The 229818-nt window shown below is 65.0% G+C and carries 203 protein-coding genes, 2 tRNA genes and 2 pseudogenes (2 of these 207 only partly in view); 104 read left to right on the plus strand and 103 right to left on the minus strand.

What is annotated here, in order from left to right:
- The 4 genes in view from MET49242_RS13375 to MET49242_RS13390 are tightly spaced (each overlapping or abutting the next) and all read right to left on the minus strand, a layout consistent with a single transcriptional unit that may run on beyond the window.
- Positions 1–333, minus strand: partial view of a MaoC family dehydratase gene (locus tag MET49242_RS13375; RefSeq protein WP_036283529.1) — the 5' portion only. It extends 75 nt beyond the left edge of the window; 333 of the gene's 408 nt are visible here — the first part of the coding sequence; its start codon is at positions 331–333; the stop codon falls past the left edge of the window.
- Entirely contained in the window at positions 330–728 is a 399-nt protein-coding gene (locus tag MET49242_RS13380; protein ID WP_036283532.1) for a hypothetical protein, read from the minus strand. The genes MET49242_RS13375 and MET49242_RS13380 overlap by 4 nt, the downstream gene beginning before the upstream one ends.
- On the minus strand, positions 718–1950 hold the full coding sequence (locus MET49242_RS13385; RefSeq protein ID WP_036283536.1) for a beta-ketoacyl synthase: 1233 nt from the start codon (positions 1948–1950) through the stop codon (positions 718–720). The genes MET49242_RS13380 and MET49242_RS13385 overlap by 11 nt, the downstream gene beginning before the upstream one ends.
- Positions 1951–2226 (minus strand): acyl carrier protein, encoded by a 276-nt coding sequence (locus MET49242_RS13390; RefSeq protein WP_051134195.1) that lies wholly within the window; start codon positions 2224–2226, stop codon positions 1951–1953.
- A 283-nt stretch (positions 2227–2509) separates the two neighbouring features.
- On the opposite strand from MET49242_RS13390, the gene MET49242_RS13395 reads away from it, so the two are divergent.
- Positions 2510–4375, plus strand: coding sequence for a methylmalonyl-CoA mutase family protein (locus MET49242_RS13395; protein ID WP_036283538.1), 1866 nt, complete (start codon positions 2510–2512; stop codon positions 4373–4375).
- Entirely contained in the window at positions 4372–4770 is a 399-nt protein-coding gene (locus MET49242_RS13400) for a hypothetical protein (protein ID WP_036283541.1), read from the plus strand. The genes MET49242_RS13395 and MET49242_RS13400 overlap by 4 nt, the downstream gene beginning before the upstream one ends.
- 36 nt (positions 4771–4806) lie before the next feature.
- On the opposite strand, the gene MET49242_RS13405 is transcribed toward MET49242_RS13400, so the two are convergent.
- The 4 genes from MET49242_RS13405 to MET49242_RS13420 all read right to left on the minus strand — a co-directional run bounded on the left by MET49242_RS13405 (position 4807) and on the right by MET49242_RS13420 (position 8297).
- Positions 4807–6117 carry a murein L,D-transpeptidase gene (locus MET49242_RS13405; protein WP_371212528.1) on the minus strand — a complete coding sequence of 437 codons (1311 nt, stop codon included), beginning with the start codon at positions 6115–6117 and terminating at the stop codon, positions 4807–4809.
- A 219-nt stretch (positions 6118–6336) separates the two neighbouring features.
- Positions 6337–6900, minus strand: coding sequence for a LemA family protein (locus MET49242_RS13410; RefSeq protein WP_036283543.1), 564 nt, complete (start codon positions 6898–6900; stop codon positions 6337–6339).
- Positions 6901–7011: 111 nt separating this feature from the next.
- Positions 7012–7749 carry an arginyltransferase gene (locus MET49242_RS13415; RefSeq protein ID WP_036283545.1) on the minus strand — a complete coding sequence of 246 codons (738 nt, stop codon included), beginning with the start codon at positions 7747–7749 and terminating at the stop codon, positions 7012–7014.
- A gap of 65 nt (positions 7750–7814) precedes the next feature.
- A complete protein-coding gene (locus MET49242_RS13420; protein WP_036283547.1) occupies positions 7815–8297 on the minus strand; it encodes an RDD family protein in 483 nt (160 codons plus the stop codon).
- 175 nt (positions 8298–8472) lie between these two features.
- Here MET49242_RS13420 and MET49242_RS13425 point away from each other — a divergent pair, with 175 nt between their 5' ends.
- From MET49242_RS13425 to MET49242_RS13445, 5 genes are all read left to right on the plus strand, one after another.
- The gene (locus MET49242_RS13425; protein ID WP_084679089.1) at positions 8473–9696 is read left to right on the plus strand and encodes a histidine decarboxylase; all 1224 of its coding nucleotides are present in this window, start codon (positions 8473–8475) and stop codon (positions 9694–9696) included.
- A 143-nt stretch (positions 9697–9839) separates the two neighbouring features.
- The gene (locus tag MET49242_RS13430; protein WP_036283550.1) at positions 9840–12455 is read left to right on the plus strand and encodes a DUF2235 domain-containing protein; all 2616 of its coding nucleotides are present in this window, start codon (positions 9840–9842) and stop codon (positions 12453–12455) included.
- 108 nt (positions 12456–12563) lie between these two features.
- A complete protein-coding gene (locus tag MET49242_RS13435) occupies positions 12564–12806 on the plus strand; it encodes a DUF2312 domain-containing protein (protein ID WP_036283553.1) in 243 nt (80 codons plus the stop codon).
- A 138-nt stretch (positions 12807–12944) separates the two neighbouring features.
- Entirely contained in the window at positions 12945–14552 is a 1608-nt protein-coding gene (locus MET49242_RS13440; RefSeq protein WP_051134196.1) for an outer membrane beta-barrel protein, read from the plus strand.
- Between the two features lie 34 nt (positions 14553–14586).
- Positions 14587–16011: a lipopolysaccharide biosynthesis protein gene (locus tag MET49242_RS13445; RefSeq protein WP_036283554.1), complete on the plus strand. Its 1425-nt coding sequence runs from the start codon at positions 14587–14589 to the stop codon at positions 16009–16011.
- Between the two features lie 98 nt (positions 16012–16109).
- Here the strand turns inward: MET49242_RS13445 and MET49242_RS13450 are convergent, their stop codons facing one another.
- On the minus strand, positions 16110–16970 hold the full coding sequence (locus MET49242_RS13450) for a glycosyltransferase family 2 protein (protein ID WP_036288076.1): 861 nt from the start codon (positions 16968–16970) through the stop codon (positions 16110–16112).
- Positions 16971–17143: 173 nt separating this feature from the next.
- Here MET49242_RS13450 and mgtA point away from each other — a divergent pair, with 173 nt between their 5' ends.
- Both mgtA and MET49242_RS13460 read left to right on the plus strand, forming a co-directional pair.
- Positions 17144–19774: a magnesium-translocating P-type ATPase gene (gene mgtA, locus MET49242_RS13455; protein WP_036283556.1), complete on the plus strand. Its 2631-nt coding sequence runs from the start codon at positions 17144–17146 to the stop codon at positions 19772–19774.
- Positions 19771–21270 (plus strand): AAA family ATPase, encoded by a 1500-nt coding sequence (locus MET49242_RS13460; RefSeq protein ID WP_036283558.1) that lies wholly within the window; start codon positions 19771–19773, stop codon positions 21268–21270. Before mgtA ends, MET49242_RS13460 begins: the two co-directional genes overlap by 4 nt.
- Positions 21271–21288: 18 nt before the next feature.
- Here the strand turns inward: MET49242_RS13460 and MET49242_RS13465 are convergent, their stop codons facing one another.
- Positions 21289–22272, minus strand: a complete 984-nt coding sequence (locus MET49242_RS13465; protein ID WP_036288079.1) for a zinc-dependent alcohol dehydrogenase family protein — start codon at positions 22270–22272, stop codon at positions 21289–21291.
- A 2-nt stretch (positions 22273–22274) separates the two neighbouring features.
- On the minus strand, positions 22275–22706 hold the full coding sequence (locus tag MET49242_RS13470; protein ID WP_036283560.1) for a GNAT family N-acetyltransferase: 432 nt from the start codon (positions 22704–22706) through the stop codon (positions 22275–22277).
- Here MET49242_RS13470 and MET49242_RS13475 point away from each other — a divergent pair.
- The gene (locus tag MET49242_RS13475; protein ID WP_051134197.1) at positions 22705–23685 is read left to right on the plus strand and encodes a polysaccharide deacetylase; all 981 of its coding nucleotides are present in this window, start codon (positions 22705–22707) and stop codon (positions 23683–23685) included. The two genes, MET49242_RS13470 and MET49242_RS13475, sit on opposite strands and share 2 nt — an antisense overlap.
- Before the next feature lie 12 nt (positions 23686–23697).
- Here the strand turns inward: MET49242_RS13475 and MET49242_RS13480 are convergent, their stop codons facing one another.
- Complete coding sequence (locus MET49242_RS13480; protein WP_084679091.1) at positions 23698–24591, minus strand: DUF4238 domain-containing protein; 894 nt, start codon at positions 24589–24591, stop codon at positions 23698–23700.
- A gap of 447 nt (positions 24592–25038) precedes the next feature.
- Between MET49242_RS13480 and secA the strand changes: the two genes are divergently transcribed.
- A complete protein-coding gene (gene secA / locus MET49242_RS13485; protein WP_036283564.1) occupies positions 25039–27858 on the plus strand; it encodes a preprotein translocase subunit SecA in 2820 nt (939 codons plus the stop codon).
- Between the two features lie 259 nt (positions 27859–28117).
- On the opposite strand, the gene MET49242_RS25555 is transcribed toward secA, so the two are convergent.
- Positions 28118–28264, minus strand: a complete 147-nt coding sequence (locus tag MET49242_RS25555) for a hypothetical protein (protein ID WP_158497304.1) — start codon at positions 28262–28264, stop codon at positions 28118–28120.
- 65 nt (positions 28265–28329) lie between these two features.
- Here MET49242_RS25555 and MET49242_RS13495 point away from each other — a divergent pair, with 65 nt between their 5' ends.
- The 10 genes from MET49242_RS13495 to modC all read left to right on the plus strand — a co-directional run bounded on the left by MET49242_RS13495 (position 28330) and on the right by modC (position 39859).
- Complete coding sequence (locus tag MET49242_RS13495; protein ID WP_036288085.1) at positions 28330–29547, plus strand: 6-phosphofructokinase; 1218 nt, start codon at positions 28330–28332, stop codon at positions 29545–29547.
- Between the two features lie 236 nt (positions 29548–29783).
- Positions 29784–31052, plus strand: a complete 1269-nt coding sequence (clpX, locus tag MET49242_RS13500; RefSeq protein ID WP_036288088.1) for an ATP-dependent Clp protease ATP-binding subunit ClpX — start codon at positions 29784–29786, stop codon at positions 31050–31052.
- Between the two features lie 261 nt (positions 31053–31313).
- Entirely contained in the window at positions 31314–33740 is a 2427-nt protein-coding gene (lon, locus tag MET49242_RS13505; protein ID WP_036283566.1) for an endopeptidase La, read from the plus strand.
- Positions 33741–34035: 295 nt separating this feature from the next.
- Positions 34036–34335: an HU family DNA-binding protein gene (locus tag MET49242_RS13510; protein WP_227966177.1), complete on the plus strand. Its 300-nt coding sequence runs from the start codon at positions 34036–34038 to the stop codon at positions 34333–34335.
- Positions 34336–34495: 160 nt separating this feature from the next.
- A tRNA-Val gene (locus MET49242_RS13515) sits at positions 34496–34571 on the plus strand.
- 285 nt (positions 34572–34856) lie between these two features.
- Positions 34857–35546 carry a hypothetical protein gene (locus MET49242_RS13525; RefSeq protein ID WP_227966186.1) on the plus strand — a complete coding sequence of 230 codons (690 nt, stop codon included), beginning with the start codon at positions 34857–34859 and terminating at the stop codon, positions 35544–35546.
- Positions 35547–35587: 41 nt separating this feature from the next.
- Complete coding sequence (locus MET49242_RS13530; RefSeq protein ID WP_036283569.1) at positions 35588–37123, plus strand: acyl-CoA carboxylase subunit beta; 1536 nt, start codon at positions 35588–35590, stop codon at positions 37121–37123.
- Between the two features lie 560 nt (positions 37124–37683).
- Entirely contained in the window at positions 37684–38004 is a 321-nt protein-coding gene (gene trxA, locus MET49242_RS13535; RefSeq protein ID WP_036283570.1) for a thioredoxin, read from the plus strand.
- Positions 38005–38096: 92 nt separating this feature from the next.
- Positions 38097–38783: a molybdate ABC transporter permease subunit gene (modB, locus tag MET49242_RS13540; protein ID WP_036283571.1), complete on the plus strand. Its 687-nt coding sequence runs from the start codon at positions 38097–38099 to the stop codon at positions 38781–38783.
- Entirely contained in the window at positions 38780–39859 is a 1080-nt protein-coding gene (modC, locus tag MET49242_RS13545) for a molybdenum ABC transporter ATP-binding protein (protein ID WP_036288095.1), read from the plus strand. The genes modB and modC overlap by 4 nt, the downstream gene beginning before the upstream one ends.
- On the opposite strand, the gene MET49242_RS13550 is transcribed toward modC, so the two are convergent.
- Positions 39854–41146, minus strand: coding sequence for an MgtC/SapB family protein (locus tag MET49242_RS13550; RefSeq protein WP_036283573.1), 1293 nt, complete (start codon positions 41144–41146; stop codon positions 39854–39856). The genes modC and MET49242_RS13550 overlap by 6 nt on opposite strands.
- A 103-nt stretch (positions 41147–41249) precedes the next feature.
- Here MET49242_RS13550 and MET49242_RS13555 point away from each other — a divergent pair, with 103 nt between their 5' ends.
- Entirely contained in the window at positions 41250–42428 is a 1179-nt protein-coding gene (locus tag MET49242_RS13555) for an aminotransferase class I/II-fold pyridoxal phosphate-dependent enzyme (RefSeq protein WP_036283574.1), read from the plus strand.
- Between the two features lie 67 nt (positions 42429–42495).
- Here MET49242_RS13555 and MET49242_RS13560 read toward each other — a convergent pair whose 3' ends face one another.
- Positions 42496–45546 (minus strand): ribonuclease E/G, encoded by a 3051-nt coding sequence (locus MET49242_RS13560; RefSeq protein WP_036283575.1) that lies wholly within the window; start codon positions 45544–45546, stop codon positions 42496–42498.
- Between the two features lie 184 nt (positions 45547–45730).
- Between MET49242_RS13560 and MET49242_RS13565 the strand changes: the two genes are divergently transcribed.
- The 3 genes from MET49242_RS13565 (at position 45731) to MET49242_RS13575 (ending at position 50366) form a co-directional block, all read left to right on the plus strand.
- Positions 45731–46033 (plus strand): hypothetical protein, encoded by a 303-nt coding sequence (locus tag MET49242_RS13565; protein ID WP_036283577.1) that lies wholly within the window; start codon positions 45731–45733, stop codon positions 46031–46033.
- Between the two features lie 251 nt (positions 46034–46284).
- Positions 46285–47547, plus strand: coding sequence for an N-acetylmuramoyl-L-alanine amidase (locus MET49242_RS13570; RefSeq protein ID WP_244430815.1), 1263 nt, complete (start codon positions 46285–46287; stop codon positions 47545–47547).
- A gap of 404 nt (positions 47548–47951) precedes the next feature.
- Complete coding sequence (locus tag MET49242_RS13575) at positions 47952–50366, plus strand: penicillin-binding protein 1A (RefSeq protein WP_036283578.1); 2415 nt, start codon at positions 47952–47954, stop codon at positions 50364–50366.
- 62 nt (positions 50367–50428) lie between these two features.
- Here MET49242_RS13575 and ccmB read toward each other — a convergent pair whose 3' ends face one another.
- Together ccmB and ccmA are read right to left on the minus strand one after the other, a co-directional pair.
- The gene (gene ccmB, locus MET49242_RS13580) at positions 50429–51100 is read right to left on the minus strand and encodes a heme exporter protein CcmB (protein ID WP_036283580.1); all 672 of its coding nucleotides are present in this window, start codon (positions 51098–51100) and stop codon (positions 50429–50431) included.
- Positions 51097–51759, minus strand: coding sequence for a heme ABC exporter ATP-binding protein CcmA (gene ccmA, locus MET49242_RS13585; protein WP_051134199.1), 663 nt, complete (start codon positions 51757–51759; stop codon positions 51097–51099). The genes ccmB and ccmA overlap by 4 nt, the downstream gene beginning before the upstream one ends.
- A gap of 188 nt (positions 51760–51947) precedes the next feature.
- Here ccmA and MET49242_RS13590 point away from each other — a divergent pair, with 188 nt between their 5' ends.
- The 4 genes from MET49242_RS13590 to MET49242_RS13605 all read left to right on the plus strand — a co-directional run bounded on the left by MET49242_RS13590 (position 51948) and on the right by MET49242_RS13605 (position 56124).
- Positions 51948–53186, plus strand: a complete 1239-nt coding sequence (locus MET49242_RS13590) for an aminotransferase class I/II-fold pyridoxal phosphate-dependent enzyme (RefSeq protein ID WP_036283581.1) — start codon at positions 51948–51950, stop codon at positions 53184–53186.
- Between the two features lie 77 nt (positions 53187–53263).
- Positions 53264–54466 carry a hypothetical protein gene (locus MET49242_RS13595; RefSeq protein ID WP_036283583.1) on the plus strand — a complete coding sequence of 401 codons (1203 nt, stop codon included), beginning with the start codon at positions 53264–53266 and terminating at the stop codon, positions 54464–54466.
- Between the two features lie 4 nt (positions 54467–54470).
- Positions 54471–55466, plus strand: a complete 996-nt coding sequence (locus MET49242_RS13600) for a fatty acid desaturase (protein WP_036283585.1) — start codon at positions 54471–54473, stop codon at positions 55464–55466.
- A gap of 4 nt (positions 55467–55470) precedes the next feature.
- On the plus strand, positions 55471–56124 hold the full coding sequence (locus tag MET49242_RS13605; protein WP_036283586.1) for a sterol desaturase family protein: 654 nt from the start codon (positions 55471–55473) through the stop codon (positions 56122–56124).
- 151 nt (positions 56125–56275) lie between these two features.
- On the opposite strand, the gene ligA is transcribed toward MET49242_RS13605, so the two are convergent.
- Complete coding sequence (gene ligA / locus MET49242_RS13610; protein WP_036283587.1) at positions 56276–58393, minus strand: NAD-dependent DNA ligase LigA; 2118 nt, start codon at positions 58391–58393, stop codon at positions 56276–56278.
- A 134-nt stretch (positions 58394–58527) separates the two neighbouring features.
- Positions 58528–61398, minus strand: coding sequence for an EAL domain-containing protein (locus MET49242_RS13615; RefSeq protein ID WP_051134525.1), 2871 nt, complete (start codon positions 61396–61398; stop codon positions 58528–58530).
- 381 nt (positions 61399–61779) lie between these two features.
- On the opposite strand from MET49242_RS13615, the gene ptsP reads away from it, so the two are divergent.
- The 3 genes from ptsP (at position 61780) to MET49242_RS13635 (ending at position 65552) form a co-directional block, all read left to right on the plus strand.
- Entirely contained in the window at positions 61780–64044 is a 2265-nt protein-coding gene (gene ptsP, locus MET49242_RS13625; protein WP_036283590.1) for a phosphoenolpyruvate--protein phosphotransferase, read from the plus strand.
- Positions 64045–64098: 54 nt separating this feature from the next.
- A complete protein-coding gene (gene prfA / locus MET49242_RS13630; RefSeq protein ID WP_036283592.1) occupies positions 64099–65169 on the plus strand; it encodes a peptide chain release factor 1 in 1071 nt (356 codons plus the stop codon).
- A gap of 119 nt (positions 65170–65288) precedes the next feature.
- On the plus strand, positions 65289–65552 hold the full coding sequence (locus tag MET49242_RS13635) for a hypothetical protein (protein WP_036283593.1): 264 nt from the start codon (positions 65289–65291) through the stop codon (positions 65550–65552).
- Positions 65553–65635: 83 nt separating this feature from the next.
- Here MET49242_RS13635 and MET49242_RS13640 read toward each other — a convergent pair whose 3' ends face one another.
- The 3 genes from MET49242_RS13640 to MET49242_RS13650 form a co-directional block, all read right to left on the minus strand.
- Positions 65636–65959 carry a hypothetical protein gene (locus MET49242_RS13640; protein WP_036283594.1) on the minus strand — a complete coding sequence of 108 codons (324 nt, stop codon included), beginning with the start codon at positions 65957–65959 and terminating at the stop codon, positions 65636–65638.
- A gap of 60 nt (positions 65960–66019) precedes the next feature.
- Positions 66020–67612: a bifunctional phosphoribosylaminoimidazolecarboxamide formyltransferase/IMP cyclohydrolase gene (purH, locus tag MET49242_RS13645; protein ID WP_036288104.1), complete on the minus strand. Its 1593-nt coding sequence runs from the start codon at positions 67610–67612 to the stop codon at positions 66020–66022.
- Between the two features lie 133 nt (positions 67613–67745).
- The gene (locus MET49242_RS13650; RefSeq protein ID WP_051134200.1) at positions 67746–69440 is read right to left on the minus strand and encodes a heparinase II/III family protein; all 1695 of its coding nucleotides are present in this window, start codon (positions 69438–69440) and stop codon (positions 67746–67748) included.
- A 273-nt stretch (positions 69441–69713) separates the two neighbouring features.
- Here MET49242_RS13650 and MET49242_RS13655 point away from each other — a divergent pair, with 273 nt between their 5' ends.
- Complete coding sequence (locus tag MET49242_RS13655) at positions 69714–70247, plus strand: gamma carbonic anhydrase family protein (protein WP_036288110.1); 534 nt, start codon at positions 69714–69716, stop codon at positions 70245–70247.
- Positions 70248–70253: 6 nt separating this feature from the next.
- Here the strand turns inward: MET49242_RS13655 and MET49242_RS13660 are convergent, their stop codons facing one another.
- Positions 70254–70877, minus strand: coding sequence for a transglutaminase-like cysteine peptidase (locus tag MET49242_RS13660; protein WP_036283595.1), 624 nt, complete (start codon positions 70875–70877; stop codon positions 70254–70256).
- A gap of 92 nt (positions 70878–70969) precedes the next feature.
- Entirely contained in the window at positions 70970–71599 is a 630-nt protein-coding gene (locus MET49242_RS13665) for a transglutaminase-like cysteine peptidase (protein ID WP_036283597.1), read from the minus strand.
- Positions 71600–72009: 410 nt separating this feature from the next.
- Here MET49242_RS13665 and MET49242_RS13670 point away from each other — a divergent pair, with 410 nt between their 5' ends.
- Positions 72010–72414: a hypothetical protein gene (locus MET49242_RS13670; protein ID WP_036283598.1), complete on the plus strand. Its 405-nt coding sequence runs from the start codon at positions 72010–72012 to the stop codon at positions 72412–72414.
- Positions 72415–72419: 5 nt separating this feature from the next.
- Here MET49242_RS13670 and MET49242_RS13675 read toward each other — a convergent pair whose 3' ends face one another.
- From MET49242_RS13675 to ccmI, 7 genes are all read right to left on the minus strand, one after another.
- Complete coding sequence (locus MET49242_RS13675) at positions 72420–73232, minus strand: MipA/OmpV family protein (protein WP_244430817.1); 813 nt, start codon at positions 73230–73232, stop codon at positions 72420–72422.
- A gap of 217 nt (positions 73233–73449) precedes the next feature.
- A complete protein-coding gene (locus tag MET49242_RS13680) occupies positions 73450–74634 on the minus strand; it encodes an FAD-dependent monooxygenase (protein WP_036283600.1) in 1185 nt (394 codons plus the stop codon).
- A 13-nt stretch (positions 74635–74647) separates the two neighbouring features.
- Positions 74648–74896: a zinc-finger domain-containing protein gene (locus MET49242_RS13685; RefSeq protein ID WP_036283602.1), complete on the minus strand. Its 249-nt coding sequence runs from the start codon at positions 74894–74896 to the stop codon at positions 74648–74650.
- A gap of 92 nt (positions 74897–74988) precedes the next feature.
- Entirely contained in the window at positions 74989–75456 is a 468-nt protein-coding gene (locus MET49242_RS13690; RefSeq protein ID WP_036283604.1) for a cytochrome c-type biogenesis protein, read from the minus strand.
- Entirely contained in the window at positions 75453–77429 is a 1977-nt protein-coding gene (locus tag MET49242_RS13695) for a heme lyase CcmF/NrfE family subunit (RefSeq protein WP_036283606.1), read from the minus strand. The genes MET49242_RS13690 and MET49242_RS13695 overlap by 4 nt, the downstream gene beginning before the upstream one ends.
- A gap of 7 nt (positions 77430–77436) precedes the next feature.
- Complete coding sequence (gene ccmE / locus MET49242_RS13700; protein ID WP_036283609.1) at positions 77437–77874, minus strand: cytochrome c maturation protein CcmE; 438 nt, start codon at positions 77872–77874, stop codon at positions 77437–77439.
- A gap of 177 nt (positions 77875–78051) precedes the next feature.
- Positions 78052–79176, minus strand: coding sequence for a c-type cytochrome biogenesis protein CcmI (gene ccmI / locus MET49242_RS13705; protein WP_036283611.1), 1125 nt, complete (start codon positions 79174–79176; stop codon positions 78052–78054).
- Between the two features lie 150 nt (positions 79177–79326).
- On the opposite strand from ccmI, the gene MET49242_RS13710 reads away from it, so the two are divergent.
- A complete protein-coding gene (locus MET49242_RS13710) occupies positions 79327–79788 on the plus strand; it encodes a DUF2721 domain-containing protein (RefSeq protein ID WP_036283613.1) in 462 nt (153 codons plus the stop codon).
- Here the strand turns inward: MET49242_RS13710 and purB are convergent.
- Positions 79742–81049, minus strand: coding sequence for an adenylosuccinate lyase (gene purB, locus MET49242_RS13715; protein ID WP_036288114.1), 1308 nt, complete (start codon positions 81047–81049; stop codon positions 79742–79744). The two genes, MET49242_RS13710 and purB, sit on opposite strands and share 47 nt — an antisense overlap.
- Before the next feature lie 95 nt (positions 81050–81144).
- Positions 81145–81522: a DUF4345 domain-containing protein gene (locus tag MET49242_RS13720; protein ID WP_036288117.1), complete on the minus strand. Its 378-nt coding sequence runs from the start codon at positions 81520–81522 to the stop codon at positions 81145–81147.
- Positions 81523–81676: 154 nt separating this feature from the next.
- Between MET49242_RS13720 and MET49242_RS13725 the strand changes: the two genes are divergently transcribed.
- Positions 81677–82921, plus strand: a complete 1245-nt coding sequence (locus MET49242_RS13725; protein ID WP_036283617.1) for an FAD-binding oxidoreductase — start codon at positions 81677–81679, stop codon at positions 82919–82921.
- Between the two features lie 206 nt (positions 82922–83127).
- Positions 83128–84273: an acyltransferase gene (locus tag MET49242_RS13730; RefSeq protein ID WP_144259622.1), complete on the plus strand. Its 1146-nt coding sequence runs from the start codon at positions 83128–83130 to the stop codon at positions 84271–84273.
- Positions 84274–84275: 2 nt separating this feature from the next.
- On the opposite strand, the gene MET49242_RS13735 is transcribed toward MET49242_RS13730, so the two are convergent.
- A complete protein-coding gene (locus MET49242_RS13735) occupies positions 84276–85592 on the minus strand; it encodes a FecR domain-containing protein (RefSeq protein WP_036283620.1) in 1317 nt (438 codons plus the stop codon).
- A gap of 195 nt (positions 85593–85787) precedes the next feature.
- A complete protein-coding gene (locus tag MET49242_RS13740) occupies positions 85788–86393 on the minus strand; it encodes a PilZ domain-containing protein (RefSeq protein ID WP_051134202.1) in 606 nt (201 codons plus the stop codon).
- Between the two features lie 167 nt (positions 86394–86560).
- Here MET49242_RS13740 and MET49242_RS13745 point away from each other — a divergent pair, with 167 nt between their 5' ends.
- The 8 genes from MET49242_RS13745 to MET49242_RS13780 all read left to right on the plus strand — a co-directional run bounded on the left by MET49242_RS13745 (position 86561) and on the right by MET49242_RS13780 (position 101212).
- Positions 86561–87292, plus strand: coding sequence for a cytochrome c biogenesis CcdA family protein (locus MET49242_RS13745; RefSeq protein WP_036283623.1), 732 nt, complete (start codon positions 86561–86563; stop codon positions 87290–87292).
- Positions 87289–88470: a DUF1624 domain-containing protein gene (locus tag MET49242_RS13750; protein ID WP_084679095.1), complete on the plus strand. Its 1182-nt coding sequence runs from the start codon at positions 87289–87291 to the stop codon at positions 88468–88470. Before MET49242_RS13745 ends, MET49242_RS13750 begins: the two co-directional genes overlap by 4 nt.
- A gap of 147 nt (positions 88471–88617) precedes the next feature.
- Complete coding sequence (locus tag MET49242_RS13755; protein WP_036283626.1) at positions 88618–91221, plus strand: MMPL family transporter; 2604 nt, start codon at positions 88618–88620, stop codon at positions 91219–91221.
- Positions 91211–91891: a DUF2147 domain-containing protein gene (locus tag MET49242_RS13760; protein WP_244430818.1), complete on the plus strand. Its 681-nt coding sequence runs from the start codon at positions 91211–91213 to the stop codon at positions 91889–91891. The genes MET49242_RS13755 and MET49242_RS13760 overlap by 11 nt, the downstream gene beginning before the upstream one ends.
- A gap of 258 nt (positions 91892–92149) precedes the next feature.
- Complete coding sequence (locus tag MET49242_RS13765) at positions 92150–93700, plus strand: efflux transporter outer membrane subunit (protein ID WP_084679097.1); 1551 nt, start codon at positions 92150–92152, stop codon at positions 93698–93700.
- Positions 93697–94944, plus strand: a complete 1248-nt coding sequence (locus MET49242_RS13770; protein WP_036283628.1) for an efflux RND transporter periplasmic adaptor subunit — start codon at positions 93697–93699, stop codon at positions 94942–94944. Before MET49242_RS13765 ends, MET49242_RS13770 begins: the two co-directional genes overlap by 4 nt.
- A 29-nt stretch (positions 94945–94973) precedes the next feature.
- Positions 94974–98117 carry an efflux RND transporter permease subunit gene (locus tag MET49242_RS13775; RefSeq protein ID WP_036283631.1) on the plus strand — a complete coding sequence of 1048 codons (3144 nt, stop codon included), beginning with the start codon at positions 94974–94976 and terminating at the stop codon, positions 98115–98117.
- Positions 98114–101212, plus strand: coding sequence for an efflux RND transporter permease subunit (locus tag MET49242_RS13780; protein ID WP_036283635.1), 3099 nt, complete (start codon positions 98114–98116; stop codon positions 101210–101212). The genes MET49242_RS13775 and MET49242_RS13780 overlap by 4 nt, the downstream gene beginning before the upstream one ends.
- Before the next feature lie 29 nt (positions 101213–101241).
- Here the strand turns inward: MET49242_RS13780 and MET49242_RS13785 are convergent, their stop codons facing one another.
- From MET49242_RS13785 to MET49242_RS13810, 6 genes are all read right to left on the minus strand, one after another.
- Positions 101242–101529 (minus strand): hypothetical protein, encoded by a 288-nt coding sequence (locus MET49242_RS13785; RefSeq protein ID WP_036288126.1) that lies wholly within the window; start codon positions 101527–101529, stop codon positions 101242–101244.
- 152 nt (positions 101530–101681) lie between these two features.
- The gene (gene bluB / locus MET49242_RS13790; protein WP_036283637.1) at positions 101682–102401 is read right to left on the minus strand and encodes a 5,6-dimethylbenzimidazole synthase; all 720 of its coding nucleotides are present in this window, start codon (positions 102399–102401) and stop codon (positions 101682–101684) included.
- On the minus strand, positions 102401–103414 hold the full coding sequence (cobD, locus tag MET49242_RS13795) for a threonine-phosphate decarboxylase CobD (RefSeq protein ID WP_036283640.1): 1014 nt from the start codon (positions 103412–103414) through the stop codon (positions 102401–102403). The genes bluB and cobD overlap by 1 nt, the downstream gene beginning before the upstream one ends.
- Positions 103411–104868: a cobyric acid synthase gene (locus MET49242_RS13800; protein ID WP_036283642.1), complete on the minus strand. Its 1458-nt coding sequence runs from the start codon at positions 104866–104868 to the stop codon at positions 103411–103413. Before MET49242_RS13800 ends, cobD begins: the two co-directional genes overlap by 4 nt.
- Positions 104865–105650, minus strand: a complete 786-nt coding sequence (locus tag MET49242_RS13805) for a cobalt-precorrin-6A reductase (protein WP_051134203.1) — start codon at positions 105648–105650, stop codon at positions 104865–104867. Before MET49242_RS13805 ends, MET49242_RS13800 begins: the two co-directional genes overlap by 4 nt.
- Positions 105651–105671: 21 nt before the next feature.
- Positions 105672–109187 carry an indolepyruvate ferredoxin oxidoreductase family protein gene (locus MET49242_RS13810; protein WP_036283645.1) on the minus strand — a complete coding sequence of 1172 codons (3516 nt, stop codon included), beginning with the start codon at positions 109185–109187 and terminating at the stop codon, positions 105672–105674.
- 548 nt (positions 109188–109735) lie between these two features.
- Here MET49242_RS13810 and MET49242_RS13815 point away from each other — a divergent pair.
- The 4 genes from MET49242_RS13815 to MET49242_RS13830 all read left to right on the plus strand — a co-directional run bounded on the left by MET49242_RS13815 (position 109736) and on the right by MET49242_RS13830 (position 114377).
- A complete protein-coding gene (locus MET49242_RS13815; RefSeq protein WP_144259623.1) occupies positions 109736–110749 on the plus strand; it encodes a hypothetical protein in 1014 nt (337 codons plus the stop codon).
- Between the two features lie 83 nt (positions 110750–110832).
- Positions 110833–111477: a DUF1007 family protein gene (locus tag MET49242_RS13820; protein WP_036283650.1), complete on the plus strand. Its 645-nt coding sequence runs from the start codon at positions 110833–110835 to the stop codon at positions 111475–111477.
- A complete protein-coding gene (locus MET49242_RS13825; protein WP_036283653.1) occupies positions 111474–112472 on the plus strand; it encodes a nickel/cobalt transporter in 999 nt (332 codons plus the stop codon). Before MET49242_RS13820 ends, MET49242_RS13825 begins: the two co-directional genes overlap by 4 nt.
- 144 nt (positions 112473–112616) lie before the next feature.
- Entirely contained in the window at positions 112617–114377 is a 1761-nt protein-coding gene (locus MET49242_RS13830) for an AMP-binding protein (protein ID WP_036283655.1), read from the plus strand.
- A 98-nt stretch (positions 114378–114475) separates the two neighbouring features.
- On the opposite strand, the gene MET49242_RS13835 is transcribed toward MET49242_RS13830, so the two are convergent.
- From MET49242_RS13835 to MET49242_RS13845, 3 genes are read right to left on the minus strand one after another with little or no spacing between them, the layout of a single operon-like run.
- Positions 114476–115747 carry an adenosylmethionine--8-amino-7-oxononanoate transaminase gene (locus MET49242_RS13835; protein ID WP_036283658.1) on the minus strand — a complete coding sequence of 424 codons (1272 nt, stop codon included), beginning with the start codon at positions 115745–115747 and terminating at the stop codon, positions 114476–114478.
- A complete protein-coding gene (gene bioD, locus MET49242_RS13840; protein ID WP_036283662.1) occupies positions 115744–116373 on the minus strand; it encodes a dethiobiotin synthase in 630 nt (209 codons plus the stop codon). Before bioD ends, MET49242_RS13835 begins: the two co-directional genes overlap by 4 nt.
- Complete coding sequence (locus MET49242_RS13845; RefSeq protein WP_036288132.1) at positions 116370–117503, minus strand: 8-amino-7-oxononanoate synthase; 1134 nt, start codon at positions 117501–117503, stop codon at positions 116370–116372. Before MET49242_RS13845 ends, bioD begins: the two co-directional genes overlap by 4 nt.
- Before the next feature lie 147 nt (positions 117504–117650).
- On the opposite strand from MET49242_RS13845, the gene MET49242_RS13850 reads away from it, so the two are divergent.
- The 3 genes from MET49242_RS13850 to MET49242_RS13860 all read left to right on the plus strand — a co-directional run bounded on the left by MET49242_RS13850 (position 117651) and on the right by MET49242_RS13860 (position 121876).
- Complete coding sequence (locus MET49242_RS13850) at positions 117651–118136, plus strand: isoprenylcysteine carboxylmethyltransferase family protein (protein WP_036283665.1); 486 nt, start codon at positions 117651–117653, stop codon at positions 118134–118136.
- 31 nt (positions 118137–118167) lie between these two features.
- Positions 118168–120933 carry a heavy metal translocating P-type ATPase gene (locus tag MET49242_RS13855; protein ID WP_036283668.1) on the plus strand — a complete coding sequence of 922 codons (2766 nt, stop codon included), beginning with the start codon at positions 118168–118170 and terminating at the stop codon, positions 120931–120933.
- Positions 120934–121000: 67 nt separating this feature from the next.
- The gene (locus MET49242_RS13860; protein ID WP_036283671.1) at positions 121001–121876 is read left to right on the plus strand and encodes an NAD(P)-dependent oxidoreductase; all 876 of its coding nucleotides are present in this window, start codon (positions 121001–121003) and stop codon (positions 121874–121876) included.
- Positions 121877–121885: 9 nt separating this feature from the next.
- Here MET49242_RS13860 and MET49242_RS13865 read toward each other — a convergent pair whose 3' ends face one another.
- Positions 121886–122806: a nickel/cobalt efflux transporter gene (locus tag MET49242_RS13865; RefSeq protein WP_036283674.1), complete on the minus strand. Its 921-nt coding sequence runs from the start codon at positions 122804–122806 to the stop codon at positions 121886–121888.
- 167 nt (positions 122807–122973) lie between these two features.
- On the opposite strand from MET49242_RS13865, the gene flgF reads away from it, so the two are divergent.
- From flgF to fliP, 6 genes are all read left to right on the plus strand, one after another.
- Positions 122974–123696 (plus strand): flagellar basal-body rod protein FlgF, encoded by a 723-nt coding sequence (gene flgF / locus MET49242_RS13870; RefSeq protein ID WP_036288135.1) that lies wholly within the window; start codon positions 122974–122976, stop codon positions 123694–123696.
- A gap of 6 nt (positions 123697–123702) precedes the next feature.
- Positions 123703–125046: a FliI/YscN family ATPase gene (locus MET49242_RS13875; RefSeq protein ID WP_036283677.1), complete on the plus strand. Its 1344-nt coding sequence runs from the start codon at positions 123703–123705 to the stop codon at positions 125044–125046.
- 202 nt (positions 125047–125248) lie between these two features.
- Positions 125249–125674 (plus strand): MotE family protein, encoded by a 426-nt coding sequence (locus tag MET49242_RS13880; RefSeq protein WP_051134204.1) that lies wholly within the window; start codon positions 125249–125251, stop codon positions 125672–125674.
- Complete coding sequence (locus MET49242_RS13885; protein WP_036283680.1) at positions 125671–126399, plus strand: flagellar basal body L-ring protein FlgH; 729 nt, start codon at positions 125671–125673, stop codon at positions 126397–126399. Before MET49242_RS13880 ends, MET49242_RS13885 begins: the two co-directional genes overlap by 4 nt.
- A gap of 12 nt (positions 126400–126411) precedes the next feature.
- Positions 126412–126969, plus strand: a complete 558-nt coding sequence (locus MET49242_RS23410) for a flagellar basal body-associated FliL family protein (protein ID WP_051134205.1) — start codon at positions 126412–126414, stop codon at positions 126967–126969.
- Positions 126966–127697 (plus strand): flagellar type III secretion system pore protein FliP, encoded by a 732-nt coding sequence (fliP, locus tag MET49242_RS13895; RefSeq protein WP_036283683.1) that lies wholly within the window; start codon positions 126966–126968, stop codon positions 127695–127697. Before MET49242_RS23410 ends, fliP begins: the two co-directional genes overlap by 4 nt.
- A gap of 556 nt (positions 127698–128253) precedes the next feature.
- Here fliP and amoB read toward each other — a convergent pair.
- The 6 genes and pseudogenes from amoB to MET49242_RS13925 all read right to left on the minus strand — a co-directional run bounded on the left by amoB (position 128254) and on the right by MET49242_RS13925 (position 133779).
- Positions 128254–129517 (minus strand): annotated as a pseudogene (amoB, locus tag MET49242_RS13900) (bacterial ammonia monooxygenase, subunit AmoB).
- A gap of 165 nt (positions 129518–129682) precedes the next feature.
- A complete protein-coding gene (gene amoA / locus MET49242_RS13905; RefSeq protein WP_036281738.1) occupies positions 129683–130441 on the minus strand; it encodes a bacterial ammonia monooxygenase, subunit AmoA in 759 nt (252 codons plus the stop codon).
- Positions 130442–130732: 291 nt separating this feature from the next.
- Positions 130733–131503 (minus strand): bacterial ammonia monooxygenase, subunit AmoC, encoded by a 771-nt coding sequence (amoC, locus tag MET49242_RS13910; RefSeq protein ID WP_084678888.1) that lies wholly within the window; start codon positions 131501–131503, stop codon positions 130733–130735.
- Positions 131504–132062: 559 nt separating this feature from the next.
- The gene (gene folK, locus MET49242_RS13915) at positions 132063–132542 is read right to left on the minus strand and encodes a 2-amino-4-hydroxy-6-hydroxymethyldihydropteridine diphosphokinase (protein ID WP_036283686.1); all 480 of its coding nucleotides are present in this window, start codon (positions 132540–132542) and stop codon (positions 132063–132065) included.
- 3 nt (positions 132543–132545) lie between these two features.
- Positions 132546–133394: a dihydropteroate synthase gene (folP, locus tag MET49242_RS13920; protein WP_036283688.1), complete on the minus strand. Its 849-nt coding sequence runs from the start codon at positions 133392–133394 to the stop codon at positions 132546–132548.
- Positions 133395–133401: 7 nt separating this feature from the next.
- Positions 133402–133779, minus strand: coding sequence for a 4a-hydroxytetrahydrobiopterin dehydratase (locus MET49242_RS13925; protein WP_036283691.1), 378 nt, complete (start codon positions 133777–133779; stop codon positions 133402–133404).
- Positions 133780–133878: 99 nt separating this feature from the next.
- On the opposite strand from MET49242_RS13925, the gene MET49242_RS13930 reads away from it, so the two are divergent.
- A complete protein-coding gene (locus MET49242_RS13930) occupies positions 133879–134847 on the plus strand; it encodes a beta-ribofuranosylaminobenzene 5'-phosphate synthase family protein (RefSeq protein WP_036283693.1) in 969 nt (322 codons plus the stop codon).
- Here the strand turns inward: MET49242_RS13930 and MET49242_RS13935 are convergent.
- A complete protein-coding gene (locus tag MET49242_RS13935) occupies positions 134844–137150 on the minus strand; it encodes a membrane protein (RefSeq protein ID WP_036283696.1) in 2307 nt (768 codons plus the stop codon). The genes MET49242_RS13930 and MET49242_RS13935 overlap by 4 nt on opposite strands.
- 77 nt (positions 137151–137227) lie before the next feature.
- Here MET49242_RS13935 and MET49242_RS13940 point away from each other — a divergent pair, with 77 nt between their 5' ends.
- The 4 genes from MET49242_RS13940 to MET49242_RS13955 all read left to right on the plus strand — a co-directional run bounded on the left by MET49242_RS13940 (position 137228) and on the right by MET49242_RS13955 (position 142048).
- Entirely contained in the window at positions 137228–137710 is a 483-nt protein-coding gene (locus MET49242_RS13940; protein ID WP_036283698.1) for a hypothetical protein, read from the plus strand.
- Positions 137711–137815: 105 nt separating this feature from the next.
- Positions 137816–138556, plus strand: a complete 741-nt coding sequence (locus MET49242_RS13945) for an ABC transporter ATP-binding protein (RefSeq protein ID WP_084679099.1) — start codon at positions 137816–137818, stop codon at positions 138554–138556.
- Positions 138553–141018 (plus strand): ABC transporter permease, encoded by a 2466-nt coding sequence (locus tag MET49242_RS13950; RefSeq protein ID WP_036283701.1) that lies wholly within the window; start codon positions 138553–138555, stop codon positions 141016–141018. Before MET49242_RS13945 ends, MET49242_RS13950 begins: the two co-directional genes overlap by 4 nt.
- A complete protein-coding gene (locus MET49242_RS13955) occupies positions 141008–142048 on the plus strand; it encodes a lipocalin-like domain-containing protein (RefSeq protein ID WP_036283704.1) in 1041 nt (346 codons plus the stop codon). Before MET49242_RS13950 ends, MET49242_RS13955 begins: the two co-directional genes overlap by 11 nt.
- Position 142049: 1 nt before the next feature.
- Here the strand turns inward: MET49242_RS13955 and MET49242_RS13960 are convergent, their stop codons facing one another.
- The 8 genes from MET49242_RS13960 to MET49242_RS25090 form a co-directional block, all read right to left on the minus strand.
- Positions 142050–143351 (minus strand): glycosyltransferase family 1 protein, encoded by a 1302-nt coding sequence (locus MET49242_RS13960; protein WP_036283707.1) that lies wholly within the window; start codon positions 143349–143351, stop codon positions 142050–142052.
- On the minus strand, positions 143342–143626 hold the full coding sequence (locus tag MET49242_RS13965) for a hypothetical protein (protein ID WP_227966252.1): 285 nt from the start codon (positions 143624–143626) through the stop codon (positions 143342–143344). The genes MET49242_RS13960 and MET49242_RS13965 overlap by 10 nt, the downstream gene beginning before the upstream one ends.
- Before the next feature lie 10 nt (positions 143627–143636).
- Positions 143637–144635, minus strand: a complete 999-nt coding sequence (gene hpnA, locus MET49242_RS13970; RefSeq protein WP_036283713.1) for a hopanoid-associated sugar epimerase — start codon at positions 144633–144635, stop codon at positions 143637–143639.
- A 183-nt stretch (positions 144636–144818) separates the two neighbouring features.
- A complete protein-coding gene (locus MET49242_RS13975) occupies positions 144819–145577 on the minus strand; it encodes a CDP-alcohol phosphatidyltransferase family protein (RefSeq protein ID WP_084679100.1) in 759 nt (252 codons plus the stop codon).
- A 241-nt stretch (positions 145578–145818) separates the two neighbouring features.
- Positions 145819–147003, minus strand: a complete 1185-nt coding sequence (locus MET49242_RS13980) for a polysaccharide biosynthesis/export family protein (protein ID WP_244430819.1) — start codon at positions 147001–147003, stop codon at positions 145819–145821.
- Positions 147004–147199: 196 nt separating this feature from the next.
- The gene (locus MET49242_RS13985) at positions 147200–147646 is read right to left on the minus strand and encodes a hypothetical protein (RefSeq protein ID WP_158497305.1); all 447 of its coding nucleotides are present in this window, start codon (positions 147644–147646) and stop codon (positions 147200–147202) included.
- A gap of 97 nt (positions 147647–147743) precedes the next feature.
- Positions 147744–148427 carry a hypothetical protein gene (locus MET49242_RS13990; RefSeq protein ID WP_036283719.1) on the minus strand — a complete coding sequence of 228 codons (684 nt, stop codon included), beginning with the start codon at positions 148425–148427 and terminating at the stop codon, positions 147744–147746.
- A gap of 415 nt (positions 148428–148842) precedes the next feature.
- A complete protein-coding gene (locus MET49242_RS25090; RefSeq protein WP_144259624.1) occupies positions 148843–149097 on the minus strand; it encodes a hypothetical protein in 255 nt (84 codons plus the stop codon).
- Positions 149098–149220: 123 nt separating this feature from the next.
- On the opposite strand from MET49242_RS25090, the gene MET49242_RS14000 reads away from it, so the two are divergent.
- Positions 149221–149967 (plus strand): enoyl-CoA hydratase-related protein, encoded by a 747-nt coding sequence (locus MET49242_RS14000; protein ID WP_036283724.1) that lies wholly within the window; start codon positions 149221–149223, stop codon positions 149965–149967.
- A gap of 6 nt (positions 149968–149973) precedes the next feature.
- Here MET49242_RS14000 and MET49242_RS14005 read toward each other — a convergent pair whose 3' ends face one another.
- A complete protein-coding gene (locus MET49242_RS14005; RefSeq protein WP_036283726.1) occupies positions 149974–150459 on the minus strand; it encodes a hypothetical protein in 486 nt (161 codons plus the stop codon).
- Positions 150460–150608: 149 nt separating this feature from the next.
- On the opposite strand from MET49242_RS14005, the gene MET49242_RS14010 reads away from it, so the two are divergent.
- Positions 150609–151316 carry an SOS response-associated peptidase gene (locus tag MET49242_RS14010; protein ID WP_036283729.1) on the plus strand — a complete coding sequence of 236 codons (708 nt, stop codon included), beginning with the start codon at positions 150609–150611 and terminating at the stop codon, positions 151314–151316.
- 3 nt (positions 151317–151319) lie between these two features.
- Here the strand turns inward: MET49242_RS14010 and MET49242_RS14015 are convergent, their stop codons facing one another.
- The 7 genes from MET49242_RS14015 to mutM all read right to left on the minus strand — a co-directional run bounded on the left by MET49242_RS14015 (position 151320) and on the right by mutM (position 157558).
- On the minus strand, positions 151320–152642 hold the full coding sequence (locus tag MET49242_RS14015) for an FAD-binding oxidoreductase (RefSeq protein WP_371212529.1): 1323 nt from the start codon (positions 152640–152642) through the stop codon (positions 151320–151322).
- 135 nt (positions 152643–152777) lie between these two features.
- Positions 152778–152930, minus strand: coding sequence for a hypothetical protein (locus MET49242_RS25925; RefSeq protein WP_210162337.1), 153 nt, complete (start codon positions 152928–152930; stop codon positions 152778–152780).
- 152 nt (positions 152931–153082) lie between these two features.
- Positions 153083–154345, minus strand: a complete 1263-nt coding sequence (locus MET49242_RS14020) for a class I SAM-dependent RNA methyltransferase (protein WP_036283735.1) — start codon at positions 154343–154345, stop codon at positions 153083–153085.
- On the minus strand, positions 154342–155070 hold the full coding sequence (locus MET49242_RS14025) for a TlyA family RNA methyltransferase (protein WP_036283738.1): 729 nt from the start codon (positions 155068–155070) through the stop codon (positions 154342–154344). Before MET49242_RS14025 ends, MET49242_RS14020 begins: the two co-directional genes overlap by 4 nt.
- Positions 155070–155888: an ABC transporter permease gene (locus tag MET49242_RS14030; protein ID WP_084679102.1), complete on the minus strand. Its 819-nt coding sequence runs from the start codon at positions 155886–155888 to the stop codon at positions 155070–155072. The genes MET49242_RS14025 and MET49242_RS14030 overlap by 1 nt, the downstream gene beginning before the upstream one ends.
- Entirely contained in the window at positions 155885–156649 is a 765-nt protein-coding gene (locus MET49242_RS14035; protein WP_036283742.1) for an ABC transporter ATP-binding protein, read from the minus strand. Before MET49242_RS14035 ends, MET49242_RS14030 begins: the two co-directional genes overlap by 4 nt.
- A 39-nt stretch (positions 156650–156688) precedes the next feature.
- A complete protein-coding gene (gene mutM / locus MET49242_RS14040) occupies positions 156689–157558 on the minus strand; it encodes a bifunctional DNA-formamidopyrimidine glycosylase/DNA-(apurinic or apyrimidinic site) lyase (RefSeq protein WP_036288157.1) in 870 nt (289 codons plus the stop codon).
- Positions 157559–157561: 3 nt separating this feature from the next.
- Here mutM and MET49242_RS26635 point away from each other — a divergent pair.
- The 4 genes and pseudogenes from MET49242_RS26635 to ubiB form a co-directional block, all read left to right on the plus strand.
- Positions 157562–157723, plus strand: a pseudogene (locus MET49242_RS26635) (hypothetical protein); the annotation flags it as partial.
- A gap of 73 nt (positions 157724–157796) precedes the next feature.
- Positions 157797–158078, plus strand: a complete 282-nt coding sequence (locus MET49242_RS14045; RefSeq protein WP_244430902.1) for a DUF86 domain-containing protein — start codon at positions 157797–157799, stop codon at positions 158076–158078.
- Between the two features lie 73 nt (positions 158079–158151).
- Positions 158152–158922 carry a bifunctional demethylmenaquinone methyltransferase/2-methoxy-6-polyprenyl-1,4-benzoquinol methylase UbiE gene (ubiE, locus tag MET49242_RS14050; protein WP_036283745.1) on the plus strand — a complete coding sequence of 257 codons (771 nt, stop codon included), beginning with the start codon at positions 158152–158154 and terminating at the stop codon, positions 158920–158922.
- Positions 158923–158944: 22 nt separating this feature from the next.
- Entirely contained in the window at positions 158945–160507 is a 1563-nt protein-coding gene (gene ubiB / locus MET49242_RS14055; protein ID WP_036283748.1) for a 2-polyprenylphenol 6-hydroxylase, read from the plus strand.
- A 10-nt stretch (positions 160508–160517) separates the two neighbouring features.
- Here ubiB and folE read toward each other — a convergent pair whose 3' ends face one another.
- A complete protein-coding gene (gene folE / locus MET49242_RS14060) occupies positions 160518–161090 on the minus strand; it encodes a GTP cyclohydrolase I FolE (RefSeq protein WP_036283751.1) in 573 nt (190 codons plus the stop codon).
- Positions 161091–161231: 141 nt separating this feature from the next.
- Positions 161232–162338 carry a hypothetical protein gene (locus tag MET49242_RS25560; RefSeq protein WP_051134206.1) on the minus strand — a complete coding sequence of 369 codons (1107 nt, stop codon included), beginning with the start codon at positions 162336–162338 and terminating at the stop codon, positions 161232–161234.
- A gap of 250 nt (positions 162339–162588) precedes the next feature.
- Between MET49242_RS25560 and MET49242_RS14070 the strand changes: the two genes are divergently transcribed.
- The gene (locus MET49242_RS14070) at positions 162589–162789 is read left to right on the plus strand and encodes a CsbD family protein (RefSeq protein ID WP_036283754.1); all 201 of its coding nucleotides are present in this window, start codon (positions 162589–162591) and stop codon (positions 162787–162789) included.
- Positions 162790–162837: 48 nt separating this feature from the next.
- Here MET49242_RS14070 and MET49242_RS14075 read toward each other — a convergent pair whose 3' ends face one another.
- Complete coding sequence (locus MET49242_RS14075; RefSeq protein WP_051134207.1) at positions 162838–163215, minus strand: hypothetical protein; 378 nt, start codon at positions 163213–163215, stop codon at positions 162838–162840.
- A 223-nt stretch (positions 163216–163438) separates the two neighbouring features.
- On the opposite strand from MET49242_RS14075, the gene MET49242_RS14080 reads away from it, so the two are divergent.
- From MET49242_RS14080 to smbP, 3 genes are all read left to right on the plus strand, one after another.
- Positions 163439–164683 carry a cytochrome-c peroxidase gene (locus MET49242_RS14080; protein ID WP_036288169.1) on the plus strand — a complete coding sequence of 415 codons (1245 nt, stop codon included), beginning with the start codon at positions 163439–163441 and terminating at the stop codon, positions 164681–164683.
- A 72-nt stretch (positions 164684–164755) separates the two neighbouring features.
- Positions 164756–166435, plus strand: a complete 1680-nt coding sequence (locus tag MET49242_RS14085; protein WP_051134208.1) for a mucoidy inhibitor MuiA family protein — start codon at positions 164756–164758, stop codon at positions 166433–166435.
- 121 nt (positions 166436–166556) lie between these two features.
- Complete coding sequence (gene smbP, locus MET49242_RS14090) at positions 166557–166901, plus strand: small metal-binding protein SmbP (RefSeq protein ID WP_036283757.1); 345 nt, start codon at positions 166557–166559, stop codon at positions 166899–166901.
- A 51-nt stretch (positions 166902–166952) separates the two neighbouring features.
- On the opposite strand, the gene murI is transcribed toward smbP, so the two are convergent.
- The 11 genes from murI to MET49242_RS14145 form a co-directional block, all read right to left on the minus strand.
- The gene (gene murI / locus MET49242_RS14095) at positions 166953–167756 is read right to left on the minus strand and encodes a glutamate racemase (RefSeq protein ID WP_036283760.1); all 804 of its coding nucleotides are present in this window, start codon (positions 167754–167756) and stop codon (positions 166953–166955) included.
- A 75-nt stretch (positions 167757–167831) separates the two neighbouring features.
- The gene (truB, locus tag MET49242_RS14100) at positions 167832–168737 is read right to left on the minus strand and encodes a tRNA pseudouridine(55) synthase TruB (protein WP_036283762.1); all 906 of its coding nucleotides are present in this window, start codon (positions 168735–168737) and stop codon (positions 167832–167834) included.
- Complete coding sequence (gene rbfA, locus MET49242_RS14105) at positions 168737–169165, minus strand: 30S ribosome-binding factor RbfA (RefSeq protein ID WP_036283764.1); 429 nt, start codon at positions 169163–169165, stop codon at positions 168737–168739. Before rbfA ends, truB begins: the two co-directional genes overlap by 1 nt.
- A gap of 168 nt (positions 169166–169333) precedes the next feature.
- Complete coding sequence (infB, locus tag MET49242_RS14110) at positions 169334–171964, minus strand: translation initiation factor IF-2 (protein WP_036283767.1); 2631 nt, start codon at positions 171962–171964, stop codon at positions 169334–169336.
- Positions 171957–172715, minus strand: a complete 759-nt coding sequence (locus tag MET49242_RS14115) for an RNA-binding protein (protein WP_036283770.1) — start codon at positions 172713–172715, stop codon at positions 171957–171959. The genes infB and MET49242_RS14115 overlap by 8 nt, the downstream gene beginning before the upstream one ends.
- Complete coding sequence (gene nusA / locus MET49242_RS14120) at positions 172712–174310, minus strand: transcription termination factor NusA (RefSeq protein ID WP_036283773.1); 1599 nt, start codon at positions 174308–174310, stop codon at positions 172712–172714. Before nusA ends, MET49242_RS14115 begins: the two co-directional genes overlap by 4 nt.
- A 3-nt stretch (positions 174311–174313) precedes the next feature.
- Entirely contained in the window at positions 174314–175081 is a 768-nt protein-coding gene (gene rimP, locus MET49242_RS14125; RefSeq protein WP_036288175.1) for a ribosome maturation factor RimP, read from the minus strand.
- A gap of 169 nt (positions 175082–175250) precedes the next feature.
- A complete protein-coding gene (locus tag MET49242_RS14130) occupies positions 175251–175442 on the minus strand; it encodes a DUF6494 family protein (protein WP_036283776.1) in 192 nt (63 codons plus the stop codon).
- 55 nt (positions 175443–175497) lie between these two features.
- The gene (locus MET49242_RS14135) at positions 175498–176190 is read right to left on the minus strand and encodes a 4'-phosphopantetheinyl transferase superfamily protein (protein ID WP_144259627.1); all 693 of its coding nucleotides are present in this window, start codon (positions 176188–176190) and stop codon (positions 175498–175500) included.
- A gap of 2 nt (positions 176191–176192) precedes the next feature.
- Positions 176193–177242, minus strand: a complete 1050-nt coding sequence (locus MET49242_RS14140) for an NAD(P)/FAD-dependent oxidoreductase (RefSeq protein WP_036288181.1) — start codon at positions 177240–177242, stop codon at positions 176193–176195.
- Between the two features lie 230 nt (positions 177243–177472).
- Positions 177473–177862, minus strand: a complete 390-nt coding sequence (locus MET49242_RS14145; RefSeq protein ID WP_227966278.1) for a 2Fe-2S iron-sulfur cluster-binding protein — start codon at positions 177860–177862, stop codon at positions 177473–177475.
- A gap of 289 nt (positions 177863–178151) precedes the next feature.
- On the opposite strand from MET49242_RS14145, the gene MET49242_RS14150 reads away from it, so the two are divergent.
- Complete coding sequence (locus MET49242_RS14150) at positions 178152–178958, plus strand: methyltransferase domain-containing protein (RefSeq protein WP_036283779.1); 807 nt, start codon at positions 178152–178154, stop codon at positions 178956–178958.
- On the opposite strand, the gene MET49242_RS14155 is transcribed toward MET49242_RS14150, so the two are convergent.
- Genes MET49242_RS14155 through MET49242_RS14170 form a run of 4 tightly spaced genes read right to left on the minus strand, consistent with a single transcriptional unit; the run spans position 178959 to position 182523 of the window.
- Positions 178959–179600, minus strand: a complete 642-nt coding sequence (locus MET49242_RS14155) for an ABC-type transport auxiliary lipoprotein family protein (RefSeq protein ID WP_051134210.1) — start codon at positions 179598–179600, stop codon at positions 178959–178961.
- 39 nt (positions 179601–179639) lie between these two features.
- Positions 179640–180545, minus strand: a complete 906-nt coding sequence (locus MET49242_RS14160) for an MlaD family protein (protein WP_036283782.1) — start codon at positions 180543–180545, stop codon at positions 179640–179642.
- Positions 180518–181372: an ABC transporter ATP-binding protein gene (locus MET49242_RS14165; protein ID WP_036288190.1), complete on the minus strand. Its 855-nt coding sequence runs from the start codon at positions 181370–181372 to the stop codon at positions 180518–180520. Before MET49242_RS14165 ends, MET49242_RS14160 begins: the two co-directional genes overlap by 28 nt.
- 8 nt (positions 181373–181380) lie before the next feature.
- On the minus strand, positions 181381–182523 hold the full coding sequence (locus tag MET49242_RS14170) for an ABC transporter permease (protein ID WP_036283785.1): 1143 nt from the start codon (positions 182521–182523) through the stop codon (positions 181381–181383).
- A gap of 121 nt (positions 182524–182644) precedes the next feature.
- Between MET49242_RS14170 and dgcA the strand changes: the two genes are divergently transcribed.
- Positions 182645–183628, plus strand: a complete 984-nt coding sequence (gene dgcA, locus MET49242_RS14175; RefSeq protein ID WP_036283788.1) for an N-acetyl-D-Glu racemase DgcA — start codon at positions 182645–182647, stop codon at positions 183626–183628.
- Here the strand turns inward: dgcA and MET49242_RS14180 are convergent, their stop codons facing one another.
- The gene (locus MET49242_RS14180; RefSeq protein WP_036283790.1) at positions 183629–183967 is read right to left on the minus strand and encodes a rhodanese-like domain-containing protein; all 339 of its coding nucleotides are present in this window, start codon (positions 183965–183967) and stop codon (positions 183629–183631) included.
- A 228-nt stretch (positions 183968–184195) separates the two neighbouring features.
- Between MET49242_RS14180 and MET49242_RS14185 the strand changes: the two genes are divergently transcribed.
- The gene (locus MET49242_RS14185) at positions 184196–186001 is read left to right on the plus strand and encodes a bifunctional diguanylate cyclase/phosphodiesterase (RefSeq protein ID WP_036283793.1); all 1806 of its coding nucleotides are present in this window, start codon (positions 184196–184198) and stop codon (positions 185999–186001) included.
- Positions 186002–186027: 26 nt separating this feature from the next.
- Here the strand turns inward: MET49242_RS14185 and ppc are convergent, their stop codons facing one another.
- Positions 186028–188844, minus strand: coding sequence for a phosphoenolpyruvate carboxylase (ppc, locus tag MET49242_RS14190; RefSeq protein ID WP_036283796.1), 2817 nt, complete (start codon positions 188842–188844; stop codon positions 186028–186030).
- 329 nt (positions 188845–189173) lie between these two features.
- Between ppc and MET49242_RS14195 the strand changes: the two genes are divergently transcribed.
- The 5 genes from MET49242_RS14195 (at position 189174) to MET49242_RS14215 (ending at position 194082) form a co-directional block, all read left to right on the plus strand.
- Complete coding sequence (locus tag MET49242_RS14195; RefSeq protein ID WP_036283799.1) at positions 189174–189653, plus strand: hypothetical protein; 480 nt, start codon at positions 189174–189176, stop codon at positions 189651–189653.
- 8 nt (positions 189654–189661) lie between these two features.
- Positions 189662–190639 carry a biotin synthase BioB gene (gene bioB, locus MET49242_RS14200; RefSeq protein ID WP_036283802.1) on the plus strand — a complete coding sequence of 326 codons (978 nt, stop codon included), beginning with the start codon at positions 189662–189664 and terminating at the stop codon, positions 190637–190639.
- A 579-nt stretch (positions 190640–191218) separates the two neighbouring features.
- A complete protein-coding gene (locus MET49242_RS14205; RefSeq protein ID WP_144259628.1) occupies positions 191219–192409 on the plus strand; it encodes a DUF563 domain-containing protein in 1191 nt (396 codons plus the stop codon).
- Positions 192409–192996, plus strand: a complete 588-nt coding sequence (locus tag MET49242_RS14210) for a sulfotransferase family 2 domain-containing protein (protein ID WP_036283808.1) — start codon at positions 192409–192411, stop codon at positions 192994–192996. Before MET49242_RS14205 ends, MET49242_RS14210 begins: the two co-directional genes overlap by 1 nt.
- A gap of 240 nt (positions 192997–193236) precedes the next feature.
- Positions 193237–194082: a shikimate dehydrogenase gene (locus tag MET49242_RS14215; RefSeq protein WP_036283811.1), complete on the plus strand. Its 846-nt coding sequence runs from the start codon at positions 193237–193239 to the stop codon at positions 194080–194082.
- A 66-nt stretch (positions 194083–194148) separates the two neighbouring features.
- Here MET49242_RS14215 and MET49242_RS14220 read toward each other — a convergent pair whose 3' ends face one another.
- Together MET49242_RS14220 and MET49242_RS14225 are read right to left on the minus strand one after the other, a co-directional pair.
- Positions 194149–194670: a phasin family protein gene (locus tag MET49242_RS14220; protein WP_036283814.1), complete on the minus strand. Its 522-nt coding sequence runs from the start codon at positions 194668–194670 to the stop codon at positions 194149–194151.
- Between the two features lie 24 nt (positions 194671–194694).
- The gene (locus tag MET49242_RS14225) at positions 194695–195054 is read right to left on the minus strand and encodes a phasin (protein ID WP_036283817.1); all 360 of its coding nucleotides are present in this window, start codon (positions 195052–195054) and stop codon (positions 194695–194697) included.
- A 323-nt stretch (positions 195055–195377) separates the two neighbouring features.
- Here MET49242_RS14225 and MET49242_RS14230 point away from each other — a divergent pair, with 323 nt between their 5' ends.
- Both MET49242_RS14230 and MET49242_RS14235 read left to right on the plus strand, forming a co-directional pair.
- Complete coding sequence (locus MET49242_RS14230) at positions 195378–198029, plus strand: HAMP domain-containing sensor histidine kinase (RefSeq protein WP_036283820.1); 2652 nt, start codon at positions 195378–195380, stop codon at positions 198027–198029.
- An 87-nt stretch (positions 198030–198116) separates the two neighbouring features.
- Positions 198117–199031 carry a restriction endonuclease gene (locus tag MET49242_RS14235; protein ID WP_036283823.1) on the plus strand — a complete coding sequence of 305 codons (915 nt, stop codon included), beginning with the start codon at positions 198117–198119 and terminating at the stop codon, positions 199029–199031.
- Positions 199032–199075: 44 nt separating this feature from the next.
- Here MET49242_RS14235 and MET49242_RS14240 read toward each other — a convergent pair whose 3' ends face one another.
- Positions 199076–200716 (minus strand): B12-binding domain-containing radical SAM protein, encoded by a 1641-nt coding sequence (locus MET49242_RS14240; protein ID WP_084679110.1) that lies wholly within the window; start codon positions 200714–200716, stop codon positions 199076–199078.
- 98 nt (positions 200717–200814) lie between these two features.
- On the opposite strand from MET49242_RS14240, the gene MET49242_RS14245 reads away from it, so the two are divergent.
- The 3 genes from MET49242_RS14245 to MET49242_RS14255 are packed head-to-tail and all read left to right on the plus strand — an operon-like array spanning position 200815 to position 203327.
- Positions 200815–201591, plus strand: coding sequence for a LamB/YcsF family protein (locus tag MET49242_RS14245; RefSeq protein WP_036283826.1), 777 nt, complete (start codon positions 200815–200817; stop codon positions 201589–201591).
- Complete coding sequence (locus MET49242_RS14250; protein WP_036283828.1) at positions 201592–202332, plus strand: allophanate hydrolase subunit 1; 741 nt, start codon at positions 201592–201594, stop codon at positions 202330–202332. It abuts the gene before it with no gap.
- The gene (locus tag MET49242_RS14255; RefSeq protein ID WP_036283830.1) at positions 202329–203327 is read left to right on the plus strand and encodes a biotin-dependent carboxyltransferase family protein; all 999 of its coding nucleotides are present in this window, start codon (positions 202329–202331) and stop codon (positions 203325–203327) included. The genes MET49242_RS14250 and MET49242_RS14255 overlap by 4 nt, the downstream gene beginning before the upstream one ends.
- Here MET49242_RS14255 and MET49242_RS14260 read toward each other — a convergent pair whose 3' ends face one another.
- Together MET49242_RS14260 and MET49242_RS14265 are read right to left on the minus strand one after the other, a co-directional pair.
- On the minus strand, positions 203328–204152 hold the full coding sequence (locus tag MET49242_RS14260; protein ID WP_036283832.1) for a DUF5765 domain-containing protein: 825 nt from the start codon (positions 204150–204152) through the stop codon (positions 203328–203330).
- Between the two features lie 400 nt (positions 204153–204552).
- A complete protein-coding gene (locus tag MET49242_RS14265; protein WP_036288195.1) occupies positions 204553–205020 on the minus strand; it encodes a peptidoglycan-binding protein in 468 nt (155 codons plus the stop codon).
- A gap of 221 nt (positions 205021–205241) precedes the next feature.
- Here MET49242_RS14265 and MET49242_RS14270 point away from each other — a divergent pair, with 221 nt between their 5' ends.
- Positions 205242–206354 (plus strand): IS110 family transposase, encoded by a 1113-nt coding sequence (locus MET49242_RS14270; protein WP_036279363.1) that lies wholly within the window; start codon positions 205242–205244, stop codon positions 206352–206354.
- A 391-nt stretch (positions 206355–206745) separates the two neighbouring features.
- On the opposite strand, the gene MET49242_RS14275 is transcribed toward MET49242_RS14270, so the two are convergent.
- Together MET49242_RS14275 and gloB are read right to left on the minus strand one after the other, a co-directional pair.
- Positions 206746–207186 carry a cupin domain-containing protein gene (locus tag MET49242_RS14275; protein ID WP_036283834.1) on the minus strand — a complete coding sequence of 147 codons (441 nt, stop codon included), beginning with the start codon at positions 207184–207186 and terminating at the stop codon, positions 206746–206748.
- The gene (gene gloB / locus MET49242_RS14280; RefSeq protein WP_036283836.1) at positions 207183–207959 is read right to left on the minus strand and encodes a hydroxyacylglutathione hydrolase; all 777 of its coding nucleotides are present in this window, start codon (positions 207957–207959) and stop codon (positions 207183–207185) included. Before gloB ends, MET49242_RS14275 begins: the two co-directional genes overlap by 4 nt.
- Before the next feature lie 101 nt (positions 207960–208060).
- Here gloB and MET49242_RS14285 point away from each other — a divergent pair, with 101 nt between their 5' ends.
- Positions 208061–208807: a class I SAM-dependent methyltransferase gene (locus tag MET49242_RS14285; RefSeq protein ID WP_036283838.1), complete on the plus strand. Its 747-nt coding sequence runs from the start codon at positions 208061–208063 to the stop codon at positions 208805–208807.
- A 58-nt stretch (positions 208808–208865) separates the two neighbouring features.
- Here MET49242_RS14285 and MET49242_RS14290 read toward each other — a convergent pair whose 3' ends face one another.
- Both MET49242_RS14290 and MET49242_RS25100 read right to left on the minus strand, forming a co-directional pair.
- Positions 208866–209558 carry an alpha/beta hydrolase gene (locus tag MET49242_RS14290; protein WP_036283840.1) on the minus strand — a complete coding sequence of 231 codons (693 nt, stop codon included), beginning with the start codon at positions 209556–209558 and terminating at the stop codon, positions 208866–208868.
- 128 nt (positions 209559–209686) lie between these two features.
- Positions 209687–210013 (minus strand): hypothetical protein, encoded by a 327-nt coding sequence (locus tag MET49242_RS25100; RefSeq protein ID WP_144259629.1) that lies wholly within the window; start codon positions 210011–210013, stop codon positions 209687–209689.
- A 114-nt stretch (positions 210014–210127) separates the two neighbouring features.
- Here MET49242_RS25100 and MET49242_RS14295 point away from each other — a divergent pair, with 114 nt between their 5' ends.
- From MET49242_RS14295 to MET49242_RS14315, 5 genes are all read left to right on the plus strand, one after another.
- A complete protein-coding gene (locus MET49242_RS14295) occupies positions 210128–210328 on the plus strand; it encodes a DUF2905 domain-containing protein (RefSeq protein WP_036283842.1) in 201 nt (66 codons plus the stop codon).
- Positions 210329–210402: 74 nt separating this feature from the next.
- The gene (locus MET49242_RS14300; protein ID WP_036283844.1) at positions 210403–211158 is read left to right on the plus strand and encodes a DUF4239 domain-containing protein; all 756 of its coding nucleotides are present in this window, start codon (positions 210403–210405) and stop codon (positions 211156–211158) included.
- Positions 211159–211505: 347 nt separating this feature from the next.
- Positions 211506–211844: a hypothetical protein gene (locus tag MET49242_RS14305; RefSeq protein WP_036283846.1), complete on the plus strand. Its 339-nt coding sequence runs from the start codon at positions 211506–211508 to the stop codon at positions 211842–211844.
- Positions 211841–212836 (plus strand): hypothetical protein, encoded by a 996-nt coding sequence (locus tag MET49242_RS23420; RefSeq protein WP_144259630.1) that lies wholly within the window; start codon positions 211841–211843, stop codon positions 212834–212836. The genes MET49242_RS14305 and MET49242_RS23420 overlap by 4 nt, the downstream gene beginning before the upstream one ends.
- 185 nt (positions 212837–213021) lie before the next feature.
- Positions 213022–215358, plus strand: a complete 2337-nt coding sequence (locus MET49242_RS14315) for a phage tail length tape measure family protein (protein ID WP_158497306.1) — start codon at positions 213022–213024, stop codon at positions 215356–215358.
- Here the strand turns inward: MET49242_RS14315 and MET49242_RS14320 are convergent, their stop codons facing one another.
- Positions 215359–215571 carry a helix-turn-helix transcriptional regulator gene (locus tag MET49242_RS14320; RefSeq protein ID WP_036283850.1) on the minus strand — a complete coding sequence of 71 codons (213 nt, stop codon included), beginning with the start codon at positions 215569–215571 and terminating at the stop codon, positions 215359–215361.
- A 137-nt stretch (positions 215572–215708) separates the two neighbouring features.
- Between MET49242_RS14320 and MET49242_RS25105 the strand changes: the two genes are divergently transcribed.
- The 7 genes from MET49242_RS25105 (at position 215709) to MET49242_RS14350 (ending at position 221317) form a co-directional block, all read left to right on the plus strand.
- Positions 215709–216350 (plus strand): hypothetical protein, encoded by a 642-nt coding sequence (locus MET49242_RS25105; protein WP_144259631.1) that lies wholly within the window; start codon positions 215709–215711, stop codon positions 216348–216350.
- 91 nt (positions 216351–216441) lie between these two features.
- The gene (locus tag MET49242_RS14325; protein WP_036283852.1) at positions 216442–216876 is read left to right on the plus strand and encodes a hypothetical protein; all 435 of its coding nucleotides are present in this window, start codon (positions 216442–216444) and stop codon (positions 216874–216876) included.
- A 95-nt stretch (positions 216877–216971) separates the two neighbouring features.
- Entirely contained in the window at positions 216972–218231 is a 1260-nt protein-coding gene (locus tag MET49242_RS14330; RefSeq protein WP_036283854.1) for a phage major capsid protein, read from the plus strand.
- Positions 218228–218767 (plus strand): HK97 family phage prohead protease, encoded by a 540-nt coding sequence (locus tag MET49242_RS14335; RefSeq protein ID WP_036283856.1) that lies wholly within the window; start codon positions 218228–218230, stop codon positions 218765–218767. Before MET49242_RS14330 ends, MET49242_RS14335 begins: the two co-directional genes overlap by 4 nt.
- A gap of 1 nt (position 218768) precedes the next feature.
- The gene (locus tag MET49242_RS14340; RefSeq protein ID WP_036283858.1) at positions 218769–220007 is read left to right on the plus strand and encodes a phage portal protein; all 1239 of its coding nucleotides are present in this window, start codon (positions 218769–218771) and stop codon (positions 220005–220007) included.
- Positions 220008–220010: 3 nt separating this feature from the next.
- A complete protein-coding gene (locus tag MET49242_RS14345; protein ID WP_192815604.1) occupies positions 220011–220247 on the plus strand; it encodes a hypothetical protein in 237 nt (78 codons plus the stop codon).
- On the plus strand, positions 220244–221317 hold the full coding sequence (locus tag MET49242_RS14350; protein ID WP_036283862.1) for a tyrosine-type recombinase/integrase: 1074 nt from the start codon (positions 220244–220246) through the stop codon (positions 221315–221317). The genes MET49242_RS14345 and MET49242_RS14350 overlap by 4 nt, the downstream gene beginning before the upstream one ends.
- Positions 221318–221387: 70 nt before the next feature.
- On the opposite strand, the gene MET49242_RS14355 is transcribed toward MET49242_RS14350, so the two are convergent.
- Positions 221388–221464: transfer RNA gene (locus tag MET49242_RS14355), tRNA-Arg, on the minus strand.
- A 69-nt stretch (positions 221465–221533) separates the two neighbouring features.
- On the opposite strand from MET49242_RS14355, the gene pap reads away from it, so the two are divergent.
- Positions 221534–223015 carry a polyphosphate:AMP phosphotransferase gene (gene pap, locus MET49242_RS14360; protein ID WP_036283864.1) on the plus strand — a complete coding sequence of 494 codons (1482 nt, stop codon included), beginning with the start codon at positions 221534–221536 and terminating at the stop codon, positions 223013–223015.
- 108 nt (positions 223016–223123) lie between these two features.
- Positions 223124–223420, plus strand: coding sequence for a hypothetical protein (locus MET49242_RS14365; RefSeq protein ID WP_144259632.1), 297 nt, complete (start codon positions 223124–223126; stop codon positions 223418–223420).
- A 118-nt stretch (positions 223421–223538) separates the two neighbouring features.
- On the opposite strand, the gene galE is transcribed toward MET49242_RS14365, so the two are convergent.
- Positions 223539–224525, minus strand: a complete 987-nt coding sequence (galE, locus tag MET49242_RS14370) for a UDP-glucose 4-epimerase GalE (protein ID WP_036283868.1) — start codon at positions 224523–224525, stop codon at positions 223539–223541.
- 137 nt (positions 224526–224662) lie between these two features.
- On the opposite strand from galE, the gene galU reads away from it, so the two are divergent.
- Positions 224663–225547: a UTP--glucose-1-phosphate uridylyltransferase GalU gene (galU, locus tag MET49242_RS14375; RefSeq protein ID WP_036283870.1), complete on the plus strand. Its 885-nt coding sequence runs from the start codon at positions 224663–224665 to the stop codon at positions 225545–225547.
- A 46-nt stretch (positions 225548–225593) separates the two neighbouring features.
- On the opposite strand, the gene MET49242_RS14380 is transcribed toward galU, so the two are convergent.
- From MET49242_RS14380 to irrA, 3 genes are all read right to left on the minus strand, one after another.
- Positions 225594–227102: a hypothetical protein gene (locus MET49242_RS14380; protein ID WP_036283872.1), complete on the minus strand. Its 1509-nt coding sequence runs from the start codon at positions 227100–227102 to the stop codon at positions 225594–225596.
- A 407-nt stretch (positions 227103–227509) separates the two neighbouring features.
- The gene (locus tag MET49242_RS14385; RefSeq protein ID WP_158497307.1) at positions 227510–228706 is read right to left on the minus strand and encodes an acyltransferase; all 1197 of its coding nucleotides are present in this window, start codon (positions 228704–228706) and stop codon (positions 227510–227512) included.
- 162 nt (positions 228707–228868) lie between these two features.
- Positions 228869–229348, minus strand: coding sequence for an iron response transcriptional regulator IrrA (irrA, locus tag MET49242_RS14390; RefSeq protein ID WP_036283876.1), 480 nt, complete (start codon positions 229346–229348; stop codon positions 228869–228871).
- A gap of 137 nt (positions 229349–229485) precedes the next feature.
- Between irrA and MET49242_RS14395 the strand changes: the two genes are divergently transcribed.
- Positions 229486–229818, plus strand: partial view of a lytic murein transglycosylase gene (locus MET49242_RS14395; RefSeq protein ID WP_144259633.1) — the start only. It continues 885 nt past the right edge of the window; the window shows 333 of its 1218 coding nt (coding positions 1–333); it begins with the start codon at positions 229486–229488; its stop codon lies off the right edge, out of view.

Below are 229818 nucleotides of genomic sequence, written 5' to 3' on the forward strand. Positions count from 1 at the left end.
AAGGCGCAGGAAAACCTCCGTCTCCGATGCGCGCAGGACGCGGCCGGAGAGCGTCACTGTCTCGCCACGCAGGATCGGCTGGATGAATTTGCCCGAAAGCCCGACCAGAACGAGGTCGCCGCGCCATTTCTTCAGCATCGGCTCGAAGGCCGCGAGCAGCTTCATTCCATGCACCGGCGGCGCGGCGAGGCCGATCTTCGCCGCGAGCGAATCGTCGAGATGCAGCGGATTGTCGTCGCCCGAGACCGCCGCATAACGCTCGAGCGCCTGCGCGTCGAAGGGGCCGATCACAGTCTCCGGCAGCTTGTCGCCGACCTTGATCGCGACGCTCATGATGCGCTCCCCAGTCCCGCGCGCGGCACGAGGCGCAGCACGGTCTCGATTCGCGCGACGCGCCCGCCGGCCGGCGTCGCGACAGTCGCTTCGAGGACGAGGCGCGGCGGCGTTTCCTCGCGTCGCATCGTCACCGACACATCATAGCTCTCGCCCGCGACGAGCGGCGTCTCATTGTCGAAGCTCTGCGATTCATGGACGGGCACGACGTCCAGCGCCGCGCACAAATCCTTCACCCGGTCGAAAAGCGCGGGATCAGTCAGCCAGAGGGCCGGATAGCAGAGCGGGGGCGCGCCGCTCCCGTCGCCCCCCGTCTCGAGTCCATAGGCGCGCGCCCGCTCGGGGTCGACGCGAAGCCTGAATGGTCCGAGCGTGGTCGGCGCGTCAGGCGGCATGGCGGACGATCAGCACGGCGTTGATGCCGCCGAAGGCGAAAGAATTGGACATGGCCGCGCCGATGCTGTGCGGGCGCGCCACATTGGGCACGGCGTCGATGGGGCATCGGGGATCGTGTTCGAGGAAATTGATCGTCGGCGGGACGGTCTGCTCGCGCAGCGCATGAATCGTGATGGCGAGCTCCAGACCGCCGCTCGCTCCGAGCGCATGGCCGTGGATGGGTTTCGTCGAGGAAACGGGAACCTCTCGCCCGTAGTCGCCGAAGACGCGCAGGATCGCTTCCGACTCCGTGATGTCGTTGGCGTGCGTCGCCGTGCCGTGGGCGTTGATGTAGTGAATGTCCCGCGCCGCGAGACCGGCGTCCGCCAGCGCGGCGGAGATGCAGCTCGAGGCCCCGTCGAGATCCGGCCGCACGGGATCCTTGGCGTCGCTCGTCGTGCCGTAGCCGGCGAGTTCGCAGAGCGGCTCATGGCCGCGCGCGCGCGCCGACTCCGCCGTCTCCAGCACGAACACGGCCGCGCCCTCGCCGAGCGACATGCCGTTGCGCCCCTTCGAGAAAGGCCGGCAGAGATTGGGGGTCATCACCCGGAGGCCCTCCCAGGCGCGGATGGTGGCGTTGATGACACACGCCTCCGCGCCGCCCACGATCGCCTTGTCGACCATGCCGGAGCGGATCATCTGCATGCCGAGGCCCACCGACTGGCTCGCCGACGAGCAGGCGCTTCCGATGGCGAAGGTGGGGCCGAGCGCCTTGAAGCGCGCGCCGATCGTTGTCGGCATGGCGCTCGGGATCAGCTTGGGCACGCTCAGCGTCTCGGGACGCGTATGTTCAACATAATATTTGTAGATGCCGTCCTCGATGGTCGTCATGCCGCCGATGCCGGTGCCCAGAATCACGGCGGTGCGCGGCCCCGCAATGTCCATGCGGCCGAAGCCCGCCTGCGCCATCGCCTCGTCGGCTGCGACGACGGCGAATTGCGTGAAGGGATCGCAAAAGGGCAGAACTTCCGGCTCGATATATTCGGCCGGGTCGAATTCCGGCACCTGCGCCGCGATCTTGATCCGCCCGTCATAAGGCCGCTCGGTCTTCAGCTCGCGAACCTGGCTGACGCCGTCGCGGGCAGCCTCCCACAGCTTGCGCGCGCCGACGCCGGAGGCGCAGACCGCGCCCATGCCGGAGATGACGACGCGGCGTCCTCCGTCCGCCCGCGAATCCGCCATTTACTGGTTCTCACGCTCTTTCTGGATGTGCTCGGCGATGGCGCTGATCAGGCTCTCCACCGTCTTCGCCTCCTGCAGCGACCCGTCCATGGGGATGTAGACGTTGAATTTTTCCTCCAGCGCCGTGAGGATCATGACGATGTCGACCGATTTCAGGTCGAGGCTCTCGATTGTCGCGTCGGGCGTGACCTTGGTGCGGTCCACCATGCCCTCGGAAGCGATCACTTCGATGATTTCTTCCTTGAGCCTGGCGATGTCTTGCGGATTATCTGTCACGAATCCCTCCGTTAGGGGTCTGGCCGTCTGAAAAGGCGACGGCGGCCGCGCGGCGCATTGACGCAGGGCGTCGGGATCTGGCCCGGATGGGCGGCGACCCGCGCGGCGACTGGCGCGGTCGAGCCCCGCAGGCCGGCGCTTCCCCCGCCCTGCGGGCGGCCTCGACTTGGTTACGGGTTTTGAACGGGAAAATAAAGCCCGACGGCTTTCTGCCGATTAGCAGTGGCCAAAAGCCGGCGCTTCGTGGCAAAAGGCGCGCAAAACATGAGGGGTCGAGACCAAAATGACTGCGCATGAGACAGCGATCGCCGGAGTTTTTCCACAGCCGACCGAAGAACAATGGCGCAAACTCGTCGACAAGGCGCTGAAAGGCGCGTCCTTCGACACGCTCGTCTCGAAGACCTATGGCGGCGTCGCTCTCGCCCCGCTCTACCCCCGCGCGGCCGCCGCCGGCCCGCGCGCTCTGCGCCGCACCCCCGGCCGCTGGTCGATCCTCGGCCGCGTCGATCTCGCCGACGCTGACGCCGCCAACCGCTTCGCCATCGAGGACCTCGAAGGCGGCGCCGATGGTCTGCATATCGTCTTCGCGGGCTCTCAGGGCGCCTATGGCGGCGGCCTGACGAGCGACAGCGACGAGACGATCGGGCGTCTCCTCGCCAATGTCCGGCTGGATTACGGCATCCCGGTGCTGGTCGAGGCGTCGCCCCGCGCGCCCGGCGCCGCCGCGGCGATCATCCGCCTCGTCGACAGCCAGCACATCGACCCGTCCATCACCCGGATCTCTCTGGGCTACGACCCGCTCGGCCTGCAAGCGCTGCACGGCTTCGCGCCGGCGCCATGGCCGCAAGAGTCCAAGTCCTTCGCCGCCGCCGCCAAAGCCGCGGCCGCTGCCGGGTTCACGAGCGGCGCCGTCGTCGCCGACGCAAGGGTGATCCACGCCGCCGGCGGCGAGGAGACGCAGGAGCTCGCTTTCGCCCTTTCGGCGGCGGTCGCCTATCTGCGCGCGCTGGCCGACAATGGCCTCGATCTCGAAACCGCCCGCGCGCTCATCGCCTTCCGCCTCGCCGCCGACGCCGACGAATTCCTGGGCGTCGCGAAGTTCCGCGCGATCCGCCGCCTCTGGGCGCGCGTCGAGGAGGCCTGCGGCCTCACGCCGAAACCGGCGCTGATCTTCGCGGAGACCGCCTGGCGCATGATGTCGCGTCGCGACCCGTGGAACAACATTTTGCGCGGAACGCTCGCGACCTTCTCGGCGGCCATCGGCGGCGCCGACACGATCACCGTCCTGCCCTTCACGCAGGCGCTCGGCGCGCCGGACAGCTTCGCCCATCGCCTCGCCCGCGACACGCAGCTGGTCCTTCAGGACGAATCCCATATCGACGTTGTCGACGATCCGACGAGCGGCGCCGGCGGTTTTGAGACGCTGACGCAGGAGCTTTGCGAGCGCGCATGGGCCGCGTTCCAGCAGATCGAGGCCGAGGGTGGATTGCCCGCCTCGCTGGAGAAGGGAACCTTCCAGGGCCGCGTGGCGGAGACCGCCGGCGAGCGAGCGAAAAAGGTCGCGCGCGCCCGTGAGAAGATCATCGGAGCCAATGAGTTCCCGGATATCCACGAAAAGGCGCTCGATGTGCTGGCGCCCTTCGACGCCTCACGCCAGAACGCCGAGGCGCCGGCCGGCGCGCCGAAGACGGCGGCGCTCGCGCCCCGCCGCCTCTCCGAGCCTTTCGAGCGGCTGCGCGACGCGTCCGACGCCCATGCCGCAAAAACAGGCGCCCGCCCGCGCGTCTTCCTCGCCAATCTCGGCTCGGTCGCGGCTTTCACCGCGCGCGCCAATTTCGCCAAGAACTTCTTCGAGGCGGGCGGCGTCGAAGCGGTCTTCGGCCCGGAAACCGATTCGAGCGCGGAGATCGCCAGGGCTTTTCGCGATTCTGGCGCGAAACTCGCTTGCCTGTGTTCGTCGGACCGGATTTACGGCGATATGGCGGAGGCGGTCGCTATCGCTCTCAAGGGCGCGGGCGCTAAGCTCTATCTCGCCGGCCGGCCGGGGGAACTGGAAGACCGGCTGCGCCGCTCGGGCGTCGGCGAATTCATCTATGTGGGCTGCGACATGCACGACGTGCTGCAGCGCGCCCTCGAGGAGGCCAAATGAGGTTCTGGCTTTTGACGCTGGCGGCTTCTCTCGCCGCCAGCGGGGCCCTCGCCAAGCCGCGCAAGCCGAAACATGAAGGGGCCGAAGCGGCTGTCGCTTCCCCGGGCGACCCGAACGGCGTCTGGACGATCGAAGCGTCGACGAGCGTCGGGAATTGCCCGGCGTTGATCCCGACCGGTCTTCAGATTTCCGGGAACAGGATTGTTTCGGCGGCCGGCGCTGAAGTCTCGACCTGGGGCTATGTCGACGGCGAGGGCAACATCGTCGCGCGCTTCACGGGGAGCGGGGACCGCGTCGCGCGCTTCCATGGTCAGCTGCGCGGGGGCAAGGGCTCGGGGGCCTGGTCGTCCTCTACCGACATGTGCGGCGGCGCGTGGCGGGCGTCGCGCGGCTGAAGCGCGCGGCGATCCCGGCCAACCGCGAATCGGCGGTCAGTTCTCTTCGTCTTCACGCGGCAGCAGAGGCTCGCTGCGCACCTGCCTCGGCGCAGCGGCCTGCTGCGCGGCTGGCGGCGGGGTCATTTCCGCCGCGCGGGAGACGCCGAGCCCGTCGCGCTGATAGATATCGTCGCGGAATTGCGTAACGCCGTCCGGCGCGCCCCAGGCGGTGACGTAAACCCAATAGACCGGCACCGGCGGGGTGATCTTCACATCGACGCGCTCGCCCGAGGCGATCACCTGATCGATATGGTCGCGGTCCCAGCCGGGGGTCTCGCGCAGCAGGAACGCCACATAGTCGCGCACGTTCTGCAGACGGATGCAGCCCGAGGAGACGAAGCGGAAGTCGTCGCCGAAGACGCCCTTGGCCGGCGTGTCGTGCATGTAGACGCCGTAAGGATTCGCGATGTCGATGCGCACCACGCCCAGCGAGTTGAAGTCTCCGCCGATGTCCTGGCGGAACTTGTAATTGAGCGCGTCGAGCGAACGCCAGTTGATCTGCTCGGGCTGCAGCTCCTGGCCTTCCTTGTTGTAGACGCGGATGTGGTTGTCGTGCAGGTAGTTCGGATCCGCCTGCATCTTCGGGATCAGATCCTTGCGGATGACCGAGGCCGGAACGGTCCAGAACGGATTGAAGTTGACCTGGATCGCCTTGGTCTGCATCACCGGGGACTGTCGGTCGATCTTGCCGACGCCGGCGATGTGATGGGTCACGACCTGACCGTTCTCCACGGTCTCGACGGTGGCCGCCGGTATGTTCGCCGTGACATATCGGTTGCCCAGATCGCGCGAGAAGCTGCGCAGCCGCACGAGATTGGTCTCGAGCTGGCGCAGGCGCGTTTCCGCCGGCACATTCAGCGCCGCGAAAGTCTGCTGGTTGACGACGCCGGTTTCGATGATGCCGTGGCGGGCCTGAAAACGGCGCACCGCCGCTTCGACATAGGAATCGAAAATCGGGCTCGTGCCGGTCTCGTGACCGATGTCGCCGGAGACGATCAGGCGTTTGCGCAACGTCGAAACGGCGGGGCTGCTGACGCCGAGCCGCAGCTGATGGCCCGCGGGCACCTGCGGCCAGCCGCCATTGGCGACGATCTCGCGGAATTGTTCGATCGCGGCCTCCGTCGCCGCGACGGTCTGTGTGGACAGGATCGGCGTCGTCGAGCGGGAAACGGTCAGACGCGCGTCGGCGTCGTAGCGCTGCGCCCATTCCGCCTGCCCGTCATAGTCGGAGCCGGCGAAAGCCGGCGCGCCGGCCGCCAATGAAAGGCCGAGAGAAAGCTGGAAAATCGCTAGTTTGCGCACCAATCGCTCCAGTCGCAGTCGAGTCGCCGGCGATGTCGCGGCGGGAAAACGGAAAGCGGCGCCGGCCCACGGCCGCGCCGGCTTTCAATTCACTTGAGCATCTTTAAAGTTAACAAGGCGCGAATAGTCCGGCGATTTTGTGTCTGTACTCGCCGGTTTCCGTCCGAGCCGGCGCCCGAAGACGCTCGAAACCGGGTCAAAGACCGATATTTTGCTGTCTCTTCAAGCCTTTAGCGCCACCGGTTCATCGACCGGCGAAAGCTCGACGCCAACGTCGTAGAAGGAGCGGCGGGCGAGGTGCAGCCGCCCGGCGAGGAGGCCGGTCGGGAACTGTCGCAGCACGAGATTATAGTCCTTTACCGCCAGATTCAGGCGCCGGCGCGCCGCGGCCAGCTCGGACTCGGCGTGGGCGATCCGCCTGCAGAACGCGTCGAACTCGCGGGAGTTTTGCAATATCGGAGAAGACTCAGCGATGATCAGCAGTCGGCGCACGCCTTCGCCCAGCGTCGTCTCCGCGAGAATCTGGGCTTGCGGCGTCGTTGCGCGCAGCGCGGCGGCCCGGGCCTTCAAGACGAAATCGAATGTGTCGCGCTCATCCTGCGTGAAGGCGCGCACGGCGTTGAAGAGGTCCGGCAGAAGCGCGTGACGCGCCCTGAACTGGCTGTCGATGTCGGCCGCCGCCTGATCGCAAAGCGCTTCGAGCGCCCTGAGACGGCGGTAGGCGACCAGCGCAAAGCCTGCGGCGCCGGCAAGGCCCGCAAGTGTGATCCAGGACAAAAACGCCATGAGCGGGCCCCCTCCCCCAGCCGCAGTCTCCTGCCTGGATTTCTAGAGAGCGCAATCAAAAGATAGCGTTAGGAAACGCAGTTAGCGATTGGTAAACACGTCTTTCGCGCTCTACCCCGCCCGCGTCCACCCGTCCATGCCGAGCCGCTCCTGGGGCAGGAAGCGCGCCTTGTAGGCCATCTTGCGAGAACCCTCGACCCAATAGCCGAGATAGAGGTGCGGGAGGCCCGCGGCCCGCGCCCGCGCGATGTGGTCGATGATCATGAAGGAGCCGAGCGAGCGTTCTTCGAAATCGGGCTCGTAGAACGAGTAGACCATGGACAGGCCGTCGCCGAGCCGATCGGTGAGGCAGCAGGCGACCAGCCGGTCAGCGTCGCCGCCGGGCGCGTCGTGCGCGAGGCGATACTCGATCAGCCGCGTGTCCACATGGCTGTCCTCGACCATCATCTGGTAATCGACCATGCTCATGTCCGCCATGCCGCCGTCCGAGTGGCGCGCGCCGACATAGCGCCGGAAGAGCGCGTATTGCTCGGGCGTCGCGCGCGCCGGCCGGCCCTCGCCGACGACGTCCATGTTGCGGCGCATGATCCGCCGATGGCCGCGCGAGGGGATGAATTCGTCGATCTTCACGCGCACGGACACGCAGGCGCGGCAATTCTCGCAGGCCGGGCGATAGGCGATGGTCTGTGACCGGCGAAAGCCGGATTGCGTAAGCGTATCGTTGAGCCCCGGAGCCCGCAGGCCGATGAGGTGGGTGAACACCTTTCGCTCGGCGCGGCCCGGCAGGTAAGGGCACGGCGCCGGCGAGGTGAGATAGAACTGGGGCGCGTCGCGAGGTTCCTTCGTCACGCTCGTCTCGATGATTGCTCGTCATTCAGCATAGGGCGGGAGAGCCTGCCGCGCCAATGCGTAAATTACGCAGAACGCCTCAATACGATGACGTCGGCAAGCATATCGTGCAGGCACCGCTTGTCTCTCGCGACCAGCGAGACGAGGAACAGAGGCGGCAGCAGCCATGTGACATAGAACAGCACGGCGTGCACCGCCGCCTGCAGGAAGGGGACGGGCTCGCCCTGCATGGTTCGCATCTCGAGGTCCATGAAGGCCATGCCGGGAGTCGCCATGCGCCATCCCGAAACGGTCAGGCCGTTGTAGAAGAAAGCCACGACTGGAAAGAGCGGCGGCAGCAGAAAGGCCGACATTCCGGCGCTGAGGACGAAGAGCGCCACGAACAGCGCCGCCGACAGCCCCGACACCAGAATGAAGTCGAGGCAAACCGCGAAGATTCGGCGCGTTCGCACGCCCTCGAGCGCCTGCGGCGGAATATAGGGCGCGGCCGACGCTTCCCGCTCCGGGGCGCCTGTCGTGTAATCCTTGCGGAAATCGCCGTCGCTCATCGTCTCATCGCTCCTCGCGCCCGGTGGGCTTCGCGAAATGTCGGACGAAAGCGCCGCGCTTTCAAGGTGAGGCTCATGCGCGCCGGTCGCAATTTCATTCGCCGCCCTTATTTATAACCGGTAGAGCGGCGCCGGTCGGCGGACGGTCGGCGCGCCTGCGGTCAGGAGCCGACATATGCGGAACAGGGTGCGCGCGGCGGAAACCGGAATTGAAGAAAACGTCCCGCGACGCGGGGCCGGCGCGCTCGACGCCGCGAGCGCCGCCCGCCTCGACCGGCTGCATGACGAGCTTCAGGCCCGCGCCGCGACCATGATCGGCTATCCGACGAACTTCTGCTTCGACTATCCCGAGCTCGAACGCTTCCACGCCTTTTCGCTCAACAACGTCGGCGACCCGTTCGACGACAATCTCTACGGGCTCAATACGCATGAATTCGAGCGCGAGGTGATCGAGTTCTTCGCGCAGCTCTACCACATCCAGAAGCCCAATTACTGGGGTTACGTCACGAATGGCGGGACGGAGGGCAACATGTACGGCCTCTATCTCGCACGCGAGATTTGCCCCAATGGCGTCGTCTATTTTTCCGAGGACACGCATTACAGCGTCATGAAGATCGTGCATGTGCTCAACATGAAGCACATCGTGCTGCGGTCGCAGGAGAACGGCGAGATGCGCTACGACGATCTTTCGGACATGCTGCGCTTCAACCGCGACAAGCCGGCGATCCTGCTCGCCAACATCGGCACGACGATGAAGGGCGCCATCGACGACCTTGGCAGAATCCGCGCCGCGCTTCACGACAACGCGATCCACCACCATTACATTCATTGCGACGCCGCGCTGGCGGGCATGACGCTCCCCTTCATGAAGGACGCGCCGGCTTTCGACTTTGCGGCCGGAGCGGATTCGATCGCCGTGTCGGGCCATAAATTCATCGGAATGCCGACGCCTTCCGGCGTCGTCGTCGCGAGGCGCAACAATGTCGAGCGCGTGAAGTCGGCGATCGAATATATCGGCGCCTCTGACACGACAATTTCCGGCTCGCGCAACGGCCTGTCGACGCTGATGCTGTGGCGCGCGATACATGCGCTTGGCCGCAAGGGATTCGAGGCGCGCGTCAGGGCCTGCCTGGACCAGACGCAATATGCGCTCGCGCGGCTCGCCGGCGTCGGCTGGCCGGCTTGGGCCAATCGATGCTCCAATATCGTCGTGCTGAAACGCCCGCCGCAAGAAATCGTTCGCAAGTGGCAGCTCGCCGTCAAGGATGAGCTCGCCCACATAATCCTGATGCCGCATGTCGGCCCCGCCCAGATCGACGCCTTCGTCGATGACCTGAGCCGCGTCGCGCCGGCGCACGAACCACGCCGCGGACCGCAGGGGCGACGCCGGACGGCGTGAGGATCGAGAGGAAAAATTCGAACGATCGAAGGACCGCCTGAACGCAGCTTCACACTTGTGTCGCTGTGACAAAAAACAGTTGCAGTTCGTTCTCGAATGCGTAAATCTGCTTTCATTGTCGCAACAATTTTTTAGAGACCGCCATGTTCAAGACAATCCTTCTCTTTTCCGATGGAACCGGAAACAGCGCATCCTCGCCTTTCAAGACGAATGTTTTTCGTGTCTATGACTCGCTGGACATGTCGCCCGAGAAAGGCCAGATCGCCTATTACGACGATGGCGTCGGGTCCTCTTCGCACAAAATTCTCGCCGCGATTGGCGGCGCCTTTGGCGTGGGCCTGAAAAGAAACGTCCTCGATCTCTATAAATTTCTGACACGCCATTACGGCGATGCGCGTTCTGCGGGAGTGACGCCGACGATTGCCTGCTTCGGCTTCAGTCGTGGCGCCTTCACCATCCGCGTGCTTGTCGGACTCGTCCATTCACAGGGGCTTCCAATCCACGCCAAAAGCGAAGCGGAGCTGGATCGACTGGCCCGGCGCGCCTACAACGCCTATCGCAAGGAGAATTTCCGCACCGCCCTCAGAATTGAAACACCGCTTCGGGTGATACGCGACAAGATATACGATATTTTGGACCGCCGAAGATATGGCGCGACATACCAGGAAACAAAACGAGAGAATAATATAAAAATCGATTTTCTGGGGTTATGGGACACCGTGGGCGCTTACGGTATGCCGGTAGACGAATTGCGCATCGCAATCGACAGACTCATTTTTCCGATGACTTTCAGCAATTTCGATATTGCGCCGAATGTTGCTTGCGTCCGCCACGCACTCTCCATCGATGATGAAAGAAAGTCTTTCAGGCCAGTCCTCTTCGACGACGCCGTGGATCGCAGCAATTCCCGCCGCGCGCGGGAGGCGTGCGTCTCGAAGTTCCTGTCGGAAAACGGCGGCCAGGAGAGCGCCGAAGCGAGAGCAAGGGCGGAGGACGAGGCATGGAGAACCGTCACCGAGCGATCTGTTCAATTATGGTTCCCCGGAGTGCACGCAAACGTCGGCGGCGGATACCCCAACGACACGATGTCCTTGTTGCCGTTGAAATGGATCATGCTCGAAGCGGGACAACATGGCGTTTGCTTCCGGCAACCGGTCATCGATGAAATCAACGCCAAATCGACCGCCTTTGGCCAGATCTACGACTCACGCGCGGGCGTGGGCGTGCTCTATCGGTACAAGCCGCGCGATATCAACGAATTCATGCGCGAAAGCCGCAAGCGCGTCACCGAGGCGCTCAAAGCGGGCAAGGATGACGCGCTTCGTCCCGATGAAGTCGATTATCTGCCGCTCGTCCATGAAAGCGCGATCTTCCGCATGGCGGTCGATTTCGACGGTTATGCGCCGATCGCGCTGCCGGAGGAGTGCGGCGTCGTCTCGGAACGAGGACGCATTCAGAAACTGGCGGATTATATCAATTCCGCGAAAGACCGCGCCGGCCGGTTCGCCCGCTCCGAATATGCCGACATAGAGGGGCGAATGGCGGCGATGGCGGCGGCAGTCGGCAGGCTGAAAACGCCGTCGCGCGACCAGTTGGAATGGATTGACTCTGCCGTGTGGTGGCGCGGAGTGTATTATGTTTGCACGGTCGTTTCGCTCTCCGTCCTGCTGACATTGCCTTTCGCCAAATTGTTCTCGGGGCTTGATTTGACCGCGGGAATCAGGGCCAGGCTCGCCGAAACGATCGGCGCGTATATTTCGCCGACGATAACTTCTGCAATCGATCGATATGTTGGCGACGCCGTCTCCCTGCTGAGCGGCGTGGTCGACTGGATCATGGACACAGCGGCAAAATTCGCCCCGCCTTTTTCGGAATACTGGCTCGACGCGTTTCGCGCGCATCCGGTCGTGTTCGCCGGATGCATGCTGATCGGTCTCCTGTCATGGCGCAAAGGGGCCACGCTTAAGGGCGAGATTGCCGACAGATCACGTATCGCGTGGGGAATGATGGAGAGCCCCCAACTGCCCGGAACGCCCCTGCTGGAGCGCATTTCGAATTTACTCCGGAAATTTCCGGCGGTTCGCGCGATCAAGACCACGGTGTATCCGGCCCTCCCTTATGCCGTCGTGTTGGTGGGTGTGCTCCTGGCTGTTGTGATGGTCGACCATATGGTGTTTTTGGGCGAGTCATATTTCGGCGCCGTGTGTGAAGGCTCGGTCGACGCCAAGCGTCTTTCCACACCGACACAATTCGACTTTCCGATCGACGCCCCCTGCCATCGAAGCGCGCTGCTGCTGGAGAAGGGGCGAAGCTATGTGGCGCGCTTCGAGCTTTTGCAGCCCTGGACAGACGACTCTCACCCGGCGACTTCCGCCGGCCTGGACTTTTCGAATCTCGACGGCTCGGAAAAAATGAAATATCTCGCCGGGATCTTCTTTCGGCGAGAATGGTTGCAACCCTGGCTCAAAGCCATGATCCGGGTTGGCGAGAAGGGGGACGCGGAATTCGCTGTCGATGCGGACGCGTCTTCGACGGACGGCGCAGCAAAGCAGGAACTCTCCATAAAGTTCAAGGCGCCAAATGACGGCGAACTCTTCGTCTTCGTGAACGACGCCTACACCGGCTTTCTCCCCATCGCCTGGCTTACCGGGAAATATTCCTCTAATTCCGACAGCTCCTGGCGACATAGCTATGGCGACAACAAAGGCGCCGCTCGTGTCACGGTGACGGCGCTCGGGCCGGAGGAAAGCGGGGATTAGTCCCTGTTACCGCCTTGACGACGCCGTAAAACCTGTCGCAAGGCTCCGAGACACAGTCGGCCCGGCGTCCTCGCGCCCGGCCGGCGCAACCGTTTCGGGATAAATCTCATGGACAGCAACGGCGTCGACGGCGGGCATCTGCGCGCCTTCATCGAGCGAATCGAAAAGCTCGAGGAGGAGAAGCGCGCCATCGCCGACGACATCAAGGATGTTTATGCGGAGGCCAAGGGCACGGGCTTCGATGCGAAAATCATCCGCAAGATCGTCTCGCTGCGCAGGCAGGACAAGAGCAAGCGGCAGGAAGAGGAGGAAATCCTCGGTCTCTACCTCTCCGCGCTCGGCATGGAATAGCTTACGGATAAGCTCTCGTTAACCATATTTCCCTAACGCTACGCTAGCGCCGCCAAGCTTCCGCTCGGACGACCGGCGCGCGGGCGAGGGAAGACGTGCCGTCAGTCTATTCGGTGAGCCGCGTCGCTTGGGCTGCGCTTGGCGGCGCTCGCGGCGACGCCTGCGACCGGCCAGGCCCGCCCCACCGCCGCCGCCGCCCCGAAACGCCAGCCGACGCTGCCGCCCCTCTCGCAACCGGCGCCGCCGATGCGCCAGCTCGATCTCGAAATTCCGCCCGGACCCGCTCCTCTCATGCGCGGGATGCAGCCGGAGGCCGATCCGCGCCGCTCGGGGGCCGCCAATTACGGCGCGCCGGTCAAGCCGCAAAAGCTCCCCAAACCCTATCCGCCGAGGCGGATCGGCCTGCCGAAGCCCTTCGGCCCGCAGAATCCGCTGCCGCCGCTCGAACCCTACAAGACCTCGGCCATCGCCAAACGGGCGCTGAAGCTACGCCCGACGACGCAGCCGCCGCTCCCCGCCCCGCCGCCGCCCGTGACGGTCGCCGTGGAGCCGACGATCAAGGTCAGGCCGAGGCCGAAGATGGAGGAAAAGCCGTATGACCCTGTCGGCGTCGGGATCGGCTCGCTGCGGCTCTTCCCTTACGTCGAGACCTCCGGCGGCTATGACGACAACCCCAATCGCCTCGCGCCGCAGTTCAATCCGCGTCCGTCGAAACTCTTTCGCGCCGAGGGCGGCTTCACGCTTCAGTCCCAGTGGGGGCGCCATAGCCTCGTCGCCGATATGCGCGGGGGCTATTCGGAATATTTCGATTATCCGCTGGCGAGCCGTCCGGACGCCGTCGGCTCGCTGACCGGCCGCTACGAATTGACTCGCGACACTTCGCTCGACCTGAAAGGCAGCCTGTCGCTCGACACGATCCGTCCCGGCGCGCCGGCGCTCTTTTCCGGCGTCCAGACCGTGCAGGTGGTCAACCGGCCGATCGTCTTCGGCGTGAGCGCGGCGCCGGGCGTCACGCACAGGTTCAATCGTCTCGAGGTTTCGCTGCGCGGAACGCTGGAGCGGGTCATGTACGACAACACCCGCTATTCAAACGGCGACGTCCTCGATCTCGCGCGCACCAGCTACGACGGATATGGCGGCGGCGGCCGCGTCTCCTACGAAGTGTCGCCGGACCTCAAGCCTTTCGTGGACGGGGCCTACAGCTGGCGCGTCCATGACCAGCCGACCGACTTCAACGGCTTCTACCGCGACAGCAACGGTTTCCTGCTGCGCGGCGGCGCCGCGTTCAACGTTACGGAACTGGTGAAGGGCGAAGTCTCCGGCGGCTACGCCGAGCGCCATTACGCGGATTGGCGCCTGCCCCCGCTGCGCGGGCCGGTGATCGACGCCTCGCTGATCTACACGCCCTCCGCCCTGACGACGCTCACGCTGCGTGGCTCCACGACGCTGAACGAAACGACGCTCGCCAACGCCAGCGGCGTGCTGACGCAATCGGTCAGCCTGCAGCTGTCGCATGATCTTCTGCGCAATCTCAACGTCTCGCTGCTGGCCTCCTACTACAACAACAACTATCAGGGCGCCGATGTGGTTGAACGCGGCGGCAGTATTGGCGTCAAACTGGACTACAAGATCACGCGCTCGATTTCACTGCGCGGAAGTTATATGCACGAGTTGCTCGACAGCAGCTTCCCCAACGCCGACTATACGGCGAACGTCTATCTCGTGGGCCTGAGGTTCCAGCTTTGATCATGCGTATGCGTTCCCGGGAGGGCTCGCGCCGATGTGGATGATGGCTCCTTTCATCCTCAACAGCCTCCTGAACTTCGTCGTCAGCCTGCTCGTCGCGAAATTCCTCGGTCCCGCCGAATACGGCCGTTTCGTGCTGGCGCTCGCAGTGGCGGTCGTCGTACAGACGCTGCTTTTCGACTGGTTGCGGCTCGCCGCGACGCGCTTCTACTCCGAGCGCGACCGGCGGGAGCGACCGCAGATCCGCGCGACGCTGGACTCAGCCTTCGCCGTTCTCGCCGCGCTCGCGGCGCTGCTCGCGATCGTCATATGGGCGCTGGGAATCGATCTCACGCTCACGCATGATCTCGCCGCGCTCGCCATCGGCGTCGCCATCTCCAACGGGCTCTTCGATTTCGCCAGCGCTCTGGTGCGCGCGCGTTTTCAGGACAGGGCCTATGGCGCTCTGGTGATCTCGAAGAACCTCCTCGCCTTCGCGCTCACCGTTGGGGGCGCGCTTCTGTTTCGCTCGGCCAATGTCGCGCTTGTCGGCATGATGATTTCCGTCGCGGGTTCGCTCGTCGTCGGCCGCGCGGGACTGATCGACGCCGACGCAGGCTTCGGCGCCGCGGAGCGCGCGCTCGTCACGCGCTTTCTGGCCTATGGCCTGCCGATCGTGCTGGCGAATTTCCTGTATCAGACAGTGCCGCTGACCAATCGCGCCGTGGCGTCGCAGATCAACGGCTTCGCCGAGGTCGGCCGCATATCGCTCGCCTTCGAGATCGGCATCCGCATCGTCGGCGCCGTGGCCTCGGCGCTCGACGTGATCCTGTTCCAGATCGCGGTGCATGCGGAAACGACCGACGGCGTCGGCGCCGCGCATAATCAGATTTCCAGAAATCTCGGCGTCGTCTTCGCCGTGGCGTTGCCGGCCGTCGCAGGTTGCTGGCTCATCCTGCCGAGCTTTCAGGAACTCTTCGTGCCGGAGAATTTCCGTGGACCCTTCGCGCATTATTTCACGCTGATGACCCCGGCGCTCCTTGCCTTTGCGCTGATCAACTACGGCGTCAACAGCGCCTTTCAGATTTCGCACAAGCTCTCGCCGCTCGTCATCGCCGCCCTCGTCGCCTCGATCGCAAATTCGCTTTGCGTGATCTATCTGCCGCCGACGCCCGACGCTTCGCGCTTCGCCGTCGCGCAATCGATTTCGTCATGCAGCGGACTCGCCGCGCTCCTTGCGATGATGTTTCTGCTCGAACCCATGTGGCCGCGCGCGCGCGACATTTTCGGCGCGTCGATTGCGACTGTCGCCATGCTCGCGGCCGGCGCGCCGATGCGCGCCATGACGCCGGGCGTCTTGGCGCTTTTCGCGCAGGTGACGGCCGGCGCGGCGGTTTACGGCGCCGTCGCCTACGCCTTCGACATCGGCGAGATGCGCAGCGTCTTCGCGCCGAAGATTCGCGCGCGGCTGAAGCGTTAAAGCGCGTTCAGGAAAAGTGTAGGCGGTTTTCCTTTCGAACGCGCGACGAGACATGAAGCGAGAGCAAATTCGGCGAATCCAAATTCGCCGGATTTGCGTTAAAGCTCCAGCACCCGGCGGGGGTCGGCGCGGCCGCGCGCGATGTCCGCGAGCGCGAGGAGATTGCCGCGCAAACGGCCGCGCCGGTCGATCCATGGCTCGGGACGCAGCGACTTCACGATATTGGCGATCAGATTGCGTGACGCGAGCCCGAGCGCAAAACGCGGCGCCGCCGTGCCCTTGCGCACGAGATAGAGCGGATTGACGATCTGCGAATAGCCGAGGCGCACGCCGGGGGTGCGGCCGGATTTCACGCCCAGATGCACGCCGGCGAAATGATTGGTCCGCACGACGCGCCCGACGCGCGCATATTGGGCGGAGAAGTCCGTGTCCTCCAGCCAGGAATAGAGGGGCAGATTTTCATCGAAGCGCACCCGCGGCGCCGCGCTCAGCCGGAACGCCATGTTGCAGCCATAGGTGCCGGTATCGTCGACGAGACGATAATCGCCCGGCTGCCGGTAAGCGGCGATGAGGGCGTCGGCTTCCTCGAAGGTCAGTCCGCGCGAATGTATGCCGTCCGCAATCAGATGGCCGGAAGCGGCGACGACCTCGCCGCGGTCCGTAAACAGCCGCTCGACGCCGGCCAGAAAACCGGGCTCGGGAACATAATCGTCGTCGATGAAAACAACGACGTCCGCCTCGTCCGCGATCAGATCGAGCGCATGGTTGCGCTGAAGCGAGAGCCCACGGCCCGGCGCGACGAAGAATTCGGCGCCCTGTGTGACCTGCGGCGCGTCCTCCGTCGCCGCGCCGACCACGACGAGCCGATCCGGCGCGCGCGTCTGGCGAGTCAACCGGCGGAGCGTTTCAGCGACGGTTCGCGGTCGTCCGGTGGTGGCGATGGCGATGGCGATTTTCATGCGGCGCGCTTCCTTCACAGTCGCGTCCAAGATGGCGCGCGGGCCTTTAGGAAAGGTTAGGCGCCGGCCGGGTCGGCCAGCGCGACGCGGCGACGCGGGCGCAACGCATTGCGGAAGGGGCGCGAATTTGCGACATCGAAAGGGTCTGCCCGCTCCGCCGAGGAAGCGCCGAAATGCCCAGTCGAGTCGAGTCCGCGGGATTCCATGGGGACGAAGCGGTTCGCGCCATGCTCATCGGCGCGGCGTCGAGCGACGTCGATCCGCTCCTCGCCAGCTTCGCGACCACGACCGCCGGACTCACCCGCGACGAGGCGTGGGGACGCCGCAGGGTCTATGGACCGAACCGCATCGCGCATGAAGCCAGCGTCGGCCTGCTGCGCGAATTCGCCGGACATCTGTTCAATCCGCTCAACGCGCTTCTGCTCACCCTCGCGGTCGTGTCCTGGGCGCTGAGCGATCGGCGCGCGGCGATCGTCATTTCGGCGATGGTGGTCCTGAGCGTGCTCCTCGCCTTCGTGCAGGAGCATCGCTCCAACACCGCAGCGGCAAAGCTGCGCGCCATGGTGCGGATCCGCGCCTCCGTGCGGCGGCCGGAGGCCGGCTCCGCGGACGATGGCTTCGTGGAGACGTCTCTCGAAGACCTCGTTCCCGGCGACATCGTGCGCCTGTCGGCGGGCGACATGATCCCGGCCGATGTCAGGCTCATCGAGGCGAAGGATCTCTACGTCAATCAATCGGCGCTGACCGGCGAATCCCTGCCGGTCGAGAAATTCGCCCATGTCGTGGCGGCGCCGGTCGAGCCGCTCGACGTCGGCAATCTCGCCTTCATGGGCGCGAATGTCGTCAGCGGCTATGCGCGCGCCCTGGTGCTGATGACGGGAAGCCGCACGCTTTTCGGCGAGATCGCCGAAAGGCTCGGGGAGCAGGACGACTCCACCGCCTTCGACGAGAGTGTGAAGAAATTCACCCTGCTGATGATCAGCTTCATGACAGTGATGGCGCCCGCCGTCTTTCTCATCAACGGCTATCTGAAAGGCGACTGGTTCGAAGCGCTTCTGTTTGCGATTTCGGTTGCGGTCGGCCTCACGCCCGAGATGTTGCCGATGATCGTGACCGTCAATCTCGCCAAGGGCGCGCTGGCGATCTCGCGCGAGAAGGTCATCGTCAAGCGACTCAACGCCATACAGAATTTCGGCGCGATGGACGTGCTCTGCACCGACAAGACCGGCACGCTGACTCAGGACCGGATCATCCTGAAGCGCCACCTCGATATTTACGGAAAAGATTCCGACCGCGTGCTGGAGTTCGCCTATCTCAACAGTCATTTCCAGTCCGGGCTTAAAAACCTGCTGGACATCGCGGTCCTGCAACATGCGGAGATCGAGGAACGGCTGCAACCCCGGCACAGCTTCACGAAGATCGACGAAATTCCATTCGATTTCGAGCGGCGTCGGCTGTCGGTCGTCGTGCAGCGCGACGATGGCCAGCATCTACTCATCTGCAAGGGCGCGGTGGAGGAAATCTTCGCCGTCTCCACGCGTTTCGATTCCGTCGACGCCTGCGGGCCGCTCGACCCCTCGCATCTTTCTACCGCGCAGCAGGAGATGGCGGAGCTGAACGCCGACGGCTTCAGGGTCGTCGCCGTCGCCTACAAGGAAATGCCGCCGGAACAGGACGTATATTCCACCGCCGACGAAACCGGTCTGACGCTGCTGGGCTACATAGCCTTTCTCGATCCGCCCAAGGATAGCGCCGCGCAGGCCATCGCCAATCTGGCGAAGGGCGGCGTGGCCGTGAAGATTCTCACCGGCGACAATGACATCATCACGCGCAAGATCTGTCACGACGTCGGCCTGCAGGTCGATCGTCTCGCGCTCGGCGCGGAAATCGATCGCATGGACGACGCGCAGCTCGCCGCATGCGCCGCCTCGACAACCGTATTCGCCAAGCTGACGCCGCCGCAGAAGGCCCGCGTCGTCGCAGCGCTTCGACGACAGGGCCATGTCGTCGGCTATCTCGGCGACGGCATCAATGACGGCCCTGCGTTGAAGGCTGCGGACGTCGGCATTTCGGTCGACACCGCCGTCGACATCGCGCGCGAATCCGCCGACATCATCCTGCTGGAGAAAAGCCTCGCGGTGCTCAACGACGGAGTCATCGAAGGCCGCAAGGTCTTCGCCAACATTCTCAAATATGTGAAGATGGGGGCGAGCTCGAACTTCGGAAACATGTTCAGCGTGCTCGGCGCGAGCGTCTTCCTGCCCTTCTTGCCGATGACGCCCATCCAGATTCTCACCAACAACCTTCTATACGATTTTTCGCAGACGGCCATTCCGACGGACAATGTCGACGAGGAATATCTCACGCGCCCGCGCAAATGGGATATCGGCGGCATCGCCAAATTCATGATCTATGTCGGGCCGATCAGCTCCATCTTCGACTATGCGACATTCATCCTCATGCTCGCCGTCTTCGACGCCTGGAACAAGCCCTCGCTCTTCCAGACCGGATGGTTCGTCGAATCCCTGCTGACGCAAACGCTCATCATTCACATCATACGCACCAACCGGATTCCCTTTTTCCAGAGCCGCGCGAGCGGCGCGCTCATCGCGACCACCATTGCGGTCTGCCTGTTCGGCGCGGCGCTGCCCTATTCGCCGTTTGCGAATGTCTTCGGCTTCACGCCGCTCCCATGGAGCTACTGGCCAGTCGTCGGCGGTTTCCTGATCGGCTACGCGGCGCTCGCGCATATCGCCAAGTCCGCTTTCGTCAAACGCTGGGAAAACGATATGGATCATTCATGAGCACGAATGCGCAGGATGAGACTGTCCGTTTTCTCTCCACGCTCGACGGCGGCGCGCAGGAGACCGTCACGACGCATATCTCCATCGTGCTGCTCGGCAAGGAGCGGGTCTACAAGCTCAAGCGCGCGGTTCGTTTTCCTTATCTCGATTTCTCGACGCCGCGGCTACGCCTAGAAATGTGCGAGCGCGAGGTCGCGCTCAATCGCCGATACGCGCCTCGTCTCTACCTCGGCGCAAGGCGCGTGACGCGGGAAAAGGATGGAAGCCTCGCGCTCGATGGCGCAGGCGAGACGATAGACGCCGTCGTCGTGATGCGCCGCTTCGACGATGACGCGCTTTTCGAAAAAATGGCGCTCGCCGGCCGGCTCACGCGCGACATGATCGAGCGGCTCGCGCGTCATGTCGCGCAGGTTCAGGACGCGGAGCCGCCCGATTATGTGCGCGGCGGCGTGGCGGCGTTGGGCAGGATCGTCGACAACATCGACGCGAGCCTGCGCGAAGCCTCGGCGGCGGCGCCGGCGGAAATCGACGCGCATGTCGCGCGATTGCGCGGGCCGCTTGAGGCGCAGGCTGCGCGGCTCGATGCCCGCAGGATTGCGGGCAAGGTGCGCCCCTGTCACGGCGATCTGAACCTGCGCAACATCTGCCTCTTCGAGGGCGAGCCGACGCCCTTCGACTGTCTGGAATTTTCCGACGACATATCGACGATCGACGTTCTCTATGATTTCGCTTTCCTGCTGATGGATCTGTGGCGCGTCGATCTGCGCGATCTCGCCAATGTGGCTCTGAACCGTTATCTCGATGCGCGCGACGAGATCGACGGCTTGCCGCTCCTGCCCTTCTTCATGTCGATGCGCGCGTCGATCCGCGCGCATGTGGAGGCGTCGCAGGGGCACGCCGAAAAATCACGCCTCTATCTGAATCTCGCGCGCGAGCTGCTCGCGCCGTCGCATGGCGCAATCGTCGCCATCGGCGGGTTCAGCGGCTCGGGCAAGTCGAGCGTCGCGGCGGCCTTGGCGCCGCGTCTCGGCGCGGCGCCCGGCGCGCGCACGATCAACAGCGACCGTATCCGCAAGCGCATGTTCGGCGTGGGGCCGACGGAGCGCCTGCCGCAACAGGCCTATGGGAGCGACGTGTCCGCGCGCGTCTATCGCGACATGTTCACGGCGGCGGCGCGCGTCGCCGCGACGGGCTGGCCGGTGATCGTCGATGCGGTGCTTGATCGTCCGCAGGACCGCGGGGAAATCGAAAATATCGCGCGCGGACTCGGCGTTCCCTTTTCTGGCGTGTGGCTCGACGTCGATCTCGCTCGCCGCGTCGCGCGGGTCGAAAACCGCTTCAACGACGTGTCCGACGCGACGCGCGACGTGCTTCAGGCGCAGATGGCGAAGGACACGGGCGAGATCGGATGGCTGCGCATCGACGCGGCGCGGGATATCGCTGCTATCGTCGGGGCGATATGCAGCTCTCTCCCGTCAGTGCTCGCGCGCGGCTGAAGGCGAGCACGCCCTTCGTCATGGGATCAGCACCGCGGCGCCCTGCAGGCGCCCGTCGCGCAGATCATTCAACGCCTCATTGGCCTGCGCGAGGGGATAGCGAACCGCATGTATCTCTAGCGCCAATGTCGGCGCGAGCGAGAGAAACTCGCGGGCGTCCTCACGCGTGAGATTGGCGACGGACAAGAGCCGCCGCTCCTCCCACAATAGCGCATAGGGAAAGGCCGGAATGTCGCTCATATGGATGCCGCCGCACACCACCGCGCCGCCCTTCCTCGTCGCGGCCAGCGCGCGCGGCACGAGCGCGCCGACGGGGGCGAAGATCAGCGCGGCGTCGAGCTTCTCGGGCGCGGACGCGTCGGAATCCTGCGCGGAGGCGGCGCCGAGCGAGCGCGCGAATTCGGCCGCGGGCGCGTCTCCCGGCCGCACGAAGGCGTGCACGCGCTTGCCCTGCTGGATCGCGACCTGCGCGATGATATGAGCGGCCGCGCCAAACCCGTATATGCCGATCACACTCGCCGCACCCGCCATTTTCAGCGTGCGCCAGCCGATGAGCCCGGCGCAGAGGAGCGGCGCGAGCGTCGCCGGATCGCCCTCGTCGGGCAGCGCGAAACTGTAGGAGGCGTCGGCGACGGCGTGGGTCGCATAGCCGCCATCGCGCGTATAGCCGGTGAAGAGCGGATCGTCGCAGAGATTTTCGCGCGCGCTGGCGCAATAGGGGCAATGGCCGCATGTGTGGCCGAGCCAGGGCACGCCGACGCGCTGGCCGGGCGTGAAACCGGAAACGCCCGGCCCCAGCGCCTCGACGCGCCCGACGATCTCGTGGCCCGGTATGATCGGGAGCTTTGGCTGCGTGAGTTCGCCGTCGACGACGTGAAGGTCCGTGCGGCAGACGCCGCAGGCTTCGACGCGCAGGCGCAACTCGCCTTCGCCGGGCGCCGGGAGCGGACGCTCCTCCATCACGAGCGGCGTGTTCGGCCGCCGCAGGACCATTGCCTTCATCGTCATCGCAAACGCCTGCTCAGAAAAATCCGCTGGCCGCCGGGCGGAAAATCCGCGATCTCGCCGACCCGCGAGAAGCCGGCGCGTTCGTAGAAATCCGCGACGCGCGGATCGAATGTGTCGATATAGACGCCGATGCAGCCGCGCGCGAGGGCGGCGCGCCCGGCCTCCTCCATCAGCCTTCCGCCAAGTCCGCGGCCGCGCTGCGCGTCGGACACCCACAGGTGACGGACATAAAGCCAGCGCCAGTGGCTGACGCCATTCAGGCCTCCGATCAGCGCGCCGGACGCATCGCGCGCGACGATCGACAGCGGCGCCTCGTCGCGCGGCCCGAAGCGCGCCGCGACTTCCGCGCCGAGCCGCGCGGCGACCTCGGCCGATTCGCCGGTTTCGATTTCAAGCGTCGGCTTCTCAATTGGCGGGTTTTTGGTCATGATCGCGCGCGTGAAACGAACCCTCTTCTCCCTGCTATTCTGCGCGAGCCTCGCCGCCGCCACAACGGCGCGCGCCGGGGAAGCCTGCGCTCCCGCGACAATCGCCCCCTCGCCCGCGGCGACGGGCGCGCGGGTGCGCGATTATGCGCCCGTTTTCGAGAGCTGCGCGCAAGGGGAGGCGATCCGCCTCGTCATCCGCCGCATGACCATCGACGGTGAGAAGCTGCTTCTCACCGTCGATCCCCGGTCGCTGGAGACCACGCTGGAGCGCGCCGCCTGCTGGCGCTGCGCGCAGACGAGCGAGGAGGAGCAGGCGGAGACGCGCTTCCTGCAAGCCGTCAGGCCGCCGGCCGATCCGGCGAGGCCCCCGGCGCTGGTCAACGCCGGGCTCATCCACGGCAAGGGCGGCGGCGCCTTCATCACCGGCGATCTCTGCCCCAGCCACAAGCCGCTCGACCACGCCTTCATAGATGAGGTCGCCGCGCAGGGGCCGGGAACGCCGCTGACGCTCGCGGTCTCGGGCGGCTGGATCGCGCATCACGCCGAGGATTTCGCCTGGCTGCAGGAGAAGGTCCGCTCCGGCGCGCTAGCCATCTCCTGGGCCAACCACTCCTATTCTCACCCTTACGTTCCCGGGCTGAAGGACGCGCAAAATTATCTGCTGCGGCCGGGCGTCGATCTCGACCGCGAGATTTTCGAAACCGAGAAGTTGCTCATCGCCCATGGCGAGACGCCGTCGGTCTTCTTCCGCTTTCCCGGGCTCGTCGCCGACGGCGCGCTGCTGGAGAAGCTGCGGGAACGCCATCTCGTGGCGCTGGGGGCGGATTCCTGGCTGGCGCTCGGCCCGCCGCCGCGGGCGGGCTCGATCGTGCTCGTGCATCCCAACGGCAATGAGCCGGGCGGCTTGGCGATTTTCTCGCGGCTCTTGAAAAGCGGGCGGATGCCGAAGCCGTTTCGGGACATCACGGAGGCACCGTGAACGCCCCTCCGTTTATGCGCTGTCGACAGCCGCCACTCTGTCAACAATGGTTTGTACGAAAAATAAGTCCTCACAGTCGCTAACGATTGTCTCATGTGCCTTCGTGATTGTACGAAAGTTGATATCGAATACTCCTTCCCAGCCAAGCGTGATCCAGTCATAGAGGCCAGGAGGCCTGTGACTGAAACGCAGAGCGAATCTAGGTGAAATCGGCATCGTGATCTCACACCCGCGCGAACCTAACCCCCTTGGGACCATGCGCCGCTCGTTTCCCCTGCTGTTTGGGAAACAGATAACAGCGGGATTGTCGCTAGTTAAGAAAGGGTGCGGAGATTCATTGATGAGTATATCGCAACCAAAGCGTTGTGAAATGACGTTGATGTTCGCGTTTACGAAGTCCGGAAACCAAGTTCCCATTGGATCGCTTGCCATCTGCTGAATTTCTTCGAGCGCTATCTTGGGACCGCTCACTAACGTGGGCGGCATTTGAACATTTGAGCGGATCCGTATGTTTCGCGCTTTCTGGAATATGCGAGCCCAATGCTGTTTCATATGCTCGATTTGCCGTGGAGGTCGCGCAATCATTGCCGCAACAAATCCGTAAAGCGCGGCAACTTCTTGCATTCCGACGTGGCCAGCGCTTTCGATCAAAGCACGAACGCGGATAAACTCAGGCTCTATTTTCTGTGCGAAATGATCCTCAATGCTGAGGTCTCGCTCTTTACCCCTGAAAATTGTGTAGAGCTCGGGCTTTTTCATTATGTTACCGGGACTACGGCGTCGATGGTTGCCGCCCTTTCTGTCAAACAAATGGACAAATGGCTCGTGCCCGGCTGGTGTATTGAGATCAACCCATGCTCGCAGATAACTGTCCGGAACCCAATGCTGATTCTTGTTTCTGGCCATTCAACTCTGCCTCGTTACATCGAGGAAAACTCTCGTCGGTCGCCGCTTTCCGACCACCCGATTGAAGGTCTGATTTCCGCTCCCTCATCCTGAGGAGGCATCGTAGAGGCCGTCTCGAAGGACAAAAGAGCGGAAATCAAGACGTCGGACGGACTTCCTCATCCTGAGGAGCTGCCGCAGGCGGCGTCTCGAAGGACGAGGAAGTCCACCCGATGGCCGCAGCGGCCAAGTCTGCCCGAGAGCGACTTTGCCAAGGCGCCCCTTACATTGACAAGGCTTCCCCACCCCCTTATCTCTCCGGCGGAAATGCCGCGTCGGCCCTGACGCCCGGAGTCCCGGTCGCCGTCACAAGCGGTTGCTTTTCCAAAGCTTTGCGACGCTCCGCCCCGCCCGCCGATTCTGCGCGCGCCCCGGCGGCGGCGCGCCATCGTTAGAAAGGTTTGCGGGATGCTCGGCGCCATCGCCAAGAAGATTTTCGGCACGGCCAATGACCGCCGCCTCAAGACCTATGCGCCGAAAGTCAAGGCCATCAATGCGCTGGAGCCGCAGCTAGAAGCTCTCTCCGACGAGGAGCTGCGCGCCCGCACGGAGGAATTCCGTGAACAGCTCGCCGCCGGCAAGACGCTCGACGACCTGCTCGTTCCCGCCTTCGCCACCGTTCGCGAGGCGGCGAAGCGCACGCTCGGCCAGCGCCACTTCGACGTCCAGCTCATCGGCGGCATGGTGCTGCACGAGGGCGCGATCGCGGAAATGCGCACCGGCGAAGGCAAGACCCTCGTCGCCACGCTCGCCGTCTATCTGAACGCGCTCGCCGGCAAGGGCGTGCATGTCGTCACCGTCAACGACTATCTGGCCAAGCGCGACAGCGACTGGATGGGTCAGATTTACCGCTTCCTCGGCATGACCGTCGGCTGCGTCGTCCACGACCTTTCCGACGAAGGCCGCTCCGATGCCTACAACTGCGACATCACCTACGGCACCAATAACGAATTCGGCTTCGATTATCTGCGCGACAATATGAAATACGAGTTCGCGCAGATGGTGCAGCGCGGGCATAATTTCGCGATCGTGGACGAGGTGGACTCGATTCTCATCGACGAGGCGCGCACGCCGCTCATCATCTCCGGCGCCGTGGACGACAAGTCGGATCTCTACAATACGATCGACCGTCTCATCCCGAAGCTCTCCGCCGAGGACTATGACCTCGACGAGAAGCAGCGCTCGATCAGCCTCACCGACGCCGGCAACGAGCACATGGAGCAGCTGCTGATCGACGCCGGCGCGCTGACGGAGGGGGCGCTCTACGAAGCCCACAACGTCACGCTGGTCCATCACGTCAATCAGGCGCTGCGCGCCCACAAGCTCTTCCAGAAGGACAAGGACTATATCGTCCGCAAGGGCGAGGTGGTCATAATCGACGAATTCACCGGCCGCATGATGCCGGGCCGCCGCTACTCGGAAGGGCTTCATCAGGCGCTGGAGGCGAAAGAGCGCGTGCAGGTCCAGCCGGAGAACGTGACGCTCGCCTCGATCACCTTCCAGAACTATTTCCGCCTCTACGACAAGCTCGCCGGCATGACCGGCACGGCCGCGACCGAGGCCAATGAATTCGCCGAGATCTACAGGCTCGACGTCGTGGAGATTCCCACGAACCGTCCGGTTCAGCGCCGCGATGACGACGACGAGGTCTATCGCACGGCGAAGGAGAAACTCGGCGCGATCCTCGAAGAGGTCAAGGACGCCAATGCGCGCATGCAGCCGCTGCTCGTCGGCACGACCTCGATCGAGAAGTCGGAGCAACTCGCGGAGTTCCTGGTCCAGCAGGGCTACAAGATGATCGACTTCGCCGACGGCAAGGGATTGTCGGAGCTCTACAAGGCGGCGCGTTCCGGCGAGCCGTCGAAGATGTTCGCGGTGCTCAACGCCCGCTTCCACGAACAGGAAGCCTATATTGTCGCGGAGGCCGGCGTTCCGGGCGCGATCACCATCGCCACCAACATGGCCGGCCGCGGCACGGACATTCAGCTCGGCGGCAATGTCGAGATGCGCGTCGCACAGGAATGCGCCGGCCTCGAAGGCGACGCGCGCGCCGCCAGGGAAGCCGAGATCCGCGAGGAAGTCGCGGCCTTCAAGGAGAAGGCGCTGGCCGCCGGCGGCCTCTACATCATCGGCACGGAGCGCCACGAGAGCCGCCGCATCGACAACCAGCTGCGCGGCCGCTCGGGCCGCCAAGGCGATCCCGGCCGCTCCAAGTTCTTCCTGTCGCTGCAGGACGATCTGATGCGCATCTTCGGCTCCGAGCGCATGGACTCCATGCTCGTCAAGCTCGGGCTGCAGGAGGGCGAGGCGATCGTCCATCCGTGGATCAACAAGGCGATCGAGAAAGCGCAACACAAGGTCGAGGCGCGCAACTTCGACATTCGCAAGAACATCCTCAAGTTCGACAATGTCATGAACGACCAGCGCAAGGTCATCTTCGAGCGCCGGCGCGAAATCATGGGTGAGGAGAGTGTCGAGGAGCAGGTCTCCGACATGCGCGCCGAGGTGGTCGACAATCTCGTGTCGCGCCACATTCCGCATGACGCTTACGCCGAAGCATGGGACGTCGAGGGGCTCGCCGAGGAGGTCAAGGCGAAACTCAATCTCAACGAGCCGGTCGCCGACTGGGCGAAGGAAGAAGGCATCGCCGACGAGGAGATCAAGGAGCGCCTGCTGGATGCGGCCGACGCCGCCTATGAAGCGCGCGTCGAGAGGAACACTGCGCCGCTCATGCGCATGATCGAAAAGCAGGTTGTGCTGCAGTCGCTCGACACGCTGTGGCGCGAGCATCTCGTCGCGCTCGACCATCTGCGCCAGGTCATCGGCTGGCGCGGCATGGCGCAGCGCGATCCGCTCAACGAATACAAGTCCGAGGCGCTGGAACTGTTCCGCAGCCTCATGAGCCATTGGGACGAGACCGTCACCGCGCAGCTGATGCGCGTCGAGGTCAGCTTCGAGGCGCCGCCCTCGGCGCCGCCGGAACTGCCGCCAATGGAGATGATGCACCCCGATCCGGTCGCCATTTCCGCGGGCGTCAGCGCTGAACAGACGGCGCTCGAAGACCTCAATGCGCGCCTCGCATCGTCGGATTTCTCGCCGCAGGCCCTAGCCCCCGCGCCCGTCCGCGACCCCGCCGACCCCTCGACCTGGGGCAAGGTGGGCCGAAACGAAGCCTGCCCCTGCGGCTCGGGCAAGAAATACAAGCATTGCCACGGACAGCTCGTGTAATCCGGCAGAACATTAGCCCGGCGTCGGCCGGGCTATTTTTTACCGAGCGTCTTCAGAATGATTTTGGCGACTCCGCTTCGGCGCGCTTTCGTCGCCCGCGCGCGCCGCGATTTGCGATCAAATCGCCCGCCGGGCGTCGACGCGGCGCAAGCATCATCCGCCAGCCCGGCTTCAACCATCCGCGACGCCTCGAGACAGGGCGATCGCCACGGAGGGGCGCGGTTGCGGCGAATTGCGCCGGCGACCAGGCCATTCAGGTTCAGATTGAACCGGAATGGCCCGGAATCTCTTCGCTCGACGCATTTTCTTCACGCGAACCGGTTTCCACTTCGCTCGAAAACGCTTTAAGTTGCCGCCCGCCGGCGACGAATCGACAATCGAGCGCCGCAATTGCGCGCCGGTTCAAGCGCGCCGCCGACTCTCCGCCTCGGGGCGGGCATGTCGCCGCTGGCGCTAAATAGGAGCCCCTTCGTGACCGCCATCGATTTCTCCAAGGTCCTTGTCGCACAGGGCGGCGGACCCACCGCCGTCATCAACCAGTCGCTCGTCGGCACGGTGCTGGAATCACGCAAGTTCCGAGAGGTCGAGCGAATCTATGGCGCCTTCCATGGCGTGCGCGGCATCGTCAATGAGGACTTCCTCGATCTGACGCAGGAGACCACCCACAATCTCGAAATGGTCGCAAACACGCCGTCCTCGGCGCTGGGCTCCACCCGCGACAAGCCAGACCTGAAATATTGTCAGGAAATTTTCAAGGTGCTGCGCGCCCATGGCGTCGGTTGCTTCTTTTATATCGGCGGCAACGACAGCTCCGACACGGTCCGCATCGTCTCGCAGGAGGCGAGGAGCGCAGGCTATCCGCTCCGCGCCATCCACATCCCCAAGACGATCGACAACGACCTGATGATCAACGACCACACGCCCGGCTTTCCCTCCGCGGCCCGCTGGGTGGCGCAGGCTTTCGCCGGCGCCAATCTCGACAACTGGGCCCTGCCCGGCGTCTATATCGCCGTCGTCATGGGCCGCCACGCGGGCTTTCTCACGGCCGCATCGGCGCTCGGCAAGAAGTTCCCCGATGACGGACCGCATCTCATCTACATTCCCGAACGCGCCTTCGTCATCGAGAAGTTCCTCGCCGACGTGAAGGCGACCATGGACAAATACGGACGCTGCGTCGTCGCCGTTTCCGAGGGCGTCTGCGACGAGAATCACACGCCCATCGCCGAAAAGCTCGCCAGGCAGGTCGAGCGCGACGCCCATGGCAATGTACACCTCGGGGGTGGGGCGCTGGCGGACGAATTGACCCAGCTTGTGAAAGAAAAGCTCGGATTCAAGCGCGTTCGCGCCGACACTTTCGGCTATGTGCAGCGCAGCTTCGTGGGTTGCGTCTCGGACGTGGACCAGCGCGAAGCCCGCGAAGTGGGCGAAAAGGCCGTCCAATATGGCCTCTGGGGAGGACGCGACGGCTCGGTGACGATCCATCGCACCGGCTTTTATTCCGTGGACTACCAGCTGACGCCCCTTGAAGAAATCGCAGCCAAGACCAAAGTCATGCCGGATGAGTTCATCAGCCCCTGCGGGACGGACGTCACGGACGCCTTCCGCCTCTATTTGCGGCCGCTGCTGGGCAGCGGCATGCCGGACGCCTACAGGCTCCGGCTGAACCGGGTTCCGAAGATTCTGAGCTGAACCGCCCCAGGCCCGGAACTTGCTATCCGGTTCATTTATGACAAGGTTGCAAAACCGGGCCGGCCTCCAATAAAATGGGAGCCTTGAGGTGCGGGCACACAGGCGCAGGAACGCGTCGACGCGGTAGACCCCGAAAGGCGGAAACGCAAACATCGCTTTCCACCTTTTGTTAGGCTGATGCCGGTAACACATGTTTGGGTCGATTCGTCGTCGGATCGCCCCTTCAGGAGAATAACATGAGCAAAGTCGGCGGCGGCGATTCCAAGAACACGCTTTACTGCTCGTTTTGTGGGAAGAGCCAGCACGAAGTCCGCAAGCTGATCGCCGGTCCGACGGTGTTCATCTGCGACGAATGCGTCGAACTCTGCATGGACATCATCCGCGAGGAGAACAAGTCCTCGCTGGTCAAGCAGCGAGACGGCATTCCCACCCCGCGGGAAATCTGCAAGGTTCTGGACGATTATGTGATCGGCCAGGCGCAGGCGAAGCGCGTCCTGTCGGTCGCGGTCCACAATCATTACAAGCGACTGAACCACGCCACCAAGCACGGCGACGTGGAGCTCGCAAAGTCGAACATCCTGCTGATCGGCCCGACCGGCGTCGGCAAGACCATGCTCGCGCAGACGCTCGCCCGCATCCTCGACGTGCCCTTCACCATGGCCGACGCCACGACGCTGACCGAGGCGGGCTATGTCGGCGAGGATGTCGAAAATATCATCCTGAAGCTGCTGCAGGCCTCCGACTACAATGTCGAACGCGCCCAGCGCGGCATTGTTTATGTCGACGAAATCGACAAGATTTCCCGCAAATCCGACAATCCGTCCATTACCCGAGACGTGTCGGGCGAGGGCGTCCAGCAGGCGCTGCTCAAGATCATGGAGGGCACGGTCGCCTCCGTGCCGCCGCAGGGCGGGCGCAAGCATCCGCAGCAGGAGTTCCTGCAGGTCGACACGACGAACATATTGTTCATCTGCGGCGGCGCCTTCGCCGGCCTCGAGAAGATCATCTCGGCGCGCGGACGCTCCACGTCGATCGGTTTCGGCGCCACGGTTCAGGCGCCGGACGACCGCCGCACCGGCGACATCTTCCGTCAGGTGCAACCCGAAGATTTGTTGAAATTCGGTCTGATTCCGGAGTTCGTCGGCCGCCTGCCGGTGATCGCGACGCTCGAGGATCTCGACGAGGACGCGCTGAAGAAGATCCTCACCGAGCCCAAGAACGCGCTGGTCAAGCAGTATCAGCGGCTGTTCGAGATGGAGAATGTCGAGCTCACCTTCCAGGACGACGCGCTGTCCGCCGTCGCTCGCAAGGCCATCGAACGCCATACCGGCGCCCGTGGCCTGCGCTCGATCATGGAGGGCATTCTGCTCGACACGATGTTCGACCTGCCGGGCCTCGAGGGCGTCGAGCAGGTGGTGATTGGCCCCGAAGTCGTCGAGGGCAAGGCGCGTCCGTTGTATATTTATGCGGAACGCAACGAGAAGAGCGGCGGCGCCAGCGCATGATGCGCGCGCCGACGCCATATCCTTGACCTGACGCAAGCCGCGCTCATCCGCGGCTTGCAGCGTCCTTGAATCGCCAGTTCGCGTATCCCATTTCTCCGTTAACGAGGTTGTGCGGGCTGAGACAAGCCGGGAGCCTCGACGGGCGTGCGGGCGCATGAGCGAACGCCCCGCGGCCCAAACTTTGCTAGTCCCAAAATCCGCTCGGCACAGTAGTCCGCGTCGCCTATACTGGGACGCGCAACGATGACAGGACGAGACCAAATGACGAACGAAAAGCGCGACGCCATCACGCCGGGTGCGGTTGATAGCTATCCTGTCCTGCCCCTGCGCGACATCGTCGTCTTTCCGCACATGATCGTGCCCCTTTTCGTGGCGCGCGAGAAATCCATCCGGGCGCTGGAGGAGGTCACCAAGACCGACCGGCTGATCCTGCTCGCCACGCAGAAGAACGCCGGCGACGACGACCCGGCGACCGACGCGATCTATTCGGTCGGCACGCTCGCCTCGGTGCTGCAACTTCTCAAGCTTCCCGACGGCACGGTGAAAGTGCTCGTGGAGGGCGTGGCCCGCGCCAGCGTGCGCAATTATTCGCGCACCGACGATTACTATGAGGCCGACGCGGAAGCCATCGCCGACGACATGGGTTCGCCCGTCGAAGTCGAGGCGCTCGGCCGCTCGGTCGTCGCCGAATTCGAAAGCTATGTGAAGCTCAACAAGCGCGTGTCGTCCGAGGTCGTCGGCGCGGTGACGCAGATCGACGATTTCTCGAAGCTCGCCGACACCATCGCCTCGCATCTTTCGGTCAAGATCGCCGACAAGCAGGACGTGCTGGAGACGATCAACGTCGCCCGCCGTCTTGAGAAGTGCCTGTCGCTGATGGAGAGTGAAATCTCCGTCCTTCAGGTCGAGAAACGTATTCGCACGCGCGTCAAGCGCCAGATGGAGAAGACGCAGCGCGAATATTATCTCAACGAGCAGATGAAGGCGATCCAGAAGGAGCTGGGCGACGAGGACGGCAAGGACGATCTCGCCGAGCTCGAGGAGCGCATCAAGAACACCAAGCTCTCGAAGGAGGCGCGCGACAAGGCGGTCGCCGAATTCAAGAAGCTGCGCCAGATGTCGCCCATGTCGGCCGAAGCCACGGTGGTGCGCAACTATCTCGACTGGATCCTGTCGATCCCGTGGGGCAAGCGCTCCAAGGTGAAGCGTGATCTGGGACAGGCCGAGGAAGTGCTCGACGCGGAGCATTTCGGCCTCGAGAAGGTCAAGGAGCGCATCCTCGAATATCTCGCCGTGCAGAGCCGCGCCAACAAGCTAACGGGCCCGATCCTGTGTCTCGTCGGCCCGCCCGGTGTCGGCAAGACGTCGCTCGGCAAGTCGATCGCGAAGGCCACGGGGCGCGAATTCGTTCGCATGTCGCTCGGCGGCGTGCGTGACGAAGCGGAAATCCGCGGGCATCGCCGCACCTATATCGGCTCGATGCCCGGCAAGATCATCCAGTCGATGCGCAAGGCCAAGACGTCCAACCCGCTCTTCCTGCTCGACGAGATCGACAAGATGGGCATGGACTTCCGGGGCGATCCGTCATCGGCGCTGCTCGAGGTGCTGGACCCGGAGCAGAACGCTTCGTTCAACGATCATTACCTCGAGGTCGACTACGACCTTTCGAATGTCATGTTCGTGACAACCGCGAACACGCTGAACATTCCGGCGCCGCTGATGGACCGCATGGAGATCATCCGCATCGCCGGCTACACGGAAGCCGAGAAGGCCGAGATCGCGCGCAAGCACCTCATCCCCAATGCGGTGCACAAGCACGGCCTCGCGCCGGAGGAATGGATGATCGCCGAGGACGGCCTGCTCGAACTCATTCGCCGCTATACGCGCGAAGCGGGCGTGCGCAATCTGGAGCGTGAAATCTCCAACCTCGCCCGCAAGGCGGTGAAGGAGATCCTGCTCAAGAAGACGGCCAGGATCGTCGTCACGGCGGACAATATCGCGGACTATCTGGGCGTTCCGAAATATCGCTACGGCCAGGCGGAACTAGAGGATCAGGTGGGCGTCGTCACGGGCCTCGCCTGGACGGAGGTCGGCGGCGAATTGCTGACGATCGAAGGCGTCATGATGCCCGGCAAGGGCAAGATGACGGTCACGGGCAATCTGCGCGACGTGATGAAGGAGTCGATCTCCGCGGCGGCGTCCTATGTCCGCTCGCGCGCCGTCGACTTCGGCGTCGAGCCGCCGCTGTTCGACCGCCGCGACATTCACGTGCATGTGCCGGAAGGCGCGACGCCGAAGGATGGACCGTCGGCAGGCGTGGCGATGGCCACGGCGATCGTCTCGATCATCACCGGCATTCCGGTTCGCGCCGATATCGCCATGACTGGCGAAATCACCTTGCGCGGCCGTGTCCTGCCGATCGGCGGCCTGAAGGAGAAACTGCTCGCGGCGTTGCGCGGCGGAATCAAGAAGGTGCTGATCCCGGAGGAGAACGCCAAGGATCTGGCGGACATCCCGGACGCGGTGAAGAACGGGCTCGAAATCGTGCCGGTGGCGCGGATGGAGGAAGTTCTCCAGCACGCGCTGGTCTCCCAGCCCACGCCGATCGTTTGGGAGGAGGACGCCGCGGCGCTCTCGAAGCGCTCCGGGATAGCCGAAGACGACGGCTCGGGCGTTCGGGCGCACTGACCGCGGCCAGTCAAAACCATGATGAGAGCCTCGTCGAGCAGACGGGGCTCTTTTCGTTGGAGCGTCGCGCCGAAAGGCCCGCGTCGCCGTTCAAAAATCGCGCAACCGGCCTGTTTTCCGGTCTTTCCGCGTTGCAGCGGGGATTTTCCCCGGTTTTCCGGCGGTTTCTGGCTCTGTCCGCCGTGAACGCCTTGCTTTTCCTGCGATTCGGACCCAACACTCCCCATCGCTACGCGCTGACGATTCGAGGCCGCGGCACGGTTTCCAGCGGAAGATCGTCGGCCCCGCAGCGCGATTGGAGAAGGAAAAGGCCATGAACAAATTGGAACTGGTCGAGCACGTCGCGAACGAGACGGAGACCTCGAAGGCTGCGGCGGCTGCTGCGATCGACGCTGTGATCGACGGCATCACCAAGGCGCTGAAAAAGGGCGACGAAGTCCGTCTCGTCGGGTTCGGCACCTTCTCGGTGAAGAAGCGCGCCGCCGGCAAGGGCCGCAATCCGGCGACCGGCGAAGAGATCAAGATTCCGGCCTCGAAGAGCGCCCGCTTCAAGCCTGGCGCGACGCTGAAGGCCGCGCTCAACAAGGCGAAGTAAAACGCCCGCGCTCCGGGCGAATGGGGTGAGCAGTCAGGATTCCTTTCACGGCCGTCGGAACGCTTCCGATGGCCGTTCCCGTTTCACATCTTCCTGTCCGCTTGCCTCGCGTTCGCGGCGTCTTTAAAAGCGTTCTCGCGGCCGCGTTCTGGACGCTTTCGGGCGGTTAGCTCAGCTGGTAGAGCATCTCGTTTACACCGAGAATGTCGGGAGTTCGATCCTCTCACCGCCCACCATTTCCTAGAATATGCTTCATGGAAGAGACAAGTCGACGGCGATCGCGCCGACGAGGCTGACGGCGGCGCCACAACGCCCGACGCGGACATGGGAAGATCCGATCTGTCCGGCGGAGCGCGCCCTCCAGCCCGTCAGCGGCGTCTCCTATGCTCGAGCGAGGAGTTGTCGCTCGTTTTTCTATGAAAAAGCCTCCGCCCGGCCTCTTCACCGCGGCGCAATGACGCTTTAGGATCGTCTGCGACGCCAGACGGCGAAACGACAGCGAGTGCGGAAACTTGAATTACATGGGCAAGAGCGGCGCCGTGCTGTTGCGACTTTTTCTCCTTCTCCTTCTCTCGACGCTCCTTCACCCGACCCTCGCGGCGCGCGCGGAGGACATGGGCTTTCGCGTCGTCGGTCTCGGCTCGGGCGCCTGCGGCGCGCGCTGCCCGCAGGTGATCGCCGCGCAGGGCGAGATCGTCGAGGGAACGCCGGACGCCTTTCTGGCTTTCGTTCGCCAGAACGTCGGCGGCGGCAATCTTCACGGAATCGTTCTGCTCGATTCCCCCGGCGGCAAGGTCGTCGCCTCAATGGAGCTCGGCCAGGCGATTCGTCGCCTCGGCATGGCGGTTATCGTCGCGCGGCCGGCTGCGGACCAGTCCTCCGGCGCCATGGCGGTCGCGGCCGGCCGCTGCTACTCGGCCTGCGTCTATGCGCTGATGGGCGGCAAGAAGCGCGTCATTCCGCCGGAAAGCCGCGTCGGCGTTCATAGGATGTTCAATTATTCCACGAGCTTCGACCTCGCCGAAGGCGGGCTGGTGCGTGAGCGCAATTACGATGACGGCGGCATGCGCGCCACGCTCTCGCGTTACGCGAGCATGATGGGCGTGAGCACGGACCTCGTTAATCTCGCGGAGCGGACGTCGCCCGACCAGCTCTACATGCTGACGGGCGCCGATATCGCCCGTTGGCGCCTCGGCTCGCGCAAACTATAAGCGCGCAGGAAAATATCGACGAACGACGAACAGGGCTGGACATGAAACATATTATCGACGGTCTCGAACAACGCCGCGCCTCCGCGCGACTGGGCGGCGGCCACAAGCGCATCGAGGCGCAGCACGCTCGCGGCAAACTGACGGCGCGCGAACGAATCGAATTGCTGCTCGATCAGGGATCTTTCGAAGAATTCGACATGTTCGTGACGCATCGCTGCACGGACTTCGGCATGGACCAGGGCGAGAAGACCTCGGGGGACGGCGTGGTCACCGGCTGGGGCACGGTCAATGGCCGCGCCATCTTCGTCTTCGCCAAGGACTTCACCGTCTTCGGCGGCTCGCTTTCCGAGACGCATGCGCAGAAGATCACCAAGCTTCAGGACATGGCGCTCAAGAACCGCGCACCGATCATCGGCCTGTTCGACGCGGGCGGCGCGCGCATCCAGGAGGGCGTCGCGGCGCTCGGCGGCTATGGCGAGGTCTTCCAGCGCAATGTGATGGCCTCGGGCGTCATTCCGCAGATCTCGCTGATCATGGGCCCTTGCGCCGGCGGCGACGTCTATTCGCCCGCGATGACCGACTTCATCTTCATGGTGCGCGACACGAGCTACATGTTCGTCACCGGCCCGGACGTGGTGAAGACCGTCACGAACGAGACCGTCACGGCGGAGGAGCTCGGCGGCGCCTCCGTCCACACGACGAAGAGCTCCATCGCCGACCGCGGCTACGACAATGACGTGGAGGCGCTTTTGCAGATGCGCCGCCTCATCGACTTCCTGCCCTCCTCCAACACGGAGGAGCCGCCGGAATGGCCAAGCTTCGACGACGTCGACCGTCTCGACAATTCGCTCGACACGCTGATCCCCGACAATCCGAACAAGCCTTACGACATCAAGGAGCTGATCACGAAGGTCGTCGACGAGGGCGATTTCTTCGAGCTTCAGGAAGCGCACGCAAAGAACATCGTCATCGGCTTCGGCCGCGTCGAGGGGCGTACAGTCGGCATTGTGGCCAACCAGCCGATGGTGCTCGCCGGCGTGCTCGACATCGACGCGTCGAAGAAAGCGGCGCGCTTCGTGCGGTTCTGCGACTGCTTCAACATTCCGATCGTCACCTTCGTCGACGTGCCGGGCTTCCTGCCGGGCACGGCGCAGGAATATGGCGGCCTCATCAAGCATGGCGCGAAACTGCTCTTCGCATACGCTGAAGCTACAGTTCCGAAAGTGACGGTCATCACCCGCAAGGCTTTCGGCGGCGCCTATGACGTCATGGCCTCGAAACATCTGCGCGGCGACGTCAACTACGCATGGCCGTCGGCGCAAATCGCGGTGATGGGCGCCAAGGGCGCCGTCGAGATCATCTTCCGCGCCGACATCGGCGATCCCGACAAGATCGCGCAGCGCACGAAGGAATATGAAGACCGCTTCCTTTCACCATTCGTCGCCGCGGAGCGCGGCTACATCGACGAGGTGATCATGCCGCATAGCACGCGCAAGCGAATCGCGCGCGCGCTCGCGCTGCTGCGTCACAAGGAACTGGAAAATCCCTGGAAGAAGCATGACAACATTCCTTTGTAAGGATGCGTCAGATTGCAACTTATGCGAGCGCGGCGGACAGCCGCGCTCTTTTCTTTTGCGTCATTATGACACGCCGGTTTGCGAGCATTGCTCAATTGCCCGGCATGTGACTTGAAATTTCGCCAGACTGCACATTTTCGAGTGACAGCCCATGTAATTTGTCATAGTGTCCGTCTCGCCAAGTTGATTGGGTAAGCCTAAGCGTAAAGTGCGTTTAAGCTTTTCTAAGTCCCAGCAACGGTCCAAGTCGGGGAGGACGCCGGTAGGAACGCAACTCGCGACATGGCTCGACGAACGAGCCGCTGCGAGGGGTTATCGAAGCGACACAAAGACTTCGGGACCAGGCGCTCACGCCGGTTAAAGGACAGGGTGCCAAAGAGTGGGGATCGGCCCGGCCGTCCCCGCTCTTTGTGTTTAAGGACCCTTCATAGATTTTCCCTCTCATCCGATAAGCTCGAGCAATAGAGCGCATGCGCCCGGCTTGTGCTTGACGCGCGACGGCGCCGTTCCTACTTTCCAGCCGGAATCCTTTTAAAAAGGCCCGCAACGAAAGGCCCCTCATGTCCACGCAAAAAATTACCGACGCCACTTTCGAGCAGGAAGTGTTGAAATCCGCCGAGCCCGTCGTTGTCGACTTCTGGGCCGAGTGGTGCGGACCCTGCCGCATGATTGCGCCCGCCTTGGAAGAAATCGCCGCGGAGATGAAGGGCAAGGTCAAAGTGGTCAAGCTCAACATCGACGAGAATCCGGCCGTCGCCAGCAAGCTCGGCATCCGGTCGATCCCGACGCTGATCATCTTCAAGGACGGCAAGGCCGCCGCGCAGAAGGTCGGCGCGGCCGCGAAGGGCGAACTGTCGCGCTGGATCAGCGCCGCGGTCTGACATGATTCTTGCGAGCCTGAAGGCGCGCGGTCCGGAAGGCAAGTGGGCCGCAGCGCTTCAGGTTCGTTTCATACAGGCGCAACGCCAGGACAGTGTTCGACCTTTCGGCTGACGATCTCACCGCCATCGGCCTCAGCGTGAAAGTCGCGAGCGTCGCGATCCTCGCCGCCCTGCCCCTCGCTATCGTCATCGGTTATGCGCTCGCGCGTTGGCGATTTCCAGGACACGCCGCGATCAATGCGCTGGTGCATCTGCCGCTCGTGATGCCGCCGGTCGTCACCGGCTTCGCGCTGTTGCTTCTTTTCGGCCGCCACGGTCCGATCGGCGCCTTTCTCGCAAACCATTTCGGGATCGTCTTCGCGTTTCGCTGGACCGGCGCGGCGCTCGCCGCCGCCGTGATGAGCTTTCCGCTCATGGTGCGGCCCGTGCGTCTCGCTTTCGAGGGCGTCGATCCACGTCTCACGACGGCCGCGCGCTCGCTCGGTGCCAGCAGAGCTTATGCTTTCGCCCTCGTTGAATTGCCTCTCGCGGCGAATGGCGTTCTGGTCGGCGCGATTCTCGGCTTCGCCAAGGCGCTCGGCGAATTCGGCGCGACGATCACTTTCGTCTCGAGCATCCCCGGCGAGACGCGCACCATACCGGCCGCAATATATGCGCTGCTGCAGGCGCCGGACGGCGACGCTTCCGCCATGCGGCTTGCTGCGATTTCGGCCGCGATCGCCGTGGCCGCGCTTCTCGCGTCGGAAGCTTTGCAGTCGCGATGGATCGCGCGCAAATGATCTCGCTGGACATAGGTCTCGCGCACAAGGGGTTCGACCTCGCCTGCGCTTTCGAGAGCCGCGCGCGCGTTCTCGCGCTCCATGGTCCATCGGGCGCCGGCAAGACGACGCTTGCCCATCTCATCGCCGGCCTGTTGCGTCCGGACAGGGGACGCATTGCGATCGATGGCGTGACGCTGGTCGATACGGAGCGCAGACTTTTTACGCCGCCGGAGAAACGCCGCATCGGCGTCGTCTTCCAGGACGCGCTGCTCTTTCCACACTTCAGTGTGCGCACGAATATTCTGTTCGGCCGCTACTTCACGCCGAAGACCGAGCGCACGGCGCCTTTCGACGCCATCATCGAGACGCTCGGCGTCGGTCACCTTCTCGACCGTCGCCCGGCGTCGCTTTCGGGGGGCGAGCGCCAGCGCGTCGGCTTCGCCCGCGCGCTTCTGTCCTCACCGAGCCTGCTGCTGATGGACGAACCCATGGCGTCGCTCGATTACGCGCGGCGGCAGGAAATCATGACGCTGATCGAAAGATTACGCGACGAATTCAGGACGCCGATCGTGCTCGTCTCGCATTCTGCGGAAGAGATCGCGCGCCTCGCCGACGAAGCGATCATTCTCGATCATGGCCGCATCGTCGCGCAGGGCGCGCCGCTCGACGTTCTGCCCGGCGCGAGCCGGCTGATCGAGGGCGGACGCTTCGGGCTCATCAATGCGCTGACCGCGCACGTCGCAGCCGTCGATGCGCGATTCGGCGTGACGCGACTGGCGCATCCCGCGGGCGAAATTCTCGTTGCCGCGCAGCTCGCTGAAGAAAGCCATACGCGCGTCGCGATAAAGGCGACGGATGTCGCGCTCGCGAAATCGCCGCCATCCGACACGAGCGTGCGCACCATTTTGCGGGGACGCATCATCAAGATCGACGCCACCGAGAGCCCGCTCGCCTTCGTCACGCTGGAGCTCGTCGGGGGGGAGAAACTCGTCGCCGCCGTCACGCGGCTCGCGCTCGCCGAACTTGAATTAGCAGCCGGCGCCGAAGTGTTCGCGCTCGTCAAATCCGTCGCGCTGGACGAGCGCGCGCTATAGGCCGAAGGCCGGCGCCGTCATCAGCGCCGCGACGCCGGCGCCCAGCGCCAGAACCGATACGAGCGTGAACCGAAGACCCATCGCCCAGCCGCCGATGAACCAGCCTATGCCCGCCTTGACGATCGTGTTGGAGACAATCGCCAGAAGAATCGCGACCGCCGCGGATTCAAGACCGATCTCGCCAACGCCCTGGCGCGCCAAGGCCAGCGAGATCGCGTCGACGTCGGCTATCCCGGACAACGCCGCGAGCGCGAAGACGCCCTTGCTGCCGGCGAAGCGGGTGGCGATCCTGGAGAGAACCATCACGGTCGCGAGCAATGCGCTAAATTTCAGCACCGCGGGCAAATCCAGCGGATTCCTGATCGCCAGCGTCTCGTTCGCGCCCGCGCCGTCGCTGGCGCGACGCATCATCAGCAGGGCGCCGCCCAGCGTATAGACAAGGCCGATCGCGATGAGCGGCGCCGCGAGCCGCATGGCGAGATCGCCATTGACGAGGCCGAGAACGGTCAGGACGCGCGGCCCCATGACGGCGTTGGCGAAGATCGCTCCCGCCGTCAGCACGTTGACCTGCCGCGGGTAGTCAGCGACCAGACGCGACATGGCCACCGTCGCGGCGGTGGAAGAAGCGAGGCCGCCCGCCATGCCCGCCACGGCGACGCCGCGGCGATAGCCGACGATCTTCACAGCGACATAGCCGGCGAAGGAGAGGACCCCGATCAGCACCGTCAACAGCCAGAGTTCGAATGGATTGATCGCGCCCCAGCGGTCGATCGGATGGTCGGGCAACACCGGCGGCAGGATGAAACTCATCGCGAGCAGCAGGAGGCCGGAACGCAGCTCCGGCCATGTGAGCCGCTGCACCCATCCATGCAGGAGCTGCTTGAGTGCGAGAAGCGTCGTCGTCGCGACGGCAGCGGCCGCTGCGGCCTGCTGATCCCCCACGACCGCGAAAGCGCCGAGCGCGAAGGCGAGCAACACGGCGACGAGCGTCGTCGCGCCGAATGTGTTGAGGCGCACGGTTTCGCGGTAGCGGAAGAAGCCGATGACCGCGCCGAAAAGCGCAAAGGCAATGGCTAGGGCGATCGCGCCGCCGCCGCCGAAATGCTCGGCGATGGCGCCCCAGACGCCGCCGAGAAGCGCCGCGAGGCCATGGGTGCGAAGCCCGGCGGCGCGCTCCCCCTCATGCTCGTCGCGCGTATTCCACCCGCGCTCGAGACCGATGAGCAGGCCGATCGCCAGCGCAATCGAAAGTCGCTGGATCAGCTCGACCGTGCCCAACTCGTACATTTCGAAGAACCTCGCTTCACAACATCTGCTGTTTTACAGGTAGACCCCCGAAGCGACACCGACAAATGCGCCTCTGCGGACGCGCGACGAAAGGAAATGCTTAATGACTTCGCCCCTGCGGCCTTCCCGGCGTTCCGCCGTCGCCCCCTTCATGGCGATGGACGTGTTGCGCGAGGCGCGGGCGCTGGAGCGGGCGGGGCGGCGCATCATCCATATGGAGCTCGGCGAACCCGGCGCGCCGGCGCCCCGTCTCGTGCGCGAGGCCGCCGCGGCGGCGTTGCGCGACGGCGCGCTCGGCTATGGAGAGGCGCTCGGAGAGATCGGGCTGCGAGAGCGCATAGCGGCGCATTACGGGGAACGCTACGGCGTCGACGTGACGCCGGACCGCGTGATCGTCACCACGGGTTCTTCAGGCGGATTTCTCCTCGCGCTGCTCGCGGCTTTCGACGCCGGCGCGCGCATCGCCGTCACGGCGCCCGGCTATCCGGCCTACGCCAATATTCTGTCGTCGCTCGGACTGGAGGCGGTCCCGCTCGACGTCGGGCCGCAGACCCGCTTTGCGCCGACAGCCGACATGCTCGCCGCCGCGCACCGCGAGAAGCGGCTCGACGGCGCGCTGTTCATGAGCCCCGCCAATCCCACCGGCGCGATGATCGGCGCGCAGGAACTGGAGCGCATCTCGCGCTATTGCGACGAGGCGGGGATCGTCTTCGTCTCGGACGAAATCTATCACGGGCTCGAATATGCGGCGCCTGCCCAGACGGCGCTCCGTTTCACGAATCGCGCCATCGTCGTCAATTCCTTCTCGAAATATTACGCCATGACCGGCTGGCGGCTCGGCTGGCTCATCGCGCCGCCGGAACTGATGCGTCCGCTCGAACGGCTCCAGCAGTCGCTCGCGATATGCGCCCCGACGCTGTCGCAGCGCGCGGCGCTCGCCGCTTTCGACGCGACCGGGGAACTCGAGGAAAACCGTGCGGCTTACGCGAAAAACCGCGCGCTGCTGATGGAGCGCCTCCCGGCGATGGGACTCGACCGGTTCGCTCCGCCGGACGGCGCCTTTTACATCTACGCCGACGTCTCGCGCTTCACCCGCGAATCGATGGACTTCTGCAGACGCATGCTGGCGGAAGCGGGCGTCGCCGCGACCCCCGGCCCCGATTTCGATCCCGGACGCGGCGCGACGACCCTGCGCCTTTCCTACGCCGGCGCCCCGTCGCAGGTCGCCGAAGGCGTCGCGCGGCTCGAGGACTGGCTTCGCGACCAGGCGCCGCGCGGCTGAGACGCCCGGGGCGAAGGGCGCGAGCCGCCGGCTCGCGCTCGCCTCACCCTGTCTGCGCCTCTCGCGCTCACTCCCCGAATGGAGTGCGCACGCGTTGCCACCAGCCGCCCTTCTTGGGGCGGTTGGGATCGGCCTCGGTGATGACCACCTCGGTCGGTTGACGCGGCGGAGCCGGAGGTTGCGGCGCGGGCGTCAGCTCGGTCGCCAGTTCAGCCTGGGATTCGACAGCCTGAGGTTCGACAGCCTGGGGTTCGACAGGCGCAGACGCGGTGCCGGACGTCTCGACAGACGCCGCCTCGGCTTGCGCCGCCTCGGGTTGTGCAGCCTCGACGGGCGGAGCCACCTCCTCGACAGGCGCAGCGGGAACGGACGGCGACGCAGCCTCGAGGCTCACGGTCTCCGGCGCGAAGGGAGGCATATGCGCCTCGCCCGGCGACACGAAATCCGCCGCATCCACGACGCCCTCGTCGAGCGGGAAAATCTCCGAGGGATGGCGGAACTCCTCGGGCAGCGGCGCCGAACGGCGCCAGCGGCCGGGTCCGCGTTCAGGGCCGCGGCCGCGGCCGGCTCGCTCCGGACGCGGCTCGCGCGGCGCCGGCGCTCCCTCGATCGCGGCCATGAAGGCGAGGCCCTCGTCCGACGGCTGTTCGGCGCCGAGCGGCATCTGCTCGCCGGCCTGTCCGCCGCCTCGACCGCGACGGCGACGGCGACGGCGCGAGCGCTGCGCCCCTTCCTCGCCCTCTTCGCCGTTGAAACGGCTGCGGGCGACGCGCTCTTCGCGGCGGGATTCGGCGCGGGCGATCTCGTCCTCGCCCTCCTCGCCCGTCTCGACGAGCGCTTCCTCTTCGACCGGCTCTTCCTCGAGCGGCTCGGCGCGCAAGGAGTCGACGCGCAAGGGCGCGGGCGCCGCCGGCAGGCGCGGTCCGCTGGCGAGTTCGCCGCGCTCCAGCGCGTGATAGGTCGCGCCAGTCAGCGTATCGTCGGCCGCGACGGTGATGTGGACGCCGAAGCGGCTCTCCAGCTCGTGCAGATGGGCGCGCTTCTGGTTGAGGATGTAGAGCGCGACGACGGCGCGGGTGCGCAGCGTCACGTCATGCGCCGCGCTCTTGATGAGCGCCTCCTCCAGCACGCGCAGCACATGCAGCGCGACGGAGGCCGTCGAGCGCACATGACCGGCGCCGAGGCAATGCGGGCATTGCACGGTCGAGCCTTCGACGACGCCCGCGCGGATGCGCTGGCGCGACATTTCGAGCAGCCCGAAATGCGAGATGCGGCCGACCTGGATGCGGGCTCGGTCGTTCTTGAGCCCGTCCTTCAGGCGGCGCTCCACCGCCCGATTGTTGCGGCTCTCCTCCATGTCGATGAAGTCGACGACGATGAGGCCGGCGAGATCGCGCAGGCGCAGCTGGCGGGCGACTTCGTCCGCGGCTTCGAGATTCGTGCGCAGCGCCGTGTCTTCAATATTGTGCTCGCGCGTCGAGCGGCCCGAGTTCACGTCGATCGCGACCAGCGCCTCGGTCTGGTTGATGACCAGATAGCCGCCGGACTTCAGCGTGACGTGATTGGAGAACATAGCGTCGAGCTGCGCCTCGACCCCGCTCTCGGCGAAGATCGGGAAGGCCTCGCGGTGCTGCTTCACATTCTTCGCATGGCTCGGCATGAGCATGCGCATGAAGTCCTTGGCCTCGCGATAGGCCTCATCGCCGGAGACCACGACCTCCTCCACGTCTCGGCCATAAAGGTCGCGGATGGCGCGCTTGATGAGCGAACCCTCCTCATAGACGAGGGTCGGCGCGCTCGAGCGCAGCGTCAGCTCCCGCACGCTCTCCCAAAGGCGCAGCAGATATTCGAAGTCGCGCTTGACCTCCGCCTTGGTGCGGGTGGCGCCGGCGGTGCGCAGGATGACGCCCATTCCCTCCGGCACTTCGAGATCGTGGACGATTTCCTTGAGGCGCTTGCGGTCGGCCCCGTCCGTGATCTTGCGGGAAATGCCGCCGCCGCGCGCGGTGTTGGGCATCAGCACCGAATAGCGGCCGGCGAGCGAGAGATAGGTGGTGAGCGCCGCGCCCTTGTTGCCGCGCTCTTCCTTGACGACCTGCACCAGCAGCACCTGCCGGCGCTTGATGACTTCCTGAATCTTGTACTGGCGACGCGAACGGGCGGCGCGATAGGGAGCCTCGTCCATGGCGTCGCCGCCGATATGCTCGACGTCGTCCTCTTCGTCGTGCTCCTCGTCGTCGTGGTCCTCGTCGGCCGGATGATCGGCGCGGGCCTGCGTCTCGGCGACGCCCTCCGGGCCTTCCTCGGCCGACTCCTCGCGGGCGCGCTCGCGCGCCTCGTCGCGCTCGTCCTGACGGAACGCCTTCAGCTCATGGTCGGGGGCCTGGGTCTCGGCAGTGTATTCAGCAGCCTCGCCTTCCTCCACCGAGCCGAAGCCCGACGGATCGACGGAGATGGTGTGATGCGCCTCTTCGGCGCGCGTCAACTCGGCTTCGAGCTCCTCGACAGCCTCGGCCTCGACCTCGATGTCGGCCGGGGCGAGCGCTTCTTCCGCGGGCGCGAAGGGAGTCTCCGGAGCGCCCTCCGCCTCGGCTGTCGGCGCGGGCTCCTCCGCGCTCTCCGGCGCGAACGGGCCCGCTGACGTCTGATCGGCGGGCGTTTCCTGCGTCTCGATTGCGGCCGCCTCCAGCAGCGCCTCGACGTCGATCGGCTCGCTGCTCAGCGCCTCGTCAGCGCTGGCGCGCTTCTCGGCGCCCTCATGCTGGCGGCGGCGCGAACGGCGGCCGCGGCCGTGCGGCCGGTGATGCTCCTCCTCCTCGTCCTGACGATGGGCGCGGCTCTCCTCCTCCAGCAGCGCCTGACGGTCGGCGACGGGGATCTGGTAATAGTCGGGATGGATTTCCGCGAAGGCCAGAAAACCATGGCGATTGCCGCCGTAGTCGACGAAGGCGGCTTGCAGCGAGGGTTCGACCCTCGTCACCTTCGCCAGATAGATATTTCCGCGTAACGGTTTCTTGTCGGCAGCCTCGAAGTCGAATTCCTGAACGCGGTTACCGCGTAGCACCACCACCCGGGTTTCCTCCGGATGGGAGGCGTCGATCAGCATTTTGTTGGCCATGGGGAACTCTTTGCAGCGCTGCGCGCGTCGGCGCCGGCGGGCCGCGCCGCAATCCTGTTGGGGATGCGGCGCCCGCTATTCGGCGCGGCCTGACGGCGCGTGCGCTTGTTGTCGGAGAAAGGGGAGAAGGCCGAAGGCCTCTAACACGCTGGCCGGCGCGAGGGCCGGCGGACAGATCGCTGGGATGTGCCGCCCGACGCCGGCCTTGGCCGGGCGTCGCGGCGATCAGCCGAACGAGATGACAATCCGGGGCGCGACCGAATTTCAGTCCGCGGCCCAGTTCAAGGCGGCCAAGGCCCGCGCGAGAGAAGCGAAAGTCCACCGCTCGGTCGGACCGGGCGAGGAGACTTTTCGCTTTTTCGCATGTCATGGTCGTGGCCATGAGATCGTCAAAAAACCTTTCGCGACGCCCGAAGGCGGCGAGTATGCGTCACAACCGGCCAGGGCCGCGCATGACGTAAAGACTGCTGTCCCGAAAATCCGCTGACCCAGGCTTTCATGGCTCGATGCGGCCGGGCCGGCCCAGGGATTCCCACAGAGCGCGTTACTTCATAGCTGGCGCCCGCGAAACGCGCAAGCGCCGCAACGAGGCGCCGCCATTTTCCTGACATATGAGGCTGGCGGGCGGGACCGGGAGAGGCTAACGATCCCTTAACGGAGTTTCTTTCAAAATCCTTTACACGCCAACCTCGAGTTGGCAGCCTTGCGTGGGAGCGAGGGGGAATGGGGCGGTCGCTTTTGAAGCGCAAACAAATCTTTGGGCGGCTTTTCGCGCGCGCGCCGGGGCGAATCGGCGCGACGTCGGCGCTGATCTGGGGCCTTTTCGCCTGTTCCGCTTTCGGAGCCGGCCCCGAGACCGTGACTGCGTTCGCCAGCCGGGTCGAGGCCCTTCCCGATCGCACGAAGCTCATTTTCGATCTTACCGGCGCCGTCAAGGCGAGCGCCCACCCGGTCGCCGATCCCCCGCGCGTCATCGTGGACCTGCCGGAGGTCGCCTTCCGGATCGATCCGCAGGAGGGACGCGCGCCGGCCGGCTCGAAGCTCGTCAGATCGTACCGTTACGGCCAGTTCGCGCCGGGGCGTTCGCGCGTCGTCGTCGATCTCGCGGGGCCGGCGAAGATCCTGCGCGCCGAAAGCGAGCCGGTGACGGACGGGGCCCGCCTTATCCTCGAACTCGCGCCGACCGACCCCGCCAAATTCGCCGCGGCCGCCGCCGAAAGCGCCGCCCTGCCGGCGCCTGCGGCGGCGCAACCGGCCGTCCCGCCCGCGGCCCCTTCCGGCAAACCGGTCGTGGTGATCGACCCCGGCCACGGCGGCGTCGACATGGGCGCGACCGGCAAGCATGGCGAGCAGGAGAAGGCGATCGTCTTCGAATTCGCTCGCGTGCTCGCCGCCAAGATCGAGGCGGGCGGGCGGCTTCACGCGGTCATGACCCGCAACGAGGACGTCTTCCTCCCGCTCAACGAGCGGGTGCGCCTCGCCCGCGCCAGCAACGCAGCCCTGTTTCTCTCGATCCACGCCGACACGCTGGCCGAGCCGCATGTCGAAGGAGCGACCGTCTACACGGTGTCGGCCAAGGCCTCGGACGCCGAGGCCGCCCGAATCGCGGAAAAGGAAAATCTCGCCGATCAGGCGGCCGGACTCGAACGCAAGGAGGACGCGGAGGAGATCGGCGGCATATTGTTCGAACTCACGCAGCGCGAGACTCTCGCCTTCAGCCGCCAGTTCTCGCAGGCGCTGATTTCGCGCTGGAAGGACGCCGGCAGCCTCAACAAGAATCCCGCCCGCTCCGCGGGCTTCGTCGTGCTAAAGGCGTTCGACGTGCCCTCCGTTTTGCTGGAGCTCGGCTATCTCTCGAGCGAGAAGGACCTCGCCCGGCTGACCTCGCCGGAATGGCGGGATCACGCCGCGGGCAAGACCGCCGAGGCGGTCGAGGCTTTCTTCGCGACCCGCGCCCGCGAGGCGCGAGCGCCAGCCGAAACAGCGCAGCGCCCACAATAAAACACAAAAGAGCGTCAGTTGAGGGAGGCGAGCGACGGCGCAGGCGCGTCGCGCGCGGACGGAATTATCGGCGTTCGCTTGGCTTGAGCGTGACGAGTAAGCCCGTCAATCGACGCAAGAATTGGCGTTCATCCCGTGGTTTCGGCAGGTTGCGCATGGACGGATCGGCCAAAAGCCACTGGATTGACAGGCGCCGGCGATGGTAAAGCAAACGTAAGCTGAAGGTCGACAGGCGGAATGAATATCCGTTTCGGCCCCAGGTCCAACAAGCATAAGGCGTCGGCGCGATGCGCGCCTCTCCGGCGATGTCCCATTAAAATTGGGACAGGTCGAAGACAGATGGCGGAACAGACCCCATATCAGGCCCGGGCGTTCAAGGCCCGATGCTGCGAGGAAGATAATTCATGCGACTGCTCGCAAGGTTTCTAGGTTTTGTCTTTGCAACGGGGACGATCCTCTTCCTCATTGGCGCGGTGGCCGCCGCCGGGCTGATCTATTACTATTCGAAGGACCTGCCGGACACGGCGCAGCTGCGCAACTACGAGCCGCCGGTCACGACCCGCATGCACGCCGGCGACGGCTCCATCCTCGCCGAATATTCGAAGGAGCGGCGGCTGTTCCTGCCGAACTCCGCCATTCCGCAATTGGTCAAGCAGGCCTTCATCTCGGCCGAGGACAAGAATTTCTACACGCACAACGGCATCGATCCCGAGGGCGTGATGCGCGCCCTCACCGTGCTGGCGCAGGGCGGCCGCCATGTGCAGGGCGCCTCGACCATCACCCAGCAGGTGGCGAAGAACTTCCTTGTCGGCAACGAGCGTTCGATCGACCGAAAGATCCGCGAGGCGCTGATCTCTTTCCGCATCGAGGCCGCCTATTCCAAGGAGCGCATCCTCGAGCTCTATCTCAACGAGATCTACCTCGGCCTCGGCAACTATGGCGTCGCCGCGGCCGCGCTGAACTACTTCAACAAGTCGGTCAACGAGTTGACGCTCGCGGAGGCCGCCTATCTCGCCGCCCTGCCGAAGGGGCCGAACAACTACCATCCCTTCCAGCATCGCGAGCGCGCCATCGAGCGGCGCAACTATGTCATCGACCGCATGGAGGCCGACGGCTTCGTGACCGCCGAGGAGGCGGCCAAGGCGAAGGCCGAACCGCTCGGCGTCAATCCGCGCGTGCTCTCGCCCAACACTTATGTCGCCGGCTATTTCGCCGAGGAAGTGCGCCGCGAATTGCTTGAGCGCTATGGCGAGAAGACGCTCTACGAGGGCGGCCTCTCGGTCCGCACCACGCTCGACCCGAAGATGCAGGCATGGACCCGCAAGGCGCTCGCCGACGGCCTCGTCCGCTTCGACGAGGCCCATGGCTTCCGCGGCGCGATGAACCATATCGACGTCTCGTCGGACTGGGGCGTGACGCTCGCAGCCATTCCGGCGCTGGGCGACGTGCGTCCCTGGCGGCTCGCCGTGGTTCTCGACGTGAACGATTCGGGCGCACGCATCGGATTGCAGCCCGGCCGCGAGAAATCCGGCGAAGTCGCCCGCGAGCGCGAGACCGGCCTGCTGACCGCCGAGGGCATGCGCTGGACCGGCCGCAGCCCGCGCGCCGCCCTCACCGTGGGCGACGTGATCTATGTCGAGCCGTTCGCCGCCCGCCCGGGGCAGTATCGCCTGCGCCAGATCCCTGACATTTCCGGCGCCATGGTGGCGATGGACCCCTATACGGGCCGCGTCTTCTCCATGGTCGGCGGCTTCTCCTTCGACCAGTCGGAGTTCAACCGCGCGACGCAGGCGCTGCGGCAGCCGGGCTCCTCCTTCAAGCCCTTCGTCTACGCCACGGCGCTCGACAATGGCTACACGCCCTCCTCGTCGATCCTCGACGAGCCGATCTCCATCCAGCAGGCCGACGGCAGCTACTGGACGCCCGAAAACTTCGAAGGCGGCCACGGCACCGGCGCGCATCCGCTGCGCTACGGCGTCGAGCACTCGAAGAACATGATGACGGTGCGTCTCGCCAAGGACGTCGGCATGCCGCTCATCGCCGAATACGCCAAGCGCTTCGGCATCTATGACGACATGCCCGCCTATCTCGCCCTGTCGCTGGGCGCCGGCGAGACCACGCTGATGAAGATGGTCACCGGCTATTCGATGCTCGCGAATGGCGGCAAGCGCATCAAGGCGACGCTGGTCGACCGCGTGCAGGACCGCTGGGGCAAGACGATCTATCGCCACGATGAGCGCCAGTGCCTCGGCTGCGACGCGGCGAAGTGGGACAATCAGAACGAGCCCAAGCTGATCGACAAGCGCGAGCAGGTGCTCGATCCGCTGACCGCCTATCAGATCACCTCGATCATGGAAGGCGTGATCCAGCGCGGCACCGGCGTGTCGATCAAGTCGGTCGGCAAGCATCTCGCCGGCAAGACCGGCACCACCAACGAGGCGAAGGACCTCTGGTTCATCGGCTTTTCGCCCGACCTTTGCGTCGGCGTCTATATCGGCTACGACCGGCCGCGCTCGATGGGCGACCATGCGCAGGCCGCGCTCTACGCCGCGCCGATCTTCCGCGACTTCATGACGGTCGCGTTGAAAGACAAGCCGGACGCGCCGTTCCGCGTGCCGCCGGGCATCAAGCTGATCTCCGTCGATCCGCGCTCGGGACTGCGTTCGTCCGGCCAGGGCACGATCCTCGAAGCCTTCAAGCCCGGCACCGCTCCGCCCGACTCCTATTCGGGCGGCGGCGGCGGCGGCGGGCCGCGCCAGCTCAACACGCCGCGCGACGTCGACCAGCAGGTCGGCAGCGGCACGGGCGGGCTTTACTGATAGAAAAGAGCAGAGCGAGGACGGTTGAAAGAGAAGCGCCCGGGAGACCCCGGGCGCTTTTTTCATTCCCCCAGATTTCGCAGCGCCGCCGCCGCCGCGAAGGGGCAAAGCGCCAATGCGGCGAGCGTGATCGCGCAGAGGATCGAGAAGGGCGAATAGAAGGGCACGGTCCCGCCCGTCGCGGCCTCCGCCGCCGAGACGCCGAAGATCAGCACCGGGATCGTCAGCGGCAGCACGAGGAGCGCCATCAACAGGCCGCCGCGCCGCACGGTGACGGTCGCCGCCGCCCCGATGGCGCCGATCAGCGTCAGCGCCGGCGTCCCGACGAGCAGCGTCGCGACGACGCCGACGAGAGACGCCGTCTCCTGCTGCAGCATGAGGCCGAGGAAAGGAGCGGCGACGATCAACGGCAGGCCGGTCGCGGCCCAATGCGCCGCGCATTTCACCAGCACCGCGAGCTCCAGCGGCGTGTCGCCGAGGTGAAGCAGGTCGAGCGAGCCGTCCTCGGCGTCGGCCTGGAACAGCCGGTCGAAGGCGAGCAGGCTCGCGAGCAACGCCGCGATCCAGAGGATCGCCGGGCCGATGCGGGCGAGGAGGTTCGGGTCCGGCCCGACCGCGAAGGGCACGATGGTCACGAGCGTGAGGAAGAACACGACGCCCATGGCGCCCGAGCCGCCGACGCGACGGGCGATGCGCCATTCACGCAGGAAGAGAGAGGCGAGCGGCGACGTCACTTCAATGCTCCCAGCGGCAGTTCGGCCGCTTCTTCGAGTCCCAATGGTTCGTGGGTCGCCGCGACGATGAGGCCGCCGAGCGCGCAATGGTCGCGCATGGCCTTGGCGAATTTCTCGCGCGAGCCGCGATCGAGGGCGGTCATCGGCTCGTCGAGGAGCCACAGTGGACGGAAGGCGACGAGGAGCCGCGCCAGCGCCGCGCGCCGCTTCTGTCCCGCCGAGAGCGCCCCGAAGGGCGCGTCGAGCGCATGCGACAGCCCCACCACGGCGAGCGCGTCCGCCACCGAACGGCTGCGCGGGTCGGGCTCGCGGGAGAGATAGCCCGCCCAGAAATCGAGATTTTCCGCCACGGTGAGCGCCGCCTTCATGCCGTCGGCATGGGCGAGATAATGGGTCTGTTGCGCAAGTTCCGCCTCCGCCGCGCCACCCTCCAGCGCGACCGTTCCGCCGGCCTTGGGCAAAAGCCCGGCGATCGCGCGCAGCATTGTCGACTTGCCGACGCCGTTCCTGCCGGTCACGACCAGCGCCTCGCCGCCGGAAAGCGCGAAGCTCACCCCGTCCAACACCCGCCTGCCGCCGCGCGCGACTGCGAGATTCTCCACCCTCAGGCGGAGGGGCGAGTGAAAATCGGCGTGGGGGCGATGCGGCGAGTGTTCCATTCGACAAGCCAATAGAGAAAGCCGCGCGCGAGCGCCATAGGGGCGGCCGACGCCGGCACACTGGCGCCGACGGGGCGGGGGTGCTAAGGGACGCGATCATTCCTTGGGCGCCCGCCGACCGCGGCGCGCCCTTATCTTGAGCCGGCGAGCGCGCGACGCGGCCGGTCATGCAGGGACTGCGGATTTAAGTGACGAAGCACAGAAGCCTCTCGGACTATGCGTCGCGGAGATTCCGCCTCGCGGGCAACGCCCTGCTCGAGTTCAACAACCCCTTCTTCGCCCAGATCGACAAGCTGCGCGCCGATTTCGAGGCGCAGGGCACGCATTTCGTTAGCTTCGCCAATTACGACTATCTGGGCCTCGCGAATCACCCCCGCATCCGCGAGGAGGCCAAGCGCGAGGTCGACAATCTCGGCATTGGCGCCCTGGCGTCGCGGCTCGTCGGCGGCGAGCGCACGACCCACAAGCAGTTCGAGGCGGAGATCGCGAGATTCATCGGCATGGAGAGCGCGCTGGCGCTGGTCTCCGGCTATCTCGCCAATGTGACGACGATCGCCTATCTGATGAACGGCAAGCGCGACGCCATTTTCATCGACGAACTCGCGCACAACAGCATCGTCTACGGCGCCGAGGGCGCGCCCGCCCATGTCGTCAAGTTCCGCCACAACGACATGGATCACCTGGACCATCTGCTGGCGCGCCATCGCGAGGAATATCGCAATGTGCTCGTCGTGGTCGAAGGCGTCTACAGCATGGACGGCGACACCGCCGACCTGCCGCGTCTCTACGAGATCAAGGACAAATACAAGATCTGGCTGATGGTCGACGAGGCCCATTCGCTGGGCGTTCTCGGCGATCATGGCCGCGGCCTCGCCGAGCATCAGGGCGTCGATCCGCAGCGCATCGACATCATCGTCGGCACCATGTCGAAGAGTCTCGCCTCCTGCGGCGGCTATGTCTGCGCGAAGAAGGAGGTGATCGAGTGGTTTCGCTTCACCCTTCCCGGCTTCGTCTACAGCGTCGGCTTCTCGCCCGTCATTCTCGCGGCGGCGCGTACGGCGCTCAAACTGATGCAGGAGGAGACCTGGCGTATCGGGAAACTCGCGCAGAACGCCGAGCTCTTCCGCCAGGTCGCGCATGAGAACGGCTTTTCCACCGGCCCGGCCATCGGCCGCGGCGTGGTGCCGATCCTGTTCGAAAGCGACCTCGAGACCATGTGGGCGGCGCGCCATTTGCTCGAAAAGGGCTATTACGTGCCGCCCGTCGTGCGCATCGGCGTGCCCAAGGACGGCCCACGCCTTCGCTTCTTCTTCTCCGCCAATCACACCGAGGCCGAGATTCGCGGCGTCATTCATGCATTGCGCGACATGCCTCCGGTGTCGGAGGAAGCCCAGCGGATCGTCGCCGCGGCGATGGCGGGCGCCTGACACGCTTCGGCCGCGGGCTCGTCTCCGCGTCAATATGACGCTTTCGCGCGCGGCGTTTTGACCGATAGGACTTGTGCATGGCGCGGATCGAGATTCTTCCCGTCGACGGACTGTCGCGCTTCCTGGTCTTCTGCAAGCTGCCGCGCCTGATCTACGCGGGCGCGAAGGGCTTCGCGCCGCCGCTCGACCTCGAGCGCTGGACGCTTTTCGCCCATATGCTCAATCCGCATTACAAGCTGGTGGAGGACCAGAAATTCCTCGCCCGCCGCGACGGACAATGGGTCGGCCGCATCAGTGCGCATGTCTACAAGGACGGCATAACGCCCGTGGGGGCGAGCCCGGCGCAATTCGGCGCGCTCGACGCCATCGACGACCTCGAGGTGGTGCGCGCGCTGACGGAGGCGGCCGAGAACTGGCTGCGGGAAAAAGGCGCGACGCACGTCAACGGCCCCTTCTCGCCCACGATCAATGGCGAGTGCGGCATGCTGGTCGAGGGCTTCGAGGCGACGCCCATGATCTTCATGCCCTGGCATCCGCCCTATCTCTCGCGCCATCTCGAGGCGCTCGGCTATACAAAGGCGCAGGACCTCATCTCCTACCGCTTCGAGCTCGACGAAGGATTTCTCAACGAGGCTCCCCGCATCTCGAACCGCCGGGAATGGCGCGACCGGCTGAAGCTGCGGCCACTGAACATGGACGCGCTCAAGACCGGCGAGACGGCGCTGATGCAGGAGCTGTTCAACGACGGCTGGAGCGGCAACTGGGGCTTCGTGCCCTTCACCAAGGCCGAGTTCGACTCAACCGCCGACGCGCTGAAATTCGTCATGCCGCCGGAATTCGGCATCGTCGTCGAACTGGACGGCGTTCCCCAATCCTTCGTCATCGCGCTGCCCAATCTCTTCGAGATCGTGGCGGACATGGGTGGAAAGCTCTTCCCCTTCGGCCTGCCGCGTCTCATCTCGCGCATGCGCCATCACAAGTTCAACGCCGCGCGCATCGTGCTGCTCGGCACGCGCAAGGCGCTTCAGAACAGCGCGACCGGCGGCGCCATTCTGCTCGCGATGATCGAGGAGATGCGCCGGCGCGGCGCTTCCGCCTCGATCAAGCATCTCGAAGCAGGATGGGTGCTCGAAAACAATCTCGCCATGCGCAAGCCGATCGAAATGTTCGGCGGCAAGGTCGACAAGATTCATCGCATTTACGAAAGACGGCTTTCCGGCGACGGCGAAGCCCTGCGTGCGCCCGACAGCGTTTCAGCAAATCCGCAAGCGACAGGATAACATCATGAACGGCATTTCGGTCACCGCAAACGGCGCCGACCGCTCGCATGTCGAGCGTCGCCGGCTGATCCTCGAGAAATATCCGCAGGTGCGCGAGCTCTTCGGCAAGGACCCCGTCACCTTCAAGATCACCGCCGGCATCTTCGTCGGCCAGCTCGTCATCGCCGCCTGGCTCGGCTGGCTCGGGCTTTCCTACTGGTGGCTGTCGCTGCTGATGGCGATCTGCGTCGGCGCCTTCGCCAATCACGCCAATTTCGTCATCATTCACGACGCCATTCACAATTGCGTCTTCGACAATCCGCTCGCCAACAAATGGACGGCGATCCTCGCGGACCTGCCCAACGCCTTCCCGACGGCGATGGGCTTTCGCTGCTATCACATCAAGCACCACTCGCATCTCTCGGCCTATGACTACGACGCCGACATTCCGAGCCAGTGGGAAGTCGAGTGGGTCGGCAACAGCACATGGCGCAAGGCGGCGTGGCTCTTCGGTTTTCCCGCGATCCAGCTCGCGCGCCTGTCGCGGCTGAAGGGCACGGTGCCGATCATGGGCAAATGGACCTATATCAACATCGCCGTGATCGCCGCCTTCGACATCTTCGTGCTCTGGGCCTTCGGGCCGAACGCCCTGCTCTATCTCTTCTTCTCCTTCTGGTTCTCGGTGGGCGGCCTGCATCCCCTCTCCGCACGCTGGGTGCAGGAGCATTTCGCCTTTGCGCCCGATCAGGGCACCTTCGATTACTACGGGCCGCTGAACAAGCTCGCGCTCAATATCGGCTATCACAATGAGCATCACGACTTTCACGAAATTCCGTGGACGCGCCTCCCGCAGCTCACCGCCATGGCGCCGGAGTTCTATGACACGCTGCGCTGCCATCGCTCCTGGGTGGCTCTGCTCGTGACCTTCATCTTCGATCCCACCTATTCGCTCGGCACGCGCTCGGAAAATGTGACGCAGGCCGCCGAGCGCGCGGCCCCCGTCGCCGCGGCCGCGGAGTAAGCCCATGACGCAGGACATAAAGACCCAGGGCGAGCCGCTCGACGCCTCCCCGCGCCTTTTCGAGAACGATCTCCTCGACAAAATGTCGCGCGTGCATCACCTCACGCCGGTGATCGTCTATACGCCGATCTTTCTCGGCCTGGTCTTCTATTCGCTGACGCTGAACGGCGTCGCGCTGGTGCTGCTGGGCCTCGTGCTGGGCTATCTCGGCTGGACGCTGACCGAATATTTCGGCCACCGCTATCTGTTCCATACGGTGTTTCCGCTGCCCTTCGGGCTCGGCCCGCGTTTCCAGTTCCTCATCCACGGCGTGCATCACATCTATCCCAACGACCCGCTGCGGCTCGTGATGCCGCCGCTGCTGTCGGCGCCGATCATGCTGATCGCGCTCGCCATCATCCGCGCGCTGTTCGGCGCGACATTCGCCTGGCCGGTGCTCGCGGGCTTCATGGGGGGCTATGTGATCTACGACTGCGTGCACTACTGGACGCATCACGGCCAGCCGACGTCGGAGTTCGGCAAGATGGTGAAGCGGCTGCACATGCTGCACCACTTCCGCGACGCGGAGAAGGGTTTTGGCGTGCACGCGATCTGGTGGGATTACGTGTTCGGCACCGCCTACAAAAAGGGTGAAACGCCGGGGTCGAAGGCGGTTTGAACTAAATGGGGTTGACGCCCCTCGTGCTTCGAGACGCCCGCTTCGCAGGCTCCTCAGCATGAGGGGCTTCTTTTCCGGGCGTCAGACACTCAGGCCTCACCCTGAGGAGCGAGCGAAGCTCGCGTCTCGAAGGGCGAGGCCGCCTCGACCGCTACCCCTGACCAGTCCGCGTAAACCACTCGTCCTCTGAAATCACCTCGATCCCGAGCTCCTGCGCCTTCGCGAGTTTCGACCCCGCGCCTGGCCCCGCCACGACGAGGTCCGTCTTCTTCGACACGGACGCCGCCACCTTCGCGCCGAAGCGCTCGGCCTGCGCCTTGGCTTCGTCGCGCGTGAGGCGTTCCAGCGCCCCGGTGAAGACGACGGTCTTGCCGGCGACGGGCGACGAGGAGGCGATCTCCGGCATCGGCTCCAGCGTCACCTGCGAAAGCAGCGCGTCGAGCTCCTTCTCGTTGTGCGGCTCGGCGAAGAAATCATGCAGCGCCTCCGCCACCACCGGCCCGACACCGTCGATGGAGTCGATGCGCGCGCGGGCTTCCGTGCCCGGATCCGCTTCGCGCGCCGTTTCGCGCAAGGATTCGAAATCGCCGAAATGGCGCGCAAGGCGGCGGGCGTTGGTCTCGCCGACATGGCGGATGCCGAGCGCGTAAAGAAAGCGATTGATCGGGATCGTGCGGCGCGCCTCGATCGCCGCGAAGAGATTGCGCACCGAGGTTTCGCCGAAGCCCTCGCGATTCTTTATCTTTGTCAGGCTCGCGCGGTCGCGCTCCTCGAGCGTGAAAATATCCGACGCCGTCTTTATCAGCCCCTCGTCGTAGAAATATTCGATCTGCCTGTCGCCGAGCCCTTCGATGTCGAAGGCGTTGCGCGAGGCGAAATGTTTCAGCCGCTCCACCGCCTGCGCCGGACAGACGAGCGAGCCCGTGCAGCGGCGCACGACATCGGCCTCTCCCGTCTTCTCGTCGATCTCGCGCAGCGCCGCCGAACCGCAGCGCGGGCAGACATGCGGGAAGTGATAGGGCTTCGCGCCGTGGGGCCTCTTCTCCGTCACCACTTCCACAATCTGAGGAATGACGTCGCCTGCGCGTTGCACGACGACCGTGTCGCCGACGCGTATGTCCTTGCGGGCGATCTCATCCTCATTGTGCAGTGTGGCGTTGGAAACCACGACGCCGCCGACCGTGACAGGCTCCAGCCGCGCTACGGGCGTCAGCGCGCCGGTGCGGCCCACTTGAATCTCTATGTCGCGCAAAATGGTTGTCGCGCGCTCGGCGGGGAATTTATGCGCTGCCGCCCAGCGCGGCGCGCGGGAGACGAAACCGAGCCGCTCCTGCAGCGAAATGTCGTCGACCTTGTAGACGACGCCGTCGATGTCATAGCCGAGCGTCGCCCGCCGCGCCTCGATCGCGCGATAATGCGCGAGCATTTCCTCCGCGCCGTCGCAAAGTCTCGTGAGCGGATTGACCTTCAGGCCGAGACGCCCGAACGCCTCCAGCACGCTCCATTGCGTCTCGCCCGGCAATTCGCTCGCCTCGCCCCAGCCGTATGCGAAGAAATGCAGCGGCCGCCCGGCTGTGATCTTCGGGTCGAGCTGGCGCAGCGACCCTGCCGCCGCATTGCGCGGATTGGCGAAAGGCGGCTTGCCGGCCGCCGTCTGGCGCTCGTTGAGCGCGGCGAAATCGGCGTGGGTCATATAGACCTCGCCGCGCACTTCCAGCACGTCGGGCGCATCGCCATGGAGCTTGTGCGGAATTTCGCGGAGCGTGCGGATATTAGCGGTGACGTCCTCGCCCTCATAGCCGTCGCCGCGCGTCGCCGCCTGCGCGAGGCGTCCGCCTTCATAGCGCAGCGAGCAGGAAAGCCCGTCGATCTTGGGTTCGGCGGTGAAGGCGAGACGCGCCCGCTCGCCAAGACCGAGAAAACGCCGCACGCGCGCGACGAAATCGAAGACCTCCTCGTCCGAAAACACATTGCCGAGCGACAGCATCGGCACGGCGTGCTTTACCTTTGCGAATTTCTCGGAAGGCTTCGCGCCGACCTTCCTCGTCAGCGATTCGGGCGTGACGAGTTCCGGAAAGGCTTTTTCCAGCGCCTCGTAGCGGCGGCGCGCGGCGTCATATTCCGCATCGGGAACGAGCGGCGCGTCCTCCCGATAATAGGCCTCGTCGTAGCGCGCGATGTCCTCGCCGAGGCGCGCATGTTCCGCGCGCGCTTCGGCGGGACTCAATTCGTCGACGGAAAGGGGACGGGAGGCGGGCTTTTTGGTCATGTCGCAATGCGGGTCGGTTCCGTCATTGCGCGGAGCGACGAGGGTTCGCGGAGGCGGCGTCGCGCCTCTCGATTGCTTCGCTCCGCTCGCAATGACGGCGACACCCTAACCCGCCTTGCGGACGGAGGGAATGCTTACGCCGCCTCAGGCGCCGCGCCCACGAGCCGGCGCGCCTCCTGCGAGCTGATCGGACGGCCGAAGGCGTAGCCCTGCGCGTAGCCGCAGCCGAGCTGGTAAAGCTCGATCGCGTCCGACTCGGTCTCGGCGCCTTCCGCCACGACATCCATGCCGAGATCCTGCGCCAGCGCGATGATCGAGCGCAGGATGACGGGGCGCGCGCCCTTGCCGCTCTGCTTCACGAAGGAGCGGTCGATCTTGATCGTGTCGAAGGGGAAACGCTGCAGATAGGCGAGCGAGGAATAGCCCGTGCCGAAATCGTCGAGCGAGAGCCCGGCGCCGAGCTCCTTTATGCGCGCCAGCATCTGCGCCGCATATTCGGGATTCTCCATCACGAGGCTTTCCGTGAGTTCGAGCTTGAGGCTGCCCTTCACGATGTCGTGGCGCATCAGCACGCTCTTTACGTCGCGCAGCAGATCATGTCGCAGCAATTGCCGAGATGAGACGTTCACAGAGGCGAAAATCGGCGGATCGACGGCGAGCGCGCGCTGCCAGGCGGCGAGTTCACGCGCGGTCCGCTCCAGCGCCAGCAGGCCGAAATCGATAATGAGGCCCGTCTGCTCGGCGATCGGAATGAATTGCGAGGGCTCGAGGCGCCCGAGGCGCGGGTGGTCCCAGCGCAGCAGCGCCTCGAAACCGGCGATGGTGCGGTCTTCGAGACGCACGATCGGTTGAAAGAAGACCTTGACCTCGCCGCGCTCCAGCGCCCGGCGCATGTCGGCCTCGAGCGTCAGACGGTCGGAACGCTGCGCGCGCATCGCCGGGCGGAAGACCTCGATGCGATTGCCGCCGCTGCGCTTGGCGTGGCGCATGGCGATCTCGGCGTCCTCGAGCATGTCGTCGGCGCCGGGGTGCATCTGCTGGTCATAGAGCGCGATGCCGATGGAGGCGAAAAGCGCGATCTCGCGGTCGGTGAAGCGCACCGGCGTCGCCAGCGAGCGGCGCACGGAATCGGCGAGCGTGATGACGTGATCGGCGTGCGTCTCGGACACGAGGATGATGGCGAATGCGTCGCCGTTGAGCCGCGCCAGCGTGTCCTGCGGCTGCAGCAACCGCGTGAGGCGATGCGCGACAGTCAGCAGGATGCTGTCGCCCATGGCGATGCCGACCTGCTCGTTGATCTGCTTGAAGCGGTCGATGTCGATGACGAGCACCGTGGGGCGCACGTCCTTGTCCATGCGCGCGAAGACCAGGGCGGCTTCGAGACGGTCGAAGAAAAGTTCTCGATTGGGCAGGCCCGTCAGATTGTCATGCACCGCGTCATGCAGCAGACGCTCCTGCGCGTTGCGCTCGTCCGTGACGTCGGTGAGCGTGCCGACGACGCGGATGACCTCGCCGTCCGGCCCGACGACGGGACGCGCCCGCAGCCTGTAGCAGAGATAGTGCCCGTCGGCCGCGCGCAGGCGGAACTCCTGGTTGATGCGGCCGCGGCGCTGCTCCAACAGCGCGTCGAGGCAGGCGCGGTAACGGTCCTGCTCGAAGGGATGCAGAAGGTCGAGCCAGGAGGAGGCGGCGCCTTCCAGCCCGCCGCGATCGAGGCCGAGCGCGGCCTCGGCTTCGGGGCTGACGTAGATATGGTCGGAGGGCACGTCCCAGTCAAAGACGATCTCATTGGCGCCGGTCATGGCCAGCGCCTTGCGCTCCACGTCGCTGATCGCTCCATGGGAGAGACCGCCTGTCGCGAAGGCGTTCTGCATCACGGTGAAGCCGATCAGCATGACGATGAGGACGAGGCCGCCGACGAGCGCCGGCGAGACGAGGTCGTTCGTCATCCATCCCGCGACCGCGAAACCCGCCGTCGCCACCCAGACGACGAGCAGGAACCAGGTGGGGATGAGCATAATCGCGCGCTCGAAGCCGTGCGACGCGAGATAGAGCACAAGCACGAAGCCGACGACGGCGATCGTCGCGAGCGAGATGCGCGCGACGCCTGCCGCCACGGGCGCGTCGAACATGGCGAGGCCGATGAGGTCGGCGAGGATCAACAGCCACAGCGCCGCCACATGCCAGGCGCGCACATGCCAGCGGTTGAGATTGAGATAGGCGAAGAGGAAGACGACCAGAGTCGCGGAGAGAACCGTCTCCGCGCCGGCGCGCCAGATGCGGTCGGTGTTGGCGTCGGAGCCGAAAATCTTGTCCCAGAAACCGAAGTCGATGACGACATAGGCGAGCACCGCCCAGGCCAGCGCGGCTGCGGCCGGGAAGATGACCGCGCCCTTCACCACGAAGACGATGGTGAGGAAAAGCGCCAGAAGTCCCGCGATGCCGATGACGATGCCCTTGTAAAGGGTCAGGCTCGTCACCTTGTCCTTGTAGGCTTCGGGCTCCCAGAGATAGAGCTGCGGAAGGTTCGGCGTGCGCAGCTCCGCCACATAAGTGACGGTGGTGCCGGGATCGAGGGTCAGCCTGAAGACGTCGGCGTCGGCGCTGTCCTCCGCTTCGGGCGGAAAGCCCTGACTGGCGGTGATGGCGTTGATGCGCGTGGAGCCGAGGTCCGGCCATATGACGCCCGAGCCCTGAAGCCGGAAATGCGGGGCGACGATCAGGCGCTCGATCTGCTCGTCAGTGTCGTTCGTCAGCGCGAAGACGATCCAGTTGGGGCGGCTGCCTGCCTCGCGGGCGCCCACCTCGATGCGGCGGACGATGCCGTCGGAGCCCGGCGCGGTCGAAACCTGCAGGCGGTCGCCCTGCGAGGAGTGCTTCTCGACGACATGGGTGAGGTCGATCGCCCGCGCGCCCTGCGGCACGCGCACCGACTCCATGGCAAGGACCGCCGTCGCAGAGACGAACAGCAGAAAAAGGGCGGTCAGAAAGGTCTGGAGACGCACATTCACTTCTCGATTACGGGCTCTATCCGATAGCGAACCGCCAAAGACGTCAAAAGCGTGGCGGGGACGCGTCTCGCTCCCGCAGCGCCCGCGCGTGGCGGCCGCAGGCGCGCGCCCGGACCCGCCCGGCGGGCGTCGAACATGCCGGACAGATGGTAAAAATCAGTAGAGCCTTCGGCGTCGATCCGCAAGTCGATTCAATCCGGCCCAAAATCCGGTATGGTCCTTGCGTGCGAAAGTCGGCAGCGCTTGCGGAGGGCCGACGGCGCCAATATACGCTTCAGGACAGGCTGCGGCGCGGCGGCGCGGGATTCCTCAGGCGACATTCATTTTCGCGACGGTCCGTCCGCCGGCGGCGCCATGTAAACGGGAACGGATCTGATGCGTAGCGCTCTTGGCGGCCCCCGCCTTTTGCTGCGCCGGCTGCGCGAAATCAGCGCGGAGTCGGTGAGCGCGCAGGCGCGTCTCGACAAGATCGTGGTGCAGATCGCCGCGAACATGGTCGCCGAGGTCTGCTCCGTCTACGTGCTGCGCGCCGACCAGCGTCTCGAACTTTACGCCACCGAAGGCCTCAATCGCGAGGCCGTGCATCAGACCACCATGCACTCGGGCGAAGGCCTCGTCGGCCTCATCGCCAAGAGCGCCGAGCCGCTGGCGCTCTCCGAGGCGCAGGAGCATCCGGCCTTCGCCTACAAGCCGGAGACGGGCGAAGAAGTCTACCACTCCTTCCTCGGCGTACCGATCCTGCGCGGCGGCAACACGCTCGGCGTGCTCGTCGTCCAGAACAAGGTTCGCCGCGTCTATTCCGAGGAGGAAATCGAGGCGCTTCAGACGACGGCGATGCTCCTCGCCGAACTCATCGCCTCGGGCGAGCTGCAGGCGATAGAGGACCCCCGCGACCTCGCGCTCTACCGTCCCGCCACGCTCAGGGGTTCGCCGATGGTCGAGGGCGTCGGCCTCGGCCATGTGCTGCTCCACGAGCCGCGCGTCGTCGTCAAGCAGCTCGTGGCCGAGGACATCTCCGGCGAACTCGGGCGGCTGGAGCAGGCGATCGACGCCATGCGCGCCGCGATCGACGAACTCGTCGCCCATGGCGACCGCATGGGCGCCGGCGAGCATCGCGAAGTGCTCCAGACCGTCCGCATGGTCGCAAACGACCGCGGCTGGGTGCGCCGCCTTCGCGAGGCGGTGATGTCCGGCCTGACCGCGGAGGCCGCCGTCGAGCGCGTCCAGAACGACGCCCGCGCGCGCATGCAGCGCCAGACCGACCCCTATCTGCGCGACCGGCTGCATGATCTCGACGACATCGCCAATCGGCTGCTGCACCAGCTCACCGGTCAGAGCTATGTCGCCGACCGCGAGAGCGTGCCGGAAAACGCGATCATCGTCGCCCGCACCATGGGGCCGGCGGCGCTGCTCGACTACGACCGCAAGCGGCTGCGCGGGCTGGTGCTCGAGGAGGGCGGGCCGACGAGCCATGTCGCCATCGTGGCCCGGGCGCTCGGCGTCGCGACCGTCGGCCTCGTGCCGGGCCTCATCGACATCGTCGAGACGGGCGATCCGATCATCGTCGACGGCTCCACCGGCGAAGTCCATGTGCGGCCGCAGCCCGACGTTCAGAGCGCCTATGCCGAAAAGGCGCGGCTGCGGGCAAGGCGTCAGGAGCAATACGCCAGGCTGCGGGACGTTCCCGCCATCACGAAAGACGGGGTGCAGATCGCGCTGCACATGAACGCCGGCCTCGCCATCGACATGCCGCATGTCCACGAGACCGGCGCGGCGTCGGTCGGCCTCTTCCGCACGGAGCTGCAATTCATGCTCGCGCCGCGCTTTCCGCGCATGGACGAGCAGCACCGCTTTTACAAGGCCGTGCTCGACGCCGCCCCCGACCGGCCGATAACATTCCGCACGCTCGACATCGGCTCGGACAAGATTCTTCCCTACATGGCGAAGATCGAGGAGGAGAATCCGGCGCTCGGCTGGCGCGCCATCCGCATCGGCCTCGACCGTCCCGGCCTGCTGCGGATGCAGATACGCGCCATGCTGAAGGCGGGCGCCGACCGCGACCTGCGCATCATGTTCCCGATGATCGCCAATGTCGCGGAGTTCGAGGCGGCCAGAGCCATCGCCCTGCGCGAGCTCGATCACATAAAGCGCCACGACTACTCGCCGCCGCGGTCGCTGCGGCTCGGCGCCATGGTGGAGGTGCCGTCGCTCCTTTGGGAGCTCGACCTCATCGCGGAGCGCGCGGATTTTCTGTCGGTCGGCTCCAACGACCTCGTCCAGTACATGTATGCGGCGGACCGCGACAACACGCGCGTCTCCAAGCGCTATGACAATCTCTCGCCGCCCGTGCTGCGCGCGCTGGAGCGCGTCGCCGAAGCAGGACGGCGCGCGAACACGCCCGTCACTCTTTGCGGCGAAATGGGCGGGCGCCCGCTCGAGGCGCTGGCCCTGCTCGCCATCGGCTATCGCTCGCTATCCATGTCGCCCTCCGCCATCGGCCCGGTGAAGTCGATGATCCTCAATGTCGATCTCGACGAGGCGCAGGTGTTTCTGGCGACGCTGCTCGCGGCCGACGACGGCGCGCCCTCGGTGCGCGAAAAGCTGCGCGATTATGCGCTTTCGCGCAACATTCCCTTGTAGCGACGCTCTTCCGCCTTTTCGTCGCTCGCCCGCACCCTCACGAATCCGATCCGCATGTTCGCACAAGACAAGCTCGACCTCATTCTGCGCCGTTATGACGAAATCGGCGAGAAACTCGCCGGCGGCGCCGACGGACAGACATTCGTCGCCCTCTCGCGCGAGCGCGCCACGCTCGACGACGTCGTCGACGCCATCCGCGCCTGGCGCGACGCGCAGCGCGAAGTCGACGATCTCGCCGCCATGCTGGCCGACTCTTCGCTCGACCCCGAGATGCGCGCGCTGGCGGAATCCGAAACCGACGGCGCGCGCGAAAAACTGGAGGCCGCCGCAAACACGCTGCGACTCGCCCTGCTGCCGAAGGACGAAGCCGACGAGAAGGGCGTCATTCTCGAAGTGCGCGCCGGCACGGGCGGGGACGAGGCCGCGCTTTTCGCCGGCGATCTCTTCCGCGCCTATCAGAAATACGCGGCGCTCAAGGGCTGGCGCGTTGAGCTCGTCTCGGAGAGCCCCGGCGCGCTCGGCGGCTTCAAGGAAATCGTCGCCGAAATCATCGGGCGCGGCGTCTATGGAAGGCTGAAATTCGAATCCGGCGTGCATCGCGTGCAGCGTGTGCCGGAGACGGAGACGCAGGGCCGGATCCACACTTCCGCCGCCACGGTCGCCGTGCTGCCGCAAGCCGAAGACGTCGACATCGACATCGACGAAAAGGATTTGCAGATCGACACCATGCGCGCCCAGGGCGCCGGCGGCCAGCACGTCAACAAGACGGAATCGGCGATCCGCATCACCCATATTCCCTCGGGCATCGTGGTGATGATGCAGGAGGAGCGCTCGCAGCATCGCAACAAGGCGAAAGCCATGAATGTGTTGCGCTCACGCCTCTATGACGCCGAGCGCCAGCGCCTCGACAAGGAGCGCTCCGACGACCGCAAGCAACAGGTCGGCTCAGGCGACCGCTCGGAACGCATCCGCACCTATAATTTTCCGCAAGGGCGCGTCACCGACCATCGCATCAATCTCACGCTCTACAAGCTCGATCGCGTGATGGAAGGCGAGTTCGACGAGATCATCGACGCGCTGACGACCGATCACCAGCAGAAGCTGCTCGCGCAGAGCGAGGCGTAAAACATCCTCTTTCCTCGCGCGTTCGTCATGTGCGTTCGCGTACAAACGCGGGCGAAGACGCGCCTTAAGTTGCTCTCATTCGCGAAACGGAAATCGCGAAACAACCAAAGGAGAGCATCATGTCCACATCGAAGAAGATCGTCACCACGACCATCGCCGCCGCTGTTCTTGCCGGTTCGGTCGCGAGCGCCACGCCGGCCCTCGCCTGGCATCATCACCATGGTTACGGCTGGGGCCCCTATGCGGCCGGCGCAGTCGGCGCTCTTGCGATCGGCGCAATCGCCGCGGGCGTCGCCGCGAGCGACGGCTGCTATTACGAAAGCCGCCCGATCTTCAATCGCTGGGGCGATGTCGTCGGCTACCGCCGCTATCCCGTGTGCTGAGCGCGGCCGAAATGGTGAAAAGGGAAGAAGGGCTGGCGGCCGCCGGCCCTGTCTTCATGCAATGAGCAATCCCTTACGGCGACTCACCAGCCGTCGAAGACGCTGCCATATTCCGAATAGCGCAGCGGGTCCTGGTCGGCGAAATCCTGCTGCTCGAGGAAATAACGGTCATTGGCTCGGGCGTTCGGCCGCAGCTTTCCCTGCGCCGCCGCCGAAGCGGCGCCGTCGTCGAGCCAGTCCTTGTTGGTCGTGAGATTCTTCGGCAGGGCGATTGGAAAATCGTCTTCGTTGTTGGCGGCGACCTGACCGGCGGGCGCCGGCTGCTTGCGGGATTTCGCAAGCGCGTCTCCCGAGGCAAGCGCACAAAGCAGGGCGAGACCCAGTGAGATTTTCAGCGCGCGACGCATTTTCAACTCCCCCAAAACTCCCGATAGAAACTCACCTTAGCCACAACCAGCATCGCCTGGCTAGTGCCGGAAGTGCCTTACGCCGGTGAAGACCATTGCGAGGCCTTTCTCGTCCGCCGCGGCGATCACGTCCTTGTCGTTGATCGAGCCGCCCGGTTGAATGACCGCCGTAGTGCCGGCCGCCGCCGCCGCGAGGAGCCCGTCGGGGAAGGGAAAGAAGGCGTCCGACGCGACGACCGAGCCTTTCGCGAGACTTTCGGCAAGGCCCGCCGCCTGCGCCGCCTCGCCCGCCTTGTGCGCGGCGGTGCGCGAGGAATCCACACGCGACATCTGTCCCGCGCCAATCCCCACCGTGGCGAGATCCTTGGCGTAAACGATGGCGTTGGACTTCACATGCTTGACGACGCGATAGGCGAATTTCATGTCCGCCAGCTCCTGCGCGGTCGGCTGGCGCTTCGTGACGACCTTCAGATCCATGTCGTCGACGACGGCGTTGTCGCGCGACTGCGCAAGAAATCCGCCCGCGACGCTGCGGAAAGTGACGCCACCCGCGCGCGGGTCCGGCAGGCCGCCGGTCAGGAGCAGGCGCAGATTCTTCTTTGCGCCGACGATCTCGATCGCCTCCGCCTCGGCGTCGGGCGCTATGATGACTTCCGTGAAGACTTTCACGATCTCGCGCGCGGCCTCGGCGTCGAGCCTGCGATTGAGCGCCACGATGCCGCCGAAGGCGGAAACCGGATCGCAGCGCAGCGCCTTGAGATAGGCCTCCTCCAGCGTCGCGCCCTCCGCGACCCCGCAGGGATTGGCGTGCTTGACGATCGCCACGGCCGCCGTGCGCGCGGGATCGAATTCCGAGACGCATTCGAAAGCGGCGTCCGTGTCGTTGACATTGTTGTAGGAGAGCTGCTTGCCCTGCGCCTGCCGGGCCGTCGCGACGCCGGGGCGCGCCTCGCCCGTGAGATAGAAGCCCGCCGACTGATGCGGATTTTCGCCGTAGCGCATGGGCTCCGACAGGCGCCCGCCGAAGGCGCGCACGGGCGGCGAGGCTTCGCCAAGCTCCTTTGCAAGCCAGTTGGAGATCGCCGAGTCATAGGCCGCGGTGCGCGCGAAGGCTTTCTGCGCGAGGCGGCGGCGGGTCGCGAGACTCGTCGCGCCGCCGATTGCGGCCATCTCCGCGGTCACGGCGGCGTAATCGGAAGGATCGACGACGACGGCGACGTCGTCATGATTTTTCGACGCGGCCCGGATCATCGCAGGCCCGCCGATGTCGATGTTTTCCACGCATTCCTCGAAGGGCGCACCCTTCGCCAGCGTCGCTTCGAAGGGATAGAGATTGACGACGAGAAGATCGATCGGACGGATGTCATGGGCGAGCATGGCCGCCTCATGTTCCGGATTCTCGCGGATCGCGAGGAGGCCGCCATGCACTTTGGGGTGCAGCGTCTTGAGCCGCCCATCCATCATTTCAGGGAAATGGGTGAGGTCGGAAATGTCCTTCACCGCGAGGCCGGCGTCGGCGAGCGCCTTGCGCGTGCCGCCCGTGGAAACCAGCTCGACCCCGTGATCCGCGAGGGCGCGCGCAAATTCGACGAGGCCCGTCTTGTCGGAGACGGAGAGAAGCGCGCGCGCGATTTTGCGGTGATCGACCGGCATGGAGCTGTCCTTCATGAAAACCGGCGGCTTTCCGGTCCGGCGGAGCCGGAAAGGTTCGCGATTCCCTTGGGTCTTGTGGCGTTTTCTTCGAGCGAACCGGTTTCGCTCGAAACCGCTTCTCGCGCCGCGCTTATCACACATCCCCCGCCAGCGGAACCGGCGGAAGCGCCTCGACGCGCTGAAGGGACCAGCGCACCTCGGCCTGCGGCGAGGCGTAGCCGCGCAGAACGATCTGGGCGCATCGGCGCGCCCCGCCCGGATTGGCGAAGAAGATGCTCTCCTCGACGAGCGGCCGGGCGCCGACGGCTTCGAAAAGCAATGTCTCGCCATTGGCGAGCGTCAGCTCCACATCCGCCCCGCGCGGCGCCGCGCGAACACGGGGATGCAGGTGAAAGCGGATCTCGAACTCGGTCGGAGCGGCCCGGGGCGTGGCGTTCTCGGCGACAAGAAGACGGTCGCGGCCCGCCACGGTGGTCGCGTCATGGGTCAGCGTCAGCTCTCGCGCGTGGACGAGGCCGAAATCGCGTCGATAGCCGTCATGCGACATGACGAGCGTCGTCTCGTCCTCGAGCTGGCGCCGTTCGACCGAAACGACGCGCGGCCCGTCGAGAATGCGGCCCGCGGCCCAACGCCCGGCGCCGCGCGGACCGATGCGCGCCGAGGACATGTCGCCGAGCACAAGGGTTGAATGCGCCGCAGTGGCGCGGGCCAGCTCGCGGGCGTCTTCGTGCTGGGGCGCGGGAGCGCCGCAATTCACGACGACGCGCTCGAAGCCGAGCGAAAATTCGAAGGAGAGACATCCCGCATGGGCGCCGCGCGAGAATTCCGGCGGCGGCGGGGGGCCCGCGTCGACAATGACGAGCGCGTCCCGCGCCTCGAGGCGCTGATAGCCCGAATATGGCGCGTTCGCCGGCGCCGCGCCGCGCGAATCCTCATAGGCGAGGACATTGGCGAGACGGTCCAGCGCCGTCGCGCCCATGCCGTTGAAGAGCGCCAGCGAGCCGTCGCCATGCTGCAGCATCCGCAGGGTCGGCATCATTCGGTCGATCGAGCGCAGCATCGACTCCGGCGTCTGCAGGCCACGCGCGGCGATGACCTGGCGCAGGGGGAGAAGATCGAGCAGCAGATCGACCGCGACCTGCGGATTGCGGCTGATATGGCCGCCGTCGCTCAGAATCTGGCGGTCGAGTTCGGCGGAAAGGGCGTGCGTCACCTGCGGGCCGATCTTGCGGCCATTGTCGGCGCAGACGGCGTATTGGGCGAGGGCGACGGCGCAGAACATGCGATCGGCCCCGCGCGCCTCGCCGGACGCCAGCGCCCGCCACAGAAGTCGCGCGCTATGCGCCAGGGACCGCATGAAAGCGTCGTAGAAATCGGCGTCGGCGCCGTCGAGCAGCACGGGCGACTGGGTGAGGAAGGACAGCAGGCGTCGCGCGATGACGGCCGGCTCCATCGCCGGATCGCGCCGGGGGAGCCCGCGCAGGGACAGGAAATCGGCGACGAGCGCCCGGGCGTTCGCCTGCGCCAGCGCCCTGTCGGCGGCGCGCAAATGGCGCAGCCAGGAGAAACCCGCGAGCGCGCGCCGCCATCCGGGCGTGGGCGCCGACAGGCCGAAGGGCGAGGCGCCGTGAGTCTGGACGGTTTTGCCCTCGAAGGAAAAATAGCCCGCGTAAATCTCGTCGGCGACGGTCGAATCCGTCGTGCGGATTTCCGGCGGCGCGACCCGCAGCCGCTCGGGCGGCGCGATCGCCATGGACTTCACGAGATGATAAGGCGCGGCCGCGCGGCGCGCGAGCGCGCGCGCGGCGGAGACGCCAGCCAGCCGCATCCGATCGCGTAACAATCCGCCGCTCAGGGCGCGCCCTCCGTTTCAGTGATTCGTCAGGCGAGGCGCCGGCGAAGCGCGGCCCGCCAACCGCGTCTCCGCCCGAATGACGAAACCGACACAAGCGCTTATAGCGCATTTTCGCCCGCGCTCCGAATGAGCGGCGGAGAAGACGCCAGTCCGGCGCCAGCGCGCGGGCGCCTTTGCGCCAGCGCGCGGAAATGGCTATGTCGCAGACACGCCGAAGGCAAGCTGGACCAGAGGAGACCGCTTCGCATGCCGCTTTACAAGCTCGACGGAACCGCCCCGCGCCTGCCCGCCCCCGGACGCTTTTTCGTGGCGCCGGGCGCGCATCTCATCGGAAGGGTGGAGCTGCAGGAAGACGCCAATGTCTGGTTCGGCTGCGTCCTGCGCGGCGACAATGAGTGGATCACCATCGGCGCGCGCAGCAACATTCAGGACAACAGCGTTCTCCATACCGACATGGGCTTCCCGCTGACCATCGGGGCGGATTGCACCATCGGCCACAATGTCATCCTGCACGGCTGCACGATTGGAGAGGGCAGCCTGATCGGCATGGGCGCGACGATCCTCAACGGCGCCAGGATCGGCAGGAACTGCCTCGTCGGCGCCAATGCGCTCGTCACCGAAGGCAAGGAATTTCCAGACAATTCGCTGATCGTCGGCTCGCCCGCGAAGGTCATCCGCGAACTCGGCGACGACGCGCGCCTCCGCCATCTCGAATCAGCGAAACATTATGTCGAAAACGGCCGGCGCTATGCGAAGGGGCTGGAGTCGATCGCCGATTGACGCCTCTTACTTCGACACATACATCGGCGCGCTCGTAGGCGCGCCGATTGAGACCCAGACATTCGGGCTCGCCTGCGACTGACGCTTCACGAAACGATAGGGCGCGCTCGACCAGGGCTTCACGCCGCCCGTGAGATTGTCGAGCACATAATCGCCGCGATCCGTCCTCACCGTCAGGATCGAATGGCCGTCGCCATGCTCGTCCTTGACGACCGTGAGCAGCAGCGCCCCGGACGGAAAGCCGTCCTCGATCAGCATGCGGCGCTTCAGCAGCGCGTAATCCTCGCAATCGCCCTTGCCGTCGGTGGGATAGTCCCACTCGTCCACGACGCCCCAATGATCCCTGTCGGAGACGGGATCGATGTTCCTGTTCACCCAGGCGTTGATCTTCTCGATCCGTCGGCGCGCGGCGTCCGTCCATTCGATCTCGCGCGCGCCGCCGTCGCCCTCGCGGCATTCGGATGCGTAGCGCTGGCAGAAATCGACCCAGCCGAAGGGCACGCTGGTTTCGGGCCCGACCGGGGCGTAGGTCGCCGCCGCCGGGCGGGCGATGACCCCGGAAGCGGCGAGGCAGAGAAGCCCGGCGGCGAGACCGAGGCTTTTCAATGCGCGACGCGAGAAGACCGACATCTTGACGCAACCTTACTCGACGAACCCAACCGTTAATAAATCATTAACGATTGTGTCCGCCTTGCCAAGATGTGCGCCGCCGCCTTCTCCGATTATGGTTTATTCGAGACGTAGAGGGGGGCGGTCGTCGGCGCGCCGATCGAGACCCACACATTGGGATTCTCCTGCGACTGACGCTTCACGAAGCGGTAGGGGGCGGCGGTCCAGGGCTTCACTTGATCGGCGAGATTGTCGAGCACGAACTCGCCGCGGTTGGTCTTGATCGTGAGGACCGAGTGGCCGTCGCCGTTCTTCTCCTTCACGACCGTGAGCAACAGGGCCTCGGCCGGAAATCCCGCCTCGATCAGCATGCGGCGCTTCAGGAGGGCGTAATCCTCGCAATCGCCCTTGCCGTCGGTCGGATAGTCCCAGGCGTCGACCGCGCCCCAGTGGTCCGTGTCGGAGACGGGGTCGATGTTCCTGTTCACCCAGCTGTTGATGCGGGCGATCTTGCGGAACGCCGCCGGCGTCAGCTCGATGTCGCGCGCCTCATGCGTCGTTTCCTGACATTCGCCGCGATAGCGCTGGCAGAAATCGACCCAGCCATAGGGGACGCTCGTCTCGGCGCCCGTCGCGGCGAAGGTCGCGGCCTCCACGCCGGCGAAGCTGGTCTCATTGACGGCGACGAGCGCCACGCCCGCCAGTCCGAGAGCCGCAACCGCTTTGCCGATGATGCCGAACATAACCCGCCTCCGTCTGATGAGGCGAGATTAGGTTTCTTGTTTTGCCGTCACTGAAAGTAATTCGGCCGCATTTTACGCGAACCACTTCAGATTTGAGCAGACAGAAGGTAAGTATAATTCTTCGCAAGGAAAATCCGTAAAATTCGACGCTTTTGCACATATTGCTGTTTTTTAATGACTTTTTTGCGGGACATTCGATAAAATAGCTCAGCTCACGCAATGGCGCCTTTAACTTTCGCCTCAAACTGGTAAATTTTGCCGGGGCACACTGGTTAATGCGGCCGCCGCCGGTATAATTTTTGTGGCGAAGGCCGGGTCGGGTCGGCGCGATCGAGGCGCCATTCGGACGCAAATCCGCCACAGATATTGCTGCTATTGATACCGCTTTCTCACGGGCGAGACAGGAAAGAATGAAACCGATTTTTCCCCTTCCCGCCTTGATTCGCTTCAATGTTCTCGGCGCTTGCGCCTATCTCGCCTGCGTGGGCGCCGCCTTGGCCGACACGCGTCCATCCCCCGCGACGCCGGCGCCCGCCGCCGCGAGCGCGCCAAATTCAGGCCATGATTCATCCCGCCGCATTTCGAAATTCGAGGCGCGACGGATCCGACACGCCTGCCGCGACCGCGCCAACGAGCACAGTCTCAAGGGCCCCGAGCGCGACGCTTTTCTTACGAAATGCTTTTTCGGCCGCGCTTCTCATCGCGCTGTGCGCCACGAATGCGCCCGCGAAGGCGAGGCGAAGGGGCTCGACAAGGCGGCGCTGCGCGACTTCACGCGCGAATGCGTGAAGGAACGCACGCGCCAGAAAGACTGAATCGCTCAGAACGGAAACGGATTGCGCACCTCGAAGGAGCGCGCGACCGAGAGGCCGGCGGTGTATTGGCTGCGGGAGCCGATGAGGTTCGGAATGGGGCTTCCCCCGACGCCGCCAAGCAGACGCTGGCCTCCGCCGAAGACCGAGACGCTGGTCCATTCGTCGAAATCGTAGCGCACCGTCGCCATTCCGCCCGCGGAGGTGAATCCGCCCGTGGCGTTGTAGGGCGTAAGTCGCCCGTTGATCAGCGCCTCGAACGGCGTCACCGAGAAATAGGCGTTGGCGTAGCTATTGTCGCCGAAGTTCAGCCGCGGGCCGGCGGAAACGCGAAAACGCCCGAAACTCTGATAGGCGTCGGCATAAAGCGCTGCGACGAAGCCGCGATGGCCGTCGACGCCCTGGCGAAGCTCCGCGCGAAGGCGGACATGCTCGAGCGGATTGACCTCGATGAAGCCGCCCACCTCATGCGTGAGCCCAATCCGGCGCAGGCCGAAGAGCCCGTCCCGCTGGCCGCGCTGGAACACGAAGTTCGCCACCGGCCCGGCGCGCAGATAGCCGAGATCGAGCAGCGCCAGACCGAAACCCTCGTCGGGCGTCGAGAAAAGCTCCGGCTCGCCTACCTTGCGGAAGGAAACCGAGGGAAAGGGATAAGGCCGCATCTGGCCCGAGCCCGGAAAGCTCGGCGCGACCGCGCCCGTGACGCTGACCGTGACGATCCAGCCATTGGCGTCGGTTTTTGGCGGTGGGGTCAGTTCGGTCGCGCTCGCTGCGCCGATGAGCCAGCAGAAAGCGGCGAACACACGCCGTAAAAGTCTCAAGCCGCTGATCCGCAATGCCGAATTCCGCTCGCCCGTCGAATCTTGACAGTTTCTTAACAAGCCGCGCGCCGGCTGGCCAGCGCCTGCACAGCTGAAGCTCTGGCAAAACCGGCGCTCGGTCTCCGGCCTTGCCGCGCTGATGCGGATTTCGCGCGGCCCCTGCATCAGGCGCGTCATCGCCGTGAGGCGCGGCGGCGCCAGAAAGAGCTGACGAGCCTTACCGGTAGAGCCAGGCGTTGCGCGCGAGCATGCCGCGCCCGCCGAGAGCGCGGATGGCGAGATCGCGGGCGAAGGCCGCCGGACCGCCCATGTGGAAATATTCGCCCTGGCGGCGCGAGGCGCGCACCACCTGCGAGGCGCGGACGATGCGGGCGCGCTCATAGGCGGCGAAGGCCGTCTCCGCCGTCGCGCCGAGCTGCGTGAAGGCGCGGCCCAGCGCGTCGGCGTCCTCGATCGCCTGCGCGGCGCCCTGCGCCAGAAAGGGCATCATGGGGTGCGCGGCGTCGCCGAGCAGGGTCACCGCGCCGCGACTCCAGCTCTTGAGCGGCGGGCGGGCGAAAAGCGGCCAGTGCCGCCAGACGGCCCCCGCCTCCACCAGTTCGCGCAGCATCGGCGCCGAGCGCAGCCGATCCAGTTCGCGCGCCAGCGACGGCCCGTCGAGCGAGAGGATGGAGGCGCCGTCCTGCTGCCGCGGCGGCTCCTCGACGATCACGACGACATTTATGATCGAGCCGTCGCGAAGCGGGTAATGCACGACATGCGCGCCCGGCGACAGCCAGAGATTGCTCTCCCGCGCCCGCAGCGGCGCAGGCGCCAGTTCGGCCGGCACCAACGCGCGCCAGGCGGTGGCGCCGGAATAGATGGGCGCGTCGCGCTCTGTGCGATGCAGATGCGCGCGCACGGCGGAGCGCTGACCATCGGCGCCGACGAGGCCGGAGGCGTCGATCTGCTCCAGCCCCCCGGATGTGTGGACGCGCAGCGAGACGACGCCGGAGCGATCCTCGAAATCGCCGACCCGCGCGCCTGTGCGGATCTCGACGAGCTCCTCCGCGAGCGCGCCCTGCAACAGTATCTGCTGGAGATCGGCGCGATGGAAAACACGGAAAGGCGCGCCCCAGCGCTCGCGCGCGCCGGAAAGATCGAGCCGGGCCAGAACGGCGCCGTCGCGCCCGCGGCGGATGTTGATCGCCTGCGGCTCCAGCGCCGCCGCCGCGAGCATCGGCTCGAGGCCGAGACCGGCCAGAACCCGCCCGGCGTTGGGCGCGATCTGAAACCCCGCGCCGACTTCCTCGATTTTCGCCGCGCGCTCCAGAACCAGCGCTCGTCTGCCCGCGCGCGCCAGCGACAATGCGGCGGTCAGCCCGCCGACGCCGGCGCCCGCGATGACGATGGGCGCGCTCACGCCGGCCCGGTCCTCAGGCGGCTTCTTCGGTCGCGTGATAGACGCATTCCGCCGGGTCGGCGCCGCCGTGCAGCGAGGCGTCGTAGACGAAAAGGGTCGAGCAATAGGGGCAGACCGCCTGCGAATCCGCGCCCATGTCGAGATAGACATGCGGATGGTCGAACGGCGGCAGCGCGCCGATGCACATGAACTCCTTCGCCCCCACGCGAATCTGGGCGACGCCGGGCGTATTGTGGAAATGGGGCGTGGAATGTTCGGCCATGGTCCGCTCTTTCGTGACGCCGCGCAGGCGGCTCAGGATAGCTCCCGCCCCCTATATTGCAGCGCGCGCGCCTTGGATAGGGGTTGCGGGGCTCACTCTTTCGGGTCGACGCCCAGCGCCTTCAGCCGCTCGCGCTCCTGCGCCGTCAGGGCGGCGGGCGCAAGGGTGGCGCGACGGTTGCGTCGGGCGGCGGTCCAGACGGCGGCCGCCCCGGCCAGCAGCGCGATAAGCGGCGCCGTCCACAGCAGGATTGTCCCCATCTTCAACGGTGGACGCAGCAGGACGAAGTCGCCGTAGCGGGCGTGCACATATTCCTTCACCTCGGCGTCGCTCATGCCTTCCTTGAGCTTCTCGCGCACGAGAACCCGCAGGTCTTTCGCAAGCGAGGCGTCGGAATCGTCGATCGACTGGTTCTGGCAGACGAGGCAGCGCAACTCGCCGGTGATGACGCGGGCACGGGCCTCGAGCGCGGGGTCGGAGAGCATTTCGCCCGGCGTGACGGCGTGGGCGGCGAGCGGCGCGATGACGAGCGCGGCCGCGATAATGTAACGACACTTCATTCCGCAGCCTCCGGCAGGGCGCCCGCCGCCGCGCGTCTCGCGACGCCGATGCGCAGGCGCCGGTCGGCCAGCGAGCAGACGCCGCCGAAAGCCATGACGAGCGCGCCGATCCAGATCAGCGTCACGAGCGGCTTCCAGTAGAGACGCGCGTCGATCGTGCCGTCGCCATGCGACTCGCCGATGGCCGCATAGACCTGCCCCAGACCGAGCGTGACGATGCCGGCTTCGGAACGCTGCATCTTGCGCGCCTGATAGAAGCGCTTGGCGGGTTCGATCGTCGCGATCGTTTCGCCGCCCTTTCGCACCGCCATCACGGCGTAAATTTCCGAATAGTTCGGCCCCTGCCGCGGCGAGACTTCCTCGATTCCCAGCTTGTAGGGCCCGACGTCGTAGTAATCGCCGGGTTTCATCGCGAGGATGTTCTCGACGCCCCAACCCGTCGCAGCGAGGCCGAGCAGCGTCAGCCCCATGCCGGCGTGCGAGATCGACGTGCCCCATGCGGACAGCGGCAGGCCGAGGAGGCGCGAGAAGACCGAACGCGACGAGGCCGCGCGGTAGGTCACGCGCTGGGCGATGTCTGTCACGCCGCCAACGATGAGATAGATCGCAATGCCGGCGGTGACGATGGAAAGAAACGGCGTGCCGTACCAGGCGCCGAAGGCCGCCGCGCCAACGACGCCGACCGCGAAGGCGACGCGCAGGCGCTGCATGGCGGCGCCGAGGTCGCCGCGCTTCCAAGCCAGCATCTGGCCGATCGGCATCAGCAGCGCGAGCGGCAGGGCGATGGGGATCAGCACCGTATTGAAGAAGGGCGCGCCGACCGAAATCTTCTCCCCCGTCAGCGCCTCCAGCGCCAGCGGATAGAGCGTGCCGATGACCACCGTCGCGCAGCTCGCCGAGAGCAGAAGGTTGTTCACGACCAGAGCGCCCTCGCGCGAAATGGGCGAGAACAGCCCGCCCACCGGCAGGGAGCCGGCGCGGATCGCGAAGAGCGCCAGCGCGCCGCCGATGAAAAAGACGAGGATGGCGAGGATGAATACGCCGCGCTCGGGATCGCTCGCGAAGGCGTGCACGGAGGTGAGCACGCCCGAACGCACGAGGAAGGTGCCGAGGAGCGACAGCGAAAAGGCGAGGATCGACAGGAAGATCGTCCAGACCTTGAGCGCCTCGCGCTTCTCCATCACCGCCGCGCTGTGCAGCAGGGCCGTGCCCGCGATCCAGGGCATGAGCGAGGCGTTCTCGACCGGGTCCCAGAACCAGAAACCGCCCCAGCCGAGCGTGTAATAGGCCCAATAGGAGCCCATCGCGATGCCGAGCGTCAGGGCGATCCATGCGAATAGCGTCCATGGCCGGGCGACCCGCGCCCAGGCGGCGTCTATGCGCCCGCCGATGAGCGCCGCCGCCGCGAAGGAGAAGACCACCGAGAATCCGACATAGCCAAGGTAGAGCAGCGGAGGATGAATCGCGAGGCCGGGGTCCTGAAGGATCGGATTGAGGTCGCGGCCTTCCCACGGCGCCTGCGCGACGCGCGCGAAGGGATTGGACGTCAGCAGGATGAAGAGAAGGAAGGCGGCGCCGAGCAGCCCCTGCACGGAAAGCGCGTCGGCGCGCAGCTTGTCGGGAATGGCCGAGGAAAAGAGCGCGATGAGCGCGCCGCAGAGCGACAGCACCAGCACCCAGAGCAGCATGGAGCCTTCGTGATTTCCCCAGACGCCGGAGATTTTATAGATGAAGGGCTTCAGCGAATGCGAATTCTCGATGACGTTCACGAGCGAGAAGTCGGAGACGACATGCGCATAGGTGAGCGCGCCATAGGCCAGCGCGATCAGAAGAAACTGCGCGATGGCGGTCGGGCGCGCGACGCGCATCAGCGCCGCGTCGTTGAGGCGGGCGCCGGCGAAAGGAATGACGAATTGCGCGAGAGCGAGCGCGAGCGCGAGGACGAGCGCGTAATGTCCGGTTTCGACGATCATTCGGGACTCACTTCTTTTCGCCCTGCCACACGCCCTGCTTCTTGAGCGCGTCGGCGACGTCGCGCGGCATGTAGCGTTCATCGTGCTTGGCCAGCACGCTGTCCGCCTTGAACTTTCCGTCCGGCTTCAGAAGCCCGTCGACGACGACGCCCTGCCCCTCGCGGAAGAGATCGGGCAGCAGACCCGTATAGGCGACGTCGAGGTCCTTCGTCCGGTCGGTGACGGTGAAGGTCACATCCTTGCCGCTCTTCACGACGCTGCCCTCCTTCACGAGACCGCCGATGCGCAGCCGCGCGCCCGGCGCGACCTGTTTCTGGGCGAGTTCAGAGGGCGTGTAGAAAAAGACGATATTGTCGCGCAGCGCGAACAGCATCAGTCCGGCCGCGAGGCCGAGAACCGCCAGCGCCCCGATGATCAAGGTCAGTCGCTTACCCTTGCGCGTCATTGTGCTCTCTTTTCGAACGGCGCGGCCGACGCCCGCCGGAGACCACGGATGTAGAGGTTCGGCGCGGCCTTTGGAAGTGCCGCGTCCGGCGCCGGTCCCGGCGGCTCTGGCGCCACGGCTGCCAGAAAATCCGGATCGGCGCGCGGGCTGCGACCATCGCGCCGGGCGGTTACGCGGCTATCCGCCGATGTTCAGCTCTTTCGCCAGCGCCTCGATGCGGGCGACGTCATCCTGCTTTTCCGCCAGCGCCTTGCGGGCGTCGGCCAGAGCCTTTTTCGCCTTCTCGGTTTCCGCGAGCACGCTGTAGGCGCGGATGAGCTTCAGCCAGCCCTCGACATCGTCGCCCTTGGCCTCGAGGCGCGACGCGAGACGGTCCACCATGGTGCGGATCGCCGCCTGACGCTCCTGCGCCGGCATGGCGGCGATGGCCTTGCCCTGCTCGCTCGCCGGCCCCTGCGCGGCCGCGGGCGGCGGGGCGGGTTCGGCCTCGCCGCGCAGCATGGCGAGCTGGCCCCTGACCGCCTTGAGATAGGCGGCGTCCTCCGGGGCCTCGGCCGCCATTTTCTCGAAAATCCCGATCGCCTTGTCCTTGTCGCCAGCCTGCGCGGCGGCGACGCCGAGGTAATAGCGCGCGACCACATTGTCGGCTTCGAGCGCGAGCGCCGCCTCGAAATCCTTCTTTGCCTCTGGCGTCACCGTTCCCTGGGCGACGATCATGCGGGCTTCGCCGAGCGCGGCGTGACGGGCCGCCGTGGGCCCCAGAAGCTTCAGCGCCTGCGAATAAGCGTTGATCGCGTCGTCGCCGCGGCCCGTGCGCAGGTAATAGGGCGCAACGACCTCGAAGCCGCGGCCATCCTCGGGATGCTCGCGCAAATGCTGCTCGATGCGGGCGACGGCGCCGGCGAGATCGTTGTGATCCGGCGCGGAGTCGAGCCGCGCGGTCAGCGGCATGTCGGGCATGCCGACATTGCCGAGTCGCCAGTAAAGCGTGAGCGCCAGCGCGGGAATTGCGACGATTGCGAGAAGCGCCGCAGCCAGCGCCGCCTTGCGCGAGCGCGCGGCCCTCGCCCTGGGCGCCGCCTCGGCGCGCAGCAGGCGGCGGGCGGCCTCAGTCTTCGCAGCCTCGGCCTCGGCGGGGTCCAACCGCCCCTCGGCGGCCTCTCGCTCGATTTCGGCGATCTGCTCCTCGAAGAAGGCGATGTCTGAGGCGCTGGCGTCCATGACTTCGCCGCGCATGGCGAGCGGCGCGAGCACGGCCATTACGGCGGCGCCGGTGAGAAGGGCGAACACGAGCCAGATCATGGAGCGCTGTTTAAGGCTTTGCGCCCGTCATTGGAAGAGACATGCGCCGGGCGCGCCATCGGACCAGTTGATCGAATGCCGCGACGGATGCGCTGAATTACATATTCAATGTAATATGGGCGAAGGCTTCACCTTGTTGCGAGACGCGCGATGCTGATCAACACGCCCTCGATCGAACAGCTTTCTAATGTGATTTCGGAAGTTACCGGCCCCGCCTTTCTGCTTGCGGCGGAGGCGCAGCTCCTGGCGGCGCTGGTCTCGCGGCTCGATCGCATCATCGACCGTTCGCGGTCGATGGGCGATCAGGAGGCAGGAGATCGCGAGAGCGAGCTGCGGGTCTTGAGGCGGCGCGCCGACCTTATGCACCGCGCCATCTATTGGGGCGTGGCGAGTTGCATCGTCACCAGCCTTCTCGTCATTGTCAGTTTTGCGGCCGCGTTCTTCCATATTCCCCACGAATATGGAGCGGGCCTCCTTTTCGCTCTGGCGATGGCGCCCTTCACGGCCGCCCTCATCGCCTTCGCGCGGGAGGTGCGGCTCGGCTATTGGGAGATCGACGCGCAGCCTATGCTTCGCCGAACACCCGCCGGAAAATCGTATCCACATGCTTGAAGTGGTACGAGAGGTCGAACAGTTCGTCGAGTTCGACGGGCGTGAGCTTCGCGCTCACGTCCTTGTCCTGCCCCAGCAGCGTGCGGAACTCGCCCTCGCCGCGCCACACCGGCATGGCGTTTCGCTGCACCATCGCATAGGCGTCCTCGCGCGAGACGCCCTTTTGCGTCAGCGCCAGAAGCACGCGCTGCGAATGGACGAGCCCGCCGAGCCTGTCGAGATTCTTCTGCATGTTCTCGGGATAGACGAGCAGATTGTCGATGACGTTGGTGAGCCGCACGAGCGCGAAGTCGAGTGTCACCGTCGCGTCGGGGCCGATCATGCGCTCGACGGAGGAGTGGGAAATGTCGCGCTCGTGCCAGAGCGCCACATTCTCCATGGCCGGAATGGCCATGCCGCGCACGAGGCGCGCAAGGCCGGTGAGGTTTTCCGTGAGCACGGGATTGCGCTTGTGCGGCATGGCGGAAGAGCCCTTTTGGCCGGCCGAGAAATATTCCTCGGCCTCCAGCACTTCCGTGCGCTGCAGATGACGGATTTCAATCGCGAGCCGCTCGATGGACGAGGCGACAACGCCGAGCGTGGCGAAGAAGGCGGCGTGACGGTCGCGGGGGATCACCTGCGTCGAAACGGGCTCGGGAACGAGCCCCATCTTGTGGGCGACATATTCCTCGACACGCGGATCGATATTGGCGAAAGTGCCCACTGCGCCGGAAATGGCGCAGGTCGCGATCTCCTTGCGGGCGTGGACGAGGCGCTCGCGGTTGCGGATGAACTCGGCGTAGGCCTGCGCCATTTTCAGCCCGAAGGTGACCGGCTCGGCGTGAATGCCATGCGAGCGGCCGATGGTCGGCGTGAATTTATGCTCGAGGGCGCGCCTCCTGATCGCGGCCAGCAGCGCGTCCACGTCGGCGATGAGCAGGTCCGCCGCGCGCGAGAGCTGGACGGCGAGGCAGGTGTCGAGCACGTCGGAAGACGTCATGCCCTGATGCACGAAGCGCGAATCCGGCCCGATGAATTCCGCGAGATGGGTCAGGAAGGCGATGACGTCATGCTTCGTCACGCGCTCGATCTCGTCGATGCGGGCGACGTCGAACTCGACGAAATCCGCCTTGTCCCAGATGTTTTTCGCGCTTTCCCTGGGGATGACGCCGAGCTCCGCGAGCGCGTCGCAGGCGTAGGCCTCGATCTCGAACCAGATCCGGAAACGGGTCTGGGGCTCCCAGATGACGGTCATTTCCGGACGGGAATAGCGGGGGATCATGGGGCCTCGACGGATACGAACATGAAAGCAGGCCGCCGCGAGCGCTCTCGCGCCGGCGGCGATAAGACCTCGGTTCGCAAATTCGCGGGCCGCGGTCAATCCGGCAGGCGCCAGACCCAGATGGCGAGTGGAACGAGCGTGATCTCCATGGCGGCGTAGACGAGAAGCAATGTCGCCGGCGTTCCGTCCGCGAACAGGCTCACGATGCGCCCGGCCACGAGGCCGCCCGAGAAAACGGCCGTCGTCAGCACGGCCGTGTTCCGGCAGGCGTCATTGAAGGCCGCGTAGAGCCAGAAAAAGCCGAGAGCCAGATAAAGGCCCATGACGGCCCGAAGGATATGCGCAAGGTCGGGATCGAGTTCGTCGACGCCGAGAAAGGCGGCGGCGAACCAGCGGGGCGACACCCCATAGAGCAAGGCGATGGCGGAAACCGTCACGAAAGCGAAAATGAGAAAATATTTCTTTGTCTGCATTTCGCGCCTGCTCATATCTGCGGTTGCATCACTACGCACAACTAGCACAGGCGTTGCATGAGGCCATCAGCCGCGCAAATTCGCCGCGGCCCGGAAAGTTGCGAATGAGCCCATCGGACGCATATGTCCGGAAGGGCGGTATATCGGGGACGTCATGCAAAAGGCGGATGTTGTCATTCTCGGCGCCGGAATGGTGGGCGTGTCGGCGGCGCTGCATCTGCAAGCGCGGGGACGCGACGCGGTGCTCATCGACCGGCGCGGCGGGGCCGGGCTCGAGACGAGCTTCGGCAACGCCGGGCTGATCGAGCGGTCGTCGATTTTCCCTTATCTTTTCCCGCGCGATCCCGCCCGGCTCGTCAAATATGCGCTCAACCTGCTTCCGGAGGCGCATTATCATGTTTCGGCCCTGCCCTCCGTCGGACCGTGGCTGATGCGCTATTGGCGCGAGAGTTCGCCCGAGCGCGTGCTCAGGAACATCGAGGCGCGCCGCCCGCTGATCGAAAACAGCCTTGCCGAGCATGAAAAGCTGATTCAACAGGCAGGCGCCGGGGCCCTCCTGCGAAAAACCGGCTGGATGAAGCTCTTTCGCAGCGACGCCTCGCTCGCGAGGGGCATGGCTGACGTAGAAAAGCTGCGCGCCTACGGCCTTCACATCGACGTGCTGGACACGGCCGGCGTCGCGGCGCGGGAGCCCGACCTCGCCGCTGTGGCGGGCGCGGCGCATTTTCTCGACACGGCCTCCGTCGTCGATCCCGGCGCCCTGTCGAAAGCCTATGCCGATCTCTTCGCCGCGCGCGGCGGGCGCTTTCGCGCCGGAGACGCGCTGAGCCTGCTGCAGACCGGCGACGGCCGCTGGAGCGTCGAGACCGAGGAAGGGCCCGTGATCGCCCGCGACGCCGTCGTCGCGCTCGGCCCCTGGTCCGACCAGATTTTCCATGCGCTCGGCTACAATCTGCCGCTGGGCTGGAAGCGCGGCTATCATATGCATTACGCTGCGCGCGAGGGCGCGAGACTCAACCATCCGGTCCTCGACGTGGATGTCGGCTATCTGCTCGCGCCGATGGCGCGCGGGATAAGGCTGACCAGCGGCGCGGAGTTCGCTCCCCGCGACGCGCCGCCCACGCCGGTGCAGATCGAGGTGTGCGAGCCTATTGCACGCAAGATGTTTCCGCTCGGCGAGCGCCTCGACCCCTCGCCCTGGCGCGGCGCGCGGCCCTGCCTGCCCGACATGCTGCCGGCGCTGGGCCCCGCTCCGCGCCACAAGGGACTGTGGTTCGATTTCGGCCACGCCCATCACGGATTGACGCTCGGCCCGGTCACAGGCCGTTTGCTCGCCGAGATGATGACCGGCGAGACGCCCTTCATCGACCCGCGCCCCTATCGCGTAGACAGGTTCTAGAGTCTTTCCGCTTCATGATTAACCTGAAGGACCCCGGAACTCCCTGTCCAGGCGCGCCTTAAAGCGCGTTCAGGAAAAATGTATGCGGTTTTCCGTTTGAACGCGCGACAAGATGTGAAGCGAGCGCCTCATCGCCTCGCAAGGACGGCGAAACCTCCCTCCGCTACAGCTTCCTGAAACTTGTCGGGAAGCGCTCGGGCGCACGGGTGGGTCATTTCATGCGGGCGCAGAACAGAATTGCCTATATCGACGGATGGCGGGCGCTCGCGATGCTGCTCGTCTTCTGCGACCACCTCGGCATGAACAGGGAGATCGGCGCCATCTATGCCAAGAGCCCGATCGGCGTCGTCTCCGAATATGGCGAAACCGGCGTTTTCATTTTCTTTTTCATCAGCGGATATGTCGTCAGCCTGATATGCCTGAAGGAAATCGAGACCTCCGGAGATTTTTGCGCGCCAGCCTTCTACGCCCGCCGCCTGTTCAGGATCGTTCCGCCCCTGATGCTCTATCTCTTTGTCTGCCTGTCGCTGGGCGCAGGCGGCGTCATCGACTTCTCTCTCGATAATTTTTTCAGTTCGGCTTTCTATCTGTGCAATTCGACGGCTCCTTTCGTGTCCTGCAACTGGTATGTCGGCCATACATGGAGCCTCGCCTTCGAGGAGCAGTTTTACCTGCTGTTTCCCCTCGTTCTATCCTTTGTCGAACTGCGAAGGGCGCCGAAGATCATCGTCGCCGCGAGCGCGACGCTGGTCGCGTCCATTCCCTTCGTCTTCACGATCTGGTGGATCGGCAAAACGGGATTTTTCATCGCCTACGGGCTGTTCTTCGCCGGTTACGCGGCGGCGAAACATGGCGAGCGCTTCATCGTCGGCGTGAGAACATACGGGAACGCTGCGCTGATCGTCTCGGCGCTCATCGTCTTTCTGCCCAGAAGCGTCATCGCTTCATTCGGCGATGATGAACGCGCCCGCGCAGAATTGATCGACTGTTACAGATTCCTGTATGTCGCCGCGATTCCGACGATGGTTCTGCTTTCGGGCGTCGCGAAGACTCCATTACACGACGCGCTGTCCAGCGGCGTCCTCGCCTATCTCGGTCGGGCGAGCTATTCGATCTATCTCTGGCAGCAATTGTGCAACGGCCCGGTCTTCAACGGCCTCGGCGTTTATGCGCAGCTCGGCCTGCTGTCGTGCACGGTCTTCTTCTGCATCGCCTTGTTCGAGACAATTGAAAGGAGACTGATCGAACGGGGGCGCGCGCTTTCCGGACGGCTGCGGCTTCGAGGGCGGCTCCCTCGCGGCGACGCGACGGCCCGACTCCAGTCGGCGACTGGAACGCCGGGCCGCTGCTGAGCCTATCGCCCCGGCGCTCCCGAGAAGAGATCCGTCAGCGAGAAGCCGTAGCTGACGCCGGCGCGAATGCTGTGCAATCCGCTCATGTTGCAGATCGGGACCGGATAGAGCGCGACATTGGTCGCATAGGTCGGATAGTCGTGCTGCAGTTTCACGTAGAGATATTCGGCCTTCACCGAAATATTGCTGGTGAGCGCGAATTGCACGCCGCCGCCGACCGTCCATCCCGCCAGGAACGGATTGTTCTGGCTGGTTCCAAAAGCGTAGGCCGGGCCGAGCAGATTGGCGCCCGAGAAAGTCCTGGGCGCGATGATGTGACCATAGGCCAGACCGCCCGTTCCATAGACGAGCCAGCGGTTGAATGCATAGCCGAGCCGGCCGCGGAAGGTGCCCAGATAGCCGCCGCGCGTGCTGGACACCGTGCCGTGGCCGTTGGTCGAGCCACCGATTTCACTGCGATATTCGGCGTCCGTCTCGAAGCCCGCGACGATGTTCGGCAGGACTTGCCAGTTGTATCCGAGTTTCAGGCCGCCGAGAAAGCCCACGCCGTTCATCGGGACCGGATCGGCGAATTCGGCGTTGCCGATCGCCGTGCCGACGTTGAAGCCAATGGAGAGGCCGCCCCAGTTGACCGGGACGGAGCCGAGGTCGAAGGGGGAAGAGCCCCCCGGCGGGACATCGCCGGGCGGGGGCGGCGGAACGTCGTTTCCGCCCGGACCGGGCGGGGGCGCGCCCTTGCAGGTCTTGTCGAAACTCCAGTCCTTTTTGCCGACCGTTCTCGGCGCCGAAACGCCCGCGTCGGTGACCGTGACGGTCGTGCAGGGCTTGTCGAGGATACGGCAATTGGCCCCCGAGGCCTGACAGACCTCGATCACGCCGCCGTAAAGCACGGCGTCCGTGCTGCCCTGCCTCGCGCGCACGCCGAAGGCGGTGCCGCGCACGCCGATCGTCGCAGTGGGCGTGCGCACTTCATAATTCTTGTGGGCCGGCGAGCTGACGAAGCGGAAGGCGCCCTTCGCGGCGCTGAAGGCGACGCCGTTATTGCCCGCATAAACGAAGCTGTCGAGTCTGACCTTCGAGGACGGCCCCATCTGCAGATTGGTGCGGTCGTCGAAGTTGAATTTGCCGCGGCTTGCCGCGCCGGTCGTCAGCACTTCCTCGAAATAGACTTCGTCCCCGGCCCTCAGCTTCATGCTGCGGTCGGTGGTCGCTCCATGAACGTCCTTCTCGATTGTCGAGGCGCTGCCGATCTTCTGCTCGGCAAAGGAGGGAGCGGCAAGGGCGCAAAGCGCCGTAATGGAAATTGCTGTTCTACGCATGAGGCGCCCCGAAGCTGATGCGACGAAATGGATTGCGAAACGCAAGAAAACGCCGGCCGCGCGAGCCGATGGTAAACAGCTACAGCAGCGGGGCTCGGGGACGCAACGGGACTGGCCGAAAAGAAATGTATTAATGATCGCGAGTGGCTTTCGCGCCACAGTTGTAAGACATGACGATCGCGACCAGAGCAGCTCTTACAGCCTCACCCTCTCGTCGAGCTCGCCCTCCGCGAAAGGCACCTCGAACTCCGCGACGAAACCGCCGTCGACGAGGCGAACGACCTTCGCGGCCTTCGATCCGACCATGACGCGGCCCCCCACGAGCGGGCGTGCGTTCACCTCGACGCTGACGCCGGAGAGCGAAATGTCGTTGATCTTGGCGGTCTTCTCCTTGCCGTTCGACAGGCGCACGATCGTCCATTGCAGCATCGGCACGATGCGTTTGTGGCGGCGGTTTTCGGGCAGATCCAGCACGTCGCGGTTGGCGAACCACACGAGTTGCTCGGCCAGTTTCCGGTGCTTCATCTCGGTCAGCTTCAGGCCGATGGCGAAGCCCTCGCCCTCGTGGCGCGAGACGCCGCCCTCGAAGCGGCCGAGCTCCGCGATATAGACGATGACCTTTTCGCCGAGCCGCGGCCGAACGGGTGTGGAAAACAGCATCTCGCCCGTGGACATTGCGACGATCCGGCAGGGGTGTTCCGCCCCCGACGCGAGCATGAACCGGCCCTCGAGATCGACCTCGACAGAATTGTGGATACGCTCCCGCGCAGCGCCTGGCCCGAAATCCGACTGCAAAGACATGATGAAGAGAGTCCGTTGCTGATTTTCAGCAATGGAGATTGCATACAAACTCCTCACGCAGTCTTAATTGTCGACAAGGCCCGCGCGTTAACCGACAGTAAGGACTGCAGCCTTTGCGCCCGGGCCCCGCCTGTGGCAGAAACGTGCGGAAGCACACGAGGACCATCATGGCGGCGGACGTCACATTTCCTGCGGCTGCGGCTGCGGGCTTGCTGTCTTTTCTCTCCCCCTGCGTGCTGCCGCTGGTGCCGCCCTATCTGACCTATCTGGCCGGCGTCAGCATGGAGGATCTCGAAATCGAGACACGCTCGGCGGCGCGGCGCGACGTGCTCCTTTCCGCGTTTCTGTTCGTCCTCGGCTTTTCCACGGTCTTCGTGGCTCTCGGCGCGACGGCGAGCGCCTTCGGCGCGGTGATCCGCGCCAATCTGCAAATCCTGTCCTGGGTCGCCGGCGGCGTCATAATATTGATGGGCCTGCACTTCCTCGGCATACTCAAGGTCGGGCTTCTCTATCGCGAGAAGCGCGCCGAAATCACCAAGCCCATGGGGCTTTTCGGCTCCTATGTGATGGGGCTCGCCTTCGCCTTTGGCTGGACGCCCTGCATCGGGCCCATCCTCGCAGCGATCCTCGCCGTCGCGGGCGCGCAGGAGACCGTGGCGCGAGGGGCCTTGCTGCTCGCAACCTATTCGCTCGGCCTGGGGCTGCCCTTCATCGTCGCGGGATTCGCGCTGGGACGCTTCCTCGCTTTCGTCGCCCGCTTCCGCAAGCATTTCGGCAAGGTCGAGAAGGTCGTCGGCGTGCTGCTGATCTTCACGGGCGTCGCCTTCCTCACCGGCGGCGTGCAGGAGATGTCCTTCTGGTTGCTGGAGATGTTCCCCGGCCTGGCGACGCTGGGATGACCGCGGGCGCCGGCGAGGAGCGCGTCGAGGAGCGCCGCCTGCCGGAGGTCGACAGGCTGCGCGGCCTCGTCATGGTGATCATGGCGCTGGACCATATGCGGGACTTCTTCGACGCGGACGCCATCCGCTTCAGCCCGACTGATTTGGCGCACACATATCCGTTTCTGTTCTTCACCCGCTTCATCACCCATTTCTGCGCGCCGACCTTCGCCCTGCTCGCGGGCGTCGGCGCGTTCCTCTATGGCGCGCGCCAGCAAAACCCTCGCAAGCTCTCGCTGTTTCTGGCCTCGCGCGGCCTTTGGCTGATCTTTCTGGACGCCGTCCTCATCAGCCCGATCTGGAGCATGGGCTCGGGAAAGATCGAATTCGGCACGCTTTACGCCATAGGCTGCGGCCTGCTGGCGCTTTCGGCGCTGTCCCGGCTGCCGGCGCGCGCCGTGCTCGCCATCGGCGCTGCGATCATTCTCGGACACAATCTGCTCGATGGAATCCACGCCGCCGATCTCGGCGCCTGGGGTCCATGGTGGCGACTGCTGCATGAGCCGGGGCCCCTTCCGCTCGCCATTCCCGGCGGGGTGATCTATCCGGCGCTGCCCTGGATCGGCGTCGTCGCCTTCGGCTATGGAATCGGGCCGCTCTTCCAGCGCGCGGCCGGCGAGCGCGATCGCATCCTGCGGATCGGCGGGCTTGCGGCGCTGGCGCTGTTCCTCGCGCTGCGCAGCGGCAATTTTTACGGCGACCCGAAAGGCTGGGCCACGCAGCGCGACGCGGTCTTTTCCGCGCTTTCGTTTCTGAACGTGACGAAATATCCGCCCTCTCTGCTCTATCTGCTCGTCACCCTCGGCGGCGCCATGCTGGTCCTGCCCCTGCTGGAGAAGGTGAGAGGCGCGGCCGGAAAGGCGCTGGTCATCTTCGGCCGAACGCCCCTCTTCTTTTACGTCCTGCACCTTTACCTCGGAGTCGCCGCGGCGCTGGCGCTCGCGCTCGGGCGCGGCTATTCGCTTGCGCAAATCGGCGAATTCGCGAAGTCCGGCGCGCCGCCGCCGGAATTCGGCGCGGGGTTGGCGGGCGCCTATGTCGCGTGGATCGCCGTGGTGCTCGCGCTTTTCCCGCTGTGCCGCTGGTTCGCGGAACTCAAGCGCCGTCGCGCCGACTGGTGGTGGCTCAGTTATCTGTAACCCGGCCCAGCGTCAAATTGTCGCATGGACGCCCGTCGGCAACGCCGTCTTGGTCGCGGCGCGGCGCGCTTGTATAGAAGAGCCGAACTTCAAAGGCGGTCCTTCTGATCCGCAGAATGTCTTAACGCGAGGGTTCGGGGAAACGGAATGCTGGAAAAACTGGTCGCCTTCTGTCTCCGCTGGCCCTGGACCGTCGTTTTTCTCACACTCGCGCTGACCGGCGGGGGCGTTTTTCTCACCGTCGACCGCTTCCAGATCGACACGGACACGGCTCATCTTTTCTCCGCCGACATCCCCTGGCGGAAAAACGAGGCGGCGATGTATCGCGCTTTTCCGGCGCTGGAGGATATCATCGTCGCAGTGATCGACGCGCCGACAGGCGAGGAGGCGGACGACGCCGCCCGCCGCCTGAACGACGCGCTTCAGAATCGCCCGCTCATCTCCCGGTCCTGGCGGCCCGACGATCACGAATTCTTCCGCAAGAACGGCCTGCTCTACCTGCCCACGGCGGAGGTCGAGAAGACCGTCGGCATGATGATGGGCCAGCGCGACGTGCTGACGCCGCTGGCGGAGGACCCGAGCCTGAGGGGCCTCTCCAACGTCCTGCTGGGCAATCTGAAATCCGCCTCCGTCAGCGAGCGCATTTTCACCCGCTACCTCGCCGGCCTCGACGAGTTCTCGCGCGTCTTCGAGGAGACGCTCGCCGGCCGCAGCACAGAGGTCGACTGGGGCAAGCTGCTTTCCGGCGGCGGGAGCGCCGGGCCGACGACGCCCGCGCTCGAAAAGCGCCGCATGGTGCTCATCAAGCCGGTGATCGACTATTCGGCCCTGCAGCCCGGCGCCGACGCCATCGAGCTGGTTCGCTCGACAGCCGCCGACGTCGGAATCACGAAGGATAAGGGCGTCACACTCCGCCTCACCGGACAGGTGCCGCTCGCCGATGAGGAATTCGCCACGATCTCCGAGAACATGGCGCTCAACACCACGGCGACCCTGGTCGTCGTGACGCTCATCCTTTTCGCCGCGTTGCGCTCGCCCAAGCTCATCCTCGCGGTGCTCATCACGCTCCTCGCCGGTCTCGCCATCACCTCCGGCCTCGGCATCCTTCTCATCGGCCGCTTCAACATGATTTCGGTCGCCTTTGCGGCCCTTTTCATCGGTCTCGGCGTCGATTTCGGCATCCAGTTCGCGACCCGCTATCGCGAGGAGCGTCACACCGACAACGACCTCGAGCGCGCGATCATGGCCGCGACGCGCGGCATCGGCGGCTCCCTCACGCTCGCCGCCGTCTCGCTGCTCGCGGGTTTCTTCTGCTTCCTGCCGACGCCTTTCCTCGGCGTGTCCGAGCTCGGCCTCATCGCCGGCATCGGAATGATCGTCGCCTATCTCGCGACGCTCACCTTCCTGCCGGCGGCCATCAAGCTGATGCGCCCGCGCCCGGAACATGTGCCGATCGCCACTGCCTCGCTCGCGGCGGTGGACCACTGGATCGAGGGGCACCGCAAGCTCGTGCTGATCCTCACGGCGCTGGCCGTCCTCGCCGGAACGCCCTTCCTGTTGCGCCTGCATTTCGATTCCAATCCGATGAATCTGCGCAATCAGCAGGTCGAATCGGTCGCGACCTTCCTCGACCTGTCGAAAGACCCGAGGACCGCGCCCAACAAGATCGAGGTGCTCGCCCCCTCGCTGGAGGCCGCGCGCGAACTCGAGAAGAAGCTTCTCGCCCTGCCGGAAGTGGACCACATCGACTCGATCGACTCGCTCATTCCCAAAGACCAGGACGAGAAGCTCGCGCTGATCGAGCGCGCGCGCTCGGAGCTGCGGGGCGCGCTTGAACCCAGGAAGAAGCCCGCGCCCACGGAGGCCGAAACCGTAAAGGCGCTGACGGCCGCCACCAAAGCGCTTCGCGGCGCAGTAAAGAGCCTCAAGAAGCCGGCGCCCGCGGTCGCGCGCTTCGCCGACAATCTCGACGCGCTCGCCAAGGCGAGCCCCGAGATCCGCGCAAGGGCGCGGGCGGCGATCTTCGACGGTTTCGAGAAAATGCTGGGCGAAATCCGGCAGGCTCTCGGCGCCGAGCGCGTCACGCCGGAATCGCTGCCGCAGGATCTGCGTGGCGACTGGATTTCCAACACGGGCCTGGTGCGGCTCGAAGTCACGCCGAAGGGCGACAGCAACGACCGCATCGTCATGACGAAATTCGCCGACGCCGTGATGGCGGTGGCGCCCGACGCGAGTGGACCCCCGATCATCGTCTCGGAGGCGAGCAGGACGGTGACGAAGGCTTTCCTGCAGGCGGGCTTTTATGCGCTTGTCTCAATCTTCATTATTCTGGCGGTGGCCCTGCGCAATCCGATCGACGTCGCCCTGACGCTCGGACCGCTGGTGCTCGCCGGAATCATGAGCCTGCAGGCGGCGGAGGCGCTGGGCGTATCGCTGAATTTCGCCAATATCATCGCCTTGCCGCTGATGTTCGGCGTCGGCGTCGCCTTCCACATCTACTATGTCATCGCCTGGCGGGCGGGCATGGTGGACATGCTGGCCTCGAGCCTGACGCGCGCGATCTTCTTCAGCTCGCTGACGACCGGGACGGCTTTCGGCAGCCTGTTCATGTCCAGCCATCCGGGAACCGCGAGCATGGGTGAATTTCTCGTGATTTCCCTGTTCTTTACGTTGCTCGCGGCCTTCATCATCGTGCCGGCCTTCCTCGGGCCGCCGCGCGTTCCGGCCAGGAAAGCCTCAGATGCGACTTGACGACCATCGCCTTTCGGCCTTTCGCTATGGCCGAAACGCTTCCGCGCAAATTATGATTCAGGGGTCCGGCTTCATGAGAATGGGAAAGAATTTTCTGCACATCCTCGCCGCGACGGCCCTGTGGGCTCCGATCGCCGCCCATGCCGCCGACTCGATCTTTGGCGTCTGGGTGCGCGACGGCCATCCGACCGACAAGCTCGAATTCTACGACTGCTCGGGAAAGCTCTGCGCCAAGGGCATCCTGCCGATGCTCGACGGTTCGCCCGCGCCGCAGATCCTGCGCAGCGCCGCCAAGACGGGGCCGAACAGCTGGAAGGGCGATCTGTTCAACCCGGAGGACGGCAAGACCTACACCGGCAAGATCACCTATGACTCGCCGACCAAGCTGACCCTGACGGGATGCCTCGTGGCCTTCCTGTGCCAGAGCGAGACCTGGACGCGCGTTTCCGGCCCGCCCAAACCCGCCGCGGCGGAGGCGAAGCCCGCGGGTAAGGGCGCGCCCGCGCACGAGGGCGAAAAGGAAAAAGAGAAGGCTCCGGAAAAGGAGAACTCGAAATCCGTCGAACAGCCCGCCAAGACGACCCCGGCGAAGCCGAAGTCGGGAGCGGCGCCCGCCGCGGGGAAACCCGCCGCGCCGAAGCACCCGGCGCCCGAGGATGCGGACGAATAGGATTTTTCAGGGGATTCCCCGTTGGTTAAACGATCGGTAACTTGACGCTTCTCTCGCGGCGCGAGAGCTTGCAGAGATTGATTCACGCGCGTCGCGCGGCCTCGCGCGCGCATCCAGCCGCAGCGCAACATTCCGGCGTCCGCCGAGGACAAGCGGGCGGCGAAGGGAGCTCGGGCTCGCCGACGCTTCCTTGTCGAGCGCCGCCGCAACGATCTGAACGCGACCCCTGGTCCGTGGCGAATCGGAGATGACGTTCTGTTGACCGGCCTCGCCTACTTCCCCTTCTTTCAGCGCATCGCGCGGACAGCCTCGGTCTGCGCGGCGTCGATCGCGCTCATCGGCTGCGATCTGGAGTGGGAGAAGCCCGACCTCGCAACCCCGCCGCCGGAGCGTTTTCGCGAGGCCAGGCCCGCATCCGCCGCGCCGATCCCGGCGGGGAAGGACTTCGCGGCCAAGTTCGGCTCCAAGGAGCTCACGGCGCTCGTCGAAAAGGCGCTGGCGGACAATCTCGACATCGCCGCCGCCGTGGCGCGCATCGACGAGGCGGATGCGCAGGCGCGGGTCGCCAGCGCCGCCTTGTGGCCGAGCATTTCGATGCTGGACGTCGCGCGCACGACCCGCATTCCCGGCACGACGCTCAATATCGCCTCGGCCAGCACCGGCGCAAATCCGGCGACCCAGGGAACGACGACGACGGCCACGGGCTTCAAGGCGCGGCATTTCGGCTTCTTCCAGCTCGGCCTCAACGCCAGTTACGAGATCGACTTCTGGGGCAAGAACGAGGACGCCTCCAACGCCGCGCGTCTCCTCGCCAACGCCAGCCGCTTCGATCGCGACACCGTCGAGATCGCGACGGTCGCGGCGGTGATGAACGCCTATTTCCAGGTGCTGACCGCGCAGGACCGCGTGCGCATCGCCCGCAGCAATGTCGCCATCGCCGAGAAGGTGAACGACGCGATCCAGGCGCGTTTCACCGTCGGCACCGCCAGCGCGCTCGACACCGCGCAGCAGGAAACCGTCCTCGCCCAGCAGCGGGCCGCCATCCCGCCCCTCGAGCAGACGCTGCTGCAAACGAAAAACGTCCTTGCCGTCCTGCTCGGCCGCACGCCGGAAAGCGTCAATGTGAAGGGCGGTTCGCTCACGAAGCTGACCTTCCCCAAGATTGCGCCGGGCCTGCCGTCGGAGGTGCTGCTGCGCCGTCCGGACGTCGCCAACGCCGAAGCGCAACTCGCCTCGCAGGAATTCTCGGTGTTGCAGGCGCGCGCCGCCTTCTTCCCGTCCGTGACGCTCACCGGACAGTATGGGGTGCAGACCGCGCTGCTGCGCAATCTCATCCGCCCGGAGGCGATCGCCTGGCAGGCGGCCACGAATCTCGCGCAGCCCCTTTTCGACGGCTACAATCTGCAGGGCCAGTACGAGTTGCAAAAGGGTCGCTACGCCGAACTCGCCTCCCTATATCGCAAGCAAATCCTCACGGCGCTGTCGGACGTGGAGAACGCCCTGATCGCGGTGCGTGAGACGGCGCAGCAGCTGAAGCTGCAGGGAGCCGCCGTGAACGCTGCGCGCCGGGCCTATGACGCCGCCTTCATGCGGCTGCAGGAAGGGACGATCGACATCATCACCCTGTCGACGACGGAGCGGGATCTGTTCACGACCCAGGAGGCCGAAGCGGTCGTGCGGCTGAATTATTTCCAGGCGGCGACGAGCCTCTATCAGGCGCTCGGCGGCGGCTGGTCGCCGACCACGCGCAACGACGAAATCGCGCGCGCCGCCGCGGCTTACGAGGCCGACAAAGGGCCCTGGCCATGATCCGCGCCGACCGGCGAATTCTGATGGCGGTCGCCGCGCTGGCGATTGCGCTGGGGGCGGGCTGGGCCTATCGCGCCGGCTGGTTTCCGGGCGCCTCCCGCGGCGAGAAGGAGACGACCGAGGGCCGGCGCGGCGCGCCGCGCGGCGACGCGCCGGTCACCGTGACGACGGCGCAGGCGAAAATCTCGGACGTGCCGGTCACGATCGACGCGGTCGGGACGGTGCAGGCGCTCAACACCGTCATGATCCGCACGCAGGTCGACGGGCGACTGGTGCGTCTCGGCTTCACCGAGGGCCAGGACGTGCGCAAGGACGACATCCTCGCCGAGATCGACCCGTCGCTCTACCGGGCGCAATATGAGCAGGCGGTCGCGAAAAAGGTCCAGGACGAGGCCAATCTCGCCAACGCCCGCGTCGATCTCCTGCGCTACGAGAAGCTCGTCGCCGGAAAATTCGCCTCCGTTCAGCAATACGCCACGCAAAAGGCGCTCGTGGAGCAGCTGGCGGCGCAGGTTCGCGCCGATCAGGCCGCGATCGACAGCGCCAAAACGACGCTCGATTATGCGACGATCCGATCCCCGATCGACGGGCGCGCCGGCATCCGTCTCGTCGACGTCGGCAATATCCTGCATCCGTCGGACCAGAGCGGAATTGTTGTAATCACGCAGCTCAAACCCATCTATATCGTATTCACGCTGCCGCAGCAGGCGCTGCCGGCGGTGCAGAAGGCGCAACGCGACGGCCCTCCGAAGGTCGTCGCGCTGGGACCGGACAATGCGACGGCGATCGCCAGCGGCGAACTGACGGTGATCGACAATCAGATCGACCAGCTGACGGGCACAGTGCGGCTGAAGGCCACGTTTCCCAACGCGGATCTGACGCTCTGGCCCGGACAGTTCGTCAATGTGCGACTGATGCTCGACACGATCCGGGACGCGATCGTGACGCCTAGCCCCGCCGTGCAGCGCGGCCCGAGCGACGCCTTCGTCTATGTGCTGGGCGACGACGGCTTGGCGCATATGCGGCCGGTGAAGACCGGGCGCCAGGACGAGGCGATCGTCGTGGTCACCGACGGTCTCAGGGCCGGGGAGACGGTCATAACGAGCGGCTTCTCGCGACTCTTCGACGGCGCGAAGACACACGTCGTCAATTCGACGTCCGACGTCAAAGAGGCGCCGGATTCCGGTAAGAATGTCTCCCCGCCGCCCGAGGGCGCCCCGCGGGAGCGAGGCAGGCGGCACTAGGGCGCTCCGAAGAAGTGATCTGACGCGGCATGAATGTTTCGGCGCCCTTCATCAAACGGCCGGTGGCCACCTCGCTGATGGCCTTCGCCCTGCTGCTGTTCGGCGTGCTGGGCTACATGCGCCTGTCCATCTCGCCGCTGCCGCAGGTCGACTTCCCGACAATTCAGGTCACGACGCAGCTTCCCGGCGCCAACCCCGATACGATCGCCTCCCTCGTGACGGCCTCGCTCGAACGCCAGTTCGGGCAGATACCGTCGCTGACGAGCATGTCGTCGCAGAGCTCCTTCGGCCTGTCGCAGATCACCTTGCAATTCGATCTCGACCGCGACATCGACGCCGCCGCGCAGGACGTGCAATCGGCGATCAACGCCGCCGCCTCGACGCTGCCGAAAAATCTGCCCTATCCGCCCGTTTACGCGAAGGTTAACCCCGCCGACACGCCGGTGCTGACGCTGACGCTGCGCTCGAAGACCGCGACGCTGCGCGATTTGAGCGATCTCGCCGACACGCTGATCGCGCCGCAGCTGTCGCAGGTCACGGGCGTCGGCCGCGTCGCGGTTCAGGGCGGCGTTCGCCCCGCCGTGCGCATCGAGGCGGACCTCGCGCGGCTCGCGGCGAACCGGATCGGCCTCGAGGATCTGCGCGAGGCCATCGCCGCCGCCAATATCGCCGGCGCCAAGGGCTCGCTCGACGGCAGCCGCCAGTCCTATACGCTCGACGCCAACGACCAGATCCTGAAGGCCGATCAATACAAGACGATCGTCGTCGCCTGGCGCAACAAGGCGCCGGTGATGCTGAGCGACGTCGCCAATGTGGTCGAGGGCCTCGAGAACGCCCGCGTCGGCGGCTGGTACAACGGCGAGCAGTCGATCGTGCTCGACGTGATGCGCCAGCCCGGCGCCAATATCATCAGCACCGTCGAACTGGTGAAAAAGGAGCTGCCGCAACTGCGCGGCGCGCTGCCCGCCGGCATGGCGCTCGACATCGTCAACGACCGGACGGACACGATCCGCGCCTCGATCCACGAGGTTGAACTCACCCTCGTGATCGCGGCGGCGCTCGTCGTATTCGTCGTCCTGATGTTCCTGCGCAGCTGGCGCGCGACGATCATCGCCGGCGTCAGCCTGCCGCTCTCCATCATTGCGACCTTCGCGATAATGTGGGCCGCCGGGTTTTCGCTCGACAATCTTTCGTTGATGGCGCTAACCATCGGCACCGGCTTCATCGTCGACGACGCGATCGTCATGATCGAGAACATCGTGCGCAACATAGAGGGCGGCAAGAAGCCGCTCCAGGCGGCGCTCGACGGCGCGCGCGAGATCGGCTTCACGGTCGTGTCGCTCACCGTGTCGCTCATCGCGGTGTTCATCCCGCTGCTATTCATGACCGGCGTCGTCGGACGCATGTTCCGCGAATTTGCGCTGACTCTGACGATCGCCGTCGTCGTCTCGGCGGTGATTTCCCTCACGCTGACGCCGATGCTCTGCGCGACGCTGCTGCGCCACGCCCCCGCGCGCACGCACACGGGGTGGGAAATCTTCTCGCTGTGGCTGGACCGCGCCTATTATCGTTCGCTCGACTGGGCGCTGAAGCACGAGCGTTTCATGCTTGCCCTGACCGGCGCCACGCTCGCCCTCACCATGGTCCTTTTCGCGACGATTCCGAAAGGCTTCCTGCCGCGGCAGGACACGAGCCTGCTCAGCGTCGTGCTGGAAGCCTCGGCCGACACGTCCTTCGAGCGCATGAAACATTTGCAGGGCGAGGTGACAAAAGTCTTCCGGCGCGATCCGGAGGTGACGGGCGTCATCTCCGTTCTGGGCGTCGGGCCGCTCAACGCCACGACCAATGTCGGCCGCCTGACGGTGACATTGCGCAGCCGCGACGAGCGCACGACGGGCGCGGACGCAATCGCCGACAGGCTGAAGGCGGCGGGCGAGCGCGTCCCCGGCGTCACGCTCTATGTCGAGCCGGTGCAGGACATTCAGATCACGACGCGGCCGAGCCGCTCGCAATATCAATACACCCTCACCGCGGCCGACGCCGGCGAACTGCTGACATGGTCGAACCGTCTCCTCGACCAGCTGCGCAAGACGCCGGGGCTGCGCAATGTCGCGGCCGAGACGCAGGACGGCGGCCTGCGCGCGCTGATGCGCATTGATCGGGAGAAGATGGGCCGTCTCGGGATCTCGGCGCAGAACGTCGACGACGTGCTCAACGACGCTTTCGGTCAGCGGCAGATTTCGACGATCTATACGCAGTCGAACCAGTATCGCGTGATCCTCGAGGCCGCGCAACAATATCTGCGCAACGCCTCGGCGCTGGAGAAGCTCTATGTCGCGCCGGTGGGCGGCGGACCGCAGACGCCGCTCGCGGCCTTCGTGCATATCGACCAGGTCGCCGCGCCGCTCTCCGTTTCCCATCAGGACCAGTTCCCGGCCTCGACCATCAGCTTCGACCTGTCCGAGGGTGTGGCGCTCGGCGACGCCGTGAAGTTGATCGCGAAGGCCCAGACCGCGATCGGCATGCCGGAGTCGATCATGGGCGTGTTCAGCGCCGACGCGGCCGAGTTCAACAAGTCGCTGGCGAGCGAGCCCTGGCTCATTCTGGCGGCGATCGTCGCCATCTATGTCGTTCTCGGCGTGCTCTACGAGAGCTTTGCGCATCCCTTCACCGTGCTCACCACCCTGCCGTCGGCTGGCGTCGGCGCCTTGCTGGCGCTCATGCTGTTTCGCATCGACCTGTCGATCGTCGCGCTGATCGGCGTCGTGCTTCTGATGGGCATCGTAAAGAAAAACGCGATCATGATGATCGACTTCGCGCTCGAGGCCGAACGCGTCGACGGGCTCTCGCCGCGCGACTCGATCATCCGGGCCGCGCATATGCGCTTCCGTCCCATCATGATGACGACGCTCGCTGCGCTCTTCGGCGCCCTGCCGCTCGCGCTCGCCCATGGTCCCGGCAGCGAGCTGCGCATCCCGCTCGGCGTGTCGATCATCGGCGGCCTGCTGCTCAGCCAGGCGCTGACGCTTTACACCACGCCGGTCATTTATCTCGCCGTCGATCGCCTGCGCCGGCGTTTCCTGCCGGCCCCCGAGCCCGCGGCGCCGGTCATCGTGTCGGACCGCACGCCGCAAACATCGCCGGAGGCGGGCCGGCGCGAGGCGGCGGAATGAACGTTTCCGCTCCCTTCATCCGACGGCCGGTCGGAACGACCCTTCTCGCGTTGTCGCTGTTTCTCCTGGGCGCGATCGCCTATTTCTTCCTGCCGGTCGCAAGCCTGCCCGCGATCGATTTCCCGATTGTCAGCGTCAGCGCCATGCGTCCCGGGGCAGATCCCGAGACGATGGCGGCGTCCGTCGCGGCGCCGCTGGAGCGCCGCCTCTCGGGCATCGCCGGGCTCAATGAGCTGACCTCGACGAATTCGCTCGGCGCCACGCAGATCATGCTGCAATTCGACATTGACCGTAATGTCGACAACGCCGCGCGCGACGTGCAGGCTGCGATCAACGCCGCCATTCCCGATCTCCCGACCGACCTGCCGATGGCGCCGACCTTCCGCAAGGCGAGTCAGTCGGGCATGCCGGTGCTGGTGCTGGCTCTCACCTCCGACACGCTGCCGACGAGCGCGATCTTCGACGCGACCGACTCGATCATCGCCCAGCGCATATCGCAGGTGTCCGGCGTCGCCGAGGCGCGCATCGCAGGCGCCGAACAGCCGGCGATCCGCGTGCAGGTCGACTCCGCCCGGCTCGCGGCGATGAATCTGGGCGTCGACGAGGTGGCGCGCGCGCTTTACGCCGCCAACGCCCATTCCGCCGTTGGCGCGCTCGCGGGAACGACGCAGGAGATCACGCTGGCGACGACCGATCAGCTGTCGACGCCCGAAGATTATCGCAACATCGTCATCGCTTCGCGCAATGGGGCGGTCGTCAAGCTCGGCGACGTCGCAAAGGTCGAGCGCGGCGTGCGCAACCGCATGTCGGCGGGGTGGTTCAATGGAAAGCCGGCGGTGCTGGTGATCGTCACCAAGCAGCCGAACGCCAATGTCATCGAGACGGTCGATCAGATCAAGGCGATGCTGCCGCAGCTTCAGAAATGGATTCCGTCGGGCATCCAGATCAATGTGCTGTCGGATCGCACGCAAACGATCCGCGCGAGCATACACGACATTCAGTTCACGCTGACAATCTCGGTCATCCTCGTGATGATGGTCGTCTTCGTCTTCCTGCGCCGCGCGACGCCGGTCATTGCGGCGGGCATCACCGTGCCGCTGTCGCTCGTCGGCACCTGCGCGGCGATGTGGGCCGCGGGCTTTTCGATCGACAATCTTTCGCTGATGGCGCTCACGATTTCGGTGGGTTTCGTCGTCGACGACGCAATCGTCATGATCGAGAACATCGAGAGCTTCAGGGAACGCGGCTTGAGCCGCCTGGAGGCGGCGCTCGCGGGGTCGAAGCAGATCGCCTTCACCGTCGTCTCGATCAGCCTGTCGCTCATCGCCGTGTTCATCCCGCTGCTCTTCATGGAAGGCGTGATGGGCCGGCTTTTGCGGGAATTCTCCTTCACGCTGACATTCGCGATCCTCATCTCCACTGTCGTCTCGCTGACCGTGACGCCGATGGTCTGCGCCTGGCTACCCGCGCAGAAACACAAGCCCCCGACACGTTTCGACCGCCTGATCGAAGGCGCGGTCGACAGCGTCACGGCCTTTTACGCGCGAAGCCTGCGGCCCGTCGTCGATCATCCCTGGGCCACGCTCGTCGTCATCCTCGTCACCGTCGTCTGGACCGTGCAGCTCTACCGAACGATCCCGAAAGGCAATCTGCCGCAGGACGACATCGGCCTCATCAACGGCACGACGGAAGCTTCCGCCGACGTTTCCTTCACCGAAATGTCGCGGCTGCAGAAGCTCGCCACGGAAGTCCTGCTGAACGATCCCGATGTCGCGAATGTCGGCTCCTTCATCGGCGCCACCAATCTCACGGCCTCCGCCAATCAGGGCCGCCTCTTCGTCGCGCTGAAGCCGGCCGGCGAGCGCAAGGCCTCGAGCAAGGAGGTGATCGCGCGGTTGCGGAAGGAATTCGCCAAGATCGCCGGCTTGAGCGTCTTCATGGTGCCCTCGCAGGACCTGCGCAGCGGGGGACGCCAGAGCAAGGCGCAATATCAGTTCACCCTCTCCGACGCCTCGCTGGAGGAGCTGGAGGAATGGCGCGGCAAGATCATCGCGCGCCTGAAGCAGCTGCCCGAGCTCGCCGACGTCACGAGCGACAAGGAACAGGGCGGCCTGAAGGCGCAGGTGGTCATCGACCGCAACGCCGCTTCGCGCATGAACGTGCCGATCGCGGCGATCGACGCCGCACTCAACAGCGCCTTCGGCCAGCGGCAGGACACGATCATCTACACGCAGCGCAATCAGTATCGCGTCATTTTCGAGACCCCGCAGTCCCGACAGCGCGACATTCGCGACCTTGCCGGCGTCTATGTGTCGAGCACGACGGGAATGCAGGTGCCGCTCACGGCGCTGGCGCATATCGAGCGCGGCTCCATGCCGCTTGTCGTCAACCATCAGGGCGTGTTGCCGGCCATCACCATCTCCTACAATATCGCTTTGGGCTCGACGCTCGACGCGGCGACTCAGGCAATCGAGACGACCATCGCAGAGATGAACCCGCCGGGCGGGCTGCACGCCGCCTTCGCAGGAGACGCCGCGGATTTCAGGAAAGTGGCGGCTGGCCTCGCGACGCTGATTCTCGCGGCGCTGCTCGCCGTCTACGTCATCCTCGGCATTCTATACGAAAGCCTCGTGCACCCTGTGACGATCATTTCGACGCTGCCTTCCGCCGGACTCGGCGCGCTGCTGTCGCTCGAACTTTTCAATGTCGAATTCACGGTGATCGCCTTCATCGGCATTCTGCTACTGATCGGCATTGTGAAGAAAAACGGCATCATGCTCGTCGACTTCGCGCTCCAGGGCGAGCGCGAGCATGGACTTTCCATCCACGATTCGGCGCTCGAGGCCGCGCGCGAACGTTTCCGCCCGATCCTGATGACGACCCTCGCCGCGATGTTCGGCGCCTTGCCGCTCGCTTTCGCGACCGGCATCGGCGCGGAGCTGCGCCGTCCGCTCGGCATCACCATCATCGGCGGCCTGCTGCTCAGCCAGGCGCTGACGCTCTACACCACGCCGGTGATCTATCTTCTGATGAGCAAGCTGCGCCGCAAGCCGCGGGAGGCGACGGAAGAAGGCGGTCGCGCGGCGCCCGCCTGAGTCTCTGGGGAGGAGTCTTCAGGATCTAATTAATGCGCCTGCGTATCGGGCGCCTCGAAGAAGAAGCGCAGGACCTGCGCCTTGCCGCAGTCCTCGATCGGCACATGCCAGAATTTCGAGTCCATGAAGGGGAACCGCTCCATCGGCAGATGGATTTCGGTCAGTCGCGCGTGATTGTCGAAGCCGCGCAACATCGCCCGTTCGAGGAGCCTGAGAAGCTCCTCCTCGCAATCTGGAACTTCCGTCACGGTTAGGGTCGCGCCGCTGTCGAGCGGGAAAGCCTTTTCGAAGAACTGTTCGAAGTTTGTCGCCGCCATGATCTGCGTCTCCGCCGCTCCCCTGCATGGAGCTTGTCGACTATCGATCGACTCGGCGTTCAGCTCAAGCTTCATCGGCTGCGAGGCTTAAGAGGCTGTTGAAAGCCGATCGAATGGTCGTCATTCAATGGTCACGAAGCTTTAAGGCGGAGTTATGGAGAAGTTACCCCTCGTCCCCAGCGATCTTCGAAGACGAGATCGTCGAGCGGCAGACGCCGCGCCCAGCGCTTCACCTCCAGCTCCGGGCGCAGATAGGCGCGGTCGACATAGCCGACACATAGATAGGCGACGACCGCTATATCGGCGGGAATATTGAGGATTCCGCGCAACTCCTCTTCCCGCATGATGCTGACCCAGCCCACGCCCACGCCCTCGACCCGCGCCGCGAGCCAGAGGTTCTGAACGGCGCAGGCGGTGCTGAGAATATCGGTGTCGGGTTGCTGGGTGCGGCCCAGTCCCGTCGCGCCATGGCGGGCGCGGTCGCAGGTGACGCAAATGTTCAGCGGCGCCTTGAGAATACCTTCGAGCTTGAGGCTGCGATAGAGGGCGCGGCGCTCGGCGTCGAAAGTCTCCGCCTCGGCCTCGGCGCCGCGCTGAAAGGCCTCATGCACGGCCCCGCGCGTGGCGGCGTCGCGAATCAGGATGAAATTCCATGGCTGCATGAAGCCGACGGAAGGCGCGTGATGGGCGGCGTCGAGAATGCGCATCACCACCTCGCGCGGCACCTCGTCGTCGAGAAATTCGTTGCGCACGTCGCGGCGGGTGTAAATCGCGCGATAGACCGCGGCCCGCTCGTCGTCGGAGAAGGGCGCAGCGGGCGCGAGCTCGGCTGCGGCGTTCAGCCGCGGGTTTTGCCTCGTGTCGACGGTCATCAGCCGATCTCTAAGGCCGTCGCCAGCCGCCGCCAAGCCGATTCGCCGCCCGGAAGGCCGAATCGCAGCCACTCCGGCCGCTGCGGGAACTCCCGCGCCAGCACGCCGCTCGCGCAGAGACGAGAAAACCAGTCGCCGGCCTTGTCGTGGCGGACGAGGCGAAAGAGCGACGTTCCCCCGACAAGGCCAAATCCGGCGCGCTCGAGCAGCGAATCGAGACGCTTCGCGTCCGTGGCGCAGGCGACGGCGGCGGCGGGCAGCCAGCGCTCGTCGGCAAGCGCGCGGGCGCCGATGGCGAGCGCGGGGCCGGACGCCGCCCAGGGACCGAGCGCCGCGCGCAAAGGCGCCGCGAGCGCCGGCGAACAGAGGGCAAAACCGAGCCGCAGACCAGCGAGCCCATAGGCCTTGCCGAAGGAGCGCAGCACGATCACGCCTTCCGTCGCCGCGAGCGACGCGACGCTGTGCAGGGGCGTGAAATCCATGAAGGACTCGTCGACGACGACGAGCCCGCCCCTTCGCGTCATGTGTTGCGCGAGCGCGGCGATCTCGCGCGGCTCGATCACGCGTCCATCGGGATTGTTCGGATTGACGATGACCGCGACATTCGACTCGCCGAGCGCGTCGAGCGTTGCGGCAGTCGAAACCCTTGCGCCCGAAGCCGCCCAGCAGGCCTCGTGCTCGGCGTATGTGAAGCCGAGGATGGCGACGCGGCGCGCCGGGAAAACGCGCGGGATCATCTGGATGAAGGCCTGAGCGCCGGCGCCGGCCACGATCGCCGCCTCCGCCGGCGCGCGATAGGCGCGACGGGCGGCGGCGCAGAGCGCGGCGAAAGCGTCGTCATCCGGCAGGCGCGACCAGGCTTCGGGGGCGACGGGCGGCAAGGGATAGGGATGCGGGTTCACGCCGGTCGAGAGATCGATCCAGGGTTGCGGCGCATCGGGATAAAGACGCCGCGCGGCGTCGAGCCGGCCGCCGTGAACGACCGGAGCCGCCGGGGCATGATGCGCCGTCATCGCGCAATCTCCCACAGCGCGTCGAGATCGATATGTTTCTCGCAATGCGCCGCGAGCGCGTCGAGGGTCGCCTCGATCGACTCCTCGAAGCGAAGCGCGGAGATTTCGGCGCCGAACTCGCGAAGGAACGCCGCGCGCAAAGTATCGTCCGTGAAGAGTCCATGCACATAGGCGCCGCTGACGCGCCCGTCGCGGGAAACGGCGCCATCGGCGCGCCCGTCGTCGAAGCGCAGCACCGGCCGCGCGCAATCGGCGCCGGACGTTTCGCCGACATGCATCTCATAGCCGCTGAAGGGAGCGTCGGATTGCAACGCGCGGCCGGAGACGCGCGTGAGCGTCTTCCTGTCGGTCAGCGTCGTTTCGATGTCGAGAAGTCCGAGACCCGGCGCTTCCGCCACATCGCCCTCCATGCCGTGCGGATCACGGATCATGCGCCCGAGCATCTGATAGCCGCCGCAGATTCCAAAGACTCGTCCACCGCGGCGCAGATGTGCGAGAATGTCAATGTCCCAGCCATTGGCGCGCAGCGAGGCGAGATCGGCGATGGTCGCCTTCGAGCCGGGCAGAATGACGAGTTGCGCATCGGCGGGCAAAGGCTCGCCCGGCTGCACGAAAACGACGTCGACGCCCGGCTCCGCCTTCAGCGGATCGAGATCGTCGAAATTGGCGATATGCGGCAGCAGCGGAACCGCAACCACGGCGCCTTGTCGTCGCGTATCGCGTTGCGCGCGCAGACCGAAGGCGTCCTCCGCCGGCAGACGCGACGCGGCCTCGAAATAGGGCACGAGACCCAGCGCGCGCCAGCCCGTGCGTTCGGCGACGAAGCGCATGCCCTCGTCGAAGAGCGAAGCGTCGCCGCGAAATTTATTGACGATGAAGCCTTCGATCATCGCCGCGTCGTCCTCGTCGAGCACGGCCTTGCAGCCGACGAGCTGCGCGATGACGCCGCCGCGGTCGATGTCGCCGACGAGCACCACGGGCGCGTCGGCCTCGCGCGCGAAACCCATATTGGCGATGTCGTTCGCGCGCAGATTGATTTCGGCCGCGCTGCCTGCGCCCTCGACGATGACGAGATCGCTCGCCGCCCTGAGGCGCGCGAAGCTTTCCATCACGGCGGGTTTCAGACGCGGCTTCCAGTGCTGATAGTCACGCGCCTTCGCCTGCCCCGCGACGACGCCGCGCACGACGACCTGCGAGCCATTGCCGCCTTGCGGCTTCAGCAACACGGGATTTATGTCCACGCACGGCGCCAGTCGCGCAGCGCGCGCCTGAAGGGCCTGCGCGCGGCCGATTTCGCCGCCGTCCGCCGTCACCGCGGCGTTGTTCGACATGTTCTGCGGCTTGAAGGGCGCGACCTTGAGCCCGCGATTGACGAAGGCGCGCGCAAGCCCCGCGACGACGAGCGACTTGCCGACGTCGGACCCCGTGCCCTGAATCATCAGCGTGCGGCTCATGACGCGAGAAAGGCCATTGCCGCGTCGAGATCATGCGCAATCGCGACGCCCGGCCGCTCGGGCGGCCGGATCATCACGACAGTGAGGCCAAGCTCGCGCGCAGCCTCGATCTTGGCGTGCGTAAGCGCGCCGCCGCTGTTCTTGCTGACGACGAGATCGATGCGTCTTTCACGCATCAGCGCAATTTCCTCTTCGCGCGTGAAAGGCCCGCGCGCAAAGGTCACCTCGCATTTCGGCGGCAGTTCCTCCGCGCGCGGCGGCTCGATCACGCGCAGCAGGTAATCGTGCCAAGGCGCGGCGCGAAAATCGGCTGCGCCCTGGCGGCCGATCGTCAGAAACACGCGGCGCGGCGTTTCGCCCAGCGCGCGCGCGGCGGCGGCGTTGTCTTCGACCTCGATCCAGCGGTCGCCCTGCTCCGGACGCCATGGCTCCCGCGCGTAAACGAGCAATGGAATTCCCAACGCCTCGCAGGCCATGCGCGCATTCTCGGAGATTTGCGCGGCGAAGGGATGCGTCGCGTCGATGACGCGCTCCACTCGCTCCTCGGCGAGATAACGCATCAGCCCCTCGGCGCCGCCAAATCCGCCGACGCGCGTCGGCAAGGCCAGGGTCATCGGCGCGCTGGTGCGCCCGGCAAGAGACGCCACACCCTCGTAGCGCGGATCGGCCGCGATGCGTCCGGCAAGGGCCCGGCCTTCGCTCGTGCCGCCGAGCAGCAGCACGCGACGGCGCGGCGCGACGGCGGCGCGCGTGAGGGGCGAGGGCTGTTGCAGGACTGTCACGGCTTCATTTTGTGGCGCGGCTCACTCGGCCGCAAGCTTCACCGACGCCGGCTGACGGAACTCGGCGAGGAGGCGTTCGCGCTCGGCGTCCGCCGTCGCGATATGACGCGCCTTGATGTGGCCGAAGCCGCGGATCTTCTCCGGCAGCCGCGCAAGCGCGACAGCCGCCGCATGATTGTCCACCGTGAGCGAGGCGAGAAATTCGTCGAGCAGCGCCTCGTAATCCGCAAGCAGCCGGCGCTCCACGACGCGGTCGTGATCGAAGCGGAAGAGATCGAGCCAGGTGTTGCGCAGCCCCTTCAGCCGAGCGAGCGCCTTCAGCACCTTGAACATCCACGGGCCGAAGGTGATTTTCCGCGAGCCGCCGAAGTCTGTCTTGGTCTGCAGCGAGGGGAGGTTCGGCGCGAGATGCAATTCCAGGCGCAGGTCGCCCTCGAAAGTCTCTTCGAGCTGGCGCTGGAAGGCGCCGTCCGTGTAAAGACGCGCGACTTCGTAATAGTCCTTGGCGGCCATCAGCTTGAAGAGATAGCGCGCGACGGCTTCCGTGAGTTCGCGCGAACCCGGGACGCGCGCCTTCTCCAGCTTCGCAATTTCTTCCACGCGGTTGCGATAGCGGGCGGCGTAAGCCTCGTTCTGGTAATCGACGAGGAAGGCCGCGCGCCGCTCGATGATCTCCTCCAGCGTCGTCGATCTCTTGCGCACGTCGGAAGGGCGGCGAAGCGACTCGACGACGGCCTCGACGCTCTTCATGTCATGCGCGGCGCGCCGGCCCCAGAGAAAGGCCGAGAGATTCATCGGCACCGATTCGCCATTGAGTTCGATGGCGCGCAGGAGAGAGGCCTCGGTAAGCGGCAGATAGCCCTTCTGCCAGGCGTAGCCGAGAATGAAGATATTTGCGGCGATGGAGTCGCCGAGCAGCGCCTGCGCCAGCGCGGTCGTGTCGATGAAGGTCGACTCCGGCCCGCCCGCGCGGCGGATTGCCTGCTTGATGTCGTCCGACGGCAGGACGAAATCGGGATTGCGCTCGATGTCGCCGGGGAAGACCTCGGCGCTATTGACGAGCACGGCCGTCTTGCCCTGCTCGACGGCCGCGAGCACATGCTTGGCGCCGGCGACGACGAGATCGCAGCCGAGCATCAGATTGGCCTCGCCGGCGGCGATGCGGATGGCGTGCACCTCGTCCGGGCTGCGGCCGATCTTCACATGGCAATAGACGGCGCCGCCCTTCTGCGCGAGGCCGGCCATGTCGATGACGCCGACGCCCTTGCCCTCGAGATGCGCCGCCATGCCGAGAATGGCCGAGACGGTCACGACGCCCGTGCCGCCCAGACCCGCAATGAGAATGCCATAGGGCGTCGCGCCGATCCCGGCGATCTTCGGTTCGGGCAGGGCGGGCTGGCCGCGCGCATCCTCTTTCGACGGCAGCGGCGCCTTCTTCATGCGCGCGCCATGCACGGTCACGAAGCTCGGGCAGAAGCCTTCGAGGCAGGAGAAATCCTTGTTGCAGGCCGACTGGTCGATGCGGCGCTTGCGGCCGAATTCGGTCTCGACCGGCTGCACCGCGACGCAGTTCGACGCCGTGCCGCAGTCTCCGCAGCCTTCGCAGACCAGCTCGTTGATGATGACGCGCGCATCCGGGTCGGGAAACAGTCCGCGTTTGCGCAGGCGGCGTTTCTCGGTCGCGCAGGTCTGGTCGTAGATCAGGACGGTCACGCCCTCGATCTGCGCAAGCTCGCGCTGCACCTCGTTGATGACGTTGCGGTGGTGGATCGTCAGGCCCGGCGGCCAGGTTACGGTCGGCGGATATTTGCCGGGCTCGTCCGTGACGAGCGCAATCTTCCTGACGCCTTCCGCCGCGACCTGATGCACGATGGCTTCAACCGTCAATTCGCCTTCATGCTTCTGGCCGCCGGTCATGGCGACGACGCCGTTATAGAGAATCTTGAAAGTGATGTTGGTGTTCGCAGCGACGGCGAAGCGGATGGCGAGGGAGCCGGAATGATTGTAGGTTCCGTCGCCGAGATTCTGGAACATGTGCTTGCGCGTCGAGAAGGGCGCCTCGCCGATCCAGTTTGCGCCTTCGCCCCCCATATGGGTGTAGCCCTCGGTCGAGCGGCCCATCCATTGCGCCATGTAATGGCAGCCGATGCCCGTGTAAGCGCGCGAGCCCTCGGGAACATGCGTCGAGGTGGAGTGCGGGCAGCCGGCGCAGAAATGCGGGACGCGCACGGTGACGTCGGACATCGTGCGGCGGCGATCCTGAAGGCGCTCCAGACGCGCGACCCGCGCCCGCAGATCCTCGAGCGGGTGATATTTCAGCAGGCGGCGGCCGATGGCGATGGAGATGTCATTGGCGTCGAGCGCGCCCTTGACCGGGAAGAGCCACTCGCCGCGCTCGTCCTTCTTGCCGACGCAAACCGGCTGATGCGCCGCGCCATAGAGTTCTTCGCGCAGCTGCACTTCGATGAGCGAGCGCTTCTCCTCCACCACCATGATGAGGTCGAGGCCGCGCGCGAATTCGTGCAGACCCTTCGGCTCCAGCGGCCAGGGCGCGGCGATCTTGTAGAGGCGCAGGCCGAGGTCGTTGGCCTTTACCTCGTCGATCCCCAGATCGTCCATCGCCTGCCGCACGTCGAGATAGGACTTGCCGACCGTGATGACGCCGATCTTCGGGTTCTGGCCGCCCGAGGTGATGATCCGGTTGAGGCGATTGGCGCGGATGAAGGCGAGCATCGCGTCGCGCTTGCTCTCCTGCAGCCGTTCCTCCTGCGCCAGCACCGGGTCTCCGGGGCGTATGTTGAGACCGCCAGGCGGCATCGCGAAGTCGGCCGGAATGACCGGCCGCACGCGGTCGAGCGAACCGTCGATCGAGGCTGTCGACTCCACCGTGTCCTTGAGCAGCTTCAGGCCGACCCAGACGCCCGCGAAGCGCGACATGGCGAAGCCATAGAGACCATAGTCGAGGATCTCCTGCACGCCGGCCGGCGACAGGATCGGCATCATCACATCGACGAAATGATAGTCGGACTGATGCGCCGTGGTGGAGGATTCGGCCGTGTGGTCGTCGCCCATCAGAGCGAGCGCCCCGCCGTAGCGGGAGGTGCCGGCGAGATTGACGTGGCGCAGCGCGTCGCCGCTACGGTCTACGCCCGGACCCTTGCCGTACCAGATCGAGAAGACGCCATCATATTTGCCTTCGCCGCGCATCTCGGCCTGCTGCGCGCCCCAGATGGCGGTTGCGGCGAGGTCCTCGTTGAGGCCGGGCATGAAGAGGATGTCGTTGGCCTCGAACAGCGGCCGGGCCTTGTGCATCTGCGCGTCGACGCCGCCGAGCGGCGAGCCGCGATAGCCGGTGATGAAGCCCGCCGTATTGAGGCCCGCCCGCCGGTCGCGCTCCTTCTGCATCAGCAGCAGACGGACGATCGCCTGCGTGCCGGTCATCAGCACGCGCGTGTGGGCGAGATCGAAACGATCGGACAGTCTCGCCTCGCCATAGGCGGAGCCGGTTCTGGTTAAGCCGGCGTCAGAGTCCGCCATTCCCGATCTCTCCCGAGCGAAGCGACCTGCTTCCTGCGCTGCGATATGTCGAGCGCCCGTAGGCGAGTTTGTTCGACGCGTTCAATGTCACTCTAAGAAGCCTGGCGGAGCCCGCTGCGATTAGCGCCGTTCGTAGGAGGCCGGCCCTGTCGACTGGCGCGCTCCCCCAAAAATGCGTCTTCGTTACACGCCGGCGCGTCACCCGCCAATGCATCGGCCGCGTGAATCGCTCCTGTACCGTCTGCAACAATAAGCGAACAAAGCAGGCGCTTTCAAGACAGGGCAAGCACGAGCCTTGCAACGATCCAGCGACTTATTCCCAGATTTTTGCGCGCGCCGTCAATCGGCTAGCTGGGATCGCCCGTCTGGTCCAGCCGCGTTTCGCCGCGCGACGCCGGGAGGCGCGCCCCGCGATGCGTCCCGGCGTGCGCGGGATTGCCCTGAGATCGAGGTCATATCCTGGTGAAAATCAAAGATATTTCTGTTGCGTATACATATTTTCACACTCTAATCTGTCGCTGGAGCATTACTTGATCAGGGGCTGTTTAATGCAAGATAATCTTTTTGACGCATCGACCCGCCGGGCTTTGGCGGTTTTTCTTTGGCTCGCCGCGCCAGCCGCCGCCTGCGCCCAACAGGGCGGCGCAGCGCCCGCCACAGGCGCGACGAAGGCCGCAGCTCCGCTCGCCATCGTCTCCCCCGTCCAGCCAAGCTTCAGCTTCACCAGCGCGCAATATGCGACGGCGGGCGTCCCCCTTCGCAACCGCCGCATCGGGGCGATCCAGATCACGGGCGTCGCAGCCCCCGTCAAACGCGCCCTTCTGTACTGGGCCTATCTCTTCGGCCCCACCGCGCCCCCTCCCGCCAGCCAGGCGATCACCTTCTGCAATACTGCAGGCTCCTCGGCGCTCGAAACAAGCTGCCGGGCCGTGACCGGGACGAAAATCGCAACGGGGTCGGATGTTTGCTGGGGCAGCTCCGGAATCGCCGTCTACCGCGCGAATGTGACGAACTACGTTCGGGCGAGCGGCCTCTACCAGGTTGTGCTCTCCGGAGCGCAATCCGCCGTGGGCAATGGCTCGGATCCCTGGGGCGAGCGCGTGGTCTTTCCGGCGGCCGAGGGCGCGTCGCTCGTCGTTGTGGGCGCCGGAACGCGGAAGGTCGCGATCTACGACGCCGGCCTCGCCGGCCAGAGCTTCCGCGGTGCCGTCACCTATTCGCTCGCGCTTCCTGGCGGCGTGTCGTCCACGCCAATGCTGTGGGACAGCATCGTCGCTGACGGGCAGACGGGCAACGGCCGCATCGCTGGACTCGCCAGAGAGACAACTTATATCAACAACATCAAGATCGGGGGCCCGGGCGCGAATCTCGACCAGGGCGTTACCGACGGCGATTTCGACGGAAGCGCCGGCTGGCCGCTGCCCCAGTTGTGGGACGTGACGGGTCACGCGCTGAAGCTTCCGGTCGTTCACCTGGGCGCGACGACACTGCCGGTGAAGGTCACTTCCTCGGGAACGAGCGTCGACTGCCTGAGTCCGATCGCGAATGTGACGGCCTACTGACGTTCGCCGCTCTTCGAAAGGCCGCAGGCAGGCGGGAGAACGCGCCAAGTTTTCGCCGCCTTGCGGCCTTATCGGCTTTGCCCATGAAGCTCCGTCTCGCGCCGCCGCTCGTCATCCTTGCGACGCTGTTTTTCACTCTCCCCGCCCGGGCGCATCCTCACGTGTGGGTGGCTGTCCGCAGCGAAGTCGTCTTCGGCAAGGACGGCAAGGTTCTCGGCGTGCGCCACGCCTGGGAATTCGACGAAATGTATTCGGCCTTCGCCGTGCAGGGACTCGGCAAGGACGGCAAGCGGCCCACGAAGGAAGAGCTGGCCCCGCTCGCAAAGACCAATGTCGAGTCGCTCGCCGAGTTCGACTATTTCACCTATGCGAAGCAGAACAACGCGAAGGCGGCGTTCAAGGCCCCGGAGGACGTGACTCTCGAGGCCAATGACAAGAAGATCGTGACCCTGCGCTTCTTTCTGCCGCTGGAGACGCCGGTCGCAGCCAAAAAGCCCTTCTCCTTTCAGGTCTACGACCCGACCTATTTCGTCTCCTTCGGCATGGAGAAGAAAGATCCGGTCACCATGGCGCAGGCCCCGGCGGGTTGCTCGGTGAGCCTGATGGAGCCCGCCCCGCTCGTCGCCACGGACAACCAGAAACTGAGCGAAGCCTTCTTCCAGAACATGTCGCCGGGAGCGGATTTCGGCGTGAAGCTGGCGACGCGCGTGATCGTGGCCTGCCCGTGAGTCCAGCCCGGCTGGGTTTCTGGGCGCTCGCCATAGCGGCGCTCGTCTGTCTCGCCGCCGATCCGGCGCTGGCGCAACGCCATCCCTTCGCCGTCGGCGGACATGAGGCCGTCGGCGCGACCGGCGGCCTCGCCGGCCTCATCCTCGCCTGGCAGAACAAGTTCCATGCGGAATTGCAAACGGCGGTCCGCGCGCTCAGGACCGGCCGCTCGGCCTTTTTCATCCTCGCCGCCGCCAGTTTCGCTTATGGCGTCTTTCACGCCGCCGGGCCGGGGCACGGCAAGGCGGTGCTCGCCTCCTACATGATCGCCAATGAGACGGCCCTGAAGCGCGGGCTCCTGCTCGCCGCGCTCGCCGCGCTGCTGCAGGGCGTCGTCGCGATCGTGGTCGTCGCTCTCGCGGCGCTCGTTTTCAACGCCACCGCCGCGCGAATGACCGACGCGGCCCGCATGATCGAAATTGCGAGCTATGCGGCGATCGCCGCTCTGGGCGCGCGGCTTGTCTGGACAAAGGGCGGAGCCTTTCTGGACGCTCTGCGCTCGCCCGCGCCCGCCCCTTCGAGCCGTTTCATGTGCGAAGCGATCGACGATCCGTCCCATATTCACGGCCCCGGCTGCGGCCACGCCCATGCGCCTGATCCGGCCACGCTGACCGGCCCCTCTTTCCGCTGGGGCGACGCCATCGCCACTGTCGTCGCCGCCGGCCTGCGGCCCTGCTCGGGCGCGATTCTCGTGCTGGTGTTCACACTGTCGCAGGGACTTTTCGCAGCCGGAATCGCCGCCGTGTTCGCAATGTCGGCCGGCACGGCGATCACCACCGGCGCACTGGCGGCGACGGCGGTCTATGCGAAGAGCGCCGCCATGCGCTGGAGCGGGCGCGACTCGCGGCGCGCGCTCGTCCTCGGACGCGGGGCGGAACTCGGGGCCGCCGTTCTCGTGCTGTGTCTGGGTCTCGCCCTCCTCGCCGGCTTTGGCCTGTCCGGCGCGGCCGCGTAAATAACCGTCTTCTCGCAACGCAAAAATAATCACGTCACGCGGATGCCGTTTAATTCGGGCCAGACGCGCTATCTTGAGTAGCATGTCGATTCGGAGGCTTTCGCCGTCCGAAGTCTCAACGAGCGGTGTGTCGCGAGGCGAAAAATGACGAGCATTGAGCGGCGGGACGATCCCTATGCGGCGCGGCCCTGGCTCGCCTCCTATCCGGAGGGCGCGCCAGCGGATATCGAAGAGTCGGACTATTCGACGCTCGTCGACATGTTTCGCGCGAGCGTCGGGAAATATGCGTCGAATCCGGCGATGGAGAGTTTCGGCGCCTCGCTCGACTATAAGGAGCTGGCGCGCGCCGCCGATTCCGTCGCCGCCTGGCTGCAGTCGCGGGGGATCAGGAAGGGCGACCGCATCGCGATCATGTCGCCCAATGTGCTCGCCTATCCGGCGATCCTCTTCGGCGTGCTGATCGCCGGCGGCGTGGTGGTGAATGTCAATCCGCTCTACACGCCCGGCGAACTCGAACATCAGATCAACGACTCGGGCGCGCGGTTCCTGTTCGTTTTCGAGAATTTCGCCCATACGGCTGAAGCCGCGTGGAGCAGTATGAAAGTCGAGCGCGCGATCATCATCAGGCCCGGCGACCTGATGGGCCTGAAGGGCCTCGTCGTGAATTTCGTCTCCCGTTACGTAAAGCGCATGGTTCCCGCCTATACGCTGCCGGGCGCCGTGCCCTTCACCCAGGTGTTGCAGGCGGGCGCGGAAGAGCGCTTCACGCCCGTGCAGATCGCGCGCGAGGACATCGCCTTCCTGCAATACACCGGCGGAACGACCGGCGTCGCCAAAGGCGCCGTTCTGCTTCACGGCAATGTCGCCGCCAATGTGGCGCAGACCTGGGCGTGGCTGAAGCGTCATCTCGGACCAAGCAGCCCTCATCGCATACTGACGCCCCTTCCCCTCTACCACATCTTCGGACTGACGGCCTGCTGCCTTCTGTCGGTCATGACCGGCGGCTGCTGCATCCTGATCGCAAATCCCCGGGATCTCGACGGCATGATCGCAACCATGCGGCGCACGCCCTTCACGATCTTCTCGGGCGTCAACACGTTATACGCGGCGCTCGTCGATCACCCGAAGATCAAGACCGTCGACTTCTCGAAACTCCTTTTCTGCATCGCGGGCGGCATGGCCACCCAGGAAACCGTCGCGCGCGAATGGAAGGCGCTGACGGGCAAGGCGATCGTGGAGGGATACGGGCTCTCGGAAACCTCGCCGATCCTTACGGTCAACCATCCGGATATCGAGGACTTCACGGGTTCGATCGGCTATCCGCTGCCGTCGACCGACGTTTCATTGCGCATGGAGGATGGCGGCGTCGCCCCCTTCGGAGAGCGCGGCGAACTCGTGGCGAAAGGCCCTCAGGTGATGCCGGGCTATTGGCGCCGCCCAGACGAAACCGCCAGGGTGATGACGGCGGACGGATTTTTCAGAACCGGCGACATCGCGGTCATGACGCCCGACGGCAAATTCAAGATCGTCGACCGGCTGAAGGACATGATTCTCGTTTCCGGCTTCAACGTTTATCCCAATGAAGTCGAAGCCGTGCTGATTGAACATCCGAAAGTGAAAGAAGTCGCCGTCATCGGCGTGCCGAACGAACATTCGGGCGAGGCGCCCATGGCATTCATCGTCGCGCGCGATCCGAGCCTGACACGGGATGAGCTGCGCAAATTCGCACATGAGCGGCTGACAGCTTACAAGATTCCGCGCCACTATGAATTTCGCGACAGCCTACCGAAAACGAATGTCGGGAAGGTTTTGCGCCGCGCCTTGAGAGAAGAATATCTCGCGCGCGCCAGAACCGCCCCCGACGAAGGCCGCGGCATGAGCGTCAAGACGGAAATCCGGAGTTAGAGCGCGTTCGGGAAAAGTGTAGGCGGCTTTCCGTTCAAACACGCGGCAGACTATGAAGCGGGAGCAAATTCGGCGCATTTGAATTCGCCGAATTTTCTTCAGCGCGCGGCGCCAAACTCGTCGGCCGCCTCGTCGATCGCCGTATAGGCGAGATCGAGTTCTCCACCGGTGACGCAGTAGGGCGGCAGCACATAGATCGTCGGACCCAATGGGCGCAGCAGCAGCCCGCGCGCATTGAAAAAGCGCATCAGATCGAGGCTTATCGTCGCAAGATAGCCGCTTTGCGCAACATTGAGATCGAGGGCCGTGATCGTGCCCATGCGGCGCGCGTCCGAAAAGCGGGGGTCATCGGCGAAGCGCGCAATGCGCTCTTCCTGCATGGAGCAAAGACGCGCAACGCGTTCTCGCGCGTCGGTTTTTTCCCAGACGTCGAGATTGGCGAGCGCCGCCGCGCAGGCGATCGGATTCGCGGTAAAGGAGCTCGAATGAAAGAAGGCGCGGGCGCGCTCGGGGGAAAGATGCGCCTCGAAAATCTCGCGCCGGCACATTGTGACGGCGAGCGGCACGGCGCCGCCGGTGAGGCCCTTCGAGTAACAGGCGATGTCGGGAACGACGCCCGCCTGCTCGCAGGCGAAAAGCGTCCCCGTGCGGCCGAAGCCCGTCATCACTTCGTCGGCGATGAAGAGAACGCGATGACGTTCGCAGATGCGCTTCATCTCCACGAGCGTGTCGGCGCCATAGATGAGCATCCCGCCTGCGCCAAGGATGAGCGGCTCGACGAGGAAGGCGGCCGCGCCCTCGCGGCAGGCGGATTCGAGCGCGTCGAGCGCCTCCTGCTCGGCGCCGCGGGCTGGAAAGGGAATTCGCCCGACGTCGAAGAGCAGCGGTTCATAGGGAGCGTTGAAGGCCGAGCGGGCGCCGGCCGACATGGTTCCGATCGTGTCGCCGTGATAGCTGTGTTCGAGCGCGATGACGCGCGAGCGCGCCTCGCCGCGATTGCGCCAGTAGCCCAGCGCCATCTTGATCGCGACCTCGACGCTGGTGGAGCCGCTGTCGGAATAGAAGACGTAATCCAGCCCCGGCGCCGTGATTTCGACGAGGCGTCGCGCGAGCGCCTCGGCCGGCTCATGGGTGAAGCCAGCGAAGATGATCTGGTCGAGCGACTCCGTCTGGGCGCGGATGGCCTGCATGATTTCCGGCCGCCGATGACCGTGGGTGATCACCCACCACGACGATATCGCGTCGAGAAAACGCGTTCCATCTTCGGCGCTGAGCCAGGCGCCCTCGGCATGCGCGATCTTGTAGGCGCCGGGCTGCAACGCATGTTGCGTGAAGGGACGCCAGACGGGTGAATCCGAAACGACGCTCATGACACGAAATCCGCGCGCGCGAAGGATGCGTCGAACGCCGCCTGCAATGTTTTCTGCGTCAGCGGCGACAGGAACGGCAGGCGGCCGAGAATGCGGACGCCGCCGATGGACGCAATCGTTCGCTGCGCCTGCGCTTCTTCGTCGCCGACGAAAGCGATTCCATGGATCGAAATGTCGCGGCGACGCAGCGCCTCGATCGTCAGCAGGCTGTGATTGATCGTGCCGAGCGCGGTGCGCGCAACCAGAATGACGGGCAGGCGCCAGCGCGCCAGGACATCGATCGTCAGGACGTCGTCGGTCAGCGGAACCATCACCCCGCCCGCCGTCTCGATAATGAGGTCGCCGTCGCAGACGGGCGGCCCGAGCCTCGCCACATCGATCTCGACGCCCTCGGCGCGCGCGGAAATATGCGGCGAGGCAGGCAGACGCAGTCGCCAGGCCTCGGGGATGATGCGATCCGGCGAAGCGCCGGAAAGCCGCGCGACGGTCTGTGAATCCGTCTCGTCCTCGAGACCCGATTGCACGGGCTTCCAGTAACTGGCGCCGAGCGCGCCGACGAGCATGGCGGAGACGATCGTCTTGCCGACATTGGTGTCGGTCCCGACGATCACGAATATCTTGCTCATTCGCTGTCCTTTGCGAGCGCATCGGCGAGATGCGCGATCATCCGGGCGATCTGGTCCTCGCTCGCGTGCAGCGTCAGCGACAGACGCAGCCGCGCGGTTCCTTCCGGCACGGTCGGCGGCCGGATGGCGCGAATGTCATAGCCATGGGCGCGCATGGCGGCGGCGAGCGCGAGAGCGCGCCCGTCGGCGTCGACAATGATTGGCTGTATCTGGGAACCGGAGGGCGCGACGCCGCACAGCGTCTGCAACGCCAACCCGGCGCGATCGACGCGGGCCTGCAGCGCCGCTCGACGATCGTCCGCCCTTTCGACGAGCTTCAGGGACGCGCGGACGCAGGCGGCGACGAGCGGCGACGGCGCGGTTGCAAAGATGAAATTGCGGCAGCGGTTGATGAGAAAATCGCGCAAAGGCGACGCCAGACACGCCAGCGCGCCGGAAACGCCGAGCGCCTTGCCGCAGGTGTGCACGCTGATCACATTCTCGCGGCCCTCGAGGCCCGCCGCAAGGCCGCGGCCGCCGGGGCCAAAGACCCCCGTCGCATGGGCTTCGTCGACCATGAGAAAGGCTTCATGCCGCTCGGCGAGGGCCATCAGATCGTCGAGCGGCGCCTTGCAACCATCCATGCTGTAGAGACTTTCGACGACGATCCAGGCGCGCCCCACGCCGCCCTTGCCGCGCCAGTCGCGGATCGCCTCTTCCGCGGCGTTTGCGTCATTGTGCGCGAAAGAGACCCGCGGCGCGCGCGACAGGCGCATGCCGTCATGCGCGCTCGCATGCACGAGCGCGTCGTGGACAATCAGATCCTCGCGTTGCGGGAGCGTCGCCAGCAATGCTTCATTGGCCGAGAAGCCTGCGCCGAAGAAGAGCGCGCTCTGCGCGTGGAAGAAGCGCGCCGCTTCTTCTTCCAGCGCCTCATGCTCGGGATGATTGCCGCGCAGCAGCCGCGATCCGCCGGCCCCGACGGGCGCGCCGCGCGCCAGCGCTGCAGCCGCAGCCTCGGCGAGAGCCGGCGACTCGGCGAGCCCGAGATAATCATTGGACGCGAAATCGAGTCCCGCGCGCGGCTCGAGCGCGCGCAGCCGGTCGCGCGCGGCGAGGCCGGCGAGATCCGCCTCATAGCGTTCAAGGATTGCGCGCACGCATTTTCTTCCCGATTTTTGCCGTGGTGGTAGCGGCCATGCGCCGCAGCGTCAAGAATGGCCGAGCTTGGCCGCAAGGGTTGAAAAATATGCCTCGCGCCGCAATTTAAAGCCTGTTCCCCAAAGCGAGCGCCGCGCATGAACCCACCGCAGGAAGCCGATCCTCCTCCCGCGCATGCGCCATGGCCGCCGATACTGTTGGCGGTGACTCTGGCGGCCGGCGCGACCCTCGACCAGCTGAGCGGCGGCGCCTTCAAATCTTGTGTTTCCTTCCCCGCAGCGGTCGCGCTGGGAGCCGCAATTGTGGCGCTGGCGCTCGCCAATGACATATGGTGCGCAATGGTGCTCGCGCGGCACAAGACGACGATCCTGCCGCATCGCGCGGCCTCGCGTCTTGCGACCGACGGCCCGTTTCAATGGTCGCGCAATCCGATCTACGTGTCGCATGTCGCGATCGTCTTCGGGCTGGGACTTCTGCTGAACTCGCCTTTCACCATCTTGCTCACGCCGCTTCTCGCCTTCGCTTTGGCGAAACTCTCGATCGAACCGGAAGAGCGGCATCTTGTTCGTAAATTCGGCGACGAATACCAAGCCTATATGGCGCGCACGCGCCGTTGGCTCTAAGGTTGCGACGCCAAAATCGGGACGCTTGAACATGAACGCTGAAACCCGGCCCGCCGAGCGGCTTGACTTCAATGTGCGGGGCATGACCTGCGCTTCTTGCGTCGCCCATGTAGAAAAGGCGCTCGTTCACACGCCGGGGGTAACATCGGCGAGCGTCAATCTGGCGACGGAACGCGCGGAAGTCGCGCTCGCGCCCGGGGCCGATCCCTCGGCGCTCGTCAAATCCGTGACCAACGCCGGCTATGAGCCCGTCGTCGAAACCATCGAGCTCGGCGTCGGCGGCATGACCTGCGCCTCTTGCGTCGCCCATGTCGAAAAGGCGTTGCGCGCCGTTCCCGGCGTATTGGAGGCGACGGTCAATCTCGCGACGGAGCGCGCCAGCGTGCGCGCGCTCGCCGGCCCCGGCCTAACGGACAGGCTGCGCCGCGCTGTCGTCGCGGCCGGCTACGAGCCGCGCAGCGTCGCGACCGACGCCGGCGCGTCGGACCGCGAGCGCGCGCGGCGCGAGGAGGAAATGCGCGCGCTGCGTTTCCGCCTCATCACTTCGGCCATCTTCACGGCGCCGGTCTTCTTGCTCGAAATGGGCGGGCACATGATCCCGGCCTTTCACCATTGGGTGATGGGGACGATCGGAGAGGAGATGGTCCGCCAGATCTCCTTCCTCTGCGCGACGATCGTGCTGTTCGGCCCCGGGCTGGTCTTCTTCCTGAAGGGTGTTCCATCACTTTTGCGCGGCCAGCCGGACATGAACGCGCTCGTCGCGGTTGGAACTTCGAGCGCCTATTTCTATTCCGTCGTCGCCACCTTCATGCCGCATCTGCTGCCGGAAGGCGCGGTGCATGTCTATTACGAAGCGGCGGTCGTCATCGTGACGCTGATTCTCTTCGGCCGCTTTCTCGAGGCGCGCGCCAAGGGCCGCACCTCGGAAGCCATCCGGGCGCTGGCGCGACTGCAGCCGAAGACCGCGCGCGTCGAACGCGATGGCGAGACGGTCGACGTCGACATCGATGAAGTTCGCGTCGGCGATATCGTGCTGGTGCGTCCCGGCGAGCGTATTCCAACCGACGGCGTCGTGACCGCGGGCGCGTCCCATGTCGACGAATCCATGGTGACCGGCGAACCGGCGCCGGTCGCGAAGACCGTCGGCGCGAGCGTGACCGGCGCGACGGTCAATGGCGCCGGCGCGTTCTCCTTCCGCGCGACGCGCGTCGGCGCCGACACCACGCTCGCGGGCATCATCCGCATGGTCGAACAGGCGCAGGGCGCGAAGCTGCCCATCCAGGCGATGGTGGATCGCGTCACCGCGGTCTTCGTGCCGGCGGTGTTCGCGGCGGCGGCGCTCACCTTCGTCATCTGGATGTTCGTCGGCCCCGAGCCGCGCCTCACCTATGCGTTGGTCAACGCCGTCGCGGTTCTCATCATCGCCTGCCCCTGCGCCATGGGTCTTGCGACTCCGGCGGCCATCATGACCGGCACGGGCCGCGCGGCGGAGCTCGGTGTGCTTTTCCGCAAGGGCGAGGCGCTGCAGACGCTGCGTGACGTGACCTTGATCGCCTTCGACAAGACCGGCACGCTCACTTTCGGCAAGCCGCGGCTGACGGACCTCGTCGCGGCGCCCGGGATGAACGAGGACGAATTGCTGCGGCTGACCGCGGCCGTCGAGGCGCAGTCGGAGCATCCGGTCGCCGCCGCGATCGTCGCCGCCGCCAGGGATCGCGGCCTTGCGCTCGCGCGGGTCGCCGATTTCGCCTCCATCTCCGGCATGGGAGTCACGGGCGTCGTCGAGGGCCGCAAGATCGCGGTCGGCGCCGAACGCTACATGACCTCGCTCGGCCTCGATACGAAAGCCTTCGAGGAAAGCGCGGCCACGCTTTCGGCCGACGGCAAGACGCCCTTCTATGTCGCCGTCGACGGCAGGCTCGGCGCCATCCTTTCGGTCGCGGACGATCTGAAGCCGACGACGAAGCCCGCCATCGAAGCGCTGCACACGATCGGCGTGAAAACCGCGATGATCACCGGCGACGACGCGCGCACCGCGAACGCCATCGCCCGCAGGCTCGGGATCGACGAGGTCGTGGCCGGCGTGATGCCGGACGGCAAGGTCGCGACGCTGGAGCGGCTGCGCGAGAAGAACAAAATCGCCTTCGTCGGCGACGGCGTGAATGACGCGCCGGCGCTTGCCGCAGCCGACGCCGGCATTGCGATCGGCACGGGCACCGACATTGCGATCGAGGCGGCGGACGTCGTGCTGATGTCGGGCGATCTGGCCAAGGTGCCCACGGCGCTGGCGCTCTCGCGCGCGACCATGCGCAATATCGCGCAGAATCTCTTCTGGGCCTTCGGCTACAATGTCGTGCTCATCCCCGTGGCGGCCGGCGCGCTGTTCCCCATCAATGGCACGCTGCTCTCGCCAATGTTCGGCGCCGCGGCCATGGCGTTGTCGAGCACCTTCGTGCTCACCAATGCGCTTCGCCTGCGTCGCTTCAGGCCGCCGGTGATCGACGTGGCCTCGCCCGCCCCGACGATCACGCATGAAAGCGCGGTGCCCGCCGAGGCGCCCGCGCCCATCGAACAGGACAACAAGGAGGAACCAATGACCACGTTCAATGTGAAGGACATGACCTGCGGCATGTGCGTGAAACATGTCACCAAGGCCGTGCAGACGGTAGAGCCCGGCGCCGATGTGAAGGTCGATCTTGCGACCGGCAAGGTGGAAGTCAGCCCGGCGCCGAAGGATCCGCAGGCGCTGGCCAACGCCATCACCGAGGCTGGCTATCCCGCGCAGGTCGCCGCCTGACGCGACGGCAATCACGCGCGGCGCAGATGCGCCGCGCGCCATCTTCCCTTTTATCGAAAGCCCTTCAATGACCCGATCGCTCAGCGGAAAGACGCTTTTCATCACGGGCGCGAGCCGCGGCATCGGACTCGCAATCGCCAATCGCGCCGCGCGCGACGGCGCCAATGTCGCCATTGCGGCGAAGAGCGTGGCGGAGAACCCGAAAATCCCCGGCACGATCTATACGGCGGCGGCGGAGATCGAGGCCGCCGGCGGCAAGGCGCTGGCGATACATTGCGACATTCGCTTCGACGATCAGGTCGAGGCGGCTGTCAAGAAGACGGCCGAGACCTTCGGCGGCGTCGACATACTCGTCAACAACGCCAGCGCCATCGATCTGCGCGGGATCGACATGCTGGAGATGAAGCGCTTCGATCTGATGCATCAGATCAACGCGCGGGGAACCTATCTTTGCGCGAAGATGGCCCTGCCCTTCCTGCGCAAGGCGGAAAATCCCCACATACTCACCATGTCGCCGCCGCTCGACATGAACCCGAAATGGTTCAGCCCCAACCTCGCCTATACAATGGCCAAATACGGCATGAGCCTCGTGACCCTCGGGCTGGCGAGGGATCTCGCGCGCGACGGCGTCGCGGTGAATTCGCTGTGGCCCGAGACGGCGATCGCCACCGCCGCAGTCGGCAATCTTCTGGGCGGCGAGGAAGTCATCAGGCGCGCACGCAAGCCGGAGATCGTCGCTGACGCCGCTCATGCAATCCTCACGCGCCCCTCGCGCGACTGCACCGGCAATTTCTTCGTCGACGTGCGCGTATTGGCGGAGGAAGGCGTGAGCGACCTTGCGCCCTATTCCGTCGATCCCTCGCTCGATGCGGTGCTCGACTTTTTCCTCGAGGAGCCGATCAGCGCCAATGTTCGCAAATCGGCGTTCCATCCGGGAAAGTAGGCGGACGCCCTACCTCAGCGCCGCCGCGCCCATCCAGATCGTGTAAAGGCCGACCGCCGAGACGAGCGCGCTCGAAAAATAGGGGGCGCGCGAGACCAGAGCCTCGAAGCGCGGCCAGCGCGAGACCGCGTGGCGCATGCCGAGCGCCGCCGCTACGCCGACGAAGACCAGCGTGAGCGCCAGCCCGATGCTGAAACAGAGCACCAGCGCCGCCCCGAGCGCGACCCGCCCGACCTGCAGACACATCAGCAGCACGGTGATCGAGGCCGGGCACGGGATCAGCCCGCCGGTGAGGCCGAAGAGCACGATCTGTCCCGTCGTCGCCTCGCGGTTGGCGAAGCGACGCTCGATGTCCAGCGCATGTTCGCGCTCATGCGTATCCGCATAGACGGTGGGATCGACGGAAAGCAGCTCGCTCTCGAAACTATCTTCCTGCGCCGCCTCGGCCAGAGCGGCGCCGGCGCCGTGATGATGATGGCGATCGTGCGGATGCGCATGATCATGGTGATGATGGCCATGGTCATGATGATGGGCGTGATCGTCATGGTGATGGCGGCCGCCGCCAGGGGCCTGCGCCGCCGACGCCCTGTCGCGCCAGATGCGCCAGCTCATCCACGCCGCGACTGCGAGGATCAGCGCGCCGGAGGCGATCTGGAGATAGGGCTCGTTGGCTTCGACATTCCACCGCGCGCCGAGATACATGCCGGTCAGGGCGATGACCCAGACGATCGCCGTATGCGAGAGCGTGGCGGAAAGCCCCAGCAGCGCCGCCTGCCCGACCGTGCCGCGAACGGCGACGATGAAGGCCGCCATCATCGTCTTGGAGTGGCCCGGCTCCAGCCCGTGCAGCGCCCCGAGCAGGATGGCGGTCGGAACGAAGATCCAGGCGTCGGCCGCGCCGGCGTTGAAGACTTCCGTAAGGCTGGCCATGGGGGTCCGTGCGGCTCCTGCGGGCGTGGCGTCGGCCGGGAAGGCGCGCTTTGAGCTATCTACAGGCTGCGTCGAGGCGCCACAAGCGCGCGGGGCGCCCTGCAGGCTGCACGCAAGCTTCGCCCTGCAGCATGGCGCAACAAACGGTCGAATCGCGCGCAGGGCCCATGCACTCGGCTTTCTACGTCTCACTCTCCTCCCAGATCACGCTCGACAAGCGACTGACGACGATCGCCGCCAATGTCGCCAACTCCTCGACGATCGGCTATCGCGCCACAGGCGTCAGCTTCGACACGGTGATGTCCAAGACGTCGCCATATGTCACCAATTTCCCCTCCACGGGCGTAGATTACATATCGAGATCCTCGGGCGGGCTGACCAAGACCGACAATCCTCTCGACGTTGCGGTCATCGGAGACGCCTGGTTCGCGATCCGCACCCCGCAGGGCGTCGCCTATACGCGCGACGGGCGTATGAGAATGATGGAGACGGGAGATATACAGACGATCCTCGGCTATCCCGTGCTCGACGCCGGCAATTCGCCCATAAAACTCGATCCGACGCTCGGGCCGCCGATGATCTATCGCGACGGCATGATTACGCAGGGCGACCGGCAGGTGGGGGCGATCGGCCTCTTCGAGATCGACGGAAATGCGACCCTGCAGCGCGGCGAAAACTCCAGCGTCATTCCCTCCACCCCCGCGATCCCCGTCACCAATTTCACGCAGAACGGCATGGCGCAGGGTCATCTGGAAAACGCCAATGTCAATCCGGTGAGCGAAATCACCAAGCTCATCATGGCGCATCGCTCCTTTGAAAGCGCGTCGGCCTCCTACGACATGATGGACAATTCGCAGCGCGCCGCCGTCCGCACCCTCGGCGGCGCGTGACGTCGGATGAGGGACGACGCGCTTTCCCGCCTGCGAAAGGCTGTCGATCTTTATGCGCAGGAAAAGGATTGGGTGCGCATTCGCGGCGTCGTGACCGAAGCCTTTCCCTCGCATTTTCGCGTCGAGGGCCTGTCTCCCTTTCTGCGGCTCGACGATTGCGTGATGCTCGAAGGGCATGACCGCTGCTTTCCCGCGCAGGCGATCCGCATCAATCGCGACGGCGCGCTGATCAAGGCTTTCGAAAGTCACGCCGGCGTCGGGCTCGGCGCGCGCGTGACCCGAACCGGACCGTTCGAGATTGCTCCGCATCCCGACTGGAAAGGACGCGTCCTCAACGCTTTCGCCGCCCCGATAGACCGCCGCGAGCCGCCGCCGCCCGGCGAGGCGCGACGCGCCGTCGACGCGTCGCCGCCCAAGGCCATGTCGCGCGGCCGCGTGCGCGATCCGGCGCCGACGGGCGTGCGCGTGGTCGACGCCTTCACGCCGCTGTGCCGCGGCCAGCGCGTCGGCGTCTTCGCGGGGTCGGGCGTCGGCAAATCCACGCTTCTGGCCATGATGAGCCGCTCGGCCGCCTTCGACGCGGTCGTGATCTGCCTCGTCGGCGAGCGCGGGCGCGAGGTGCGCGATTTTCTCGACGAGATTCTCGGCGACCGCTCCAATCTCGCCATCACCATTGTCGCGACGGGCGACGAAAGCCCGATGATGCGCCGCCTCGCGCCGCTCACCGCCACATCGATCGCGGAATATTTCCGCGATCGCGGCGAGTCCGTTCTCCTCATCATGGACTCTGTGACGCGTTACGCCCATGCGCTGCGCGAGATCGCGCTTTCCGCGGGCGAACCGCCGGTCGCCAACGGATTTGCGCCGAGCGTCTTCGCAGATCTTCCGCGCCTGCTGGAGCGCGCGGGACCCGGCGTCGAGGGCGGCGGCGCGATCACCGCGATTTTCTCCGTCCTGATCGACGGCGACAATCACAATGACCCGATCGCCGACTGCATCCGCGGGACGCTCGACGGCCATATCGTGCTGGAACGCGAGATCGCCGAACAGGGGCGTTATCCGGCGATCAATGTTCTGAAGTCGATTTCGCGCCTCGCCGATCGCGTCTGGAGCGGGGAGCAGCGCGATCTGATCAATGAATGTCGCGCGCTCATCTCGAAATATGAAGACACGCGCGATCTGCGCATGCTCGGCGGCTATCAGCCTGGCGCCGACGCCGCGCTCGACCGCGCGATCGAATTGGCGCCGCGCCTATACGAAGCTCTGAAACAGTCGCCGCATGGCGAGCCGAGCATCGATGCGATCGGCGAAATCGCGAGCGTCGTCGGGCTGCGGCCCGCGTCGCATTAGCGAGTGCACAAAGCGCTCAAGTCACGCACAAGGTAAAGCGGCCAAAGCTTGTAGCGGGATAACATCAGCTATTCGTCACGGACGCATGATGCGTAAAAGCTCGTCACGCAGCAGAAGTTGGCTTTTCGCCTGTGTAACGGCGGCGCTGGGCGTCACGCATCCATCACGCGACAGTCTTGCAGAGTCCCAAGAAGCGCCCGCCGTGGCGCGCGCCCCCGTTCATTCGCCGCGTGAACAGCAGCAATATTGCTCCAACATCGCCGCTTCCGTGGAGGCGGCAAGGATCGCGCGGCAGCAAAAACTGCTTACCGAAATGGAGGCGCAGCTCAGTCAGAAACTGGCTGCGCTGGAAGCGAAACAGGTCGAAGTGGCCGCGCAGCTCGACAAGCTCGAATCGTTCGAACGAAAAACCAATGACGCGCTCGTCGCCTTCTACACGGGAATGCAGCCCGACGCGGCGGCGGCGCAACTCGCTGAACTCGACGACGATATCGCCGCGGCGCTGCTGCTGCGGCTGAAGGCGAAAGCGGCGAGCGCGATTCTCAATGAGATGAACGCCGCGCGCGGAGCGGCGCTGGCCAAGCGGATCGCGCAACAGCGCCCGGCGAATGACGGAAAAAAGCCTTGAAAAAAACCGCTCTTCTTTGTCTTTCGGCCGCGCTTCTCACGGGCTGCGCCACAGATCCCCGCGACTTCACGCGCGAACCGCATATGACGCCCGTCGGCAGCGGCCTCAATTTTCACGACGATCAGATTCCGGTCGGCGCGTTGCAAAATGCAGTGCTCGGCCCCGGCATGCGCATCGACGAAAATCGGGTGAATCTTTTCCACGACATCAGGGCGATGAATGTGGGCGACGTCGTGACCGTCGTGATCGAGATGAACGACAGGGCCATTCTGGGCAATTCGACCGATCGGTCGCGCGAGGCGAAGATCAAATCCAAATGGACATTTCTGCTCGACCTCGTGCCAATGCTCGGCGGTCCGACGAATTCGCAGACGAAGCAGACCGGCGCCTGGCAGAACGACATCGACTCGAGCACCGAAACGCAAGGGCAAGGCACGATCAACCGCTCGGAACAGATTCGTTTCACGCTCGCCGCCGTCGTCACCGCGGTGCTGCCGAACGGCAATCTGGTTCTGCACGGCTCGCAGGAAATACGCGTCAACCAGGAGCTTCGGGTGCTGAGCATCGGCGGCGTGGCGCGGCCGCGCGACATCAACAAGGACAATTCGATCAACTACGACAAGATCGCGGAAGCGCGCGTTTCATACGGCGGTCGCGGTCGACTTACCGAAGTTCAGCAGCCGGCCTGGGGCCAGCAGCTCTACGACACTTTCGTTCCGTTCTGAGAGACGACGACCATGGCCGCGGTCGATGACAAGAAATCCGGATCCCCTGCTCAGCCCGGAATGATGCAGACGCTGATCCCGCTGCTTCTCCTTACCCTCATTGGCGGCGGCGGCGGCGCCTTTCTGGGCTATACCCTCGCCGCCCCGCCGCCCGCGGGACAGGCCGCACAAAATCCCCCGCCGGACGCCGGAAGCGAACACGCGGACGCGCATGGCGATCCTCACAAGAAAGGCGGCGGGCATGGCGATGCAAAGAAGAAGGCGCCGGACCTCGCTTCCTTCGAAGTGAAGGAGCTTCCGGCGATCGTGACGAATCTGGCGCAGCCGGAATCCAGCTGGATACGGCTTCAGGCCGCGATCGTCTATGACCCGAAAGAGCTTCCACACGCCGAAAAGCTCATCGCCGAGCTCACCGCCGACATCACCGCATTTTTGCGCACGGCCTCCATTTCGAGCCTCGAAGGGTCTGACGGCCTTCGTCGGCTGCAGGAAGAACTTGGCGAGCGCGCAACGATTCGTTCGGAGCGGAAGGTTAAGGAATTCATCATCGAAACCATGGTCGTTCAATGAATCGTTTGCTGATCATCGGCGTCATGATGACGCCCTCAATCGCCTTCGCTGCCGAGGGACTGGATCTCAACGCGCTCTTGCCAAATGGCGCGGCGTCGTCGAGCGGAAAGATAATTCAACTGCTGGGCGCGCTGACCGTTTTGTCGATTGCGCCGGGCTTGCTCATCATGGTGACGAGCTTCACCCGTTTCGCGATCGCCCTCTCATTCCTTCGCACGGGGCTAGGTCTGCAAAGCACGCCGGCGAATCTCGTCCTGATCAGCCTGGCGCTGTTCATGACCTTCTATGTGATGACGCCGGCGATGAATCAGGCATGGTCTTCGGGAGTCAAACCACTCGTCGAGAACAAGATCACTGAAGTCGAAGCCTTCGAAAAGATTTCAGCTCCGTTTCGGGAGTTCATGATTGCGCATGTCCGCGACAAGGATATTCGACTTTTCGAGGATCTTCGCAAAGTAGAGCCCTCGACGAAGGGCAAGACAGAGTTGCAACTTTCAGTCCTCATCCCGGCCTTCATGATTTCGGAACTGCGGCGCGGCTTTGAAATCGGATTTCTGATCGTGGTCCCGTTTCTCGCGATCGACATCATCGTCGCCGTCCTCACCATGTCCATGGGCATGATGATGCTGCCGCCCGCGACGATATCGCTGCCGGCGAAGATCCTTTTCTTCATCCTGATCGACGGCTGGAATTTGCTGGCTGGCAGTTTGATTCGATCTTACGGATGAGTCCCGCATCGGGCTCTCGTACTGGTCGGGATAAATTTTCGGCGCTTTGATTTTACGACCCTGTTGCCCCGCAGCGGAACGCGGCGGCGCGAGCCCGCTTCTGGGGGTTCGTCTCAGGAGGCGAAAATCGCGGGCCGCTATGGTCGGCGAATATTTGTTCAATCTCGACTTGGACGCGGTAGGTCGACGGCAATCGATGAGCCGACGCTCGCGGGAAGGACATCGGCTGCGATTCCGGGAGGAGGGTTGCGACCGGCCGCAACGTCGTTGCTTTCTTCCCGCCTCGTCAACCGAAGGGATCGAGTGTCGCAACCGCGATTGACCGCTGCGGGCCGGCGACTTCAGTGTGGCGCCAGTTTTCCCGGAACGACGCGTCATTTGTTAGGTCGGTTTGCCCTTGCCGAATGCGTCGGTCAGGAAAATTACAAAATTGAAATAAGGGGTGAGCGACGACTGCAACCGTCGCGAATGTCTGCTTGTGTTCGTCATCGCCCTAAAAAGGAACCGGCCGGATTTTCATCCGGCCGGTCGATTGTATCAGTCGTTCGAAGGACGCTTAGGGCATATCGCCGGCGACGAACTTCGGAATGACCGGGCCGCCGATTTCGGAGGCGTAGCGCTTGCCGTCCGGCGAGAAGAAGAACAGGAGGCCGCCGATCTGGCTGTCGGTGTCGTAAGCCAGGTCAGACAGACGCTCGATGTCCCAACGGGCGTCCTGGATCTTCACGACGATCTCCTTCGCCTCGCCCGGCGCGATCGGGGTCGCGTCAACCGACAGGCCACGGTCGGCCAGCAGGTAGTCCGGGAAGTCCGGCTTCGTCGTGAACACGTCGGGGTTCAGGAAGCGCAGGCCAGCGGCGGTGTATTCGCCGAGACGCAGCGGCTGCGACGTGTTGTTCTTCACCTTGACGTTGATCGTCAGCTCGCGGCCCGGAACCTTGTAGACGCCGCCGTTCAGCTCGGTCGTCACATTCTCCTTGCCGACGCCCACGGTGCCTTCCGTCTCGATCGGCGTCAGAGGCTTCTGCAAGCCGGCCTGAAGCGGGATCGTGCGCGGGAAGGTCGAGTTCGTCACAGCGTAACCAACGATCGTCGCGAGGATCGTCAGAGCAAGGACGATCGCGCCGATGCGGCGGTCGTCATCGCCAATGACGTCATCAGCCTTGCCTTCCGCAACGCGGATGTAGGACGTGATGATGCCCCTTCCGGACGAACCAGAAGAAGATCCACGCGGCGCCAACCGCCATCCACGGCAGATGCCACGCGTAAACGCGGCTGATGCCGTAGTGCTCGAGGTCAACGGTCGAACCGTCGAGGAGCGTCACCGGGTCGGTGAAGTCCTTCATGTCGCCCTTGATCTCAATCCACTGGCCGGGTCCGATGATCGGGCCGCCGCCTTCGACGTTGATCTGGGCGTGAACGTGCCAACGGCCGGCGCGACGGCCGCGCAGGTTGATCGAGAAGGCGTAGTCCTTGCCGATCTCCAGCGACACCGAACGCGGAGCAAACTGCTCGCCGATGAACTGCGCCGTGCGGACCAGAACCGGGCCGGGCTCGCCGGCGTTCAGGAACGAAACGCGCGGGTTCGCAACGGCCTGCGGCCACGCCGAGAAGACGTGAACCTTGCCCGAAAGAACCATTTCCTCGTTGACGTTGACCGTCGTCTTCGACCACTGAACGTCATACCAGTTCAGCGTGCGCATGCGAAGGAACGCCTGCTGCGACTTCTCGCCGTGCGCCGAGGCCGGAGCAACCGCTCCAAGCGTCGCCGCCACAGCAGCCGCCGCGCCAAAGGCGGCGAGCTTGACTAGCTTTTTCATGAACAAACCTCCCAGGTTCCTCTTCCGGCCGGCGCCTCGCGCGCCAGCCGATTTTTTCATCCGCAAACCGTCAGGCCAACCCGATGGACAAACCTGATCCAGTTTGCGTTCTTCCTTTTCCAGACGGGGACCGCGACCCTTCCGAACCGCGGACCACAGCCCGCATCAGATGGTGTCGATGACCTTGGTCGTGGAATACCAGCGACCCATGAACCACCACAGGAAATACACCATCATCGAGACGAAGCCCGAGAAGAACGCCGCAACCGGCACAACGTCCTTACCGAACGTGCGCAGCGTGCCGCGCTCGACCATGCGGATGTATTCCGGCATCGACGTGCGGACGAAGTGGAAGCCGATCAGGTCAGCAAGCGTCATCAGCTGACCATGCTGCTCGGTCGCCTGATGGAACGCCGCAATCGCCGGCCAGTTGTTCGGGTAGAACAGCAGACCCCAGCCCAGCGAGCCGACAACCGCCGTGATCACGTAGGAGCCCGACAGCAGAAGGATCACGTCGAGCCAGATCGCCGGAACGATCAGAGCAGACGGGAACACCAGGCTGATCGGGAAATACGTCCAGCCCCAGAAGTTGACGTAGCGGTTGATCCACTCGCCGATCAGAAGGCCCAGAGCCGCGAAAACGGCGCCGAACGGAAGACGGAAGTTGACCCACCAGAAAGCCTGCGACGCCGCGCAGAAGGTCACGCCCAGAATCGGCACAACCGTCGGCCACATACGACGATCCTTCCAGTCAACCCAGAAGTCCCAGTCGCCCGCCGTCAGCATGAAGTGGACGTGATAACCGCCGAGAACGGCGAAAAACAGCAGAACAAGAAGCATCCAGTCGACCGTCTGAACGCAACCCGCCGCCTCGGCGACGGAGTTGAACGGTCCGACCGCTCCCCCGCTTTTCGATTGTGACATCACTCTTCTCCTTGGTGTTTCTCGAGCGCTTCAAAACGCGCGAGTTTCTTTTTGCGACCAGACCGAAGGCTCTTCGCTCCCCGGACCGGCTCCCGGACGGCGCTCCAATGACGTCGTCCAGATCCCCTTCCACCCCGCGTTCCCGCGGCGTCTCTCTTTCGTGAACCCGAATTCAGGCCAAACTCCAAGAAACCGTCGCCGCCAGGCGAGCAGCCAAACCCCGCAAATTGTCCGAAACTTCAGGTCCGCCGAGAAAACCGCCCGCGCGCTCGGCGCGGGCGGCCATCGTCATTACTCGGTCAGGAGCTTGACGCCTTCCTTGCCGACGAGGGCATGGATGCGCATCAGGATCTGAAGGACGACGCCGAACACACCCAGAGCCATCCAGCCGAAGAACACGAAGCCCCAGTGAAGCGGAGCAACGAACAGCTCTTCCATGAACCAGAAGGTGTGGCCCCACTCATTCAGGCCAACGTTCGGGATGATCATGAACGGGCCGATGGCGACGATCAGGAACGCCAGCGAGTAGCCATGAGCAAAATACGGAATGCGGGTCTTCGCATAGAAGAACGCGCCAACCGCGATAACCGAGTAGATCGGGTAGCTCATGTAGAACTCGATGATGTGCGACGGCGTGAAGTCCGTGTCGCGAATCACCGTCATGTGCCAGGTGCCGTCCTGCTCCGTGAAGAACGAAGCGCCCCAGTAAATGGCGATGCCGTAAACGACAAGCCACTGAACCAGGACAACGAGACGACGCATCTCTTCACGAGGCGTAACAGCGTCGACGTTGCGGTCGCGAGTCTTCCACAGATAGCCGGCAAGGCCGAGGCCCGAAACCAGCTCAAGAGGAATCTCCGTCCACAGGATCGACATCCAATACGTCTGGAACTCCGGAGCGAACGAGTCCAGACCCGCGCGCCAGCCAAAGACCTGCTCGTAAATGCGAACGATCAGATAAAACACGTTCAGCAATACGAGGCCAATCCACATGCCACGCAGATCGACTACGGATTCTACTTCTGCAGCTGCGCCAGCAGCCGCGCTTGTCGTCGAGCTCATATTTTAACTCCTCCTATGTGCTCCCAGGGATATGCGCGTGACCGGTATCGCTCCGCCTCCCAGAACAGAGCTGCTTCGTCCTCGTTTTCGTAAACGTTGGGCGCAACCTATCTCAGTAGATCCGCGCCTCACCGCCCTTGTCTTGCCGCAGCCTTCCAAAAATCCAGCCCGAAGATCGAAACCCTCAAACCAAACCCTGGCACAGCCGCTTGTTGTTATCGGACGAACACCGACGTCGCCGCCTAAGACAAAGCCCAAAACAGACCCTCTCGGACCAGTTCAAAGACCCCGCTTAGCGTGGCCCAACAATTCCCCCTCCCCAAATTAATCACAATATCCCTTGGTATAGCTAAAAACTGTCTATCGAATAGTCAGTGCAGCCCCAGTGGATAGGAATAAAACTACCCTTTGGGGCTGAAAGCCGAAAAGAAGGGCGCTTTCTGTGACACCGCAAAAAGCTGGTGAACTCGGTTGAAACAAACAATTATGAAGACATTTTCGATACCGCCCGGCGAACGATGCTGCAATGCGGTATCCCCAGCCATCCGGGGTGGGGTCGTTAACCCTCTTCCCACAGCCTGACGCCGGCTCTCTCCACCGCTAACAGGGCGTCTGCGATCGGCACGCCATCGAGCACAAGATCGGGCGCGATCTCCACCAGCGGCAAAAGGACAAAACCGCGCCCGAACAGCTCCTTATGCGGCAGGGTGAGTTCGGGGTCGTCGAGGGTGTGATCGCCCAGAAACAGGATATCCACATCGATCAGCCTCGGTCCCCAGCGGCGGCTCGGCTCACGCCCCATGTCGGCCTCGATTTTCTTGACGGCGGCCAGCAGCTCATAGGGTGAGAGCTTCGTTTCGCCGATCGCGCAGGCGTTGGCGAAATCGCCCTGGTCGGTATCGCCCCAGGGCGGAGTGCGGTAGATGCGCGACACCGCAGAGAGCTGCGCGATCTCCCGTGATTCCAGGAGGCCGAGCGCCCGCCGGATATTGGCCGGCTTGTCGCCGATATTGCTGCCGAGACCGAATCCCACCCGCATGAGTCACTCCCGCTCCGGCGCGCCGCGCAACGCCGAAAACACCTCGAATGCGGCGCGATGCTCCAGGACGTCATGGACCCGGAAGATCTGCGCCCCATCGCCCGCCGCGATGAGATTCGCCGCCAGCGTCCCAATCAGCCGCCCCTCGACAAGGCCGTCGGGCAGGCCCTTGAACAGGGACTTGCGCGAAACGCCGATGAGAAGCGGGAACCCCATGCGCAGCAGTGTGGGGATCGCCCTAAGCGCCTCGTAATTCTGCCGCCGGCTCTTGCCGAAGCCGATTCCGGGATCGAGCGCCACATGCGCCTCCGGCACGCCGGCGCGCCGGGCGATGTCGAGCGAGCGCTCGAAGAACCGCTGCATGTCGGCGACGATGTCGATCTCGGGGTCGGCCGTCTCGCGATTGTGCATGATGACGACGCCCGCGCCGGCCTCGGCGATGGCGGGCGCCATGTCGGGATCGCGCTGGAGGCCCCAGACGTCGTTCACCACGGCCACGCCGACGGCGAGCGCCCGTCGCGCCGTCGCGGCTTTATAAGTGTCGATCGACACCGGAACGCCCGCCTCCCGCACCAGCGCGGCGAGCAGCGGTTCGAGCCGCGCCCATTCCTCCCCGGCGGGGACGGGCGTGTGGCCCGGTCTGGTCGATTCGGCGCCCACGTCGACAATGTCGGCGCCGTCGGCCGCGAGCTTCCTCGCCTGCGCCAGCGCCGCCTCCTTCGAGACGAACAGCCCGCCGTCGGAGAAGGAGTCCGGCGTGACGTTGACGATGCCCATGATGACCGGGCGCTTGCCGATGGGCGCGAAGAAACGGTCACGCGCAGCCGCGATCGCCGCCCGGTCGAAGGTCATGGCCGTCTCAATTGTCATATTTGATATAGGCGAATCGCTGATCGTGCTCGGGCGTGCCTTCCAGCGCCCCGCCGGCCTGGCCGGGTCGCCAACAGACCACTTCCTCGATCTTCCGGGCAAGTTCGAAGTCCTTGTCGGTAATGCCCTTCGCGGTGTGGGTCATAAGTTTCACCTCGACCCAGGCGTAGGACGCGGCGATGTCGGGATGGTGCCACGCCGCCTCCGCGAGATGGCCGACGGTGTTGATGACCATCAGCGTGCCCTTCCAGCTGTGGGTCTTGTACTTGCGGCGGATCCAGCCGTTTTCATATCGCCAGTGGGGAAGCTCCAGCTCCAGACGGGCGAGGACCTCGTTCTCCGGATAGGCGCGCTCTTCTTTCGACATTTCCGCCTCCCTGCCGGCGACCCCGGCTCAACTTCTTTCACCTGAGGCAGATATAGCCTAAACCGGCGCGAAGTCTTGCTCGATCGGTAAGGGAGCGACATGTCGGCACAGGCAAGCGTCACGGCCACGGCGCGGCTGCATCTCGGTTTTCTCGACATGAACGGCGGTCTGGGGCGCAAGTTCGGCGGCCTCGGCCTGTCGCTGGACTCGCCTGCGACGCGGCTGACGCTGACGCGGGCGCCCGCCAATCGCGTCGAGGGGCCGGAAAGCGAGCGGGCGGCGCGACTTCTGGAAAAGGCTCAGGCGGCGCTCACGCCGGATGCGCGCCATTCGCTCGTCGTGCATGAGGCGATTCCCGCCCATTCGGGATTCGGCTCCGGCACACAGCTCGCGCTCGCCGTGGCGGCGGCGCTGCGGCGGCTCGAGGATTTGCCGCACGACCCCGCGGCCGACGCGGCGATGACGTCGAGAGGCGCGCGCTCGGGACTGGGCGCGGGACTCTTCGCAACGGGGGGCGTCGTGGTGGACGGCGGCCGCGGGCCGCAGACGAAGACGCCGCCGGTGATCGCCCGGGCGGAGTTTCCCGAAGACTGGCGCGTGCTGCTGGTTTCGGATCCGACCGCAGTCGGGCTGCATGGATCGGACGAGCGCGAGGCCTTCGCGACCCTGCCGCCCCTGAGCGAGGCCGCCAGCGGCGAGCTTTGCCGTCTCGTGCTGATGCAGGCGCTGCCCGCGCTGGCGGAGCGCGAGCTTGCGCCCTTCGGCGCCGCCGTGACGCGCATTCAGGAGATCGTAGGCGACTATTTCGCGCCCGCGCAAGGCGGGCGGCGCTACACGAGCGCGAAAGTCGAGCAGCTCGTCGCAGGGCTCCTCGCCGAGGGCGCGACCGGCGTCGGCCAGACTTCGTGGGGGCCGACGGGCTTCGCCTTCGTCGAGAGCGAGGCGGCAGCGCGGCGCCTGGTCGAGCGCTTCGCGGCGGCGGCGGGCGCGCAGGAGCTGGCGCTCACGATACACAGAGGGCTGAACCGGGGAGCGAGGATCGAGGCGGTCTATGCGAGGATCGCCTAATTGCCGGCGATCTCCCTCAGCAACCCCCGAATCGGCTGGAAGGCGAAGCGCACCTCGTGCTGGCCTTCCGGAATCGCCACGGCGCGGAACATGACATTGGCGCGCAGGATCGGCGCCTCTTCGCCGTCGAGCGTCGCGAACCACCAGGGATGCCAGACGTCGTTGAGCACCAGCCAGCCGCCGCCCGGCGGGGCATGGGTTTCGATCGTGACGTCCGCATTGCCATAGGAAACGATTCGCGCCCGGGCGGCGTCCGGCGGCATGTCCTTGCGTGAATGGCAGAGCGGCGGCTCCTCTAGCAGAACGGTCTCGCGGTAGTCGGCTTCCGGCCATTCGCCGCTTTCGAGCATCTGCCTGAAATCGACGTGCATGGCGCAGGTCGCGACCTGCGCGCGCGGCAGGGCGGTCTTGTTCTCGTAGATGTGGACCTTGCCGATCTGAGTGAGTTCGACGAGATCGCCGGGTTTGTAATGTTCGTCAATCTGCTCGACCGGCGCGCCCGTCGCGATAAAGCGCAGCCCCAGCATGTCGGACATGGGCGAGCGATAGGCCGGATAGAGTTTCGAGAATTCGCGCTGCTCGGGCAGCGCGAGATGGTCGCCGGCGCCGGTCGCGTCCTCGAGGATTTTGAGCCGGATCGGATTATAGCCGAGGTCATGGTCGAGCCCGTGGACCAGCGTCGCATTCGGCCAATGGAAGTCGATCGCCGCAAGTTCGATCCGGTCGCGCCGGTCGGGCGCCGCGTTTTCCTTCAGCTTCTCGCGCAGGAACGCCATCACCGGATCTTTCGAATCGGCGCGCAACACATCGAACTGCGCGGGCGGCAGGGCGGTCGATTCGTTGGGGCCGTTGCCGACGGCGAGATCGACGGTCATCAGAGCGGCGACGACGCCGAGCAGGGCGCCGCCGCGCAATTTGCCGGTCGCGGTCGCCAGAACGAGCATAATCGCGAGCAAGGCGAAGAGCGCGCTTATTGCGAGCGGCTCGATGGCCTGGGCCAGATGGTCCTTCGCAATCGCGACAGCAACGGCGAATGCGAAGAGCGCGAGCATCGCGCCCATGAGCCGGAGCGCGCGCGGTTTCACTTCGCCGCGCTCGATGAGGTTGAATCCGTAGCCGGCGAGAATCGCCAGAGTCACGCCGAAAGGAAAGGTCGCGTCGGCGGGCCGGCGCCAAAGATCGACGCCCGGGATGTGATAGAAGAGCTGAAAGGCGGGCGTAAAACGGCCGAGCGCATAGAGCGCGAAGAAGATCGCGGCGCCGGAGAAGAAACGCGCCTCCCTGTCCGCGAAGAAGCGCGCGCCCAGCGCCGCGATGATCGCGGCGAGCGTCAATTCGCCCGAGTAGATGTCCGTCATGTTGCGGGCGAGGAAAATATCGGTCGTCCCGAAGACCGCCGCCGGCGGCCCCCAGAAATCCTTCAGCGGCCCGTCGGAGCCGAAGATGTTCGCGGAGATGAGCGTGAGGAACGAACCCGGCGGCAGCGAGCCCTTGTGCGCGCCCTCCAGATCGATTTCCGGCCGGTTGGAGTTCGCGGCCAGCTCCAGCGTGAAGGCGAGCGGCGCTGCGATGATGGCGCTTCCGACGGCGGCGCCTGCAAGAAGCGGGGCGAGCGCGGAGAGGATCGGCTCCTCGTCCGTCGCGACGCGGTAGAGCGCATAGGCGGCAAGCAGCAGGACGCTCAGATAGGCGACCTGATCGCGCCCGAGCACAAGGAAAGCCGCGACAGCGCCCGCCGCCGCGCCATAACCGGCGGAGCGCCGGTCGAGCGCGCGCGCCAATAGCCAGAGTGTGACGGGAAACCACGACAGGCTCATCACCTGGCCCGTGTGTTGAATCCGCCAGGCCGCCGAGCCGCCGAAGGCGAAGACCAGCGCGGCGAGCAGCGCCCCCGCCGCGCTCCATCCGCGATCGCGGAAATAGGCCATCAGCGCGAGACCGCCCATGCCGAGCATGGCGAAGACGATGGCGTCCTCAAGTACGAAGGAAGGCTCGGGAACGAGCGCCGCGGCGACGAGGAAGAAAGGCGAGAAGATCAGCGACTGCGGATCGGCGATCTGCGGCATGCCGGCGAAGACGTTCGGCGTCCAGAAGGGCGACTGGCCGGAATGCAGCGCATGGGCAAGGAAGGCGAATTGCGGCAGGAAATGCGCCTTGGAATCCCAGGGGATGGTGACGCGGCCCGAGAGCCACGGAAACGCGAGCATGAGCCCGCACAGAACAAAGAGCCCCGCCGCAATTGCATAAGGCTCATGGTCGAGCGCCCGGCGGTCGACCGTGTCGTTTTCAATTTCCTGCGCCATGGCCCGCGTTAATAGCCCCTCTACGCCGCAGCGCAAAATCGGCCCAGAACTGGCGCCGTGTTTGCGACGCGGCTCTCATGACTGATATTTTCAAGGAAGCCGAAGGCGTGGACTTCGGCGCATTGCCCGGACCCGTCGACACGCTTTTGCAGCAGGGCGTCGTCGCCTATCGCAGCGACCGGATGCGCGCGGACCGCCTCTTCCGCGCGGCCCTCGATCTCGCGCCCGAGGCCCTCGCCGCTTATTATTGTCTCTACAAAATCCACACTTACATGGGCAATCTCGACATGGCGCGGAGCATGGCTCTCGCCGGCATGGAGGAGGCCGCGCGTCAGGCTGGCTGGCCGAGGGATCCGCAGCTTTGGCCGAAAAATCAATCGCAAGCGGAAGGACCGGCGCGTTTCGCGCTCTTCACGCTCAAGGCGCTGAGCTTCATCGAGTTGAAACGCGGCGCCCGCAACATCGCGGAGGGGCATTTGCGAACGCTCGCCGCGCTCGATCCCGCGGGCAGCGTCGGCTGGCCGGTCATCGCTGCGCTGGCGCAAGGCGCGGCGGCATAGGCTGGCGTGTCCGAAATTGTCATGAAGACGACATGACGGGGACTGTGCTTTCAACCTTCTTCGACTAGATAGCTGCATGCGCGCCGCCCGGCGCCCGCGTCTGGTATGAAAACAAAGAAGAAGGCCACAGTTTTGACCATCGTCGCCGGCGGGAAAGCGCGGCCGTCCGTCTCAAGTCACTCAAAGCTTCTGCGCGTAAAGGGCCTGAGAAAATCCTACCCCACGCCTCAAGGTCCGCTCCCCGTGTTGCGCGGCGTGGACATTTCGCTGGAGGCGGGAGAGACCCTCGCGCTGATGGGCGAGTCGGGCAGCGGCAAGAGCACGCTGCTGCATCTCGTCGGCGCGCTCGACGACGCGGACGGCGGCGAGATCATCCTCGACGGCGTCGACATCACGCGCCTTTCCGAAACCGAACGCGCGGCGCTGCGGCGCGAAACGATCGGCGTCGTCTTTCAGCAGTTCAATCTTGTCGCGAGCCTCACGGTCTCAGAAAACCTCGCCTTTCAGGCGCGGCTCGCGGGGCGCTACGATCCCGCATGGCAGGAGGCTCTGACGCGGCGGCTCGGTCTCGAAAAGCTTCTCGCGCGCTACCCCGAGCAGCTCTCCGGCGGCCAGCAGCAGCGCGTCGCCATTGGCCGCGCGCTGGCCGTGCGGCCCAAACTGCTGCTTGCCGACGAGCCTACCGGCAATCTCGACGAGGCTGCGGGCGACGACGTCTTGGCGCTGGCGCTCGAACTCGTTGAAGAGACCGGCTGCGCCTTTCTGATGGTGACGCACAGCACGCGCCTTGCGCAAAGGCTCGAGCGTCGGGAGACGCTTGTGGCGGGGACGCTCGCTTCGTCATGAGGCAGACGCTCTGGACGCTCGCCGCGCTGCTGAGCCACTGGCGCCGGCATCCCGCCAATCTCGCGACGCTCGTGGTCGGCCTCGCCATCGCGACGGCGTTGTGGAGCGGCGTGCAGGCGCTGAACGCGCAGGCGCGCAGGAGCTACGACAGCGCGGCGGCGGTTTTCACAGGCGGCGGAACGCAAAATCTCGTCGCCGTGCGCGGCGGGCTGTTCGCGCAGGAGCTTTTCGTCAAGCTGCGTCGCGCGGGCGTGAAAGTCTCGCCGGCGCTCGAGGGCGCTGCGCGGGTGAATGAAAAAAACTTTCGCCTGATCGGCGTCGAGCCGCTGACCCTGCCGATGGCGTCCACGCTCGCGCCTTTGCGCGAAACGAAGGAAGCGACGAATATTCTCAGTGGCGAGGGACGCAGTTTCGCCTCGCATCAAACGCTGCGCGATCTGCGTCTCGATGAAGGCGCGCGGGTCACGACGGAGCGCGGCTTCACGCTGCCGCCGCTGGTTGCGATGGAGGAGGCGCCGCCCGGCGCCATCGTGGTCGACATCGGCGTCGCGCAAAAGGCGCTCGACAGGCCGCAACGGCTCTCGCGTCTCATCGTCGATGGCGAGACGAGGGTCGACGCGGCGAAACTCGGCGAGATCGCGGGCGATGCGCTGCGAATTGTCGAACCCGACGAGGAAAGCGACCTCTCCCGCCTGACCGACAGTTTCCATCTCAATCTCACAGCCTTCGGCCTTCTCGCCTTTCTCGTCGGCTTTTTCATCGTGAACGCCTCCTTCGGCCTCGCTTACGAGCAGCGCCTTCCGATGGTGCGCACCCTGCGCGCGCTTGGCGTCCCGGCGCGCGGGCTGATCGCGGCGATGCTGATCGAGCTTCTCGTCTTCACGCTGCTCGCCGGCGGCGCGGGGTTGATCTGCGGCTATTTCATCGCCGCCGCGCTGTTGCCGGACGTCGCCGCAAGTCTCGAAGGGCTCTATGGCGCGCAGGTCTCGGGGCGCCTCGCGCTCGACGCGCGCTGGTGGCTGTCGGGTTTCGCCATGGCCGGGGCCGGCGCGACGCTGGCCGCGGGGAGCGGCCTTTCCAAGACCCTGCGCCTGCCCGTGCTCTCCGTCGCGCGGCCCATCGCCTGGCGCGAGGCGCATCATCGTTATCTGCGCCGGCAGGGAGCCTTGGCGACGCTTTCGCTGATTGCAGCCGTGCTTGCGTGGCGCAGCGCCGACACGCTCGAAGCGGGCTTCGCGGTCATCGCATTCGCCCTGCTCGGCGTCGCCCTGCTGCTGCCGGTCGCGCTCGCCGCCCTGCTGCGCCTCGGCGAAAGCCTCGCGCGCCATCCGCTGGCGCGCTGGTTCTTCGCCGACGGGCGACAGGAGATCGCGGGGCTCTCGCTCGCGTTGATGGCGCTGCTATTGGCGCTCGCGACGAATATCGGCGTCGGCGGCATGGTCGAAGGGTTTCGCCGGACCTTCACGGCCTGGCTCGACGAACGGCTTGTCGCGGAAATCTATTACGAGGCCGCGACGCCGGCCGACGCGCACGAAATCGAGGACTGGGCGCGCGTTCGGCCGGAAATCGCCGCGATCCTTCCCGTGTGGCGAACGAAGACGCGCATCGCCGATTGGCCGATCGAGGTGATGGGAATGGCGCCGCATGAAACCTACGCCGCGCATTTTCCGCTGATCGAATCTCGACAGGACGCCTGGCGCGCGCTGCGCGACGAAGACGCCGTGATGATCAGCGAACAGCTTGCGCGCCGGCTCGGCGTCTCACTGGGCGAAACGATCGACATTCCGACGCCGAACGAAAACTGGCGCGCGAGGATCGTCGGCGTCTTTCCCGACTATGGCAATCCGAAAGGCCAGCTGCGCGTCGATCACGCGCGTCTCGCGCAACATTTTTCCGACGCTTCCGGCGTTCACTACAGCCTTCGCGTCGCGCCCGGAAAGATCGCTGCGGTAATGGAGGACATGCAGGCACGCTTCGGCGCGAAAATCGCGCGCATCGTCGACAACGCCGAGGTCAAGAAAATCTCGACCGACATTTTCGAGCGCACCTTCACCGTCACCGCCGCGCTCAATACGCTCACCCTGATCGTTTCGGCCATCGCGCTTTTCGCGAGCCTTCTGACGCTGAGCAATTTGCGCCTCGCGCAGATCGCGCCGGTCTGGGCGGTGGGCGTGACCCGGCGCCGTCTCGCGGCCCTGGAGCTGCTGCGCATTCTGCTATTTTCCGCCGGCGCCGCGGCGCTCGCCATTCCGCTCGGCCTCTTCATGACATGGGCGCTGGTCGCAATCGTCAATGTCGCGGCTTTCGGCTGGCGCCTGCCGATGCATGTCTTTCCGGCGCAATGGGCGCAGGTGTTCGCCGTTGCGCTGCTCACCGCCCTCCTCGCCGCTATTGCGCCCGTCGCGCGGCTTGCGCGAAGCGCGCCTGCGGAATTGCTGAAGGTCTTCGCCAATGAAAGGTAGGACCGCCCTGTTGCTCGCCGCGCTTCTGCCTCTTGCCGCGCAGGCGCAGGTCTTCGACGGATTGCGTTCGGGCGCGCCGGGTTTCGAACATCCGCATCCGGGAACGGCGCTCCTCTTTCCGAAGGATCACGGCGCGCATCCGCGTTTCCGCAATGAATGGTGGTATCTGACCGCCAATCTGAAGGGGGACGACGGCGCCTCATATGGCGTGCAATGGACATTGTTTCGCCATGCGCTCGAACCCGGTTCCGGCGACGGCTGGGACGACCGCAACATATGGATGGCGCATGCGGCCGCGACGAGCGCGGAGGAGCATGTTTTCGCGCAGAAATTCGCGCGGGGCGGCGTCGGTCAGGCCGAGGTGATCGCCGCGCCATTTCACGCCCATATCGACGACTGGTCCTTCGAGGCGCCGGATGAAGCCTTTACACGAGCGCGCGTTCTGGCGCGCGCGCCGCAATTCTCCTACGACCTCGAACTGAAAAGCGACGCGCCTTTCGTGCTGCAGGGCGAAGGCGGCTACAGCCGCAAATCGGAGAGCGGGCAGGCTTCGTATTATTACAGCCAGCCGTTCTTCACGGTCGGCGGAACGCTTTCCCTGCGCGGCCGCGCGGTGAAAGTCACGGGCCGCGCCTGGATGGACCGGGAATGGAGCAGCCAGCCGCTTGCGTCCGACCAGAAAGGCTGGGACTGGCTTTCCCTGCATCTTGCGGGCGGCGAAAAGCTGATGCTTTACCGGATGCGCGGCGCGCGGCTCTTTCTGCTGGGAAACTGGATCGCAGCGGATGGCGCGACGCATCTGCTCGCCGCCGACGATATTTCCCTGGAGCCGCTCGCGCAGACCGCGATCGGCGAGCGCAGCGTCCCGACGCGCTGGCGCGTGAAGGTCAAGAGCCGCAGCCTCGACATAGCGACGACGCCGCTCAATGCGCTCAGCTGGATGGGGACGAATTTTCCCTATTGGGAAGGGCCGATTTCATTCAGCGGCTCGCAGAATGGCGAAGGCTATCTGGAAATGACCGGCTACTGACTCACAGGGTCGCCAGAAAGCGCTCGATCGATTCGATGAAGCCGTCCGGGTTATTGGCGATCTTCGTCGCCTTCATCCGCGCCATCGTCGCCGCGCGGCGCGGCGAATCGGGCGCAGCGTAGTCGCGAATCGCCTGCATCCAGCCCAGTCCGTCGAGAGGATCGAGGTAGTCGGGCGCGTCGCCTCCCACCTCACGAAACACGTCGAGATTCGAGGCGATCACGGGCACGCCCGCGATCAGCGCCTCCGCGACCGGCAGGCCGAAGCCCTCGCCGAAGGAGGGCATCAACAGCGCGCGGGCGCTTCCCATGAGACGGCGCAGGCCCGGCGTCGAAAGGCCGCCGGCCTCGATCACATGGGCGCGCAAGGCGGGGCTGCGCGCCATCATGTCGATAACCGCTTCATTGAGCCAGCCGCGCTTGCCGACGACGACGAGCTTCGGCGCCGCGCCTTTCCTCGCGAGTTCGCGCCAGACATTGAGCAGCAGCAGATGGTTCTTGCGCGGCTCGATCGTGCCGCAGACGACGAAAAAATCGACGCCCGCGAGTTCCTCGGGGGGCGCGAGCTGTGTCTCGAAAATGGGCGAGACCGGCAGGCGCGTGACGCATATCGGAAGGTCAGCGCGGCCGTTTTCGGCGGCGAAGGCTGCAAGTCGTCCGGCGACGTCCTCCGCGCTGACGACGACGCCCGAAGCGAAGCGGCAGATGTTGCGGTTCCGGCGCGGATGAAGCGTCGCCTCGATGGGGCGGAAGAACTCCGGGAAATCGACTGGCAGCAGATCATAGACGACGCAGACGGGCTTCACGTCGGGCCGCGCGTCGAGCCAGCGCACATACCACGGCCGGTCGAGCAGAAACTGCGTGGCGTTGAGATAGATCGCGCCCTGCGGAACCTCCGCGAGCGGCCGGCCGAGATGAAACGCCCAGTCGCGCATGGCGCGCCAGTTGCGCGCGACGCGCTCGAAACCCGGCCTGCGTTCCAGCCGGACCTGCGCGGCGCTCGCGCTGTCCGCGGATTTCAGCGCCGCGACGATCGATCGGTAGACGGCGTCCTGCGCGGGATCGCCGTCTTCTCGCCAGTATGATTCGATCGCCCGCACCGTCTCCAGCGCCCTGGCGGCGTCGGTGAGGCGCGGACCAAGCGCCGTGCAGATGAGCGCGCCGGCGCCCGGCGTCGAAAGAAAATGCCGCGCGAGCGCGAAATCAATCCGGTCGATGCCGTTCGGCGAAGGGTTGAGCCCGCGCGTGACGAGTCGCGTGACGTCGTAGACGACGGGGAGGTTTCGTTGAGGCGTCAACGACATTTCAACTGCCCGGACTGGCATTTCCACGTCTCGATCGCGTCATTTGCGTCGCGAACCGCCCGTTGGCTCTCAGCGTCGATGCAGGCGCGATATTTAAAAACGGTGGCGATATAGGCCTGCATCTCGGCCTCGCAGGCGGCGATTTCCTTCTCCGTCTCTGCTGTGTCGATACAGGGGGGGCGGAAAGGCGGAGCGCAATGGGTGAACCCCTGCGCAAGCGACGGCGTCGCCGCGACGCCGAGGAGGAGGGCCAGGACCATGCGCGATCGGGTCATGGCCGCGCGCTTACCCCTTCCGGCCGCCCGAATCGCGAAACCAGCGCACGGCGTCCTCGATCGCGGCCTCGGCTGGCCGGGTCTCGTAACCAAGTTCGGCGCGAGCCTTGCTGTCGTCGAAAAACATGCGGGTCTCGGAAAGGCGCAGGCTCTCACGATTGAGGAACGGCTCCGATCCCGTCAGGCGCGCCGCCCATTCGTTCGCATAGGCGAGAGGGATGAGCGGGGCATAGGGTACCCGGAAGCGTGGCCCGGGCCGCCCGGTGATACGGGAAATCTCGGTCAGGAGATCACGCAAAGTCAAGTTCTCGCCGCCGAGAATATAGCGCTCGCCAATAACGCCCCGTTCGAGAGCCGCGAACTGACCGGCGGCCACGTCGTCGACGTGAACGATATTCAGCCCCGTCTCCACATAGGCCGGCATGCCACCGCGTAGCGCCTCGGAAACGATTCGCCCGGTCGGCGTCGGCCTCAGATCTCCGGGCCCCAGGGGCGCCGACGGGCAGACGATCACTGCCGGCAGGCCCTCCTTCTCAATCAACTCCTCGACGATCCGCTCGGAGAGAATCTTGCTCCGCTTATAGGCGCCGATCGCCTTTTCGGGCGGCAAACGGCTCACTTCCGTACAGACGCCGTCATTGTCCGGCGCCAGCGTCGCAACGCTGCTGGTGTGGACAATTCGCTCCACGCCAGACCGCAACGCCTCCCGCATCACGGTCTCGGTCCCGCCGACATTGACCCGCATCACGGGCGTCGGGTCCGGCGCCCAAAGGCGGTAGTTGGCGGCGAGGTGGAAGAGGAAGCGGACATCCGCCATGGCGCGGCGGACGCTGTCGCGATCCGTTATGTCGCCTTCGATTATTTCGCATTCAGGCGGAATATTGTCACGCCGGCTGCGCGGGCGGACGAGAACGCGCACCCGGTAACCTTTTCGAAGCAGCAGCCTGACGACCGCTCCGCCGATAAATCCGCTTGCGCCGGTTACAAGAGCTCGATCGTTGGGATTCATTCTTCCAGAGCGCCACATCTGTTTCGAAGGACTATGGCGCCTTCACAACACCAAGACCATGCATAGAACAGGACCGGAAATTGGGCCAGCTTGGCCGTTTTGCAAATAGCTTGCAAACATGGTTCCGCGGGAACCGACGCATTCCCGTTATTTTGAGTGCGGCGGCTATGACAACATTTGAAATTATTGGGCCGCCGGCTCCGCGAGATCCTGCTTCGCCATTTCGAAATGCGCATTCTCGTCGCGCGTCGGGGCTTTTGCTGAAGCTTTCTTTTTGTCTTCGGCGCTGAGTTCGTCGCGCTGCATGCGGGCCAGATCGTTCCGGACGATGAAGACGAAGATGAGGAAGGTGCAGGCGGACAGTGCGCCGATCACGACATCGAGCGCCACGAAGGACATGATCCGGCCGGTCGTGATCCCCGGCCCGAACCAGCCCGCGAACAGCGCCCAGCAGGCGACGAGAATTCGGAACTCGGTCGCGCCCATGCCGCCATAGGACAGGCGATGAATGCTTTCGGTCACGACGCGCAGATAGGTGTAGGAGCTCATCAGCAGATAGAGCGAGAGCACGAGAAGCGACGACGCGACCGTAAAGAAGGGGGAAGCTCCAAGGCCGACGACTATGAGCGTCTGCGCGATTAGATCGGCAGAATGGTCGACGAAATAGCCGTAATGGGGGCGCTCGATCTTTCGGTAGCGCGCCAGCGTCCCATCGAGCGAATCGCCGAACCAGTTGAGGAACAGACCGAAGACGACAGCGACAAGAAACCAGTTCGACCACCAGCAGGCCACGAAGCCTGCAGTCGTGATCACGGCCCCGAGAAGGCCAACGCCCGTCAGATGGTCCGGGGTAACGAAGCTCGGCAACCTGCGGACGATCGCCGCAAGGGCGGCGCGCTCTGCGATAGCCAGAAAACTATCGTTGATTCTTACGTTGGCCACGACGCCCTCTCCTGGAACAACGCATGAAATCGAACCAGCCGTCGATCATATCGGCAAAGAGATGTCTCGATCGAAAAAACGGCGGCAGTCGCTTCGCAGACTTCCGCACCGGAGTTCTTTTCGACTTTGCCTCTCACCCGACCCATGGTCAAGAAATTATTGCCTCGTAGACACATTTTTTGTGTTTCCTCTAGCTTGGCAGTTCACTGTTTTTCTTCAACTTGTCTCAAGCCGAGCGTTGTCAGTTCAGATAACGGCTGACGAGAGCGCCCTGAATCGCCGGCTGCGACATCATCTGCACGAGCTGCATCAGCTTTCCGATCTCGGCGATGGCCGCATTCGACACATAGACAATGTCCTTGTCCCGGATCGCGAAGCGGCGCGCCGCGAACATAGCGGACGGATCACGCATGTTCAGGTGGTAGGCCACCGGAACCTGTTGAGCTTTCAGCAAATTCGGGGCCACGTTCGGAAATTCCCGAACCACGCTCGACGGCTCGTAGCGAAGAACGAAGACGCCGTCCGGATCGGCGCGGCTGTCCATGAGGCCGCCCGCCTTGCCAATCGCCTCCTCGAGGCTGAGACCGCGCGCATCGAAGGTCAGGACGGAATTCTGACCCGTCGCGCCGGCGACCGTAAAGGTCGGAGGCGTGCGCTCGATGGTGAGGATATCGCCCGGCCGGACATAGATATCTTCCCTGGGGTTCGTCAGCAGGGCCTGAATGGGCGCGCGCGCCGAGCGATTCCCGCGGGTCAGGGTGACGTAGGTCTCATGCACCGGCGAGCGATAGCCGCCGGCCGCCGCGATCACGTCCATGATTCGGTCACCGCGCTGGGAGAGCGGCACGCGGGCGCCATTGGCGACCTCGCCTGTAACCGTCGCAGTGTTGCTCACGTTTTGGGCGACCGTGACGAGGGCCTGCGGTTCAATGGCCTTGCCCCGGAGGCGCTCGACGATCGCCGCCTCGACCTGCTGCTGGGTCTTGCCGCCGACCTGGATTCGTCCAGCGTAGGGTACGGTCACGGAACCATCCCGCGCGACGATCTGATTGGGGATGCTGGACGCGCGCGACCCGGGATTCACATGGCCGGCGTCGGCTGCGGAGAAGAGCCCGCCCCCTGCGGCCTCCCACACCGTGATCTGAATGGCGTCGCCCACGCCGATGACCGGGGAGACAGGCGGGCGGTAGTCGCCGAACAATCCATGCAGGGTCGGCGGCGCGCGACGGGCAAGAACGTCGAGGGAGAAACTGTTGATTTCGACAAAGGCGAAAGGCGGCTGGCCTTCCTCGGCCGGCGAGTAAACGCTCTTCACGAACGCGTCGCGGGACGGGCCGCTGGCCGGAAACATGCCGCAGCCGCCCAGAATCGCAGCGACCGCGAAGACGGAAAGGCGCTTGAGGCGAATGAGATGGGTGGTTTTCAATGTCGCTCCAACTTAACTTCGCCACGGCCCCGAATGAACGGCGCAATCTAACCGATGCCGCCCCGCCTTTCTATTGTCGTGAGCCGTCAATGAGATACAGAGAGGTCATTCGTCGGTTTCTGTGGCCAATATGCCACAAATCGACCGGGGCGCGATTGCAGATTCGCTGGCTTTTCCACCCATCGTAGAAAAAAGGTTATTTCATTCTTACGTCAATTTTTAGCGATAACGCCTCTGCGCGCCTAGCGGGCATGGGCGCAAAATCGGCCGCCTGATGGAATGAACCGGGAGCGCCGCGGAATACCAGCACCCCGTCCTCGGAAACGTAGATGTCGTTTTTGCGCAATGTCGGATCGCCGAGGATCGAGCGAAGGGTCTGCTCCGCCCCTTGCGGAGCCAAGGCGCGCCGATCGGCCGCGCTGGAATGGGCGAGATAGTCCTGATAGGCGCGAGCCGCAAAGGCCTCGTAGCGCAACCGCGCCCGCTCGACGCGCGCCCGCCATGCCTCGCCCGGCGAGGTCTCGTAGGAGAGCGAAAAATTGCCCCCCTCCGGACGATCCGTCGCGCCCGCCCCCGCCGCCTGGAGCGTGGCGGCAAGAAACAGGATCGTGGCGAGAAAGGAGCGCATACGGGGACAATTCACGCCCCGCAAAAAGGTTCCGGCAAGAAATGTCGCACTCGAGGATTTTAGCGCGCCCCGAGCGCCACGATCGCGCTTTCCGGCCGCGCGGCGGGGAGCGTCAGTCCTCCCGCCCCGACGCCGCAGCGATCTTTCGGCCGTCGAGGAAAAGCTTGGCGACGAGGCCGATCACGGTGAAGAAGCCCAGCGCCATGATCGCGACGTCGATCGCGGGCAACCGGTCGTCGAGACTCTCCGGCACGCCGAGCGCCACCGCAATGAAGGGCCAGAGCGCCAGAAGGACGCGGAACTCCGTCACGCCGATGCCGATATAGGCCATCTGTTCGACGTGCCGGGTCGCGGCGCGAATATATGTGTAGGACGAAAACAGAAGATAGCAGACCAGGATGATCGTCGCCGATCGAAAGGTCAGATAGGGCGAGAATCCATAGGCGAGAATGATGAGCAGGTGCGAAAACAGCTCAGCGAGATGATGCGCCATCCCCGCCCGCGGCAACTCCGCGCCGTTCAACCGGGCGAGCGGGAGATCGAGCGAAAGCCCGAGCCAATTCATCGTCATGGCCGCCGGAATGAGCCAGATCAGCCAAGGGTAGCTATTCGCGCCGAACAGAACTCCCGCGACGATCGCAGCGGCGCTTGCGCCGAAAAGCGACAGGTGCGAGGGCGTGACCCAGTGGGGAAGGTCCCGCACGATCTCTTGCAGAAAACGCTGTTCAAGCCCGTTCAGGAAGCTTTGGCCGCGCCGAAAAGGGTCTCCCACGAGCCATCTGACGATATCGTCCATTCTCAGCCGCCTCACTCGCAGACTTCGAATCGGGGAACAGCATAGACCAAGATGCGCCTCCGGGCGCGTTTAGGCCAGACGCATGCATCATGCTTCATTAATATTTTCCTCGGGGCAAGGCAAGGGCGGGCGTGTCTTGTGACGGGCTTCGAAGCCCCGGAAGAAGTCGAATCCGAGCGGTAAATAAAGGTTAAGCTCCCGCCGGTATACAATTATTTGAATTGTTAACCTCGTTTGGGAGCGCGGCTTTGCTTCATTTTGAAATCTCGGAGGAATTTCGCGTGAGGAAGGCGCCGGCCGCCGAGCCGACCCCGGGCTCCCGGGCCGTTTTCTCCGCCCGGGCCCGCGCGAAACGTGACGCACGGACACGCAAGTTATTGAGCGCGCTTGTTCTTTTCTCCACTCCCCTCCTTGCCTACAAGGCCCATTTGTGGGGACGGCCGCCATCCGGCGCGGCCAATGCGGCCAATATCGTCGCCTCGGTCACAAAGCGGAAAGCTACGACCCCAACGGCGCCCGTGGCGGAGATGGCGAAGCGCCCCGCGCGCGAGGAAATCGATTTCACCGCGACCAGCGCGACTTGCCCCTCCGCCGCCGCTGATCCGTCGAATTGCGGCGGCGCCGCGAGAAAGGCGAAGCGCCAGACCCGAAAGCGGTTTCCGGGGTTCATTCGCTGAGAAGCGCCCCGTCCGGCTCCCTCTGCGTCCGAAAACTCTCACACAGGCGCGCCACAGGCTTTTCGTTTATGCTCTGACCGACGCGCCCTGCTTCGGCGCATCGCCGGAGGCCGCCCATGTCCGACAAAGTTCAAGTTTCCCGCGCGGATGGCGTCCTGCGTCTCGTGCTTGACCGCCCCGACAAGAAAAACGCCCTCGACCGCGAGATGTATCGCGCGATGATCGGCGCGCTCGAGGCGGCGCGCAGCGACATGGACGTCCGCGTCGTGGTCTTCGCCAGCGCGGCGGCGGATTTCACCGCCGGCAACGATCTCGCCGACTTCCGCGATTTTCTCGAAAACCCTCAGGATTTTCCGGCGCTTGCCTTCGTGCGCGCCCTCGCTTCCTTCGAAAAGCCCATGGTCGCCGCCGTGACGGGCGATGCGGTCGGGGTCGGGACGACCATGCTCTTTCACTGCGATCTGGTCTACGCCAGCCCCGACGCCCGTCTTCGCATGCCCTTCATCGACCTCGGCCTCGTGCCGGAAGCGGCGGCGAGTCTTCTCGTTCCACGCCGTGTCGGCATGGCCCGGGCGTCGCAATTTCTCCTTCTGGGAGAAGCTTTTACCGGCGAAGAGGCGTTTCGGCTCGGCGTCGTCAACGGCCTTGCGCCGCCGGAGGCGGTCGACGCGACGGCGATGGAGGCGGCGCGGCGTCTCGCCCGAAAGCCCGCCGAGGCCCTCCTCGCCGCACGCCGCCTGATGCGCGGAGATCCGGCCGAAATTCTCGCGCGCATCGAGGAAGAGGCGGCGCTGTTTGCAAGGGCCCTGTCCTCGCCGCAGGCGCGTGAGCGCCTGGCGGCGTTCTTTTCGCGGCCGAAGTAGTTGCGGTCAGCCTTCTAGATTGGCGTAATTGACGAGGCGGGAGGCGCGGATAAGGATAATTCGCATTTTTTCGCCCGCGCGCATGCAGGTGTTCGTCACCCGCTCCATGTCCTGCGGCACGCCATTTCGGAAATGCAGCCGGACCGAGGCGACGCTCGCGAGCGCAATGACGTCGAGTTCGGCCACGAAGGTCTCGAATCGCCGCCGGAACGAGGGGCTCAGCTGCTCATAGGCGGAGAGCGCCGAATGGCGGCCCGCGAGCTTCGACTTGCGGAAATATTCCTGATAGCTGACCGGCCGCCAGGCGCACAGGTCCTCGAGCAGCTCCGGCATCTGCGGAATCTGCTCCAGTATCATGACCAGTTCATTGAAAAGGTTGAGATAGTCGTTGGCGAGACCCGAGACCGGATTGACGAGCGTCTTCGACTGCAACTCCTCGACCGCTTTTTCGCGCGTCTGCGTCGGCTCGATGAGTTGCACGTCCAGATTCATGAGTTCTCACCAAATGCTAGTGTCACCTTGCCGGTAATCTCATAATAAATCCTTGATGGCGCCCTCCGCCTGACCTCGCGCAATTGTAGAAATTCACGGGGTTTCCGCGCGAGCGGGCGAGGCTGCGACGCTTCTCCGGGATAAGCGATATGTGCGGAAGATATGCCCTCACTTCGGCGCCGGAAGCGTTGCGCGCCCTCTTCGCCTATGAGGAAAACCCCAATTTTCCGCCGCGTTACAATATCGCGCCGACCCAGCCCATCCCCATCGTGACGCTCACGCGCGGGCCCGGCGGCGAGCGGCGTCGTCATTTCCACCTGGCGCGCTGGGGCTTCCTGCCCGGTTTCGTTAAGGACATTCGCGACTTTCCCCTCATCATCAATGCGCGGTCCGAGGCAGTCGTCGGGAAGGCAAGTTTCAGGGCCGCGATGAAGCGGCGCCGCTGCCTTGTTCCGGCCGACGCCTATTACGAGTGGCTGAAGCTCGGCGCCGGACGCAAGGTCGAGCGCCGGCCCTATCTGTTCCGCCGCGCCGACGGAGCGCCCATGGGGCTTGCGGGACTCTGGGAGACATGGTCCGGCGCTGACGGCTCCGAAATCGACACCGCCTGCATCCTCACCACCGCCGCCAATGGCGCGACGGCCGCCATTCACGACCGCATGCCGGCGATCATCGAGCCCGCCGATTTTTCCGCCTGGCTCGACTGCGACGAGATTCGCGCCAATGAGGCCGCCGAATTGCTGAAGCCCGCAGCCGACGACGTTCTGACGTTTTTCGAGATTGGACCCGAAATCAACAAGGCGTCGATAGACGGACCCCTATTGCAGGAGCCCTTGCGGCGCTCCCTGCTCGACTGAAGCTTACAGGAGCTTGCCCGGATTCAATACGCCCCGCGGATCGAGCGCCGCCTTCAGCGCGCGCATTACGTCGAGCGCGACAGGGTCTTTCACCCGCGCCAGCAGATCGCGCTTCATCCGGCCAATGCCATGCTCGGCGGAAATGGAGCCGCCGAATTCATGCACGAGGCCGTGCACGATTTCATTCATCTCGTCCCAGCGGTCGAGGAAGGCCGCCTTGTCGCCGCCGACGGGCTGCGAGACGTTGTAATGAATATTGCCGTCGCCCATGTGGCCGAAGGGAACCGGCCGCGCTTGAGGAAAATGCGCGGCGATGCGCCGTCCGGCTTCCGCAATGAATTCGGGAATGCGGTCGACAGGCACGGAAATGTCGTGCTTGATAGAGCCGCCCTCGCGCTTCTGCGCTTCCGACATGCTCTCCCGCAGTCGCCAGAGCGCAGCGGCCTGGTCGAGGGACTGGGCGATGGCGGCGTCGAGCGCGAGGCCCTCGTCGATCGCCTGCGAGAGCGTCGCGGCGGCGATGCGCTCCGCTTCTCCCTCGGCGAAGCCAGCGATTTCGACGAGAGCATACCACGGGTGAACAGCACTGAGCGGATCGCGCGCGCCGGGAATATGGCGCAGCACGAGGTCCAGTCCGATTCGGGGGACGAGCTCGAAGGCGTGCAGGCCCGGCCCGGCGCGCTCCTTCACGAAACCCAGCAGCGACAGCGCCTGCGCGGGATCGCTCACTCCCAGAAAAGCGACCGCGCGCGAACGCGGGCGCGGAAAAAGCTTCAGCGTCGCGGCGGTGATGATGCCGAGCGTGCCCTCCGAGCCGACGAACAGCCGCGTCAGGTCATAGCCCGTATTGTCCTTGCGCAATTTGCCGAGTGTGGACAGCAGTCGCCCGTCCGCGAGCGCGACCTCCACGCCGATCGCGAGGTCACGCGCCGCGCCATAGGCCAGCACATGCACGCCGCCAGCGTTGGTGGCGAGATTGCCGCCGATGGTGCAACTTCCTTCGGACGCGAGCGACAGCGGAAAATAGCGATCGACCGATTCCGCCGCGTCCTGCGCCCGCGCCAGAGTGACGCCCGCTTCCAGCGTCATCGCGTCCGAACGCGGATCGACGTCGCGAATACGATCCAGTCTTTGCAGGGAGAGCAGGATTTGCCGGCCGCTCGAATCAGGCGTCTGTCCGCCGACGAGTCCCGTGTTGCCGCCCTGCGGCACGACGCCGACGCCATGCGCATTGCAGAGCGAAAGCACTTGCGCGACTTCCAGCGCATCTTTCGGTTTGACAACACAACGGGCGCGGCCACGATACAGGTCGCGCGGTTCGGACATAAACGCGTCCATGGCCGCCGGTTCATCGATTACGGCGGTCCTGCCGACGATCGCCGCAAGGCGATCGGGCAATTCGGGCGCGTCAGACCAATCAGACGAGAGAGTCAGTATAGGCGCCCTTTTTTCGACATGCCCTTAGTAGTGACGACGACGGGCTCTCGCATCTTTCTTGCGGGCATAGACGTAAGCGCGGGCCGCAACGGGCGCGCTTGCGAGGATGACACTGCACAATGTTGCGGCGATAAGCGCATTCATCATGACCATCTCCTTCCAGTTCTCGAAAACCACTTGGATTTCCGGTTACGCTGGACCATCTCGCAAATCCTATGCCTGTTTTTTCCAGTCGGCAACAGGCTTTGCAATGGGGTCCGAAAATTCCAATTCTTTCATCTCCCGTGTGACATTCTCGGCACAGCAAACTTACCCGGGTCTTAAGCAAGTCAGCCGAGAAGACGCCGCTTAGCGCCGCCGCGGGCCGTCTCACGGGAAAACACCGCAACTATTTCGACATGGGGAGAGAAGCGGAATTGGTCAATGGGCGTGAGATTGCGCGCGGAATATCCGCCGCTGAGCAAAATTGAAGCGTCCCGCGCGAAACTTTGTGCACTGCAAGACACTGCGATGACCGTGTTGACCTTCGATTGCGCCAGCTCCTTCGCCTGCGCCATCGCGCCGGCGCGCGGAGGATCGAAGACGACGACGTCGAAGGACGCGAGCTCCTGCCCGGTCAGCGGGCGCGTGAAGAGGTCGCGCACGGCGCCTTCGAGCGGACGCAGCCCCGTCGCGCCGCGCGCGCCCGCCATCATGGCTTCAACCGCGTCGGCCGCGCTGTCGTAAGCTGCGACGCGCGCATTTTCCGCAAGGCGCAACGCAAAGGCGCCGACGCCGCAGAAAAGATCGGCGACGCGCCTTGCGCCCGTCGCCGCCTCCACGACGCGCGCAGCAATCGCCGCTTCTCCGGCCTGCGTCGCCTGCAGGAAAGCGCTCGGCGGAAGTGGAACGCGCGCGGCGCCCACGGCGATCATCGGCGGACGCCGCAGCGTGACGAGGCGCCCGTGATTGGAGAGACGGGCGAGATCATGTCTTTCCGCCGCCGCGATCAGCGCGCCCGTTTCATGCTCCTCGAGCGGTCCGGCGCCGCGAAGATCGACGTCCATGCCGTCGAGCGTCGCCGTGAACCACAGATCGAGGGGCTTGCCCCGCGCCGCAAGAATTTGCGCAAGGGCGCGCGCCGCGGGCAGCGCTCCCGCGAGTTCCGGCGCGAGCAGCGGACAGGCCTCGATCTCGACGATCTCATGCGAGCGCGCCGCCATGAAGCCGACGCGCGCGCGACCCCTGTCCATGCGCGCGTGAAAGGTCGCGCGCCGGCGTCCCGCGCCATGCGCGTCGACGAGCGGGCCGAGGTCGAGCGAGAGCCCGGCGTTGCGCAGAGCGGCTTCGACAAGTCCGCGCTTCCACTGCGCATAGGCTTCGGACGCCAGCGCCTGCACCGCGCATCCGCCGCAATGAGTGTAATAAGGACAGATCGGCGCAATGCGATCGGGCGAAGGCTCGATGATTTCCAGAAGGCAGGCATGATCGCCAGCGATCTCGGCCGCCACCGTTTCGCCTGCGAGCGCATAGGGAACGAAGACGCGCCTGTCGCCGTCGCGCGAGACGCCCTCGCCGCGATGACCGAGCCGTTCGATGAATAATTGCTTCATTTGCGCGCCGCGTGAATGAGAAACTCGCGATTGCCGTCGCCGCCTTCGATCGGCGAAGCGACGACGCCCAGCGAGCGCCAGCCCAGCGCTTCTATCTCCGTGCGCACGCGCGAGCAGACTTCCGCATGAATCTTCTCGTCGCGCACGACGCCCTTCTTCACGGCGCCGCGTCCCGCCTCGAATTGCGGCTTGATCAGCGCGACGAGATCGGCGGCCGGCGCCGCGAGCGACAGCGCATGCGGCAGCAAGGCGGATAATGAAATGAAGCTCGCGTCCATCACGACGAGGCTCGGCGATTCGCCAAGCTGCGCCGGCGTCAGGTTGCGCGCATCCTGCGCTTCGAGCGACGTCACGCGCGGATCGCGCCGAAGTCTTTCGTGCAATTGATCGCGCCCGACGTCGACCGCGACGACATGGCGCGCGCCGCGCGACAGCAACACATCCGTGAAGCCCCCCGTGGAGGCGCCGACATCGAGACAGAAGCGATCCGCGACATCGACGCCGAAAGCATCCAGCGCATGCGCGAGCTTCACGCCGCCGCGCGACACCCATGGGTAAGGCGCGGCCGCGACGATCTCCGCATCATCCGCGATCGGCGCGGAAGGTTTCGTCACGACGCGGCCATTTACGGTGACGAGCCCCGCCTCGATCGCCTCGCGCGCCTTGGCGCGGCTTTCAAAAAATCCGCGCTCGTGAAGCGCCGCGTCGGCGCGCTTCGCGTTCATCACTCGCCCGACTGCAACAGCGTGCCCGCCCGCCGCGCGCTCTTGAGAAAACGCGCGAAGGCGAAGGAGGCGGCGGCGAACATGAAGATGTCGAGCGCAAAGCCCTGAGCCATGAGATCCCAGCGGATGACATGTTCGATCAGCGCGGCGCGCATCCCCTCGAACACATAGGTCGGCGGCAGCATCCAGGAGAACGGCTGCAGCCACTGCGGTAGCGTCGAAACCGGATAATATACGGCGCCGAGCGGCTGCACGAAGAACATCATCGACCAGATGAGATTTTCCGCGCCGACGCCGAAGCGCAGCAGCGCGCCCGACACGAACAGGCCGATGCTCCAGGCGAAAAGCATGAGCACGACGAAGAAGGCGGCGAAGGCGACGCCCAGCGCCCACAGATTGAACCCGAAAAAGACGATCGCCATGATGGTGACCGGGAACACGCCGACGACGAGGCGAATGAGACTCATCGCGATGAGCGATGCGACGAATTCGACAGGCCGCAAGGGGCTCATGAGAATATTGGGCAGATTGCGCGACCACATCTCCTCGATGAAGGAAAAGCAGAAGCCCTGCTGGCCGCGCAGCAGAATATCCCACAGGAGAATGGCCCCGATCAGCGTGCCCGCCGCCTGCGCGGCGCCGCCCGTTTCGGTGAGCGCGCCGGCGCGCACGAGATAGGTTTGCAGGAACCCCCAGGTGAGCAGCTGGATCGCCGGCCAGTAGATGATGTCGAGCACGCGCGCCCAGGACGCGCGCAGCAGATAAGTGTAGCGCAGCACCATCGCGCCGACGCGCTTGAACGAGAAGTCGCCGATCATTCGGAAACTCCGCCCACGCGCCCGCGCGCGACGTCGAGAAAGACCTCCTCGAGATTGTCGCGGCCATAGCGCGCGAGAAGGTTCGACGGCGAATCGTCGTCGACGAGCACCCCCTGTTTCAGCATCAGCACGCGATCGCAAAGGCGCTCGACCTCGCCCATATTGTGCGAGGCGAGCAGGATCGCGCAATTGTGCGTATGGCGATGCGTCTCGAGACGCGACCGCACCCAGTCCGCCGTATCGGGGTCGAGCGAAGCCGTCGGCTCATCGAGGAGCAGCAGTTGCGGATCATTGATCAGCGCCTTGGCGATGGAGACGCGCGTCTTTTGCCCGGCTGAAAGCTTCCCTGTCTGGCGGTCGAGAAAATCGCGCAGCGCCAGCGCGTCGGCAAGCTCCTCGATCTTCGCCTCTATGTCCGGAACGTCATAGAGCAGGCCGAAGACGCGCAAATTCTGCCGCACGGTGAGGCGATGCGGCAGATCGACATAGGGGCTTTCGAAATTCATGCGGCCAAGCGCGCTGTAACGGTCGCGCGCCATGTCATGGCCGAAGACGCGGATCGAACCGGCGCTCGGCTCGATCAGCCCCATGATCATGCCGATGGTCGTGGTCTTGCCCGCGCCGTTGCCGCCGAGAAGCCCCGTCACGGAGCCGGGGGCGAGCGAGAAATCGAGCGGACCGACGACGTTGCGATTGCCGTAACTCTTGGCGAGGCCCTGAACCGAAAGCGTCGGCCGGGGCGCGCTGGATAGCGAAGACATGAGCGGTTCTACGCCCGCGGCGGCGCCCCCCGCAAGGCGTTACTTCTGGCAGCGCGGGCAATAGAAGGTCGAGCGCCCCGATTGGGTGACGCGGGCGACGGTCCCCTTGCAGCCGGGCGTGGGACAGGCGGCGCCCTCGCGATCGTAGACGCGGAAGCTGTGCTGGAAATAGCCGAGCGAGCCGTCCGCCTGGCGATGGTCTCGCAGCGAGGAGCCGCCGGCCTCGAGCGCGTCGGCAAGAACCTCCTTGATCGCCTTCGGCAGCCGCGCCAGCGCCGCGCCCGGCTTTCCCGTCGCCGTGACGAGCGTTCCCGCCGCCGCGAGCGGCGAGACACGGGCGCGATGGAGCGCCTCGCAGACATAGATGTTTCCGAGGCCCGCGACGAGGCGCTGATCGAGCAGCAACGCCTTCACCGGCGCCTTGCGGCCCCGAAAGGCGTTGGCGAGCATCGCGGCGTCCAGACCCTCGCCCAGCGGCTCGACGCCGACGCCGCGAAAGAGATTGTGCGCGTCGAGTTCGCGCGCGGGAACGAGCAGCATGAAACCGAAGCGGCGCGGGTCGTTGTAGGTGACGCGCCTTCCGTTATCGAGATGGAAAACGACATGGTCATGCGCGGCGCTCTTGTCGCGCGGATGGTGAAAGCGGCCGGGGGCATCCTCGTCGATGCGAAAGGAGCCGCTCATGCCCAGATGCATCACGAGCGCCTCGTCGGCGTCGAGATCGGCGATGAGATATTTGGCCCGCCGCCGCAGGTCGAGGATGCGCCTTCCTCCAAGGCGCCGCGCGAAGTCCGGCGGGAAGGGAAAGCGCAGATCGCCGCGCCGCTGCTCGACGCGCAGGATCCGCGCGCCGACGAGGGCGGGAGCAAGTCCGCGCCGCACGGTTTCGACCTCGGGCAGTTCAGGCATCGGATGGAGTTCCTGCGCGCCGCTTTGGCCGCGCCGCGTCCGCGCGCTATAGTCCTTCTCCTGAAAAATCGCGAGAGGCGGCTGGAAAAGCTGAACGAAACCACCCTCGTCGCCCATCTGCGCCGCCGATTTCCCGACGCGCTCGCGATATATCTTTTCGGCAGCATGGTGAGCGGCGAAGCGGGACCGGACAGCGACGTCGACGGACTTCACCCGCCAGGACGCCGCTATTCTCAATATTCAGCGCGCCTGCGAGGCGGCGCTGGACATGGGGCAACATGTCGTGCGCCGCGAACGGCTGGGCGCCCCGCAGAGCGCCCGCGACGTCTTCACGCTGCTGGTCGATGGCGGCCGGATCGCGCCCGAACTCGCGGAAAACATGCGCAAGACGGTCGGTTTTCGCAATATTGCGGTCCATGACTACCAGGCTTTGGTCCTGCCCATCGTCACCGCGATCATCACCGGGAGGTTGGACGATTTCCTCGCCTTCAGCGCCGCGCTCCTTAAGCGGAGCGCCTGACGCCCCGCCCATAGCCATCGCCGCCGCAAGAGGCTATACCGTCCCCCGTCTTTCCATTCCATGCGAGCGTTAGATGACCGATTCCCGTTCAAACCGAGAGGGTTCGACCCATTTCGGCTACTCCGAGGTTCCGCTTTCCGAAAAGCAGCACCTCGTGGACGACGTCTTCCACAAGGTCGCGCGCCGCTACGACGTCATGAACGACCTCATGTCCGGCGGCCTGCACCGGCTCTGGAAGGACACTTTCGCGGGCAAGGTCAATGCGCGCAACCGCAAGGGTTTCCGGCATCTCGACGTCGCCGGAGGCACGGGCGACGTCGCCTTCCGCATCGCGCGGAATTCGGCCGCCGACGCCGAGATCGTCGTCCTCGACATCAATGGCGACATGCTGGAGGTCGGCCGCGACCGCGCCCGTGAGCGCGGGATCGAGGGCAAGCTCGACTTCGTGCAGGCCAACGCCGAGTCCCTGCCCTTCCCGGACGCGCATTTCGACGCCTACACCATCGCTTTCGGCATCCGTAACGTGCCGCGCATCCAGGTGGCGCTCGAGGAGGCCTATCGCGTCCTCAAGCCCGGCGGGCGCTTCCTCTGCCTCGAATTCTCGCAGGTCAACGTGCCGGGCCTCGACAAGATCTACGAGGCCTATTCGTTCAACGTGATTCCGACGGTCGGCAAGCTGGTCGCCGGGGACGCCGAGCCCTACCGTTACCTCGTGGAGTCGATCCGCAAGTTCCCGCCGGCCGAGGAATTCGAGCGCATGATCCGCGCCGCGGGTTTCCGCCGCACGGGCTTCGAGCGCCTCACCGGCGGCGTCGTGGCGATCCATTCCGGCTGGAAGTACTGATCCAACACAGGCGGCGGTCCCCGTGCTTCTCGGAATTGGCCACTTCTATCGACTGGCGCGCGCCGGCTACATACTGGCGCGCGAGGGCGTCTTCGCGAATCTCGACCCCAATCTGGTTCCGCCCGCGGCGGCGCCTCTGGTGCGGCTCGCCAATCTCTTCGCGCGCAGCGACGGCGAGGGCGCCGGCAGGGCGCTGGTGCGGGCGCTGTCGGAGATCGGCCCCTCCTATGTGAAGCTCGGCCAGTTCCTCGCCACGCGGCCGGACGTCGTCGGCGGCGAGATCGCCGACGCGCTCACCGCCTTGCAGGACCGCATGGCCCCCTTCGGGCGTGAGGAGGCGGTCGCGATCGTCGAGAAGGCGCTCGGGAAGAAGATCGACGAGGTCTACACATCCTTCGGCGACCCGGTCGCCGCCGCCTCGGTCGCCCAGGTTCACATGGCCCGCGCGCGCTACGCGGATGGCGAGCGTCAGGTCGCGGTCAAGGTGCTGCGTCCGGGCGTCGAGGGACAGTTCGCGCGCGATCTGCGCGACATGTATCTGGTGGCCCGCATCGCTGAGCGCTGGTCCTCCGAAGGCCGCCGCCTGCGCATGATCGAGGTCGTCGACACGCTCGCGCGAACGGTGAAGCTCGAGACCGACTTCCGGCTGGAGGCCGCCGCGGCGTCCGAATTCGCCGAAAACGTCGCGAAAGACCCCGACATTCACGTGCCGCATGTCGACTGGGACCGCACGGCGCGCGAGGTGCTGACGCTGGAATGGATCGACGGCGCGCCGCTCTCGGACCTCGAGCGCGTCGCGGCGGACGGCCATGACCTCAAGGCGCTCGGCGCCCATGTGCTGCAGTCCTTCCTGCGCCACGCGATGCGAGACGGCTTCTTCCACGCCGACATGCATCAGGGCAATCTTTTCGTCGACAGGCAGGGCCGGCTCATCGCCATCGACTTCGGCATCATGGGACGGCTCGGCGCGAAGGAGCGCCGTTTCCTCGCCGAGATTCTCTACGGCTTCATCACCCGCGACTACAAACGCGTGGCGGAAGTGCATTTCGAGGCGGGCTATGTGCCGGCCAAACATTCGATCGAGGAATTCTCGCAGGCGCTGCGCGCCATCGGCGAGCCGCTGCACACGGTGAACGCCGAAGATATTTCGATGGCGCGGCTGCTGACGCTGCTGTTCGAGGTCACCGCTCTCTTCGACATGCGCACGCGCACCGAGCTGGTGCTTCTGCAAAAGACCATGGTCGTCGCCGAAGGCGTCGCGCGCACCCTCGATCCGAGGCTCAACATCTGGAAGACCTGCGACCCCGTGGTCCGCTCATGGATCGAGGAAAATCTCGGACCCAAGGCGAAGCTCGAGGACGCCGGCAAGAGCATCGCCGAACTGGCGCGGCTCGCGACGCATCTCCCCAAAACACTCGCCGACGCCGAGATCGCCGTCGAACGCATTTCGCGCATGGCGGATCAGGGCGTCGATTTGTCGCCGCAGGCGCTGGAAGGACTCGCGGACACGCGCCGGCGCTCGGACAACAGGCTGCTCGTCGGATTTGCGGCGCTGCTGCTGCTGGGCGCGTGGCTTTTCGGCTGAGGCCGGCGCCTCACGCTCCCCGCGCCATCCCCAGAAACTCCTCCCGCGTGCGCGGATCGTCGCGGATCACGCCGAGCAGTTTGCTCGTCGTCAGCGACGAGCCCGGCGTGTTGACGCCCCGCAGCGTCATGCAATTGTGCTCGGCCTCGATCACCACGCCGACCCCGGCAGGCTGCAAAATGTCCTGGATGGCCTCGGCGATTTCGGCTGTCAGCTTCTCCTGTATTTGCAGACGGCGCGAGAACCCGTGGACCACGCGCGCGAGCTTGGAGATGCCGACGACGCGGTTCGTCGGCAGGTAGCCGACATGGGCGCGGCCGATCACCGGCAGCATATGGTGTTCGCAGAAGCTGACGACGCGGATGTTCTTGAGCACGACGAGTTCGTCATAGCCGCCGACCTCCTCGAAGGTGCGCTTCATATATTCGCGCGGATCGATGGCGTAGCCGGCGAAGAGCTCGCGATAGGAACGGACGACCCGCGCCGGCGTGTCGAGCAGCCCTTCGCGGTTCGGATCGTCTCCCGCCCATTCAATGAGCACGCGGACGGCAGCTTCAGCATCGGCCTGGGTGGGTTTGGCCATTCCTCAAATCTCCGAAAAAGTCGCAGGCGGACGGCGGCGGCGGGGCCGGCGCCGAATCGGGGCGACCCCGTCCGGCCGCCCCTTCGCCGCTAAAGTGCGACGGGTTCGGGATTTTGGCAAACCCTCAGGCGCGGAAGACGCCTACGGAATGATGCCGGCGGCGCTGCGTCCGATATTGCCGATCGTCGAGCCGACCGAATTGACCGTGCGCTTCACGAAGCCGAAGGCGCCGCCGTCGCTCTGCGCAGGCGCGGGGGCCGGCGCAGGGGCGGGAGGCGGGCTCGGCTCGGCGGCGGCGGCAGGCGCGGGCGCCTGATCCGGCGCACTCCGGCCCGGCTTAGCGCTCTTCGGCTTGGCGGGGGCGGCGCTTTGCGCGGCAGGCTTCGCCTTGGGCTTCCCCGGCTTCGCCTGCGCGGCGCGCGGCTCGGCCGACGCGGGCGAGGCGGCCTCCGGCGCCGCTGCCGGCGCGGCGGCCTTGGGCCGCGGCGGCGCAGCCGGCTCCGGCGCGGAGAGCTTCGACTCCAACGGCGCCGCGGACTGAAGCGAGGCGGTCGACGCGGGAGGCGCGGCCTTGAGCGCCGGCGCGACGGTTGCCGCCTCGCCGGTCGTCGCTGTCGGGCCGGCCGCCGGCGTCTTGCCGGAGGGGTCAACAGGCGCGGTCGCGGCCTCGATCGGCGGCGGCGCGGAGTCTTTCGCCGGGTCGCTGGCGTGGTCGGCGAGCGTGTCGAGCGCGGCGGCGTCCGCGCGCGGCTGCTCCGTCGCGGCGGACTCGGCCACAGGCGCAGGTTCCGGTTCGGCAATCCGCGCGACCGCGGCCTGCTGGTCCTGCGGTCCCCGCCCCTGCGCGAGCGTCCAGCCCAGCGCGGCGAGGCCGACGACGACGATCGAGGCGGAAAGATAGATCAGTTTCCGGCGCCGGCCGGCGTCGTCATCGTCCGGGGCGGCGAAAACAACATTTTCGCTCGGGCGCGACGGGCGCCATGACTCGTCGGGCCTCGGCGGCGTCGGGATCTTCGGCGCGACCGACCCGGCCAGGGCGCGATCCGGTTCGCCCACGCGCAATTTCGGCGCGGCGACCTCCGGGGCCGGCGCCGCGTGAGCGGGCGGCGCGGCGTGTCTCTCGGGCATGATCGGCGGCGCGGCCGGGCGTGAAGGGTCGTCGACCACCGGCTCGACGTCACGCCGCAACATCTCCTTGAATTCCGCGAAAGCGGCCATCAGTTCCTTGTCGTCGCCCTTTACCGTCATGCCTTTTCACTCGACTGCGTCGCGGGCGCGAAAATTACATGCGCGCGACTGTTTCACCGGACTGACCCAGCGATCCTCGCGCTCAACAAACCCCCAAATTGTGGCGGTTATTCGAATTCGGATGCGGGCCCCGGACGCCGCAATCTCAATCCGGGCGGGAACATTGGCTCAGGTCACGCGTTGCGACTGTACGCAGGACGAGCCGATCGGCTCATCCTCTACCGCCTGCAGTCCCTGAAAGGAGAACCTCATGGACTGGAATCGCATCGAAGGGAACTGGAAGCAGTTCAGCGGAATGATCCGCGAAAAGTGGGGCGAGATCACCGACGACGAACTCGACAAGATGGAAGGCAAGCGTGAGCAGTTCGAAGGAAAACTGCAGGAAAAATACGGCATGGGCAAAGATGCGGTGAAAAAGACCGTCGACGACTGGCTGAACACGCTCGGCTAAAACCCATGCAGGGAAGCGGCCGCCTCGCGGCCGCTTTCGACGCAGCGATCAATTGCCGGCGCCGAATTTGAGCCAATAGGCGTGAGCGGCGTCGGCGGCGCAAGTCGCCGCCATCGAGCGGTACATGGTTCCATCTTTCCTGGCGTATTTCTTTCCGCAGGCCTCGATCTTGCGTCGATAGGCGTTCGCCTGCGCCGTCGGGAGAGCGGATAAAAATACGGCCTCGCATTTTTCCTTCACCATCGCGCCGCGCTGAATGTCGGCGGTGGAGCCCCAGAGACAACTGACAAAGATCTTATGCGCCTCCCCGCAGGTTCTGGCGGCGCGCACTTTCGCCTCCTCGGCTTCGAGATCCATCGAACAGTCCACCGCGCCGGCCGACGTCGCGAGCAAAATGAAGATAAGAGCGAAAGCTGATCGACGCATGGCTTGTGTCCTCCCGTTGCGTGGAGCTGGCGAGATCTTACGCCATGACATCCGCTGCAGTGAGGCCCGCGCCGCGTGCGAGAACGGGCCGGCGCCGAGCGACGGCTGCGACGATGGCGCGCAGCCTTGCTTGGAACGAATGTAAGGAAGATAAATTGCGCACGCGCCGCCTGCTTCCTACTATCGGATCATGAAATTGCGCGAGCTTTCGGATCAAGCGGCGATGTCAGTCATTCTTCCGTCGTTGCGCGGCGCCCGGCGCCTCGCTCTCTGCTGCCTTTTGTCTTTCATCGCCGTCGAGGCGAAGGCGCAGAACGCAAACGCCGGCGAAAACGGGCTGACGCCTGTCGAACTGCTGGGCAAGCGCATCTTCGAGGATACGTCGCTCTCCCGGCCGGCCGGCGTTTCCTGCGCCTCGTGCCATGATGCGACGAAGGCGTTTCAGGGCGTCAACGGCTCGCCCATTGCGGCCGTCGCGCGCGGTTCGCTGCCAACATCCTTCGGCAAGCGCAACACCCCGACCATCATGTACGCCTCTTTCGCGCCACCCTTCTCCTTCGTGGAGGAGAAGGACGAAGAAAGCGGAAAGGTGGAGATGGTTCCTGTCGGCGGACAGTTTCTCGACGGGCGCGCGAGCGATCTTCTCGCGCAATTCGAAGGGCCGCTGCTCGATCCGCTCGAAATGAACGCGCCGTCGAAGCGCTTTGCGGTCGAGGCCATTCGCGACGGCGCCTACGCCGATCTCGCCCGCAAGGTATACGGCGAAAAGATTTTCGATGATCCCGACGCGGCGTTCGAGAAGCTGGCGCAGGCGGTCGTCGCTTTCGAATCGAGCGCGCGCTTTCATCCCTTCGCCTCCAAATTCGACGATTATCTGCGCGGACAGGCGCAGCTGACGGCGACCGAGAAAAAAGGCTTCGAGCTCTTCAAGGATCCAAAGAAAGGCAATTGTCTCGCCTGCCATGTCGGCAAGGAGGATTCGCGCGAGCCAAAGGACTGGCTCTTCACCGATTTCACTTACGACGCGCTGGGCGCGCCGAGGAACAGGGCGATACCGGTCAACGCCGGCGCCGGCTTTTTCGATCTCGGCCTGTGCAAGCGCCCCGGCCTCGACAAGATCGCGCCCGCGGGCTTCGACGCCGCGAGCGTCTGCGGCGCCTTCAAGGTTCCGACGCTGCGCAATATCGCGGTGACCGGCCCCTATCTCCACAATGGCGTCTTCACCAGCCTGCGCGACGTCGTCGCATTCTACGCAACGCGCGACACCGACCCCGCGCGCTGGTACCCGAAGGGCGAGAAGGGAAAGCCGGAGAAATTCGACGATCTTCCGTCGAATTATCGGGAGAACGTGAACGTCAAGGAAGCTCCCTATGACCGAAAGCCGGGACAAAAACCGCGGCTCTCGGACAAGGAGATCGACGCGATCGTCGCCTTCCTCGAAACATTGACGGACCATCCGCAGCAATAAGAAGGCGCGCCGCACAAACGCCACAAGGCTTGCGCTCGTATAGGGCGATTTCAGTCACGCCTTGGAGGCCACATGCGCATTTCCGCCCTTTGCCTGTTCGTCCTGATGGCGCAGAACGCGGCGGCCGCAAGGGAGATCGAGGCGAAATCCGCCGTCGCCGCCGTCACCGTGCATCCCGACGCCGCGACGGTGACGCGCGAAGCGACGGTCGTTCTGCCGGCGGGGGCCAGCACGATCGTCTTTCGAGGATTGCCTTACGGGCTCGATCCCGCGTCGCTGCGCGTTTCGGGCGAGGGCGGCGCGCGCTTCAGCATCGGCGCCGTGGAGACGCGGCTGACGCCCGCCGACGCGAAGGCGCCCGACAGCGCCATCGCCGCACGGCTGAAGGCGCTGCGCGCCGAGCGCGACAGCGTGCAGACGAAACTCGACGCTCTCGCCGCGAAACTTGCGATGATCCTGCGCTATTCGCAGGCGAGTCCCGAAAGGCTGTCGCCTGAAACGCGCCCCATGCAGGCGAGCGAATGGAATGCGGCCTTCGAGGCCGTCGGCGCCGCGCACGCCAAGACGGGCGAGGAAATGCGGCTCGCAAGATTGCGCGCCGTGGAGCTCGACGAAGAGATCCGCTCGCTGGAAACGGGCGAAGGACGGGGCGCGCGGCGCGGTCCCGCCCGCGACGTGTCCGTTTCCATCGACGCAACGTCGGCCGGTCGCGCGCGCCTCGCATTGAGCTATCTCGCCAATGGCGCCGGCTGGACGCCCGCCTATGAGGCGCGGCTCGAAACGGGCGACGGCGCCCGCAGGCCCGCGATCGACTTCTCCCGCCGCGTCCTCGTTTCGCAGCGCACGGGCGAGGACTGGACCGATATTGCGATGACGGTCTCGACGACGCGCGCCCATCGCGGCGCCGCCGCGCCCGAAGTTGCGCCGAAGCGCGTGACATTCCTCGAAACGCCGGCGCCGTTTCCAATGGCGAAGGCCGCGCGCGGACGCATGACGATGGAAGGTGCGGCGCCGGCGCCGGCTGCGCCCGCCGTCGAAGCCGAGGACAGGAACGCCGCCCCGGAATCCGAACCCGCGCCGCAGCAGATTGCGACGCTCGACGCCGGCGCCTATCAGGCGACATACAAGATCGGCGGCGCCGTCAGCGCGCCTGGAGACGGCGCGACGAAAAGCTTCATCGTCTCGACGCGGCGGATCGAACCGAAGCTCGATATCCGCATATCTCCCGCCCTCGATCCCACGGCCTATCTCAACGCCCGTCTCGTCAACGACGAAGACGCGCCCTTGCTCCCCGGACCGCTCACCGTGCTGCGCGACGGCGTTTATGTCGGCGAAACGCGGCTGGCGCTGATCGCGCCGGGCGAAGCGGCGGATTTCGGCTTCGGCGTCGACGACAAGGTGAAGGTGACGCGCGCGCCCGTGAAGCGAAGCGAGAACGAGCCGGGCTGGTTCGGCCAGATGAAAATGGAGTTACGCGACTACAAGACGACGGTGAAGAATCTTCACGGTTTTCCCGTCGCCGTGACGGTCGTCGATCAGGTTCCCGTTTCCGAAAACTCCTCGATCGTCGTCGAGCAACTGCCGCAGACGACGCCCGCGAGCGAGAAGCAGGCCGACAGGACGCCCGGCGACAGGCGCGGCATATTGAGCTGGAGCTTCGACCTGCCGCCCGGCGCGGCAAAGGAACTGCGGCTCGCATGGCGCGTCAAATGGCCGGCGGATCGCGAGATCGTCGCTCAGCCGGCGCGCTGAGCGCGAGGGCTTGCAGGCGCCGGTCGGCGGATTATCTCAATTCGAGCGAAACCATCGTCGCAGAATGTCTCGCCTGTGCGCAGCGTCGTCGTTTCGCCAGAAAAGAACTTGGGAGAGGAACATGATTCGCAGGACATTGATCGCCCTCGTCGCAGCCGCTTTCGCGCTGGGCGTCGCGCCGAGCTTATCGCTCGCCGCCGACGAGAACCATGTCGCCGAGGCGATCACCCACACGCGCGAGGCGATCAACGACGGGTTGGACGGCAAGGCAAGCTCGCTCGTGGAGCACGCCCGGGACGCGCTGGAGCACGCCAACGCCGCTGAAAAAGAAAAATCCAACCGCTTCGTCCGCGCCGGCATCGTGCATCTGAAGCAGGCGATCAAGCATGGCGAAAAGGGCCACGCCAAGATCGCCACGCGCCATGCGAAAGAGGCGCTCGCGAAACTCGACCATGCGCCGCAATGAGTTGATGAGTATTTGACAGAAAAGGACGCCGGCGCGAAAGCCGGCGTCTTTTTATTTGGCGGCGAGCCCGTAGCGCGCGAGCGTTTCGCGCAACTGCGGCGCCGGCGCCGCGCCGCTGGTGAAGACCGCGCGTCCCGGCGCGGCGCGGGGTTCGGATTCGTCGCGGCCAAAGCGCCCGGCGAGCAACTGATCCGCGCGTCGCGCGATAGCGGGCGCCGGGTCGATCCACTCCACGGGCCAGGGCGCGAGCCTTTGGAACGCGTCGAGCAGCAGCGGATAATGGGTGCAGGCGAGAACCACGACATCCGTGCGCCGGCCGTCGCTTTCCTGAAAGCAGGGCGCGATTTCGGCGGCGATCTCCTCGTCGCAGACGCTTCCGTGATGCATGTAGTTTTCCGCGAGCCGCGCGAGAGTCGTCGAGCCGACGAGCGCCACGCGACAATCGGCGGCGAATTGCGCGATGAGATTTTGCGTATAGTCGCGCGCGACCGTGCCGGGCGTCGCGAGAACGGAAATCATCTTCGAGCGCGAATGCTCGGCAGCCGGCTTGATCGCCGGGACGGTGCCGACGAAAGGGATCTCCGGCCAGCGCGCGCGCAGACAGGGCAGCACCAGAGTCGAGGCCGTGTTGCAGGCGATGACGACCATGTCGGGCGCATGTTCGGCGATGAGGCGCTCCATCACCTTCATCACGCGATCGACGAGTTCGGGCTCCTTCCACGAGCCATAGGGAAAGCCGGCGTCGTCGGCGCAATAGACATAATCCGCGCCCGGACGGATCTTGACGATCTCGGCGAAGACGGTGAGACCGCCGAGGCCTGAGTCGAAAACGAGAATCCTGGGCGGGCGGTTCATCGAGCGTCCGGCGAACAATGCTGCGCGGCGCGAATCGTTCGCGCCGCGTCATGATAATGCGCGGGCTTTAAAAATTCAGAAGGGCAGGTTGAAGACGCGCGCGGGCGCCAGCGCGCCTTCGACGATCTCGCCGAAAGCCACCGGCACGCCGCCGCAGGCCGCATAGACCACGCCCTCATGCGGCGCGTCGCGGCCGCGAAGGATGACCGATCCGCCGCGCCGCAGCCGCGCCGCCGTGTCGCGGTCGACGATGACGCAGGGAAGCTCGGAAAGGCCCGCCTCGACGGAGAGCAGCGCCTCGCCCGCCATGTTCTGGTTCTCGATCTCGTCGAGCGTGTAGGAGTCTTCCTCGACGAACGGCCCGACGCGCGTCCGGCGCAGCGCCGTGACATGCCCGTAGCAACCGAGGAGCCGCCCGAGATCGCGGGCGATGGCGCGCACATAGGCGCCCTTGCCGCATTCCATGAAGAAAACTGTTTCGTCCGGCGTCGCCGCCTCTATCGTCAGCGAATGGATCGTCACCGCGCGGGCTTTCAGCTCCACCTGCTCGCCCTCGCGCGCGAGGTCGTAGGCGCGCTCGCCCGCGATCTTGATCGCGGAGAATTGCGGCGGCGTCTGCAGGATGTCGCCGATGAACTGCGGCAGCAACGCTTCGATGGCGGCGCGCTCGGGGCGGGCCTCGCTCGTGCGCGTGATTTCGCCGTCGGAATCGTCGGTGTTTGTCTCCGCGCCCCAGCGCACGGTGAAGCGATAGGCCTTTTCGCCGTCCTGCACGAAAGGCACGGTCTTGGTCGCCTCGCCGAAGGCGATGGGAAGTATGCCGGAGGCGAGCGGGTCGAGCGTCCCGGCGTGACCGGCCTTCTGGGCGTTGTAGACGCGCTTGAGGCGCGACACCGCCTGCGTGGAGGTCATGCCGACGGATTTGTCGAGCACCACCCATCCGTCGACGACGGCGCGATTCGATCTTTTCTGTTGTTTCATCAGGCGGCGCCGCTCTCTTGCGTGTCGTCGTCGTCGGTTGCGAGATCGCGTTTCACGCGCTCGGAGTTCAGGATCGCGTCGATGCGCGAGACCGCGTCGAAACTGTCGTCGATGCGGAAGCGAATCTCGGGGGCGAATTTGAGATTGACCTCATGGGCGATTTCCCCGCGCAGGAACCGCTTGTGGCGGTCGAGGGCGGAGATCACCTCGGGCTCGTCCTTGCCGCCGAGCGGCATGACATAGATCGTCGCGAGCTTGAGGTCGGGACTCATCTTCACGCGCGATACGGTGACCACATGCTTTTCAAGCACGGGATCGCTGATTTCTCCGCGCGACAGGAGCTGCGCGAAGGCGTGACGCACGAGTTCCGCGACGCGCAGCATGCGCTGCGACGGCTCGGCGCCGTGAGAGTGATGGGATCGGGCCATTAATTCCTCGGACGAACCGATTCTCGACGACCCCTCCCCGGCCCTCCCCCGCGTTGCGGGAGAGGGGGCAAATCGGGGGCGTCATGACGAACTGCGCTAATCTCGTTCGTTAGCGTTCCCTCGCCCGCGCGAGCGGGGGACGGAGAGTGAAGGGGCGAACCCCCGGCCTCACAGCGTCCGCTTGATCTCCTCGACGCGGTAACATTCGATCACGTCGCCCGGACGCATGTCCTGATAGTTCTCGAAGGCCATGCCGCATTCCTGGCCGGCGGTGACCTCCTTGACCTCGTCCTTGAAGCGCTTGAGCGTCGAAAGCTTGCCTTCGTGGACGACGACATTGTCGCGGATGAGGCGGACATTGGCGCCGCGCTCGACATTGCCGTCGGTGACGCGGCAGCCCGCGACCTTGCCGACCTTGGAAATGTCGAAGACCTCGAGGATCTGGGCGTTGCCGAGCATCGTCTCGCGAAGAGTCGGCGCAAGCAGCCCGGACATCGCCGCCTTAACGTCATCCACGAGATTGTAGATGATGTTGTAGTAGCGGATCTCGATGCCCGCGCGTTCGGCCGCCTCGCGCGCTTCCTTGTGGGCGCGCACGTTGAAGCCGATGACGGCGGCGCCCGAGGCTTCCGCGAGCGAGATGTCGGACTCCGAAATGCCGCCGACGCCGGCGTGCACCACGCGCGCCCCGACCTCGTCCGTGCCGAGCTTCTCCAGCGCAGCCACAATCGCTTCAACCGATCCCTGCACGTCGCCCTTGATGACGAGCGGGAACTCCTTGCGGCCCGCCGCCTTGAGCTGGCTCATCATGTCCGAGAGCGAGCCGCGCGCCGTGCCGCCGCGGGCGGCCAGCTTGTCGCGCTTCAGGCGCTCACGATATTCCGTGATCTCGCGGGCGCGGGCTTCGGACTCGACCACCGCGACGCGGTCGCCGGCCTCGGGCGTGCCGTTGAAGCCCAGAATCTCGACCGGGAAGCTTGGCCCCGCCTCCGGGCGCGTCGCGCCCTTATCGTCGAGCAGCGCGCGGACGCGGCCCCATTGCGTGCCGGCGACGATGATGTCGCCAACCCGCAGCGTGCCGCGCTGGACGAGCATCGTCGCGACCGGGCCGCGGCCCTTGTCGAGCCGCGCCTCGATGACCGTGCCTTCGGCCGGCCGGTCGGCGTTGGCCTTGAGGTCGAGCACCTCGGCCTGCAGGGCGATGGCCTCGAGCAGCCTGTCGAGATTGAGCTTCTGCTTGGCCGAGACTTCGACTTCGAGCGTCTCGCCGCCCATGCTTTCGACCTGCACCTCGTGCTGCAGCAGTTCGGTGCGCACACGTTCGGGTTTGGCGTCCGGCTTGTCGATCTTGTTGATCGCGACGATCAGCGGCACCTGCGCGGCGCGCGCATGATGGATCGCCTCGACCGTCTGGGGCATCACGCCGTCGTCGGCCGCGACAACCAGGACGACGATGTCCGTCACCTTGGCGCCGCGGGCGCGCATCGCGGTGAAGGCCGCGTGGCCGGGCGTGTCGATGAAGGTCACGGGATGACCATTGGGCGCCGTCACCTGATAGGCGCCGATATGCTGGGTGATGCCGCCAGCCTCGCCCGACACGACATTGGCCTGTCGAATGGCGTCGAGCAGCGAGGTCTTGCCGTGGTCGACGTGGCCCATGATCGTGACGACCGGGGGACGCGATACGAGGTCGCCCTCGACGTCCGGCGTGTCGAACAGGCCCTCCTCGACGTCGGACTCGGCGACGCGCTTGACCGTGTGGCCCATTTCCTCGGCCACGAGCTGCGCGGTGTCGGCGTCGATCACGTCGTTGATCTTGTGCATTTCGCCCTGCTTCATCAGCAGGCGGATCACGTCCACCGCACGCTCCGACATGCGGTTGGCGAGCTCCTGAATCGTGATCGTCTCCGGCAGCACGACTTCGCGCGAAATTTTTTCCTTCTGCTCCACCTGGCCGCGGAACAGGCGCTGCTGACGGCGCTTGAAGGAGGCCACGGAGCGCGTGCGCTCTTCGTCCGTTCCCGCCGTGGCGGTGGCGACCGTCAGTCGGCCGCGATCCTTCATGGCGCCGCCACGAGAAGGCGCGGGACGCGGGGGCGTCGGCGGCGCAAAGCCGCCGATGGTGCGCACGGGCGGGCGCTTGACGGGCGTTTCGCCCGTCGCGGCGCGGGGCGACGGCGCGGCGGAAGAGGGCGCGCGGGGCGCAGCGGCTGCGGGCGCTCTGGGCGCGGCGGGAGCCGCCGGCGCGGCCGCGGCCTCGCCGGGCAGACGACGGCGCGCTTCCTCTTCGGACTTGCGCTTTGACTCGGCCTCGCGGGCGAGGCGTTCTTCCTCCTCGCGCTTGCGGGCGTCGGCGGCGGCGCGTTCGGCGCGCTCGCGCTCCTCCCGCTCCGCGCGAGCCTTGGCCTCGGCCTCGGCGCGGCGACGGTCTTCCTCCTCGCGGGAGCGGGCGCCGACCAGCGCGCGGGCGCGGGCCTCGCGCTCCTCATCCGTCAGCGCGCGCAGCACGACGCCGGATCCGGACCTTTGCGCGGGCGCCGGACGTGAACTCTCCTGCCTCGGCGGCGGCGCCGCAGGGGCGGCCGCGGCCGGCGCAGCCGGCGTCGCCGGCTTTGCAGGGGGCTCGCCGCTTCCGGGCGCGCGCCGCTTCACCTTCTCGACCACGACCACTTTCGAGCGGCCATGGGAGAAGCTCTGGCGCACCATGCCCTGTTCTCCGGCCGGCCGCTGCTTCAGATGCAACGTCTTCGACGGAGCGACGGTCAAAGTCTTGTCGCCGCTATTCTCGCTCTCACTCATCCGGCTTCCGATCCTGGGCCTTTTCCAGCCCGATAAATTCCAGTTCCTCGTCCGGCCGCTCGCCAGCGCCCGTCAACTCATCCCGCGCGATCGGCGCGTTTTCCGGCGCGCCGTCGAGTCCAACGCCCCGGTAAGCCGCCAAACGACGGCATCGCGCAAGAAAGCTCTCCGCCGGCCCACCCGCGCCAAGCGCTGCATGTATCACATTTGTGCGTCCCAAAGCCAAATCCAATTGGCTCGACGTAAATAAGCCGACGACCGGCGGCCCTCCCGCCCCTTGTGACCCATCGGGATCGCCGGCGCGCCGCGCGTTTTGCCGCAGCTTGCGCTTGCCGTCCATCCCGCCGTCGCTGGCTTCGATCAGCGCCGCCGTTCCGCGCCTGGCCAGCGCGTCGGCGACCTTGTTGAAGCCCGTCACGACCGCGCCCGCCTTGTTGGCGAGGGCCAGCATTTGCAGGCAATCGGCCTCGAGCAGGCGATCGACGTCCTGGGCGAGCTGCGGCGGGGCCTCGACCTTTTCCTTCAGCCCGCGCGAGAAAAGGCTTTTCTTCGCCGCCTGCGCGACCAGATCGGCGCGCGCGCCGACCCAGACGCCGCGGCCCGGAAGGCGCGCGCGAATGTCCGGCGCAATCACGCCGTCCGGTCCGCGCACGAAGCGGATCATCGTCTCCGGCGACGCCTTGCGCCGCGTGACGATGCAGGTCCGCTCGGAACCTTCCGCCTCTTCTTCTCTGGTCGCCCTGTCGATCAATGCTGCTCTTCGCCCTCCACGGCCGCCTCGGTCTCAGCCTCGGGCGCCGGTTTCTCGATCCAGCCGACGCGCACGCGGGCGGCCATGATCATCGCCTCGGCCTCTTCGCGCGAGAGTTCGATACCCTCGAAGAAGCCTTCGTGCTTCGTGGTCTCGCCGTCCTTCTTCTCGCTCCAGCCGACGAGGTCGTCCGGCACGCAGCCGGCGAAGTCCTCCATCGTCTTCACGTCGTTCTCGCCGAGCCTGACCATCATCGCGGTGGTCATGCCGTCGATCTCGCGCAATTCGTCGGAGACGCCGAGTTCGACGCGGCGGGCTTCGTTTTCGGCCTCGAGCTTGTCGAGATAGGCGCGCGCGCGGTTCTGGATCTCGGTCGCCGTGTCCTCGTCGAAGCCTTCGATCGACGCGAGCTCGCTGAGCTCCACATAGGCGAGGTCCTCGACGGAGCGGAAACCTTCCGACGCCAGCAGGCGGCCGACCACTTCGTCGACGTCGATCGCCGTCATGAAAGTGTTGGTGCGCTCGACAAATTCCTTCTGCCGGCGCTCGGACTCCTCGGCCTCGGTCAGTATGTCGATATCCCAGCCGGTAAGCTGCGAGGCGAGGCGCACATTCTGGCCGCGGCGGCCGATGGCGAGCGACAGCTGGTCGTCCGGCACGACGACCTCGATGCGCGAGGAGTCCTCGTCGAGCACCACCTTCACCACTTCGGCCGGCTGCAGCGCATTGACGATGAAGGTCGCGGCGTCCACCGACCACGGAATGATGTCGATGCGCTCGCCCTGAAGCTCCTGCACCACCGCCTGCACGCGCGAACCGCGCATGCCGACGCAGGCGCCGACAGGATCGATCGACGAATCGCGCGAAACGACGGCGATCTTGGCGCGCGAGCCCGGGTCGCGGGCGACCGACTTCACCTCGATCACGCCGTCGTAGATCTCCGGCACTTCCTGCTTGAACAGTTTCGCCATGAATTGCGGATGGGTGCGCGACAGGAAGATCTGCGGCCCGCGCTGCTCGCGGCGAACGTCGTAGACGTAAGCGCGCGCGCGGTCGCCGGGGCGAAACATTTCGCGCGGGATCATCTCGTCGCGGCGGATCACGCCTTCGCCGCGGCCGAGATCGATGATCACATTGCCATATTCGACGCGCTTGACGACGCCGTTGACGATCTCGCCGATGCGGTCCTTGAATTCCTCGTACTGGCGGTCGCGCTCGGCCTCGCGCACCTTCTGCACGATGATCTGCTTGGCGGACTGCGCGGCGATGCGCCCGAAATCGAAGGGCGGCAGCGTCTCGGAAATCCAGTCGCCGGCCTGCGCCGCCGGGTTGCGCTTGCGCGCGTCCTCGATCGCAATCTGCGTCGCGTCGTTCTCGACCTTGTCGACCACCTCGAGCAGGCGGGAGAAGCGCACTTCGCCCGTGCGGGGATTGATCTCGGCGCGAACCTCGGTCTCCTGCCCGTAGCGTGAGCGCGCCGCCTTCTGCAGCGCGTCCTCCATCGAGGCAATCACGATGCTGCGATCGATCGACTTTTCGCGCGCGACCGCGTCGGCGATCTGCAGAATTTCAAGTCGGTTGGCGCTGACGGCCATGGGTCAGTCTCCCTCGGAGCGGGTCGCGCGGGGTTTTGTCGGCCCGCCGCCCTTTTTGAATTGCGTTTGCACGCCGGCGGGAACCAGCGGTTTAGGCTTTTGCCTGTTCGGGCCGCGGAAACGGCCCGGTCCGCGGCGGGGGCGCTCGTCCTCGTCCGCCGCGTCTTCTTCTTCACCGGCCGCCTGCTGGAGCTTGCCGGCGCGCAGCGACTCGCGGATCAGCGCCTCGGTCAGCATCAGCTTGCCCTCGTCGAGATCGGCGAGCGGCAGGACAACGGTTTTCTCTTCGTCGGAACGCGCGTCGAGGCGCTCCAGAGTCAGTTTCGCGTTGCGGCCTTCGCCTTCGACCGCCTGAATAACGCCGCGAAAGCGCTTGCGGCCCGATTCGACCGGATGGGTCAGCTCTATCCGCGCCTCATGCCCGACGGCGCGGGCGAAATCTGAGACGCGCACCAGCGGCCGATCGACCCCCGGCGACGAGATTTCGAGGCGATATTCATTGGCGATGACGTCGGCGACATCGAGTTCCGGCGACAACGCCTGGCTCGCCGCCTCGCAATCGTCGATGGTCATGGTTCCGTCGGGCCGCTCCGCCATGATCTGAAGGGTCTGGCCGTTCTGCTGCAAGAGCCGCACGCGAACGAGACGGAAGCCGAGCTGCGCCAGCACCGGCTCGGCGAGATGCGCCACGCGCGCGGCGACGCCCGTCTCGGAGACGAGACGCGGCTCGTCCAGCGGGGCGTCGATGTTTGCGGCGTCGTTCTGCGTCAAGCCCTGGTCCTGCGCTTTCGGGTCCGCCAAACAAAAAAGAGCGGGTCCCCGAGGGGCCCACTCTCAATCGGCGATCACCCGAGAATGATCGTTTATGAGATGGAATTTGGGGCCTTATACACCTGAAGGGCGACGGAACGCAAGGAAAACCGCCGAGCCGCCGAGCGCCTCACCTTACGTCGATTTCCGTCTCGACGATATGCCGCAGCGGCGTGCCATCGGCCTGCAGCGTCATGCGCAATTTCAGCTTGCCGCCGGGTATGTCGTGTTCACGCACCACGCGCTCGATTTCCCGCTGCGAGGTGACGCCGACTTCCTTGAGAAACTTGCGCACGGCCATGTTGAAAAAATCTTCGTCCATGCCGCATCTCCGGCGTTACGAAACCTCTCGGTAACTATCGCCCGTCGGAACCACTTCAATCCGCGTGGCGCAAAAGAGCGGCGGCGTCCCGTTCTTCGAAGGTCGCCTTCGCATCGACGCATTGCGCCGCAACCGCGAAATGAAACAATCCCCGCCGCCAATGCGCGGCGCTCCAATTTTGCGCCGAGCCGTCGCGCATCGTGACGCGCGGCGGATCGAACGCCACGGCGAAACTGTCCAGCGCCCGCACGAGCCCCTGGCCGGTCGCCTTCACGACCGCCTCTTTCAGCGTCCAGATCGCGAAAAACGCCTCGCGGCGCGCGTCGCCGTCCAGGGCGCGGAGCAGCGCGACCTCCTCGGGCGAGAAGAAGCGTTCGGCGACTTTCATGTTGTCGGCGCGACGGTCCGCCGACTCCGCATCGACGCCGATCTCGAGGCCCTCCGTGACCGCCACGGCCGCCATGCCGCGCGTATGCGTCAGGCTGAAGCGCAGATCGCGCGGCGGATCGACGAGATAGGGCTTGCCCCGGGCCGCCGCGGCGAAGCGCCAGTCCTGCGGAGGCCGGTCCGCGCGTTTCGAGAGTTCCGCGCGCAGCAGGGCGTGGGCGGCGACATAAGATCGCCGGTCGTCTTCGAAATGAAAGCGCGCGGCCCGCGCGCGCTCGTCCTCGTCCAGCATCGCGGCGAGCGCCGGCCACTCTTCGGGCGCAACGCCCGAAACCTCCAGCGCCCGGACCGCGACCTTCACGCTCAGGAGACGCCGAGCTTCTTCTGCAAATTGGTGGAAGAGGTCGTGTACTGGAACAAAAGCTTCTTCTCGGGATAGATGTAGCGATGCGCCTTCTGCGCCGCGAGCGCGCCCTCGTGGAACCCCGAGAGAATGAGCTTCAGCTTGCCCGGATAATAATTGATGTCGCCGACCGCGAAGATGCCCGGGTGGCTGGTCTCGAACTTCTCCGTATCGACCGGGATGAGATTCTCGTTGAGATTGAGCCCCCAGTCGGCGACGGGGCCGAGCTTCATGGTGAGGCCGAAGAAGGGCATCAGCCGCTCGCAGGAGAGCTTCTCCTCGGCGCCGTCGTTGCCCTTCAGCGTCGCATGGGTCATCTCGCCGTCGGCGCCCTCGACCGCCGTGATCTGACCGAGCCTGAAGCTGATCTTGCCGGCCGCCACCAGCTCCTGCATCGCCGACACCGAATGCGGCGCGGCGCGGAAGGCGTCGCGGCGATGGACGAGGGTGAGGCTCTTCGCCACGGGCTGAAGGTTCAGCGTCCAGTCGAGCGCCGAATCGCCGCCGCCGACGATCACGACGTCCCTGTCGCGGAAATCCTCCATCCGGCGCACGGCGTAGAAGACCGACTTGCCCTCATAGCTCTCGATGTTCGGGATCGGGGGCTTCTTGGGCTGGAAGGAGCCGCCCCCGGCCGCGACGATCACGACCTTGGCGTGAAAAACCTTGCCCGCGTCGGTGGTGACGCGGAAGGAGGGCTTCTCCGCCGTGCCGAGCGACGTCAGCGTCTCGACCATTTCGTTGAAATGGAAGGTCGGATGGAAGGGTTCGATCTGCTTGAGGAGATTGTCGGTCAGCTCCTGGCCGGTGACGATCGGCAGGCCGGGAATGTCGTAGATCGGCTTCTCGGGATAGAGCTCCGAGCACTGTCCGCCGGCGCGCGGCAGAATATCGATGACATGCGACCTGATGTCGAGCAGTCCCAGTTCGAACACCGCGAAAAGGCCGGCCGGGCCGGCGCCGACGATGACGACATCGGTTTCGATCGCGGCTTCGTTGAGCTGGTTCATGGCGAGATCCTTAACGACTTTCTCAATGGGCGGACAGCGCCGCGCCGCGCCGGTCGGTCGGGGAATCAATCACGAACCGTCGCGAGGGATCGGGGGCGCAGACGTTTGCTATCGCGGGCGCAACCGGCCGACCGGCGGATGCTCGATCCGCCGCGCAAGGTTCGTCTATAGCATTTGTCGGGCGATGCAACACGAATCCGCTGCGGCGGGTTTGCGCCGCAGCCGGAGCGTCAGCCCTGCTGGGCGGGAGTGGTCACCACGAGGCCGTCAAGCTCGGGACGGACCGTGATCTGGCAGCACAGGCGGGAGTTCGGCTTCACGTCGAAGGCGAAGTCGAGCATATCCTCTTCCATCTGCGACGGCTTGCCGGCCTTTTCCGTCCAGTTTTCGTCGACATAGACATGGCAGGTGGCGCAGGCGCAGGCGCCGCCGCATTCTGCGGCGATCTCGGGAATGTCGTTGCGGCGCGCGGTCTCCATCACAGTGGAGCCCACTTCGCCCTCCACCGTGCGCGCCTGACCCTGGGAATCGACGAAGGTGATCTTCACCTTGGTCGGCGCGCCGCCGCCCGGTTCGGCACCGTAGCGGGCCACTGTGTCGTGGAAGTTCATTTTCACCATGACGCCTGTCTCTTCCCTGTGAGATCGCCGGCCGCGCCGGGCCAAGCCGATTTTTCATAGCCCCGACGCAGCCTTGCCCGCCGTTCGGCCGCGTCGGACACAGCTCGATGCTTTGCCGTTCGATTAGCATCCGGCCGTTTGCCGCGCTAGCCCCTTGCGCAACTTGCGTGCAATCGCGGCGGCGGCGCCCGACGAATCCCCGGGGAGGAGCTGCGGACGGGCGCGATTCCCTGTGCAATGCTATCAAGCGCTCAGGTCGACGTTTTGCGAAAAAGTTGAGGCGAACCTGATGAGCGATGTCGCAGTTGCATTCCGCGACGCGGACGGCCCCATGCAGGCCGATCTCCTGCACTGTCTCGATTTCATGAATGGATTGCCGTTCTTCAGGGCCTACAAGGCCAATACATGGGACGCGCTCGAGATAACGGGGAAAAAGCGAATCCTGGATGTCGCCTGTGGCGTGGGCTTCGACGTCATCGAAATGGCTAAACTTTTTCCGCAGGCGGAATTTGTCGGCGTCGACAGGAGCGAAAGTTTTCTCGGCGTCGCGAGATCGAGGGCCGCCCATCTGCCCAACGCCAGCTTTTTCAGCGGCGACGCGGTCCGCCTGTCCTTTCCGGACGATAGTTTCCACGCCGCGAGAATCGATCGGTCGCTTCAGCACATGACGTCCCCCCTCGCCGCGATCGAAGAAATGATTCGCGTGACCCGGTCGGGCGGCCGGATCGTCGCTTCGGAGCCGGATTGGGGAACCTTCTTTTTATTCAACGGCGACGACGAGGCCGGCGCGAGGATGGCGGGAAAATGGCTGGAATCGATCGCCAACCCCCATATGGGGCGGGAAATCGGCCAGCTGTTCGAAAAATCCGGCGTCGAGGAAATCCGCTGGCGCGCGCGGGCGCTCGTCCTGACGCGACTCGACGACGCGAACGTCGTTTTCGATCTGCCCAGATTGAAGAAGAATTGCGTCGCGGCGGGCGTATTGTCCGCGCAGGAAGCAGATGACTGGCAGGCCGCCGCCGAGAGGGCGTCCGGGAAGGGAACTTTTCTCGCCTGTCTGAATATTTTCGAATGCAAGGGGGTGGTTCGGAAGTAGTTACATCCTCCCTCGCGCCCAGACTGCAATTCGCGCCGCCACAGTCGCCGACGCCTCGCCGAGCGCATGGACGGCGGGAGCGCCGGTGTGCTCGGGCGCCGGCGCCTCGGCGGTGAAGAGCTGGGCCGCCCGGGTCGCGCCGTTCGACTCGCTGACGAGCCTCGCCTCGATCTCGACGACGGCGATGCTGCGCGCGACGTCGATCTCGAACCGGCGGATATCGGTCGCAAGCGCGGCTGTCGCGCCGAGGCTGATCTGCCCGGCGGGGACGCCGGCGCGCTGCATGGCCTCGATCAGGCGGTTCTGGAAAAGCCGCGGCAGGCGCTCCGACCATTGCACGCCCGGCAGAACCGACACGCTGCCGTCCACGTCCCGCACGACGACCCTGTCGGAGCCTGTCGGCTGGACGGCGGCCGGCTCCCGCACGATCAGCGCGGGGCCCGACCTGAGCGGCGCGGCCCGCGCAGCCGAAACCGCGCCGGCGAGATCGAATGTCTGGCGGGGGGGCTGGGCGCAGCCGGCAAGCGCAAGCGCAAAGAGGACCAGCGCCCCCACCGCACCGCCGCGCGCCGTGCTGAACCCCTCGATCTCCATGCCGCCCCGTCGCCCCGTCTTCACATGCGGGCCATTTCGGCGCGCCATGGTCCTATTATCCAATTCGCCCAAAGACTTGAAGACGCCTTATCGCCCCTGATACTCCGGCACGGTCTGAGACGGACCGAAGATGAATTGCGACGGGTCCTTCTCGATCGAACGCAGGGTCCGGTCGAGCGTGTCGACAGCCTTGCGGCCGTCGACGGCGAGCGCCTCGTACTGGCGCAGGCCCGTGGCTGAGAATTTGTTGATGTTGGCGGAAGCGCCGGCGATGTTGCCGGTAATCTCCTTGATCTTGCGCGGATCGATCGCCTTGAGCCTCGCCTCTCCGGCCGCGAGCACCTTGTCGAGCCGCGCCGCAACGGGCTTCAGCGAATGGGCGACGTCGGCGGCGTCGCGCATGAAGGCCGTCACCGCGCTCGAATTATCGGCGAGCGTCTTGGTGAAGGTCTCGGCGTTCTTCAACGTCGCGGTGATCGAGTCGCTGTTCTGGTCGAGGAGTTTGTCGAGCTTCACCAGAACTTCGGCGGCTTTCGTCGAGAGATGCTGCACATTGCCGAGCAGATTCTGGATTTCCGAGCGTTCGGCCTGAATCTGCGGATAGCGCTGGCCCGGTTGCGCGACGAGCTTGGGCGCGCGGGGCGTTCCGCCGACGAGCAGCACGTCGGCGACGCCGGTGAAGCCGCGGGTTTCCAGGCGCGCGCGCGTATCGGTCTTGACCGGCGTCCTGTTGTCGATCTTGACCTCGACGTCGACCTTGCTCGGATCGCTCTCCGATATGGCGAGATGCGTCACCTCGCCGACCTTGACGCCGTTGAACAGAACGCCCGAGCCGCGGGTCAGACCTGACACCGCGCCCGAGAAGACGATCTGATAGGTCTCCTGCCGGCCGATCTGGCTCGGGCCGGAGAACCAGTAGACGAAGCCGAAGGCCGCGAAGGCGATCGCCAGCGTGAAGGCGCCGATCAGGGCGTAATTGGCGCGGGTTTCCATTCTTCGTCCTCTTGGTCGGCGATCGTGGCGGTCAGTCTTCCGCCGCGAACGCCGTGGAAATAGGCGCGCAGCCAGGGATGGTCGGATGCGAGCAGGCTCGGCAGCGGACCGGCGGCGATCACTCGCCCTTCGGCCAGCGCCGCGACCCTGTCGCAGATGGAGTAAAGGCTGTCGAGATCATGCGTCACCATGAAGACCGTCAGCCCGAGCGTCTGCTGCAGCGTCGCGATGAGGTCGTCGAACTCTGCGGCCCCGATCGGGTCGAGGCCCGAGGTCGGCTCGTCCAGAAAGACGAGTTCCGGGTCCAGCGCCAGCGCGCGCGCCAGCGCGGCGCGCTTCACCATGCCGCCCGACAATTCCGACGGAAATTTGTCGGCGGCGTCCGGCTTGAGACCGACGAGCTCGATCTTGAGCATGGCGAGCTCGTCCATCAGCCGGGGCGAAAGGTCGCGCGTCTCGCGCATCGGCATCTGGATGTTCTGTTTCACGGTCAGGCCGGAGAACAGCGCGCCATTCTGAAACAGCACGCCCCAGCGCTGCTCCAGCGCCCGTCGCGCCGCGGGCGGCAATGCGTCCCGGTTCTGACCAAAGATGCGGATCGAGCCCGCGCGCGTCGGCACGAGGCCGAGGATCGCGCGCATCAGCACGGATTTGCCCTGACCCGAGCCGCCCACGAAACCCAGCACCTCGCCGCGATAGACGTCGAGGTTCAGGCCATTCATGACGAGTTTTTCGCCGAAGCCCACGACGAGATCGCGCACGCTGATGATGACGCCGCTCGTCGCCGTCTGCAGCGCGTCCCGTGTGTTTGCGGAGAGGTTCGTCATCGGCTCGCTCAATAGTCGATCGACGCAAAAAATATGGCGAAGAGTCCGTCGAGCACGATCACCATGAAGATCGACTTGACCACCGACGACGTCACCTGTCGGCCCAGCGATTCCGCGGAGCCCTTCGTCTCCAGACCATCCATCGCCGCGATCAGGCCGATGACCAACGCCATGAAAGGGGCCTTGATCATTCCGACGAGGAATGTGTGAAGGGCGATCGCCTCCTTCAGCAGCGACAGGAAGGCCGCCGGGCTGATTCCGCCGTAGCTCCACGACACCAGCAGGCCGCCAAACAGCGCCGCCATGTCGGCGATGAAGGTGAGAATCGGCAGCGAGACGATCAGCGCCAGCACGCGCGGCGCGATCAGCACCTCGATCGGCGAGAGGCCCATGACGCGCAGCGCGTCGATCTCCTCGCGCATTTTCATCGAGCCGATTTCGGCGGTGATCGCCGAGCCCGAACGTCCCGCGATCATGATGGAGGTGAGCAATACGCCCAGTTCGCGCAGCACCAGAATGCCGATGAGGCTGACGGTGTAGCTGGACGCCCCGAATTTCAGCAGCTGGAAGATGCCCTGCTGCGCGACGATGGCGCCGACCAGCAGATTGATGAGAACGATGATCGGCGCGCTGCGAAAGCCGATCGTCTCCATGTGAAAGACGAGCGACGTGAAGCGAAAATGCCCCGGGTGGGTGGCGACATAAGCCATCGCCGCGATGAATTCGCCGAGAAAGGCGACGCCGCGATAGAACTCGCGAAGCGCGTCGACGACAGAAGCGCCGAGATCGGCGAGAAGATCGACAATCGCGTTGAAGCGCCGGCGCGGCGGTTTCTCGAATTCCCGGAACGCCGCTTCCTCGAGCATGGTGTGATGCTCGGGCCGCGCGTGCGCGAGCGCTACGCCGACATCGGCGTGCGCGAGCTCATGCCGCGCGCGGTTGATGAGCCATGCGCCGGCGGTGTCGAGCTTCTCGACGCCGGAGAGATCGATCGTGACGAATTTCACGCGCCCGCCCTCGTCGACGAGCTGCTGCGCCTTCTGCTCGAGCCGGCGCGAAGCGATAAGGATCCAGTCGCCCGAAAGCGCCAGACGCTCGCCGCCGTTTGCAATCACGACGTCGGGAGGATGATGAACGGCGTCGACGGTCATGCGAGCTCGTTTCGTAATGTCTTGCAAAATGTCTTAACTTCGTGAATTGCGGTCAGCAAGCGCGTCCGCGCACATTGCGAGCGCAAGAACCTGACGAAATGATTGTAATCGGAGCAAAAACTTGCGTATCGAGCTGACGCTCGCCGTCGAGGCGTTTCCAATTGCGGGCCGATTCGTGATTTCCCGTGGCGCCAAGACCGAGGCGCGCGTCGTAACCGCGACGCTGCGCGCCGGCGGCCAGATCGGGCGCGGCGAATGCGTGCCCTATGCGCGCTATGGAGAAAGCGTCGAGAGCGTCTGCGCCGCGATCGAAAGCGCGCGCGCCGAAATCGAGGCGGGGGCCGATCGCGCAGCGCTGCAAAGTCTTTTGCCCGCCGGCGCCGCGCGCAACGCGGTCGATTGCGCCATGTGGGATCTCGAGGCCAAGGCCGGCGGCCGGCGCGCCCATGCGGCGGCGGGCTTCGCGCGCCTTGTTCCCCTCGTCACCGCCTATACGCTCTCGGTCGGGACGCCCGAGGAAATGCGCGCCGCGGCCCTGATGGCCGCCGACCGGCCGCTGCTGAAGGTGAAACTCGCCGGCGAAGGCGACGACGCCCGGCTCGCCGCCGTGCGCGAGGGCGCGCCGCACGCCCGGCTCATTGTCGACGCCAACGAGGCGTGGAGCGAGGACTCGCTCGTCGCCCAGCTGGACGCCTGCGCCCGATTCGGCGTGGCGCTGGTCGAGCAGCCGCTGCCGGCCGGCCGGGACGAAATGCTCGCGAAAATCGCCCACCCGATTCCGATCTGCGCAGACGAAAGCGCCCATGAGACCGCTTCGCTCGCCGGCCTCAGGGGACGCTACGACGCGGTCAACATCAAGCTCGACAAGACCGGCGGCCTGACCGAGGCGCTGGCCATGGCGCAGGCGGCGCAGGCGCAGGGCTTCGCCATCATGGCGGGCTGCATGGTGGGCACGTCGCTCGCCATGGCCCCGGCGACGCTCATCGGGCAGATGGCGGAATTCGTCGACCTCGACGGGCCGCTGCTGCTTGCAAAAGATCGGGAGCCCGGCCTTGCCTATGAAGGCTCGACCCTGATGCCGCCGCCCCCGGCGCTGTGGGGCTGACTACATCCCCTCGACAACCGGCTCGCCGGCGTTGAGCCAGGCGAGTATGCCGCCGCCGAAATGGGTGTCGGCGTCGCGGCGGCCCGCGAGCCGCGCCTGCTCCATGGCGCTCACCGACCGGCGGCCGGAGCGGCAATAGATCACGACCTTCTGGCCCTCGCCCGCGACCGGCAGTTTCGAGGGATCGAATTTCGACAGCGGATTGAACAGCGCGCCCTCGATATGGCCGGCGGCGTATTCCTCCGCCTCGCGCACGTCCACGAGAAGGATCGAGCCGTCGGCGAGGCCGGCCTTGAGCTCGTCGAGGGCGATGTCGTTGAAGGGGGCGGAGAGGGTCATCTTTTCTATCCCCGGAATTTTTGCGTCCCGCGTCCTTCGCACGCCGCTCGACGATCGTCCAGCGCCGATGTAGACAACTGTTTTTACAAAAGGATTTGGCAACCCTCCGGCGGTTCGCGGAAACTCCGTAGCTGAATCCGGCTGATCTGAAGATTTCCGCAACGCCGAATTTACAATTGTCGGCGAAGCTCTGGCGTCCGAAGCTTAAGCGCTGGAAGTTCTGCACTCATGCAATTGCGGCATATCGCCAATCGCGGCGCAGAGGCCCCCGTTTCCCGTCCGCCCTCCTCCATCCTCAAGACGCCGCTCGCCCCGCCGCCGGCTGCGGCCGAGCCCGCCTTCGGTCCGGACGCGCGCGCGATCCTGTCGTCGATCGGAGAGGTCGTCTACCATTGGGACATTGCGACGGACCGGCTCGACTGGGGCGCCAATCTCGCGGAGGCGCTGGGGCCGATCGCCGCCTGCGATCTCGGGACGGGACTCGCTTTCGGCGAAAGGATCGCCACCGAAAGCGTCGCCTCCCGCTATGACGTCGTCATGCAGTCCGAGGCGAAGGATTCCGGCGAGGGAGTCGCCTATCAGGTCGTCTATGCGCTCGCGCCCCCGCGCGAACATGGCCCGGCGCAGCCCGTCTGGGTCGAGGACACCGGCCGCTGGTTCGCCGATTCGGACGGACGGCCGGCGCGCGCCCATGGCGTCGTGCGCGTCGTGACCGAGCGCCATGAAATGGAGCGCAAGCTCGCGCTCGGCTCGCAGATCGATCCGCTGACCGGCGTTCTGAACCGCGCCCAGCTCTCCGAACACGTGCAGCGCTTCCTCACGCAGAGCGAACGCAACCGCAAGCCTTTCGCGGTCATGCTGGTCGCGCTGGAAAACCTCTTCGCGCTCAACCGCACCTATGGCTATGACGCGGGCGACGAGGTGATCGCGGGCCTTGCGCGGCGACTGCGGGCGAATGTCCGCGTCTGCGACATCGTCGCGCGGCACGCGGGCAACAAATTCGCGCTGGTGCTCGACAATTGCGACACCGAGCAGACGCTCTCCGTCGCCCGCCGCCTGCTCGATCTGGTGAAGGAGACGCCCTTCGAGACCTCGGCCGGCGCTATCCCGGCGACGATCCGCATCGGCGGCGTCATCGGGCCGCGCGAGGGCCGCGCGCCGCAAATTCTCTTCCAGCACGCCGAGGAGGCGCTCGACGTCGCCCGCCAGGGCAATGGCAAGCGCTTCGTCGCCTACACCGCCTCGCTCGCGCGCGAGGACGCGCGGCTGCGCGCCCTTCAGGTCGCCGACAGCATCGTTTCCGCACTGAACGACCGGCGTGTCGAACTCGCCTTCCAGCCGATCGTGCACGCCGCGAACGGCAAGGTCGCGTTCCATGAGGCGCTGCTGCGCGTGCGTCTGGCGGATGGTTCGATGGTCGCGCCGGCCACGATCCTCCCGGTGGCGGAAAAGGCCGGCCTCGTCCGCCTTCTCGACCAGCGCGTGATGGAGCTCGCGCTCGAACGGCTCGCGGCGGAGCCCGATCTGCGCGTGTCGGTCAATTGCTCGATGGCCTCGATTCTCGATCCCGAATGGCCGGATCGCCTCGCGAGCGCGATCACGATCAATCCCAGCGTCGCGCAGCGTCTCATCGTCGAGATAACCGAGACGAGCATGATCGAGGATTTCGAGACGACGCGAAATCTCATCGCCTCCTGCAAGCGCCTCGGAGTCAAGGTGGCGATGGACGATTTCGGAGCCGGCCACACCTCCTTCCGCAATCTGCGCGATCTCGCCTTCGACCTCGTGAAGATCGACGGCGCCTTTGTGCAGAACATCTCGACCTCGGCCGACGACCGGTTCTTCGTGCGCACGCTCATCGACCTCGCGCGCCATCTCGAACTTGAGACGGTCGCCGAATGGGTCGAGGACGAAGAGACCGCCGAAATCCTCCGCGAATGGGGCGTGGATTATTTCCAGGGCGCCTATTACGGCCGCGCCGAGTCTCGCCCGGCCCCCGAGGAAGGGGCGCGGCGCGCGATTCCCGCGATTTGAGGACAGCGCGCGCCGTCGATCGGCGCTCAGCCTGTATTGCGCAGGCCTGCCGACACGCCGTTGATCGACGTCAGAATGCCCTCGCGAATCTCGGCGTCGGTCATGCCGGAGCGATGGCGCCGGATGAGCTCGACCTGCAGATAGTTGAGCGGCGCGATATAGGGGAAACGGTGCTTGATCGAACGCGCCAGCGCCGGATTGTCCGCGAGCCGCTCCTTCGAGCCCAGAATCTTCTCCAGCGCGTCGACGGAGCGCGCATGCTCGGCCTCGATCATGCCGAAGATGCGGTCGGCCAGCGCGCGATCCTCGACGAGCCCGGCGTAATGGCGCGCAATCGAGAGGTCGGTCTTCGACAGGATCATGTCGATGTTGGACAGGAGCGAGCGGAAGAAGGGCCATTCATGGGCCATGCGGCGTAAAAGCTCGAGGCGCGCCTTGTGGTCGGTCTTCAGATAGCCCGCGATCGCCGAGCCGAAACCATACCAGCCGGGCAGCGCGACGCGCGCCTGCGCCCATGAGAAGCTCCACGGAATGGCGCGCAGATCCTCGATCTTGCGCGAGGGTTTGCGCGAGGCCGGACGCGAGCCGATGTTGAGCGAGGCGATTTCCGAGATTGGCGTCGAGGAGAAGAAATAGTCGACGAAGTCGTCGGTCTCGTAGACGAGCCCGCGATAGGCGGCCATGCCGGCCTGCGAAAGTTCTTCCGCGATCTCCAGAAACTCCGGCGGCGGCGCCTTGTGCTGGGAGAGGAGCGTGGCCTCCAGAGTCGCCGCTACGAGCAGCTCCAGATTGACATGGCCGATCTGCGGATTGGCGTATTTCGCCGCGATCACCTCGCCCTGTTCGGTGAGGCGGATCTGGCCGTTCACTGTGCCCGGCGGCTGGGCGAGAATGGCGTCGTAGCTCGGGCCGCCGCCGCGCCCCACCGTGCCGCCGCGGCCGTGGAACAGCCGCATGGTGATGTTGGGCATGGAGGAGAAGAATTCCGCGAGCGCGGTCGAGGCGCGATAAAGCTCCCAGATGCTCGTGAGAATGCCGCCGTCCTTGTTGGAGTCCGAATAGCCGAGCATGATGTCCTGCTGGCCGCCGGAGCTGACGACGAGTTTCGCGATGCCCGGCAGCGCATAGAAGTCGCGCATGATCGGGGCGGCGTTGCGCAGGTCGCCGATCGTCTCGAAGAGGGGCACGACGATGAGGTCGGCGGCCGAGGAATCGGCGTCGCGCGGATCGAGCGAGCCGCGCATCAGGCCGCATTCCTTCTGCAGCAGCAGCACTTCGAGAAGATCGCTGACCGTCTCCGTGTGGCTGATGATGTAATGGCGTATCGCCTCGTCGCCATAGAGACGGCGCATCTCGACCGCGCGTTCGAGGATCGCGAGTTCGCTCATGGCGCGCTCGCTGTAGATCCTTCCCGGCAGGCGCACGGGCCGCGGGTCGCGCAGGAGCTGCATCAGCAGCTGCTGTTTTTCCTCCTCCGGGAGAGCGGCGTAATCGTCGGCGATGCGCGCGACGGCGAGCAGCTCGGTGAGCGTCTCTTCGTGGCGGTCGGAACTCTGGCGCAGATCGAGCGTCGCGAGATGGAATCCGAAAACCTCCACCGCGCGGATCAGCGGTTCGAGGCGTTGCGTGGCGATCACCTCGCTGTGATGCACGCGCAGCGATTCGTCGATCGTCACCAGATCGGCGAGGAAAGCCCATGAATTGGCGTAAGGCTCGCCGGGCGCGAGCGCGTGGCGCACGGCCTGCCCGCCGGTGAGTTTTTCCAGCGTGCCGGCGAGGCGGGAATAGACGCCGATCAGCGCGCGGCGATAGGGTTCGTTGTCGCGATGCGGATTGTCGTCGCCCGAACGCGCGGCGAGCTCCTCGAGCGCGCGGGTCGCGCCGGCGTAGCGACGGGAGATCGAAAGCTCCGCGCCGAGCTCGTGGACCTCGAGGAGATAATAGCGCAGCGCCGTCTCGCATTGCATGCGCATCGCGGTCGTGAGCGAATCGACCGTGACGTTGGGATTGCCGTCGCGGTCGCCGCCGACCCAGGCGCCCATGCGCAGGAAGGGCGGCACGCGCAAACCTTCGAGCCGCGCCTCGATCTCGCCGTAGAGCTTCGGGATTTCGCGCAGGAAGGTGGATCGGTAATAGCTCAGCGAGTTCTCGATTTCATCGCGCACCGTGAGCCGCGACTCGCGCAGAAGCTCCGTCTGCCAGAGCTGCGAGATTCGCGCGCGAAGCTGCAATTCATTCTGCGCGCGCTCGGTCTTGCCCTTCAGATTCTCGCGCGCGGCGAGCAGGGTGAAGATCGCCCGTTCGGCGTCGAGCAGGCTCTTGCGGCGCACTTCGGTCGGATGGGCCGTGAGCACGGGCGAAATCCAGCCGCGCGACAGGGCCGCCGCGATCTTGCCTGCGCCGACCGCCGCCTTGCGCAATGTCGCGAAGGAGCGGGCGAGGCTCGGCCCCCCCGTCGGCGCACCGCCGGCGGCCTGCGCCCGCGCGCGCTGCTGCAGCGGATGCAAGTCTTCCGCGATATTGGCGAGATGGGAAAAATAGCTGAAGGCGCGGATGACGGCGCCGGCCTCCTTGGCGGTCAGCGACCGCAGAAGCGCGTCGAGCTTCTCGGCCGCGTCCTTGTCCTTGTTGTGGCTGGCGGCGACCGACAGCCGGCGGATCGTCTCGATGCGCTCGAACGCCTCGGCCCCCTCGTGCTCGCGCACGGCGTCGCCGAGGAGGCGCCCCAGCAGACGAATGTCCTCGATCAGGGAGGCGTCGCTGCGCGCGGCCTCGGCTTCGGCCGGAACCGGAGCCGGAACTGCGGCTGCCTGCGCTTCCTTCGTCTGTGCGTCGACCTGCATGATCCCTCTGAACCCTTGAAATTCGAATGCGCCCCCGAGACGCCGTCTTGCTGCTATAGCAGGCTTGCGGCGGGTTTTCGACGCGGCCCGGAAAAATGGAGGACCTCCGGCGGCGGACGTCAGGGCTGACCGGCGATTTCCGGCGCGGTCGGGAAGCGATCGGTCCGGAAGCTGAGCTGGCGCATCCTCGAAGTCCTTCGCGGAGGGGGAGCGCTTCCGCGCCCGGGCGCGGGGGTCGGCACTTGTTCCAAACCGCCCCGCCGCTTATAGACCACCCGCGGCCAAAATTCGTCAATCACCCGCGCTCTCGCGGTCTACACGGTCACGTCATGCTCGACACTATGGAAATCGCCCTTTTCTCCGGGCTCGGACTGTTGTTCGCCATTGGCCTCGCCGTCCTTTCGCGCTGGTCGAAGACGCGGCCGGGGCTGCTCGCGGCCTATGCGCTCATCGCTGTCTCCTTCCTTTACGTCGGCTTCGCCATCCGCGCGGAGAATTACGAGACCTGGATCGGCTTCGAGATGACCGCCGTCGCCTTCTTCGGCACGCTCGCCGGCCTGTCGATTGTCGGGTCCCCCTGGTTCGTCGTCGCGGGCTTCGCGCTGCATCCGTTCTGGGCGCTTTACGTGCATTATATCGGCGCGGGCTCGGCCTTCGCCCCCGCGCCCTTCGTGCTGGCGACCGTCGGCTTCGACGTGGGCGCGCTGCTCTATGTGGGTTATATGGCGTTGCGCGGACGCGCCGACGCCAAGGCGCAGACCGCGGCGCCGGAGCGAAAGCTCGCCGCGCGCTCGCAGAACAGAAAGTGAGCTGCGGCATGAACGCTCCCGCCGACTTCAACATCCGCCACGACTGGACCATCGACGAGATCGTCGCGATCCACGACCTGCCGCTGCTCGACCTCGTCGCGCAGGCCAACGCCGTCCACCGCCGTTATCATGACGTCAACGACGTGCAGAAAGCGGCGCTCCTCTCGATCAAGACCGGCGGCTGCCCGGAGGATTGCTCCTACTGCCCGCAGTCGGCGCACCACCGCGAGGTCAAGCTCGACCGCGTCGATCTCATGCAGACATCGGACGTGCTCGACGCGGCGAGAGCCGCGAAGGAAGCCGGCGCCGATCGTTTCTGTATGGGCGCCGCTTGGCGCTCGGCTCCCCGGGACAAGCGTTTCGACGCGGTCATCGACATGGTGCGCGGCGTGCGCGAACTCGGCATGGAGGCCTGCGTCACGCTCGGCATGATCGACGAATCGCAGGCGAGGCGCCTCGTCGAGGCGGGGCTCACCGCCTACAATCACAATCTCGACACGGGGCCGGAATTCTACGGCGACATCATCACCACCCGCACCTATCAGGACCGTCTCGAAACGCTGAAGGCGGTGCGCGGCGCGGGGCTGGAGATGTGCTGCGGCGGCATCATCGGCATGGGCGAGAGCGTGCGCGACCGCGCCGGCATGCTGCAGGTTCTCGCCGGCTTCGATCCGCATCCCGAAAGCGTGCCGATCAATACGCTTGTCGCCGTCGAGGGCACGCCGCTCGCCGAACGCGAGCAGGTCGATCCGCTCGATCTGGTGCGCATGATCGCCACGACGCGCATCGTCATGCCGAAGGCGCGCGTGCGCCTGTCGGCCGGTCGTTCCTTCCTGACTCGCGAGGCGCAGATCCTCTGCCTCGTCGCCGGCGCCAATTCGATCTTTTACGGCGAGAAGCTGCTGACAACCGGCAACGCCGGCGTGAACGAGGACGACGCGCTGTTCACCGCGCTAGCAGGGCGCGGAGCTTGCGCGCAGGCCTGAGCCGGGGCGCGCCCGACATTCGGGCGCGCATAGCAGCCGCTCCGCCGGGCTATGATCTCGGCGTCTGGCGTTACGGGTCGTCAACCAATCCGAAAACAACACTTCGAGAGGCGGATGTGGTCATCGGACCGCATGACAATGCAGTCGCCTCGCACGGGGACGACCTTCGAGTTCTGCTTGCGCCAAAGCCTCGGTTTGAAATGACAGCCCAGAGCAAATTCGGTGAATTCCCGAAATGGCTGAGGTTTTATTTCACATCGCGAGCCCGCAGAACCCAGCCAGAATGGTCGTTGTTGGACGTCGGCGCGAATTCGACCACGATGTTGTCCGCCATTGGCGCGATAATTGAAGCAGATGTCGACCGGCTGTGGCGACGCATGAACCGTTTGTCGTCATGATGAGGTCGATCGGCTCCGATTTTTAGAGCGCGCCATTTCGACCGGCAGACTTTGCGCCGGTCATCGCATCTGCTCAACGACATTCAATTCCTTCAAATCATAACTTGCTGAAAAAATTAGATTACAATCCGCAAGGCCCTTCACTGCCGATGGTTGCAAAAGGGATGAGGCGCATGCTTATGTGGCTGATCGAAACGCGATCAACGCCTGCGGAGAAAACTGGATGCTCATCAGACGCATCGATGCGCCCAGGACAAATGCGGGCAACGTCGCCTCGACACTGCCTGATTCCTGCCAAGGCGACTTTCAGCGCTTTGATTTTGAACCTCCGCAGCCCCATCGTCACACGCACTTTTTTTCTGTCCTGAACGCCAGGTCCATGGAGCCATTCAAGAACGAACTCTGGCTTAATCGTAGTGGGCTTGGAGGCGTTTCAGCGCTGATCGCCAGAAATATACGTGTCGTCGGGGCCAGCGTCCTATATTCGAAGGACGCCCTATTTTTGCCGGATGAGGAGTTCCCCGGCTACCTGGAGCAATTATTCAGCAACCCCGTCAGGAAAAATAAGCACGATCAATTCAACTCTGCGCCGCCAGATCTTGTTCTTGAGCATGCCTTCGTCATCAGTCATTTTCTTTCGAAAATTTATGGGCACTCCTTACTTGAGGTTTTTCCGAAGCTGGCGCTCGTAAAGCATTACTATGATCACGGCATGAAAATCCCGATTCTGCTCGGCCACTCCGAGCCGGGGTTCGTTGCTGATTTCATCCGCATTGCCATTCCCGATGCGGTCATAGTGGAGATGTTGAGTGAAGAGGGAGCGCTGGTGAAAAACTGCCTGATTCCTTCTCAATGTAAAATGTATTTGCTTACTCCCTTTCACAGGAAATTTTTCGACGAGCTGGCGAATAAATGCCAATCTTTATATGCCAACGACGTCATGCCTGACAAGATTCTCGTGTCGAGGGAGAACATCGCCGCCAATTTCCGCGACCTCGAAAATTGGGAGGAAATCAAGCGGATTGCAATAGATTATGGCTACTCCGAAGTGTGTCCCGAGAAATTGCCGCTGGCGCAGCAAATTTCGATGTTTGCCCGAGCCAAGAGCATCCTGGGTGAATATGGCTCAGCGCTGCATAATTCCATCTTTGCGCAACAAAAAACTCACGTAATTGCGCTCAACTGGATAAACATGGTCCAGCAAGCAATCGGTCTCGTTCGGGGACAGGCAAATATTTTTATTCTCGGCGATGACGGCAAGCCGGTGCTGGCGCCGCCGCCTAATACGGCGGGCCCTATTCCCATCCAAAAATTCAGCGTGCCCTGCGACGTAGTTTCACAAGCGTTAGACTTTGTGAACGGAGAAATGTAATGCCGCTCTATAAGATGGACGGTAAGTTGGCGCTTTTTGTGCATGTTCCCAAGGCGGGGGGAACCACTATCGAATTTTGCCTTGCGCGCTACTGCGTTGGCTTTCTCGATCGAGAGTTTCGTCCGGGCGTCTTTCCATGTTCGCCTCAGCATTTTCACGGCAAAATGATCGAGCAGCTCTTCAATGTGAAAGAACTGGATTATATTTTCATGACCGTTCGCCATCCGGTTTCGAGGCTGAAGTCAGAATACAAGTGGAGACGCCGCTTCTTCAAGCTCGAGACTGAATTCAACGAATGGCTGGTTTCCAGCCTCGCCGCCTTTCAAAAAAACAACTTTGTCTATGACAACCATCTGCGGCCAATGGTCGATTTCCTCCTCCCTTCCGCGGAGGTCTTCAAACTGGAGGATGGGCTGAGCGCCGTGACGGCCAGACTGGAAGCTCTGATGCCCGGAACCAAACTAGCATTAAGTCCCGGGCATGAAATGTCGAGCGGCGATGCGCCTGAAAACCTGGCTCTATCGAAAGACGCTCTGAGCCTCGTCGAAAATATTTATCGCGAGGACTTTGATCGATTTGGGTATTGACATCGCCGCGCAGAATCCCCCTCGCCCGCGAAGTTGATACGCCGTAGGTTCCATCGGATCACGAATGTCTCACGGTTCCTGAGCGACAACCGACTTTTGCCGAAGCTCACCCGCCTCACCCGTTCCCCGGCTCGAACTTCCGGGCTGGCGAAACGGCCGGCCTCGCAGCAAGAATTATGGTCGCGGCATGTTCAACCATTGTATCGGTCGATATACGATCATCACTGACCGAGGGCCCCGATGCGATCCCACAACCACCGCTTTCTTCTCGCCGGCGTAATGGGCTGGCCCATTTCCCACTCGCGCTCGCCGAAAATCCATAACTACTGGATGAGCCAGTACGGGATCGACGGCGTCTATGTGCCGCTCGCGATCGAGCCCGGCAAGCTCGAGGCCGCTCTGCGCGCCCTGCCGGCGTTGTGTTTCGCGGGCTGCAATCTCACCATCCCGCACAAGGAAGCGGCGCTGAACTTTCTCGATCGTATCGAGCCGGCGGCGGCGCGCATCGGCGCCGTCAATTGCGTCGTCGTGGGACAGGACGGCGAACTCATCGGGCGCAATTACGACGGCTATGGCTTCATCGCCTCTCTACGCGAAGCGGCGCCCGATTGGGGCGCCGCGCGCGCGCCCTGCGTCGTTATCGGCGCCGGCGGCGGCGCGCGCGCCATCGTCTCGGGGCTGATCGAGGCGGGCGCGCGGGAAATCAGGCTGTTCAACCGCACGATGGAACGCGCGAAGGCGCTCGCCGCCGATTTTGGCGGGCCGGTCCGCGCCTGCGCATGGCAGGAGCGGCATGAGGCGCTGGCGGGCGCGGGGCTACTCGTCAATACGACAAGCCAGGGCATGGTCGGCCAGCAGCCGCTCGATCTGTCGCTCGCCGCCCTACCCGCGACAGCGCTTGTCGCCGACATCGTCTACGCGCCGCTGGAGACGCCTCTTCTCGCAGAAGCCCGGCGGATGGGCGCGACGGCGGTCGACGGACTTGGCATGCTCATGCATCAGGCGCGGCCGGCCTTCCGCGACTGGAGCGGCGTCATGCCGGAGGCGACGCCGGAGTTGCGCGCGCGGATCGTCGCGACGCTGTAAGGTAAAAAAGGCGGCGCCGGCGGCCTGGAGACCGCCGGGCGCCGCCCGTAAAAGGCTGCGAGTTCGTTACGCTGCGCGCGCGCCGCACAGCGGCGCGACCGATACGGTCGCCATGCGCTGCGCGAGCGTCATGACTTCCTTCGACTGGCGAAGGAAGGCTTCGAAACGCTCGCCGGCGAAGCGCGACTGGAGGGCGGCGGCCTCCTCGAAGGTCTTCGCCCGGGCGATCTGCTCGGCAAGGTCGAGGAACGCCTGAGCGTTCTCCGCCCAGAGCTCGAAATATTTTTTCGACCAAAGCGACGCGTCGAAATCGAAAGCCGCGCTGAACTCTTGCGAATCAACCGATTCGGCGACCACGGGGGTCGGCAGAATCGCGACGGCGGTCGGTTCCGGCGCCTTGGCTTCGCTCATGATCTCTATTGTTTTCGCTTCAACCACGGGCGCGTCAGCGGCGGCCGCCTCGGCGATTGCGTCTTTCGCGACCGTTGTATCCTGCGGCGCGGCCGCGGGAGCCTCCCGCTTCGTCTCCGCAGGCTTCGATTCGCCGGACTTCATTGGCTTTCCAGCATTGCTGTTCTGCGTCGCCATCTGATCGCTCCTTATGGTTGAAGATCAGGATTTGGTGGTCGTCGAACGCTGAAACGCGGCGCCGAGCTCCTTCGTCTGCTCCTGAATTGCGGTGAGCTGGGATTTCACGAATTCCGACTGGAGCTGGAAGACTTCCTGCGGATCCTTGGCGTGGACCAGCTTCTGCGCAAGATCGAAGGCGGCGTTGACATTGGCTTCCGCGAAGGAAAGCGCCTTGACGCCGACGTCCTTCGCGCCGGGGGGCACGATCGGCAGATCGGTCGTGGAGTTCAGCGCCTTCTGGGCGGCGCCGGCGAAACCTTCGAATGCCTTGCGCGCCTGCTCGACGCTCTTTTCCGCAAAATCGCGCACTTCGTTCGGAACCTGATAAATTGGATCTACCATGGACGTTGTCCCTCATTCATGTGTCGCCGCCCCTGAAACCAAGAATGGCGCGGCGCGCCCCGATTTCGACGCTCGGCCGATGGGCAGGAGAGACTCTGCCTGAATTGATATTGCAATGCAATATAAATTGTGCGGCGCGTCAATCTGTCCCGCTGGCGCGCAAAAAAGTGGCGGAAATCCGTGAAGTGACATGGACCGCCTCGATTCGAGCGATTAAGTTCCTGTTAACTGGCAGCGCCAAGCCAAGGGCGGCGGTCTCCTCGTCCCGCTCGGCGTTGCGTCAGTCGTTCAGTGGAGTTCCGTCGATTGGGGCGGCAAGCGAGATGAGCGGTTCGGACGTGAACCTTGACGAGGGCGGTCTCGCGGCCAGGCGCATTGCGGCGGACCCCGCCTTTTCGGCGCTCGACGCCTCGGGCGCGCCGATCGTCGCCGCGAGCGGCGACCCGCTCGCCGTCGTCTACCTCAACGCCTCCGCACGCCACATTTTCGGCGAGGACGCCGAACGTCTCGGCGCGCGGCTGTTTTTCGGCGACGAGCCAGGCGCCCGGCGCCTCGCCGAGCTCGTCGAGTCGGTGCGCCATGGCGCGGCGTTGCGACTCGAGCGTCTGCGTTTTGATCTTGGCGACGAGCCCCGCACGATCACCGTCCTCTGCCGCAAGCTTGCGGGCGAGGACGGCGCGCCCTGTTTCGTCATCGCCGCGCTCGGCGTCCGGGCCGAAGCGCCGCAGGCGCCTTCTGCGCCGCCGTCGCCAGCCCCGGCTTCCGCTCCTGTCGCTTCCGGCGGCCTTTCCGCCGCGACGATCGCCCTTCGGGAGAGGCTCGTCGCGCGCCATGGCGCCCGCGCCCCGCGTTTTCTCTGGAAAACGGACGCCGTCGGCCGGTTCATCGACATCACCCATGTGCTCGCGGATGTGGTGGGTGAAGAAAGCGCTGATATTCTTGGCCGCCCGGTAGACGAGGTGGCGAGGAGCTTCTCGCTCGACTCCGCCCTGACGCAGGCCATCGCCGCCCAGAAATCCTGGAGCGGCGTCGACGTCGACTGGCCTCTCGAAAATCTTTCCGAACGCGTGCCGATGACGCTCGGCGCCCTTCCGACGACCGATTCCGATCGCCGCTTCGCCGGTTTCCAGGGCTATGGCGTGCTGCATCTTTCGCGCGCCTATGTCGCCCCCGGCCAGCAGGCCGGGGCGGGCGCGGCGCCGCCACCCGAAAAGGAAAAGCCGCCGCCGTCCGCTCCCGCGCCGGAACGGGACGACATCGGCTATCGCGCCGACAATGTCGTGCCCCTGCGTCCGTCTGCGGCCACGCCGCGGATCGAAGAACCCCGCGACCCGGCGGCGGACGCGACGCTGACCGCCTCGGAGCAATCGGCCTTCGACGAGATCGCCCGCGCGCTGCTCGCGGGCGACGCCAGCGGCGATGACGCGGCGGGAACGCCCGCCGACGCGCTGGAGGAAACGGAATCCGCGCCGGCGGAAGCCGAACCGGCCGCCGCCCCCCGCGCCCGCGACCGCACGGTGGAGGAAGTGCTCGACCGCCTGCCGGTCGGCGTCCTGATCGCGCGAGGGGCGGACACGCTTTTCGTCAACCGCACCCTGCTCGACTATCTCGGTTACGCCGACCGCGCCGCCTTCGACACTTATGGCGGTCTCGCGCGCATGTTCTTCGGGCGCGGTCCGGGCGAGCCCAACGGCCACGCCGGCCCCGCCGCCGTGCAGTCGAGCGACGGCGAAAGGCTGGACGTCGACGTGCATTTGCAGACGCTCGAATGGGAGGGCGAGGCGGCGACGCTGCTGACCCTGCGCCGCAACCACCACCGCCCGCGCGGCCCCGACGAAAGCGCGCTGGCGCTCGCCCGCGAGATGGAGGCGCGGCTCGCCCGCGTGCGCGCAAACAATAATCTTCTGCGCGCCGTTCTCGAATCCGACGGCTCCGCGATCGCGATCGTCTGCGATGACGGGCTGATCGAAAGCGCCACAGCGGGCTTCGCCGCGCTGTTCGGCGCCGAGACGGGCGCCTTCGACGGGCTCCCTCTCGCGTCGCTCTTCGCGGCGCAGGAAGGGCGCACGATCGCCGGCCTCATCTCACGGGTGAAGAGCGAGCAGAACGAAACCGCCCGCCTCACCGCCCGGGCCCGCGGCGTTCCCATCGAGGCGTCCCTGCAGCGCCTGCCTGTCGGCGCCGGCAAGATCTGCGTGCGCCTGAAGGAGCCGGCGGCCGATCGCCGCAACGACGAACTGGAGGCCGCGCGCGTCGCCGCCGAACACGCCAGCGCGGCGAAATCCGACTTTCTGGCGCGCGTGAGCCACGAAATCCGCACGCCGCTCAACGCCATCATCGGCTTTGCGGAAGTGATGATGGAGGAGCGCTTCGGCCCGATCGGCTCCGAGCGCTACAAGGAATATCTCAAGGACGTTCACGCGTCGGGAACGCATGTGCTCTCGCTCGTCAACGATCTGCTCGATCTCTCGAAGATCGAGGCCGGAAAGCTGGAGCTTTCCTTCGAGCGCGTCGACGCCAACGCCATCATTTCCGAATGTGTGTCGATCATGCAGACGCAGGCCAATCAGGGCCGCGTGGTGGTGCGCCTCGCGCTCGCGCAGCGCCTGCCGCCGATCCGCGCCGACGAGCGCTCGCTGAAGCAGATTTTACTCAACCTTCTTTCCAACGCCGTGAAGTTCAACGAACCCGGCGGACAGGTGATCGTCTCTACCGCGCTGACCGAAGCGGGCTATGTCGTGATCCGCGTGAAAGACACGGGCGTCGGCATGTCCGACGACGAAGTGGAGACGGCGCTCGAACCCTTCAAGCAGATCGCAACCTCGCGCAAGGTGCGCGGCACTGGCCTCGGCCTGCCTCTGACGAAAGCGCTGATCGAGGCGAACCACGCGTCCTTCACGATCAAGAGCCGCAAGAACGAAGGCACGCTGATCGAAGTGGCGTTTCCTCCGCCGCAGGTGCTGGCGGCGGAGTGAGGGGAAGAACGCCGCCCAGCGGACCTTTGTAATTAATTGTAAGAGATTCATTCGCGGCGACGTACGAAGAAAAAGAAACATTGGCGCATGTCCATTCCTGATTATCAATCCCTGATGCTTCCGGTTCTTTTGGCTTGCGCCGGCGGAGAAACCCGTATCGGAGAAGTCATCGAGAAACTCGGTGATCAACTTGCGTTATCGCCCGAGGATAGGAGCCAGTTGCTGCCGTCAGGCGCACAAACGGTTTTCGCGAACCGGGTGCACTGGGCAAAGACATATCTCGGCAAGGCTGGCTTGGTGGAGAGCACTCGACGCGGTTATTTTCAAATCACGGCGCGCGGGCGCGAAGTCGTTGCAAAGAAACCCGTCCGGATCGACAATGCGTTTCTTCGTCAATTCGAAGAGTTCGAAAAATTTACACGGGGATCGCCTGAAAAAAGCTCGCATGACCAAGGTGCGAGCGAGCCGGCCGTTGAAGTCGAAGAGACGCCCGATGAACTCATGCGACTGGCGCACAAGAAAATTGAGGCGTCGCTCGCAAGGGACTTGCTCGAGCGCGTTCGCAAGGCGCCGCCCGATTTCTTTGAACGTCTTATTGTCAGTCTGCTGCTGAGCATGGGTTACGGGGGATCGGTGACGGACGCGGGTCGCGCGCTCGGTCGAAGCGGTGACGATGGCGTCGACGGCGTTATCGACCAGGACGCGCTCGGATTGGATCGCGTCTATATACAGGCGAAGCGTTATGGCGAAGGCAATAGCATCGGATCGGGAGCCATTCGCGACTTTTTCGGCAGTCTGGATCGACATAAGGCGACAAAGGGACTTTTCGTAACAACTTCCGGTTTCTCTCCATCAGCCATCGAGACAGCTCAATATCTGAGCAAGCGCATTGTGCTTATCGATGGCGTGCAGCTGTCGAAGTTGATGATTCGGCACAATGTCGGCTGTCGCGTCGAAGACACGCTACAAATCAAAAAAATCGACGAGGATTTTTTCGAATAGTGGAAAAGAGGCGTTCGCCATTGAGCGAGCGAATCGTTGCGCGCCTACCTCACCTTCGCCGAATAATTAGACGCGTTCAGCTTTCCCGCGCAGGCCTTGCGCGCATAGGTGATCAGATGCTTGGCGAGAATGCCGACGCTGATCACATCCTCGATCCGCCCCGTCTTGATGCGCGGCCAGGCGTAGTCCCAGAAAATTCGGCGATAGTTTGCAATGACGCCGAGCTTCCAGCAGATCTTGAACAGCATCGTGAATCCGCGCCGCACATTCTTTGGCGTCACCTGCCCCGGCGGGCGCGGACGCGGCCGGCGGTTGGGGAAAGTGTGCTGCGTGAGATGATGGTAGCGCGCAAAGAGCCGGGCGGGATCATAGGCGTGGCGCAGGCAATTGCGCCATGTCGCCACCGTCTCGTCATAGGACCGCAGGAACACGACATTCGACTCGCGCCCCTCGTCGTTGCACAGCCGCCCCTCCTTCTCCAGCCTGTCCCATAGCGGCGTCTTTGGCAAGGCCTGCAGCAGATTGATGGTCAGCATCGGTATCTGCGAGGCTTCGATGAAGTCGATGATGCGCTGCTGCGTTTGCGGCCCGTCCGTGTCGAGCCCGACGATGATGCCGGCGACAACCTCCATGCCATGCGCATTGAGCCGCCGCACCGCCTCCAGAATCGGAAGCGTCATGTTCTGCTCCTTGTCGAGCGAAACGAGCGCATCCTCCTCCGGCGTCTCGACGCCGACGAAAATCGTCGTGAAACAGGCGAGACGAAGTTGCGAGAGAAGATCGTCGTATCGCGCGATATTGAGCGTCGCCTCGAAGGCGAAGGAGAGCGGAAAGGAATTCTTCTCCTGCCATTCGATGAGCACGGGCAGCAATTCGCGCAGCGCGCGCCGATTGGCGATCAGATTGTCGTCGACGAAATAGACGGAGGTCGTCAGCCCGCATTCGCGCAGCTTGTCGAGCTCCGCCACGATGCGCTGCGGCGACTTCAGGCGCGGCACGCGGCCGTAAAGCCCCGGAATGTCGCAGAACTCGCAGCGATAGGGGCAGCCGCTCGAAAACTGGATAGAGCCGATGAAATAGTTTTCGAAACTCACCAGCTCATAGGCCGGGATCGGAAACTCCTCGAGCGGCGTGCGCTCGCGCGTCTCGAATCTGATCTGCTTCTCGGGCCGCGCGCAATCGCGCGACAGGCGCGCGAAAAGCTCGCGCGTGGCGTCGCCCATCTCGCCGATGTGGAGATAGTCGAAATCGGGATAGAACTCGGGGCACGCCGAAACCGAGGGCCCGCCGAGCGCCGCGGGCTTGCCGTATTTTTGCGCGCGGCGGCGGATGTCGTCGATCTGGCGCCGCTGCACATGCATGCCGGAGACGAAGACCGCGTCCGCCCATTTGAAGTCGCTGCGTTTGGCGCGCGCAATATTCTCGTCGACGAAACGCGCCTCCCATCCTTCCGGAAGCGCGGCCGCGATCACGAGCAGCCCCTGCGGCGGCATGAAGGCGCGCAGCGTTCCGGTGATGTCATAGGCGTATTCGAGAGAACCGAGCGACGGCTCGTAGCGCGGGAAGACGCAAAGTATGCGGCGTGCAGGGCCTGAAAGCTCAGGCGAAAGCCCGACATTGTCGGCGCTGGCTTGATTGGCCGGCCCCGCGTCTACATTTTGTGTGTGGTCCGCCGCGTCGAGCATGACCCGCACACAAAGCCAATTCGCCCCTGAAAGCAATAGCGCCTGTCGCAAGCGCCCGCGAACCCTTAGAAAGCGATTGTCCCATCCGCGGCCCGGCCATGACGAAAACCTCGCAATTCCTTGATCTCAACGCCGATCTCGGCGAAGGCTACGGCCCGTGGCGCATGGGCGACGACACGGCCATGCTGGACGTCGTGACCAGCGCCAATGTCGCCTGCGGTTTTCATGCGGGCGATCCCGACATCATGGCGGAGACCTTCGCGCGCGCGAAAGAGAAGGGCGTGGCCATCGGCGCCCATGTCGCCTTTCCCGATCTTGCAGGTTTCGGGCGACGCGCGATGGCGATGACGCCGCGCGAGATCGAACGCGCCGTCGCCTATCAGATCGGCGCTGCGCAGGCGCTCGCGGCCTACGCCGGGCATCGCGTGACCCATGTGAAGGCGCATGGGGCGTTGGCCAATATCGCCGAGCGCGAGGCCGCCGTCGCCGACGCTCTCGCCAGGGCGACGCGCGCGGTGGACCCTGAGCTGACGCTCCTCGCCATCGCGCTGTCCGAACAGACGCAAGCGGGCGAACGCGCGGGGCTCAGGGTTGCGCATGAGATTTTCGCCGACCGGGCCTATGTGGACGATGGCCGGCTGCAACCGCGCAAGGAGCCCGGCGCCGTCATCACGGACAGCGGGCAGGCGATCGCCCGCGTGCGGGAGATGCTCGCGGAAGGCGCGCTCGTGACCATCACCGGCAAGCGCCTGCCGACGCCGATCGACTCGGTCTGCGTCCATGGCGACACGCCCCATGCCGTGCAGATGGCGCGGCGGCTGCGGGCGGAGCTGGAGGCGGAGGGTCTTGTCCTGCGCCCATTCATCGAGGCCTGAATGCTTTACGAAAGCCCGCGCTTTCTCGATCAGGGCGAGGCGACGCTGACGGTCGAGTTCGGCGACGCGGTCGATCCCGCGATCAACGCCCGCGTGCTGGCGCTGGATTCGGCGCTGCGCATCGCGGCGCCGCCGGGCGTGAGAGAGACGACGCCGACCTATCGCTCGCTTCTGGTGCATTACGAGCCGCTGGAGATTTCGCGCGCCGAGCTGATTGCGCGGATCGGCGGACTGCTTTCCCCGCTCCCCGACCCTGCCTCGCATGAGGAAACCGGCGCCGCGCGCTGGATCGTGCCCTGCTGTTACGATCCACAATTGGCCGAAGACATTGCAGAGGCCGCCGCCCTGCTCGATCTGTCGACCGACGCGCTCGCGCAGCTTCACGCCGGCGCCGACTACCGGGCCTACATGTATGGGTTCGCGCCCGGCTGGTGCTATCTCGGCGGCCTGCCGGCGCCGCTCGCGATTCCCCGGCGCCTCGCGCCGCGTGGGCCGACGCCGCAGGGCGCGGTGCTTATCGGCGGCGGGCTGTCGCTCGTTGCGACGAACCCGATGCCCACCGGCTGGTATGTCGTCGGCCGGACGCCGGAGCGCCTTTTCTCTCTCGGCCGGGAGCCGCCGTTCCTCGTCGCGCCCGGCGACATCCTGCGATTCGAGCCGATCGACGCGCATAGCTTCGCGACTCTCGAAGCGCGAGCCGGGCGTGGCGAGACCATCGCGCGGCGCGAGGACGCGGCGTGACCGCGCGGCTTCTCGTCCGCGCCGCCGGCCCCGGCGTCACCGTGCAGGACGCCGGACGCTTCGGCCATTCGCGCTTCGGCGTCACGCCCGCGGGGCCGATGGACAAGGCCGCCTTTCTCGCCGCGACGCGGGCCGTCGACGCAGTGGCGGCGATAGAGGTTTCGCTCGGCGGCGCGACCTTCGAGGCCGGGGGCGCGACGCTGATGGTCGCGCTCGCGGGGGGCGCATTCGATATTCGGCTCGACGGTGAGAAACTGCCCGTCGCCTGCGTAACGCCGCTGCCGCCGGGTTCGCGCCTGTCGGTGCGGGCGGGCGCCTCGGGCGCCTGGTGCTATCTCGCGGTCGGCGCGCGTTTCGAGCTCGCTCGCGCGCTGGGATCGCTCGCGACCCACGCCCGCTCCGGGATCGGCCCGAAGCCGCTCACGGCTGGCGACGCCCTGCCACTCTCGCATATCGCCGATCCCCCTTGCGAAGTTCGCGCGCTTCATGCGCCCGCGCTGGCGCGCGGCGACGCGCCGATCCGCGTCATGCTCGGCCCGCAGGACGACTATTTTTCTCCCGAGGCGATCGAGACCTTCCTCTCGGCGGAATGGCGCGTCGGCGCGCGCAGCGACCGCATGGCCTATGCGCTGGAAGGCCCGCGGCTCGCCCATTCGCGCGGCCACGACATCGTCTCGGACGGAGCGGCGATGGGGGCGGTGCAGATTCCGGGCTCCGGCGCGCCCTTCGTGCTGATGGCCGACCGCCAGCCCACGGGCGGCTATCCGAAGATCGCCTGCGTGATCGGCGCCGATCTCGGCCGGCTGGCGCAACTGCGGCCGGGGGAGCGCCTGCGCTTCAGGGCGGTGAGCTGGGAGGAGGCCGTCGCGGCGCGGCGGGCCCTTGAAACGGCGACGGCGGCGGAGGCGGATCTTCCGCCTCTCGCCGCCGGGCTTTCTTCCGAGGCGCTGCTGGCGACGAACCTCGTCAGCGGCGTCGTCAGCGCGCGGGACTGATTACTCCGCCGGCTCCTCGAGCTTCGCGAGGGCGGGCGCTTCCACGGGCGCTGCGACCGCCGGCGCATGGGCCGCCTTGCGGCGCTTCCACCACTTCCAGATCATCATCCACCACGGATCGCCGACATGGAGATGGTAGCGCAGCGGCGTCTTGATGATGGCGAGCACGAGGCCGATCGAGAACAGGCACCAGACGGCCGGCCATTCGTTGATGTTGCTGGTCGTCAGGCCCGCGAGGAACGGACCGGCGAGATAGGAGAACAGGGTGAAGCGCCAGCTGCCGATGAGGCTCGGGAGCAGGAAGGCGGTCAGCGGATAGGAGAGATAGCCGCGGCCGAGATAGGCGTTGTCGGCCATGCTGTTGCCGATGCCGTTGGTCGGAAGCAGCCAGGCGATGTGCCATTCGCCGCGCACCGTGCAGAGCACGTCGCCGCAGAGCGGACGGCCCGCCGCGCAATGCCCCGCCCAGCTGAACGGATAAAGCTGGATCAGCATGGCGATGGCGGAGAGGAAGCAGGCGAAATAGACCCACGGCGCGATGACCCTGGCGCTGTCCTTGGGCATGAAATAAAGAGCGACGGCGTTAATAAAGAACGGCTGAAAAGTTATGTGAAGATAACCGAACATGGTCATCATCTGATTTAATGGCGAATCGCACTGGTTCAGCACAGAATAGGCGACCGCCTGGAGCGACTCCATGCTGGCGAAATACAGCAGGCAGACCCAAAGCGCCAGGGGCTCTGGGTCTTTCTTCAGCGCGGAATAGGCCGCCCCCGCGATTCCGGTGGCCGCCAATACAGTAGAGGCTTCTCCGCTCCAGCACATTGGGTGTCGTTTCCTCTTATTACTTGTCCCGTCCCGATACACTATCCGCCCGGCAGGGCAAACCCCCGCTTGACGCGGCGGGCGAAAATCCATGGCGGCGGCGGCTTCGTATTCGCCGGGGACGGCCTGGCGTGACGATTCAGGGTCGGGACAGTTCTCAAGCCCGGCGCGGCGGCTCCACCGCGCATCCCTCACCCATGCCCGCATGCGGACAATAAGGCCTCCGCCGCATTCGGCAAAATCGAAAGCCGGATGCGACGGAGGAAGTCGGGGAGGAAGAGTCACGGGGAGCAAAGGAAACGCCGTGGCGCCTGAGGCGCCGGGCGCGGCCAAAGGCCCTTTCGATCAGGGTCTTTGGCTTTTTTCGACCGGAGCGGACGGGCCCGGTCGGCGGGAGCGGTCAGCTCCAGAGCGCGGCCCAGGTCTTTGCGCCGACGATTCCGTCGACCTTCAGCGGATTGCCGTCGAAATCGAAGAAGTCGGCCTGGAACGCTTTCACCGCGGTTTCGGTCGTCGGGCCGAAATCGCCGTCGACCGCGCCGGGGTCATATTCGGGAACGGCGAAGCTCTTGAGGATCCCCTGAAGCAGTCGCACGCCGGCGCCCTTCGACCCCTTTTTCACTTCCGCGGGAGCGAGCCTGAACCATGTCGCCGGCCCAATAATGCCGTCGACCTTCAGGGGGAAGGAAAAGGCGAAGAACTCCGTCGCCGAACGATCGAGTTGATACCGCAAGACTTTCGACAATGTGACGGGACCGAATACGCCGTCGTCCATTCCCGGATCGAGATAATATCTCTCAATGAGAGCTCTCTGCGCTTTCTTAACAGCGTCGCCTTTCGAGCCCAATTTGATAATGGGATCAGCCATTGCAATTATCCTTTTATTTGAGCAACTTGAACAATAAATGCCGAAAATGACTTCAAAGACCGAAATCAATTTCGGCCGATTGTTCATCTACTACAAAAATCGTAGAAAGTCAGACGATATGACCATGCGGGTGGGAGACGGGGTAGCCCGTCTCCACGATGTGCAATCAGCGAGGGTTACGCCATAAGCGCCTATCCTCATGCACAGGGAGACGGACCGCCATGGAGTTTAACAGCTACATCGGGCTCGATGTCCATAAGGAAACGATTGCCGTAGCCATCGCAGACGCAGGCCGAAATGGCGAAGTCAGATTCTTCGGAGAAATTGCCAACAACCCGGACGCGGTGGCGAACTTGCTGAAGAAACTTGGTGGCCGGCGCAGCAAGTTACACTTCGTCTATGAGGCCGGACCGTGCGGCTATGGTCTCTACCGCCAGATCCTCGCCGCCGGTCATGCCTGCGATGTCATCTCACCGGCCCACACACCGAAGCGCGCCGGCGATCACGTTAAAACCGATCGACGCGACGCGGCCATGTTGGCGCGCCTGTCCCGCGCCGGCGAACTCACATCGGTCTGGGTTCCGGACGAGACACACGAAGCGATGCGGGATCTCATTCGAGCTCGCGAGGTCACGACGAAGGATGTGCGTCAGGCGCGTCAGCGCATCCAGGGTTTTCTCCTCCGTTACGGTCGCCGCTATGTCGGCGCCGTATGGAAAAAGCGGCATAGAGTCTGGCTCGCCAATCAGAGCTTCGATCACCCTGCACAGCAGATCGCCTTTCAAACCTATCTGAACGCCATGGATCAGGCGATCGCCCGCAAGGATCTCGTCGAAGCGCAGATCGAAGCTCTCGTGCCGGAATGGTCCCTCGGTCCGGTCGTCGAGGCTCTCCAGGCGTTGCGCGGCGTCGCGCTCGTGGTCGCCGCCGGCGTGGTGGCCGAAATCGGCGACATGCGGCGCTTCGACAATCCCCGTCAGCTCATGGCGTTCGTCGGCCTCGTCCCCGGAGAGCATTCGAGTGGAAACAGACGCAAATTGACCGGCATCACCAAAGCAGGCAGCGTCGTCGCGCGGCGACTGATCGTAGAATCCGCCTGGGCCTATCGCATGCCGGCGAAGATCGGTCAGGCGATGCTGCTGCGGCAGCAATCGATCGCCGTCCCGATCCGTGAAATCGCATGGAAGGCGCAGATCCGACTGTGTGGCCGATATCGGCGCATGCTGGCGCGCGGCAAAAAGGCGCCGATCGTCATCACCGCAATCGCTCGGGAACTCCTCGGCTTCATTTGGGCAATCGCGCGGCAGGTCGAACCAAAGACGATCGCCGCGTAACGCGCGACAGCATCGAGGCAACGGCCAGGGCGCCGGCGCCGGTCAAGGGATCCTCCGGCAATTTTAGGAGCGGCACGACCGATCTCCGTGAGTCAGACCGAGGCTCCCCTACGACGAAAGCTCCGTATGCGGTAGCCAATCCGCGCATGAGAAACGGCTCAACCGTCGAAATCACGCCGGCGTCCTGACCTCTGCCTCGCCGAACATTTTGTGCTCCTTGCCGGACAGGCACGGGATCGCTGGCGCACGCAGATTGCGCTTGAAAATGGTCATAAGAATATTTCAAGCCAAGTTACAGCAACCTTGCCGATCCGGCGAATACTTGCGCTCGCGGTCTGGCCATCGTCTCCCGGCCAATCCTCAGCCCGTCAATACAGCGCGAGAACAGGCGTCAGGCCTCGTCAGGGATCGATCCCGGCGCTGCGATCTCGAAACGGGCGAATTCGAAGCCCGGCGCCACGGTGCAGCCGACAAGCGTCCAGGCGCCGAGGCTTTTCGCCGACTGCCAGACGCCGGCCGGCACGATCGCCTGCGGCCGCTCCCCGGCGGCAAGATCGACGCCGAGCCGATGGACCCTGCGCTCGCCCGCGTCGAACAGGGACACTTCGAGCGGCGCGCCGGCATAGAAGTGCCACAGCTCCGCGGCGTCCACCCTATGCCAGGCCGAAACCTGTCCATCGGGCAGCAGATAATAGATCGCCGTCGAGACCGCGCGTCTGCCGACGGCGGCGGGATCTCGAAAGGTCTCGCGATAGAACCCGCCCTCGGGATGCGGGGCGAGATCGAGCAGGCGCACGATCTCCTGCGCCGGAAGGCCGTCGAGCGCGCTCATGCGACGAAACGGTTCTTGCGCTCGCGCATCTCGGCGAAGACGGCGAAGGGATTGGCGTCGTCCATGCCCATCGCCTTCTTTACGAGCGGGTCTTCGACGCGAAGGAAGGGGTTCGTGGCGTTCTCGAGCGCGATCGTCGACGGCAGGGTGAATTTTCCGGCGGCGCGCAATTCGTTGACGCTGTTGGCGCGGTCGAGCAGGACGGGGTTTTCGGGATCGACCGTCAGCGCGAATTTCGCGTTGGTCTGCGTATATTCGTGTCCGCAATAGATGCGCGTCTCGCCCGGCAGATTGGCGAGCGTTTCCAGGGAAAGGCGCATCTGTTCCATCGTACCCTCGAACACGCGGCCGCAGCCCAGCGAAAACAGCGTGTCGCCGACGAAAACCGCGTCGTCGTCCGCGAAATGATAGGCGACATGGCCGAGCGTGTGGCCGGGCGTCTCGATCACGCGCGCGCGGGAGGCGCCGAGCATGACCCCGTCTCCGTCCCCGACGGCGATGTCGAGCGGCGGCAGGCGGTGGGCGTCCTTTTTCGCGCCGACGATCTTCATCTGCGGGAAGCGCTTCTTCAGCGCTTCCGCCCCCTCGATGTGATCGAGATGGTGATGCGTGAGCAGCAGATGGGTGAGCGGCCAGCCGCGCCGCTCGGCCTCGGCCGCGATGGCCGCGCCGTCGGGCGCATCGACGCTCGCCGTCGCGCCCGTGGCGACATCGTGGACCAGCAGGCCGAAATTGTCCGTCAGGCAGGTGAATTGTACAACCTCAATCGGCATTTGGGGTCTCCGCGCGCGTTGGGGCCATCATAAACGCGCTGCGCAAAAATGCGACCCGAAGCCGTCTTGCGTCGAAACCCGATTGCGAAGATGATCGGGTCATGTCGCTCGATGTCGTGGAACTTAGGGCTTTTTACGAGACCGCCCTGGGCGAGGTCGCGCGGCGCCTCGTGTCGCGCCTGCTGCGCGCGCGCTGGGAGGATCACGCCGGACTGCGCGTCCTGGGGATGGGCTACGCAACGCCTTATCTCGGCGAATTCCGCGAGAAGGCGCAGCGCGTTCTGGCCTTCATGCCGGCGACGCAGGGCGTGGTGCACTGGCCGCTCGACGGCCGCTCCGCCACCGCGCTGGTCGAAGCCTCGATGACGCCGCTGCCCGACGCGAGCATCGACCGAATCCTCCTTGTTCACTCGCTGGAGGTGGAGGAACATCCGCAGGATCTGCTCGAGGAGGTCTGGCGCATTCTGGCGCCGGGCGGCCGCGTGGTCATCGTCGCGCCGAGCCGAACGGGGCTCTGGGCGCGGGTCGACACGACTCCCTTCGGCCACGGCCATCCCTATTCCCGCGGCCAGCTGCAGAGCCTGCTGCAGGGGGCGCAGTTCCTACCCGTCTTCTGGGGCGAGGCGCTTTACGTTCCGCCCTTCCAGCGCGCGTCGCTGTTGCGCTCGGCTCCAGCCTTCGAGCGCATCGCCGGACGTTTCTCGCTGCCGGGCGGCGGCGTGCATCTGGTGGAGGCCATGAAGCAGCTCTACCGCCCGGTGCTGCGCCGCGCCGTGCGCCGTGTAGCGCTGCCGGTGGAGCCGGAGCTGGAGCCCGTCCTCGAACCCGAGGGCGCCGAGCCGGCGTAACGGCCTCGAAAGGGCCTGGAAAAGTCGCTTCTTCCCGCAACCGCGCCCGGCGATCGCGTCAACGCCCGCGCGGAGAAAAGTCGACGCGCACCCCGAAGGACTGCGCCAGAAACAGCGCGCCATGGATGAGGCCGGCGTTGTCGATGCCGTGGCCGAGTCCTGCGGAAAGGTGCCATTGCGTCGGCACATTCATGTCGGCGAGCGCATTTGCCGACATCATCAGCGCCTCGACGGGAATCATTTCATCCTCCTCGCCATGGGCGAGAAGGACGGCGGGCGGCGGCTCCTGATGCGGGCGCTCGCCGCCGGGCTGATCCGGGCCGAGGACGAGAACGCCCGAATAGCCGACGATGGCGCGCGGCGCGACGCGCCGGCGCAGGCCCGTATGCAGCGCCATCATCGTGCCCTGGCTGAAGCCGACGAGCGCGAGCGCCCGCTCATCGAGGCCGCGCTTTTCCAGCTCTGCGTCGAGAAAGGCGTCGAGCGTCGGGCGAGCCGCGATGCAGCCGCGCCAGCGCTCGGTCTGATCGCGCATGGTCAGCGGAAACCACTGCCGCCCCATCGGCGACATGGCGCAACGCTCGGGCGCATGGGGGGCGACGAAATCCGCGTCGGGCAGGAAGGACCGCCATTGCCGGCCGATCTCGATGAGATCGTTCCCGTCCGCGCCATAGCCGTGCAGGAAGACGACGAGCTGGCGGGGTTTTCCCGATTTTGCCTGAACTCTCGGACCGTCGATCGCCGCCGCCATTTCCCGCGCTCCCTTTTGAAACCGCCGAAGCTGTCGGCGGTTCGGGCGCGAAGGTCAAGAGGCGGATCGGCGAAGACCTGATATGGACGGGCGCCGCGGATTTGCCGAGCCGGCGCCGCCTTGGCCGATCACATGGTCACAATAGCGAATTTCAGAATCTTGAAAGCAAAGATGAAGGCGCCGGCCAGCGTGCCATGCTTGACCATCGTCATCGCGAAATAAATATGATCCGGCCTCATCATCGTACAAAACCTCTTCATGACGCGCAAAGCCGCGCGCAGGCGCTCGCAGTCGCTGCGAAGTGAAAGAGACGTCGGCGCTGCAAGGGTCAGGGGGCCTGCGTCTCGTGAGGCCCTTGCGAAAGGCGCGCCACACGCGCCTTTGTTCGATGGAGCTTCCCGGCGCACGGCTGCGCGCACAAAGAACGCTTTTTGTTCGAACCCTTCGAAGCGCAAGTAATTTTTTGCGGCGCAGGGGTCAAGCGAAGGTCTTAACTAATCGACTGCTCGCGACAATATGTCACGAGCCTGCGACTCGACTGCAACCGTCTCGAAAGAGGGGTCGACACCATGCCCAAACTATTGATTCTGGCTGGCGTGACGCTGATCGCGCTGGGCCTTGTCTGGATGGCCGGCGAACGCTTCGGCCTGGGCCGCCTCCCCGGCGACATCATGCTGGAGCGCGGGAACTTCCGTGTCTATTTCCCGATCACGACCTCGATTTTGCTGAGCGTCCTGCTGAGCGCCGTCTTCTGGCTGCTCAACCGTTGAGCGGTTATACGGGGGGCTGACGCGCGAAGGAGACGCTCATGGAACCTTTTTTGAAAGATCTTAGTACGTTCCAGATGGCTCTGCTTTTCAGCGTCGCCTTCCTCGCCCCCTCGTGGCTCGGCATACTCGTCCTTCGTCCCTACGCCCGGCGGTGGATCCACGCCCGCCGCAGCGCCAATGACATGATCGGCTTTGCGCTCGCCAGCTATGCGACGCTTTACGGCATTCTGCTCGGCCTCCTCGCGGTGGAAGCCTATCAGGACTTCGCCTCCGTGCAGGATACGGTTTCAAAACAGGCTTTGACGCTCGCGACGCTCTATCAGGATCTCGACGGGCTCCCGCAACCGTTGCGCGGACAGCTGCAGTTCCGACTGCGCGATTACGCGCGGGAAGCGGTCGAAACGCACTGGGCGGCGGGTTCCGCCTCCAGGCCCTCGATCGGCGCTTCGCCGCGCCTTCGAAGCCTTCTGGACCAGCTCCTGACGTTTCAGCCGAAGACCAAGGGCGAGGAGCTCGTGCAGGCGGAAGGCCTGCGACGGGTCAACACACTTATCGAGCAACGCCGCACGCTTCTGGCGAGCGCGGGCGGCAGCATACCGGGAGCCCTGTGGTGGGTGGTCGGCCGCGGCGCGCTGCTGTTTCTGCTGCTCATGTGCCTGTTCGACATGGAGCTGCATGCACATTTCGTCCTCAACGGCGCGCTTGCGCTCTTCCTCGCCGCGGTGGTTTTCATCATTGCGACGCTGGACGATCCCTTCGGCCGCGGCGTGACCGTCACGTCCGAGCCGATCCAGTCCGTCCTCGACCAATTGATGAGGCAGGAGGGCTGAGGACGCGCAGGCGCGCGCGGCGCGGAAGAAATTTGTTAAGATTTCGGAGACGATCGCTTCGTTCACACGCCATTGAGCGACGACCCACGGAGCACGCTGGTCGCGCCAAACCAGCGACGGGACAGCGGCTTGATTGGCGGTCCCGAAGGGATTCGAACCCCTGACCTTCGGTTTAGGAAGCCTCGGGCAAAAGCGCCAATTCAAAGCCTTATCGATCGCCGCGCTGTAAAACCTTTTACGGGAAAACAGCGACTTACGTACTCTTTGTCAAACCCGAACGTTTCACGATCGCCCCGCGCAATCGTGAAAATCAAAGTCGCTTCCGAAGATTTTGATCGGGGGCGGGAATGAGCGCCGTCGCAGCCCGTTGGGCGAAAAAGCAGACGGCCGGCGGCTCAGGCCGCAAAGCTGTCCTGATGATGCTGGCGCACCTTGCCGACAAGAGCGGTGTGCTCCACGCGAGCGTCGCCGCACTCGGCGAGGCCTGCGAAATGAGCGCCGACGTGGTGAGGGATCATCTCGACCACTTGGCGAAATCTGGGCTAATCGAGCGCGCGGCCTCTTACCGGGACGATGGCGGACGAGCTGCTAATAAGATCGTTGTGCGCCACAAACCGCGCCAGCGGGTCGACCCCTCGCCGCAGACCGAAACGGGCGCCCCTATCGGTCAATGGGGGCGCGCATGACGCAGACGATCTTCCGGCCTGCCAGGCGCGCTCAATACACGGTCGTCAGCAATGCGCTGATGAATGACGAACGGATCTCCGCTGATGCCTTGGGCGCGCTCGTCTATCTTCTCTCGCGTCCTGACGATTGGGTCATTCATCGTGAACAGTTGATGTCGCGCTTCAAGATTGGCCGCGACAAGTTTCAATCCATCTTTCGGGAGTTGAGCGTCCTCGGCTATGCACGGCTCGAATCCGTGTCGGATGCCGAGTCAGGCCATCTCGCTGGAAAAAGATGGGTGATTATCGAGGAACCGGATGCCTGCGACCGAGAGACGGAAAACCCGTCTCTCGGTGACGCCGCCGACGAACGGGTTTCCCGACAGTCGGCAAAACCGACGGTCGGAAAACCCGGCCATATAATAAATACTGATCTTAGACCTATTACTGAATCTCAACCAAAGACTGTCTCTCCCCCTACCCCCAACGTGACGCGGGAGGGGGGAAAAGGGCTTTCCGATGATGGGAAGGCGGCGAGCGTCGCCGTGCAACCCGACGCGTGGGAATGCTTCAAGGCCGCTTGGCCCTGGCAGGATGGGCAATCCGAAAGTGTCGACGCGGCCAAGCGGGCGTTCAATCGCCTGAGCGGTGCGGACAGAGAGCTATGCGTCAAAGGCGCTGAGGCATTCCAGCCGCGACCTGGCAGGGTTTGCGCGGCTGTTTTCATCGCCGAGCGACACTGGTCTTTCAAGCCGCGCCGATCGCCGGCGGCTTCCAGCACGAGCGCGCCGAGCGCAAGCAGCTCCAAGGCTCAAAGGCGGCCAGACGGAACATGGTGGCTTGCGCCGGACTCGCCGCAATTGGAGCGCTGGCACGAATTCGAACGGCGGACCAGTCCCGATCGTCGGGCCAAAGCCGGTTGCGTTCGGCCGGCCGAATGGCCTCCCGGCAACCCGTCAAATCTGCCGATCGGCGGAAAGGGGATACCCCCCTTAAGGACGGCAAGCCCTTAACCCGCCACCGGATGCCTAAGAACGTGAAAAACGCCGCGATATTTTTAAATACTTTTTTTTGATGTGAAATATGAGGCGCGGCGCCTGTATTGCGTTTAATGTGCCAACACACTGTTTTTAGTTGCCTTTTCGACTTCACGCCACCATCGCTGCGTTTCAATTTTGAAAATACGAAAGGGATGAAAATGACCGATATCAAAGAAACAATCGAACTGAGCCTGAAGGCGACCGGGTTCGACAAGGGTGCCGCCGACGTGAAGGCGCTTGGCGCGTCGGAAAAGGATGCGGCGACGCAAGCCGAATTGCTCGCCCGCGCGCAAACGACCGTCGAGAAATCGCTGACCCGCGTTCAATCTCGCATGGTAGCTTACACGGCTTCGCTCGATCCGGCCGAAAAGGCGCTGAAGAAACTTGAGCAGGGCGAGGCCATCGTCGCGGCGGCGCGCTCGCGCGGCCTCACGGTTACGGACGCAATGACGCGCTCGGTCGAACTGGCGCGCGAGCGTTTCGAGCGGCTCAAGGTCGAGTCGACCGGCGCAGCCGGCGCTCTCGCCCTTACACGAAATGAAAGCCTCGCCCTGACCTATACGATTAACGACGTCGTCGCGTCGCTATCGTCTGGCGCGTCGCCGATGACGATCATGATGCAACAGGGCGGGCAATTGACGCAGGCTTTCGGCGGCGTGCGCGGGACGTTCGAAAAGCTTCTACCCATGCTCGCGCGCTTCGCGCCGCTCGCCGCCGGCGCGGGCGCGGCGGCGCTCGCCTTCAAGGAAGTTCTAGGATCTTACGAAGAGCTGAAAAAGATAAACGAGGGCGCGTCGAGCGTCGGCGTATCGACCGATCTTTTTCAAATCTGGATAAACCACGCGACGCGCCTTCGCCTCACGGTCGAAGACGCCGAAAAGGCCATCGTTCACGCCGGGCAAACGCTCGCCGGGCAAGTCGATAATTTTTCCGCCTTGAGCCTCGACGGCGGAAAGTCGCGCGTCGCCGAGCGGGCCAACAATCTGTCCGACGTCATCGGCCGCGACGTTCCGTCAAAAGGCCTCGCGGCCGATGCGGCGACGCTCGACGAAATGCACCGCGCCGCCCTGCAGCTTGTGCAAGACTATCTGGCGGCGGTGAATGAACTCGACGGCCATGGCCGTTTGCTCGACGCCAACCAGGCGCGCCTTGAAGCCATAACCGCCGCAACCGAAGTATGGGGCGACGCGGGCCGCAAGATCGCGGAAGGGCTGCGCGACGGAACGATTACCGCCGACGAATTTCTTTCGAAGAGCGAAGACGCGGGCCGCGTATGGAGCGACGAAATCCTCGAGGCGCAAACGCGTGTTTCGCAAGAGATCACGACCGCAAACGAGCATTTGTCGCGGGCGCTCAACCCGGCGACGGAAGAGCTGCAAAAGCTGACGATCAACGTCTTGCACGCATGGGCCGACGTCGTGGACAAAATCGCGAGCGCTGTCGAATGGGCGCATAAATGGCTCACAATCATGCGAGCGGCGTCGGGCGTCGTGAGCGGTATCGTGCGGGATGGCGGCCTCGCGCCAGCGTCAGGGCCAGCAACCTCGGGGCGCATGGGCCGCATCGTCTCGCTTGAGGGCGACACGAGCGAAGGTCACTCTATGCGCGACCTGACGGGGGATTCCGCGCCCTTGCCGCCCTCGCGCCCGGAAGGACTCGGCAAGGCTGCGCCGGCGGCGCGCGGCGGCCGCGCAAGCCGCGCGGGCGCGAAAGAGGCTCATGACGAACTGAAAGGCTATCTCGAAAGCCTTGAGAAGACGATTGCGCTGCTCGACGCCGAGGCCGGCGCGCAAGGCAAATCGAACGCCGGGAAAGAGCGCGCGATCGATCTGGCGAAGGCTGAAGAAATCGCCAAGGAGCGCGGCCGCCCGCTCACGCAAGCGGAAATCGACGCGGTAACGGCTCTCGCCGATCGTCACGCGGCCTTGCGCGCGCGTATCGACGAAACGCGCGAGGCGCAGCGGGCGGCGAACGAGCAGAGCCGCTTTTTCGCCGAAACGGCCTTTGGCGCGATCGACCGGTTAACGACCGGGACGGCGAAACTGACAGATGTTGTGCAATCGCTCGCGCGGTCGCTCGCGCAAGCCGCGCTGAAAGCGGCGCTGCTCGGCGAGGGACCGCTTGCCGGACTCATTGGAGCCCAAGGCCAAAATGGCGCGATCGGCAGGCTTTTTGGTCAGCTATCCAGTGGGTTGAGCGGCGGTTTTGCGGGGTACTTCGCCGAAGGCGGCGCGATTCCTTCCGGCCAATGGGGCATCGTCGGCGAGCGCGGGCCGGAAATGGTTTATGCGGGCGTTAGTGGCGCGAATGTCTTCCCGGCGGTCTCGGCCGCGTCATTGGCGCGCGCCAGCGGAACCGTCAACAACTCGAAGGTAGTTCACAGTCCCATCAACGTGACGATCCAGACACCGAACGCGCAGAGCTTCGCCCGCAGTGAAGGCCAGATAGCAGCGACGCTCGCCCGCGCCGTGGCCATGGGCCAGCGGGGGCTTTGATTATCCGATACGGTCCCGGAGCCGCACGCCGGGGCCGGCGCCGTTCTGGTCAATGAAAACGATACCGGCCGATTCGAGTGCGGCGCGGATGGCGGCTAACGCTTCCTCGCTACCCGCATATTTGCCGGTTTCAAAATTAGAAATCGTGTTTCGGTGGACACCGGACGCGTCTGCAAGGTCCGCTAATGTCCAATTTAGCGCGGCCCTAGCCATTCGCACTTGTGCAGGCTTCACAAGTTTATGTCCCTGTGATAATTTCACATGTGTGAATATCACGGGCCGATTCTATGAGCAACGCCGGAAATCCTTTTCTGGCGGAGGGTATTATCACGTCAAATTGGAGAGAACCAATGACGACAGAAGCGTCAATTTTTGTGTGTGCCAGCGATTTCAACGGGTCGCAGGCGGCGACGGCAAAGGCCGTCGATGCAGTGGCGGAGGCGCTGTCAGTTCTGGCGCGCTCAGAGGAACGCATTCGCGCCGCGGGGGTATTTATTGGCCGATCCTGGATAAGGTTTCGGGGACGAGCTCGAGCAAACATTCGGACGAAGCGCAACGCCTCGCGCTGTCTGTTGCCGGCGCCGAATTTGAAGCCGCCTGTCACGATTGCAGGGAGGCGCAGCGAGCCGTGCTCAATGCGGAGCCAAGAACTTTGGCGTCGGCTCTCGCTTTACTGGATTTCATCTCGCGACGCCCAGGATTCGGAGCAAATGGCGTCGCAACCGAGGCATGGGCTGTTCGGACTGCCATCGCTCGCGCTGTCGCCTGCATCACCGCTGCGACCGGTGTTGCTCCCCAATCTGCCGCTGCATGATCCGATCAGTTATCCACAAGAAAACGGGGCAGGGCGAGCGGACGCCAGCGGAAGCAAATGGGCGAAAATGGGAGGCGATGGGAGACGTGCTTTGCGCCGCATTTACTTTGTTAAGTCCGCAAGGTGTTTTTCCGGGCGTGTCTTCGTGACAGTCTCACGAAATGACAAACGTATTTGAGAAGAAACCCGCAGTATTCACCCCTTTGGAAGCTGAAAGGCTTACAGGGGTCGGCCGCGCTCTTCAGCGGGATTGGCGGCGACGGGGCTTTATGCCCAAGAACGACGGTCACGCCCGTTTCGAACTGTTCGAGCTGGCGCAGATGCTGACGTTTCGGCTCTTTTCAGATGCTGGGCTCGGGTTGGAGCAGGCCAAAGAATGGATGCCGTTCGTTCCCGCCACGATCATCAAGCACGCCCTGTCTGTCCCTGGCGCGATCGAGGGTGACGGAGAGCGTTACAAGGCGCTGGCTGGCCCGCTGTACGCCGGAAACATCGCTCGCCAGTTCTCGAATGTCTTTTGTGGCGGCCCCCTCATGATCTGGGCCGATAATACGACGGAAATCGTCGCGGACCCCGAAACGGCGCAGATCTCGGCGCCGCCAGAGAAAATATTCGGTGTCGTGAGGATCATCGATCTTGAGATTGTCGGCGAAGAGCTGGCCCGACGCGCCGGTCGCGCCCTTGTGCGCGTGCAGTGGATTTAGACCGCCACTGGCCGCAACCAATTCTCGAATCGCCCGCCTGCGCGGGTGGTGGCCCGCCGCGAGGCGCGGACGTCCTTAAGCTGGAAGGAATCAGCATGCACCGTTTGCCCGACCTGATGGAAAAACGTACCGGCCTCGTCGCCGAGATGAGCGGCCTTGTCGCGAAAGACCTAGCCGGAACGCTCGGCGACGAGGAACGCGCCCGCTTCGAAACAATCGATAGCGACGTGAAAGCGCTCGACGCCAAGATCGACCGTGCGCGCAAGGTGGAAGCCTATGAGCGCATTGCCGACGCCTCGCCCGTCACGGGCGGCCCTGGGGCGCGCGACCTTCGCGGCTATTCCGTTTCGCGCGCTCTGCGCGGCTCGCTCGGCGGGCGGCTCGATGGCCTCGAAGGCGAGATGCACGCCGAGCTTTCCAAGGGCCGCGAAACGCGGGGCATCATGATCCCCGTGAGCGTCTTGCTTGGCGATCGGCGCGCGGCCGAGACGCGCGCGCTCACGACGGGCGGCAGCGCCGGCGCGTTGAAGGGAACCGACCTCATGTCGGAAGCCTTCATCGATCGTCTGCGGCCCGTTATGGCAGTGGAGCGGCTCGGCGCGACCGTTCTCGGCGGACTCGCCGGCAACGTCGATATTCCGCGCCTCACGGGCTCGGCGACCGCTTCGTGGGTCGCGGAAGACGGCGCGTCCTCGCGCTCCGACCAGACCTTCGACAAGGTGAGCCTCTCGCCCAAGACGGTCGCGGCCGAAACGCAGTTCTCTCGCCGCCTGATGTTGCAGTCCAACCCGGCGATTGAAGGCGTGGTGCGCAACGACCTTTCCACCATTTTGGCGACGGCGCTGGACGCCGCTGCGATCAAGGGCGGTGGCGCGAATGAGCCGGTTGGCGTGCTCGCGACGGCCGGCCTGCAGACGGTCGCGCTCGGCACGAACGGGGCCGCGCCAACGCCGGACAACATGGCGGACCTGATCGCGCTCCCGCGTATCTCCAACGTCTCGTCGCCAGCGGCGTTCCTGACAAACGAAAAGGTCCGCAAGGTCGCCATGAAGGCGAAGGACACCACCAGCGCTTACTACGGCATTCCGCAGTTTTTCCAGAATGAGCCCGTCGCCTTCTCCAATTCTGTCCCGAGCAATCTCACGAAGGGCACGGGCACGAATTTGAGCGCCGTCATCTATGGCGCCTGGTCCGACCTGTTCATTGCCTACTGGAGTGCGGTCGACGTGCTGGTTAATCCCTATCATCAGGACGTCGCCAGCAAGGGCGGCGTGCTGGTTCACGCCTTCCTCGACGCCGACATTGCGCCGCGCCATCCCGAGAGCTTCGCCGCCATCGTGGACGCCATCGCATGACGATCGAACGGCGCGCCCTTCCTCTCGAAATCCGGGCCGCGCGGGGCAACCCGCGCCGCCTGGAGGGCTACGCCGCGACCTTCGGAGTCGAGACGCGCGTCGCCGATTTTGTCGAGACGATCCGGGCCGGCGCATTCGCCGGCTCGATTGCCAGCGGGCGGGATATTCTCGCCCTCGCCGATCACGATCCGGGCCGCGTGCTCGGGCGCACGAAAAGCGGGACGCTGCGCCTCGTCGAAGACGCGCGGGGCCTCGCCTTTTCGCTGGACCTCCCCGACACGCAGGCCGCGCGCGACGTTCTCGCCCTCGCCGAGCGCGGCGACATTGGCGGCATGTCCTTCGGCTTCACGGCCGACCCTGGCGGCGACGCCTGGACCGGCAACCGGCGCGAACTGCGCGCAGTGACGCTCTACGAAATTTCCGTTGTGTCGGCTTGGCCCGCTTACGACGGAACGTCTGTGGAGCCCCGCGCCCGCCAGCGCGGCCCCGCGACGCGCTCGCTCGCGCGACGCTATCTCGAAATTTTGAGGCGTTGAGATGACCTTTCCATGGGGCCGAATCGCTCAATTTCTTGGCGTCGAGAAGCGGGCGGCCGTGCCTGCGGACGCCTTCCTTGCGGAATATTTCGGCGCGCGCGGCGTTGGCGCCGGGGCGGTTTCAGCAGATCAGGTGCTGTCCAATTTGGCGATTGCGACGGCTTGCGTGTCGCGGCGCTCGCAAGGCCTTGCCAGCGTTCCTCTCAACATTCATCGGAACATCGGCCCTTCAAACGCAGAGCGCGCCGAAGATCATCAGCTCTATGACATTTTGAACGTCCGGCCGAACGAATACCAAAGCGGGTATGAGTTTCGTGAGTTCATGGGCCGCTCGCACGATGTTTTCGGCAACGCCTATGCGCGCATTGAGCGCGACGCGAGGGGCCAGATCGTCGCTTTACATCCTTTCCTCCCGGCAATGGTCGCGATCGAGCGCCTTGCAAGCGGCCGGCTGCGCTATCGCGCGACCGATTGGACGGGTAAGGTCTGGACACTCCTGCAAGAGGAAATGCTGCATATTCGCGGACCAAGTCGCGACGGAATTTATGGCCTCTCGCCGATCCAGATCGCGCGCGGGAGCGTGTCTCTCGCGCTGGCGCAAAGCGAGACGGCGCAGAGCTTCATGTCCAATGGTCTGCCGCCGTCCGCATTGGTCATGCCTCCCATTGGCACGAAATATACCGAAGTCGCCCTGCAAAAGCTCCAGCGCGGGTTCGCAGAGTATCAGAGCGGAAGAAATGCGGGAAAGGTGATTGTCGCGCCCGAGAAAATGGAAATCACACCTTTCAACTGGACGCCGGAAGACAGTGAATTTCTCGACAATCGTAAGCTCTCGAATGAAGACGTTGCGCGCATTTTCGATTGTCCTCCAACGAGCGTCGGCATCGTGGACCGCTCGACCTATTCGAACACAGAACAGGAAGCGCTTGCGCTTGTGCGCAACTGTCTTGCGCCGCTGGCCTCCCGCTTCGAAAGCGCCTTCGCGCGCTGTCTACTGACCAACGCCGGGCGGCGCTCCTACTTCTTCCGGCACGATTTCAGCGAACTCCTGCGCGGCGATATGAAAACGCGCTTCGAAGCGTATCGCCTTGCGCGAGAAACTGGCGTCTACAGCCCCAATGATGTGCGACGCTTGGAAAATGAAGCGCCTGTCGCCGGTGGCGACGTCTACCACATGCCGGCGAATTGGACGCAGCTCGGACAGCCGCAGAGCGGCGCGCCGCAAAATGCGACGGTGTGATTGATGGCCAGCGCGACTTTGCAGCTCAACATTATTCCGAAGCGGATGCTGACCAAGGCGGAAGCTGCGCATCATTGCGGCCGGCCGGTGAAGCGCTTCGAAGTTGAGTGCGGCGTCGCCCCCGTGCGCTTTCCAAATGGCGACTTGCGATTTGACGTTAAGGATCTCGACGCTTGGCTCGATAGCCTGAAGGGCGGATCATCGAGCGACGCGGATGACATCGTGTCGAGGCTCGCATGACAAATATAAAGCTCCGGGGCTTTCAGCTCTTCAAGGATCGGCATGGCCGCTGGCGCTGCTACCATCGAAAGTCGCGGACGCCGATCGACTTGGCCCGTTTCCCGCTCGGCTCGGCGGAATTCATCGCGGAGTGCGCGCGAATTGTCGCCTTGAAGGAGGCGCAGACTCCGAAGGAGAAGCCCGGCGCGCTTGGGATGCTGATTTGCGACTATCGGGCGTCGCCGGCTTTTCTGGATCTCTCAGCCCGGACGCAAGCAGACTACCAGAAGCATTTTGACTATCTGCGGCCGATCGCTGACACGCCTCTCGCGCGCTTCGATCGGCCGCTTGTGGTGCGCATCCGCGACAAGGCGGCGGCGGCGAAGGGTCGCCGCTTCGGAAACTACCTCAAGGCGACGCTTTCCGTTGTCTTCGGTTGGGGCCGGGAGCGGGGCTATCTCGCCGACAATCCCGCCTCGGGCATCAAGGCGATTCGCCGGCCAAAGGGCGCGCCGGATGCGAACCGGCCATGGTCCGACGCCGAGCGCCACGCCGTTCTGGACGCCGCGCCGGCGCATATGCTCCCCGCCATCGCCTTGATGATGATGACGGGCCTTGGTCCGAAAGACGCGCTCGCGCTCCCGCGCAACCATTGGCGAGACGGCGAGATTGCAACCAAGCGCGCGAAGACGGGCGAGCCGGTTTTCTGGCCCGTCCCAGAGCCGTTGGACGCGATCTTGCGCGCTGCCCCCCGTCACGACGCTGTTACGCTCTGCGCCAGTTCGACGGGCCGCCCCTGGACGCTGGACGGCTTCCGGGCCTCTTGGCGGACACTCCGCCTGCGGCTCGAAGCTCAGGGCGCGATCGGACCGGGGCTGACCCTCTACGGCCTGCGCCACACGGTCGCGGTTATCCTTCGCGAAGCGGGATTTGACGAGCGCACCATTGCGGACGCGCTCGGGCAGAAGACGATTGAGATGGCGCGCCGCTACGCGCGAGGCGCGGATCTTCGTCCGAAAATGCGGGGCGTTGTCGCCTCATTCGACGCCGAACTGAACAAGCGCCGAACAAAACTTGTCAAACCTAGCTAGAAAAAGTGTCAAACCTTCCGGCGACGGAAAAGGGCCGAAAGAGAATGGATAACCAATTCAGCAGCTTGCGTGGCGGTCCCGACAGGATTCGAACCTGTGACCTTCGGTTTAGGAAACCGCTGCTCTATCCTGCTGAGCTACGGGACCGCGCGGTCCCACATCTACCACAGCGCGCTTTTTTGAAAAGTTTATCTTGTCGGGCCAGAGGAGGCTTTCATGTTCGAATCCGCACGGCTGCCCCACGCCATGACGAAGGCGGACTTCGCCGATTTCGAGGCCCGGCTGCGCGACAGCCTGCTCAACGCCCAGTTCGACCTGGCCGAAAAGAAACGCGCCGCCGTGCTGGTGCTGATCAATGGCTCCGACGGGGCCGGGAAGGGCGACGTCGTCAATCGCCTTTACGACTGGCTCGACGACCATTTCGTCGAGACCCTCTCCTACGGCAAGCCGACCGACGAGGAGCGGGCGCGGCCCGGCGCCTGGCGCTACTGGCGCGACATGACGGCCAAGGGGCGGATCGGGCTCGTGCTGGGGTCCTGGCACCACCGGGCCCTTCGCAATCGCGCGCTCGGCCGGCTCGACAAGGCGGCCTATGACAATGTTCTCGAGGAAATGAACCGCGCAGAGGAAATGCTGCGGCTCGAAGGCGTGCACCTGCTGAAAATCTGGCTCCATCTGGATGATGGCGAGGCGCGCCGTCGCCTCGACAGGCTGCGCCAGGGAAATGGCGCGCTGCGCCGCCCCGCCGTGATCGAATGGGAGGAAATCAAGAAGCCCAGGGAGCTGGCCCGGTTGAACGACGCCGCGCTGGAGATGATCGAGATGACCTCGACCGGCGGCGCGCCCTGGGCCGTTGTTCCCGCGCAGGACCAGCATTACCGCGACGCCGCCGTCGGCGATCTGCTGTTGCAGACCCTGACCCGCGCCGCCGGCGCGGCGCGCGCCGCCATGCGCACGAGCGCCCTCGCCGCGCCGGACCTGGAGATGCCGCGGCCGAGTCTGGTTTCGGCCCTCGATCTGACGCAGAAGGCCAATCCCGACGTCTACAGCCAGGAGCTGCGCGCCCTGCAGCGGCGCCTCACAGAGGCCACGACCACGAAATCCTTTCGCAGCCACGGCCTCGTGCTCGTTTTCGAGGGCAATGACGCCGCCGGCAAGGGCGGCGCCATACGCCGCGTGCGCGAGGCGCTCGATCCGCGCCGGTTCCGCGTCCATGGCGTCGCCGCGCCGACCGACGAGGAGCTTGCGCGGCCCTATCTGTGGCGTTTCTGGCGCAACATCCCGCGGCGCGGCGATGTCGCAATCTTCGACCGCAGCTGGTATGGGCGCGTGCTGGTCGAGCGCGTGCAGGGCTACGCCTCGCCCGACGACTGGATGCGCGCCTATCAGGAGATCAACGACTTCGAGCGCCAGCTCAGCGAGACCAGCTATCTCGTCGTCAAATTCTGGCTCGCCATTTCCGCCGACGAGCAATTGCGCCGCTTTCAGGATCGCGAAGCGAAATCCTTCAAGCGCTACAAGCTCACGCCGGACGACTGGCGCAATCGCGAGAAGTGGGACGCCTACGAACAGGCGATGACCGACATGGTGGACCGCACCAGCTCGCGGCAGGCCCCCTGGACCCTCGTCGAGGCCAATGACAAGAAATTCGCGCGTTTGAAGGTGCTGCGCACGATCGTCGAGCGGCTCGAGGCGTAAGGTCGCGCACAAGCTTCGCGCCAGCCACGCAGCCTAACCTCACACTTGCGTCATGTTCGAATGCCCGGCCCTCCCGACGCGGGAGGAGAGACGCGATGCGAGGACAAAATGACTGTCACTGATGCGATGGCGCTCCTGCGTTGCGCCGATGCCGAATTTCTGTCCGCCGCAGGCCCGGCCGTTTTGCGGCTCAAACTCCTCGAAGTCACCCATCTCGCCCAGAATCGCCGTCTCACGGGGGAGATGCGGGAAGCCGCGCGCGTGGCCGCGATCGAGCTGCGCCAGCTCATCGCCGAAAGGCCCTGCGTGTCGCTGGTCGACCATGCCGCGAAAAACGACATAGCGAATGCGCGCCGCGCCGCCGCGCCGCTCGCCTGTCGCATTTCCGCGCCGGGCCATGCGTGAGTCGCGGCGGAGAGCGGTCGCAAGGCATGACGCGTTTCGACCGGCGACGAACATGACTCGCTCCTGTTCTGACCTCCCGTCGACCGAGGGGAAGCGACGCGGCCCCCTTCAACAGCCTTCAGGACTGACGTTCGGCGAGGCGCTTTTCCCAGTCGAGCGCCTGACGGACGATGGCGTCGAGATCGTCATGCTTCGGCGTCCAGCCGAGCGCGTGACGGACGCGATCATTGGCCGCGACGATGGCCGCCGGATCGCCCGGCCGGCGCGGCGCATATTCCACCTCGAAGTCGACGCCGGAGATGCGCTTGACCGCCTCGATGACTTCCAGAACCGAGAAACCTCGCGCATAGCCGCAATTTGCGACCATGCTCGCGCCGCCATTGCGCAGATAGCGCAGCGCGTCGAGATGGGCGCGGGCGAGGTCCGTCACCTGGATATAGTCGCGCACGCAGGTGCCGTCGGGCGTCGGATAATCCGTGCCGAAGACCTGCATTTTCGCGCGCTTGCCGAGCGCGGTCTGCGACGCGACCTTGATGAGATGCGTCGCGTTGGGCGTCGACTGCCCGGAGCGCCCCTTCGGATCGGCGCCGGCGACGTTGAAATAGCGCAGCGCCACATAGGATAGGTCGTGGGCGTGCGACGTGTCCTCCAGCATCCATTCGACCATCAGCTTGGACCGGCCGTAGGGCGAAACGGGCTTCAACGGTTCGTCCTCGGTGACTGGGTGATGCTGCGGCTCGCCATAGACGGCCGCAGTCGAGGAGAAGATGAAGCGCGGGATGTCGCAGCCGACGGCGGTCGCCAGCAGCGTGCGGGCTTTCGCCGTATTGTTGAGATAGTAGCCGAGAGGATCGGCGACCGACTCCGGCACGACGATCCTGGCGGCGAAATGGATGATCTCGTCGATGTCGTAGCGCGCGATGGTTTCCGTAACGAGATCCTCGTCGCCGAAATCGCCGACGACGAGCGGCGCGCCATCGGGCACGGCCCATCGGAATCCGGTGGAGAGATCGTCGAGCACGACGGGCTTTTCCCCGGCGTCGAGGAGTTCGAGAACCGTATGACTGCCGATATAGCCGGCGCCGCCCGTGACCAGAACCGCCATCTCTCCTCCCGTCGCCCCTTGCGCTTGTCACCCGAAATTAACGCCGCAAGCCTAAAATTTGCGTCAATTGCGCGGTCCTTCTCGCGGGACGGCGCAATCTGGCGTTCCCGTCATCTCAACTCGTAAACGGACCCTCTATGACCAAGCGCATTCGCAAGGCTGTCTTTCCCGTCGCCGGTCTCGGCACGCGTTTCCTTCCCGCCACCAAGGCGGTTCCGAAAGAAATGCTCACGGTCGTCGATCGTCCGGTCGTGCAGCATGTCGTCGACGAGGCGCGCGAGGCGGGCATCGAGCATTTCGTCTTCGTCACGGGTCGCGGCAAGGCGGTGATCGAGGACCATTTCGACATGGCCTATGAGCTGGAGGACACGCTGCGCCGGCGCAACAAGACGAGGGAATATGACGCGCTGATGGCGGACCTGCCCAAGGCCGGCGCCACGAGCTTTACCCGCCAGCAGGCGCCGCTCGGACTCGGCCACGCGGTGTGGTGCGCGCGGGACATCATCGGAGACGAACCTTTCGCGGTGCTGCTGCCCGACATGATCACTCTCCCCGCCGCCGGCAAGACCGCGCGCTGCCTGGCGCAGGCGGTCGAAGCCTATGAAAGGCACGGCGGCAACATCATCGCGGTCGAGGAGGTGAAGCCGGAGGAGACGCATCAATATGGCGTTGTCGCCACCGGCAAGGATTATGGCGCGACCTTCGAAATCACCGGCATGGTCGAAAAACCGCCGCAGGGGACGGCCCCGAGCAATTTCATCATCTCGGGGCGCTATATTCTGGAGCCGGAGATTTTCGCGCTGCTGGAGAAGGGCGAAAAGGGCGCCGGGGGCGAAATCCAGCTCACGGACGCCATGATCCAACTCGCCAGGACGCAGCCTTTCCATGGCGTGCGCTTCGACGGCCGCACTTATGACACGGGCTCGAAGCTCGGTTTCCTCGCCGCCAATGTGGCCTTCGGTCTCGCTCGGCCGGATGTCGCGGACGGGCTGCGCGCGGAACTGAAGAAGCTTCTCGGCTGATCGGGAAAAGGGCGGCGATATTTTCGCCGCCCTTCGAATTCGGCGCTCAGCCGTTACAGCTCGCCTTGTAGGTCTGGAGCGTCGGCAGCGGCGTCTGCGTCTGATTCGGCAGGCCCTTCGGTCCGCCGACGGTGATCACGAGCCCGGTTCCGGGCGCGCTCTTGAAGGCTATGCCATCGTCGACCGAGAAGGCGTAGGCGTTCGTCTGGATCGTCTGGTGCAGCAGCGGCACATAAGGATTGAAGATGTCCAGCTGCGGCGTTGTCGGGTCCAGATAATTGTACTGAAGGTCGCAGTAATCCGCGAAAGCCGCCTTGTAGCCGGGCGTCGCAGCGAGATTATACTGCGGGCCCTGCGGGCAATTGGGGAACTCGACCCAGCCATAGACATCGCGCATCAGCGACCATGTCGGCGGCAACGGAAGCGGAAGGCCGCAGGTCTCTGTGTAGTTGCGCTTGAAGAACGCATAGACGTTCCTGAGCTTGACGCAGGTTTTGCTCGTGTTTGTCGTGCTCGATGTGCATTTGTTCCACAAGGTCACCATTCTCTGCGCCACTGTGCCGAGTTTGGTCACGCCATTGACGTTCGAGGTGAGCACCGGAGGAGCCGGCGTCGGCCTTCTGTACGATTCCGCCAGCACGAAATTGGCGGAAGGAACCTGAGGCTGAGGATAGGGCTGGACTCCGGCGGGAGGACTGGGAAGCGGCGTCTGCGGGTTTTGCGCAGTGTAATAGGCCGGAACGAAAATCGGCCATTTGTTCCCTGCGTCCGCAAAAACGGCGAGCTGGGCTCTGAAATCGTCCGCCGCCTGCACGGTGCCGAGATACTGGACATTCGCATTGCCGAGCACGCCCATGGCGGCCGGCATGTAGACCGAGTCCACGCCGGAAATATTGAAATTGACGATCCTGTAGTCGATGCTGAATTTCGGCTGAAGCGGCGGGCCGTTCGCCGCGGCGAAGGTATATTCGAGCAGCTGCGCCGGAATGGGCCAGGGATAGCCGACGCCATAGGACACGAGCGTCGGCGCCTCGCAATTGAAGGCGTTATTCGGCGCACAGGTCGGAATCTGCGCGCCGGCGAGCGGATTGACGGGCGTTGGAGGAATGGTCTTGCCGGCAGAGTCGTTATTGTAATTGAAAGCCGCTCTCGCAGCCGTCACGCCATCGAACAGATAGACGCGCATGGCGTTCCACCAGTCGATATACTGATCTGGATAATCGCCATTCGTGACGGGCGTTACGGGCAGCAACTGAGTATAAAAGGGCACCCTGATCGATACGGACTGCCCGGGGAGGACCCCTTTCTGTCTGTTGATGTAAGCCTTGTACAACTTGGTGCTGCCGAATGGCTGTCCTGCAGCGTGCGGAACATTGAAATGCGCCTGCAACCAGAGGTCATTGGCGCGAATTGGCGCCTGGATTACGGGATATATCGTCTGTGTCTTGGAGTTGTTGTAAATGACGATCGTCTTGACGGGGACGGTTTGCGCGGCGGCCGAACCGGCAAACCATAGGGAAAGAAAGCACGACAAGGGTGTCCATAAGCGTTTCATTCAGCCCCTCCTCAGTCACAAATATTGCGAATGCTGTCTCGTTGCGCCCTTCTTTTCTGACGCAGCCGAACAAGAAAGTCGGGGCTCGCTCGATGCCGAGATCAGGAACCGACCGCCGATAGCAAATATGTAACTTCCGACTCAGGGTGTAACAGTTCAGGGATTTTGCCAAGCGCTTAGTTCACATTTATCGCACAAAGTTGCCACAATTCCTGAAAAATTATCGATGGCTCGCGAGCCGTTCAACACAGCTCAAGCTTGCAGCTTTCTGTAACTCTGCTTCCGCCGCCTTTCGTTTGAACAGCGTAGACGCGGCAGAAAACGACCGTCGCGTGAATGAAGCCCCGCATGGGAATTCAGGCGCCTGAGCGAGACGACGGCGGCGTCGACTCACTCCGCCGGCGCGCTCAATTGGGCGACGTTTCCCGCTGCGCGGCATGTGCCGCCGCGTCGGGCTGAAGCGTCTTTTGCGAAGGTCGTGACAGCCGCCCGGCGAGCCGTTTGCCAAGCGCGATCGAAGGCGCCTCGGCATAGACATGAATCGCAATCGCGACGCCGGTCACAAGCGCCAGCGCGGCAGGGAAGGCCACGAGATAAGGCAGACCGGCCGCCATCATGAGCCGCATGGCGACATAGCCCAGCAATGGATGGACGACATAGAGCGGATAGCTGATGTCGGCGAGAAACTGGAACGCCGGGTTCAACCTGACCCTGTCGCGGAAAAAATAGAACGGGAGAAAAATCAGCAGGCCCCAGAAAAACGCGAGACCATACACCGCGCCAAGCGCCGGCGCCGACGACAGAGGGACGGCCGCGGCGAAGCAGCCGAGCAGGAAAGCGACGCCGAAGGCGGTCTGCCGGTCGCTGATGAATTTGCGATAATGCGCATAAAGGACGGAACCGATCAGCATGTAGATGATGAACGCCGCCTCCCATGTGAAACGCGAAATGAAGCCCAGACGGCCCCAGCAGGCGGCGACGTCGCTGCTTTCGCAGCCGGAAATCGCAAACCAGTAGCCCGCGACCACGCCGGCGCCCCAGAGCAGGACGCGCGACAGCGACCCCTTGCGCAGCGACGCGTGAAACAACGGCGCGAGCAGATAGAATTTCACCTCGATCTGCAGCGTCCACATCACCGAGATGATGTCGAGCCGCCCGAAGAAATCCGCAATGAGAAAAGTGTTGGCGAAATAATCGACGACGGTATGCGTGACCGGCTTCGACCAGTAGGCGGCGGAAATGTAGGTCGCGGCGACGCCGATCGCGAGCGCCGCCCAATAGGTTGGGAAGATGCGCAGCAGACGTTTCAGCAGATAGCCGGGCACGCTGGCGCCGTCGAGCGAGAGCGGAATCACGAAGCCGCTGATGAGAAAGAAAACGGCCACCCCTATGCCGGGAAGATTGAAAATCGAATAGAGCGACTCGATTACGGCGGGAAAGGCGACGGGCTGGATCGGCTCGCCCATCGTGATCCCCGCGACGACCTGGGGCGCCTGGAGGTAAAGCACGATGAAGTGTCCGAAAACGACCGTTGGTGCGGCAAGGCCGCGCAGGACATCAGCGAAAGCCAATCTTTCGGGGGTCGACTGAGCACGGATCGTCAAAACGCCCCCTGTGAACAAAGCGCGGCAGCAGAGTTCGACGGGATGACCAGAAAAATCAGGCCTTGTCAAAGCCCGAACGTGACATTTTCGGAAAGCGCGATTGTCACGAGGCGGCTCCCTCATGGAGCCGGCGGTTGCGGCGCAGTTCGAGCGATCCCGCGCTCAGCCCTTTTTGGGACGGATGCGGATGATGACGTCGCAGCCGACGATCTCCATTCCCTCCGGCGGCGCCGGCAGGCGTGCGAATTCGATGGAGCCGTCGGCCACGTCGAACATGCGGCTCGTCGCCTCGTCCATGAAGTGGTGATGCGGCGAGGTGCGCGTATGGAAATAGGTGCGCGGGCCCTGAACGGCGATCTCGCGCAGCAGGCCAGCCTCGGCGAATTGATTGAGCGTGTTGTAGACGGTCGAGAGCGACATTGTCAGCCCGGCCTCGCGGGCCTCGGCGTGAAGCGCCTCCGCGCTGACGTGACGATCGCCCTTGCCGAACAGCAGCCGGCTCAGCGCCAGTCGCTGAACCGTTGGACGAAGGCCGGCGCTGCGCAGCCGGGTCTTGTGATCAGCCGGTTTTTCGACGCCGGCAGGCTGTTCGCGCAGGCGCAGCGAGTTATTGAAACTCGTGGTCAGAGGCTGATGTGTCATTCGGGCCGACAGCGATTTTTCTCGCTTCCCTGAAATTGTGCAGTTGCTATGAACAGTAGACGGCAGCGCTTCGCCCCTGTCAAACGAAATGGCCGAAGATGTAATATTTCCAAAGAAGCGCGTTGGGGGGAGACATGATGAAGCAAGCTGACGCCGCGCCCGCGACTGCGCCCGACCGCCGACTTTTGCTGCGCGCGGCGGCTCTCGGCGCCTGCGCCGCGATCCTCCCCACATGGCCGGCCCGAGCGGCGGATTTCGCCGGATTTCTCGAAGGTTTGTGGCCCTCCGCCCAGGCGGCCGGCGTCTCGCGCGAGACCTTCGACGCCGCAATTTCCGGCCTGACGCCCGAAACAGCCGTGCTCGCAAAGCCCAAGGCGCAGGCCGAATTCACCATCTCGATCCCCGCCTATCTGGCCGGGACCGTGACGAATAGCCGCGTCGCGCGCGGGCGCTCGGTCGCCGCCGAGCTT

The sequence above is a fragment of the Methylocystis sp. ATCC 49242 genome (assembly GCF_000188155.2).
Lineage (GTDB): Bacteria > Pseudomonadota > Alphaproteobacteria > Rhizobiales > Beijerinckiaceae > Methylocystis.

Bases quoted from the DNA above. Each gene is read 5' to 3' on its own strand.
- MET49242_RS14330 (WP_036283854.1), top strand. From the start codon at position 216,972: ATGCACCGTTTGCCCGACCTGATGGAAAAACGTACCGGCCTCGTCGCC.
- MET49242_RS13925 (WP_036283691.1), bottom strand. From the start codon at position 133,779: ATGTCGAAAGAAGAGCGCGCCTATCCGGAGAACGAGGTCCTCGCCCGT.
- MET49242_RS13605 (WP_036283586.1), top strand. From the start codon at position 55,471: ATGACGCAGGACATAAAGACCCAGGGCGAGCCGCTCGACGCCTCCCCG.
- MET49242_RS14180 (WP_036283790.1), bottom strand. From the start codon at position 183,967: ATGACCCTCTCCGCCCCCTTCAACGACATCGCCCTCGACGAGCTCAAG.
- rbfA (WP_036283764.1), bottom strand. From the start codon at position 169,165: ATGGCCCGATCCCATCACTCTCACGGCGCCGAGCCGTCGCAGCGCATG.
- MET49242_RS13530 (WP_036283569.1), top strand. From the start codon at position 35,588: ATGAAACATATTATCGACGGTCTCGAACAACGCCGCGCCTCCGCGCGA.
- MET49242_RS13690 (WP_036283604.1), bottom strand. From the start codon at position 75,456: ATGAAGTGTCGTTACATTATCGCGGCCGCGCTCGTCATCGCGCCGCTC.
- prfA (WP_036283592.1), top strand. From the start codon at position 64,099: ATGTTCGCACAAGACAAGCTCGACCTCATTCTGCGCCGTTATGACGAA.
- MET49242_RS14350 (WP_036283862.1), top strand. From the start codon at position 220,244: ATGACAAATATAAAGCTCCGGGGCTTTCAGCTCTTCAAGGATCGGCAT.
- MET49242_RS14265 (WP_036288195.1), bottom strand. From the start codon at position 205,020: ATGGCTGATCCCATTATCAAATTGGGCTCGAAAGGCGACGCTGTTAAG.
- MET49242_RS13655 (WP_036288110.1), top strand. From the start codon at position 69,714: ATGCCGCTTTACAAGCTCGACGGAACCGCCCCGCGCCTGCCCGCCCCC.
- trxA (WP_036283570.1), top strand. From the start codon at position 37,684: ATGTCCACGCAAAAAATTACCGACGCCACTTTCGAGCAGGAAGTGTTG.
- MET49242_RS13600 (WP_036283585.1), top strand. From the start codon at position 54,471: ATGAACGGCATTTCGGTCACCGCAAACGGCGCCGACCGCTCGCATGTC.
- MET49242_RS14155 (WP_051134210.1), bottom strand. From the start codon at position 179,600: ATGGCGCGCCGAAATGGCCCGCATGTGAAGACGGGGCGACGGGGCGGC.
- MET49242_RS13745 (WP_036283623.1), top strand. From the start codon at position 86,561: ATGGCGGCGGACGTCACATTTCCTGCGGCTGCGGCTGCGGGCTTGCTG.
- MET49242_RS25090 (WP_144259624.1), bottom strand. From the start codon at position 149,097: ATGAACCCCGGAAACCGCTTTCGGGTCTGGCGCTTCGCCTTTCTCGCG.
- MET49242_RS14245 (WP_036283826.1), top strand. From the start codon at position 200,815: ATGACGAAAACCTCGCAATTCCTTGATCTCAACGCCGATCTCGGCGAA.
- MET49242_RS13400 (WP_036283541.1), top strand. From the start codon at position 4,372: ATGAGGTTCTGGCTTTTGACGCTGGCGGCTTCTCTCGCCGCCAGCGGG.
- bluB (WP_036283637.1), bottom strand. From the start codon at position 102,401: ATGACCGTCGACACGAGGCAAAACCCGCGGCTGAACGCCGCAGCCGAG.
- cobD (WP_036283640.1), bottom strand. From the start codon at position 103,414: ATGACGGCGCATCATGCCCCGGCGGCTCCGGTCGTTCACGGCGGCCGG.
- MET49242_RS14035 (WP_036283742.1), bottom strand. From the start codon at position 156,649: ATGTCTTCGCTATCCAGCGCGCCCCGGCCGACGCTTTCGGTTCAGGGC.
- amoA (WP_036281738.1), bottom strand. From the start codon at position 130,441: ATGTCACAATCGAAAAGCGGGGGAGCGGTCGGACCGTTCAACTCCGTC.
- MET49242_RS13685 (WP_036283602.1), bottom strand. From the start codon at position 74,896: ATGGCCGAACATTCCACGCCCCATTTCCACAATACGCCCGGCGTCGCC.
- MET49242_RS14335 (WP_036283856.1), top strand. From the start codon at position 218,228: ATGACGATCGAACGGCGCGCCCTTCCTCTCGAAATCCGGGCCGCGCGG.
- ccmI (WP_036283611.1), bottom strand. From the start codon at position 79,176: ATGATCTGGCTCGTGTTCGCCCTTCTCACCGGCGCCGCCGTAATGGCC.
- mgtA (WP_036283556.1), top strand. From the start codon at position 17,144: ATGCCCAGTCGAGTCGAGTCCGCGGGATTCCATGGGGACGAAGCGGTT.
- MET49242_RS23410 (WP_051134205.1), top strand. From the start codon at position 126,412: ATGGCCGCGGTCGATGACAAGAAATCCGGATCCCCTGCTCAGCCCGGA.
- MET49242_RS13960 (WP_036283707.1), bottom strand. From the start codon at position 143,351: ATGTCGTTGACGCCTCAACGAAACCTCCCCGTCGTCTACGACGTCACG.
- MET49242_RS13935 (WP_036283696.1), bottom strand. From the start codon at position 137,150: ATGGCGCAGGAAATTGAAAACGACACGGTCGACCGCCGGGCGCTCGAC.
- MET49242_RS13560 (WP_036283575.1), bottom strand. From the start codon at position 45,546: ATGGCCAACAAAATGCTGATCGACGCCTCCCATCCGGAGGAAACCCGG.
- MET49242_RS13875 (WP_036283677.1), top strand. From the start codon at position 123,703: ATGAGGGACGACGCGCTTTCCCGCCTGCGAAAGGCTGTCGATCTTTAT.
- MET49242_RS14025 (WP_036283738.1), bottom strand. From the start codon at position 155,070: ATGAACGCGAAGCGCGCCGACGCGGCGCTTCACGAGCGCGGATTTTTT.
- irrA (WP_036283876.1), bottom strand. From the start codon at position 229,348: ATGACACATCAGCCTCTGACCACGAGTTTCAATAACTCGCTGCGCCTG.
- MET49242_RS13820 (WP_036283650.1), top strand. From the start codon at position 110,833: ATGAAGCTCCGTCTCGCGCCGCCGCTCGTCATCCTTGCGACGCTGTTT.
- MET49242_RS13665 (WP_036283597.1), bottom strand. From the start codon at position 71,599: ATGTTCGGCATCATCGGCAAAGCGGTTGCGGCTCTCGGACTGGCGGGC.
- ppc (WP_036283796.1), bottom strand. From the start codon at position 188,844: ATGCAGGTCGACGCACAGACGAAGGAAGCGCAGGCAGCCGCAGTTCCG.
- MET49242_RS13950 (WP_036283701.1), top strand. From the start codon at position 138,553: ATGAGGCAGACGCTCTGGACGCTCGCCGCGCTGCTGAGCCACTGGCGC.
- MET49242_RS13640 (WP_036283594.1), bottom strand. From the start codon at position 65,959: ATGCGTCGCGCGCTGAAAATCTCACTGGGTCTCGCCCTGCTTTGTGCG.
- MET49242_RS14165 (WP_036288190.1), bottom strand. From the start codon at position 181,372: ATGACGAACCTCTCCGCAAACACACGGGACGCGCTGCAGACGGCGACG.
- MET49242_RS14215 (WP_036283811.1), top strand. From the start codon at position 193,237: ATGCGATCCCACAACCACCGCTTTCTTCTCGCCGGCGTAATGGGCTGG.
- MET49242_RS14170 (WP_036283785.1), bottom strand. From the start codon at position 182,523: ATGACCGTCGACGCCGTTCATCATCCTCCCGACGTCGTGATTGCAAAC.
- MET49242_RS14320 (WP_036283850.1), bottom strand. From the start codon at position 215,571: ATGGCTAGGGCCGCGCTAAATTGGACATTAGCGGACCTTGCAGACGCG.
- MET49242_RS14365 (WP_144259632.1), top strand. From the start codon at position 223,124: ATGACTGTCACTGATGCGATGGCGCTCCTGCGTTGCGCCGATGCCGAA.
- MET49242_RS13670 (WP_036283598.1), top strand. From the start codon at position 72,010: ATGAAACCGATTTTTCCCCTTCCCGCCTTGATTCGCTTCAATGTTCTC.
- MET49242_RS13410 (WP_036283543.1), bottom strand. From the start codon at position 6,900: ATGGCGTTTTTGTCCTGGATCACACTTGCGGGCCTTGCCGGCGCCGCA.
- ccmE (WP_036283609.1), bottom strand. From the start codon at position 77,874: ATGACGCGCAAGGGTAAGCGACTGACCTTGATCATCGGGGCGCTGGCG.
- MET49242_RS13635 (WP_036283593.1), top strand. From the start codon at position 65,289: ATGTCCACATCGAAGAAGATCGTCACCACGACCATCGCCGCCGCTGTT.
- MET49242_RS14315 (WP_158497306.1), top strand. From the start codon at position 213,022: ATGACCGATATCAAAGAAACAATCGAACTGAGCCTGAAGGCGACCGGG.
- galE (WP_036283868.1), bottom strand. From the start codon at position 224,525: ATGGCGGTTCTGGTCACGGGCGGCGCCGGCTATATCGGCAGTCATACG.
- MET49242_RS13735 (WP_036283620.1), bottom strand. From the start codon at position 85,592: ATGCGTAGAACAGCAATTTCCATTACGGCGCTTTGCGCCCTTGCCGCT.
- MET49242_RS13650 (WP_051134200.1), bottom strand. From the start codon at position 69,440: ATGCGGCTGGCTGGCGTCTCCGCCGCGCGCGCGCTCGCGCGCCGCGCG.
- truB (WP_036283762.1), bottom strand. From the start codon at position 168,737: ATGAAACAACAGAAAAGATCGAATCGCGCCGTCGTCGACGGATGGGTG.
- MET49242_RS13835 (WP_036283658.1), bottom strand. From the start codon at position 115,747: ATGAGCGTCGTTTCGGATTCACCCGTCTGGCGTCCCTTCACGCAACAT.
- MET49242_RS13945 (WP_084679099.1), top strand. From the start codon at position 137,816: ATGAAAACAAAGAAGAAGGCCACAGTTTTGACCATCGTCGCCGGCGGG.
- ccmA (WP_051134199.1), bottom strand. From the start codon at position 51,759: ATGGAACACTCGCCGCATCGCCCCCACGCCGATTTTCACTCGCCCCTC.
- MET49242_RS14000 (WP_036283724.1), top strand. From the start codon at position 149,221: ATGTCCGACAAAGTTCAAGTTTCCCGCGCGGATGGCGTCCTGCGTCTC.
- galU (WP_036283870.1), top strand. From the start codon at position 224,663: ATGACCAAGCGCATTCGCAAGGCTGTCTTTCCCGTCGCCGGTCTCGGC.
- MET49242_RS13810 (WP_036283645.1), bottom strand. From the start codon at position 109,187: ATGGCGGACTCTGACGCCGGCTTAACCAGAACCGGCTCCGCCTATGGC.
- bioD (WP_036283662.1), bottom strand. From the start codon at position 116,373: ATGAGCAAGATATTCGTGATCGTCGGGACCGACACCAATGTCGGCAAG.
- MET49242_RS13955 (WP_036283704.1), top strand. From the start codon at position 141,008: ATGAAAGGTAGGACCGCCCTGTTGCTCGCCGCGCTTCTGCCTCTTGCC.
- MET49242_RS13855 (WP_036283668.1), top strand. From the start codon at position 118,168: ATGAACGCTGAAACCCGGCCCGCCGAGCGGCTTGACTTCAATGTGCGG.
- bioB (WP_036283802.1), top strand. From the start codon at position 189,662: ATGAACGCTCCCGCCGACTTCAACATCCGCCACGACTGGACCATCGAC.
- MET49242_RS14010 (WP_036283729.1), top strand. From the start codon at position 150,609: ATGTGCGGAAGATATGCCCTCACTTCGGCGCCGGAAGCGTTGCGCGCC.
- ligA (WP_036283587.1), bottom strand. From the start codon at position 58,393: ATGACCAAAAAGCCCGCCTCCCGTCCCCTTTCCGTCGACGAATTGAGT.
- MET49242_RS13755 (WP_036283626.1), top strand. From the start codon at position 88,618: ATGCTGGAAAAACTGGTCGCCTTCTGTCTCCGCTGGCCCTGGACCGTC.
- MET49242_RS13865 (WP_036283674.1), bottom strand. From the start codon at position 122,806: ATGGCCAGCCTTACGGAAGTCTTCAACGCCGGCGCGGCCGACGCCTGG.
- MET49242_RS13460 (WP_036283558.1), top strand. From the start codon at position 19,771: ATGAGCACGAATGCGCAGGATGAGACTGTCCGTTTTCTCTCCACGCTC.
- MET49242_RS14285 (WP_036283838.1), top strand. From the start codon at position 208,061: ATGTCGCTCGATGTCGTGGAACTTAGGGCTTTTTACGAGACCGCCCTG.
- MET49242_RS14305 (WP_036283846.1), top strand. From the start codon at position 211,506: ATGAGCGCCGTCGCAGCCCGTTGGGCGAAAAAGCAGACGGCCGGCGGC.
- MET49242_RS14195 (WP_036283799.1), top strand. From the start codon at position 189,174: ATGCTCGACACTATGGAAATCGCCCTTTTCTCCGGGCTCGGACTGTTG.
- MET49242_RS13660 (WP_036283595.1), bottom strand. From the start codon at position 70,877: ATGTCGGTCTTCTCGCGTCGCGCATTGAAAAGCCTCGGTCTCGCCGCC.
- murI (WP_036283760.1), bottom strand. From the start codon at position 167,756: ATGAACCGCCCGCCCAGGATTCTCGTTTTCGACTCAGGCCTCGGCGGT.
- purB (WP_036288114.1), bottom strand. From the start codon at position 81,049: ATGATCCCCCGCTATTCCCGTCCGGAAATGACCGTCATCTGGGAGCCC.
- MET49242_RS13395 (WP_036283538.1), top strand. From the start codon at position 2,510: ATGACTGCGCATGAGACAGCGATCGCCGGAGTTTTTCCACAGCCGACC.
- nusA (WP_036283773.1), bottom strand. From the start codon at position 174,310: ATGGCCGTCAGCGCCAACCGACTTGAAATTCTGCAGATCGCCGACGCG.
- MET49242_RS13760 (WP_244430818.1), top strand. From the start codon at position 91,211: ATGCGACTTGACGACCATCGCCTTTCGGCCTTTCGCTATGGCCGAAAC.
- MET49242_RS13525 (WP_227966186.1), top strand. From the start codon at position 34,857: ATGGGCAAGAGCGGCGCCGTGCTGTTGCGACTTTTTCTCCTTCTCCTT.
- MET49242_RS14130 (WP_036283776.1), bottom strand. From the start codon at position 175,442: ATGGACGAAGATTTTTTCAACATGGCCGTGCGCAAGTTTCTCAAGGAA.
- hpnA (WP_036283713.1), bottom strand. From the start codon at position 144,635: ATGAATCCCAACGATCGAGCTCTTGTAACCGGCGCAAGCGGATTTATC.
- infB (WP_036283767.1), bottom strand. From the start codon at position 171,964: ATGAGTGAGAGCGAGAATAGCGGCGACAAGACTTTGACCGTCGCTCCG.
- MET49242_RS13860 (WP_036283671.1), top strand. From the start codon at position 121,001: ATGACCCGATCGCTCAGCGGAAAGACGCTTTTCATCACGGGCGCGAGC.
- folE (WP_036283751.1), bottom strand. From the start codon at position 161,090: ATGGCCAAACCCACCCAGGCCGATGCTGAAGCTGCCGTCCGCGTGCTC.
- secA (WP_036283564.1), top strand. From the start codon at position 25,039: ATGCTCGGCGCCATCGCCAAGAAGATTTTCGGCACGGCCAATGACCGC.
- MET49242_RS14270 (WP_036279363.1), top strand. From the start codon at position 205,242: ATGGAGTTTAACAGCTACATCGGGCTCGATGTCCATAAGGAAACGATT.
- MET49242_RS13445 (WP_036283554.1), top strand. From the start codon at position 14,587: ATGTGGATGATGGCTCCTTTCATCCTCAACAGCCTCCTGAACTTCGTC.
- MET49242_RS14300 (WP_036283844.1), top strand. From the start codon at position 210,403: ATGGCTCTGCTTTTCAGCGTCGCCTTCCTCGCCCCCTCGTGGCTCGGC.
- MET49242_RS14220 (WP_036283814.1), bottom strand. From the start codon at position 194,670: ATGGCGACGCAGAACAGCAATGCTGGAAAGCCAATGAAGTCCGGCGAA.
- MET49242_RS14230 (WP_036283820.1), top strand. From the start codon at position 195,378: ATGAGCGGTTCGGACGTGAACCTTGACGAGGGCGGTCTCGCGGCCAGG.
- flgF (WP_036288135.1), top strand. From the start codon at position 122,974: ATGCACTCGGCTTTCTACGTCTCACTCTCCTCCCAGATCACGCTCGAC.
- MET49242_RS14075 (WP_051134207.1), bottom strand. From the start codon at position 163,215: ATGCGTCGATCAGCTTTCGCTCTTATCTTCATTTTGCTCGCGACGTCG.
- MET49242_RS14085 (WP_051134208.1), top strand. From the start codon at position 164,756: ATGCGCATTTCCGCCCTTTGCCTGTTCGTCCTGATGGCGCAGAACGCG.
- MET49242_RS23420 (WP_144259630.1), top strand. From the start codon at position 211,841: ATGACGCAGACGATCTTCCGGCCTGCCAGGCGCGCTCAATACACGGTC.
- MET49242_RS14260 (WP_036283832.1), bottom strand. From the start codon at position 204,152: ATGTGCTGGAGCGGAGAAGCCTCTACTGTATTGGCGGCCACCGGAATC.
- pap (WP_036283864.1), top strand. From the start codon at position 221,534: ATGTTCGAATCCGCACGGCTGCCCCACGCCATGACGAAGGCGGACTTC.
- MET49242_RS14345 (WP_192815604.1), top strand. From the start codon at position 220,011: ATGGCCAGCGCGACTTTGCAGCTCAACATTATTCCGAAGCGGATGCTG.
- purH (WP_036288104.1), bottom strand. From the start codon at position 67,612: ATGCCGGTCGATCACCGCAAAATCGCGCGCGCGCTTCTCTCCGTCTCC.
- MET49242_RS13990 (WP_036283719.1), bottom strand. From the start codon at position 148,427: ATGGACGATATCGTCAGATGGCTCGTGGGAGACCCTTTTCGGCGCGGC.
- MET49242_RS13565 (WP_036283577.1), top strand. From the start codon at position 45,731: ATGTGCCGCCCGACGCCGGCCTTGGCCGGGCGTCGCGGCGATCAGCCG.
- MET49242_RS14380 (WP_036283872.1), bottom strand. From the start codon at position 227,102: ATGAAACGCTTATGGACACCCTTGTCGTGCTTTCTTTCCCTATGGTTT.
- modC (WP_036288095.1), top strand. From the start codon at position 38,780: ATGATCTCGCTGGACATAGGTCTCGCGCACAAGGGGTTCGACCTCGCC.
- MET49242_RS13815 (WP_144259623.1), top strand. From the start codon at position 109,736: ATGCAAGATAATCTTTTTGACGCATCGACCCGCCGGGCTTTGGCGGTT.
- MET49242_RS13800 (WP_036283642.1), bottom strand. From the start codon at position 104,868: ATGAGCCGCACGCTGATGATTCAGGGCACGGGGTCCGACGTCGGCAAG.
- MET49242_RS14275 (WP_036283834.1), bottom strand. From the start codon at position 207,186: ATGAGCGCGCTCGACGGCCTTCCGGCGCAGGAGATCGTGCGCCTGCTC.
- MET49242_RS13420 (WP_036283547.1), bottom strand. From the start codon at position 8,297: ATGAGCGACGGCGATTTCCGCAAGGATTACACGACAGGCGCCCCGGAG.
- MET49242_RS14160 (WP_036283782.1), bottom strand. From the start codon at position 180,545: ATGGAAACCCGCGCCAATTACGCCCTGATCGGCGCCTTCACGCTGGCG.
- gloB (WP_036283836.1), bottom strand. From the start codon at position 207,959: ATGCCGATTGAGGTTGTACAATTCACCTGCCTGACGGACAATTTCGGC.
- MET49242_RS13710 (WP_036283613.1), top strand. From the start codon at position 79,327: ATGCTGATCAACACGCCCTCGATCGAACAGCTTTCTAATGTGATTTCG.
- MET49242_RS14150 (WP_036283779.1), top strand. From the start codon at position 178,152: ATGAGCGATGTCGCAGTTGCATTCCGCGACGCGGACGGCCCCATGCAG.
- MET49242_RS13450 (WP_036288076.1), bottom strand. From the start codon at position 16,970: ATGAAAATCGCCATCGCCATCGCCACCACCGGACGACCGCGAACCGTC.
- MET49242_RS13595 (WP_036283583.1), top strand. From the start codon at position 53,264: ATGGCGCGGATCGAGATTCTTCCCGTCGACGGACTGTCGCGCTTCCTG.
- MET49242_RS13385 (WP_036283536.1), bottom strand. From the start codon at position 1,950: ATGGCGGATTCGCGGGCGGACGGAGGACGCCGCGTCGTCATCTCCGGC.
- MET49242_RS14140 (WP_036288181.1), bottom strand. From the start codon at position 177,242: ATGAACCAGCTCAACGAAGCCGCGATCGAAACCGATGTCGTCATCGTC.
- mutM (WP_036288157.1), bottom strand. From the start codon at position 157,558: ATGCCTGAACTGCCCGAGGTCGAAACCGTGCGGCGCGGACTTGCTCCC.
- MET49242_RS14295 (WP_036283842.1), top strand. From the start codon at position 210,128: ATGCCCAAACTATTGATTCTGGCTGGCGTGACGCTGATCGCGCTGGGC.
- MET49242_RS14340 (WP_036283858.1), top strand. From the start codon at position 218,769: ATGACCTTTCCATGGGGCCGAATCGCTCAATTTCTTGGCGTCGAGAAG.
- ubiE (WP_036283745.1), top strand. From the start codon at position 158,152: ATGACCGATTCCCGTTCAAACCGAGAGGGTTCGACCCATTTCGGCTAC.
- MET49242_RS13930 (WP_036283693.1), top strand. From the start codon at position 133,879: ATGTCGGCACAGGCAAGCGTCACGGCCACGGCGCGGCTGCATCTCGGT.
- MET49242_RS14070 (WP_036283754.1), top strand. From the start codon at position 162,589: ATGGACTGGAATCGCATCGAAGGGAACTGGAAGCAGTTCAGCGGAATG.
- MET49242_RS25560 (WP_051134206.1), bottom strand. From the start codon at position 162,338: ATGACGGTAAAGGGCGACGACAAGGAACTGATGGCCGCTTTCGCGGAA.
- MET49242_RS13775 (WP_036283631.1), top strand. From the start codon at position 94,974: ATGAATGTTTCGGCGCCCTTCATCAAACGGCCGGTGGCCACCTCGCTG.
- amoC (WP_084678888.1), bottom strand. From the start codon at position 131,503: ATGAGCTCGACGACAAGCGCGGCTGCTGGCGCAGCTGCAGAAGTAGAA.
- MET49242_RS13720 (WP_036288117.1), bottom strand. From the start codon at position 81,522: ATGCAGACAAAGAAATATTTTCTCATTTTCGCTTTCGTGACGGTTTCC.
- MET49242_RS14080 (WP_036288169.1), top strand. From the start codon at position 163,439: ATGTCAGTCATTCTTCCGTCGTTGCGCGGCGCCCGGCGCCTCGCTCTC.
- MET49242_RS14015 (WP_371212529.1), bottom strand. From the start codon at position 152,642: ATGTCCGAACCGCGCGACCTGTATCGTGGCCGCGCCCGTTGTGTTGTC.
- MET49242_RS14325 (WP_036283852.1), top strand. From the start codon at position 216,442: ATGCCCAAGAACGACGGTCACGCCCGTTTCGAACTGTTCGAGCTGGCG.
- MET49242_RS13785 (WP_036288126.1), bottom strand. From the start codon at position 101,529: ATGGCGGCGACAAACTTCGAACAGTTCTTCGAAAAGGCTTTCCCGCTC.
- MET49242_RS14250 (WP_036283828.1), top strand. From the start codon at position 201,592: ATGCTTTACGAAAGCCCGCGCTTTCTCGATCAGGGCGAGGCGACGCTG.
- MET49242_RS14020 (WP_036283735.1), bottom strand. From the start codon at position 154,345: ATGAAGCAATTATTCATCGAACGGCTCGGTCATCGCGGCGAGGGCGTC.
- MET49242_RS13470 (WP_036283560.1), bottom strand. From the start codon at position 22,706: ATGACCAAAAACCCGCCAATTGAGAAGCCGACGCTTGAAATCGAAACC.
- MET49242_RS13965 (WP_227966252.1), bottom strand. From the start codon at position 143,626: ATGACCCGATCGCGCATGGTCCTGGCCCTCCTCCTCGGCGTCGCGGCG.
- MET49242_RS13435 (WP_036283553.1), top strand. From the start codon at position 12,564: ATGGACAGCAACGGCGTCGACGGCGGGCATCTGCGCGCCTTCATCGAG.
- MET49242_RS13380 (WP_036283532.1), bottom strand. From the start codon at position 728: ATGCCGCCTGACGCGCCGACCACGCTCGGACCATTCAGGCTTCGCGTC.
- MET49242_RS13740 (WP_051134202.1), bottom strand. From the start codon at position 86,393: ATGTCTTTGCAGTCGGATTTCGGGCCAGGCGCTGCGCGGGAGCGTATC.
- folK (WP_036283686.1), bottom strand. From the start codon at position 132,542: ATGCGGGTGGGATTCGGTCTCGGCAGCAATATCGGCGACAAGCCGGCC.
- MET49242_RS14240 (WP_084679110.1), bottom strand. From the start codon at position 200,716: ATGCTCGACGCGGCGGACCACACACAAAATGTAGACGCGGGGCCGGCC.
- MET49242_RS14030 (WP_084679102.1), bottom strand. From the start codon at position 155,888: ATGATCGGCGACTTCTCGTTCAAGCGCGTCGGCGCGATGGTGCTGCGC.
- fliP (WP_036283683.1), top strand. From the start codon at position 126,966: ATGAATCGTTTGCTGATCATCGGCGTCATGATGACGCCCTCAATCGCC.
- MET49242_RS14290 (WP_036283840.1), bottom strand. From the start codon at position 209,558: ATGGCGGCGGCGATCGACGGTCCGAGAGTTCAGGCAAAATCGGGAAAA.
- MET49242_RS13770 (WP_036283628.1), top strand. From the start codon at position 93,697: ATGATCCGCGCCGACCGGCGAATTCTGATGGCGGTCGCCGCGCTGGCG.
- MET49242_RS14235 (WP_036283823.1), top strand. From the start codon at position 198,117: ATGTCCATTCCTGATTATCAATCCCTGATGCTTCCGGTTCTTTTGGCT.
- smbP (WP_036283757.1), top strand. From the start codon at position 166,557: ATGATTCGCAGGACATTGATCGCCCTCGTCGCAGCCGCTTTCGCGCTG.
- MET49242_RS13425 (WP_084679089.1), top strand. From the start codon at position 8,473: ATGCGGAACAGGGTGCGCGCGGCGGAAACCGGAATTGAAGAAAACGTC.
- MET49242_RS13780 (WP_036283635.1), top strand. From the start codon at position 98,114: ATGAACGTTTCCGCTCCCTTCATCCGACGGCCGGTCGGAACGACCCTT.
- MET49242_RS13555 (WP_036283574.1), top strand. From the start codon at position 41,250: ATGACTTCGCCCCTGCGGCCTTCCCGGCGTTCCGCCGTCGCCCCCTTC.
- MET49242_RS13430 (WP_036283550.1), top strand. From the start codon at position 9,840: ATGTTCAAGACAATCCTTCTCTTTTCCGATGGAACCGGAAACAGCGCA.
- MET49242_RS25105 (WP_144259631.1), top strand. From the start codon at position 215,709: ATGACGACAGAAGCGTCAATTTTTGTGTGTGCCAGCGATTTCAACGGG.
- lon (WP_036283566.1), top strand. From the start codon at position 31,314: ATGACGAACGAAAAGCGCGACGCCATCACGCCGGGTGCGGTTGATAGC.
- MET49242_RS13475 (WP_051134197.1), top strand. From the start codon at position 22,705: ATGATCGCGCGCGTGAAACGAACCCTCTTCTCCCTGCTATTCTGCGCG.
- clpX (WP_036288088.1), top strand. From the start codon at position 29,784: ATGAGCAAAGTCGGCGGCGGCGATTCCAAGAACACGCTTTACTGCTCG.
- MET49242_RS13940 (WP_036283698.1), top strand. From the start codon at position 137,228: ATGACTGATATTTTCAAGGAAGCCGAAGGCGTGGACTTCGGCGCATTG.
- MET49242_RS13750 (WP_084679095.1), top strand. From the start codon at position 87,289: ATGACCGCGGGCGCCGGCGAGGAGCGCGTCGAGGAGCGCCGCCTGCCG.
- MET49242_RS14225 (WP_036283817.1), bottom strand. From the start codon at position 195,054: ATGGTAGATCCAATTTATCAGGTTCCGAACGAAGTGCGCGATTTTGCG.
- MET49242_RS13695 (WP_036283606.1), bottom strand. From the start codon at position 77,429: ATGATCGTCGAAACCGGACATTACGCGCTCGTCCTCGCGCTCGCGCTC.
- MET49242_RS14145 (WP_227966278.1), bottom strand. From the start codon at position 177,862: ATGGTGAAAATGAACTTCCACGACACAGTGGCCCGCTACGGTGCCGAA.
- MET49242_RS13575 (WP_036283578.1), top strand. From the start codon at position 47,952: ATGCGACTGCTCGCAAGGTTTCTAGGTTTTGTCTTTGCAACGGGGACG.
- folP (WP_036283688.1), bottom strand. From the start codon at position 133,394: ATGACCTTCGACCGGGCGGCGATCGCGGCTGCGCGTGACCGTTTCTTC.
- MET49242_RS14210 (WP_036283808.1), top strand. From the start codon at position 192,409: ATGCCGCTCTATAAGATGGACGGTAAGTTGGCGCTTTTTGTGCATGTT.
- MET49242_RS13830 (WP_036283655.1), top strand. From the start codon at position 112,617: ATGACGAGCATTGAGCGGCGGGACGATCCCTATGCGGCGCGGCCCTGG.
- MET49242_RS13550 (WP_036283573.1), bottom strand. From the start codon at position 41,146: ATGTACGAGTTGGGCACGGTCGAGCTGATCCAGCGACTTTCGATTGCG.
- MET49242_RS13480 (WP_084679091.1), bottom strand. From the start codon at position 24,591: ATGGCCAGAAACAAGAATCAGCATTGGGTTCCGGACAGTTATCTGCGA.
- MET49242_RS13725 (WP_036283617.1), top strand. From the start codon at position 81,677: ATGCAAAAGGCGGATGTTGTCATTCTCGGCGCCGGAATGGTGGGCGTG.
- ptsP (WP_036283590.1), top strand. From the start codon at position 61,780: ATGCGTAGCGCTCTTGGCGGCCCCCGCCTTTTGCTGCGCCGGCTGCGC.
- MET49242_RS13850 (WP_036283665.1), top strand. From the start codon at position 117,651: ATGAACCCACCGCAGGAAGCCGATCCTCCTCCCGCGCATGCGCCATGG.
- MET49242_RS13465 (WP_036288079.1), bottom strand. From the start codon at position 22,272: ATGAAGGCAATGGTCCTGCGGCGGCCGAACACGCCGCTCGTGATGGAG.
- MET49242_RS14185 (WP_036283793.1), top strand. From the start codon at position 184,196: ATGCAATTGCGGCATATCGCCAATCGCGGCGCAGAGGCCCCCGTTTCC.
- MET49242_RS14005 (WP_036283726.1), bottom strand. From the start codon at position 150,459: ATGAATCTGGACGTGCAACTCATCGAGCCGACGCAGACGCGCGAAAAA.